Below are 225,561 nucleotides of genomic sequence, written 5' to 3'. Positions count from 1 at the left end.
GGCGTGGGCTCGTGGGCAGTGGAGGCGCTGGCACGCAGCGGGGTGGGGCGACTGACGCTCATCGACCTCGACCACGTGTCGGAGTCGAACATCAACCGCCAGATCCACGCGCTCGACTCGACCGTCGGGCAGGCCAAGGTCGAGGCCATGCGCGAGCGCATCGCGCAGATCAACCCCGACTGCCAGGTGCTCGCCATCGACGAGTTCGTCGAGCCCGACAACTGGGCGTCGCTGCTCGAGACCGCACAGGCCGCCCACGGGCCGGTGCACGCGGTCATCGATGCCTGCGACCAGGTGAAGGCCAAGCTCGCCATGGCCGCCTGGGCGCGCACCGTGTCGCGCAGCACCGCGTTCATCACCGTCGGTGCGGCGGGCGGCAAGCGGCAGGCGCACAAGGTCGACATCGACGACCTGTCGCTCGTCACCCACGACCCGCTGCTGGCCCAGCTTCGCCAGCGGCTGCGCAAACTGCACGGCGCACCGCGCGAAGGCCGCAAGATCGGCTTGGCCTGCGTGTTCAGTCGCGAGAGCGTGGCACCGCCCGATGCGTCCTGCCAGATCGATGCGGGCGACGGTTCGCTCAACTGCCACGGCTACGGATCGGTGGTCAGCGTGACCGCCACCTTCGGTCAATGTGCGGCAGGGTGGGTGCTCGACGAAATTGCGAGAAACACCACGCTATAATCCAAGGCTTTGCTGGATTCAACGTCGGCAAGAAGCAAAAAAAATGGTTCCGGGACGTTAGCTCAGTTGGTAGAGCAGCGGACTTTTAATCCGTTGGTCACTGGTTCGAATCCAGTACGTCCTACCACCGAGCCATGCGAAACATGAAAAGCCAGCTGTCAACCTGACAGCTGGCTTTTTTCTTGGGTCCGACGCGAGAAAGGCGGTCAGGACGCCGGCTGTTGCCTGAGCCGCTTGAGCAGTTCGCGCCCCACGCCGAGCGCCGACGCCGGGTTCTGCCCGGTGATGAGCTCGCGGTCCATCACCACGTTCGGCGTGAACGGCGCCTGGTTGCTGCTGTAGGCACCGCCGGCCTGCTGCAGCGCGGTCTGCGGATAGAACTTCATCGTGCCGCCCTGCAGCGCCGCCTTGGCAAGCTCCTCTTCCTGATTGCTGATCACGGTCATGCGGTAGCCGGCGTAGATCCAGTCGGGACGTTGTTCGACCGTGCCGCCCGCCGCGAGCCGGTTCGTGAAGCCCTGTGCATCGGGCAAGGTCGAGAGCAGTGCGATCGGGCCGTGGCACACGAGGGCCGTGGTCTTGTGGCGCGCATGAAAGTCCGCGAGCAGCCGGCCCAGCGCGGGGCTGGTCAGCAGGTCCTGCATGGGCGCATGGCCGCCCGGCACATAGACGGCGTCGAAGCGGGCGTAGCCGATCTGCGCCACGCGCGACAGGCTGATCACCGGCGAGTCCGTGCGCGAGGTGAGCTTCAGTTTGTCGAGCAGCGCCTTGTGCCGCTTGAGGGCGGCTTCGTCGCCATCGAAATACATCTTGTCGACCGACGACGCGTCCACGGTGGGCGCGTTGCCCTGGGGCGTGGCGAAGGTCAGTTGGTGGCCGGCGTCGAGCAGCAGCTTCACCGGCTGCATCAGCTCGTTCAGATAGAAGCCGGTGGCGAAGACTTTGCCGTCCTTCAGGTCGAGGTGGTCGGCATCCGACAGCACGACCAGCACGTTGGCAGCCTGCGCGCCGAGCGCGGCCATGCCGAGGGTCACGAGGGCGGCGAGTTTGTGGAGCGAGTTCATGGACGTTCTTTCCTTTCAGTTCTGGCGCAGCAGCAGCTCGCGCATCGCCGCGCCGACACCCGCGGCCGATTGCGGGTTCTGCCCCGTGACGAGCCGGCCGTCGACCACGACCTGCGCCGCCCAGTCGGGCGCCGGATGGTGGTGCGCGCCGCGTTGCACGAGCGTGGTGGCGAGCAGGAAGGGCACGGTCTGTGCGAGGCCGACAGCGCGTTCTTCGTCGTCGGTGAAGGCGCTGAGGTTCTTGCCCGCGACCAGGTAGGCGCCGTTGCCGAGCGTCACGTTGACCAGCGCCGCGGGGCCGTGGCACACCGCGCTCACCACGCCGCCCGCTTCATAGACCTCGCGGGTCACGCGCGCCGCGTCGGGGCTGGTCGGAAAGTCCCACATCGCGCCGTGTCCGCCGGCAAAGAAGATCGCGCTGTACCTTGACGCGTCGACGTCGCCCAGGCGCTGCGTGTGGCGCAGGGCGTCGCGAAAGCCGCTGTCGTTCCAGTAGCGCGCATTGACCGCATCGCCGAGGTCCAGGCCATCGACCGGCGGTTCGCCGCCCTGGATGGACGTGAGTTCGAAGGGGATGCCGGCAGCTTCGAGCTCGGCCAGCGGGTGGGTCAGTTCGCCGAGGTAGAAGCCCGTCGGCTCGCCGCGGGTAGCGCCCTTGGTGCCATGGCTGGTGAGCACCATGAGCACGGGGCGGATCGACGGGGCGGTGGTGGTGGAAGTCATCTGTAGCTCCTGGAAAAGGGTGAAGAGGCCGGGCCCTGCGGCCCTCGAGATCGAATGTATTGATTGCCTCTCCGGCGATAAACTGGCCGGTCAGGAAAACATTTGTTCTTCAGGAGACAAGATGAGCCGCCGATTCGATCACCTCGGAGATGTGGAAACCTTCGTCACTGTGGTCGACAAGGGCTCGATGACGGCCGGCGCCGTGGCGCTGGCGACGACGCCCTCGGTGCTCAGCCGCGCGATCACGCGCCTGGAGGCGCGGCTGGGCGTGCAGTTGCTGCGCCGCACGACGCGGCGCCTGAGCCTCACCGAGCAGGGGCGGCTGTACCTGGAGCAGTCGCGCGCGGCCTTCGCGCTCATCGACGATGCCGAGCGCACGATGCAGGGGCAGGGCGATGAGCTGACCGGCAGCGTGCGCCTGAGCGTGCCCACCACCTACGCCCATCACCGGCTGCCGGCGCTGTTGCAGCCTTTCTGCACCCGCCATCCGCAGGTGCGCGTCGAGCTGAACATCACCAACCGCAACGTCGACCTCGTGGCCGAGGGCTACGACCTCGCGATCCGCATGGGTCCGCTGCCCGACAGCGGCCTGGTCGGGCGCAAGCTCGAGGACGCGCCGATGTGCCTGCTGGCCGCGCCGGACTACATCGCGCGCGCAGGCATGCCGGCGCGCATCGGCGACCTCGCGCAGCACGCCTGCCTGCCTTTCGTGATGCCCAGCACCGGCCGCGTGGCGCCGTGGATTCTTCAGGAGGACGGGCGCGACGTGGACTGGACGCCGCACGGCAGCCTCCAGGTGTCGGACGATGTGCTGGGCGTGGTTGCGCTCGCGCTGAGCGGGCTCGGGATCTGTCAGACCTACGACTTCATCGCGCGCCCGTTGTTCGCGCAGGGCCGCGCGGTGGAGGTGCTGGCGCCGGCATGCGGGCGTTCGCGGCCGGTGTCGGTGATCTATGCGCCGCACCGGCGGCTGTCGTCCGCCTCGCGTGCCCTGATCGATGCGTTGGCCGGCGCGCCGGCCTGACGCGGTGCGCGGGGCTCAGCGGTCGAACGCGGCCTGCAGCTCGGCCTTGCTGGTGACGCCGCGGTGCAGCTGGAGCATGAGCAGCAGGCGCGCCTTCTGCGGGCTCAGGTCGCCCGCCATCACGGCGCCGGCCTCGTCGCTGGTCTTGCCGCCACCCACGAAGCCGTAGACCGGGCGCGTGCGGCCGTTGTGCACGCGCGTGGAGACGACCACCGGCACGCCTTTCGACAGCGCGTACTTGAGCGCCTCGAACATCGAGACGTTCATGTTGCCCATGCCCACCGCCTGCACCACGATGCCCTTGGCGCCCTGGTCGACGGCGTAACGCATGAGCGAGCCGTCGGCGCCGCCGAACATGGCGACGATTTCCACGCGCGGCATCTCGGCGGTGCCGATGTCGATGTGCTGGCGGCGCAGCGGCGCGCGGGTGAAGACGACCTTGTCGTCCCACACCTCGCCCAGGAAACCGAAGTCGCCCGAATTGAAGGTCTCGACGTTGGCGGTGTGCGTCTTTGTGACGTTGCGCGCCGCGTTGATCTGGTTGTTCATCGCCAGCATCACGCCCTTGCCGCGCGCTTCGGGCGTGGTGGCGATGCGGATGGCGTTGAGCAGGTTGCGCGGGCCGTCGAAGTCGGGCGACGAGGCATTGCGCTGCGCGCCGATCAGGATCACCGGCTTGTCGGACTTGACGGTCAGGTCCAGCCAGTAGGCCGTTTCTTCCATGGTGTCGGTGCCGTGCGCGATGACCACGCCGGCCACCTCGGGGCGCGCGAGCGCATCGTCGACGGCCTTGGTCAGGCGCGTCCACCATTTCGCCTCGATGTAATTGGACGACATGGCCGAGAAGTTGTTGACCTCGATGGTCGCGTACTTGCCGGCGTCGGGCACCGTCTGCATCAGGTCGTCGCCCGAGATCGCGGGCACCACGCCCTTGGTGACGGGGTCGATCTTCATCGCGATGGTGCCGCCCGTGGCGATGAACTGCACGACGGGTCGGGTCTGCGCCTGCGCCGACGTAGCCACTGCTGCCAGGCCGATCGTCGCGAGTGCCAGTGTCCTCTTCAGTGTCTTCATGGGTTTCCTTGGCGGTGTGAGGGGTGCGCGCCGATGCTACGCGACGGCTGCGCCACACCGTGGACGCCAAGGAAGATGTGCCCCATCGGGCACGCAGGCAGGGCTACGCCGGGGCGTGCCAGTCTTGCGTGGTCTGCGGCGAGAGGTTCACGGCGCCTTCGTGGCAGGGCTGAACCTCCAGGGGATCGCACGGGCTGCTGATCTGGCGCCCGTCGAACTTGATGCGGATGTGCGAATTGCTCGCGCCGGCGACGGTGCCGAGCCGGCCGCCGCAGATGACGCGGGCTCCTCTTTCGAAGCTGACGCCGTAGCGTTCGCGGATGTCCCTGAGGCTCATGTGATTCCCTTTGTTCCCTGTGCTGACAGTGAACGAATCGTCTCTTGGGCCCGCGTGGTACTGCGTAGGTCGCATTCCGTTACACCGTGTAGGAAAAAAGAGGGGTTGACGGAAGGCGGACGCCTTGGGGGCGCCAGCGCGCAGAAATGAAAAAGCCCTCGCGAGGAGGGCTTTTGTCGGAATGTGGTCGTGAACTCTTACGCGGTCCACGCTACGGCAAAGATTCGTTTGCGGAAGTCATTGTTGTTTTTCTCGTCGCTATGACTTCGACGCGCTGGTATGAGATTCAGCTTGCCTGGCCAGGCAAATGCCCGATCATTTCGGGCAACCGCGAATTATATACCAGAAAGAATCGACCCCATCAAAAGCCTCTGCCCGGCGCGCAGCGGTGCAGGCAAAAAAACAGCCCGCACGAGGGCGGGCTGGAAGGTGACTTGCTGGAGGAGGGAGGATCAGAGGTGCAAGCCACCGGGAGAAACCTCACTGTGCCCGGCGAATCTGTACGCAACCTGACCTCGCGAAAAGAGGCCCTTTGGGCCTTCAGTCTTCGTCTTCCCACTTGCCGATCACGGTGCCCAGCACGGTGAAGGGCACGCGCACCGCCTCGTGCGCGGGGTTCAGCGGCAGCAGCCAGCGGCGGCCCGCGTCTTCCTTGTAGACCTTGAAGGTGACTTCGCCGCGGATGTCGTCGTCGAGCTTGGCGACCACGCGCTCGCCGTCGTCGGGCGTGGTGTGCTGCGGGTCGACGAAGACGATCGATCCGGCCGGGTAGCTCTTCAGGTGCCCGTGCGGCGAGGTCATGCTGTCGCCGCGCACGCGCAGCGCGTAGGTGCCGGCGCTGTGGTGCGCGATGCAGGGAATCCAGCGTTCGGCCAGCGTGGGCCGGGGCGGCGATTCGGCGCCGCGCCATTCGCCGGCCTGCTCCCACGAGATCAGCGGCACGGTGCCGGGCGTCTGGGGTGCGAAGGCCGGGCCGACGGGCGCGATGCGGGTGACGCGGTAGGGGCCGGGCGGCTCGTGGGCGTTGTCGCGTGCCAGGCGGATCTGCACCTCGTCCCACGGGGCCGGGCCGTCGCCGGTGTCGAGCCAGTTGGGGTCGGCGCGGTAGGCGCGTGCCAGGGCGAGCACGCTCATCGACCGGCTGGTGTCGCCACGCTCGATCTTCGAGATGCTCGACTGCTTGACGCCCGAAGCGGCCTCGGCCTGCTTCTGCGTCATCTTGGCGAATTTGCGTGCGGCCAGGGCACGTGAAGCAATAGTCTCCATGGGGTGGAGATTCAAGCGCAGATGAATATTCGTATTGGACTCTAAAATAGGAAAAAAAGGGAGGATCGATATGAAGCCACGCGAATTGGTGCAGGCGCTGCGAGCGCTCGGATTGACGCAAAAGCAGATCCAGGAACGCACGGGCATTCCGCAGCCCACGGTCAGCAAGATCGGGCTGGGGCGGGTGAGCGACGTGATGTCGCGCCACTACGTCGCGCTGCTGGCCGCCTACGAGCAGCGCATGAAGGAAGAGGCGCTGCGGCCGGCCCCGCACTATGGGCCGCCGCCAGCCGGCGACTGAGCCGGCGACTGAGCCGGCAACTGAGCCGGAAGTGGCCGGATCAGGCCGGCTTGAGCCGTTCGGCGGGCTCGGGCGGCGTCAGGGCCAGCGTGGTGCTCACGCGCACGCAGTCCTTGATGTGCTGTTCGCCCAGCGCGCGCAACGCGGCATAGCCGAGCGCGGCCGACACCACCTGCCCGGCGATGGGGACGTACTTGGTGGCCTGCTTGGCGGTGAGGCGGATGCCGGCGTGGCGGGCGAGCTTCATGAGCAGCTCGCGCGTGACGAGCCGTCCCACGAGCAGGGCGCCGAGCGTGGTCGCGGCCTTCTGGATGCGCTCGCGCTGGTGCGGCGCGAGCTTTTCGACCTGGGTGACCGAGAGCCCGAACTCTGCGCTGATCTGCGGCACGAGGCGCGACAGCAGCGCCGCGTCGGCCATCCAGTCGACGCCGGGCAGCGGCACGGCGCTGGCGGCGGCGGCCATGAGGGCCTTGCGGCCGATCAGGCGTCGGCTGCGGTGGATGGCCGCGATGAGTCTTTCATCGCCCCGGGCGAGTTCGATCGAAGAAGGCATGCAGCGTGGCTCCTTGGCGGGTTCCCTGAGCGTGTCATGCTACCCGGCCCGCACCGGCCGGCGGGTTGCCAGCCGCGCGCGGGCAGGGGGCTTAGGGCCTGTTCACCCTATTTCTAGCGTCGCGTTGGCTGGCAAAGGGGCTGGCTGCAAGGCGCCCGTGCGCAGCAAGGCTGAAGCCTTGCAAGCGCGGGCAACGCCGCAGACGGCCCCTTTGCCAGCCAACCCGAAGGGAAGGTCTGCCACGGCGGGCCACTCGGCGTTGCGCTCCTTGCGTGTGCGCATGCACACGCGGCGTCACGCGCCTTGATTGGCCCGCCGTGGCAGACCTTCGCGACGCCAGAAATAGGGTGAACAGGCCCTACGCCGCCAGCGCTTCGAGCTGGTCGGACAGCGCCAGCCAGCGCTCTTCCAGCTGCGCGATCTCGTCGTTGAGCGCCTTCAGCCGCTTGCCGGCGTCGGCGATCTCCGCGGGCGGCAGCGGTTCGGCCAGCCGGGCTTCGAGCGTGCTGCGCTCGGTGCTGGCCGCGGCCATGCGCTCGTCGATCTTGGCGATCTCCTTCTTCAGCGGCTTGGCCTGCTCGCTGCGCTGCTGGCGCTCCTGGGCGTCCTGCTTGCGCTGCTCGGGGGTGTTGCTGCTCTTCACTGGCGCTGCCGCTGCGGCGGCCGCAGCTGCCGCCGCCACGGCGTCCGCTTCGCGCACGGCCACCTTGGCCTCTTCGCGCAGGCGCTTGGATTCGTCGAGCAGGTAGCGCTGGTAGTCGTCCAGGTCGCCGTCGAAGTCGGTGACGACGCCGCGGCCCACGAGCCAGAACTCGTCGCACACCGAGCGCAGCAGCGCACGATCGTGGCTCACCAGCATCAGCGTGCCTTCGAACTCGTTGAGCGCCACGGCCAGGGCCTCGCGGGTGGCCAGGTCCAGGTGGTTGGTGGGCTCGTCCAGCAGCAACAGGTTGGGGCGCTGCCAGACCATCATCGCGAGCACGAGGCGGGCCTTTTCGCCGCCGCTCATGGTGCCCACGGGCTGCTTGACCATGTCGCCGCTGAAGTTGAAGCTGCCCAGGAAGCCGCGCAGGGCCTGCTCGCCGGTGGCTTCCTTGGCATTGCTACCCAGCTCGCGCGCCATGCGCACCATGTGCTCCAGCGGGTTGTCCTGTGGGCGCAGCACGTCGAGTTCCTGCTGCGCGAAGTAGCCGATGTTCAGGCCCTTGCCTTCGGTGACCTGGCCGGCCAGCGCGCCCATTTCGCGCGCGATGGTCTTCACCAGCGTCGACTTGCCCTGGCCGTTGGCGCCCAGGATGCCGATGCGCTGGCCCGCCAGCACCGAGCGGCTCACGCCGCGCAGGATGGTCTTGGGCGCTTCGCCTTCAACCTCGTAGCCGAAGCTCGCGTTGTCGATCGAGAGCATCGGGTTCGGGATGTTGCCCGGCTCCTTGAACTCGAAGGTGAAGTCGGCCTCGGCCAGCAGCGGCGCCACTTTTTCCATGCGCTCCAGCGCCTTGACGCGGCTTTGCGCCTGCTTGGCCTTGCTGGCCTTGGCCTTGAAGCGGTCGATGAACTTCTGCAGGTGGGCGATCTTGTCCTGCTGCTTGCTGAAGGCCACCTGCTGCTGTTCCATCTGCAGCGCGCGCATGTCTTCGAACTTGCTGTAGTTGCCGCCGTAGCGCGTGAGCTGCGCGTTGGCGATGTGCAGGGTGACGTCGGTCACGGCGTCGAGAAACTCGCGGTCGTGGCTGATGACGATCATGGTGCCCGGGTACTTCTGCAGCCAGGCTTCGAGCCAGACGAGCGCGTCCAGGTCCAGGTGGTTGGTCGGTTCGTCGAGCAGCAGCAGGTCGCTCGGGCACATCAGCGCGCGCGCCAGCTGCAGGCGCATGCGCCAGCCGCCCGAGAAGCTGTTGACGGGCTCGTCGAGCTCGTGCGACTTGAAGCCCAGCCCGAGCACCAGCGCCTGCGCGCGCGGCACGGCGTCGTGCTCGCCGGCATCGGCCAGGTCGGTGTAGGCGTGGGCCAGCTCCATGCCGATGTCGGCGTCGTCGGGGTTCTCGGCGTAGGCGGCCTCGATGGCGGCCAGCGTGGCGCGCAGTTCGGTCAGGCGCGTGTCGCCGCCGACCACGAAGTCGGTGGCCGACTCCTCGGTCTCGGGCATGTCCTGTGCCACCTGGGCCATGCGCCACTGCTTGGGAATGTAGAAATCGCCGCCGTCTTCGTGCAGCGTGCCGTTGAACAGCGCGAACAGCGACGACTTGCCGGCGCCGTTGCGTCCCACCAGGCCGACCTTTTCGCCGGGGTTGAGATTGACGGTGGCGCCGTCCAGCAGTTTCTTGGCGCTGCGGCGAAGAATGACGTTTTTGAGAGTGATCATGAGTGAGGAACCGTAGGGGCGATTATCCCGCCCGGCCTTCGGCGACCCGGCGCGAAGGGGCAAAGGCGGACATCGCCCGATGAAAGGGGGCGCAGCCCGGAGGCTGCGTGCAAGGCGGTGAAGCGGGGGCGGCGGGCGTCGCTAACGCACGCCGGCGCCGGCCAGCAGCGCCGTCCGGGTGACCAGCAACACCTGGTCTTCGCCGGCCGAGGTTTCGAGCCAGACCACCTCGAGCTGCGGAAACGCGGCCTCGAAGTAGTCGCGCTCGTTGCCGATCTCCAGCACCAGCACGGCCTGCTCGCTCATGCGGGCGGGCGCGTCGGCGAACAGTTGCCGCACGAAATCCATGCCGTCGGTGCCGCCGGCCAGCGCCAGTTCGGGCTCGGCGCGGTATTCGGCGGGCAGCGCGGCCATGCTGGCGCTGTTCACGTAGGGCGGGTTGCACAGCACGAGGTCGTACGTACCGGGCACGTTCTTCAGGCCGTCCGATTCGATCAACTTGACGCGCGCGTCGAGCGCGTGGCGCGTGACGTTGATGGCGGCCACTTCGAGCGCTTCGGTCGACAAGTCGGCGGCATCGACCGTCACATCTGGGTAGGTGAGCGCCGCGAGCACCGCGAGGCTGCCGTTGCCGGTGCACAGGTCGAGCACGCGCTGTGTGTGCTCGCCCAGCCAGTAGTCGATGCTGCCGTCGGCGATGAGCTCGGCAATGAAGCTGCGCGGCACGATGGCGCGCTCGTCCACGTAGAAGGGCACGCCCTGCAGCCACGCCTCTTTGGTGAGGTAGGCGGCGGGCTTGCGCGTGGCGATGCGCTCGTCGATGAGGGCGGCCACCTTGGCAGCGTCGGCTTGCGACACGGGGGTGTCAGCCACCGCGTCGAGGTCGTCCAGCGGCTGCTTCAGGCGCCACAGCACGAGCCAGGCGGCTTCGTCGAAGGCGTTGGCGGTGCCGTGGCCGAAGGCCACGCCGGCGTCTTCGAGCCGCTTGGCGCCGGCTTCGATCAGTTCAATGACCGTGCTCATCGCGCGCCCTGGGCGAGCGCCGCGTCGAGCCCGCGCAGCGTGCGCAGGTAGATGTTCTTCAGCGTCTCGATCTCGGCGACCTCGATGTGCTCGTCGATCTTGTGGATGCTGGCGTTCACGGGGCCGCACTCGACGACCTGCTTGCAGATCTTGGCGATGAAGCGCGCGTCGCTGGTGCCGCCGCTGGTCGACAGCTCGGTGTCCAGGCCGGTCTCTTCGCGGATCGCCGCCTGCACCGCCGTGACGAGTTCGCCGGGCGTGGTCAGGAAGGGCAGGCCGCCGACGGTCCAGGCCAGTGTGCAGTCGACGCCGTGTGCGTCGAGCACGGCGTGCACGCGCTGCTGCAGCGACTCGGGCGTGGACTCGGTCGAGAAGCGGAAATTGAAGTCGATCACCGCGCTGCCCGGAATGACGTTGCTCGCGCCGGTGCCCGCGTGGAAATTGCTGATCTGCCAGCTGGTGGGCTGGAAGTAGGGGTTGCTTTGCGCGTCCCAGCCGCCGGCCGCGTTGATCGCCACCAGCTCGGCCAGCGCGGGCGCCACCGCATGCACCGGGTTCTTCGCCAGGTGCGGGTAGGCGATGTGGCCCTGCACGCCGTTCACCGTGAGCTTGCCGCTCATGGTGCCGCGGCGGCCGTTCTTGATCATGTCGCCGCAGCGCGCGACCGAGGTGGGCTCGCCGACGATGCAGTAGTCGATGGTTTCACCGCGTGCGGCCAGCGCGTTGCAGACGATCACGGTGCCGTCGACGCCCGGGCCTTCCTCGTCGCTGGTCAGCAGCAGCGCCAGCGTGAGGGTCGGGTCGGGCTCGCCCTGCAGGAATTCTTCGATGGAGGTCACGAAGGCCGCGACCGAGGTCTTCATGTCGCAGGCGCCGCGGCCGTAGAGCTTGCCGTCGCGGTGCGTGGGCGTGAACGGGTGGCTGCTCCACTGGTCGAGCGGGCCCGTGGGCACCACGTCGGTGTGGCCGGCGAAGACCAGCGTCTTCGTGGCCTTGCCGTTGGTGGGGCGGCGCACGGCCCAGAGGTTGGTGACCCGGAAATCGGCCGGGCCGCTCTCGATGGTTTCCAGCGTGAAGCCCAGCGCGGCGAGGCGTTCGCCCAGGATCTGTTGGCAACCCGCGTCGTCGGGGGTGACGGAAGGGCGCGAGATCAGTTGTTCGGCGAGCTGGAGCGTACGGGACATCGAGGGAGCGGGGATTAAGGGGCGGTCAGAACTTCACGTCTAGCGTGATGTCGGTGAAGGTGGGTTCGTCGAGCTGGTCGGTCAGGTCGCGATCCTCGGCCTGCTTCTTGGGCGCGTCGCGGTTCTGCAGGCGCCACATCAGGTTGGTGGGGGAGTCGGCGTTGGCCAGGCCTTCTTCGCGGGTCACGCGTTCCTCGGTGATGAGGCGGGCGATGTCTTCCTCGAAGGTCTGCGAGCCTTCGGCCATCGACTGCTCCATGGCCTCCTTGACGCCGGAGAAGTCGCCCTTTTCGATCAGGTCGGCCACCAGCGCGGTGTTCAGCATCACTTCGAGCGCGGGCACACGCCCGCCGGCCGGCGTGCGCAGCAGGCGCTGCGACACCACGGCGCGCAGCGCCGAGCCCAGGTCGCCCAGCAGGGTGGGGCGCACCTCGACCGGAAAGAAGCTCAGGATGCGGTTGAGCGCGCGGTAGCTGTTGTTGGCGTGCAGCGTGGCCACGCACAGGTGGCCCGACTGCGCGTAGGCGATGGCGGCCGTCATGGTGTCGCGGTCGCGGATTTCGCCGATCTGGATCACGTCGGGCGCCTGGCGCAGCGCGTTCTTCAGGGCCACCTGCAGCGAGGTGGTGTCGCTGCCCACGTCGCGCTGGTTCACCAGCGATTTCTTGTTGGTGTAGGTGAACTCGATCGGCTCCTCGACCGTGAGGATGTGGCCGCTGGCGTGCTCGTTGCGGTAGTCGAGCATCGAGGCCAGCGTGGTCGTCTTGCCCGCGCCGGTGGCGCCCACCATCAGGATCAGCCCGCGCTTTTCCATGATGAGCGACTTCAGGATGTCGGGCAGGTTCAGGTCGTCGAAGCTGGGGATGACCGAGGCGATGTGCCGCACCACCACGGCGTAGCTGCCGCGCTGGCGCATGGCGCTGATGCGGTAGTTGCCGGCGCCTTCGAGGGCGACGGCCATGTTGAGTTCGCCCGTGTTTTCCAGTTCCTGGATGCGGGCTTCGGGCACCACTTCCGACAGCAGCGCCAGCGGCGCGGTCGGGGGCAGCACCTGCGCATTGATCGGCAGGCAGTTGCCGTTGATGCGGATCATCACCGGGGAGTGGGCCGAGAGGTAGATGTCGGAGGCCTTGCGCTCGGCCATCAAACGAAGAATCCGTTCCATCATGTTCATCGGTCTCTCTCCTCGGTGCTGTTTTTTTCTCAGGGAAGAAGCGAACCGGCCGCGCGCGTTGAAGCAGGCGGCCGGTGGTGGGTGCGTTTTAGTCGCGCAGCAGGTCGTTCAGGCTGGTCTTCGAACGCGTCTGCGCGTCGACCGTCTTCACGATGACCGCGGCGTAGGTGCTGTAGTCCTGGCCCGACTTGGTCTTCTTGGGCAGGCTGCCGCTGATGACCACGCTGCCGGCGGGCACGCGGCCGTACGAAATCTCGCCGGTGTCGCGGTTGAAGATCGGGGTGCTCTGGCCCAGGTACACGCCCATGCCCAGCACCGAGTTCTCTTCGACGATCACGCCTTCGACGACTTCGGAGCGCGCGCCGATGAAGCAGTTGTCTTCGATGATGGTCGGGTTGGCTTGCAGCGGCTCGAGCACGCCGCCCAGGCCCACGCCGCCCGACAGATGCACGTTGGCACCGACCTGCGCGCACGAACCGACGGTGGCCCAGGTGTCGACCATGGAGCCTTCGCCCACGTAGGCGCCGATGTTCACGTACGAGGGCATCAGGATCGCGCCCTTGGCGATGAAGCTGCCGCGGCGGGCCACGGCCGGCGGCACGATGCGCACGCCCGATTCCTTCAGCTCGGCGGCCGACAGGTGCGAGAACTTGGTCGGCACCTTGTCGTAGAAGCCCAGCGAGCCGGCCTGGATCTGCTCGTTGTCCTTCAGGCGGAACGACAGCAGCACGGCCTTCTTGATCCACTGGTGCACGGTCCACTGGCCCACGCCCTGGCGGGTGGCGACGCGCAGCTTGCCGTTGTTCAGCTCGGTGATCACGTGCTCGACGGCGTCACGCACTTCGGCGGGGGCGGCGTTGATCGAGATGTTGGCGCGGTCTTCCCACGCGGCGTCGATGATTTGTTGCAGTTGCTGTGTCATGGAGAGAGTCTCGGGTGAAAAAGGGGCAGGGAAGCGGGGCGACAGGGGGTCAGCGGCGGCCGTCTTTGACGAACCGGACGATGCGCTGGGCGGCCTCGACGCACTCGGCCGTTTCGGCCACCAGCGCCATGCGGATGCGACCGCGGCCCGGGTTGGCGCTGTGGTCGGTGTCGCGCGCCAGATAGCTCCCCGGCAGAACCGTGACATTGTATTGAGCGTAGAGCGCGCGGGCGAAGGCTTCGTCGTCGCCAGCCCACACTTCGGGCACGCCGGCCCAGAGGTAGAAGCTGGCGTCGGGCAGGCGCACGTCGAGCACGGGTTCGAGCAGCGGCGTGACGGCCGCGAACTTGGCGCGGTACTGGGCGCGGTTGTCGACCACGTGCGACTCGTCGCCCCAGGCCGCGATGCTGGCGGCGGCCACGGCGCCGCTCATGGCGCTGCCGTGGTACGTGCGGTAGAGCAAAAAGCCCTTGATGAGCGCCGCGTCGCCGGCCACGAAGCCGCTGCGCAGGCCGGGCACGTTGCTGCGCTTCGAAAGCGAGGTGAGCGCGATCAGGTTCTTGAAATCGGGACGGCCGAGCTTCATCGAGGCTTCCAGGCCGCTCAGCGGGGGCTCGTCGCGGAAGTAGATCTCGCTGTAGCACTCGTCGGCGGCGATCACGAAGCCGTGGCGGTCGGACAGCGCGAAGAGCTTCTTCCACTCGTCCAGAGACATCACCGCGCCCGTGGGATTGCCCGGCGAGCAGACGAACACGAGCTGGGTGCGGGCCCAGACGTCGTCCGGCACGCTGTCCCAGTCGACCGCGAAGTTGCGCGCGGGCACGCTGGGCGCGTAGTACGGCTCGGCGCCCGAGAGCAGGGCCGCGCCCTCGTAGATTTGATAGAACGGGTTGGGCGACATCACCACCGGCTTCGGGTGGGCGCTGGCGTCGACCACGGTCTGGGCGAGCGAGAACAGCGCCTCGCGCGAGCCGTTGACCGGCAGCACCTGGGTGGCCGGGTCGAGCGTCAGGCTGTAGCGGCGATGCAGCCAATGGGTGAAGGCGGTGCGCAGTTTCAGCTCGCCGGCGGTGGCCGGGTAGGCGGCGAGGGCGCCGAGGCCGGCGCTCAGCGCATCCTTGATGAAGGCCGGCGTGGCGTGCTTGGGCTCGCCGATGCCCAGGCTGATGGGGGCGAATTCGGGGGCGGGCGTGACGCCCGCGAACAGTTGCTTCAGCCGCTCGAACGGGTACGGCTGCAATTTGGCAAGCAAGGGATTCATGCCCCGGATTATCGGCGACGGGCCGGGCGGCCCGCACGCCCCGTGCCCCTTGGCCCGCTCAGCAAAGCGGGCGGTTGAACTGGCCGATCATGTTGGCGAAGTTCTGGTTGTAGCGGTTGGCCGCGTCGACGATGGCCGAGCGGCCCATGCGGGCCATCGCACCGGTTTCCTTGCGCTTGAACACGCCGTCCTTGGTGTCCTTGATCACCGAGCGCGACTGGCCGATGAACTCGTTGATCTGCAGCATGCCGCCGCTGCAGCTCTTGCCGTTCTGGGTCGACTGCTCGCTGGTCTTCTTGCTCCAGCCTGCGGCCGAGTCGGCCACCAGCGCCAGCGAGGCCTCGAAGGCGGCCAGCGCCTGCGGGTCGTTGGGCGCGGCGAACAGCGCCATGGCGTCGGCGTGGTTGAGCTTGCCGTGGTAGATCAGGCCGGCGCGGTAGTAGGCGGCGGTGTCCTTGGGCGCCTTCTCGAAGGCTTCCTTGGTGAGCGCCCGGTCGCGGGCGCTCAGGCCCTTGTCGAAGGCCGCTTCGGCCTGCGCGACGGTGGTGAGCGCGGCCAGGTAGTCGGCGCTCATCTGGCGGGCCTTGTCGCCGTTGTCGGCGAGGTAACCCTTGGAATTGGCGTAGTCGTTCAGCTCGCGGCTCAGGGGCGACAGCACCTTGAGCGCGGCCGAGAAGGCCTTGGCCGATTCGTCGATCTCGGGTAGCGGCGCGGCGATGGCGGCGGCGGCATCGAGCTTCCTGGCCGAGCGATCGACCAGGATGTCGTTCTGGATGCGCAGGCTGGTGAGCGGCGCCTTGGCCTGCAGCAGCGGCACCTGGCCGGTCACATAGCTTTCGCGGGCTTCCTGGAACGAGGTGCGCAGGTTGTTCGAGACGTCGACGTAGAGGTTGTACTTCTCGACGAGCTGCTGCTGGTCGTTGCCGGCCGGGGCGGCGGGCTTGGCTTCGGCGGAAGCGGGCGGGGCCGTCTTGTCCGTCTTGTCGCCGCAGCCCGCGACGAGCGCCGACACGGCGACGAGGGTGGCACCCAGCAGGGCCTGGTAGTTCTTCATTCTTTCATTTCCTCCGTTGAAAAAAACAGCACGGGCAGGCCGCGGAACGGCGGCTTGCCGGAAAAACATCGTGGGGAGGAGCGCCGCTGCCTGAGGACAGCGGTCGAGGGGGCGGGATGGGTCAGACGGCGGTGGCCGCGCTGCGCCGGTAGAAAGCGAGCGAGCCTGCCAGCGCCAGCAGCATGCCGCCGCAGGCGCGGTCGATCCAGCGCGTGGCTGACACCGTGAGCAGCCGGATCGCGCGGGCGCCGACGAAGGCGTAGGCCAGCATCACCGCCATGTCCAGCCCCGCGAAGATCAGCGCAATGATCAGGTACTGCGGCGCCTGCGCGGCGGCCGGGTCGATGAACTGCGGCAGCAGCGCCGAACAGAAGATGTAGCCCTTGGGGTTGGTCACCGCCACCAGGAACGACTTGAAGAAGATGCGCCGGCTTTCGATCGCCGTGACGGTGGCCGCGGCGTCCGCGCTCGGCAGCTGGAAGCCGCCCTGGGAGCGCAGCATGCGCAGCCCGAGCCAGGCCAGGTAGACCGCGCCCACCCACTTGAGCATCGAGAACCAGAACTCCGAAGCCGCCAGCAGCGCGCCCAGGCCGAGCGCCACGGCGCCGACCAGCACGAAGTCGGACAGCACCGCGCCGAGCATGCCCGGCAGCGCCCGGCGCACGCCGTGGCGCGAACCGTTGCTCAGGGCTAGCAGCACCGTGGGGCCGGGCGTGGCGATGGCCGCGAAGGCCACGATGGCGAACAGCAGGGCGGTGGCGAGCGTCATCGGGGCGTCTTTCTTCGGGTGGGTTTCTTCTTTAGATTTTCTTGACCAGCACCTGGCTCTTGCGATCCCAGTTGTACTTGCGCTTGCGCGCCTCGGGCAGCCAGTCGGGGTTGACCTGCTGGAAGCCGCGCTTGAGGAACCAGTGCATCGTGACCGTGGTGAGCACGAAGATGCTTTCCAGGCCCATGGCCTTGGCGCGGTGCTCGATGCGCTTGAGGATGCGTTCGCCGTCGCCCTGCGACTGCGACTGCGGCGACACCGTGAGCGCGGCCATCTCGGCCGTTTTCGCCTCGGGGTACGGGTACAGCGCCGCGCAGCCGAAGATCACGCCGTCGTGCTCGATGACCGTGTAGTGGCCCACGTCGCGCTCGATCTCTGTGCGGTCGCGCTTGACCAGCGTGCCGTCGCGCTCGAAGGGCTCGATGAGCTGCAGGATGCCGCCGATGTCGTCCACCGTGGCTTCGCGCAGGCTTTCGAGCTTTTCGTCGATGACCATGGTGCCGACGCCGTCGTGCACGTAGATCTCGAGCAGCAGCGAACCGTCGAGCGCAAACGGCAGGATGTGGTTGCGCTCCACGCCGCCCTTGCAGGCCTTCACGCAGTGCTGCAGGTAGAAGGCGGTGTCGGTCGGCTTCTGCGCGGGCGGCAGCGAGGCCAGCAGCTTCTCGGCGGCGGCCAGCGGCAGCTCGGTGTCGATCGGGTTGTCCTCGCTCTCGGGCAGTTCGCTGTCCACGCGGATGCCCGGCACTTCGGTCAGGAAGATCAGCTTGTCGGCCTGGATCGAGATGGCCACGCTGGTCGCCACTTCTTCCATCGTCAGGTTGAAGGCCTCGCCGGTCGGCGAGAAGCCGAAGGGCGACATGAGCACCATCGCGCCGAAGTCGAGCGTGCGGCGGATGCCGGCCGCGTCCACCTTGCGCACCAGGCCCGAATGCTTGAAGTCCACCCCGTCGACCACGCCCACGGGGCGCGCGGTGATGAAGTTGCCCGAGATCACGCGCACCGTCGAGCCGGCCATGGGCGTGTTGGGCAGGCCCTGGCTGAAGGCGGCCTCGATCTCGTAGCGCAGCTGGCCCGCGGCCTCCTGCGCCGAGTCCAGCGCCACGGCGTCGGTGATGCGGATGCCGTGCGAGTACTTCGCCTCGTGGCCCTTGGCTGCCAGCTGCTCGTTGACCTGCGGGCGAAAGCCGTGCACCAGCACGATCTTGACGCCCATGCTCTGGATCAGGGCCAGGTCCTGCGCGATGTTCTGCAGCTTGCCCGCCGCGATGGCCTCACCCGCCAGCGCGACCACGAAGGTCTTGCCGCGGTGCGTGTGGATGTAGGGCGCGACCGAGCGGAACCAGGGCACGAAGGTGAAATTGAAGACGGTGGACATGGGGCGTGATTGTGCATTCTTGGCAAGGTTTTGGTGCAGCGCGTCATGCCAGGGCGCGCAGCAGCCGGCCGGCCCCGGCCGCGGCGGGCGTGCCGCGGGCCTTGAAGGCCTCGAGCTGGTCGGCGTAGGCGTCCAGCGGCTCGACCGCCGCCTCGGCCGCACCCGCCGGCGCGGCCGGTGCCAGCGGCAGGCCGAGCAGTCCGGCGAGCTCGTCCGGCGCGATCGAACCCTGCGCCATCAGCGCATCGACCACCGCCATGAAGGCGGTGGCGTGCGCTTCGAGCAGGCCCAGCGCGCGGGTGTGTTCGCGCGCCAGGATGGCCTCGATCTCGCGGTTGGTGGCGGCCACGTCGGTGTTGAGGTTGTCGTTCGAATCGGTCGTCACGTCGGTGCGGCTCCAGCGGGCGCCGAAGCCCAGGTGGCGCACATGGCGCGCCGCCGTGGCGGTCGCCTGCATCAGGTCGCGCTCGGCGCCGGTGGTGCAGCCCGATTCGCCGAACACCAGCCGCTCGGCCGCGCGGCCGGCCAGGCTCACGCAGACGCTGTCGAGCAGGTTGCGCTTGGACCAGGCCTTGCGCTTCACGTAGCTGTTGTAGCCGCCCTCGAACGAGGCCACGTTGATGCGGATCTCCTGCGGCGCGCGGCCGAAGAGCAGGGCGTACACCAGGCCGTGGCCGGCCTCGTGCACCGCGAGCAGCGCACGGAAGTCGGCGTTGGCGCGCTGCTTGAGCCGGTTCAGCTCCAGCGCCACCGGGAACTCGCGCCGTGCCAGCCGGAAGCGCGCGACCAGGCGCGGGCCGCCGGGCGTGACCTCGCCGGGGTCGAGCATCAGCCACACGGGCTCGCTGCCGTGCGCGCCCTGTTCGAGCGCCCACAGCGCGGCGTTGACCAGCGTCGCGCTCAGGATCGCGTGGATCGACGAGAACAGCGGGCGCGTGCCCTGCGCCGGGAACACGGCGTTGGCGTAGATCTGCTCGTACACGCTCGCGTCGAGTACGAAGCGCACGCCCGAGCTTTCCTGGATCTCGCCCACGTAGCGGTCGCAGATCGACAGGATCAGGCGCACGTAGGTGGCGCGGCTGAACGAGGGGTAGATCACGTGGTTGTTGCCCAGCCGCGCGACCTGCTCGGGCTTGAAGCGTTCGGCCAGCGCCTTCTTCACGTCGATGAGCGAGAGCTTCTTCGTCAGCGCGTGGAAGATGTCGGCGTCGGTGTCGCAGTCTTCCACCCGCTTGGCGGTCTCGGCGTACATCTCGTCGAGGTTGCCCGAGACGAAGACCAGCAGCTTGGAGTAGTCGGTTTCCCAGTTGTCCTGCGAGGCGCGGAAGGCGCGCAGCCGCGCCTGGATCTCGTCGGGCTTCCAGGTCATGATCTCGAGCAGCGACTCGCGCAGCTTCAGGCAGCGCTTGAACTCCTGCGCTTCCCAGGGCGAGAGCTGCAGGCGGCGCTTGCGCTTGGTCTTGCCAGCCTTGGCAGCGTCTTCCTCTTCGTCTTCTTCGTCGTCATCGGTGCGGCGGTCCTGGTCGTACTCGGCCCAGGCCAGCGACGACTCGATCTCGCTGAGCACCGACAGCGACGGCGGCAGGCGGCCGTCCGAGAGCAGCGCCCACACGTCCTGGTAGCGCTCCACGCGCGCTTCCTTGCCGCTGGCGTCCACGGTGCGAAAGCGCTGGAACTCGTCGAGCACGAGGATGCCGGGCGCACCCTCGGCGATGCCCGACTCGGCCAGCATGGCCGAGATCGAGCCGGCGGTGCGGTGGCCCGAGCCGTGGCTGAAGCCGTCCATCTGCACTTCGATGAAGCGGTCGTAAAAGCCCAGGTGCTGCGCCAGGCGCCGCACGAGTTGCGTCTTGCCGGTGCCGGTCAGGCCCCACAGGCAGATGACGACCGGGCGGCTGATGAGCTGCGGCAGCACGTACCAGGCGCGCAGCGAATCGATCACGCGATCGATGATCTCGTCGATGCCGAACAGCTCGGCCTTCAGCGAATGGGCAATGGCCTGCAGGTGGCGCGTGCGCTCGGCCAGCGTGGTGTGCAGGTCGCGGGAAATGTCTGGATGCGACATGAGGTTCTTTTTTTCTTCGAATGATTCGGGACACGGAAACAGGAATGCGGCCGCTTCTCCACGCGAGATGCGAGGAGGGCGGTGGTGCAGGCGCTGTGCGGGTCAGGCTGGCGCGCTTCGACCGAAGTGAAGCGCGAGCGGTGGGCGTTCAGTTCCGCGAAGGAAGCTGAAGCCGGCGCGCGGGCTTCGTCAGGCCGGGCGGGTCGCCTTGACCCCGCCGCGTGCAAGGACGCGGCTTGCGCAGCGGATGCGCATCGAAAGGGGGGCAAGGAAGGAGGTCATGGCCGCGATCGTAACGGCGGCATGCGGTAGAGTAAAGAGTCTTTACGAAATTTTCTGCGCCACCTGCTGCATGCGGCCTCGCTGTGGATGCCATGCAACAGCGCCGGGCCCCCGCGATAATTGGCGGTTTGCCCGCCTGCCGCCGCGCGCAACGACCGACGACTGCTTTGCCTTGACGACCCTCACACCTCCCGCCCCCCTGCGCATCGAGTTTCCCGAATCGCTCCCGGTCTCCGGCCGGCGCGAGGAGATCATGGCCGCCATTGCGGCGCACCAGGTCGTGATCGTCTGCGGCGAAACGGGCTCGGGCAAGACCACGCAGCTGCCGAAGATCGCGCTGGCGCTCGGGCGCGGCAAGCTCAACGCCGAGCCCGGCAAGGGCCGCCTCATCGGCCACACGCAGCCGCGACGCATTGCCGCGAGTTCGGTCGCCAAGCGCATCGCCGAAGAGCTGAAGACGCCGCTGGGCGATGTGGTCGGCTTCAAGGTGCGTTTTCAGGACCGCCTGAGCCGCGACGCCTCGGTGAAGCTGATGACCGACGGCATCCTGCTGGCCGAGACGCAGACCGATCCGCTGCTCAAGGCCTACGACACGCTCATCATCGACGAGGCCCACGAGCGCTCGCTGAACATCGACTTCCTCCTGGGCTACCTGCGCGAGATCCTTCCGCGCCGGCCCGACCTGAAGGTGATCGTCACCTCGGCCACCATCGATGCCGACCGCTTTGCGCAGCACTTCGCTTCGGCCAAAGGGCCGGCGCCGACGATCATGGTGTCGGGCCGCACCTTCCCGGTCGAGCAGCGCTACCGGCCGTTCGAGGAATCGCGCGAGCACGACCTGAACGACGCGATCGCCGATGCGGTCGACGAACTCTGGCGCGATCCGCACAACGCGGGCGACATCCTGATCTTCCTGCCCGGCGAACGCGAAATCCGCGAGGCGGCCGACCACCTGCGCCGCCACGTCAGCCACCAGCCGCTGTTCCGCAATGCCGAGGTGCTGCCGCTGTTCGCCCGGCTCTCGGGCCCCGAGCAGGACCGCATCTTCGAAAGCCACCACGGCCGACGCATCGTGCTGGCCACCAACGTGGCCGAGACCTCGCTCACCGTGCCGGGCATCCGCTACGTGATCGACACCGGCACGGCGCGCGTCAAGCGCTACAGCTTCCGCAGCAAGGTCGAGCAGCTGCTGGTCGAGCCGATCAGCCAGGCCGCGGCCAACCAGCGCGCGGGCCGATGCGGCCGCGTGGCGAACGGCATCTGCATCCGCCTGTACGACGAGAAGGACTTTGCGGGTCGCCCGCGCTTCACCGATCCGGAAATCCTGCGCTCGTCGCTCGCGGGCGTGATCCTGCGCATGAAGTCGCTGCGGCTGGGCGACGTCGCGCGCTTTCCGTTCCTCGAAGCGCCATCGCCGCGCGCCATTGCCGATGGCTACCAGCTGCTCAATGAACTGGGTGCGGTCGACGATGCCAACGAACTCACGGCCACCGGCGCCGAGCTGGCCAAGCTGCCGCTCGATCCGCGCGTGGGCCGCATGATCCTGGAAGCCCGCACGCGCGGTGCGCTCGAAGAAGTGCTCGTCATCGCTTCGGCCCTCAGCGTGCAGGACGTGCGCGACCGCCCGATGGACGCACAGCAGCAGGCCGACCAGGCGCACTCGAAATTCGACGACGAGAAAAGCGAGTTCAGCGGCTACCTGCGCCTTTGGAAATGGATCTCCGACGCGCGCGGCGGCCACGGCGACACGCACAAGCTCAGCAACCGCCAGTACGAGCAGCTGCTGCGCCAGAACTTCATCAACATCCGCCGCGTGCGCGAATGGCGCGACATCCATTCGCAGCTGCTCACGGTCGTCACCGAGCACAAGTGGCGCATCAACGCCACGCCGGCCGGCTACGAGCCGCTGCACCTGTCGATGCTCGCGGGCCTGCTCGGCAACGTGGGCTGGAAGCTGGAAGACGACGAGGCCTACCTCGGTGCACGCGGCATCAAGTTCTACAAGCACCCCGGCGCGCACCTGAAGAAGAAGCCGGGGCGCTGGATTGTCGCGGCCGAACTGGTCGAGACCACGCGCCTGTTCGGGCGCGGCATCGCCAACATCGAGCCGCAGTGGCTCGAACAGGTGGCGGGGCACCTGCTGAAGAAGCAGCTGCTCGACCCGCACTGGGAGAAGAAGGGCGCGCAGGTCTCGGCGCTGGAGCGCGCGACGCTGTACGGCCTCGTGGTCTACAGCGGGCGGCGCGTCGATTTCACCAAGGTCGATCCGGTGTCGGCGCGCGAGATCTTCATCCGCGAAGCGCTGGTCGGCGGGCAATGGGAAAGCAAGTTCCCCTTCCTCACGGCCAACCGCAAGCTGGTGCGCGAGGTCGAAGGCCTGGAGCACAAGGCGCGCCGGCAGGACGTGCTGGTCGACGACGAACTGATCTTCGCCTTCTACGACGCGCAGCTGCCGGCCGACGTGGCCAGCGGCATCGCCTTCGAGAACTGGTACCGCCACGCCTCGAAAGACCAGCCGCGCCTGCTGTACCTCACGCGCGACGAGCTCATGCGCCACCAGGCGGCCGGCATCACGACGCAGTCGTTCCCACCCACGCTGCGCTTGGGCGGTGTCGATTGCGCCGCGAGCTACCTGCACGAACCGGGCGACGCAAAGGACGGCCTCACGGTCAGCGTGCCGCTGTTCGTGCTCAACCAGGTGAACGAGGAGCGCTGCGAGTGGCTGGTGACCGGCATGCTCAAGGACAAGATCCAGGCGCTGCTCAAGAGCCTGCCGCAGCGCCCGCGCTCGCGGCTGGTGCCGCTGCCCGAGTCGGCCACGAAGCTCGCGGAAGAGCTGTCGGAGCCCGAACTGTTCGGCACCGGCTCGCTCACCGACGTGCTGCTCAAGCGCGTGCGCGACCTGACCAGCATCGACGTGAAGCGCGCCGACTTCAAGCTCGACATGCTGGCGCCGCACCTGTTCATGAACCTGCGCATCGTCGACGAGCATGGCCGCCAGCTGGGCATGGGCCGCAACCTCGGCGCGCTGAAGGCGGAGCTGGGCGCGCAGGCGCGCGGTGCATTCCAGGCGCTCGCAGGGCTCAACGTGAAGGCGTCGCCGGCCCCCAAGGCCGCGCCTGCGAACGGGGCCCAGGCCCCGGCGAAGAACGCCGCGCCCGAGAAGGCCGCACCCACGCTGCCCGCCGGCCAGCGCTACACGAGCTGGACCTTCGGCGAGCTGCCCGAGCTGATGGAAGTGCGGCGCGGTTCGCAGTCGCTCATCGGCTTCCCGGCGCTGCGCGACGAAGGCGATGCCGTGACCATCGAGGTGTTCGACGAGCCCGCCGTGGCGGCGGCCAAGCACCGCGCCGGCCTGCGCCGCCTGTTCGCGCTGCAGCTGAAGGACGCGCTCAAGTACCTCGAGAAGAACATCCCCGACCTGCAGAAGATGTCGGTCGCCTACATGCCGCTGGGCACGTCGGAAGAACTGCGCACGCAGATCATCGACGTGGCGATCGACCGCGCCTTCCTGCAGGAGCCGCTGCCCACCGACGAGTTCGCCTTCAAGAAGCGGCTCGAAGAGGGGCGCGGGCGGCTCACGCTGATCGCCAACGAGGTGGCGCGGCTCGCGGGCGTCATCCTCGTGGAGTACGCGGCGGCGGCGCGCAAGATCAAGGACACGAAGATCCAGCCCGAGGCGGTGCAGGATGCGGCGCAGCAGCTGCAGAAGCTCGTGGGCAAGCGCTTCATCGCCGACGCGCCGTGGACGCAGCTGCAGCACTTCGCGCGCTACCTCAAGGCCATCGTGCTGCGCCTGGACAAGCTGCGTGCCGACCCCGCGCGCGACACGGCCAAGCTGGCCGAGCTGAAGCCGCAAGAGCAGCGCTACTGGCGCCTCGTGGCCGAGCGCAAGGGCGTGGTGGACGACCGCATGCTCGAATTCCGCTGGTTGCTCGAGGAGCTGCGCGTGAGCTTCTTCGCGCAGGAGCTGCGCACGCCGCAACCGGTGAGCGTGAAGCGGCTCGACAAGGCCTGGGCGCAGCTTCAGGCGTAAAAAAAGCCCGCGGCGACGCGGGCTTTTTTCATGATGGCGCGGGCGCTATATGCGGCCCATGAGCACGAGGATCACCAGGACCAGCACCACGAGCCCGAGGCCGCCGCTGGGCCCGTAGCCCCAGGACCGGCTGTAACCCCAGCTCGGCAGCGCGCCGATCAGCAGCAGGATCAGGACGATCAGCAGAATGAACGAGAGGGACATGTTTTTTCTCCTGGGACGTTGTTGTCACGAGCCTCCATGCTCATCGTCCCGGGGCGCCGCGAGCGCCGGAGAGCCGCCCCTGACGCGGTCAGGGCTGTCCTACCGCGGGCGTCGGCGCTTTACCGGTGCGCCTGCCAGCAGGAAGTGCATGGCCACGCCCACCGCCAGGAAGATGGCGCCCAGCCCGCCGACGATGGCGGCGCCGCCCCACAGGTCGAAGAAGCCGTCGAGCCGGGCGTCCTGCGGGTTCGCGGGGTTGAAGAACACGCCCACGATTTCGCCCTTGTCGTAGGCCGGCGGGTTGCTGCTGCTCGACGGCGAGAACTCGACGATCGCGCCCGACGGCAGCGTGAAGCGCACCAGCGGGCGCCACGTCGGCGAATTGCTGCGGCTCGAGCCTCCCGCGGACTGCAGCGCGATCACCTCGCCCTGCGCCTTGCCGGCCGATGCGATGAACTTCGCGGTGTTCTGGTAGAGCAGCCAGCCGCCGAGGAGCATGAGCGCGCCGACGAGCGTGAAGATGCGCGTGATGAGGCGGGTGGGGTTCATTCGGGCGGCTTTCAGTTGCGCATCCACTCGGCCGACAAGGTGCCCACGGCGGCCAGAACGAGGCTCGACACCAGGAAGGCCGCGGCCCCCAGCGTGGCCAGCAAGGCCCGTCGCCAGGGGCGCGTGCGAAAGAGATAGACCGGGATGCCCAGCAGCGGAAAGATGCCCGCGAGCAGCGCCGAGCGGCCGGGCGCCGGCACGCCGCGGGCGAGGCCGTCGGCCCGGCACCACGTGTAGCACAGCGCCGAGATGAGGAACACATGCGCCACGTCCAGCGCGGTGTAGTCCTTGCCGCGCAGCGGCGGCAGGAACGCGTCGGCGACGCCCACCACGAGGAACGAGAGGGCCAGGGCCAGCAGGATCCAGCGCGGCCGGTTCATCGTCATCGCTGCCCCCGGAGCGTGGCCGCCGGCGTCAGAGCTTCGCGAGGCGGTCGAGCGCGGCGAGCAGCGTCTCGTCCTTCTTGGCGAAGCAGAAGCGCACCACGCGCTGGTCGAAGCCGTCGCCGTAGAAGGCCGACAGCGGGATTGCCGCCACGCCGATCTCGCGCGTGAGCCAGAGGCAGAAGTCGGCCTCCGACAGGTCGCTCACCGCCGAGATGTCCACGCACTGGAAGTAGCTGCCTTCGCTGCGTAGCAGCTTGAAGCGGGTCTTCTCGGCCAGGCCGGCCGCGAACAGGTCGCGCTTGCGCTGGTAGAAGGCCGGCAGCTCCAGATAGGGCTCGGGCCGCGCCATGTACTGCGCCAGCGCGTGCTGCATCGGCGTGTTCACCGTGAACACGTTGAACTGGTGCACCTTGCGGAACTCGGCCATCAGCGGCGCGGGCGCAGCCACGAAGCCGACCTTCCAGCCGGTGACGTGGTAGGTCTTGCCAAAGCTGCTGACGATGAAACTGCGCGCCGCCAGGCCGGGGAAGCGCGCCACGCTTTCATGGCGCGCGTCGTCGAACACCATGTGCTCGTAGACCTCGTCGCTGATCACGAACACGTCGGTGGGCGCGAGCAGGTCTTCGAGCTGTCGCATCTCGGCCTCGGTCCAGACCGTGGCGCTCGGGTTGTGCGGCGTGTTGATGATGATCGCGCGCGTCTTCGGCGTGAGCGCGGCGGCGATCTTGTCGAAGTCGGGGCGGAAGGTGCCGGGCACGAGCGGCACGCGCACGACCTTGCCGCCGGCCAGGTCGATGTTGGGCACGTAGCTGTCGTAGCAGGGCTCCAGAACGATCACTTCGTCGCCGGGGCGCACGATGGCCAGGATGGCCGTGATGATCGCCTGCGTGGCGCCGGCCGTGACCGTGATCTCGGTCGCGGCGCTGTAGCTGCGGCCGTAGAGCGCCTCGATCTTGGCGGCGATGGCATCGCGCAGCGACGGGATGCCCGGCATCGGCGGGTACTGGTTGTGGCCGGCCGCCATGGCGGCGGTCACGTCTTCGAGCAGCTTCGGATCGCAGTGGAAATCGGGGAAGCCCTGGCCGAGGTTCACGGCGTTCTTCTCGGCCGCGAGCGTGGACATCACGGTGAAGATGGTGGTGCCGACAGCCGGCAGCTTGGTGGTGATCTCGGGCGTGCGGGGAGAAGACGAAGGGGTGGCGGTGCTCATGGTCGGTCGTCGCGGGGGAAAAAGCGAAAGGTCAGAGTTCGTAGTCTTGTTGGTGGCCGCTCAGGGCCTTCGCGATCAGGTTGCGGTCGAGGCGGTCGGAGAGCAGCTCGGCGAACTTGAAGACGAAGTTGCGCAGGTAGGCGCTGCGCTTGAAGGCGACGCGCGCGATGTTCTGGCCGAACACGTGGCCCATCGGACGCACCACGAGGTCGGCGTTCGACTCGTCGCGCACGGCCATCTCGGCCACGATGCCGACGCCCAGGCCCAGGCGCACGTAGGTCTTGATCACGTCGGAATCGATGGCTTCGAGCGCGATGCGCGGCGTGAGCTTCTTCTGGGCGAAGGCGTGGTCGATGCGCGTGCGCCCGGTGAACGACGGGTGGTACGTGATGATCGGCTCGCTCGCGAGGTCTTCGAGCGACACGCGCTCCTTGGCCGCCAGCGGGTGGTCCTTGGGCAGCACCAGCACGTGCTGCCATTCGTAGCAGGGCAGCGTGACCAGCTCGGCGTAGCCGTCGAGCGATTCGGTGGCGATGCCGATCTCTGCGATCTCGTCGATCACCATGCGCGCCACCTGGTCGGGCGAGCCCTGGTGCAGGCTCACGTTGACCTTCGGGTAAGCCTCGCGCAGGTTGGCCACGGGCACCGGCAGCACATAGCGCGCCTGGGTGTGGGTGGTGGCGATGGAGAGGGTGCCGCTGTCCTGCGCGCTGAACTGTTCGCCGATGCGCTTGAGGTTGCCGACCTCGCGCATGATGAGTTCGATGCTGGCGATGACGTGCTGGCCGGGTTCGGTGATGCGCTTCAGGCGCTTGCCGTGGCGGGCGAAGATCTCGACGCCGAGCTCTTCCTCGAGTTCGATGATCGCCTTGGAGACGCCGGGCTGCGAGGTGTGGAGCGCCTTGGCCGCCTCGGTGAGGTTCAGGTTGCGCCGCACGGCTTCCTGAACAAACTTGAACTGGTGCAGATTCATATCAAATTCCGTCTGATTGCGGAATTCATTATGCCTTTGAAGTCTATAAAAATGACCGGGACTTCAGGATTTGATGGCAATCCGGGCCAGCAAAGCGACCAGTTCAGGCGATTCGCCCACGATCGGGGCCAGCGAGAAGTTCACGTCGGGCCAGCGCAGGCGCAGGGCGTCCAGTTGCAGCGGCAGGTCTTCGCGGGCGTGCTTGCCCATGCCCAGGAAGAGCGGCACCACATGCACCGCGGTGGCGCCGTCGGCGATCAGGGCTGCGGCGGCGGTTGGCAGGTCGGGGGCTGCTAATTCCATGTAGGCGCAGCTCACGCGCACCGTGGGGTCATCTTCGCGCATGCGGGCGGCGACCGCCTCGATGGGCTCGCGCCAGCGCGCGTCGCGCGAGCCGTGCGCGAGCAGCACCGTGCCCGGCACCTGCGTGGTCATCGCCTCAGGACCAGCCAGCTGAAGGCTGTGAGAGACAGCACCGAATAGATCAGCCCCGGCGCCGCCGCCGTGAGCCAGGGCGACCAGTTGCTGAGGTTGCCGAGGTAGCCGAACACGTTGTTCAGCAGGAAGAAGCTGATGCCGATCATCACGCCGCCGAACACGTAGGTCGTGATGCCGGCTTGGCGGAAGTGCAGGTAGGCAAAGGGCAGGGCGAGCACCACCATCACCAGGCACGACAGCGGATAGAACACCTTGCGCCAGAACTCGATCTCGTAGCGCTGCGCGGTCTGGCCGTTGGCGTTCAGGTGCCGGATGTAGTCGAACAGGTCGATGGTACTCATGCGGTCGGGCCGCAGCAGCGCAACCGACACCATTTCGGCGGTGAGCGAGGTGGGCCAGTCCATCTTCTCGACATGGGTGGTCGTGATGCGGGCCTTGTCGGCGCTGCGGGTTTCGTAGTCCTGCTGCTCGACCTCGGAGAGCACCCACCTGTCGTCGAGGATGCGGGCCGACTTGGCCATGAGCTGCTTGCTCACGTAGCCGTTGCCGTCGAACTCGAAGATGCGCGTGTTCTGCAGCGAGCCGTCGCGCGAAATCGACAGCACATTGACCGCATACGAGGTATCGCCGCGCTTTTCCTTCAGCCAGGCGCCGGTGTTGCCCACGAGCGAATAGGTGCCCTGGTAGCGCGACTTGAGCAGCTGGCCGGTGCGGCCCGACAGCGGCGCGATGTAGTCGCCGATGGCAAAGGTGAGCACCACGAAGCCCAGCCCCAGCAGCAGCAGCGTGCGCAGTGCGCGCCACGGGCCGAGGCCGCTGGTGCGCAGGATGGTGTATTCGGAGCTTTGTGCCAGCCGCGCCATCACGAAGATGCAGCCGATCAGCACCGTGATCGGCAGCAGCTCGTACAGGTGGCTGGGCACCAGCAGCAGCACGTAGATCAGCGCCTGCACCGGCCCGTAGGCCAGGCTTTCGGGCTTGCCCACGGACTGCAGCTCGTCGACGAAGTCGAAGAAGAAGAACAGGCTCAGGAAGCCGAGCGTCACGAAGGCCACGGCCTTCAGTGCCTCGACGTAGATCAGTCGGCGGATGGTTTTCACGAGGTCGGGTCGATCCGGGAAGGCGGTACGGCCGGCAGGGCGCCGGCCGTTGCGGCGCTGGCGCGGGCCTGGCGGCGGGCCGACCAGTTGTTGTTGCGCAGCGTGAGCCAGGCCGTGGCGAACAGGAACACGCCGCCGTGCAGCAGCAGCATGAAGGAGCCCATGCCGTAGCGGCCCGAGCTGATCCAGCTCTGGCCCAGGTTCAGCAGGTTGTAGTAGACGACGAAGGCGAACAGCGCGAACACCAGGTTGCCGCTGCGCCCCACGCGCGGGTTGACGCTGGACACCGTCAGCGCCAGCAGCACGAAGTTGATGGCGGCCAGCAGCATGCCGAAGCGCCAGCCCAGCTCGCCCAGGCTGGCATCGCTGCGGTCGCGCAGCAGCGAGAGCGTGGAGCGCGCGCGCGTGGGCGTGCTGTCGCCGGTGGCGTTCGAGCTGCCGCCAGCACGCGTGCCGTAGGTCTTGAACTCGCTGATCTTCAGGCCCGATTCCGTGAACAGCGGGCGCTCCAGGCGCTGGCCGTTGCTCAGCAGCAGGAAGCGATGGTTGTCGATGTCCTCGATGCGGCCGCTGCGCGCCGACGTGGTGATCTGCAGCCCACGCTCGACGGCCCAGATGAACACGTTGGTGGCGGTGGCGCCGTCGGGCGTGTCCTTGTCGATGAAGAACACGCGCAGCCGGCCCGAGGACTCGCGGAACTCACCCGGCGTGACGCGCTCGATGTCGCTGCGCTGCTCGTACTGCTGGCGCATGCCGATGGTCTGCGAGTTGGCCCAGGGCCAGCCCACCAGCGCCATGACTGCGATGAGCAGCAGCACCGGCCAGGCGAAGCGGAACAGCGGCTGGACGAAATCGGCCAGGCCGCGCCCGCTGGAGAACCAGATCACCATTTCGCTGTCGCGGTACATGCGAGAGAGCGTGCCGACGATGGCGATGAACAGGCTCAGGCTCAGGATGGTCGGCATGTAGCCGAGCACCGTGTACGCCATCACGAGGAAGACCTCCTGCGGGTTCACGCTGCCCTTGGACGCCAGCCCGAGCGTACGGATGAGCATCATGGTCATCACGATGGTGACCAGGACGACGAGGGTCGCTCCGAAGCTGCGCGACAGCTCCTTGCGTAGGGAAGAATGGAATAACATCGTTCGAGGAAAAAAAGGATTATGGACTTTCAACTCAAGACCCTCACCGTCGCCCAGGCCGCCGCCGAGAAATCCGACCTCCTCATCGTGCTCGTCGGCAGCGCTCTCCCCACCGCCAAAGACCCCGTTTCCGTGCTCGCCGCCAGCGCCCGCAAGGCCGGCGACCTGCCCGACAAGGCCGGCAAGCTGCTCGCGCTGTACCGCCCCGAGACCGTGGTGCCCTCGCGCGTGCTGCTGGCCGCCATCGGCGACGGCAAGGCCGCTTCGGTGCGCAGCGCCGTGAGTGCGGCGGTTGCCGCCGCCAAGGCCAATGGCCCCAAGCGCGTCGTGATCGTCTTCGCGCAGCCGGCCGACGCCGCTGCGGTGGCCGCCGCCGTCACGGCCGCGGCCGATGCCAGCTATGTCTACACCACGACCAAGTCGAAGGCCGAGCCGCGCAGCATCCGCCACCTGACGCTGGGCGTGTCCGAGGCCGCCAGCCCCGCCGTCGCCAAGGCCTTCGACGACGCCCGCGCCACGGTCGCCGGCATCGAGTTGGCCAAGGAGTGGGGCAACCGTCCCGCCAACCACGCCACGCCCACGCTGCTGGCCGAAGCCGCCAAGGGGCTGGCGAAGCTGCCGCGCATCAAGTGCGAGGTGCTGGGCCCGAAGGAAGTCGAGAAGCTCGGCATGGGCGCGTTCGCCGCCGTGGCCCAGGGCTCGGCCGAACCGCTGCGCTTCATCGTGCTGCGCTACCAGGGCGGCGCCAAGGACGAGGCCCCCGTGGTGCTCGTGGGCAAGGGCATCACCTTCGACACCGGCGGCGTTTCGCTCAAGCCCGCGGCCGAGATGGACGAGATGAAGTTCGACATGTGCGGCGCCGCCAGCGTGCTCGGCACCTTCCGCGCACTCGGTGCGATCCAGCCGGCGATCAACGTGGTCGGCCTGATCCCTTCGTGCGAGAACATGAACGACGGCAAGGCCGTCAAGCCCGGCGACGTGGTCACCAGCATGAGCGGGCAGACCATCGAGATCCTGAACACCGACGCCGAAGGCCGGCTGATCCTGTGCGACGCGCTCACGTATGCCAAGCGCTTCGACCCCGCCGCCGTCATCGACATCGCGACGCTCACAGGCGCCTGCGTGGTGGCTCTGGGCGGCGTGCGAAGTGGCCTGTTCGCCAGCGACGAGTCGCTGGCCTCCGCGCTCGAATCGGCCGGCGAGGCCTCGCAGGACCGCTGCTGGCGCCTGCCGCTGGACGACGACTACGCCGAAGGCCTCAAGAGCAACTTCGCCGACGTGGCCAACATCGCCGGGCGTGCCGGCGGTGCGATCACCGCGGCCAAGTTCCTGCAGCGCTTTACGGCCGACTACGCCTGGGCGCACCTGGACATCGCAGGCACGGCCTGGAAGAGCGGGGCGGCCAAGGGCTCGACCGGCCGGCCCGTCGGCCTGCTGGTGTCGTACCTGACGAACCGCGCGGGCAGCAGCAACGCCGCGGCCGCCGCGCCGAAGGCCGGCAAGGCTGCCAAGCCTGTGAAGAAGGCCGCGTCGCCCAAGGCCCCGGCCAAGCCGGCCCGAAAGGCCCGGTCCGCGCAGTGACCGACATCGGCTTTCACTACAACGCGCCCGACAAGCTCACCTACGCTTGCCGGCTGGTTCGCAAGGCCGTGAACACACGCGGCCTGCGCGTGGTGATGGTGGGCGATGCGCGCGCGCTCGACACGGTCGATGCCGCGCTCTGGCAGCTCTCGCCGGTCGACTTCGTCGCGCACTGCCGCGCCGATGCGCCGGCCCATGTGGTGGCGCGCTCGCCCGTGATCCTGTGCGCCGAAGGTTCGGACGCGGCCTCGCTGCCGCACCGCGAGATGCTGGTCAACCTGGGCCTGGAGGTGCCGGCCGGCTTCGAACGCTTCGAACGCATGATCGACATCGTGAGCGACGAGGCCAACGACCGGCAGGTCGGCCGCACCCGCTGGCGCCACTACGCCGACCGGGGCTACACGATCCAGCCGCACGATTTCGCAAGGAGCGCTTCCTGATGGCCAGCACGCTGCGCACGCCGCCCCGGTTCGTCCCGACGCTGACGACCGTGCTCGAGATTCCGGCCGAGCCCGTGCCGGTCGCCGAGACGGTGCGACCCACGGGTGCGCCGGTGTCGCAGCCCCCGCCGCCCGACCCCGCGAGCGCCGTGGCGTTGCCGCCGTCGGTGTCGCTCACGCCGGCCGAAATCGTCAGCCTCGAAGAGCAATTGCTGCACCGCGTGCTGCAGCGCGTCGACCTGTCGCTGGAGGAGCGATTGAGCGACGCCGTGTCAGCTGCCGTTCAGCATCAGCTCGACGAAATGGTGCCGCGTCTGCGCGGCGAAATCGAGGCCGTGCTGCGTGCGCTCGTCATCGAATCCATGGCCGCTGAACTCTGTGAAAACACAGGGGAAAACACAGGGTCTACGCCAACTTCCGGCGCATAAATCCTCGGCTAAACTGCGCCGCAGGTCGGAATGGCGTGAGGGTGCCGCTGGTCTGCGGCGCGAAACTTGCGAGGTCTGAACGCCCGGATCGAACGACCGGTTTTTATATCTTTTCATCCAAGTTCTGGAGGTTCTCATGCAATTGAAATGGACTGCGGTCGCACTGGCTGCACTCACGCTCGTGGCTTGCGGCAAGAAGGAAGAAGCTGCTGCTCCGGCGGCACCGGCACCCACGGCTGCGGCTCCGGCCCCTGCTGCGCCTCCTGCTGATGCCCTGGTCGTCAAGATCGGCCACGTCGGCCCGACCAGCGGTCCCATTGCCCACCTCGGCAAGGACAACGAGCTCGGTGCCAAGATGGCCATCGAAGACCTGAATGCAAAGGGCTTCAAGATCGGCGACAAGGTTGCCAAGTTCGTGCTGGTTCCCGAAGACGACGCTGGCGATCCGAAGCAAGGCACGGCAGTCGCCCAGAAGCTGGTCGATGAAAAGGTCAACGGCATCGTCGGTCACCTGAACTCGGGTACCACGATCCCCGCTTCCAAGCTGTACAGCGACGCCGGCATTCCGCAGGTCTCGCCGTCGGCCACCAACCCCAAGTACACCCGCCAGGGCTTCAAGACCACGTTCCGCGTGGTGGCCGACGACACGCAGCTGGGCGGCACGCTCGGCAAGTACGCCGTCGAAACGCTCAAGGGCAAGAACATCGCCGTGATCGACGACCGCACGGCCTACGGCCAGGGTGTTGCCGAAGAGTTCGAGAAGGCTGCCAAGGCGGCAGGCGCGACCATCGTGGGCCACGAGTTCACGACCGACAAGTCGACCGACTTCAACGCCATCCTGACCAAGCTGAAGGCTGCCAAGCCCGACGTGCTGTTCTTCGGCGGCATGGACGCCGTGGGCGGCCCGATGCTCAAGCAGGTCAAGCAACTCGGCCTGAACGTCAAGTTCATGGGCGGCGACGGCCTGTGCACCGGCGAACTGCCGAAGCTGGCAGGCGACGCCATCGGTGAAGACATGGTGGTCTGCGCCGAAGCCGGCGGTGTCGACGGCGACTTCAAGCAGCCGCTGGAAGACTTCAAGGCCAAGTTCAAGACCAAGAACGGCGTCGAAGTGCAGATCTACGCACCGTACGTGTACGACGCGGTCAACGTGCTGGCCGAAGCCATGGCCAAGGCTGGCTCGTCCGACCCGGAAAAGTACCTGGCTGAAGTCGGCAAGGTGCAATACAAGGGCGTGACCGGCCCGATCGCCTTCGACGAAAAGGGCGACATCAAGAACGGCGCCCTGACGCTCTTCACCTACAAGGGTGGCGTGCGCACGCAGATCGCCGTGGTGCGCTGATCGCATTGCAGCCAACGACCCTTCACCGGGTCGTTCCATGACAAAAGGGCCCTCGGGCCCTTTTTTCATTCAGGGGTGCGCAGCCGTTGCGCGGGGCTGCCTTCAGAGCGCGGCCAGGCCCGAGGGGCGGTCGGCGTTGCAGTACTCGATGAAGGCGTCCAGGTCGCGCGACTTGTCGAACACTGCGTCGGCGCCCAGTGCCTGGCAGCGCGTGCGGATGTCGGGGGTGACGTAGTTGCTCAGCACCACGACGCGCTGGTGCGGGCCGCGTTCGCGGCAGCCCGACAGCACGCCCAGGCCCGAGCCTTCCTTGAGGAACAGGTCGACGATGAGCAACTGCCAGGCATCGGGGTGAGCGGCGAGCCAGGCGAGCGCGCCCGATTCGGTTTCGGCATAGCCGACGACATGGCCGTTGACGAGGTCCTCGAGGGCCGGGACCAGGTTGTCCCTGATGGTCTTGTTGTCCTCGACGAGGAACGTGATGAGGGCCATGCCGCGGTTTTGATGTGTGAACCAATAGCGTAGCGTGGCGCAAGTGGTCTCCGCGTAGGAGAAGGGAGAACGACGCACGCAAACCGTGCGGAAACAACGGCGATCAGCGCTTGTCCGACGTCGCCTGGGTGCGGATGCGCGCCTTGAGCTGCTCGGCCAGCGCCTGGCTCTCGTCGCGCTCGGCGGTCACTTCGAGGCGCTTCTCGATTTCCTCGCTCAGCGCCGCATTCACTTCGGCCAGTTTCTCGGCCGACTGGGCGAGTTTTTCCTCGAGCTGGCTGGTGTGCTCGATGGCCTGCGCCACCTCGCCGACCTGGACCTCGTCCGGCAGTTCCTGTTCCAGCACGGTGCTCACGACGGCGAGGTTGTCCGAGGCGCGCTGCACATCGGCGGCCACCTGCTCGCTCTTTTTCAGGGTCTTGTCCAGCGAGGTGGTGCCGCGCGTCAAGGTGGGGGAAGGTCCGGCCATCGAGGCTCCTTTGCGGCAGGCGAAGTGGGGTGGAATGTCGGTCGATTCGATCCCGCGCATCGTACCGCCAGATGCGGCCTTGCTCAGGATTGGCAACAGTTGCTGCGTGGCAACAGGGTCCAGCCGAAGTCCTACGGAATCGGCCGCGAGTTTCGGACTGGGCCGATGGGGGATTTTTGCCGCCCCCGGGAAGATGCAGAACATCCTCTTCCCCCTCCAAGGCTCGCCATGATCAGACACGCACTCGTGATCGACCAGGTCGAACGCACCGGCCTCGCGCTGGCCACTTTCATGCGCTACGCCGGCATTCCCCGCGTGGACGTGACGCGCAGCGGCCATGGCTTTGTCGAGGCAGTACAGCACCGGCGCCACGACCTGCTGGTGGTGGACATCGACACGCCCGAGCTGACGGGCCTGCAGATGATCGACGCGGTGGTCGAGGCCGGCAGCCCCGCGGCGCTGGTGCTCATGAGCGCCCAGCTGCCGCGCATCCTGCAGGCGGTGCAAGACTACGCCCGGGCCCGCGGCGCGCGCGTGCTCTCGGCGATCGCCAAGCCGCGCACCATGGTCACGATGGCGTCGGCGGCGCAGGCCATGGCGCGCGAACGGCGCCACCGGGCCGGGCTGCGGCGCGGGAGCGCCCCACCTGCGAACGGCGCACCGGCGTTCACGGAAGCAGTCCTGCGCGAGGCGCTGGCCACGCGCCAGATCGCCGCCCACTTCCAGCCTCGGCACTGCGCGCGCACGGGCGTGCTGCACGGCGCCGAACTGCAGCCGGGCTGGTACCGGCCCGACGACACCTGGCTGCCCGCGGCCGACTTCCTGCCCGCCATTGCACAGGTCGGCCTGCAAAAGGCGTTGGTGCAGCGCATGCTCGAGTGCGCCTTCGAACTGCTCGGCTACATGCACAAGGACCACGGCCTGCGCCTGGGCGTGCGCGTACCCGCGTCGGTGGCCGCCTCGGTGTCCTGGGCGCAGGGCGTGGCCGAGCAGGCCGAACGCGCCGGCATCGCCGCCGACCAGCTCGTGCTGGAGATCGCCGAAGACGGCGGCGCGCGCTGCAACGAGGTGTTGGCCGGCGCGGTCGCGCACCTGCGGCTGCGCGGGTTCCACTGCGCCATCGACCGCTTCGGCCAGGGCGACTCGACCCTGAGCCGCTGGTTCAAGGTGCCGTTCAGCGAGCTCCAGATCGACGCGCGCCAGCTCGCGCAAGCGCGCGAGAACCCGCATGCCCGCCACATCCTCGCGAGCGTGATCGCGATGGCGCGCGAACAGCACGCGACGCTGCTCGTGAAGGGCGTCGACGGCGAGCATGACCTCGCGTTGGCCCGCAGCCTCGGGTGCCACTTCACGCAGGGTGCGCAGCACGCCGCGCCGATGGCCGAGTCGGCCTTCGTGCAGTACGCAGCGCTGCTGCGGTATGCGGCGGGGCGCCCGCAGGCGCAGCGGAACGCCGATTGACGATCGGGCGACGCGCGCTCAGGCCGCGCGTCGCGCCAGCACCGCTTCGGCGGCTGCCTGCAGCGCGGTCCAGCCGGGGGCGATCACTGTCATGTCCTCCTGCTTCACCACGGCGCTGAGCCGGCCGCACATCGCGGCGATGGCCGGCTCGCCGATCATGGCGAAGGCGCCGCGCACCGCATGCAACTCGTCGCCGATGACGCGCCGGTCACCGGTCGCCAGGGCTTTGTGGACCTGCTGCGCGGAGGAGGCCAGCGACGAGACCATCGCGTCGTGCAGGCGTGCGTCGAGCGGTGCGTGCGGCGCTTGCGCAGGCGCGACCGGGGCGCTGGCCACCCGTGGCGGCGCAGCCGCGCCCAGCGTCTTGAGGATCGCCTGCTCCAGTGCCGGCAGCAGCACCGGCTTGAGCAGCACCCCCGCGAAACCCGCCAGCGAGCATTGCTGGTAGCCCTCCTGCTCCAGGTGCGCCGTGATGGCGACGAGCGGGATCGACGGCATGTGCTCGCGCAGCCGGCGGGCCAGCGTGTAGCCGTCCATGCCGGGCATGTTCAGGTCGGTCAGCACGAGGTCGTAGCGCTGCGCGGCGAACAGGGCCAGCGCGGCCTCGCCGTCGGGCGCCACGTCGGCGGCGACGCCGAGCGCGTCGAGTTGGTCGCTGATGAGCGCCCGGTTGGCCGGATGGTCGTCCACGACCAGCAGGCGCACGGGACGCAAGGGCAGGGCAGCACGGGTGTCCGATGGCGCGACAACTTCGGGCGCCAGCGCCACCAGCGGCAAGCTCACCGTGAAGCACGAGCCCGCGCCGGGCTGGCTGCTTACTGCGATCGTGCCGCCCATCTTGCGCGCCAGCCGCTGGCAGATCGACAGCCCCAGCCCCGAGCCGCCGAACTCGCGCGCGGTCGAGGCCGAGGCCTGCATGTAGATGTCGAACAGCTGGGGAATCTGCTCGGGCGGCACGCCCATGCCGGTGTCGGCCACGCGGATCGCCAGCGGCGAGGCCTGCCCCGGCGACAGCGGCTCGACCTCCAGCGTCACCGTGCCCGAGGCCGTGAACTTGATCGCGTTGCTCAGCAGGTTGACGACGATCTGGCGGATGCGCGTCGGGTCGCCTTCATAGCCGGCGGCCAGGCCCGGGTGCACCACGCAGTCGAGCCGCAGTCCCTTGGAGTGCGCCGAGGGCTCGAACATCTGCGCGCAAGCCTGCACGATCTCGGGCAGCGCCACGCGCGTGGTTTCGAGCTTGAGGTGGCCCGATTCCATCTTCGACAGGTCGAGGATGTTGTTGACGATCTCGAGCAGGGTGCGCGAGGCCTGGCGCACCGACTGCAGGCGCCGGGCCTGCACCTCGGGCGGCGCGCCCTGGCCGAGCAGTTCGAGGTTGCCCAGCACCGCGTTCAGCGGCGTGCGGATCTCGTGGCTCATGGTGGCGATGAACACCGACTTGGCGCGGTTGGCCGCTTCGGCCGCCTCGCGGGCTTCTTCGCGCTTCTTGTCGAGTTCGTTGCGCTCGGTGGTGTCGGCAAAGCTGCACAGCAGGGCGTCCGCGCCCTGGTAGCGCGTGCGCGTGCATTGCAGCAGCAGCTCGCAGGCCTGGCCGTTCTTCAGCGCCAGCGGCATGTCGGCGTCGTGCAGCGTGCCGCCCTGGGCGCGTTCGCGGTAGAGCGCGGCCATCTGGCGGTGCAGCGGCTCGGGCGGCGCGGTGGCCGCCGCATAGTGTTCCATCAGGGTGTTCTGCAGCAGCACGCGCTCGTCGTCGAGCGCGATCAGGCAGACGCCGAACGACGAGGTGGCGATGATCGCGCGGTTGAGCTGCTCGCTCTCGAACACCCGCTGCGAGCGGCGGTAGGCGGGCTCCAGCAGCTTGCGCCTGAAGAGCAGCAGCAGGCCCCAGAGCGTGCCCAGCACCACCAGCGTGGCGCCGCCGTAGCGCAGCAGCTGCGGCTTCAGCGTGGCGAAGACCGTGCGCCACGAATAGGCGTACACCAGCGACCAGCCGGTGCCGGCCAGCGGCGTCGAGAGGCTGAACACGCCCGCGCGGTAGGTTTCGCGCGGCAGCGTGGGGCCGGCCTGGCGCAGGCTGTGGGCCAGCGCCGTGGCCATCAGCGCGGCGCCGTCGATGGCGTCGCCGGTGCGGTCGGCCGAGAGCAGCACCCGGCCCTGCGCGTCGACCAGCAGGGCGGCCGTGTCTGGCGGCGTGTGGCGCAGGCGGTCCTGCAGCACGCCCGAGGGCAGGTTGCTCACGAACACCATGAAAGGACGACCCTGGGCGTCGAACCCGGGCTGCACCAGCTTGAAGGGCGATGCCCCCGGTGCCAGCAGGTCGGGCGCCGGCGGCTGCCAGGCGACGCGCCGCTGCGTGCGCCACTGCGCGGCGAGCGCCGGGTCGCTGGCGAGATCGCCGATGTCGTAGCTCAGGCGCGCGATGAGCGCGGCGGTGTCCGGCAGGCCGGTGCGGGCCAGCGCGCCCTGCAGGCCGCCTTCGGGCGCGGGCATCAGCGTGAGCAGGCGGTGGTCGGGGGTGTAGGCGTAGGCGCCCAGCGGCGAATTGCGCAGCTGTGCGACGGCGGTGACGCTGTAGGCCTGCATTTCGAGCATGCCCAGGTAGGGGGCGAACGCGTGCAGGTCATCGGTGTCGGCGGTGTCGACCGCGGCGATGGCCGGTGTCAGCTGGGCCCCGGCCTGCAGGACCACCTGGCCTCCGTCGCGCACGAAGGCCTCCAGCGTGCCGGCGGCCGGCGGCGCCTGGCTGTTCCAGAGCAGCTCGGCATTCACCACGCCGCGGCGCATCGCCGCCTGCTTTTCCTCGATGTCGAGCTGCATCTGCGCGCTGTGTGCGGCCAGCGTGGTACGCAGGTTCGCGAGCGCATTGGCGGCGGCGTTGTACAGCACGAGCCCCGCGGCCAGCACGATCAGCAGCGACAGCAGCGCGCCGCCGCCATAGAGCAGGGCGTGCTGGTAGCGGCGCAGCAGGTCCAACTCCTGGGCCTGCCGGGAAGGTGTCGGGGCCGCAGGGGCGCTGGCGGGGAGGGCGGGCGGGGACATGGCGAAAAAAATGGCGAAAAGGACGCGAATTAAAAACAATCGACTGGAATGGTAGGGCGAATTGCGCGTGGATTTCCGTGAATTCCAGGAGTGCTTCTGTTTATAGGACTGGTCCTATGCAGGCCTTTATTTTTCAGGATTCGGCTGAGCCGATGAGCGAGGGTTTCTGAAATTTCCATCTGTGTTTTGCAGTCATAGGTGTCGATGAAAAATAAATCATCTATTCGGGTGGAGTGGATCTCCTGCGAACAGATCGCTGGGTCGGCAAGGCTGCCCTGCAAATCGACAGTGAAGAGCGGCAGTGCCAATGGCCGCGCGACCTTCACGATGAGCTGCCAATAGGCAAGCACCGTGCGAGCGATTTTCAGACAGGTCCGATTGGATTTTTGAGGCTGAAAACATAGGATTGAAAAATTACCTTTGTCGCCTCTCTGGCACCTGTGCAAGGGCGCTGGATTGAATATTTTTTGGAGGTCGTCGATGACGAATATCTTGTGGATCAAGAAATTGTGGGAATTCCTGCGTGGCAAGCGAATGCAGGCAACCGGCTGCACGCGGCGAAGCGCGTTGTTCGGCGCTTTGGTGCTGGCAAATAAGCCATCGGCCATGGCTCGGAACGACGACTTCCTTTGAGCAGGCGGTCGCATTTGGCCTTGATCAAGATCGCAGGCGGATGGGGCCTCGACCCTTCATGGGGAGCGCGCTCATGCGGATGATCGGACACCGCCTGTCCATGGAGCGCTGCAGGCTCGGCCTGAGCGCCGCCGCCTTCGCGGTGCTCGGTGGCGTCGATGCCTCCGTGCAGGAGGCTTTCGAAAAGGGCGCGCGCCATCCCGACGCGGCCTACCTGGCCACCATGGCCGTCATCGGCATCGACGTGCTGTACGTCGTGACCGGCATGCCCACCTGCACCGAAGACCTGTCGGTGAGCCGCGAGGAGGTGTCGCTGCTGCGCGCCTACCGGACCTCGGACGACGCTGGCAAGAAAGCCGCGCACGCGGCGCTCCAGGCCATCGCGCAGGCCTTCCCGGGCGACATGCTGTCGGCCTCGGGCGCGCGCGCTTCGCAGGCCGCTGCTGCGGCGCCGCCCACCGAAACCGCCTGAGCCTTTCACCTGCGCGACGCGGCCTGCCCGCGCAGGACCGGCGGGTAAGATGCCCCGGCGCAGCGCCCGGACCCTCGTCCGCCGGCCACGCCGGCAAGCGAAAGGGAAAAAACAATGGCAATGGACCGCTTCGAAATCCGCGTCGTTCTGGCCGACGACCATCCCGGCATGCTGGCCGGGGTCCGGCACGAGCTGGCGTCGGTCGAGACCCTCACGCTGGTGGGCGAGGTGGCCAATTCGACCGGGCTCATGGCGCTGCTGGAGACCACGCCCTGCGACGTGCTGGTGTCCGACTACGCGATGCCGGCCGGCGAGTTCGGCGACGGCGTGCCGCTGTTCAAGCTGGTGAAGCGGCGCTTTCCCGACACGCAGATCGTGGTGATGACCATGCTGGACAACCCGGCGGTGCTGCACTCGCTGGTGTCCAGCGGCATCCGCTGCATCGTGAGCAAATCGGATGCGGTGGCGCACCTGATTCCCGCCATCCACGCCGCCCGCACCGGCGGCACGTACTACTCGCCGACCATGGACGCGGTGGTGCGCACCATCGACTGGGAGGTGCGCAGCCGCAACGCCGCGGGCGTGCTGAGCCAGCGCGAGTCGGAGGTGGTGCGGCTGTATGCGTCGGGGCTCACGATCAACGAGATCGCCGAGCAGCTGCATCGCAGCAAGAAGACCATCAGCACGCAAAAGACCAAGGCGATGGAAAAGCTGGGCATCGAGCGCGATGTCGACCTGCTGCGCTACGCGCTCGAAAACGGCCTGACGGCCACGGTGACGGGCGCGCCGCAAGGCTGACCCGCGCGTGGCCTCAGGGCCAGGGCAGCGCCGGCAGGCCCGGCGGTGCCGCCGAGGTGCTCATGAGCCCCGTCTCCATACCGTAGCGCACGAGGTCCATGTCGCGCAGGATGCCGAGCTTGGCCATGGCCGAGCCCTTCTGCGTGCTGATGGTCTTCTTGCTGCGGTGCAGCCGCTCGGCAATTTCCGTCACCGTGAGGCCCGACACGAACATGCGCACCACCTCGAGCTCGCGCTTGGAGAGCATGGCGTGCGGCTGGGTGTCGGTGCGGTGCGGCGCGGTGCGCGCGGCGATCTCCGCCATGCTGGGCGACAGGTAGCGTCCGCTCGCGTAGGCCGCATGCACGGCCGGCAGCAGGTGGCTCACCGAGTCGGCCTTGTTCAGGATGCAGGGCACGCCGATGTCCAGCAGCGAATGGATGATGCCGGGGTTGTCCAGCATGGTCATCACCACGATCTTCAGCCGCGGGTAGCGCTGGCGCACCAGCGCGAACAGCGCGATGCCGTCGCCGTGCAGGCCGCCGGGCATGGCGTAGTCGGACACCAGGATCTGGCAGTCGTGCTGCTTGAGCATCTCCATCATCTCGGTGGAGTCGCGCGCGGCGCCCACGACGGTGACCGCCTGGCTTTCGCGCAGCGTGCTCTCGATGCCGATGCGAACGGCGGGATGGTCGTCCGCGATTAGGACGCGGAGATTGAATGGCTTCATGGCGGACCTGTGGAACACAGAGGGATCGAACCTGCGCGCGCCGCGTGCAGGAAGGGCTGCTGTCGAACGCCCGGCCCCCGGCGTCGGGGACGTCTGAAAAAGGGGCCGGTGGCGGGTGCCTCGGGCGGTGCCAGCAGGGGATGACTGGACTTTAGGAGGGCGTCGGTCCTGCGTTAAGCGGCCTGATCCGATAGCGGGCCGCCAATGCATAGGACCCGTCCTAATTTGTAAGACGCGGGGCCCGAAGGGCTAGGACCGGGGGCGCCGGCGGATCGGATCGGGTCCGAAAACGGGTTCGGACCCGGGCGGCTTCAGGCCGCGGCCGCGCCCTCGGGCGCCCGGCGTGCGAGCGCGGCGCGCGCCGCCGGTTCGAAGCGCTCGAAGGCCTGCGCCAGCGCGGGCAGGTCGGCGTCGCGCAGCTGCGCTTCCATCGCGACGCAGTCGGCCGCGAGTCCCGCTTCGTGGATCAGCGCGAAGGCGCCGCGCAGCGAATGCAGCCCGGCACCGAGCGCGGCGCTGTCGCCGGCGTCCAGCGCCGCGCGGATGGCCGCCGCGGCATCGGCCAGCGACTGCACGAGCGGCCGGTGCACCGACACGGGCAGGGTGCCCTGGGCGATGTCCTGCCGCCGGGCGCCGGCCAATGGTGCGGCCTCGGGGTCGCGCAGGGTCAACTGCCGCACGGTCTGGTCGAGCGTGTCCAGCAGGATGGGCTTGATCAGCGCGGTGTCGATGCCCGCCGATTCGCAGCGTTCGCGTTCGCGCACCGCGACGTCGGCCGTGAGCGCCACGATGGGCACGCGCGAGCCCTGTGCGCGCAGCGCGCGTGCCAGCGTGTAGCCGTCCATGCCCGGCATGTTGATGTCGGTGATGATGAGGTCGTGCCGCCGCTGGGCGAACAGGTCGAGCGCTTGCAGGCCGCCCGAGGCCTGGTCGGAGGTGTAGCCCAGCGCCTCGAGCTGCATCTTTACCAGCTCGCGATTGGCCGGATGGTCGTCCACCACGAGGATGTGCGCCGCCGGCGCAGCCGTGTCGGCGCTGGCCGCCGGCGGTGCGGGCGCGCGCGGGGGCAGGGCGGGCGCGGCCGGCAGCGGCAGCGTGACCAGGAAGGTGCTGCCCTTGCCCGGCGAACTCACCACCTGGATGTCGCCGCCCATGAGCCCGGCCAGCCGGCGGCACAGCGCCAGCCCCAGGCCGGTGCCGCCGAAGCGGCGCGCGATGCTGCTGTCGGCCTGCGTGAAGGGCTCGAAGAGCGCCTTCTGCTGCGCCGCCGTCATGCCGATGCCGGTGTCGCTCACGCCGATCACCACCGGCGAGGCGGGGTCGGCGTCGTCCTTCAGGTAGACCTCGAGCAGCACGTCGCCGGTGTCGGTGAACTTGATGGCGTTGCTCAGCAGGTTCATCAGCAACTGGCGCAGGCGCGTCGGGTCGCCGAGGTGGTGCGGGGCGAGGGCGTCGTCGATCACGCAATCGAGCGCCAGGCGCTTGGCCTGCGCCAGCGGCGTGAAGACCGCGATCACCTGCCGCGCGGTGTCCGCGAGGTCGAAGCGGATCGACTCCAGCCGCATCTGGTCCGACTCGATCTTCGAGAAGTCGAGGATGTCGTTGATGATGCCCAGCAGCGCGGTCGACGACGACGTCACGGCGCCGAGCCGCTCGTTCTGCGCGGCCGACAGCGGTGAGCGCTGCAGCAGCTCGAGGTTGCCCATGATCGCGTTCAGCGGCGTGCGGATCTCGTGGCTCATCATGGCCAGGAAGGCCGACTTCGCATGGTTGGCCTGGTGCGCGGCCTCGCGCGCGCTTTCGAGTGCACGCTCGGCGTTCTTGCGCGTCGTGATGTCGGAGAAGTTGCACAGCAGCACGTCGCTGCCCTGGTACTTGGTGCGCACCACGCTCACCAGCAGCTCGGTGACTTCGCCGCTGGCCAGCGTCACGGGCAGCTCCAGGTCGGGCAGCCATTCGGGAGCGCCGGGCGCGTCGTCGTACAGGCGCAGCAGGCGCTGCGGCAGGGGCGGGTCTTCGGGCCGCGCGTTGTCGGTGCAGGCCTGCATCACCTGGTTCTGCAGCAGCACCTCGCCCGAGGGGTAGCGCAGCAGCGCCAGGCCCGAGGGCGTGGTCGCGACCATGGTGCGGTTGAGGTTCTCGCTCTCCACGATGCGCTGGGAGCGCGCATAGCCCGGCCGGAACACCTTGCGGTCGAGCAGGAGCAGCGCGGCCCAGACGAAGGCGATGAGCAGCAGCATGGCGCCCGCATAGAGCGCCAGCCGCAGGCCCAGCTCGGACGCGATGGTGCGCCACGAGAAGGCGTAGAGGTAGGTCCAGTTGGCGTCGGCGATCGGGGCGCGCAGCGTGAAGAGGCCGTCGCGGTACTGCAGCGTGGCGCCGTTGGCGGCCAGCGACGGCTGCGAGAGCTGCAGCGCGCGCGCCTGCAGGCCTTCGGTGCCGCTGGGGCCGTGCGTCTCGGCGATCACCCGGCCCGACGGGTCCACGAACATCGAGGCCTCGTCGTGGCGCTCGTTCGACAGGTGCGCGGTGATGATGTCCAGCGGGTAGTCGTTCACCAGCACGACGAAGGGCTTGCCGTCGTGGAAGCCGGGCTGCGCCAGCCGCAGCACCGTCTCGCCGGTGAAGGGGCTCACGGCCGGCGGCAGCCACACGGCCGTGCCGCTGTCGCGCAGGCGGGCGACGACGGCGGGGTCGCTCAGGTCGCCGAGCTCGGGCGGCGCGATGCGCTGGAGCAGGTCTTCGGTGCTGCGCGCGCCGTGGCGCTCGAACAGGTCGGCCGCGGCGGGGGCCGGCACCACGGCCAGGAAGCGCAGGTCGGGCGCGTAGAAGTAGCTGGAGTGCAGCGTCAGCGTCTTCGTGTAGGCCGCCGAGCGGTAGCCGACCTCTTCGGCCAGCCCGAGGTACTGCGCGAAGCTGTCGGCCGGGCGCTGCGCCGAGAGGTCGCCCAGCAGCAGCATCGGCGGGAAGTCCTTGTTGCTGGGCAGCACCAGCCGGCCCTCGTGCGCGGCAAAGGCGTCGACCAGCGACTGCGGCGCGCGTGCGCGCCGCTCCCAGGCGCCTTCCTCGTGAAAGATGTTGATCCGCGCCGAGCCCTGGCGCACGAAGAGTTCGAGGTGAAGCAGCGCCTTGCGCGCACTGAACTCGGCCTGCCGTTCGGCGACGTAGTCGCGCACCTGCGACGAGAGCATCACGCCGGTGGCGGCCAGCAGCACGAGCGAGGTGACGGCGCCGCCCACGTACAGCAGCGCGCGCTGGTAGCGGTTCAGCAGGCTGATCACACCGCGTGGGGTGGCGCGCGAGGCGCCGAAGCCGAAGAAACGCGGGAGATCGCTGGGCATCATGGCATCCGTGTGACCGGCGCGGGCAGGAAGAAGATGCCCGCGATGGTAGGGCACTGCCGTGCGTGTGGGCGCACCGTGGGGACGGGCGCGATGCACGCCTGCGGGGCGCATCGGGTGAGCGCTGTATCAAGAAATGTCGACATTGGTGCAAACACCGTGGTTGACAGATCGTTCGTCGCAGACCATCGGCGGCCAGATCGCGTGCCGGACGGGCAGGCCGGATGGCACGCAATTTGCACAAGGCACGCCATGACAGCCAGCTCGCCGCGCACCTCCGCCAAGGCCCCCAAGGTCACCCGCATCGACCGCGACAACGACAGCACCGTGCAGTCGCTCACGCGCGCCATGCAGCTGCTCGAACTCCTGGCCGAAGACGACGAGGGCTTCCGGCTGGTCGACATCGCGGCGCACACGGGCCTGTCGTCGTCCACCGCGCACCGGCTGCTCACCACGCTCGAGCAGCGGCGCTTCGTGCAGTTCGATCGCGAGACCAACCTCTGGTACGTGGGCGTGCGCTGCTTCTCGGTGGGCGCGGCCTTCGGGCGCCGCCGCCGCATCGCGCACCTGGCGCTGCCGGTGATGCGCCGGCTGCGCGACAGCACGGGCGAGAGCATCAACCTGGGCATTGCCGACCTGGGCGACATCGTCTTCGTCACGCAGGTGGAGAGCCGCGAACTCATGCGTGCCATCGGCAAGCCGGGCTTTCGTGCGCCGCTGCATGGCACCGCGATGGGGCAGGCGATCCTGGCGGCGATGTCGGAAGACGACGTGCTGCAGTACCTGCGCACCTACGGCCTGCCCAAGCTCACGAACAACACGATCGCGCGCGCCTCGCGGCTGCACGAAACGCTGGGCGAAGTGCGCCGCGCGGGCCATGCGATCGACGACGAGCAGAACGCCGTCGGCCTGCGCTGCATTGCCGCGGCCATCCGCGACGAGCATGGCCAGCCCTTCGGGGCGATCTCGCTGGTCGGCCCGACGCAGCGCATCAAGAGCACCGACTTCCCGCACCTGGGCGCCACCGTGCGCGCCGCCGCCGACGAGATCACCGCCGCCTACGGCGGTCGCGCCCGCTGAGGCGCGCGCATTCCACTGGCGCAGCGCGCCAAGTGCTTGATTCCTAAGCCGTTTTTCCGACCGTCCCGCGCAGCGGGATAGTCCGCTGCGCGCGTGCGGCGCGCGCTCCAATGGCTTGCCCTTCAACCGCACCTCCTTGCAAAAAACCATGAAAACATTGCTCCCACAGCACGGCATCAGCCGAACGCTGACGCGGGTCTGCGACTGGACCGTGATCGCCTGCGGCTGGTGGCTGATCGCGCTGTCCGTCATGACCTGCGTCGAAATGCTCGGCCGCAAGGTGTTCTCGTTCAGCCTGCAGGGCATCGACGAGATCGGCTCGTACACCTACGGCATCGTCGGCGCCTTCGGCTTCGCCTACACGCTGATCACGCGCAGCCACACGCGGGTCGACTTTCTGCTGTCGCGCTTCTCGGTCGGCACGCGCGCGCTGCTCAACATGCTCGCGATGGTGAGCCTCGCGGCGCTGGCGGTGCTGTGCCTCTGGCGCGGCTACAACGTCGTGGTCGAGAGCATCGAACTGCAAAGCACGGCCGCCACGCCGCTCGCCACGCCGATGTGGATTCCGCAATCGATCTGGCTCGGCGGCTACCTGATGTTCGCGCTGGTCGCGGCCTGGGCGGCCTTCGATGCGCTGCGCCTGTTCGTGCGGCGCCGCACGGGCGAGCTCAACGAGCGCTTCGGTCCGCAGACGCTCGAGGAAGAGATCGAGGCCGAGACCGAGGTCCAGATCAAGGCCCCGGCGCAGGCGTCGACCGCGCATGCCGCCGCCGCCAATGTCACCAACGCCACCGGAGCCGCCTCGTGATCGGGCCGCTCGAAATCCTGGCCGGCCTGGCCATCATGCTGGGCCTGATGTTCCTGGGCTTCCATGTCGCGACCACGATGCTGGTCGTCGGCCTGCTCGGGTCGCTGATCCACTTCGGCATGCCCGCCATCAACGCCGTCGGCGAGCAGCTCTGGGCCGCCGGCGAAGACTACCTGCTGCTGTCGATCCCGCTGTACATCCTGCTGGGCGAGATCCTGATGCGCGGCGGTGCCACCGACAAGATGTACCAGTCGCTGGGCCAGTGGCTCAACCGCATGCCGGGCGGGCTGCTGCACACCAACATCGGTGCATCGGCGCTGTTCTCCGCGGTGTCGGGCTCGTCGGTGGCCACCGCGGCCACCATCTCGACGGTTGCGCTGCCCGCCTTCAAGAACCGCAACTACGACCAGCGCATGGTTCTGGGCACCATCGCCGCCGGCGCCAGCCTGGGCAACCTGATTCCGCCCGGGGTGGCTTTCATCATCTACGGCTCGATGACCAACACCTCGGCGGCGCGGCTGTACATGGCCGGCATCCTGCCCGGCGCGATCATGACGGTGCTGTTCCTGCTCACGATCCTGGCGATCTGCGTGTGGCGGCCGTCGGTGGCGGGCATCCGCGAGGGCCGCACCGCGCTGGCGGAGAAGCTGCGCCACTCGGTGCACCTGCTGGGCCCGCTGGCCGTGTTCGCGGTGGTGATGGGCGGCATCTACACGGGCTGGGCCACCGTCACCGAAAGCGCGGCGCTGGGCGTGATCGTCTGCCTGCCCATCGCGGCGGGCTACCGCAAGCTGAACGTTTCGATGCTGCACGAGTGCTTCCGCTCGACCATGCGGCTCACCGCGATGACGGCGCTGATCCTGGTGGCGGCGCTGTACCTGAACTTCGTGCTCTCGATGCTGGGCGTGCCGCAGGCGCTGGCCAGCCTCATCAAGTCGGCCGACGTGTCGCCCATCATGCTGCTGTGGATGCTGGCGGCGCTGTACCTGGTGCTCGGCATCGCGCTGGAGACGATGCCGATGCTGGTCGGCACGCTGCCGGTGGTGTTCCCCATCGTGCAGGCCGCGGGCATCGACCCGGTGTTCTTCGGCGTCTTCATGGTGCTGATGTGCGAGATCTCGCTGATCAGCCCGCCGATCGGCATGACGCTCTACGTGATCCAGGGCGTGCGCGGCGAAGGCTCGATCAACGACGTGTTCCAGGGCACCTTGCCCTTCTTCGTCGCCATGGTCGTGATGACCGCGATCCTGATCCACAACCCCTGGATCGCGACCTACCTGCCGAACCTGCTGTTCGGCAAGTGACGGCCCCTTTTTCTCCCGCTCTCGAACCACCTTTCAACCTTTCAAGGAGTCAGGCATGCAACTGAAATTCGTTCTCCCGCTGATCGCGGCCACCCTGGCGCTGGCACTGCCGGCGCACGCGGACAACGCCCGCCTGCGCGTGGCCGGCAACCTGGTCGCCACCGGGCTGATCCAGCAGACCAAGGAGCAACCCTTCTTCGAGAACTTCGCGAAGAACACGGGGCTGCCCATCGACGCCGACTACAAGCCGATGGACGTGCTGGGCGTGAAAGATGCCGACGGCCTGCGCGTGCTGAAGTCGGGCCTGTTCGACATCGTCACCCTGCGCCTGGCGCAGGTGTCGCGCGACGAGCCCTTCTTCCTGGGGCCCGACATCGTGGGGCTGTCGACCGACTACGAGGTGGCGCGCAAGGTGGTCGACGCCTACCGCGACGCTTTCGACAAGCGGCTGCAGGAGCGCCACGGCGGCAAGCTGCTGGGCATCTATCCCTTCGGCCCGCAGGTGGTGTTCTGCAAGGTGGCGATCGGTGGCCTGGCGGACCTGAAGGGCAAGAAGGTGCGCGTGTACGACCAGTCGCTCGCCAAGTTCATCGAAAAGCTCGGCGGCATTCCCGTGACCATTCCCTTCGGCGAGACGCAGCAGGCGCTGGAGCGCGGCGTGACCGACTGCGCCATCACCGGCCCGAGCTCGGCCAACTCGGCCGGCTGGCCCGAGGTCACCACGCACTTCATGCCGATCGGCTTCCAGATCGCGCTCAACGCGTATGCGATCAACCTGCAGAAGTGGAACGCGCTGAGCGCCGAGCAGAAGACGAAGCTCACCGACGCCTTCCGCAAGTTCGAGACCGAGGTGTGGGGCTACTCGAAGGAGCTGTTCGACGATGCCTCGCGCTGCAATGTCGGCAAGGAGCCGTGCAAGACCGTCAAGAAGTTCGCGATGAAGGACGTGCCGGTGAAGCCGGGCGACCAGCAGATGATCCGCGACGCGCTGACCACGGTGTCGCTGCCGATCTGGAGCGAACTCTGCGACAAGTCCTACGACAAGTGCTCGGCCACCTGGAAGCAGGTCGTCGGCCCGGTGGTCGGTCTCAAGTAGCCCGGTATGCCATCGCTCTGGCAACTCACCGCGACCGAGCTCGCCGCAGGCTTTCGCGATGCGGCGTTCACCCCGACCGACGCGCTGCATGCCTGCCTGCAGCGCAGCGCCGAGGTCAACCCGCGGCTGAACGCGCTCATCACGCTCGACAGCGAAGGCGCCACGCATGCGGCGGAGCAGAGCAGCGCGCGCTGGCGCAGCGGCCGGGCGCTGGGCGCGCTCGACGGCGTGCCCGTCACCATCAAGGACAACCTGCAGGTGCGCGGCCTGCCGACGCACTGGGGCAGCCGCGCGCTGGCCGGTGTGCTGGCCGAGCGCGACGAGCTGCCGGTGGCCAGGCTGCGCGAGGCCGGCGCCGTGATCTTCGGCAAGACCAACGTGCCCGAGTTCACGATGCAGGGCTACACCGACAACCCGGTGTTCGGCCCCACCGGCAACCCGTGGGACCCGGCGCTCACGCCCGGCGGTTCGTCGGGCGGCGCGGTGGCGCTGGTGGCCGCGGGCGGCTGTCCCATTGCGCTGGGCACCGACGGCGGCGGCTCCATCCGCCGGCCGGCCTCGCACACCAACCTGGTCGGCTTCAAGCCCTCGCGCGCCCGCGTCCCGCGCGGCGACGGGCTGCCGCCGATCTTCCTGGGCTTCGAGGTCGCGGGCCCGATCGCGCGCAGCGTGGCCGACGTGGCGGCGGTGATGCAGGTGATCGGCGACCGGCCGGTGGAGGAGGGCGCGGGCCCGCGACGCGCGCGCATCCTCTTCATCCCACGCTTCGGCGATCACCCGGTCGATCCGCAGATCGCGGCGCTCACTGAAGCCGCCGCACGGCACATGGCCGAACTCGGCCACGAGGTGACGACCGCGCAGGACTTCGGCATCGCCGAGGCGGTCAACCAGCGCTGGCCGCTGCTGGCGCAGGTCGGCCTGGCCTGGCTGGTGGCGCATCCGCAGGAGCTGTCGAGCCGGCCCTTCGACGCCTCGCTGTTCGGCCCCGCGATGCAGGCGAACGCCGAGAACGGCCGCAAGGCCAGCGCGAGCGAGCTGTTCGAGCTGCTGTACGAGGCCGAGCGGCTGCGCAACACGCTGGCGCAGCTGTTCGACCGCTACGACTTCCTGCTCACGCCCGCCGCCGCCGCGCTGCCCTGGCCCGCCGGCGAGACGCATCCCACGCGCATCGACGGGCGCGAGGTCGGCCCGCGCGGCCATGCGGTGTTCGCCGGCTTCGCGAACGCCGTGGGCCTGCCCGCCATCGCGCTGCCCTGCGGCTTTGCAGGGCCGCTGCCGGTCGGCGTGCAGCTCGTGGCACGTGAAGGCGCGGACGACGCCTTGCTCGCGCTCGCGCGCTCGTTCGAACAGGCCCATCCGTGGCGGCGCTTCCCCGCGTTGTGACGCTGGCCGAGGCCGTGGCGGCGCAGCTCGCGCCGGCCGAGGCCGCACAGGCGCTGTGCCGCGCGCGGCGCGACGGGCGGCGCGTGATGTCGGCGCTGCTGCCGTCGCACGACCGGCGCGCTGCCTACGCCATCCAGGACGCGACGCTGGCGGCGCTTGGCGCGGTCGGCGGCTGGAAGGTCGGCGCGAGCGCGCCGGGCCGCGAGCCCGTGTGCGCGCCGCTGCCGGCCGAAGGGCTGGTGCCCGGCGGCGCGTCGCTGGTCGGCGGTGCATGGCATCTGCGCGGCGTCGAGGCCGAGCTCGCGTTCCGCCTCGGCGCCGACCTGCCGCCGCGTGGGTTGCCCTACACCCGCGACGAGGTCGCCGATGCCATCGACGCGGTGCTGCCCGTGATCGAGGTGGCCGAAACCCGCCTGATCGACTGGCTCGACGCCAGCCCTTCTGCGCTGCTGGCCGACCTGCTGTGCCACGGCGGTCTCGTGCTCGGCGAGCCCGCGCCCTTCGAGCGTGCGTGGCTCGACCTCGCGCAGACCGAGGTCGTGATGCATTTCGACGCGCAGGTCGTCGCCCACACGGTCGGGGAGCACACGCACCCCGATGTCGGCGCGCTGCTCGTGTGGCTGGCCAACGAAGGCGCGGCCCGGGGCGAAGGCCTGCGGGCCGGCCAGGTCGTGACGACCGGTTCATGCACCGGCATGTTGTTCGCTTCGCAGGGCACGGCTGTGCGGGCGGAAGTGAAGGGGCTCGCGCCGTTGCACGCGCACTTCTGATTTTTTTCCTGGGATCACTGGAGGAACCCGATATGTCCCATTCAACGATCGACGCGGTCGCGCAGGCGCTGGTGCGTGCGCGCGGCGCGCACGTCGCGAGCCCGGCGGCAGAGGTGGCCGGAGGGCTCGCGCAGGCCGACGAGGCCTACGCCGTGCAGCAGCAGGTGGCGCAGGCGCTCGGCTGGTTCGGTGTGGCGCCGCCCCGGTACTGGAAGGCCGGCGGCCCGTCGCGCGATGCCGTGCTGACGCATGCGCCGCTGCCGCCGCGCGGCGTGTGGACCAGCCCGGCGACGGCCGGCGACTGGCCGTTCCACCTCCGGGGCATCGAGGCCGAGATCGCGCTGCGCATCGGGCGCGACGTCGATGCGGCGTCGGCATCGAAGCTCGACGCGGACAGCGCACGCGCCCTGGTCGGCGCCATGACGGTCTCGATCGAGATCGTCGATTCCCGCTGGCAGGAGGCCCTCGACGCGCCCGCGCTGTGCAAGCTGGCCGACCTGCAATCGCACGGCGCGCTGGTGCTCGGCGAGTGGGTGCCGTTCGTGGCCCGCGACTGGGCCGCGCAGGCCTGCGAGGTGCGCATCGGCGCGCGCGCGAGCGTGGTGCGCCGCGGCACGCATTCGCTCGGCGACCCCGCCTGGCTGCTGCCCGCGTGGCTGCGCCATGCCACGCGCCACGGCCAGACCGTCGCGGCCGGCACCGTGGTCACGACCGGCACCTGGGTCGGCATTCTCGAAGCGGGCGAGGGCGACCTCGTCACCGCCGAATTCCCGGGCATCGGCCACGCGTCGGTGCAGCTCTAGCAATTTCCACAACCCATCCAGAACGGAGACAACCCCCATGATCGCGCTCGACAACCACCCCAGCGGCCGCCACTTCCTGCAGATCCCGGGCCCCAGCCCCGTGCCCGACCGCATCCTGCGGGCCATCAGCCTGCCGACCATCGACCACCGCGGGCCCGAGTTCGCCACGCTGGGCAAGAAGGTCATCGCCGGGCTGCAGCAGGTGTTCCAGACCCGGCACCCGGTCGTCGTCTATCCCGCGTCGGGCACCGGCGCGTGGGAGGCGGCGCTGGTCAACGTGATGAGCCCGGGCGACCACGTGCTGATGTTCGAGACCGGCCACTTCGCGACGCTGTGGCAGAAGATGGCGCGCAGGCTCGGCCTGGAGCCCGAGTTCCTCGCGCTCGAAGGCGTCGACGAGACCGGCCTGCCGCGCAGCTGGCGCCACGGCGTGCAGGCCGACCTGATCGAGCAGCGCCTGCGCCAGGACACCACGCACCACATCAAGGCCGTGTGCGTGGTGCACAACGAGACCTCGACCGGCGTCACCTCCGACATCGCCGCGGTGCGCCGCGCGATCGATGCGGCGGGCCATCCGGCGCTGCTGATGGTCGACACCATCTCGGGCCTGGCGAGCGCCGACTACCGGCACGACGAGTGGGGCGTGGACGTCACCGTCAGCGGCTCGCAGAAGGGCCTCATGCTGCCGCCGGGCATCAGCTTCAACGCCGTGTCGCCCAAGGCGCTCGAGGTGGCCAAGACGGCGCGCCTGCCCAAGGCCTTCTGGGCCTGGGACGAGATCATCGAGATGAACCAGGGCGGCTACTGGCCCTACACGCCGAGCACGAACCTGCTGTACGGCCTGAGCGAAGCGCTGGACATGGTGCTCGAGCAGGGCCTGCCGGTGATCTTCGCGCGCCACCAGCGCTGGGGCCGCGGCGTGCGCGCCGCCGTGCAGGCCTGGGGCCTGCCGACGCAGTGCGCCGACGCGCGCGTGCACTCGCCCGTGCTGACCGGCGTCATCACGCCGCAGGGCGTCGATGCCGACGCGCTGCGCCGCCTCATCCACCAGCGCTTCGACCTCTCGCTGGGCGCGGGCCTGGGCAAGCTGCGGGGCCGCATGTTCCGCATCGGGCACCTGGGCGACTGCAACGACCTGACGCTGATGGCGGCATTGACCGGCATCGAGATGGGTTTCAAGCTGGCGGGCGTGCCGGTGGCCGGCAGCGGGGTGCTGGCGGCCATGGCGTACTTTGCGGAAACACCGGCCGCCAACGCCGCCTGATCCCTCGGGAAGGGGCTGGGGTCTAGGTGTTTGCCATTATCGTCAACAGGATTGTCAACATTGATGTTGACGTTAATTTCGACAAAGCCTAAATTTCGCTCCACAGCCTCGGTGGTGCACTGGACCGGACCAGCCCGACCCGCGACTGCAAAGTTCGCCAGCGTGCCGGGTCGTTTCCTTGCAAGCTGGCATCCGTGCCACTGCAAGGAGACAAACCGATGCAAAACACCATGACGGACGGCGCCGAGGCGACCGCCGCAGCGCCCGACGCCGCCCTCCAGCCCACCAAGGTGCGCTGGAAGATCTTCCTGATGATGTTGTTCCTGATCTCGATCAACTACATCGACCGGGCCTCGCTCTCGGTGGCCATGCCGCTGATCGCCAAGGAATTCGACATCGGCCCGGCCGTGCAGGGCCTGCTGCTCAGTTCGTTCTTCTGGACCTATGCGTTGATGCAGATCCCGGGCGGCATGCTGGCCGACCGCTACGGCCCGCGCGTCGTCATTGCCGGCGCCACCGTGGGCTGGGGCTTCTTCCAGGCCATCGCCGCGGCCTGCACCGGCTGGGTGCCCCTGCTGCTCACGCGGCTGGGCCTGGGCGCGGCCGAGGCGCCGATCTACCCGGCGGGCGGCAAGCTCAACGGCATCTGGATGACGCAGACCGAACGCGGACGCGGCGCCACCCTGCTCGACGGCGGCGCGCCCCTGGGCGCGGCGCTGGGCGCGATCCTGATCTCGGCGCTGATCGCCGTGCTCGGCTCGTGGCGCCTGGCCTTCGTGATCGCCGGTGTCGGCACCGTCATCGCCGGCTACTTCGCGTGGCGCTACATCCGCAACCATCCGCGCCAGCATCCCGACGTGAACGAAGCCGAGGCGCGCTACATCGAGGCCAGCCACGCCGCCGACGCCGCCAAGGAATCGGCCAATGCCAGCGGCCGCGTGCTCGACTTCTTCCGCTACCGCTCGGTGTGGGGCATGTTCTTCGGCTGGATGTGCTTCAACGCGCTGTTCTACGGCCTGCTCACCTGGATGCCCAACTACCTGTCGAAGGTGCACGGCTTCGACATCAAGCAGATGGGTGGCGCGGTGTTCATCATGTTCTTCTCGGGCTTCGTCGGCGAAATGTTCGGCGGCTGGCTGGCCGACAAGTGGATGGCGGCCGGCGCCTCGCAGAGCAAGGTGCTGCGCACGCTGTTCGGCATCTCGTCGATCATCGCGACCATCGCCATCTTCATGGTGACGCGGATCACGGACCCGGTCGCCGTGGTCGTGTTGCTGTCGGTCACGCTGTTCTTCCTGCGCTGGTGCGGCCTGTTCTGGTGCGTGCCGTCGATCCTCGGCACGCGTGCCCGGGTCGGCTTCCTGGGCGGCACCATGAACCTGGGCGGCAACGTGGCGGGCATCGGCGTGCCGATCGTGGTCGGCCTCATCGTGCAGGCCACCGGCTCGTACTTCATGGCGCTCATGCTGTTCACCGCAGCCGGTGCGGGCCTGTTCGTCTGCTCGACGATGCTGATCGACTACAGCAAGAAGCTGCCGGTCTGATGCCAATCACCCCGACTTCCATCCCATGACCTCTCGCAAACTCATCGGCGTGCTCACGCCGTCCTCGAACACCGCGCTCGAGCCGCTGACCAGCGCGATGGTCGCGGCCGTGCCCGGCGTCTCGGCGCACTTCTCGCGCTTCACCGTCACCGAGATCTCGATGCGCGACGCATCGCTGAACCAGTTCGACGACAGCAAGATCCTCGAGGCCGCGCGGCTGCTGGCCGATGCGCGCGTCGACACCATCTGCTGGAGCGGCACCTCGGCCAGCTGGCTCGGCTTCGAGAAAGACCAGGCGCTGTGCGCGCGCATCACCGAGGCCACCGGCATCCCGGCGACCACCTCGGTGCTGGCGCTCAACGAACTGCTGGCCGCGCAGGGCGCGCGCACGCTGGGGCTGGTGTCGCCGTACGTCGAGGACGTGCAGCGGCGCATCGTCGCCAACTACGCGGGCATCGGCATCGACTGCGTGGCCGAGCGCCACCTGGACCTCACGGTGAACTTCTCGTTCAGCGAGGTCGAGCCCGACACGCTGCGCCGCATGCTGCGCGAGGTGGCGCAGCAGCGTCCCGACGCCATCACCATCATGTGCACCAACCTCAGCGGCGCGCAGCTGGTCGAGGAGATGGAGCGCGAGCTCGGCATCCCGATCTACGACTCGGTGGCCACCGTGGTCTGGCGCGCGCTGAAGACGGTCGGCGTCGCGCCGGGCGCGGTGAAGGGCTGGGGCCGGCTGTTCGACGCGAACGCCTGAGTGTTCGCCACCGTCCCCGACACAGACAGAAAAGCAAAGAAAGACCATGACCTTCCGCGACCTCGATCTCGTGGTGCGCAACGCCCGCGTTGCCACCGCCAGCGACACCTTCGATTCGGACATCGGCATCGCCGGCGGCCGCATCGTGCAGCTCGGCCTCGGCCTGCCGCCCGGCCGGCAGGAGATCGACGCCGCCGGCCGCTACGTGACGCCGGGCGGCGTCGACGCCCACTGCCACCTCGACCAGCCGATGGAGCCGCCCGTGCGCATGGCCGACGACTTCGGCTCGGGCACCCGCGCCGCGGCCTGCGGCGGCACCACCACCGTGATTCCGTTTGCTGCGCAGCAGAAGGGCCAGTCGCTGCGCGCCGCCGTGCAGGACTACCACCAGCGCGCCGAGGGCCGTGCCCACGTCGACCATGCGTTCCACCTGATCGTGAGCGACCCGACCGAGGAAGTGCTCAAGCACGAGCTGCCGCAACTCATCGCCGAGGGCTACACCTCGTTCAAGATCTACATGACCTACGACGATCTGAAGCTGGACGACGGCCAGATCCTCGACGTGCTGTCGGTGGCGAGAGAGCAGGGCGCGATGGCCATGATCCATGCCGAGAACGCCGACTGCATCGAGTGGCTGACCAAGCGGCTCGAAGCCAGCGGGCGCACCGCGCCGCGCTTTCATGCGCACTCGCGGCCGATGCTGGTGGAGCGCGAGGCGACGCACCGCGCCATCGCGCTGTCGGAGCTGGTCGACGTGCCGATCATGATCGTGCACGTGTCGGGGCGCGAAGCCGTCGAGCAGATCCGCTGGGCGCGCGCGCACGGCCTGAGCGTGTTCGCCGAAACCTGTCCGCAGTATTTGTTCCTGACCGCCGAAGACCTGGGCATCGGCGACAGCTACCAGGGCGCACGGTGCGTCTGCAGCCCGCCGCCGCGCAATCGCGAGAACCAGCAGGTGATCTGGAACGGGCTGTCCGACGGGCTGTTCACGATCTTCTCGTCGGACCATGCGCCGTTCCGCTACGACGCGCCCGAGGGCAAGAAGCCCGGCGGCCAAGAGGTCGCGTTCCGCCACATCCCGAACGGCATTCCGGGCATCGAGACGCGGCTGCCGCTCTTGTTCTCGCACGGCGTGCTCGACGGGCGCATCACCATCAACAAGTTCGTCGAGCTGACGTCCACCAATCCCGCCAAGGCCTATGGGCTGCACCCGCGCAAGGGCACGATCGCCGTGGGCGCCGATGCCGACCTCGTGGTCTGGGGCACCACGCCGCGCGCCATCCGCAACGCCGACCTGCACCACGACGTCGACTACACGCCCTACGAGGGCATCGAGGTGAAGGCCTGGCCGGCGCTGACGCTGGCGCGCGGCGAGGTCGTGTGGGACGGCGAACGCTTCCATCCGCGCGCCGGACGCGGAGAATTCCTGCGCCGGGGCGAGCCCACCTTGCTGCCGAGCCGCCGACCCGCCTGAACCTGGAGCCATCGCCATGAACCTGCTGCTCATCAACCCCAACACCTCGCAAAGCGTCTCCGACCTGATCGCGGCCGAGGCCCGGCGCGCGGCCGCGAGCGACACGCACATCGAGGTGCTCACGGCGCCCTTCGGCGTGGCCTACATCGAGACGCGTTTCGAATCGCTGATCGGCGCCTACGCCGCCGCCACGCTCGCGGCCGAGCACCACACGCGGCACGACGCCATCGTGGTCGCGGCCTTCGGCGACCCCGGCATCGACGGCCTGCGCGAGGCGCTCGACATCCCCGTGGTCGGCCTCACCGAAGCCGCGCTCATGAGCGCGTGCCTGTTGGGGAAGCGCTTCTCGATCGTGGCGATCTCGCGGCGCATCACGGCCTGGTACCGCGAGTGCGTTCAGGCCAACGGCCTCATCGACCGGCTGGCGAGCATCCGCAGCCTGGACGGTCCGCTCAAGGACATCGGCCACGTGCAGGACGACCACGGCCAGCGCCTGGAGGCCCTGTGCATGTCGGCCATCGAGGACGACGGCGCGGACGTGATCATCATTGCCGGCGCGCCGCTGGCGGGCCTGGCGCGCTCGATCAAGGACCGCATTCCGGTTCCCGTGGTCGACGGCGTGTCGAGCGCCGTGTGCCATGCGCAGACGCTCGTCTCGCTGGCACCTGCACCGGCGCGCCTGGGCAGTTTTGCGCCGCCGCCGATCAAGCCGAACCACGGGCTGCCCGAGGCTTTGGCACGGCTCCTGGCACGCGACGGCGCCCGCGCGCCAGGCTGAGGTCGCGGGCCCCGTGACGCTCTGCAGCCTCGAGGGGGCGTCGATAGAATCGGCGCCGATGCCCACCAAAGCCCCAGCCCGCAAGACCAGCGCGAACGGCGCGACTGGCGCCACCGGCACGACCGGTGCCACCCCCGTCCGCGAACACAGCGTCGACGAGATCGCCGAGAAGATCTCGGCCGCCATCCTGGAACACCGTCTCGCGCCGGGCACGAAGCTGGGCGAAGACCGGCTGGCCACGATCTTCGCGACCAGCCGCGCCAAGGTGCGCGAGGTGCTGGCCCGGCTGGCGCACGAACAGATCGTCGAGCTGGTGCCGCAGCGCGGTGCCTTCGTCGCCAAGCCCACCATCGAGCAGGCCCAGGACGTGTTCGAGGCGCGCCGCCTCATCGAGCCCGGCGTGCTGCGCCGCCTCATCCGCACGCTCGACGACGCCAAGCGGGAGCGCCTGCAACGCCACATCGAGCTCGAGGCCGACGCACGGCGCCGCGACGACAAGCGTGCCATCGTGCGGCTGTCGGGCGAGTTCCATGTGCTGCTGGCCGAGCTGGCCGGCAATTCGGCGCTGGCGCGCTCGATGCGCGAGCTGTCGGTGCTGACCTGCCTCATCATCTCGCTGTACGACGCGCCGACAGCCACCAGCTGCCGCGCCGACGAGCACGAGGAAATCGTCGCCGCCGTGAACCGCGGCGACGCTGCGCGGGCCGAGAAGCTGATGCTGCATCATCTCGACCACATCGAGCAGAGCCTGAAGCTGGACGACAGCGCGGAAGAGGTTGATCTCGAAAGCGTGTTCAGCTGAACCGGAGGAGGTTGGGCAATGGCATGCCCGATGTCCACAAGGCACAGGCAGACCCATTGCGGGGGCCCAACAAACAAAAAGCCCCAGCAGCTTGGCAGCTACTGGGGCATCGTTTTGGCGGAGCAGGCGGGATTCGAACCCGCGGAGGGCTATTAACCCTCACACGCTTTCCAGGCGTGCGACTTAAACCGCTCATCCACCGCTCCTGAGCCCACGATTGTAGCGCGGGTTTTCAGCCGTTTCAGTTCGGGCCGGCGCTTTTCCCGGTTTGGATCATGCGCATGGCCGACGAGATCAGCGCGGCCGTCTCGGTCATGTTGCTCGGCACGATGAGTGTGGTCTTCGAATCGGCGGCCACCTTGCCGTAGGCATCGACGGCGCGCTCGGCCACCTTCAGCTGCACGGCCTGTTCGCCGCCCGGCTGGCGGATGGCGGCGGCCACGCGCTCGATGGCGTCTGCCGTGGCGGTGGCCACGGCCGTGATGGCAGCGGCTTCACCTTGCGCGTTGTTGATCTGCGCCTGCTTCTCGCCCTCGGAGCGGGCAATGAAGGCTTCGCGTTCGCCGGTGGCGATGTTGATCTGTTCCTGGCGACGGCCTTCCGAGGCGGCGATGAGCGCGCGCTTGCCGCGTTCGGCGGTGATCTGCGCCTGCATGGCCAAGAGGATTTCCTTGGGCGGCGTCAGGTCCTTGATTTCGTAGCGCAGCACCTTCACGCCCCAGTTGAGCGCGGCCTCGTCGATGGCGGCCACCACCTGGGCGTTGATCACGTCGCGCTCCTCGAAGGTCTTGTCGAGCTCGAGCTTGCCGATCACGCTGCGCAGCGAGGTCTGCGCGAGCTGGGTCACGGCCACGATGTAGTTCGACGAGCCGTAGCTGGCGCGCATCGGGTCGGTCACCTGGAAGTACAGGATGCCGTCGACCTGCAGCTGCGTGTTGTCGCGCGTGATGCAGATCTGGCTGGGCACGTCGAGCGGGATTTCCTTCAGGCTGTGCTTGTAGGCCACGCGGTCGATGAACGGGATCAGGAAGTTCGGGCCGGGCGTCATGGTGCCGTGGTACTTGCCCAGGCGCTCGCGCACCCATGCGTTCTGCTGCGGCACGAACTTGACCGACTGGCTGATGAAGATGATCGCGATGACCAGGATGATGAGAGGAACTGAAAATTCCATGGTGTTGCTTCCTTTTCGAATGCGTTTTTCTGACTGACCGATTGAACTGCTAGATCTTGTCGACCACGAGGCGACTGCCGACCACCTCGACCACGCGGTGTTCGCCGGTGGAGGGCGCATGGCCCGCGCGCAGCACGACGGTCCATTGCGAACCGCGGTAGCGCACGGTGGCGGTGCCGTCGAGGTTCCAGGCGTCGACGTACACGCTCTCGCCGATGTCCAGGTTGAGGTCGCGGTTGGCCTCGCTGGAGGGCTCGGCAGGGCGGTTGCGGCGGATCAGGTACCAGGTCACGACCGCGCCCACGCCGACCACGGCGGCCACCAGCAGTTGCGTGACGAGGCTGAAGCCCAGGTGGGCGGCGATGGCTGCGGCGGCGAAGCCGGCGGCCAGCAGCAGCAGGTACACCGTGCCGGACAACAACTCGGCCACGATGGCCGCGCCTGCGATCAACCACCAGAAGGTGGGATTTCCCATGGCAACTCCTCTCTTCTTTTGTTACTTGGACCTTCGCCATTCTGCGGCATGGCGCGCCATGCGCCTGTGTCGCGTAGGGATATGGCGCCCGGTGGGGCTGCTTGGGCCGGCTTGCCCTGCGGGGCTTGCAGGCGCCTGGCGCAATCCGTCATCCGAATTCCGTACACTTCGCGCCTCGCTCATTGCCTGTCTGACTGCCCGTCCGGAGCCCCGCTCATGAAATTTCGCTTTCCCATCGTCATCATCGACGAGGACTTCCGCTCCGAAAACACTTCGGGCCTCGGCATCCGCGCGCTCGCGCAGGCCTTCGAAAGCGAGGGCTTCGAGGTGCTGGGCGTCACGAGCTACGGCGACCTGAGCCAGTTCGCGCAGCAGCAAAGCCGCGCCAGCGCCTTCATCCTGTCGATCGACGACGAAGAGTTCTCGGTCGGCCCCGACCTCGACCCGGCCGTGCTGAGCCTGCGCAGCTTCATCGGCGAGGTGCGTCGCAAGAACGCCGACGTGCCGATCTACATCTACGGCGAGACCAAGACCTCGCGCCACATCCCGAACGACATCCTGCGCGAGCTGCACGGCTTCATCCACATGTTCGAGGACACCCCCGAATTCGTGGCGCGCCACATCATCCGCGAGGCCAAGAGCTACCTGGAAGGCGTGCAGCCGCCGTTCTTCAAGGCGCTGATCGACTACGCCGAGGACGGCTCGTACTCGTGGCACTGCCCGGGCCACTCGGGTGGCGTGGCGTTCCTGAAGAGCCCGGTGGGCCAGATGTTCCACCAGTTCTTCGGTGAGAACATGCTGCGCGCCGACGTCTGCAACGCGGTGGAAGAGCTGGGCCAGCTGCTCGACCACACCGGCCCGGTGGCGGCCAGCGAGCGCAATGCGGCGCGCATCTTCAATGCCGACCACTGCTTCTTCGTGACCAACGGAACCAGCACCAGCAACAAGATGGTGTGGCACCACACGGTGGCGCCCGACGACGTGGTGGTGGTCGACCGCAACTGCCACAAGTCGATCCTGCACGCGATCATCATGACCGGCGCGATTCCGGTGTTCATGAAGCCCACGCGCAACCACTTCGGCATCATCGGCCCGATTCCGAAAAGCGAGTTCGAGCAGAGCGCCATCAAGGCCAAGATCAAGGCCAATCCGCTGCTCGCCGACGTCGATCCGAACAAGGTCAAGCCGCGCGTGATGACGCTCACCCAGTCGACCTACGACGGCGTGATCTACAACACCGAGACCATCAAGAACATGCTCGACGGCTACGTCGACACGCTGCACTTCGACGAGGCCTGGCTGCCGCACGCTGCCTTCCACCCGTTTTACGGCGCCTACCACGCGATGGGCAAGCGCCGCGTGCGCCCGAAGGAATCGCTGGTGTTCGCCACGCAGTCGACGCACAAGCTGCTGGCCGGCATCAGCCAGGCCAGCCACGTGCTGGTGCAGGACTCGCAGAACCGCGCGCTGGACCGCGACCTCTTCAATGAGGCCTACCTGATGCACTCGTCGACCAGCCCGCAGTACGCGATCATCGCGAGCTGCGACGTGGCCGCCGCCATGATGGAGCCGCCCGGCGGCACCGCGCTGGTGGAAGAGAGCATCCTGGAAGCGCTCGATTTCCGCCGCGCCATGCGCAAGGTCGAGGAAGAGTTCGGCAAGGACGAGTGGTGGTTCAAGGTCTGGGGGCCCGAGAAGCTCGTCGACGAAGGCATCGGCCGCGCCGAAGACTGGATCATGCACGGCGAGAAGAACGGCAAGCCCAAGAGCAAGAAGTCGCCGCGCAACTGGCACGGCTTCGGCGAACTGGCCGACGGCTTCAACATGCTCGACCCGATCAAGTCGACCATCGTCACGCCGGGCCTGGACCTGGAAGGCAACTTTGCCGAGACCGGCATCCCCGCCAGCGTGGTGACCAAGTTCCTGGCCGAGCACGGCGTGATCGTGGAGAAGACGGGCCTGTACAGCTTCTTCATCATGTTCACCATCGGCATCACCAAGGGCCGGTGGAACACGCTGCTCACGGCGCTGCAGCAGTTCAAGGACGACTACGCGCGCAACCAGCCGATGTGGCGCATCCTGCCCGAGTTCTGCCAGCAGCACCCGGGCTACGAGCGCCTGGGCCTGCGCGACCTGTGCCAGCACATCCACCAGCTGTATGCGCGCTACGACGTGGCGCGCCTCACGACCGAGATGTACCTGAGCGACCTGACGCCGGCCATGAAGCCCAGCGACGCCTTCGCCCACATCGCGCACCGCAAGACCGAGCGCGTGGAGATCGACGAGCTCGAGGGCCGCATCACCACCAGCCTGATCACGCCGTACCCGCCGGGTATTCCGCTGCTGATTCCGGGCGAAGTTTTCAACAAGAAGATCGTCGACTACCTGAAGTTCTCGCGCGAGTTCAACCTGCAGTGCCCGGGCTTCGAGACCGACATCCACGGCCTGGTGGCGCGCATCGACGAGACGGGCAAGAAGCGGTACTACGCGGACTGCGTGCGCAAGGCAAGCTGAGAGAGGAGCGTGCCCCGTTGAGGGGCACGGTCTGCGAAGGCGGGGCTAGCCTTCGCGCACCCGCATGAAGCGAGCGAACTTGGGCAACCCGCTGGGGTGCGTGCCGTTGTAGCGGTAAGTGACCAAGCTCCCGATCGGCGGCGGCTGGTCGCGCTCGGCGTCGGTCAGGCCGGTGCCGAGCCGGAAGCGCTGGCCGTCGGGCATCTCGACCATCAGCGCGCCGAGCCGGCCGTGGTGCTTGCCCTTGCCGGGCAGGTGCGCGACCACGCGGGCCTCGGCGTCTTCGAAGGGCTTGACCTTGAGCAGGTCGTTGTTGCGCTCGCCGCGGTACATCGACGCGCCCCGGTGCAGCATCAGGCCTTCGCCGCCCATCTTCACGGTCTTGTCGAGCAGCGCTTGCAGGTCCTCGTGCGTGGTGGCAGGTTGCTGCGGCACGGCCACCACCCAGGGCGCGTCGGTGATCGGCAGCAGCTTGCGCAGCGCCGCGAGGCGGGTGTTGAAGTCGCCGCCCTGGGCCGGGAGGTCGAACACCATGAAGCGGATTTCTTGCCAAGCGGCGTCATTGGGCGTCTGGCTGCGCACGGTGGACATCGTGTGGTTGAAGCGGCCACGTCCCGCCCACAGTTCGCCGTCGAGCGGCTGCTTGGGCAGCGAGGCGGTGAACCAGATGGGCGCCACGACGGGTTCGCCGCCGCGGGTCCAGAGCTTCTGGCCGTCCCAGTAGCCGCGCACGCCGTCGAACTTCTCGCTGACCCAGTAGCCCGCGAGCGACATGCCGGGGCGGTAGACCTCGGCCAGCATCAGGGCGGGGGCGGCCGCGCGCGCGAACGCGGCGCGACCCGAAAGGGCTGCGCCCAGTCCCGCAAGCAGGAGGAGGGAGCGTCGATTCAACACGGTGGCAGGCGCTGGGAGCCGAGAGGGGAAATTACTCCGCCATGCCTCCGACCACGTTGCTGAAGCCGCCGTCCACGTAGGTGATCTCGGCGGTCACGCCGCTGGCCAGGTCGCTCAGCAGGAAGGCGGCCACGTTGCCGACTTCCTCGATGGTCACGTTGCGGCGGATCGGCGAGGCGTCGGCCACGGCCGTGAGGATCTTGCTGAAGCTCTTGATGCCGCTGGCGGCGAGCGTCTTGATGGGGCCGGCGCTGATGCCGTTCACGCGCATGCCCTTCGGACCGAGCGAGGCGGCGGTGTAGCGCACCGACGCCTCGAGCGAGGCCTTGGCCAGGCCCATGGTGTTGTAGTTGGGCAGCGCGCGCTCGGCGCCTAGGTAGGTCAGCGTGAGCAGGGCCGACTTGTCGTTGAGGTAGGGCAGGGCCGCCTTGGCCATGGCCGGGAAGCTGTACGCACTGATGTCGTGCGCGATCTTGAAGCCTTCGCGCGAGAGGCCTTCCAGGAAGTCGCCGGCGATCGATTCACGCGTGGCGAAGCCGATGCTGTGCACGAAGCCGTCGAAGGTGGGCCAGGTCTGGGTGAGGTCCGCGAAGAGCTTGTCGATCTGCGCGTCGTCGCCCACGTCGCAGTCGAAAATCAGTTTCGAGCCGAAGTCTGCGGCATATTCGGTGATACGGTCCTTGAATCGCTCGCCGACATAACTGAAGGCGAGTTCCGCGCCCTGGTCGTGACAGGCCTTGGCAATGCCATATGCAATGGAGCGATTGCTCAACACACCGGTGATCAACAGTTTCTTGCCGGAAAGAAAGCCCATGAAGTTGCCTCGTGAAAATCTTGGGCAGAATTCTCGCATGCGAGGTTGGCTGCTCTGGATGTTGGCGCTCCTGGCGCTGCCCTCGTGGGCGGCGCACGGGTTGGGCATGGGTTACGAGCCCAAGTACCCGGCGTCGTTCACGCATTTCGACTACGTGAACCCCAACGCCCCGAAGGGCGGCGACCTGACCCTGTCGGCCGCCGGCAGCTTCGACAAGCTCAACCCCTTCACCCTGCGCGGCGCGCCCCCGGTGGGCATGGGCTACAGCGCCAACGGCTTCGTGTTCTCAGAGTACGGCCTGCTCTTCGATTCGCTGACCACGCCGAGCGAGGACGAGCCCTTCTCGCAGTACGGCCTGCTGGCCGAAGACATCCAGCTGGCGCCCGACCGCTTGAGCGTCACCTTCCGGCTGAACCCCAAGGCGCGGTTTTCCGACGGCTCGCCGGTGCTGGCAAAAGACGTGAAGTACTCCTTCGACACCCTGCGCAGCAAGGCGGCCGGGCCGACCTTCCGCTCGTACTGGGCCGACATCAAGGAGGCCGTGGTGACGGGCGAGCGCACCATCCGCTTCGACTTCGTGCGCCAGAACGCCGAGCTGCACATGATCATCGGCGGGCTGCCGGTGTTCTCCAGCGCCTGGGGCAAGGGCAAGCCCTTCGACCAGATCGTGACCGAGGCGCCGATCGCGAGCGGGCCGTACATGGTGGACAGGGTCGATTTCGGCAAGTTCATCTCCTACCGCCGGCGCCCGGACTACTGGGCCGCCAACCTGCCGGTGCGCAAGGGGATGTTCAACTACGACACGGTGTCGTACCAGTATTTCAAGGACTCGCTCGGCGAAGAAGAGTCGCTCAAGGCCGGCGCGCTCGACGCGATGGAAGAGCGCTCGATCATCGCGTGGGTGCGCCGCTACAAGGGCCGCCGCTTTGACTCCGGCGAGCTGGTCAAGGAAGAGATCGCGCACCGCCGCTTCACCGGCATGCAGGGCCTGGCGCCCAACCTGCGGCAGCCGCGCTTCGCCGACATGCGCGTGCGCAGGGCGCTGGCGCTGGCTTTCGACTTCGACTGGCTCAACGCCCACCTGTTCTACGGCCGCCGCGGGCGCACCCAGAGCTACTTCCAGAACAGCGACGACCTCATGGCCCAGCCCGAGGTCAGCCCCGAGGAGCAGGCGCTGATCGACAAGCTCAAGACCCGGCAACGCTACCTCGACAACACCAAGGGCGAGCTGCCGCGCCCCGACAGCAGCGGCGACACCGCCGAAGGCCTGCGGCGCAACCTCGTGAAGGCGCAGGAGTTGCTCAAGGAAGCCGGTTGGACCTACCGCGACGGCGCGCTGCGCGACAAGGCCGGCACGCCGTTCGTGATCACCATCGACATCGCCGATCGCAGCTCGGGCGTGGTGCTCGCGCCGTATGCGCGCAACCTCGGCAAGCTGGGCATCCGGCTCGACTACCGCCTCCGCGACCCGAGCCTGCTGAAGAAGAAGCTGGACGACTTCGATTTCGACATGGCCATCAGCCTCGTCGGTGGCTCGTCGAGTCCGGGCAACGAGCTGTACGACGACTTCGGCTCGAAATCGGCGAGCGAGAAGGGCAGCCAGAACCTGAGCGGCATCAGCGACCCGGTGGTCGACGAGATCGTCGAGGTGATCGTCAACAGCCACGACCGCGCCTCGCTCGCGGCGGCCGCGCGGCTGCTGGACCGCTACTTGCTCCACCAGCACTACATGACCCCGATGTACTACGGCAAGCAGTATTTCATTGCCCACAAGCGAAAGCTGCGTCGCCCGGACGCGCCCTTGCCGCAACGCCTGCTGGCGGGGTCGGCGATGCTGACGATGTGGTGGATCGAGCCGAGCGCCAAGTAAGAGAACAAGAACACGCATGGCCGCCTACCTGATCCGACGCCTCCTGCTGATCGTCCCCACGCTGTTCGGCGTGCTGCTGCTCAACTTCGCCATCGTGCAGTTCGTGCCCGGCGGCCCGGCCGAGCAGCTGCTCTCGCAACTCACCAATAAAGAGAACCGCATCTCGGGCGGCCCCACCGGCCGCACGCTCGACGCCAAGCAGGTGGCCGAGATCAAGGCGCTCTACGGTTTCGACAAGCCGGCCCCCGAGCGCTTCTGGCAGATGCTCAAGCAGTTCGCCCGCTTCGACCTGGGCAAGAGCTTCTTCCAGAGCAAGGACGTGTGGCAGCTCATCAAGGAGAAGCTGCCGGTGTCGATCAGCCTGGGGCTGTGGACCTTCTTCATCAGCTACCTGATCGCGGTGCCGCTCGGGGTGGCCAAGGCCGTGCGCGCGGGCTCGCGCTTCGACTTCTTCACGACGCTGCTGGTGCTGGTCGGCTACGCCATCCCGGGCTTCGTGCTGGGCGTGGCGCTGCTGGTGATCTTCGGCGGCCAGCTGCAGTGGTTCCCGCTGCGCGGGCTGACCTCGCCGAACTGGGAGTCGCTGAGCTGGGGGGCGCGCATCGTCGACTACCTGTGGCACATCACCTTGCCGGTGACTGCCATGGTGCTGGGCAGCTTCGCGATCACCGCGATGCTCACCAAGAACTCCTTCCTCGAGGAAATCCGCAAGCAGTACGTGCTGACGGCGCGGGCCAAGGGGCTGGCCGAGCGGCAGGTGCTGTGGAAGCACGTGTTCCGCAACGCGCTGATCCCGATCATCACGGGCTTTCCGACGGCGTTCATCGGCGCCTTCTTTTCGGGCGCGCTGCTGATCGAGACGCTGTTCTCGCTCGACGGCATGGGCCTGCTGAGCTACGAGAGCGTGCTGCGGCGCGACTACCCGGTGTTCCTGGGCACGCTCTATCTGTTCACGCTGATCGGGCTGGTGACCAAGCTCATCTCCGATCTTTGCTACGTCTGGGTCGATCCGAGGGTGAAGTTTGACTGAAGCCGCCGCCGTGTCCGTGAGCCCCGGGCGTCGTGCCTGGCGCCGTTTCCGCCGCAACCCGCTGGGGTTCTGGAGCCTAGTCGTCTTCTCGGCGCTGGTGGTGCTGAGCCTGTTCGCCGACGTGCTCTCCACCGACAAGCCGCTGGTGGTTCGCTACGAAGGCCAGACCTACTTCCCCGTGCTGCGCGACTATTCCGAGAAGACCTTCGGTGGCGATTTCGAAACGCCCGCCGACTACCTCGACCCCTTCATCGAGCAGCGCATCACGCAGGGCGACAACTGGGCGCTGTATGCGCCCAACCGCTACGGCCCGGCCACGCTCAACTACTTCTCGAAGCCGCCGAACCCTGCCGCGCCCTCGCACGAGAACCTGCTGGGCACTGACGAGCGCGGGCGCGACCTGCTGGCCCAGCTGATCTACGGCTTTCGCGTGAGCGTGCTGTTCGCGCTGGCGCTCACGGTGGTCGGCGTGGTGCTGGGCATCGCGACCGGCGCCGTGCAGGGCTTCTTCGGCGGCAAGATCGACCTGACCTTCCAGCGCCTGATCGAGATCTGGAGCGCGATGCCCGAGCTGTACCTGCTGATCATCTTCAGCGCGATCTTCACGCCGAGCGTGTCGCTGCTCTTGATCCTGCTGAGCCTGTTCGGCTGGATGGGGCTGTCGGACTACGTGCGCGCTGAGTTTCTGCGCAACCGCCAGATGGATTACGTGCGCGCCGCGCGCGCGCTCGGCGTGGGCAACCTGCAGATCATGTGGCGCCACATCCTGCCCAACAGCATGGTGCCGGTCGTCACCTTCCTGCCGTTCCGCATGAGCGCGGCCATCCTCGCGCTGACTTCGCTCGACTTCCTTGGCCTGGGTGTTCCGCCCGGCACGCCGTCTCTCGGCGAACTGCTGAGCCAGGGCAAGGGGAACATCGATGCGTGGTGGATCTCGCTGTCCACCTTCTGCGTGCTGGTCGTCACGCTGATGCTGCTGACCTTCATGGGCGACGCGCTGCGCGATGCGCTCGACCCCCGCAAGGCCGACAAATGACGACGATGCGCGACACGACGAAGAATCAACCCTTGCTCGACGTGAAGGGGCTGCGCGTCGCCTTCGGCGGCAAGCCGGTGGTGCATGGCATCGACCTGCAGATTGCGGCCGGCGAAAAACTCGCGCTGGTCGGCGAGTCGGGCTCGGGCAAGACGGTCACGGCGCTGTCGCTGCTGCGGCTGGTGCAGAACGCCGACCTCGCCGGGGTGGCAACCCTGTCGGGGGCGCAGGCGCAGCGCGGTGCGCGCGACCTGCTGTCGATTCCGGAGCGCGAACTGCGCGGCATCCGCGGCAAGGAGATCGCGATGATCTTCCAGGAGCCGATGACCGCGCTCAATGCGCTGTACACCGTGGGCGACCAGATCGCCGAGGTGCTCGAGCTGCACGAAGGGCTGTCGGCCCGCGCCGCGCAGGAGGCCGCTGTGCAGTTGCTCGCCGACACCGGCATTCCCGAACCGGCACGGCGGGCGAGGTCGTATCCGCACCAGCTCTCGGGCGGGCAGCGCCAGCGCGCCATGATCGCGATGGCCCTGGCCTGCAAACCGCGCCTGCTGCTGGCGGACGAGCCGACCACGGCGCTCGATGTCACGGTGCGCGCGCAGATCCTCGAGCTGCTGGCCGAGCTGCAGCGCAAATACGGCATGGCCGTGCTGCTCATCACCCACGACCTGAACCTGGTGCGCCGTTTCGCCGACCGCGTGGCGGTGATGGAACGCGGCCACATCGTCGAGCACGGCCCGGTGGGCACGGTGTTCGAGGCGCCGCAGCATGCCTACACCCGCAAGCTGATCGACAGCCATCCGGCGCGCGACGTGGCCGAGGCGGCCGCCGATGGCGCGGCGCCGCCGGTGCTGGAGGCCCGGGCGCTGCGCGTGAGCTATCCGGTGTCGCGTCCCGGCTTCGCGGGCTGGTTCCGCAAGGGAGAGTTCGTTGCCGTGCAGGGCGCCGATTTCCGGATCGCGCCGGGCGAAACGCTGGGCGTGGTCGGCGAATCGGGCTCGGGCAAGTCGACGCTGGCGCTGGCCGCGCTCGGCCTGCTCAAGCACCGGGGCGAACTGCAGGTGACGGGGAAGGGCTGGGCGGTGGACCGCGCCTCCGACCTCGCGCTGCGCCGCACGATGCAGGTGGTGTTCCAGGACCCGTTCTCGTCGCTCTCGCCGCGCATGACGGTCGAGCAGATCGTGGGCGAGGGGCTGCGAGTGCATGCGCCCGAGCTCGACGCCGCGGCCCGCCGGGCGCGCGCGCTCACGGCGCTGGCCGACGTGGGGCTGAGCGAGGCGCAGTTTCCTGCGCTGCTCGACCGCTATCCGCACGAGTTCTCGGGCGGGCAGCGCCAGCGGCTGGCGATCGCCCGGGCGCTGATCGTCGATCCGCGGCTGCTGGTGCTCGACGAGCCCACCAGCGCGCTCGACGTGACCATCCAGAAGCAGGTGCTCGGCCTTCTGCAGCGGCTGCAGCGCGAGCGGGGGCTGAGCTACCTCCTGATCACGCACGACGTCGAGGTGATCCGCGCCATGGCGCACCAGGTCATCGTGATGAAGGACGGCGCGATCCTCGAATCCGGGCCAGCCCTGCGCGTCCTCGACGCCCCCGAGCATCCCTACACACAGAAGCTGGTGGCTGCGGCGCTGCTGGAATAAAAAACGGAGACGGGTAGAAATGTCGAATATCGGACACGATCGGCGCGGTGCCTGGCGCGCGGCGCTGGCCTGCATGGTCACGCTGGCGGTGGCCATGGGCCTGGGGCGCTTCGCCTTCACGCCCATGCTGCCCATCATGCTGAGCGAGGGAAAGCTCGAGCTGGCCGGCGGCGGTTTGCTGGCGTCTCTTAATTACCTGGGCTATTTCTTCGGCGCGGTCAGCTGCGCGGCCATCGGCATCAAGGCGTCGAGCATGATGCGTGGCGGGTTGCTGGCCACGGCGGCCTTGCTGGTCGGCATGGGGCTGCTGCACAGCTTCATCGGGTGGGGCGTGCTGCGCGCGGCGGCCGGGGTGATGAGCGCCTGGGTCTTCGTGTTCGCCTCGGGCTGGGGGCTGCGCCGGCTGGCCGAGACGAATTCGCCCATGCTGGCCGGCGTGATCTACACCGGGCCGGGCATCGGGATCGCCATGACCGGGTTGCTGGGCGGTGCGCTGGGTCGCTGGGGTTCGGAGGCGGGCTGGATCGGCCTCGGGCTGCTGGCCGTGGTGCTGATCGCCGTGATCTGGCGGGTGTTCGACGATGGCGAGCGGGTGGGGGCGGTAGCGGGCGGGGCGGTGGCGAGTCCGGCTGTTGCAGCGGGCAGTGCCTCTGGATCGGCGTCAGCCCGAAGCGATGCGATCTGGCTGGTCGCGCTCTATGGGTTGGCAGGCTTTGGTTACATCATTACCGCCACTTTCTTGCCCGTGATCGCCCGGCAGGCGCTGCCGGGATCGCCGTGGCCGGATTTCTTCTGGCCGTTGTTCGGCGCGGCGATCATTCCGGGCGCATTGATCGGTGCCCGCGCCCCGGTGCATTGGGACAACCGGCTGCTGCTGGCCGCCGCTTATGCATTGCAGGCGCTTGGCGTCGTTTTTTCGGTGGCCTGGCCGACCATTGCGGGTTTTGCGCTGGGCAGCCTGCTGCTCGGCATGCCTTTCACCGCCATCACGCTTTTCGCCATGCGGGAAGCCCGACGGCTGCGCGGCAATGCCGCGGCCGGGCTGATCGGCTATGCCACGGCGTCCTACGGGGTGGGGCAGATCATCGGGCCGCTTTTTGCGGCGCCGTTGGCCCAACGCACCGGTTCTTTCGAGCTGCCTTTGCTGGTGGCGGCGGCCGCATTGGCCCTGGGCGCGGTGCTGTTTGCCGTGGTCTGGTCGAAATACCGGCGCCCTGTGGCCGCCTGAATACCGATGTCCTTCATTTATGCACGCGAATAGCATATAATTCGAGGCTCACGACCAAACGGGCGGGTACCAACCGCCCGTTTTTTTTGGTCTATGCATTCTCAAACAGCAATTATTTGGCGTCGTGGCATCCGTGGTGGGCGGGTGCTGCGGCTTGGGCATTGATTCAGAAGGCGCTTTCAAACACGTGGCATTGCAGCAAACAGTAGAACAAACCGTGGCCGGTCTCGGCTACGACCTGGTCGAGGTCGAACGCTCGGCCGGTGGATTGCTGCGCGTGACGATTGATTTGCCCTGGACGCCCCCCACCTCTGAGGATGTGGCGGCCGGCGTGCCCGAACCCTTCGTGACGGTGGAAGACTGCGAGAAGGTCACGCGCCAGCTGCAATTCGCGCTGGAAGTCGATGCGGTCGATTACAAGCGGCTCGAGGTCTCCTCGCCCGGTATCGATCGCCCCTTGCGCAATGAACAGGATTTCGAGCGATTCGTGGGCGCGGTGATCGACATCACCCTCAAGGCGCCCATGGGCGCTGCCGCGGCGGGCCAGGTGTCGGCCAATCGCAAGAAGTTTCGCGGCACGCTGGAGCGTGCTGAAGGCGGTTCGGGTTGGCAGATCGTCTGGAGCGATGCGCCCGAGACCAAGCCGGGTCAAAAAGTGAGCAAGAAGCGCGCGCCTGCACCGTTGCATGCGCTGGGCTTCGTATTGGACGAGCTGCGCGATGCGCGGCTCGCGCCGATTGTGGATTTCAAGGGCCGCAAGGCCAAAACCCAACCGGGTTTTTCGGATATTGACGACGGAACGAACGTTCCGGACTGAACAAGAGGAGTGGTGGCATGAATCGCGAAATGTTGATGTTGGTGGATGCGATCTCGCGCGAGAAGAACGTCGAGCGCGACGTGGTCTTCGGTGCGGTCGAATCCGCACTGGCGCAAGCCACCAAGAAGCTCCATCAGGGTGACGTGGATATCCGCGTGGCGGTCGATCGCGACAGCGGCGACTACGAGACTTTCCGCCGTTGGCACGTCGTTCCCGACGAAGCCGGCCTGCAACTGCCCGACCAGGAGATCCTGCTCTTCGAGGCTCGTGAGGAGATGCCCGACATCGAGGTCGACGAATACATCGAGGAATCCGTCGATTCGGTGCCGATCGGGCGCATCGGTGCCATGGCTGCCAAGCAGGTGATCCTGCAGAAGATCCGCGACGCCGAGCGCGAGATGCTGCTCAACGACTTCATGTCGCGCGGCGACAAGATCTTCGTGGGCACCGTCAAGCGCCTGGACAAGGGCGACATCATCGTGGAAGCAGGGCGCGTCGAAGGCCGCCTGCGCCGCAGCGAGATGATCGCCAAGGAAAACCTGCGCAATGGCGACCGCGTGCGGGCCATGATCATGGAGGTCGACCTGACGCTGCGCGGCGCGCCGATCATCCTGTCGCGCTCGGCTCCCGAGTTCATGATCGAGCTGTTCCGCCAGGAAGTGCCCGAGATCGAACAAGGCCTGCTCGAAATCAAGAGCTGCGCCCGCGACCCCGGTTCGCGCGCCAAGATCGCCGTGCTCTCGCACGACAAGCGTGTCGACCCGATCGGCACCTGCGTCGGCGTGCGCGGCACCCGCGTCAACGCCGTCACGAACGAGCTCGCCGGCGAACGCGTGGACATCGTGCTGTGGAGCGAAGACCCGGCCCAGTTCGTGATCGGCGCCCTGGCGCCGGCGAACGTCTCGTCGATCGTGGTCGACGAAGAAAAGCACGCCATGGACGTGGTGGTGGACGAGGAAAACCTCGCGATCGCCATCGGCCGCGGCGGCCAGAACGTGCGCCTGGCTTCCGACCTCACCGGTTGGAAGATCAACATCATGGACGCGAACGAGTCGGCCCAGAAGCAGGCGACCGAGACCGATGCCAGCCGCAAGCTCTTCATGGAAAAGCTCGATGTCGACGAGGAAATCGCCGACATCCTGATTTCGGAAGGTTTCAACAGCCTCGAGGAGGTGGCCTACGTGCCGATCTCCGAGATGCTTGAGATCGAGGCCTTCGACGAAGACACCATCAATGAGCTGCGCGCGCGTGCAAAGGATGCGCTGCTGACCATGGAAATCGCCAAGGAAGAAGGTGTCGAAACCGTCTCGCAGAACCTGCGCGACCTCGAAGGCCTCAATCCCGACCTGATTCCGCAGCTGGCTGAAGCGGGTGTGAACACCCGTGACGACCTGGCCGACCTCGCGGTCGATGAACTCACCGAAATCACCGGCCTGAGCGCCGATGACGCCAAAGCCCTCATCTTGAAAGCCCGCGAACATTGGTTCGCCGGCCAAGAGTGACGGTATGGAGGCACGAAAGCAATATGTCCAGTACCACTGTCGCCGAGTTCGCGAACGAGCTCAAGAAGACTCCCGAAACCTTGCTTGACCAGCTCAAGAGCGCAGGCGTGCCCAAAGCGGCCGCCACCGATGCACTCACGGAGGCCGACAAGCAGCGCTTGCTCGGCTTCCTGAAGGCCAGCCACGGCACGGCCGAGCCCGAGCGCAAGAAGATCACGCTGACCAAGAAGTCGACCAGCGAGATCAAGCAGGCCGACGCCACCGGTCGCGCCCGCACCATCCAGGTCGAAGTGCGCAAGAAGCGCACCTTCATCCAGCGCGATGAAGGCCACCCGGCCACGGCCGAAGGCGCGCAGCAGCAGGCGGCCGAAACGTCCGCCGCACCGGCAGCACCCCAGATCGACGAAGCCGAACTGGCCCGCCGCGAGGAAGACGCACGCCGCCAGGCCGAGCTGATCCGCCGCCAGGAAGAAGAGCTGGCCGAGAAGCGTCGCCAGCGCGAAGAAACCGAAGCCCGCGAACGCGAGCAGGCCGAAAAGGCCGAGCGCGCCGAACAGGCCGAGCAGGAAGCTGCGCGCATCGCCGCCGAGAAGAAGGCCGCTGAAGCCGCCGCCGCTTCGGCCAAGGAAGCTGCGAAGCAGCCGGTGGCTGCCCCGGCCGCACCGGCCGCCGTGGCTGCTGCTGCTGCTGCTGCAGAGACCGCTGCCGTTGCCGAAAAGCAGGCTGCCGACACCAAGCTGGCCGCACAGAACGCCGCCACGCAAGCCAAGGAAGACGCCAAGGCCAAGGCCGCCGCCGAATCGAAGGCCCGTGCCGACGAAGAAGCCGCCCGCGCCAAGGACCTCGACGAGCGTCGCCGCAAGGCCCTGGCCGAAGCCGAAGCCATCCGCGCCATGATGAACGCACCGGCCCGCGTGCTGGTGCCGCACAAGGCGCCCGAGAAGCCGCAGCCTGAAAAGTCGACGGTCAAGGGAACGCTGCACAAGCCGGCCACGCCGCCGGGCCGCCCGGGCGCCCCTGCGGCCCCTGGCGCCGCAGCGCCTGCCGCTGCCGGTGCTGGCAAGGAAGTCAAGTCCGCCAAGCTCTCGTCGAGCTGGGCCGGCGATCCTGCCAAGAAGAAGGAAATCAAGACCCGCGGCGATGCCAGCGGGGGTGTCAGCCGCGGCAACTGGCGCGGAGGCCCGCGTGGCCGTCGCGGCAACGACCGTGGCGGTCATGACGAGCAGCACGCACCGGCCGCACCGGTCGAGGCGCGCGTGCTCGAAGTGCACGTGCCCGAGACCATCACGGTCGCCGAGCTCGCGCACAAGATGGCCGTGAAGGCGCAGGAAGTCATCAAGCAATTGATGAAGCTGGGCATGATGGCGACCATCAACCAGTCGCTCGACCAGGACACCGCGATGATCATCGTGGAGGAAATGGGCCACAACGCGGTGGTTGCCGCGCTGGACGACCCCGAAGCCTTCACCGACGAGGACGTGTCGGCGCAACAGGCCGAAGCCCTGCCGCGCGCACCGGTCGTGACCGTCATGGGTCACGTCGACCACGGCAAGACCTCGCTGCTGGACTACATCCGCCGCGCCAAGGTCGCCGCGGGCGAAGCCGGCGGCATCACGCAGCACATCGGTGCGTACCACGTCGAAACCGAACGCGGCATGGTGTCGTTCCTCGACACCCCGGGTCACGAGGCGTTCACCGCCATGCGTGCCCGCGGTGCGCAGGCCACCGACATCGTGATCCTGGTGGTGGCGGCCGACGACGGCGTCATGCCCCAGACCAAGGAAGCCATCAAGCACGCGAAGGCGGCGGGTGTGCCGATCGTGGTTGCGATCAACAAGGTGGACAAGCCCGACGCCAACCTGGACCGCGTGAAGCAGGAACTGGTGGCCGAAGAGGTCGTGCCCGAAGAGTACGGCGGCGACGTGCCGTTCGTGCCGGTGTCGGCCAAGACCGGCCAGGGCATCGACGACCTGCTCGAGCAGGTGCTGCTGCAGGCCGAAGTGCTGGAACTCAAGGCGCCGGTGGATGCCGCCGCCAAGGGCCTGGTCATCGAAGCGCAGCTGGACAAGGGCCGCGGCCCGGTCGCGACCGTGCTGGTTCAGTCCGGCACGCTCAAGACCGGCGACGTGGTGCTGGCCGGCTCGACCTATGGCCGCGTGCGCGCCATGCTGGACGAAGACGGCAAGGCCACCAAGTCGGCAGGTCCGTCGATCCCGGTCGAAATCCAGGGTCTGACCGAAGTGCCGCAGGCGGGCGACGAGTTCATGGTGATGGCCGACGAGCGCCGTGCGCGCGAAATCGCCACCTACCGCGCGGGCAAGTTCCGCAACACCAAGCTGGCCAAGGCGCAAGCCGCGAACCTGCAGAACATGTTCACCGACCTGTCGGCCGGCGAAGTGCAGACGCTGCGCATCATCATCAAGGCCGACGTGCAGGGCTCGCAGGAAGCACTGGCTCAGTCGCTGCTCAAGCTGGCGACCGAAGAAGTCAAGGTGCAGATCGTGTACGCCGGCGTCGGCGGCATCAGCGAAAGCGACATCAACCTCGCGATCGCGTCGAAGGCAGTGGTCATCGGCTTCAACGTGCGTGCCGATGCCGGTGCGCGCAAGCTGGCCGAAGGCAATGGCGTTCAGCTGAACTACTACAGCATCATTTACGACGCCGTCGACGAGATCAAGGTCGCGATGTCGGGCATGCTGGCACCGGAGCGCCGCGAAGAGATCATCGGCTCGGCCGAGATCCGCACGGTGTTCGTGGCCTCGAAGATCGGCACCGTGGCCGGCTCGTACGTCACTTCGGGCTCGGTCAACCGCAGCGCGCATTTCCGCCTGCTGCGCGACAACGTGGTGATCTACACCGGCGAAGTCGACTCGATCAAGCGCATGAAGGACGATGTCCGCGAAGTCCGCGAAGGTTTTGAGTGCGGTATCAAGCTCAAGAACTACAACGACATCAAGGAAGGCGATCAGCTCGAATTCTTCGAGATCAAGGAAATCGCCCGGACGCTGTAAGCGTTCGACGCGAAAGAGTCCATGCCGAAAAGAAAAGCAGCCGCACCCAACCGCGCGTTCAAGGTCGCCGACCAGATCCAGCGCGATCTGACGGAGCTGATCGCGCGCGAGTTGAAGGACCCGCGCGTGGGCATGGTCACGATCCAGGCGGTCGAGGTCACGCCCGACTATGCGCATGCGAAGGTCTTCTTCAGCCTGCTCACGGGCGACGTGGCCGAGACCACCGAAGCGCTGAACCAGGCCGCGGGCTTCCTGCGCAACGGCCTGTTCAAGCGCCTGCACATCCACACCGTGCCGACGCTGCACTTCCTGTTCGACCGCACCACCGAGCGTGCGGCCGACATGAATGCGCTCATCGCTCAGGCCGTTGCTTCGCGCTCGAAAGACGACTAGCGATGAACGCGCCACGCACACGGGTGCAGCGGCGCCCTGTGCATGGGGTGTTGCTGCTCGACAAGCCGCTGGGGTTTTCCAGCAACCAGGCCTTGCAAAAGGCCAAGTGGTTGCTGCGCGCCGAAAAAGCGGGCCACACCGGCACGCTCGATCCGCTCGCCACAGGCGTGCTGCCGCTGTGTTTCGGCGCCGCCACCAAATTCAGCCAACTGCACTTGGACGCCGACAAGACCTACGAGGCGGTCGCGCGCTTGGGCGTCAAGACCGCCACCGGTGACGCCGAGGGCGAGGTGATCGCCGAACGGCCGGTGCAGGTGTCGCCAGAAGACCTGGCCCGCGTCCAGGCCCGATTCACCGGCCCGATTCGCCAGGTGCCGCCGATGCACAGCGCACTCAAGAAAGACGGCAAGGCGCTGTACGAGTACGCGCGCGAAGGCATCGAGATCGAGCGCGCGCCGCGCGACGTCGTCATTCACCAGCTCGCGCTGACCCGGCTGGATGACACCAGCATCCGCATTGTGGCGAGCGTGAGCAAGGGCACCTACATCCGCACGTTGGGCGAGGACATCGGCGAGGCCCTCGGGTGCGGCGCGCACCTGACCTCGCTGCGCCGCACGGCCACGGGCGGTTTCGGTCAGGCGCAGTGCGTCACCATCGAAGCGCTCGAAGCCATGACCGAAGACGAGCGCCTGGCACGCCTGTTGCCTCCCGAAGCGCTGGTCGACGGCCACAGCCGCGTCACGCTCGCGGCCGAAGATGCCGCACGTTTTCTCTCGGGCCTGCGCCGCCGCGGCGGCTGGGCCGATGCCGAGGCGGTGGCCGTGTTCGGCACCGACCCGCAGGCGTTCCTGGGCACCGCCCACGTGAGCGCCGGCGAACTGATCCCGGGGCGCTTGCTGAACCCCATCGAAATTCAGCAAATTCTTTTGAACGCACCACAGACCGAAGCGACACCATGAGTACCAAGCAAATCCGCAATATCGCCATCATTGCCCACGTGGACCATGGCAAGACCACCATGGTCGACCAGCTGCTGCGCCAGTCGGGCACCTTCGCCGAGCACGAGAAGGTCGTCGACACGGTGATGGACAACAACGCGATCGAAAAGGAACGTGGCATCACGATCCTGGCCAAGAACTGCGCCGTGACCTGGGAAGGCACGCACATCAACATCGTCGACACCCCGGGCCACGCGGACTTCGGCGGTGAAGTGGAACGCGCACTGTCGATGGTCGACGGCGTGGTGCTGCTGATCGACGCGCAGGAAGGCCCGATGCCCCAGACGCGCTTCGTGACCAAGAAGGCGCTGGCCCTGGGCCTGAAGCCGATCCTGGTCGTGAACAAGGTCGACAAGCCCGGTGCGAACCCCGACAAGGTGGTCAACGCCGCCTTCGACCTGTTCGACAAGCTCGGCGCGACCGACGAACAGCTCGACTTCCCCGTGGTGTACGCCTCGGGCATCAACGGCTGGTCATCGCTCGAAGAAGGCGCTCCCGGCGAACAGTGGGGCCCCGACATGTCGGCCCTGTTCAACACCATCCTGAAGCACGTGCCGTCGCAAAAGGGTGACCCGAACGCACCGCTGCAGCTGCAGATTTCCGCGCTCGACTTCTCGACCTTCGTGGGCCGCATCGGCGTGGGCCGCATCAGCCAGGGCACGCTCAAGCCCATGACCGACGTGCTGGTCATGGAAGGTCCAGACGGCAAGACCGTCAAGGGCCGCGTCAACCAGGTGCTGACCTTCCAGGGCCTGGACCGCGTGCAATCGACCGAAGCCGGCCCCGGTGAAATCGTGCTGATCAACGGCATCGCCGACATCGGCATCGGCGTCACTGTGACCGACAAGGACAAGCCTGCGCCGCTGCCCATGCTCAAGGTCGACGAGCCGACCCTGACCATGAACTTCTGCGTGAACACCAGCCCGCTGGCCGGCCGCGAAGGCAAGTTCGTGACCAGCCGCCAGATCTGGGACCGCCTGCAAAAGGAGCTGCAGCACAACGTGGCACTGCGCGTGAGCGAGACCGACGAAGAAGGCATCTTCGAAGTCATGGGCCGCGGCGAACTGCACCTGACCATCCTGCTGGAAAACATGCGCCGCGAAGGCTATGAAATGGCCGTGTCCAAGCCGCGCGTGGTGTTCCGCACCGTGAACGGCGAGAAGCACGAGCCCATCGAATTGGTCACGGCCGACATCGAGGAAACCCACCAGGGTGGCGTGATGCAGGCGTTGGGCGAACGCAAGGGCGAGCTGGTCAACATGGAACCGGACGGCCGTGGCCGCGTGCGCCTGGAGTACCGCATTCCGGCGCGTGGCCTGATCGGCTTCACGAACGAATTCCTGAACCTGACGCGCGGCTCGGGCCTCATCAGCAACATCTTCGACAGCTACGAAGCCCACAAGGGCGAGATCGGCAGCCGCAAGAATGGCGTGCTGATCTCGATGGACGACGGTGAAATCTTCACCTACGCGCTGGGCAAGCTGGACGACCGCGGCCGCATGTTCGTGAAGGCGAACGATCCGGTGTACGAAGGCATGATCGTCGGCATCCACAGCCGCGACAACGACCTGGTCGTGAATGCCACGCGAACCAAGCAGCTGACCAACTTCCGCGTGAGCGGCAAGGAAGACGCGATCAAGATCACGCCCCCGATCGACCTCACGCTGGAATACGGCGTCGAGTTCATCGAGGACGACGAGCTGGTCGAAATCACGCCCAAGAGCGTTCGCCTGCGCAAGCGTTTCCTGAAGGAAAGCGACCGCAAGCGCGCCGGCCGCGACACGTCGAACGGCTGATCGCCTTCGATCGGCCATGCGCCTGACGCACGGCGCCGCTGTCGGGCTGATGGTCGTCGTGACCCTCATGTGGGGCACGGCGGGCGTCGTCACGCGGCACCTGGCGCAGGCGCACAGTTTCGAGATCACCTTCTGGCGCAGCCTCTTCACGATGCTGGCGCTGCTGGTGATCTTGCCGCTTTGGCGGGGGCGGGCGGTGTTCTCGCAGCTGCGCCGCGGCGGGCACTCGCTCTGGATCTCGGGCGTCTGCTGGGCCGTGATGTTCACGGCCTTCATGGTGGCACTGACCCTCACCTCCACCGCGAGCGTGCTGGTCACGATGTCGCTCGGGCCGCTGTTCACCGCACTGGCCGCGCGCCTCTTCATCGGGCACCGGTTGCCCGCACGCACCTGGGCGGCCATCGTGGTCGCCGGGCTGGGCATCGGCTGGATGTACGGCACGCAGCTGCTGGGCGGTGGCGGTGGGTCGCTCGTCGGCACGCTGGTGGCGCTGTGCGTGCCGCTGGCCGGCGCGACGCAATGGACCGTGGTCCAGCATGCGCACGCCAAGGGGCAGGATGTCGACCTGGTGCCCGCGGTGCTGATCGGCGCGACCCTCTCCGCACTCGTCACCTTGCCGCTGGCCTGGCCGTTCCATGCCGGCCCCCATGACCTGGGCCTGCTGGCCTTCCTGGGTGTTTTTCAGCTGGCGATTCCCTGCGTGCTCTCGGTGCTGTGCGCACAGGTGCTCAAGGCGCCCGAGGTGGCGTTGTTGGCGCTGCTCGAGGTGATCTTCGGTATCGCGCTGGCTTGGCTGGGTGCCGGCGAGACGCCCGCGGCGAGTGTGCTGACCGGCGGCGTGCTCGTGATCGGGGCGCTGGTGTTCAACGAGCTGCTCGCGCTGCGCGGACGCCGCACCACGCTGGCGGACAGCGCGCTGCCGGGCGCGCACTGACCCTTCGCCGCCCTCAGCGGCCGAAGAGGTGCCAGCCGATCACGATCACGACGGCCACCACGATCATTCCGAAGTTGCGCCAGCTGGCTTGTTGGCTGCGCGCGAACTCTTTGAGCATGTCGGCCGTCTCCTGCTCGTCGGCGGCGACGATCGCCTGGGCCTCGTCGAGGATGCGCCGATGGTCGGCTGCCGTCGCAAAGGCCGGCTCGGCGGCGACACGGGTGCGGAGCGCTTCGAACGGTTCCGTGTCGAGCAGGCCGTCGGTCACCAGCCAGCCCAGCGTGGGGCCCAGGGCGGCGGGCGCGCCGGTCAGAGGCGCGGCACGCAGCGCCAGGTCGCGGGTCTCGGTGTCGATCAGTCCTTCGTTGAACAGCGCGATCACGGCCTCGTGCGTGATGCCGGTCTTGCCGAGGTCCAGCAGGTCGTCCGCGTTGTAGGCGATGTCTTCCGCTTCGGTGAACGCCGTGACGGCCGGCGAGGCGGCTTCGAGGCGTTCCACCGCTGCATCCAGTTCTTCCTCGGCGATCAGATTCTTGAGGCGCATCCAGGCCAGTGCATGCGCGGGGCCGGGAATCGGTGGCAGGGCTGTGGCCTCGGGGTGTGCGAGCGCGGCATCGTGCTGCGCGTCGGTGATGAGGCCGTGAGACACAAGCGCGTGGAAGGCATCCGGGGTGGTGTCGGCAAAAGTCATCGGGCCATTCTGCCGTGCACCATGAAAAAAGCCCCGGCGGATGCCGAGGCTTTCGTGGGTGGCGGCGCCGGTCAGGCCGGCGCCATCACATCGACCGCATCAGGGACGGGCAACCTTCCAGGCACCGTTGGCCACGCCGTCACCGGTCTTGTCGCCGGCCTTGGTGTCCTTGGCCCAGTAGTACAGCGGCCAGCCCTTGTAGGCCCACTGCTTCTTGCCGTCTTCACGCACGATGATGGTGTAGCCGCCCATGGGCTTGGCGGCGTCGGCCACGGCGAGCGGCGGCCAGTTGGTGGCGCATTGGCCGTTGCAGGCGGAGGTCCCGGCATTGGCGGTGTCGCGGGCGAAGGTGTAGAGCGTCATGCCGTTCGGGCCGACCAGCACGCCGTCGGCGGTGCGGGTGGGCGTGTCGGGCGCTCCAGCGGTCTTGGTGGACATGCCGCCGCAGCCGGCGAGCAAAGCCGCTGCGAGGATCGAGGCGCTGAGCAATTTCATGCAGTTTCTCCTTCAGTTGAAAAATCAATCGCGAAAACAAGCCAGGTGAATGCGCGAACCGGCAGTTTATGCCGTCGCTACGATAACTCGCGGTAGGCCAGGGTCGCGAGTCTCAGTAGCGCATCGCGCGGCAGGCGACCGGCCACGGCATAGCCGAAACCCCGGTCGATCCAGTAGAAGCTCGGCACGGCGCCGTCCGAAGCAAAACGGAAGGCGGTTTCGCGCGAGGCAGCGGTGTCCGCGGCCTGCGCGTCGAGCGTGCCGATGTACAGCGTGATGCGTTCACCCGCTGCGTCCTCGAACATGAACTGGGCGCGCGCGCCGGTTTCGCCGGGCAGCAGGCGTCCGCCGACCAGCGTGTAGCCGAGCGAGGACAGATCGGGCACCTTGAGCGGGTGGTCGAGGCGCTTGGACAGCCACTGCACCAGGTGCTGCTGCTCGGTGGCGGCCACTTCGACGGGGTGCCGTTTCTCAGGGGTGTAGACGACGTGGGCCACCGAGGCATCGCGCACGAACTCGCGCACAGCCGGTGCGCGCGCCAGGGAGGCCCCGGCCGCCTGCGACGCGCCCGACCACTGGGCATTGCCGAGCCAGCCGGCCGCGAAGGCGACCAGCAGGCCGGCGGCCATGCCGCCCCAGCGCAGCCAGGGGGCCGAGCGACCAGCCTCGGCACGGCGCCGCTCGAGCACGCCCATCAGCGGCGCAGGCACGGGTTCGTCGAGCAGGCCGCCGTGGAGGCGGCGCAACGCGTCGCGCTGGGCATGCCAGGCCGCCACGCGGGCCGCCACGGCCGGATCGCGCGCCAGCGCATCCTCGACCGCCTCGCGGCGTTCGGGCGGCAATTGGCCGTCGACCCAGGCGTGCAGCTCGTCGTCGGTGGGGGGCAGGGGGGGGCGGTTCATGGCGGGTTGCTTCACGTCACTTGAGGCGGCGCAGGCCGGGGCGGTTGGACGCGGCGGCGCCGTCCATCAGTTCCTGCAGGCGAAGGCGGGCGCGCGAGAGGCGCGACATCACGGTGCCGATCGGAATGCCGAGCACCTTCGCCACCTCGGCGTAGGACAGGTCTTCGAGCGTCACCAGCAGCAGCACGGCGCGTTGCTCCTCGGGCAGTTGCATCAGGCAGCGCTGCAGGTCGAGGCCGAGGCTCGGGTCGGCGCCGCCTTGCAGTTGTTCGGGCGCTACCTCCTCCAGCGGCACGACCGCATGCGGTGGCGGCCGACGCCGCACCTGGCTGGCGAAGAGGTTGTGCATGACCGTGAAGAGCCAGGCGCGCAGGTCGGTGCCCACCACCCAGAGCCGCCACTTGCCGCAGGCGCGCTCGAGCGTGTCCTGCACCAGGTCGTCGGCCGCCCAGGCATTGCCCGTGAGCGCACGCGCATAGCGGCGCAGGCTCGGGATGTGCTCGACCAGCAGGCGGGCGTCCATGGGTAGGCCGTGAGCCTGTCCGTGTCAGGGCTTGGCGGTTTTCCAGGTGCCGTTGACGCCGTCGCCGGTCTTGTCGCCCGGCTTGGTGTCCTTCACCCAGTAGTACAGCGGCCAGCCCTTGGCGGCCCATTGCTTCTTGCCGTCGTCGCGCGTGACGATGGTGAAGTCGCCGCTCGGCTTGTCGCTGTCGGCTGCCATGAAGGGTGGCCAGTTGGTGGCACAGCCGCCGTTGCAGGCCGACTTGCCGCTGCCGGCCGTGTCCTTGTCGAAGGTGTAGAGCGTCATGCCGTTCGCACCGACCAGCGCGCCATCGGCGGCCTTGGGCTGGGCGAACGCGGGGAGGGCGAGCAGACTGCCGAGCAGTGCGGCGGCGATGCCGACGGAGGACATGCGGATAGGTGACATGGAAAGACTCCTGGGTTGATGGCATCGACGATCGATGACACCGCACAAACGCCCGCAGAGCGCGTTTTATTCCATGCCGCCCAAAAAAGAAAAATCAGCGATTGCGGCTCTTCATCGCGCGCTCGACTTCGCGCTTGCCTTCGCGGTCCTTGATGGTGTCGCGCTTGTCGTGCTCGGCTTTGCCCTTGGCGAGCGCGATCTCGCACTTCACCTTGCCGGCCTTCCAGTGCAGGTTCAGCGGCACCAGCGTGTAGCCCTTTTGCTCGACCTTGCCGACGAGGCGCTTGATCTCTTCCTTGTGCAGCAGCAACTTCTTGGTGCGGACCGAATCGGGATTGACGTGCGTCGAGGCGCTCTTGAGCGGGTTGATCTGGCAGCCGACCACGAACAGCTCGCCGTCGCGGATCACCACGTAGCCGTCGGTCAGCTGCACCTTGCCTTCGCGCAGCGACTTGACTTCCCAGCCCTCGAGGACCATGCCGGCCTCGAAGCGTTCTTCGAAGAAATAGTTGTAGGCGGCCTTCTTGTTGTCGGCGATGCGGGAGGAGGTGTCTTGTTTCTTGGTGGCCATGGCTCGAGAAGTTGGGGGCGCATGGCTTCAATACAATCCGTCGCGCACGCTGTGCCGATTCTATGAAAACAGTCCACAAGTCCGTCCTCATCTGGTACAGCGCCGAAGAAATGTACGCGCTCGTCACCGATGTGGCGAAGTACCCGCAGTTCCTGCCCTGGTGCGACAAGTCGCGCGTCATCGAGCAGGACGAGGGCGGCATGACCGCCGAAGTCGGCCTGGCCTTCGCCGGGCTGCACCAGAGTTTCACCACCCGCAACACGCACATCGCGGGCCGCGAGGTGCAGCTGAAGCTGGTCGACGGGCCGTTCTCCAACCTCGACGGCACCTGGAAATTCCACCCCGTGGGCGAACAGGGCGAACGCGCCTGCCGCGTCGAGCTGCAGATGAGCTACGGCTTCAGCAACTTCGCGCTGCAGGCCCTGGTGGGGCCGGTGTTCGACACCATCGCCTCGAGCTTGGTCGAGGCCTTCGTCAAGCGCGCCGAACAGGTCTACGGCGAAGGCTGATGGCCGATCGCCGCATCGAGGTCACGCTGAGCTGTTCGCCGGCGGCGCGCGAGGTGTTCGAGCAGGTCCTGCAGCTCGCGCCCGGCACCGCGGTGGCCGAGGCGGTGAAGGCCAGCGAGCTCATGCAGCGCTTTCCCGACCTGGACTGGCGGCATGCCATGACGCCGGGCATCTGGGGCCGGGCGGTGGCGTGGGAGCAGCCGTTGAAGGACGGCGACCGCATCGAGCTGTGCCGTCCGCTCACGGTCGATCCGAAGGTGGCGCGCCGTGAACGCTTCCAGCGCCAGGGGGCGCGCGGCACGGGCCTGTTCGCGAACAAGCGCAAGGGCGGCAAGGACGGCTACTGAGCGGCCGTCGCGGGCTTACTTGCAGTCGCTGTCGATGACCGACTGAACCCGCTTCTGCTCGGCAGCGCGCGCAGCGTCGTCCATGATTTCGCGCTCGCCCTTGGCGTTGACCTTGGCGAGGCGGATGCCACTGTCGATCGTGGCTTTGCCTTCACGGGCACGGGCGCAACTCTCGGCCTTGGCCTTGGCGATCTTTGCCGCTTCAGCCGCTTCCTTGGCCTTCTGCTCAGCCTCGGCCTTCTTGGTCTTTTCCTCGAGTTCCTTGTCCACGCCCGTGGGCTTGGGCGGCGGCGCGGCCTTGGGGGCTGCGGCCGTGTCGCTGCTTCCCTCCGGGACCGGCGCGGCCGGGGCGGGCGCACGGGCCGACGGCGAGGGGCCGGCGCGTCGCAGGATGTTCTTCTCGGGGATGTCGGTGGGCGGCGGCTGGTCGCTGAAGACCTTCTTGCCGCTGTTGTCGACCCATTGCCATTGCGCGCTCGCCGAGAGCGGCAGCGCGCACGCGCAACCCAGTACCAGCCAATGCAGGAGATTCATGCGCGGAGTTTAGCCGGGCCTTACTTTTTGCAACATCCGGAATAGGCGGTTTTGCAACGGTCAAAAAGAACCCGCGCCGGCGAAGCGGGCGAGGGCCTCGTTACAATCCGACTTTTGGAGCCTCACCCATGCGCCTTCTCGGCAAAGCGCTCACCTTCGACGACGTGTTGTTGGTGCCAGCATTCTCCCAAGTCCTGCCCAAGGACACGTCTCTCGCCACCAAGTTCTCCCGCAACATCACGCTGAACCTGCCGCTCGTCTCGGCGGCCATGGACACCGTGACCGAAGCCCGCCTCGCGATCGCCATCGCGCAAGAGGGTGGCATCGGCATCGTGCACAAGAACCTCACCGCGCAGCAGCAGGCCGCCGAAGTGGCCCGCGTCAAGCGCTACGAGTCGGGCGTGTTGCGCGACCCGGTGGTGATCACGCCGACGCACTCCGTGCGCCAGGTGATGGCACTGTCCGACCAGCTCGGCATCTCGGGCTTCCCGGTGATCGACGGCGGCAAGGTCGTCGGCATCGTCACGGGGCGCGACCTGCGCTTCGAGAACCGCTACGACGTGCCCGTCAGCGAAATCATGACGCAGCGCGACCGGCTCATCACCGTGCCCGACGGCACCACGCTGGCCGAAGCCAAGGCGCTGCTGAACAAGCACAAGCTTGAGCGCCTGCTGGTCATCAACGGCGACTGGGAGCTCAAGGGCCTCATCACCGTCAAGGACATCACCAAGCAGACCAGCTTCCCCAATGCCGCACGCGACGCCAACGGCCGCCTGCGCGTGGGCGCGGCGGTCGGCGTGGGTGACGGCACCGAAGAGCGCGTCGAAGCCCTGGTGAAGGCCGGCGTCGATGCCATCGTGGTTGACACCGCCCACGGCCACAGCGCCGGCGTGATCGAGCGCGTGCGCTGGGTCAAGAAGAACTATCCGCAGGTCGACGTCATCGGCGGCAACATCGCCACCGGCGACGCCGCGCGTGCGCTGGCCGACGCCGGCGCCGACGCCGTCAAGGTCGGTATCGGCCCCGGCTCCATCTGCACCACCCGCATCGTCGCCGGCGTGGGCGTGCCGCAGATCATGGCGGTCGACAGCGTCGCCACCGCGCTGCAGGGCACGGGCATTCCGCTGATCTCCGACGGCGGCGTGCGCTACTCGGGCGACATCGCCAAGGCCATTGCGGCCGGCGCCAGCACCGTGATGATGGGCAGCATGTTCGCCGGCACCGAAGAGGCGCCGGGCGAAATCGTGCTGTACCAGGGCCGCAGCTACAAGAGCTACCGCGGCATGGGCTCCATCGGCGCGATGCAGCAGGGCAGTGCCGACCGGTACTTCCAGGAATCGACCACCGGCAACCCCAACACCGACAAGCTCGTGCCTGAAGGCATCGAAGGCCGCGTGCCCTACAAGGGTTCGATCGTCTCCATCGTCTACCAGATGGCCGGCGGCGTGCGGGCCAGCATGGGCTACTGCGGCTGCGCGACCATCGAGGACATGCAGAACAAGGCCGAGTTCGTCGAGATCACCACGGCCGGCATCCGTGAGAGCCACGTCCACGACGTGCAGATCACGAAGGAAGCCCCGAACTACCGCGCCGAGTAAGCCCAATCTGGCCAGACATTGAAAGTCAGGCCAGACTCGGCTTAAAATTTGGGCCAGATTCAAATTTTCTGGCCCAAATGCAATCCATCGGCATCGCTGAAGCCAAGAACAACTTCTCGGCCCTGATCGACCTGGTCGAAAAGGGCGAGGAGGTTCGCATCACCCGCCACGGCAAGGAAGTCGTGCGCATGCTGCCGGTGCGCCGCAAACCCGTCATCACCGACGAGCAGATCGCCCGCGAGCTCGGGCAGATCGACGCGCTGCACGCCACCATCCAGCCCGGCCCCACGCCCCGCGAGCTCCTGGACCAGGGACGCCAGCCATGACCGCTTTCGTCATGGACGCCTCGGTCACTGCCGCCTGGCTGCTGCCCGACCAGGCCAGCGAACACACCCGCAGGCTCTACGCCGCCATCCGCCGCGACGAGGTCGAGCCGCAGGCGCCCAACGCCTGGCAATGGGAGTGCGCCAACATCCTCGCCAATGGCGTGCGCAGCGGCCGCATTCCGGCATCGGCCGTCGAAGGCCTGTGGAGCGTGCTCGACGCCATCCGCCATCGCGTGGAGCTGCACGACCTCGCGCCGGCCCAGCACAAGGCCGTGCTCGCCGTGGCCATCGACGCGGGCGTCTCGCTCTACGATGCGGGCTACCTCTGGCTCGCCAAATCGCTCAACCTTCCGCTCGCCACCTTCGACGAGCACCTCATCCAGGCGGCGCCGCACGCGGGCGTCAAGCTGTTCGACATTTCAACGCTCTGAGTCCTTTCGCCATGCAACACGACAAGATCCTCATCCTCGACTTCGGCTCGCAAGTCACCCAGCTCATCGCACGCCGCGTGCGCGAAGCGCATGTGCTCAGCGAAGTGCATCCCTGCGACGTCACCGACGAGTGGGTGCGCGAATACGCGGCCGACGGCCACCTCAAGGGCGTGATCCTCTCGGGCAGCCACGCCAGCGTGTACGAAGAGACCACCGACAAGTGCCCCCAAGCCGTGTTCGACCTCGGCATTCCGGTGCTCGGCATCTGCTACGGCATGCAGACCATGGCGCACCAACTGGGCGGCAAGGTCGAAGGCGGCCACAAGCGCGAATTCGGCTTCGCCGCCGTGCGCGCCCATGGCCACACCGCGCTGCTGAAAGACATCGCCGACTTCACCACGCCCGAGGGCTTCGGCATGCTCAACGTGTGGATGAGCCACGGCGACAAGGTCACCGAGCTGCCGCCCGGCTTCAAGCTCATGGCCAGCACCGACAGCTGCCCCATCGCCGGCATGGCCGACGAGGCGCGCCGCTACTACGCGCTGCAGTTCCATCCTGAAGTCACGCACACGGTGCAGGGCAAGGCCATCATCGACCGCTTCGTGCTCGGCATCTGCGAAGCCAAGCCCGACTGGGTCATGCGCGATCACATCGCCGAAGCCGTGCAGAAGATCCGCGAACAGGTGGGCGATGAAGAAGTCATCCTGGGCCTCTCGGGCGGTGTCGATTCGAGCGTGGCTGCCGCGCTCATCCACCGCGCCATCGGCGACCAGCTGACCTGCGTGTTCGTCGACCACGGCCTGCTGCGCCTGAACGAAGGCGACATGGTCATGGAGATGTTCGAAGGCAAGCTGCACGCGAAGGTCATCCGCGTCGATGCCAGCGACCTGTTCCTGGGCAAGCTCGCCGGCGTGAGCGACCCCGAAGCCAAGCGCAAGATCATCGGCGGCGAGTTTGTCACCGTGTTCAAGCAAGAGGCTGCCAAGCTCAAGGCCGGCGATGGCGGCCACAAGGGCGCGACCTTCCTGGCGCAAGGCACGATCTACCCCGACGTCATCGAATCGGGCGGCGCCAAGAGCAAGAAGGCCGTCACCATCAAGAGCCACCACAACGTGGGCGGCTTGCCCGAGCAGCTCGGCCTCAAGCTGCTCGAACCGCTGCGCGACCTGTTCAAGGACGAAGTGCGCGAACTTGGCGTGGCCCTCGGCTTGCCGCCCGAGATGGTCTACCGCCATCCGTTCCCCGGCCCCGGCCTGGGCGTGCGCATCCTGGGCGAAGTGAAGAAGGAATACGCCGACCTGCTGCGCCGCGCTGACGCGATCTTCATCGAAGAGCTGCGCAACTTCACCGACGCCGAGACCGGCAAGACCTGGTACGACCTCACGAGCCAGGCCTTCACCGTGTTCCTGCCCGTGAAGAGCGTGGGCGTGATGGGCGACGGCCGCACCTACGACTACGTCGTCGCGCTGCGCGCCGTGCAGACCAGCGACTTCATGACCGCCGACTGGGCCGAGCTGCCGTACGCGCTGCTCAAGAAGGTGTCGGGCCGGATCATCAACGAGGTGCGCGGCATCAACCGCGTGACCTACGACGTGTCGAGCAAGCCGCCGGCGACGATCGAGTGGGAGTGATGCCGGGGCATCGCTCACTCTAGAAAAATCTTCGAAAGCTGTTGGGCTAAGAACGCTTGTGTTTTTAGGCCCATCACGAGCAGACGAGATTGTTGGGTGGCATGCGGCGCTGCGCGGCGGGAGACGCGATTGCATTGACTGGTCGCATGCTGCATGCTTTCCAGACGCAGGATTTGGTTTCAAAAAGCTGGCGACGCACGGTTCTGCGATCTAGTGGTGACGGCGGACTCCTGCGTACAGGTCACCGCTGTTGATGATGCCGTATAGGTCGGGTTTTCCGCCTCACCCTCCTCGCGAGGTACAGGATGAACGGAGGCCATGTATGAATCAACCAAGGCGACATGTCCCATCGGAAATTTCTTCGAGTGAGTCCGGGTGCGATCTTCCCTTCTGGCGCTGGAACGTTGAGGAGGAGGACCCGGTTCATTGCAGCTACTGCGCTGCTCAGATGGATGACCACTATGACCTGGACCTATGGGATGTCGCTTACAAGGATTTCGCGGCCGTCCACGATCTCGAGATTCAGAATCCCTACTTCAATGGCCCTCCTCTAGGGCATCCTCACGTAATCCTTCGGGGGGATATCGTGGAGAGGAAGGTGTGTCTGCATGTCTGTCCTGCTTGCGGCTGGTGGATTGCGGAGGATCGCGCGGTTCTGCCAGCAATGCATTGGCAGCACTGGGCTGTGACGCTGGCTTCAGCCCCCGCCCTGGAAGAGCTGGCGCTCGACGACATCGGCCTGCCCCTGCAACAGGTGCGACGCTACCTGATGCGAAAGTTCGAGGCGCGTGCGTCAATGCACCCGCGTCTGTTCGAGTTGACCGTGGCCAGCGTTTTCGGCGATCTCGGGTACCAGGCATATGCGACCGCCTATTCGAACGATGGTGGGGTCGACGTGATACTGGAGGATGGTTCAGGCGCCAGGGTCGGAGTTCAAGTCAAGCGGCGCAGGGATGCGGTGGATGTGGAGCAAATCCGGGCCTTTCTAGGGGCCTTGGTGTTGGGCGGCTATACGCGGGGCGTGTATGTATGCGCATCGCGCTTTGGTCGCGGTGCGCGCGAAGCGGCTAAACGTAGCACGCAAGCGGTCATGCCGGTCGAGCTCGTTGATGCGAATCGCTTCTTCGACATGCTTGGCTATGCCCAGCTAAAGCACCGGCCGGGACCGGAGGACTGCAATATCACTCGAGCGAGGCCATTGACGTTCCATGGACATGACCACTATCACCTCAACACGCTGTAGAGATTGGGTGTTTCGCTAGGGGCGTAGGTGGCTGGTTGGTACGCCTCTCGATTTATCGATCGCGCCGCGTGCATGGAACTCATCTGACGTGCACCTAGGCACGCGCTGGCACACCGCTTGCGATCTAATCGCACCTGATGCTGCGGCTCGGAATGCAGCCGCCTTTCGCGCGAAAGGACGCCCGTTGGCCCGCTCTGATCCTCGCAACACCTCGCGGTATTGGCATGCACCTGGCGTGCCGGGCATGGACATGCTCCATGCCGATTTCACGACGCACGACTACGCCCCGCATGTCCACGACTCCCTCGTGGTCGCGGTGACGGAAGTGGGCGGCTCGGAGTTCAGGAGCCGGGGCCGCACCGACGTGGCCCACACGCAGGCGCTGCTCGTCTTCAACCCCGGCGAGCCGCACTCGGGCCGCATGGCCGGCAGCTTGCGCTGGCGCTACCGGTCGTTCTACCTGGCCGGGCAGGGGCTCCAGGGCGTGCTCGCATCGCTGGGCATCGACCAGCCCCGGCACTTCACATCGAACGTCTTTCGCGACCCGGACCTCATCGCGCGCTTCCTGGCGCTGCACCGCGCCCTCGACGGCGAACCCGACGCGCTGCTGCACCAGGAACTGCTCGTGCGCAGCTTCGGTGCGCTGTTCGCCGCGCACGGACAGGCCGGCCCCCGCGTGCCGGCCGCGCCCTGGGATGCGCACGTGCTCGCGCCTGTGCTCGAGCTGATGCGCGATGGCCATGCCGAGCGGCTGACGCTTGAGCAGATGGCGCAGGCCGCCGACCTGACGACCTTCCAGCTGATCGGCGCCTTCCACCGCACGCTCGGGCTAACCCCGCACACTTACCTGACGCAGTTGCGCCTGCGGGCCGCGCTGCGGCAGCTCGATGCGGGCCAGCCCGTGGCCGAGGCCGCGCTGGCCTCGGGCTTCTACGACCAGAGCGCGTTGAACAAGCACTTCAAGCGCACCTTCGGCATGACGCCGTTGCAGTACGTGCGCGCCCGGGCGAACTGATCGAGCCGCGGGCGCAATTTCAACCAATAGCGTTTCGGGTCGTCCTGCCATGCTGAGGCTTCTCAGCAAGGCCACCCATGACACGACTCTTCTGCCAGGAACATGCCGACATCCTGCGGCTGGACGCCCAGGTCCTTCAATCGCGGCCCGGTGCCGTGCGGCTGTCGCAACATCCTTTCTATCCCGGCGGCGGCGGGCAGTTGCCGGACCGCGGCGTTGTCCGCTGGCGGGGCGGCGAGGTGCCCGTCACCGGTTTTTCCGAAGAGGGCGGCCTCGTCTGGGTCCAGCTGCCCGATCGCATCGAGATCACAGGCGAGGTCCAAACCGAGGTCGATCCGGTCTTCCGTCAATGCATGCGCGAACTGCACACCGACCTGCATGTGCTCAACGCACTGGTCTTCCGTGACTTCGACGGCGCGCTGGTCACCGGCGTGCAGATGAACGACGACGGCACCGCGCGCATCGACTTCGATCTGCCCGGCGCCGACAACGACCGCCTGCGGGCCCTCGAGCCCGAACTGAACGACGTGATCGCGCAGGACCTCGCGGTGCAGACGCACTACGTGTCGGTCACCGCCGCCTATGGCGAGCAGGGGCTGCTGCGCTCCCGCTCGGTGGCGCCGCCGCCTTCGGCCGAGGGCCTGGTCCGCATCGTCGAGATCGCCGGGCTCGACCGGCAAGCCTGCGGCGGCACGCACCTCGCGTCCACCGGCGCGTCGCGCCCGGTGCGGATTCTCAAGATCGAGAACAAGGGCCGCTCCAACCGCCGCGTGCGCATCGGGTTGCAGGGGCTGTAGGCATGCGCAGGTCGCTGCTGGCGCTCTGGGCGCATCCGGTGTGGCTGCTGTGGGTGCCGCCGGCCTTCTGGGCTGGCAACCTCGTGTTGGGGCGTGCGCTCGGGCCGGTCTTTCCGCCGGTGTCGCTCGCGGTGGGGCGCTGGGTCGTGGCGCTGGCGGTGCTGGCGCCGTTCGTCGGCGCGCAGGTGTGGCGCGAGCGCGGGCTGCTTGCACGGCACTGGCGACTGATCGTGGCCTGCGGCGCCTTTGGCATCGCCGGCTACAACGCGCTCGGCTACCTGGCCTTGCAGACGGTGCCCGCCACCAGCGTTGCGTTTCTCAATTCGACGCTGCCGCTGATGGTGCCGCTCGCCGCCGTGGTGCTCGGTGTCGAGCGCATCACCTGGAAGGCCTTGCTCGGCATCGGCATCTCGTTCCTCGGCGTGACCTGGATCGTGGCGCGCGGCGAACTGGCGCACCTGCAGGCGTTGCGACTGGGCGGCGGCGAGTTGCTGGTGCTGCTGGCCGTGGCCAACTACGCCGTGTACTCGGTGCTGCTGCGGCGCAAGCCGGCCGCCCTCAGTCCGCTGGTGTTTCTGGCCGCGACCATGGCTGCCGGGCTGGTGGTACTGATGCCGTTCTGGGCGCTCGAGCTGGCACGCGGCGCGCGCATTCCGACCGACGTGGCCTCGGTGGGCGCGGTGCTCTACATCGGCCTCTTCGCGTCGCTGTTCGCCTTCATCCTGTGGAGCCGCTGTGTCGCGACGCTGGGCGCGACGGTGACGGGCGTGTCGTTCCATCTCGTCGCGCTGTTCACGGCGCTGCTGGCATTTCTCGTGCTGCGCGAGCCCGTGCGCGGCTTCCACATCGCCGGCATTGCGCTGATCCTGCTCGGCTTCTTCGTCACGACCTTCCAGCCGGCGAGGCGCGCGAAGGTCGCGGCCTGAGCCGATGAACACCGTCGAATTGCTGCGCACCCTGGTCGGGTTCGACACGACCTCGCACCGCTCCAACCTCGGCCTCATCCACTGGGTGGCCGACTACCTGGCGGCGCACGGCGTCGAGGCGCGGCTGATCCCCAGCGACGACGGCGAGAAGTCCAACCTGCTGGCGACCCTCGGCCCTGACGCGGCAGGCGGCATCGTGTTGTCCGGTCACACCGACGTGGTGCCCGTCGACGGTCAGGCTTGGGACTCGGACCCCTTCACGCTCGTTGAGCGCGAGGGCCGGTGGCATGGCCGTGGCGCGGCTGACATGAAGGGCTTCATCGCAGCGTGCCTCGCAGCGGTACCTTCATGGCGCAGCCTTGAGCTGCGCCGTCCGATCCACCTCGCGCTGTCCTATGACGAGGAAGTCGGGTGCCTCGGCGTTCCACGCCTCATCGCCGCGATGCGCGCCGATATGCCGACACCGGCGCTGGCCGTCATCGGAGAGCCGACGCAGATGCGCGTGGGGCTGGCCCACCGCGGCTTCTTCGGCCACCGCATCACCTTCAGCGGGCGGCCGGTCCATTCCGGCGATCCGACCCTGGGCGTGAGCGCGATCGAGCCGGCCGCGCAACTGATCGCGCAGCTCGCGCGCTTCGGGCGCACGCTGCGCGCGCAGGGCAACCGCACCACCTTCAACGTCGGCTGCATCCATGGCGGAACGGCGATCAACATCGTCCCCGGCTGTTGCGAAGTGACGTGGGAGTTCCGGCCGACGGATGCGGCCAGTACGGCGATGGTGGCAGGAGAAGTGGCGCGGCTGCTCGCAGGCGTGTCGCCCGAAGTGGCCGTCGAGATGACACAGTTGGCCGGCGTGCCGGCGCTCTGCGCGCAGAAAGGTGAGGGCGCTGCCGCGGAGACCGCCAGGCGCTGGGGCGCACTGTGGCCTCCGGGCGAGATCCCGTTCGGCACCGAGGCCGGGTTCTTCCAGCAGGCGGGCATCCCGTCGCTGGTGTGCGGGCCCGGCGCGATCGGGCAGGCCCACCAGCCCAACGAGTGGATTGCCGCGAGCGAACTGCGCGCCGCCGACCGCTTCCTGGCCGGCGTCGGCGCTTGGGCGGCGACCGCTTAGAAGTTCGCCTTCAAGCCCACCGTGAACATCCCGCCCTTGGCCTGCTTCGACAGCTTGCCGAAGTAGTCGTAGTCGGCCGTGATCGCGAGGTTCTGCGTCATGCGGTACTCGGCGCCGACACCGACCATCAGGCCCGTGCCGCTGCCCGAGATGCGCTGGTTGGGCGGGGCCCACTTGTTGTCGCCGGAGATGCGTCCGCGTGCCACGCCGAGGCGGCCGTTGAGGGCGAAGGCGTCGCCCAGCGGCATGCGGGCGGTGGCGGCGGCGTAGAAGACCTGGCCGGTGCCGGTCTGCAGCCTGGAGCCGCCGTAGGCCGAGCTCCACTGGCTCACGCTGCCGAGGCGGGCGTAGCCGGCTTCCACGCCGAAGTGCTCGGTCAGGCGGTAGCCGCCATACAGCTTGTAGGACGTGCCGCTCTTGTCGGCCTTCTTGCCGCCCCATGGCACGGGCACGGGGGCGTTTTTCGAGGACGACAGGCTGTAGCTGGAGCGGCCGATGGCGCCGCCGACATACAGCCCGGTGTCCTTGTCGAGACCGGCGGCGAAGGCGCCGACGGAGGCGGTGCCGAGCCAGAGAGCTGCGAGTGCGAGGCGGGCTTGCGTTTTCGTCAAGATGAAATCCTGTTGGTTGATTGATCGATTGAATGAATGCGTGGATGGGCGGCGTGTCGTTGTTCGCCTTGCCGCCACCGTCCGACGATTCTCAAAAACCAAGCTGAAGACGAGCTTCGCGTTTGCTGAAGGCCTCATGAAGGGCCCCCGCCATGGGCGATGATCGACACATGTCAGCTCAGCTTCTTCTTCCCGGAATCGATCCCCCGCCGCGGCCCCTGCCGCGGCCTCGCGGCACCCAGGCCCCTCGCAAGGCGCCGCTGCCGCACTCGCTTTTCTTCGCACTGCTTCCCGCCCCGCAAGACGCCGAAACGATCGCCGCGCTCGGTGCGCGCATGAACTCCCAACACGCCCTGAAGGGCACGGTGGTCGAGGCGCAGCGCCTGCATGTCACGCTGTTCGACCTCGGCAACCACGACCAGGTGCCGGCCGACAAGGTGGCCCAGGCATCGACCGCGGCCGCCGCGGTGTCCGTGCCGGCGCTCGATGTCGTTTTCGAAAAGTCCATGAGCTACGCCAAGGGCGCGCTGGTGCTGTACGCCGACGACGAGGCCAACGTTGCGGCGTTGCGCGCGTTCAGGCAGCGCCTGGGCGAGGCGCTGGCCGATGTCGGCCTGAAGCCCTCGCGCGCGTTCACGCCGCACATGACCGTCGCCTATGCACGGCGCAAGCTCGAAAAGCACGCGCTCGAAGCGCCGGCGCGGTGGGCCGCCCATTCGCTGGTGCTCATCGACAGCCACGTGGGCGGGGGCGTGCACGAGGTGCTGGGCCGCTGGCCCGCCTAGGCGCCGTCCTGATCGGCAAAGGTGTCGAACAGCAGCCCGCGCAGCCACTGGTTGCCCGGGTCGCGGTGCACCTTCGCGTGCCAGAACAGGTTGATCGCGATCTGCGGCAGCGCCACGGGGTGCGGTCGCCACACCAGGCCGAAGGGCTCGGCGATGCTGCGCGCCAGCCGCTCGGGCACGGTCGCGATCATCTCGCTCGACTGCAGGATGTGGCCGATGGCCACGAAGTGCGGCACCTTGAGCCGGATGCGGCGCTGGATGCCTTGCGCCGCCATCACGTCGTCGGCCTTGCCGTGGCCCGTGCCGGCGGCCTGCACCTGCACGTGGTCGGCCGCGCTGAAGTCCTTCAGTGACACGCTGCGCTTGCGCGCCAGCGGGTGCGTGCCCGCGAACAGGCACACATAGCGCTGCAGGAACAGCCGGCGCTGGAACACGCCCGACTTGAGCTGCGGCAGCAGGCCGATGGCGATGTCGACATGGCCGGCCTCCAGGTCGTCGCGCAGGTGGGTCGCGGTGTTGTTGCGCAGCGTGCTGATGGTCACGCCCGGCGCGGCGGCCGAGAGCGTTTCCATGAGGCGCGGCGTGAAGTAGATCTCGCCGATGTCGGTCATGGCGAGCGTGAAGCTGCGCGTGCTCGTGGCGGGGTCGAACACCACCTGCTGGTTGAGCGCCGTGTGCAGCGCGCCCATGGCGTAGGCCACGGGTTCGGCCAACTGCAGCGCGAAGGGCGTGGGCTCCATGCCGCGCGCGGTGCGCAAGAAAAGCTCGTCGCCCAGCAGCTTGCGCAGGCGCGCCAGCGCGTTGCTGATGGCGGGCTGCGACAGGCCCAGCGATTCGGCCACGGCCGACACGCGCTTCTCGGCCAGCATGCGGTCGAATACCAGCAGCAGGTTGAGGTCGATGTCCTTGAGTTGCATGGCGCACCTTTATTCATGCCGGTGATACAGCCGATTCACCAGATTCTATTGGTCAATCGGAAGAGTCCGCGCATCATCCGTGCCCAGAGACAAGCCGGCCCTGCTGCCGGCGCCAGAAAAAGAGAGCCCGACGATGGACCTGCACATTCACCCCCTTGCCCGCACCCTCGAGGTCCGCCCCGGCGCGAACCTGCTCGAGGTGCTGCGCGAGCACCAGGTGCCGGTGTCGTACAGCTGCATGTCGGGGCGCTGCGGCACCTGCCGCTGCAAGGTGGTGTCGGGCCAGCTGCTCGACGGCGGCCAGGACGCGATCCGGCCCGACGGGCAGGGCGAGCGCTACGTGCTGGCCTGCCAGAGCACGCTGACCGAAAGCTGCACCATCGAGATCCCCGAGCCCGACGAGGTGGTGGTGCACCCGGCGCGCGTGCTCAAGGCCACGGTCACGGGCATCGACGTGCTCACGCACGACATCCGCCGCCTGCGCCTCAAGCCCAACAAGCCGCTGGAGTTCTCGCCGGGGCAGTACGCGCAGCTGCAGTTCGGCCCCGAGCTGGCGCGGCCGTACTCGATGGCCGGGCTGAGCCGCGACGCGGAGCTCGAATTCCATGTGCGCCGCGTGCCGGGCGGCCGCGTCACGGCCCACATCTTCGAGCAGCTGCGCGTGGGCGACACCGTGCGCGTGAGCGGGCCGCTGGGCACCGCCTACCTGCGCACCAAGCACCGCGGGCCGATGCTCTGCGCGGCGGGCGGCACGGGGCTCGCGCCCATCCTGTCGATCGTGCGCGGCGCGGTCGCGGCGGGGCTGACGCAGCCGATCCACCTTTACCTCGGCGTGCGTTCCGATGCCGACGTGTACGGCCTGCCGGAGCTGCGCGAATTGCAGGCGCAGCACCCGGGCCTGAAGGTGCACGTCGTGGTGGTCGCCGGCCCCGCGCGCGACGGCCAGCGGCTGGGGCTCATCACCGATGCGATCCGCGCCGACCTGCCCGCGGGGCTCGACGGCTGGCGTGCCTACCTGTGCGGCTCGCCGCCCATGGTGGAGGCCGCGAGCCGGCTGGTGCAGGCGCACGGCCTGGCGCCCGAGCAGACGCACGCCGATGCCTTCTACCTGCAAGGCACCTGAAGAACCGAACAAGAGAAAAGGAGACCCGATGACCACGCAAGCCGTCTTCCCCATCGAACTGCACTGGGAGAGCGAAAAGACCAGCCGCATTCCCTTCATGGCCTACACCGACGAGGCGCTGCACAAGAAAGAGCTGCAGCGCTTCTTCTACGACAAGCACTGGTGCTATGTCGGCCTCGAAGCCGAGATTCCGAACCCGGGCGACTTCAAGCGCACCGCCATCGGCGAGCGCTCGGTCATCCTGTCGCGCGACGAAGAAGGTGCCATTCATGTGTTCGAGAACGTCTGCGCGCACCGCGGCATGCAGTTCTGCCGCGAGCGCCACGGCAACAAGAAGGAGTTCGTCTGCCCCTACCACCAGTGGAACTACACGCTCAAGGGTGACCTGCAGGGCGTGCCGTTCCGCCGTGGCGTGAAGCAGGACGGCAAGGTCCACGGCGGCATGCCGGCCGATTTCAAGACCGAAGACCACGGGCTGAACAAGCTCAAGGTCGCGTCGCGCGGCGGCGTGGTGTTCGCGTCGTTCGACCATGCCATCGAATCGTTCGAGGACTTCCTCGGGCCCGACATCCTTCATTACTTTGACCGCCTGTTCGACGGGCGCAAGCTCACCATCCTGGGCTACAGCCGCCAGCGCATTCCGGGCAACTGGAAGCTCATGCAGGAGAACATCAAGGACCCGTACCACCCGGGCCTGCTGCACACCTGGTTCGTGACCTTCGGGCTCTGGCGCGCCGACAACAAGTCGGAGCTGAAGATGGACGCGCGCGGCCGCCACGCCGCGATGATCTCCACGCGCGGCAGCGCCGGCAAGGCCGCGCAGGTGACGCAGGTGTCTAGCTTCAAGGAGAGCATGCGGCTCAAGGACCCGCGCTTTCTCGACATCGTGCCCGAGCCCTGGTGGGGCGGGCCGACGGCGGTGATGATGACGCTGTTCCCCAGCCTCATCCTGCAGCAGCAGGTCAACAGCGTGTCGACGCGCCACATCCAGCCCGTGGGCCACGACGCCTTCGATTTCGTGTGGACGCATTTCGGCTTCGAGGACGACACGCCCGAGATGACGCAGCGCCGCCTGCGCCAGGCCAACCTGTTCGGACCAGCGGGCTTCGTGTCGGCCGACGACGGCGAGGTGATCGAGTTCTCGCAGGAAGGTTTCGAGCAGAAGCCCTACCACCGCACGCTGGCCGAGCTCGGCGGGCGCGAGGTCGAAAACACCGACCACATGGTGACCGAGACGCTGATCCGCGGCATGTACCGCTACTGGCGCGAAGTGATGGAGGCCGCATGAGCACGCTCGACACCGCCACCTACCTCGACCTGTCGCGCCTGTATGCGGCCTACGCGCACGCCGTCGATTCGGGCGACTGGGACCTGTGGCCCGCGTTCTTCACCGAGCAGTGCAGCTACCGCCTGCAGCCGCGGGAGAACCACGAACGCGGCCTGCCGCTGGCCACGCTCTCGTTCGAAAGCCGGGGCATGCTCGAAGACCGCGTCTACGGCATCAAGGAGACGCTGTTCCACGACCCGTACTACCAGCGCCACGTGGTGGGCCTGCCGCTGGTGCACCGCGTCGACGACGACGGCACCATCCACAGCGAGGCCAACTACGCGGTGTTCCGCACCAAGCTCGACGGGCCGTCGACCGTGTTCAATGTCGGGCGCTACATCGACAAGGTCGTGCAGACCCCCGAGGGCCTCAAGTTCGCGTCGCGCCTTTGCGTGTTCGACAGCGAAATGATCCCGAACTCCATCATCTACCCCATCTGAAACCGAGCCATGACAGAAAAAGAACCAGAGACCCACGGTGCGCCCCTGCGCCGCTTCACCGACCCGGCCTACGTGCCGCTGTGCGCCAACCTGGCCGAGGTGCGCGAGAACATCGACCGCCTCGACCGCCAGATCGTCGCGCTGCTGGCCGAGCGCGGCCGCTACGTGAAGGACGCCGCGCGCTTCAAGCGCGACGCCTTCCAGGTGTCCGCGCCGCAGCGCCAGCAGGAAGTGATCGACAAGGTGAAGGCGCTCGCCGAGAAGGAGGGCGCCTACCCCGAGGTGGTCGAGGCCGCCTACCGCGCGCTCATCGCGGGCTTCATCGCGCGCGAGCAGCAGGACCATTTGGGCATGGTCGCCGTGGAGGTGCAGCCATGACGCGCGCACGCCTCTTCGTCGCACTCACCGCCGTGGCCCTGGCCGCGGCCGCCCATGCGCAGGAATGGCCGCAGCGCCCCGTGCGCATCGTGGTGCCGTTCGCGGCAGGCTCGTCGCCCGACATCCTGGCGCGCATCGTCAACGACAAGCTCGCGGCGCGCATCGGCCAGCCGCTCATCGTCGAGAACAAGCCCGGCGCGGGCGGCAACAGCGGCACCGACGCGGTCTCGAAGGCGCAGCCCGACGGCTACACCTTTCTGCTGTCGGTGAACGCGCCGCTGGTCTACAACACCATCCTCTACAAGAACCTGCCGTACGACCCGTTCAAGGACCTCGTGCCCGTGTCGCTCGCCGCGACCACGCCGAACGTCTGCGCGGTCTCCAATTCGATGGGCGTCGATTCGGTCAAGGGCTGGCTGGCGGCGATGAAGAAGAACCCCGGCAAGTTCAACTTCGCCTCGACCGGCAACGGCTCGATCTCGCACCTGGGCGTGGAGCTCATCAAGGCCAAGACGCAGTCGTTCGCGGTGCACATTCCGTACGCCTCGTCGGGCCAGGCCGTCACGGCCATCGTGCAGGGCGACGTGCAGTACGCCTGCCTGCCGCCGGTCACGGTGATGCCGCAGGCCAAGGCCGGCCGCCTGAAGGCGCTGGCCGTCACCTCGGCCGAGCGTTCGGCATTACTGCCCGAGCTGCCGACGTTGCGTGAGTCGGGCCTGCCCGACATCCAGGCCGTGCCATGGTTCGCCTACATGGCGCCCAAGGGCACGCCGAACGACGTGGTGCAGCGCATGAGCCGCGAGATTGCTGCCGCGCTGAAAGACCCCGACACGGTCAAGCGCCTGCAGACCGCGTACTTCGACCCCGTGGGCAGCACGCCCGAAGGCCTGTCGAAGTTCATGGACGAGGAGCTGCGCCGCTGGAAGCCGGTGATCGACCGCGCCGGCCTCAAGCCCGATTGAGAAAAGGGAGCACACGATGAGCACGATGACCTGGGTCGACGCCGCGGCGGTCGACGACGTTCCCGCCGACGACGTGGTCGGCATCGAGGTGCAGGGGCGCGACATCGCGCTGTACGGCACCGACGACGGCATTCACGCCACCGACAACATCTGCACGCACGGCCATGCGCGGCTGTGCGACGGTTTCCTGGAAGGCCACGAGATCGAATGCCCACTGCACCAGGGCCGCTTCGACGTGCGCAGCGGCAAGGCGATGTGCGCGCCGCTCACCGAAGACCTGCGCACCTACCCGGTGAAGATCGAAGGCGGGCGGGTGTTCCTGGCGTTCGAAGGCTGAACTGTTCTGCCTGCGGCGGGCGTGATCTGTATCGGTTCGCGCCGGACCGGTTGGCGACAATCGAGGCCCGTTTTCCTGGACATCCGATGACAGAACCACACAGCCGCGACCAGATCGCCGACCTGATTGCCGCAGAACTGGGCCACCGCTTCGACGGCGAGATCCTGGCCGGCGGCCACTACGTGCCGCTGGTGCGCGACGGCCGCACCGTCTACCTCAGCGGCCAGGTGCCGCGCGTGGGCACCACGGTGGTCGTCACCGGCCGCGTGGGCGATGTCGTGTCGCTCGACACCGCGCGCGAGGGCGCCCAGATCTGCGCGCTGCGCAGTCTCGCGCTGCTTCGACGCGCACTCGGCTCGCTCGATGCGGTCGAGAAGGTGCTGCGCGTGGGCGTGTTTGTGCAGTGCACGGCCGACTTCACGCAGCAAAGCGAGGTGGCCGATGCCGCGTCCGACCTGCTGCACCGCGTGTTCGGCGAGGCCGGCGTGCATGTGCGCACGGCGGTCGGCGTCTATGCGCTGCCGAAGAACGCGACGGTCGAGGTCGAGATGACCGTCGCGACCACCCACGCAGCCTGAATCGACTGCGTCAGCCGCGCTCGCGGCGCGCGGGTTCGCTGCGGTGCAGGTGCACCGCCAGCGTGTCGCGCGGCGGGCGCACCGCGCATTGCGCCAGCAGCCGGCCGGCTTCGCCCCGGTGGTAGCCGTTGTGCGTCACAACGTGGGCCAGCATCTCTTCGCGCGTCATGCAGCCCTTGTCGCCGTCGGTGAACACGAAGGGCAACGACTCGGCCAGCAGCGTCGGCGTGAGCGTGTCCAGGTAGGCGAGGTACCAGCGATCGGACTCGGCCACGGCCGCGCGCAGGTCGGCCAGCGTGGGCGTTTCGGGCGTGTTGTCGTCGGCGAAACCGTGCGGCGTGCCCGTGAGGTGGCCCGCGAAGATCCGGTTCACCACATGCGCATGGTTGACCACGCGGATCGCGGCATGCCGGGCGTCGGCGTGCTGCACGGGGTCGAGGCTGGCCATGCGGTCCAGCAACTCGTCGTTGGCCCACGCGTGGTACTGGAACAGCGTGCGCAGCAGGGGTGGGGCGCTCATGTCGGGTGTCCTTGTCATCGGGGAACCCGGATGTTCGCGGCAGGCGCGGCGCCTGTCCACCCGAAACAGGATCAGCGCTCGCCGAGCATCCAGCGCGTGCGGTCGCCGCGTCCCGGCAGGTGCAGCGCGGCGGTGGCCGCGGGCGTCTCGGCCAGCAGCCGGCCCTTGCGGAACACCTTGAGCCGTGTCGCGCGCAGGCGGATGGCCTCGACCGGGTCGCGCGCCTGCAGCAGCACGAAGCTGGCGTCGCAGCCGGCCTCCAGGCCGTAGCCGTCCAGGTGCATCACGCGCGCCGCGCGCGTGGTCACGGCCTCGAAGCACTGGTGGATGCCGGCCTGGCCGGTCATCTGTGCCACGTGCAGGCCCATGTGGGCCACCTCGAGCATGTCGCCCGAGCCCATGCCGTACCACGGGTCCATCACGCAGTCGTGGCCGAAGGCGACGTTGACGCCGGCCGCCAGCAGCTCGGGCACGCGCGTCATGCCGCGGCGCTTGGGGTAGCTGTCGTGGCGGCCTTGCAGCGTGATGTTGATGAGCGGGTTCGACACCACGCTCACGCCGCTCTCGGCGATCAGCGGCAGCAGCTTGCTCACGTAGTAGTTGTCCATCGAGTGCATCGAGGTGCAGTGCGAGCCCGTCACGCGGCCCTGCAGGCCCAGGCGCAGCGTTTCGGCGGCCAGGGTCTCGATGTGGCGCGAGAGCGGGTCGTCCGACTCGTCGCAGTGCATGTCGACCAGCTTGCCGCGCTCGGCGGCCAGTTCGCACAGCAGCTTCACGCTGGCCGCGCCGTCGGCCATGGTGCGCTCGAAATGCGGTATGCCGCCGACCACGTCCACGCCCTTGTCGAGCGCGCGCGTGAGGTTGTCGACGCCGCCCGGCGAGCGCAGCACGCCATCTTGCGGAAAGGCCACCAGCTGCAGGTCGATGTAGGGCGCCACCTGGCGCTTCACCTCGAGCAGCGCATCGACCGCGAGCAGGCTGGGGTCGCTGGTGTCCACGTGCGAGCGGATCGCCAGCAGGCCCTTGGCCACGGCCCAGTCGCAGTACGCGAGCGCGCGTTCGATGAGCGCATCGGCCGTGAGCAGCGGCTTGAGCTCGCCCCACAGCGCGATGCCTTCGAGCAGCGTGCCGCTCTGGTTGACGCGCGGCTGGCCGTAGCTCAGCGTGGCGTCCATGTGGAAGTGCGGGTCGACGAAATGCGGCGCGAGCAGCAGGCCCTGGGCGTCGAGCGTCTCGTGCGCGGGCGCGGCCAGGCCGGGCGTGACCTCGGCGATGCGGCCGTCCTGCACGGCAACCGACATGCCGGTGCGGCCGTCGGGGAGAGTGGCGTGGGTGATGAGGAGGTCGAGCATCGGCGGGTGTCTTTTTTTCGAGGGGCGCTCAGCGCGTGCGCTGCGCGCGGAAGCGGTATTGCCCTGCGGCCGGCCCGACCTCGATGGTCACGCGGCGCAGCTTGTCGTCGTGGCCCGAGTCGGCCTTGGCCGTCACCACGATGCCGCGCGGCGTGGCGCGGCAGGTGAGTTCGCTCAGGGAGATTTCCGCGTGGTCGTTGTCGAGTTCGGCGATGGCAGTCGTGTGCACGGCGTACAGGCTGTAGCTGCGGTCGGCTTCGCCGCGCGCCATCCATTGCACGTAGAGGAACGACTGCGCGAAGGCTTCGGCGTGGACCACGCGGTAGGTGCCGCGGTGGTCGGTGCCCCAGGTGCCGCAGGTCTGCACCCAGGTGACGGCGTCGTGGGTGGCGAAGCGCTCGGGGCCGTAGTCGGCGCCGAGTGCGTGGGCGCCGCTGCCGGCCAGGGCGAGCAGCGCGGTGGCCAGCAGGCGACAAAGGCGGGGCCGCGTCATCGGCATGTCAGCGTTCTCCCTTGCGGTAGGGTTTCATCAGCGCCTGCGGGTAGCTGGCCTTGCGCGCCACCAGCACCAGCGCCAGGATCGACAGCAGGTAGGGCAGCATCAGGTACAGCTGGTAAGGCAGCACGGCATCGCCCGATTGTTGCAGCCGCAGCTGCAGCGCGTCGAAGAAGGCGAACAGCAACGCCCCGAGCAGGGCCTTGCCGGGCCGCCACGAGGCGAACACCACCAGCGCCACGCAGATCCAGCCGCGCCCGTTCACCATGTTGAAGAAGAAGGCGTTGAAGGCCGACAGCGTGAGGAACGCGCCGGCCACGCCCATCAGCGCCGAGCCCGCCACGATGGCGCCGGTGCGCGTGGCCGCGACCGACACGCCCTGGCTCTCGGCCGCCTGCGGGTTCTCGCCCACCATGCGCAGCGCCAGGCCCAGCGGCGTGCGGTACAGCACCCAGGCCACCGCCGGCACCAGCAGCAGCGCGAACAGCGTGAGCGCGGTCTGCGCGCCGAGGATGGGCACGGGCAGCCAGTCCATCGGCGCGAAGGGCGTGATGGTCGGCGGTGTGTTCACCTTCGGAAAGCTCACGCGGTAGCCGAAGTAGCTCAGCGCTGTGGCCAATAACGTGATGCCCAGCCCCGAGACGTGCTGCGACAGCGCGAGCCCGACGGTCAAAAAGGCGTGCAGCAATCCGAACACCATGCCCGTGAGCGCGGCCACGCCGACGCCGGCCCACAGCGGCGCGCCGGCGTACACCGCGAGCCAGCCGGTGAAGGCGCCCGCGACCATGATCCCCTCGATGCCCAGGTTGAGCACGCCCGCGCGTTCGCACAGCAGCACGCCCAGCGTGCCCAGGATGAGCGGCGTGGCGATGCGCAGCACCGCGACCCAGAAGGCGGGGTTGGAAAGAATGTCGAGCAGGTCGGTCATTTCGTCACCCGCACGCGGTACTGCGTGAGCAGCGTGGCCACCAGCACCGCGATCAGCGAGGCCGCGACGATCACGTCGGCGATGTAGGTCGGCACGCCCACGGCGCGGCTCATGGTGTCGGCACCGACCAGCACGCCGGCCACGAACACGCCGGCGGCGATCACGCCCAGCGGGTGCAGCCCGGCGAGCATCGCGATCACGATGCCCGTGTAGCCGTAGCCCGGCGACATGTCGAGCGTGACGTAGCTGGTGCGGCCCGCCACCTCGATGGCGCCGGCCAGCCCGGCCAGCGCGCCCGAGAGCAGCGCCACCATGACCACGGTGCGCGTCACCGGCACGCCGGCGAAGGCGGCTGCACGCGCATTGGCGCCCACGGCGCGGATGTCGAAGCCCAGTACCGTGTACTTGAAGATCGCCCACACGCTCACCGCGAGCGACACCGCCCACAGCAGCCCGGTGTGCACGCGCGTCTGCGCGATGAGCTTGCCCAGCTCCAGGTCGGACTGCAGCGACACGCTCTGCGGCCAGCCCATCGCGCTCGGGTCTTTCATCGGCCCGTCGAGCAGCGCCGACACGCCGAGCAGCACGATGAAGTTGATGAGCAGCGTGGTGACCACTTCGTCGACGCCGAGCTTGTTCTTCATGAGCGCCGGGCCCAGCAGCATCAGCGCGCCGGCCACCGCAGCAGCCAGCATCATCAGCGGGAACAGCAGCCAGGGTGAGAGTTCGAAGCCCGTGCCGCCGTGCATGCCGCCCACGGCCACGGCGGCCAGCGCACCCGCGAACAGCTGCCCCTCGGCGCCGATGTTGAAGAGCCGCGCCTTGAACGCGACCGTGGCGGCCAGGCCGGTGAGGATGAGCGGAATGGCCCGCGTCAGCGTCTCGCTCCATGCGAACACCGAGCCGAAGCCGCCCTGCAGCAGCAGCGCGTAGGTGCGCCCGACCGGCGCGCCGGCCCAGCGCACGAGCAGCGCGCTCACCAGCAGCGTGAACACGACCGCGCCGATGGGGGCCAGCACCAGCGCGGCGCGCGAGCTTTCGTGGCGTCGTTCGAGGCGCATCATGCGGCGGCTCCCGGGCGTTGCGGCGCGGTGGCGCCGGCCATCGCCAGGCCGATGGCCTCGCGTGTCCAGGCCGCGGCCGGGCGCGCTTCGCCGAGGTGGCCGCCGTGCATCACGGCCACGCGGTCGCCGAGCGCGAGCACTTCGTCGAGGTCGTCGGAAATGACGAGCACCGCCGCGCCGGCATCGCGTGCGGCAATGAGCTGCTGCTGCACGTAGGCGACGGCGCCGATGTCCAGGCCCCAGGTCGGCTGGTGCGCGACGATGAGGCGCGGGGCGCGGTTCGGGTATTTCTTGTTGTCGGTGTCTTGTTCCACTTGCTCGGGCGCCAGCAGCGCCCGCCCCAGGATCAGTTTCTGCATGTTGCCGCCCGAGAGCGAACGGGCCGGCGACATCAGGCCGGCGCCGCGCACGTCGAAGGCTTTCTCGATGCGCCGGGCGTGCAGCCGCGCGGCCGCGCGCCGGACGATGAACGACCAGCGTGAAAAGACAGGGCTGCGCAGCCGCTCGGACACGGCGTTCTCCCACACCGGCAAGTCGCCGACCACGCCGACCGCGTGCCGGTCTTCGGGGATGCGCGCCACGCCGCGCTGCACCAGCCGGGCGGGCGAGGGCGGCAGCGCGCGGCCCATGAACTGCGCGCTGCCGGAGACGGCGCGGCGCGTGCCGCTCAGCAGCTCGGCCAGCGCGACCTGGCCGTTGCCGGAGACGCCCGCGATGGCGGTGATCTCGCCCGCGCGCAGCGTGAGCGACACCTCGCGCAGGCGGTCCTGCCCGCCGTCTTTGGTCGATGCGGTGCTCACGTGGTCGAGCACGCAGACCGCGTCGCCCACCGACTTCGCGGGCCGGCGCTGCGGCGCCTCGACCGCATGGCCGACCATCCACAGCGCGAGCTGCGCCTGCGTGGTGTCGACCGTGCGCGCCTCGGCCACGAGCTTGCCGCCGCGCAGCACCGCGATGCGCTGCGACACGCGCAGCACCTCGCCGAGCTTGTGGCTGATGAAGATGACTGACAGGCCCTGCGTCACCATCTGCGCGAGCGTGGCGAACAGCGCCTCGCTTTCCTGCGGCGTGAGCACGGCCGTCGGTTCGTCGAGGATCAGGATGCGCGCGCCGCGGTACAGCGCCTTGAGGATTTCCACGCGCTGGCGCTCGCCGACCGAGAGGCTGCCGATGGTCGCGTCGGGCTGCACCGGCAGGCCGAAGCGCTGCGCCACCTCGAGCAGCCGCGCACGGGCCGCCGCACGGCGTGAGACCGGGCGCCACAGCGGCTCGGTGCCCATCGTCACGTTGTCGAGCACGCTGAGGTTGTCGGCCAGCGTGAAGTGCTGGTGCACCATGCCCACCCCGGCGGCCAGCGCAGCCTTGGGGTTGCCGGGCGGCAGGGGCGAGCCGAAGACTTCGATGCGGCCTTCGTCGGCGACGTAGTGGCCGAACAGGATCGACATCAGCGTCGACTTGCCGGCCCCGTTCTCGCCCAGCAGCGCGAGCACTTCGCCGGCCTGCAGGTCGAGGGAGATGGCGTCGTTGGCCACGAGCGGGCCGAAGCGCTTGGTGATGCCCTGGAGGCGGAGCACGGTGGGGTTCATGGGCAGGCAGGTGGCGACGGCAGGTCGCGGCAGAAATTCTCGATGGCCCGGGCGGAGGCGGCGGGCGAGGCCTGCAGCAGGCCGTGGGGGCCGTCGAGCTGCACCAGGTGCAACGCCGACAGCCCGCGCTGAATGGCGGCCACCGCGCGGCGCGGCACCACGCGGTCCTGCAGCGCCTGCAGGTACATGGCGGGCACGCCGACCCGCGGCAGCTTGTCGCGCACGTCGACGCGCTGCACTTCCTTCATGCGGTGGGTCATGACGGCCACCGACACCTGCTTCAGCGAAGCCTGGAGCATGTCCGACAGGTGTGGCGACGATGAGCCGCCCAGCAGCAGGTGCCGCATCGGCGCGCGCATGTGTTTCGAATGCAGCAGGCGCATCGACAGGTCGAGCAGGCCCGCGCGCATCAGCGCCAGGCCGGGCGCGGGCCGGCGCGCGAAGCTGCAGCACAGGATGAGGCCGCGCAGCCCCGGCGGACGCGAGGCTGCAAGGGAGATGGCCAGTGGCCCGGAAAACGACTCGCCGAGCAGCACGAAGGGCTGCTGCGTCGGCAGTTGCGCACGCACCAGCGGCTCGAGTTCGTCGTAGCCCAGCACCTCGCGGCCCGGGTAGCGCACGACGTCGATGGTGGCCTGCGGCCCCAGGGCCTGCGCCAGCGGCGCGAAGAGATCGCCGGTGCCGTCCATGCCCGGCAGCAAGACCAGACGAGGCAGGCGCCCGGGCGCCACCGTCACTTCCACGCGGCCAGGAAGGCCAGCATGACCTTGGCCGAGTTGTCGGCCGCGATGCTCATGAAGGTGCCCATCTCGTTCTCGCCGTCGCCGCCGCCCGCGAGGTCGCTGGGCGAGCGGAAGGCGATGTAGGGCACGCCGTTGCTGTAGGCGACCATGCCCACGGCGGCGGTTTCCATGTCGAGCACGTTGGCCTGGAAGGTCTTGTAGGTGTATTCGCGGTAGGCCTTGTTGTCCATGAAGGCCTGGCCCGACACGCCGTTGCCGCCCACCACCAGCTGCGGCTTGCGCGGCAGGCACTTGCCGGCGCCGCAGTTCGCCAGCTCGACGTTGCGGATGCTGCGCGCCACTTCGAGCATCTTCGGATCGGCCGCGAACCAGAACTTGCGCTCGATGCCCGGCTTGGCGGCCGAGCGCACCTCGACCGGGCGCGGGAAATTCATGCCGAAGTTGGGCAGCGTCGCGTCGGTGATGAAGGGCGGCGCGCTGTACTTGCCGGGCGCGGTCTCGCGCGCCATGAGCACCTCGAGGTACTGGCCCCACTGGGCCGGCACCGTCACGTCGCCCACGTGCAGCGACGGGTTCACGCCGCCCGCGATGCCGCTGAACACGATGCCGCTGATGCGAAAGCGGTTGAGCACGAGCTGCGTGTTCATGGTCGCGTTCGTCATGCTGATGCCCGAGAGGAACAGCACCACCGGCTTGCCTTCGAGCGTGCCGGTGGTGAACTCGACGCCGTTCACGCTGTGTTTGCGGGGCCCTTGCAGGCGCGTGAGCAGCAGCTTGAGCTCGGGCTCGAAGGCCGAGATCACGGCCAGGCGCGGCGTGTCGTCCAGCCGCGTGCTGCTGTTGATGCTGACGACGTCCGACTTGTAGACGCCGACGCAGCCCGTCAGCACGAGGCCGAGCGCGGCGGCCAGGACCGGGCCGCGCAGGCGCTGGAGAAGCGAGGAAGTGTTCGTCATGGTCATCAGGAGTTGGTGGGCGGGAGTGAGGGGCGGTGTGCGGCGTCGGGCGTGGCGATCCAGGCCTGCAGCGCGGCGACGCGCGCGTGCTTCGGTGCCAGGCCGACGAAGGTGGTGTAGGCGGCGAGCGCCTTGGCGTCGTTGCCGGCCTGCAGGTAGGCGTCGCCCAGGTTCAGGTAGGCGAGGGCGCGGCTGCCGTCCATGTCGATGGCCTGCTCGAACCAGCGCGCGGCCTCGACCGGCTTGCCGCGCTTGAAGTACACGAAGCCCAGGTTGTTGGCCGCCAGTGCAAAGCGCGGCTGCAGCTTCAGTGCCTCGGTGAAGGCGGCTTCGGCCTCGTCGTAGCGGCGCTCGCGGTACAGCTGCAGGCCGCGGTCGTTGGCGCGCTGGGCGGCCACGCGCGGCGTGAGCGGCGCGGCGGCCGGCATGGTCAGCTTGGTGTCGGCGCCTTCGAGGTTCTTCACCACCACTTCGACGGCAGCCGGGCCGGCCTTGGCCGCCTTGGCCGTCTTGGGTACGGCCGCCGCATGCACGGCCTGCTCGTTGGCCTGGTCGATGCGCTTGTTGACCTGGCTGGCGGCGGCGTCGAGCTGCAGGCTGTCGCCGCTGAGGCCTTCGCGTTCGACGGGCAACGCGAACACGAACTCGCCGCCCTCCGAGCCCGGCAGGCTGCCGAAGGCCGGCGTCTGCCGCGCGATGGCCGAGACCGCCGGCGCCACGTAGGCCGCGAGTTCGGTGCCGGTGATGACGTTGTCGCCGTTCAGGTCGGCCTTGCCCGACAGCGCCTGCAGCATCGTCCAGGTGAAGACCGAGTGGCCGCCGGGGCCGTCGTCGGCCACCTGCTGGTCGGCGCCGCCGGCGGTGAGCATCTGGCGGCCGATGCGGCGCGCGTTGTCGGTCAGGAAGTTCCTGTTGCCCTGCGCCGCGCCGCCGCGCGTGAGGCCCAGGCCCGAGTAGCAGGCGTCCACGAGGAACAGCACGTGCTTGGCCGACAGCGCCTCGGCCACCTCCTGCAGCTGCGGCATCGAGATGGCGTCGGAGGGCAGGTTGTCCAGCGTGGCGTCGACCGGCACGATGTAGCCGACGTCGCGCCCGCTCGCGAGCTTGCGGGTGCTGCCGTGGCCGGCAAAGAACACCAGCACGCGGTCGTCGCGCTTCACGCGCTTGCCGTCGGTCAGCTTTTCGTTCAGGGCGCGCAGGATGTTGGCGCGCGTGGCCTGGTCGTCGTACAGCGCCGTGATGTTCTCGGGCTTGAAGCCGAAGCGCGTCACGAGCAGCTGCTCCATCGCCTTGGCGTCGGGCACGGCGTGGTGCAGGCCGGGCCATTTGGCGTACTTGTCGATGCCGATCACCAGCGCGTGGCTCTCGCGGTAGAGCGTGTCGCCCGAGGTGGCGGCCACGCCGTCGTCGGGCGCCGCCTTTTTCGAGGCGCTCACGACGAACTTGCCGTCGCGCCAGGTGGCGAAGCGGTAGCCGTCGGCCACCAGCTGGTCGAGCACCGTGGGCAGGGCCTGCACGGTGCGGCCCTGGATGTCGTGGAACAGGATGACGCCGCGCTTGGCCTTGTCGACCTCAGCCAGCACGCGGTCGGCGATCGACTTGGGCACCGGGTCGGCCCAGTCCATGGAGTCGACGGTCCACATCATGGAGCGCAGCTTGAGCGCCTCGACCGTGCTCAGCTTGGCCTCGTTGCGCGCGCCGTAGGGAAAGCGAAAGAGGGTGGACTGCGGCCGGCCGGTGGCGTCGAGCAGCGCTTCGGTCTCGCTGGCTTCGACGCGCACCGCGTCGTCCGTCATCTTGGCCATCATGCCGTGGCTGAAGCTGTGGTTGGCGAGCACGTGGCCGGCGGCCAGCACGCGCTTGGCCGCCGCGCCGGTGGCGCTGAGCTGGGCCTTGCCCTGCGCGTCGAGCTTGCCCAGGTTGCGCCCGAGCTGGAAGAAGATGGCGGGCGCGTCGTAGCGCTTCAGTATCTCGAGGATCTCGTCGGTGTGCTTGGCGTGCGGGCCGTCGTCGAAGGTCAGTACCACGGTCTTGGCGGGCAGCGAGGTGCCGAAGATCTCGCGTGCGTCCACGCTGTCCTTTTCCTTGGCGCCGCCCGGGGGCTGCGTGTAGGGGACGATGGCGCCGAAGTCTTTCAGGATCTGCTCGCGCGAGTACAGGCCCTGCAGCTTCGCGACGTAGTCGGCCCACTTCTCGCGCTTGGGCTCGATGCCGCGCGGCGCGAAGCGGCCGAACACGTCTTTCAGCTCGCGGTCGTAGGCCTGCTCGATCTCGGCGAGCACGGCCAGGTCTTCGCTGGCGCGCCGGCCGAGCTTGAGCCCGGACAGCGACTGCGCCTGGCTGTAGCGCGTGCTCAGCTCCGAAAGAAACTCTTTGAACGCCAGCCGGTCCGCGTCGAACCAGCTCGGCTCGCTCTCGATGCGGTCGAGCAGGGCGTTCAGGCCCGCCACCGCAGCGGGGTCCGTCATGTCCGCGGCCTGGGCGATCAGCGCCTGCTGGCGCTCCTGCATCTCGTGAAAGAGCTGCTGCCCGACGGCGCTGACGGCGCGCTTCTCGGCCGCCTCGAGCGCACGTTCGCCGGTCATCAGCACGATCATCTGGCGGTGCGCGGCGAGCAGGGCGTCGGCGCGTGCCTGCAGCGCGGCCAGAATGCCGACCGGCGCCGCGACCACCGGCGGTGCAACGGCAGCAGGTGCCGAGGCGGCCGATGCGGGCGCCTCGGCCGATGCGGGCGCCTCGGCCGCTGGGGCCGGGGCCGTGGCCGCCGGCTCAGGTTGACAGGCGGCGAGCCCGGCGGCCAACGCCGCGATGGCCACGCCATGGATTGCGGTCTGCCATCGCGCACGCTTCATGGGTTCGGGTCTGCTCGCTTGTCTGTCTGCTTGTTACTTGGCGGTGGACTTCGGTTGGGCGTCGTCCACCTTCACGGTGAACTTGCCGGCCAGGATGTCGGCCTGCTTCGCCTTCACCTTGGCCACGACGTCGGCCGGCACCTTCTTCTCGAAGGTGCCCAGCGGCGCGAGCTCGGAGCCCTTGTGCTTCATGTGCGAGTAAACGCCGTAGTCCTCGGCGGCGAACTTGCCTTCCTTCACCAGCTTGATGGCGCGGTCGGCCGAGGGCTCGAAGTTCCACAGCGCCGAGGCCACCACCGTGTCGGGGTACTGGGCCTGCGTGTCGATCACGTTGCCGATGGCGAGCTTGCCCTTTTCCTTGGCCGCGTCCGACACACCGAAGCGCTCGGCGTACATGATGTCGGCGCCCTTGTCGATCATCGCGAAGGCCGCTTCCTTGGCCTTCGGCGGGTCGAACCAGCTGTTGATGAAGCTCACGCTGAACTCCACCTTCGGGTTCGTTTCCTTCGCGCCCGCCATGAACGCGTTCATGAGCCGGTTCACCTCGGGAATCGGGAAGCCGCCGACCATGCCGATGCGGTTGCTCTTGGTCATGCCGCCCGCGACCATGCCGCTGAGGTAGGCCGGCTCCTGGATGTAGTTGTCGAACACCGAGAAGTTGGGCGCCTGCGGCTTCAGCGACGAGCCCATGAGGAACGCCACCTTGGGGAAGTCTTTCGCGACCTTGCGCGCCGCCGCTTCCACCCCGAACACCTCGCCCAGGATCAGCTGGTTGCCGCCCGTGGCGTACTCGCGCATCACGCGCTCGTAGTCGGCGTTGCTCACGTTCTCGGTCGCCTTGTATTCGATCTCTCCCCGCGCCTCGGCCGCCTTCAGCGCCTTGTGGATGCGGCCCACCCATTGCTGCTCGAACGGCACCGTGTACACGGCAGCCACCTTGAGCTTGGCCTGCGCGAGCGCAAGGCCCGGGGCGCCCGCCGCAAGCGCTGCGGCAACGGCGATGGAACGAACGATCAATTGACGGCGTGCTGTCACGGTCTTCTCCTCGATGAAATGAAAGAACCAGCCCTGCAATCCCCATGCCCACCCACCGAATCGAGCCGGCCGCTCGCGGCCGGCTCCCTTCCAGCAAACACCGAGGAACCGGCTCCGCCGGGCCTCAGGTGTTGCCCCCGGTAGGGGGGTGGCGAAGCGACACGAAGTGCGCGAAGCCTGGGGGCGAGCCTACTTAGTGCCGAAGATGCGGTCGCCGGCGTCGCCGAGGCCGGGCAGGATGTAGCCGTGGCTGTCCAGCTCGCGGTCGATGGCGGCGGTGTAGATCGGCACGTCGGGGTGCGCGGTCTGCATCGTCTTCACGCCTTCGGGGCAGGTCAGCAGGCAGACGAACTTGATCGACTTGGGGTTGAGTTCCTTCAGCCGCTCGACCGCGGCCACGGCCGAGTTGCCGGTGGCCAGCATGGGGTCGACCACGATCACGTCGCGGTTCTCCATCTCGCCGGGCATCTTGAAGTAGTACTCGACGGCCGTGAGCGTCTTGGGGTCGCGGTACAGGCCGATGTGGCCGACGCGCGCGCCCGGCACCACCGTGAGCATGCCGTCCAGGATGCCGGTGCCGGCGCGCAGGATCGACACCAGCACCACCTTCTTGCCGTCGATGACCTTGGCCTGCATGGTCTCCAGCGGGGTCTCGACCTCGATGTCCTGCATCGGCATGTCGCGCGTGACCTCGTAGGCCATCAGCATGCTGATTTCGTTCAAGAGCCGGCGAAAGCTGTTGGTGGAGGCGTCCTTGCGGCGCATCAGCGTGAGCTTGTGCTGGACGAGGGGGTGGTCGACGAGGTGGACGTTGCTCATTGGAGTCTTCTTTTGGTGTGCCGTTGCGGAAAACAGGAGAGTCTAAAAGACTAGAAGACGGTGCCGTCGCTCTCGATCTGCAGCGGTGGCGCACCGTTTCGCAAGCGCTGTGCCAGCACCCGGCCGGCGGCCCAGGTGCCGCCTTCGAGCACGCAGGCCAGGGGCAGCTCTTCCTCGGTGCGGTCGAGCACCTTGCGCACGCGCGGGGCGATTTCGTCGAGCAGTGCTACGGTGAGGGCGCGCCACTCGACGATGAACTCGTCGCCGGCCTTCCAGCGGCGGGTGAGAAAGGCCGGCTCGCGCGGCACGATCACGCCGCTGTCGATCAGCAGGCCGCCGTTGCGGTACTCGGGCAGGGCGGTGAGCGCGTCGAGATGCCGTACCTTCACGCCGGCCCATTCGAAGGGCTCGAGCAGCGAATACGTGAGCCACTGCGACAGCTTGTGGAACGGCATCCAGCCGTTGGTGAGCCCGGGCCCGGCGACGGCGCTGTGGCGCCAGCAGTCGCCCAGCGCGAAGGCCGGGTCGCCGGAGCCGCCGACGTTGTCGCTGCCGTCGGCCGCCAGGCTGTCGATGGCGTTGGCCGAGGGCCAGATGTGCGAGAGGGTGTCGAGCAGCAGCGACAAAATCTGGTGCGCCGTGATCTCGGCCGTGGGCGGCGAGGCCGCGCCCAGCGGGGCCACGAGCGCGTCGAAAAGGCCGGCGGGCCGGCCGTCGTCGCCGAAGGTTTCGGGCTGCTCGCTCATGGCCTCGCCGAGGCGGCGCAGCAGCACCGCGCGCCCGGACAGGCCGACCAGCGGATTGACCTCGCTCACCTGGAAGGCGTCGCCCAGGCGCTCGGTCACGAGGCCGCGCAGGCCGGCCGCGTCGGCCTGCAGCGGGTGGTTCGGGTCGGACGAGAAGAGCCCGCTGGTGAACGCATGGAAGCACGCCACGCCCAGGCCTTCGGAGCGCGTGAAGCGCAGGCCGGTGGCCGGTTCGGTGTAGTGCCAGGTCGGGCCGGCGCCGGCGTCGAGCAGCACGCTCACCAGCGTGAGGTCGATGTGGGCGCGGGCGCGCTGGCGGGCGTCGAGGCCTTTGCCGAGCAGCGCGTCGAGCTGCAGGCGGCGGTCGACGCCGCCGGCCTCGAAGTGGCGCCAGCGGCTGTGGTACGGGATTGTGTCCCAGGGGTAGCGCTCGCGCGTGACCTCGGCCACGGTGCGCGCCGCGTCTTCGAGCGCGTCGTCGCTGCCGATGCGGAACCACTGCGATTCGCCGCGGCGCGCCCGCGCCAGCAGGGCGCCCGCGCGCTGGCGGATGGCGGTGGTGGTGCGCAGCAAGGTGGCGGCGCCGGCCGGGTGGGCGGTGTCGGGCGCGAACTCGATCGACGGATCGACAGCGCCCGCGCCGCCGGGGCGCAGGCTGCCGGAACCGTCGGCGGGCAGGTCGATGTCGGTGCTTCGGCTCATTCGCTCAATCCCCGGCCCTTGGCCTTTTTCAGTTCCTCTGCGTCCGGCACCGGGCCGGGGGTGAAATAGCCGGCTGCCATCTTGGCGTCCATCTCGACGCGGGCGTCGGCCGGGATCAGTTCGTCGGGAATGTTCACGCGCTCGCCGATCTCGATGCCCGAGCCGGTGATGGCGTCGAACTTCATGTTGCTCATCGACACGAGGCGGTGGATCTTCTTGATGCCCAGCCAGTGGAAGACGTCGGGCATCAGCTCCTGGAAGCGCATGTCCTGCACGCCGGCCACGCACTCGGTGCGCGCGAAATACTGGTCGGCCGTGTCGCCACCCACCTGGCGCTTGCGGGCGTTGTAGACGAGGAACTTGGTCACTTCGCCGAGCGCGCGGCCTTCCTTGCGCGAGTAGGCGATGAGCCCCACGCCGCCGCGCTGCGCGCCCTGGATGCATTCCTCGATCGCGTGCGTGAGGTAGGGGCGGCAGGTGCAGATGTCGGAGCCGAACACGTCGGAGCCGTTGCACTCGTCGTGGATGCGCGCGGTGAGCTCCACGTCGGGGTTGGCCAGGTCGCGCGGGTTGCCGAAGATGTACAGCGTCTGCCCGCCGATGGGTGGCAAAAACACCTCCAGGTCGGAGCGCGTGACCAGCTCGGGGTACATGCCGCCGGTTTCCTCGAACAGCGTGCGGCGCAGGTCGGTCTCGGAGCAGCCGAAGCGGCGCGCCACCTCGGGCAGGTACCACACGGGCTCGATGGCCGCCTTTGTCACCATCGCGGCGCCGCCCGTGGTGAGGAAGTGACCGTCAGCCTTCAGGCGCCCGCTTTGCAGCGCCTCGATCACCTCGGGCAGGATCACATGCGCCTTGGTGATCGCGATGGTCGGGCGGATGTCGTAGCCGGCCGCGAGTTCGGTGGAGAACACGTCGGCCACCAGCGCGCCCCAGGGGTCGAGCGAGACGATGCGCCCGGGCTCGCTCCACTGCGGATAGGGGCCGATGACGTCGGTGGGCGCGGTGTTGGTGAGGTCGGCCTTGTGTTCGCGCTTCAGGGCGCCGGCCGCCACGGCCAGCGCGCGGTACACGCTGTACGAGCCGCTGTGCGTGCCGATGACGTTGCGGTGCGCGCGCTTGGTGGTCGTGCCGACCACGGGCCCGCGCTCGGTGGCGGTGGCCGCGCCCCAGTGGATGGGCAGGGCGCCGAAGCCGCCGGCATGCGAGGTCAGGCGGATGTGGCCGGTCGAGGACGAGGGGTGGAGCGGAGGGCTCTGCGCCGGGCTGGCACCGGTCGCGGTCGGCAAGGCGGAAGGGAGCGCGGTACTGTCTGCAGACATTTGAGGCCCTCAAAAAATGCAATGTACCGAGCACTTGTGCGGCTGGCAAGCGAGGGCCCGCGCGGTCTGGCCGCACTGGCATTCATGCAGGCGAGGAGCGCAGGCCGTAGGTCTTGCCGTGCACGAACAGGTACTCGGCGCGCAGCACCGCGTCGCCTTTCTCGCCGGTGAAGGTGAAGCCGAGCACGGCCACCGGCGTGCCGGGTTTGATTTCCTCGACGCCCCAGGCCTGCAGCCGCGTGAGCGGGGCCAGCTCGATCTGCCACTTGCGGTCGCGCCGCGTCGGCAGCTGCGCCTTGGCCAGCAGCGCCGCGCCGTCGACCGTGGCGCTTTGCTTGGGCAGGGGCCGCTGCTTCAGGTCGGGCGGCAGCGCGAGGTTCTCGGGCAGCTCGATCTCCAGCTCGCCGTGCGGATTGCGCCAGCTCACCTTGGTGGCGCGGCCTTCCAGATAGAGCGGGCGTTCCTGGTCAAAACTGCTCCAGCCGTGGTGGGCCCAGGCGGGCAGGGCCAGTGCGATCGAACCGGTCACGAACATGCGTCGATGCAGCATCGCGTTCTCCTTGGTCAGACATAGGCAATCCAGCGCCCGCAGATGATGACAGCGAGCCAAAACCCCAAAGACAGGAGGCATTGAAACCTGGCGAATCCGCTCTGCCCGCCGAGGTCGCCGCGCAGGTGGAACCAGGCGGCGTTGAGGCCGGCCAGCAGGATCAGCAGCAGCTTCACGCGAAAGGCCGTGTTGTTCAGCAACTCGCCCGGCTGGCTCGCGAACATGGTCAGGCCGGTCAGTGCGCACAGGCCGAAGCCCAGCAGGGCGGGGCGCAGCGTGAGGCGCGCCAGCAGCGGCGCCGGCAGCTCGCGGGCCAGGCCGAGGGCGCGCAGCTCGAACACCAGCAGGCCGCCGAACAGCAGCGCGATGCCCACGATGTGCGCCGCCTCCAGCGCCGGGTAGGCCCAGGGGTGCGAGACGAGTCCGGCCAGCATCGGCGCAGCTTAGCCCAAGCCTCGCCCTGGGGGCGCGGCACAATCCCTTGCAATCTTTTTTCACCAGGCTGTAACCGGCCGGCCCGATGGCACGAAACACCGTAGGCAGCAGGACGACACCGAGCGACGCGGAAGCGGCCTTGCGCCTCCTGTTCCTTCGCGGCCTCGATGGCGACGCCGGCGCGTACCGCGAGTTCCTGCAGAAACTGAGCGCGCACCTGCGCGCTTTTCTGGGCAAGCGCCTGTTCGGCTGGCCCGATGAAGTGGAAGACCTCGTCCAGGAATGCCTGCTCGCCATGCACAACCAGCGCCACACCTACCAGAGCGACCAGCCGCTGACGGCCTGGGTGCATGCCATTGCGCGCTACAAGATGATCGACCTGCTGCGCGCCAAGTCGGTCCGCGAAGACCTGCATGACCCGCTGGACGACGACCTGGCGGTGTTCGCCGCGTCGGCCACCGAGGCCAGCGATGCGAAGCGCGACCTCGGCGGGCTGCTGCAGACCCTGCCCGAACGCCAGCGCCTGCCCATCGTGCACGTGAAGATCGAAGGCCTCTCGGTGGCCGAGACGGCCAGCCTCACGGGCATGTCGGAGTCGGCGGTGAAGGTCGGCATCCACCGGGGCCTGAAGGCCCTGGCCGCGAAGTTCGGGGGAGGTGCCGCGCCATGAAGACCGACGACCTCGTGAACCTGCTGGCCGCCGGCGAGGTGGCGGTGCCGCGGCGCAGCGCCAGTGGGCGCATCGGGCTGGCGGTGCTGGCCGCGCTGCCGGTGTCGTTCGTGATCCTGTTCGGCGAGTACGGGCTGCGGCCCGACCTGGTGCAGGCGATGTTCTGGCCGATGTTCTGGGTCAAGGTGCTGTTTCCGCTGTGCATCGCGGCGGCGGCCTTCGTGACGGTGCAGCGGCTGGCTCGGCCCGGCGTGCGGATGCGCCACGCGTGGTGGGGCGGGGTGCTGCCGGTGCTGGGGATCTGGGGGCTGGCGGCGTTCGTCTGGTTCTCGGTGCCGATCGAGGAGCGCATGCCCTTGCTGATGGGCCAGTCGTGGCGCATCTGCGCCCTGAGCATCGGCTTCATGGCGCTGCCGGTGTTCGCGGCCACCTTCGTGGCGCTGCGCGGGCTGGCGCCGACGCGGCCCGCGCTGGCCGGGGCCGCGGCCGGCGCGCTGGCCGGCGGCGTGGGCGCGTCGGTCTATGCGCTGCACTGCATGGAGCTGACCGCGCCGTTCCTCGCGGTCTGGTACGTGAGCGGGATCGCGGTGCCGGTGCTGCTGGGCGCGGCACTGGGGCCGCGCCTGCTGCGCTGGTAGCGAGTCGCTTTCTACTTTTAGCGCTTCTTGCTGCCGAAGATCCCGCCCAGCACGCCGCGCAGGATCTCCTTGCCCACCGACGTGCCCATGGTGCGCACCGCCGACTTGGCCATGGTCTGCACGAGGCCGTCGCGCTTGCCGCCGCGCGGGCCGGTGCTGCCGAAGAGCATGTCGTTGAGCATGCCACCCATGCCGGACGATTCTTCGGCCGCCGCGCCCTTGCCGGCTGCGGCCGGCGCATCGGGCGCGCTCTCGGCACGGCCCTTGAGCTTTTCGTAGGCCGATTCGCGGTCGATGGTCTTCTCGTACACGCCCGCCACCAGCGAGCCCGCGATCAGCGCCTTGCGCTGCTCGGGCGTGATCGGGCCGAGCTGGCTGCCCGGCGGCAGCACGTACACGCGCTCGGTGATGCTCGGGCGACCCTTGGCGTCCAGGAAGCTCACCAGCGCCTCGCCCACGGCGAGTTCGGTGATGGCGGTCTCGATGTCCAAGCCGGGCTTCTGGCGCATGGTGCTGGCGGCGGCCTTCACGGCCTTCTGGTCGCGCGGGGTGAAGGCGCGTAGCGCGTGCTGCACCCGGTTGCCCAGCTGGGCCAGCACCGAATCGGGAATGTCCAGCGGGTTTTGCGTGACGAAATACACGCCGACGCCCTTGGAACGCACCAGCCGCACCACGAGTTCGATGCGTTCCACCAGCGCCTTGGGCGCTTCGTTGAACAGCAGGTGGGCCTCGTCGAAGAAGAAGGCCAGCTTCGGCTTCTCGGGGTCGCCGATTTCGGGCAGCTGCTCGAACAGCTCCGACAGCATCCACAGCAGGAAGGTGGCATACAGGCGCGGCGAATTCATGAGCTTGTCGGCCGCCAGGATGTTCACCACCCCCTTGCCGCCCACCGTCTGCATGAAGTCGGTGATGTTGAGCATCGGCTCGCCGAAGAACTTGTCGCCGCCCTGGGTCTCGATTTGCAGCAGGCCGCGCTGGATTGCCCCGACGCTGGCGGCGCTGATGTTGCCGTACTCGGTGGTGAACTGGCTCGCGTTCTCGCCCACGTACTGCAGCATGGCGCGCAGGTCTTTCAGGTCGAGCAGCAGCATGCCGCTGTCGTCGGCGATCTTGAACACCAGGTTCAGCACGCCGGCCTGGGTTTCGTTCACGTCGAGCATGCGGCCCAGCAGCAGCGGGCCCATGTCGGACACGGTGGCGCGCACCGGGTGGCCCTGTTCGCCGAACACGTCCCACAGCGTGACGGGGCAGGCGGCCGGCTCGGGCACGTCGATACCGCGTTCCTTGAGCGTGGCGGCCAGTTTCTCGCTGACGCTGCCTTTCTGGCTGATGCCGGTCAGGTCGCCCTTGACGTCGGCCATGAACACCGGCACGCCGATGTTCGACAGTTGTTCGGCGATGGTCTGGAGCGAGACGGTCTTGCCGGTGCCGGTGGCGCCGGTGATCAGGCCATGGCGGTTGGCCAGGCCGGGCAGGAGGGTGCACTCGATGGTGTCGTGGCGTGCGATCAGAAGGGGGTCGGCCATGGGGCGCTCCGGGTCGTATCGAAGCGCGCAGTCTAATCAACCGCCACTCCTATAATTCACGACCCCGCACGGTCGTTCAGGAAAAAAGTTCAGGAGGTTTTTTTGTCATCGACTGCTCAGCCCCCCATTCCCGCCACTGGCGATGCATCCGAACAGTCGCCGATCGAAAAAGAGCTGGCCGTGTTGCTCGTGAACGCGCTCAATCTCGAGGTCGCACCTGAAGAGATCGTTCCAACCGACCCGCTGTACGGCGAAGGTCTGGGCCTCGACTCCATCGACATCCTCGAAGTCGCGCTCGAAGTTTCGCGCCGCTATGGTTTCCAGCTGCGCTCGGACGACGAGCGCAACCAGCAGATCTTCCAGTCGCTGCGTACGCTCGCGACCCACGTCGCCGAGCACCGCAGCGCCACCTGATCCATGTCCCGATGGCGACTCGTCCTCCTGCTGCTGGTAGGGGTCACGTATGCCGGCCTCTCCCACTGGATGACGCTGTTCCACGCCACCGAGCCCTGGGCTGTGGTGGTGTTGCTCGGCCCGTTGTGGATCGCGGCCATGGGCTGCGCCGCCAGCTGGTTCGGCCGCTGGGGCCTGGCCATTGCGGCGGCGCTGGGCATCGGCGGCTTCTCGCTCGTCTTCCTCGGTGAGGCGGGCGACACGAACCGCCTGTACGTGCTGCAGCACATCGGCATCAACGGCGCCTTGTGCGGCTGGTTCGGCTCGACGCTGCGCGGCAAGGGCCTGCCGCTGATCACCCAGTTCGCGCAGCGCGTGCACCCGCTGAAGGGGCACATGCTGTCTTACACGACGCACCTCACGCAGGTGTGGACGGTGTATTTCGCCGTGGTGGTGGTCTCGTCGATCGTGGTCTACCTGACGATGCCGTTCTCGGCCTGGTCGCTGCTGGCCAACGTGCTGTCGCCGCTGAGCGTGGCGCTGCTTTTCGTGGGCGAGCACCTCGTGCGCTACCGCCTGCATCCCGAATTCGAACGCACGCGCCTCGTCGATGCGGTGCGCGCGTTCTACGGCACCTCGACGGTGGACAACGGCGCTGGCGGCCAATGAAACAGGCGCAGCCCGCGTGATCCTCGACACCGCTTCTTCTTCCTTCCTGCCGCTGCTCGCGGACCGCAACCCCGACGCGCCCCTGGCCTGGCGCGCCGGCCAGCCGGTCAGCACGCGCCAGTTCCTGGCCGACGTCGCGCGCTTGGCGCCCGCACTGCCTGCCAAGGGGCCTGCCGTCAACCTCTGCCTCGATCGCTACGCCTTCGCCGTGAGCCTGGGCGCCGCGCTGGTGCGCGGCCACGCCAGCCTGCTGCCGCCCGATGCACGGCCGGACACGCTGGCGCGCCTGACCGAAACCGGCGGCGCCCACCTGTTCGCGCTGACCGACGACGACAAGCTCGACACGCCCGGCATGCGGCGCCTGCAGGTCGAGGCCGTGCCCGGCCCGGCCGGCGATGCGCCGGTGCCCGCCATCGACGGCGGCCGGCATGCGGCCAGCCTGCTCACCTCGGGTTCCACCGGCGTGCCGCAACCGCATGCCAAGGCCTGGCGCACGCTGGTCGGCGACGTCGAAGTGGCGGTCGAGCGGCTGTGCCGCGTGCTGCAGCGGCCCACGCTCGAAGGGCTCACGCTGGTGGCGACCGTGCCGGTGCAGCACAGCTACGGCCTGGAGTCGTCGGTGCTGCTCGCGATGCTCGGTGGCGCCGCCTTTGAAACCGGGCGGCCGTTCTTTCCGGCCGACGTCGCGAAGGCGCTGGCCTCGGTGCCGCGTCCGCGCGCACTGGTGACCACGCCGTTTCACCTGAAGACGCTGCTGCTGTCGGGCATCGAGCTGCCGTCGGTCGACCTGATCCTGTCGGCCACCGCGCCGCTGTCGCCGCAACTGGCCGCGCAGGCCGAGCAGGCGCTGGGCGGCGTGCTGCTCGAAATCTACGGCAGCACCGAATCGGGCCAGGTGGCCACGCGCCGCACGACCGAGAGCGAAATCTGGGAAACCTTCGGCGAGATCCGCGTGCATGCGCAGCCGGGGGAGGGTGACGGCCCCGAGCGCTTCATCTTCAGCGGCGATTTCATTCCCGAGCCGACGCCGATGGCCGACGTGCTCGAGCTGCTCGATGCACGGCGCTTTCGCCTGTTCGGGCGCGCCAACGACCTGATCCACGTCGCCGGCCGGCGCAGTTCGCTCGCGCACCTGAACTACCACCTCAACAGCATCGCCGGCGTCGAGGACGGCGCCTTCTGGCTGCCCGACGAGGTGGCCGACGGCGTGGTGCGGCCGGTGGCGTTCGTGGTGGCGCCCACGCTGTCGGCGGCGGACATCATTGCTGCACTGCGGCAACGCCTGGAGCCCGTGTTCGTGCCGCGCCGCGTGGTGCAGGTCAAGGCCTTCCCGCGCGAAGGCACGGGCAAGCTCACGGTGCGGGCGCTGCGCGAATTTGCGCTGGCGCAGCTGGCCGACGACCAGACGCCGGTGCAGATGGCGCACACGGTGCCGGTCGACCATCCGGCCTTTGCCGGCCACTTTCCTGGCCAGCCGCTGGTGCCCGGCGCGTTGCTGCTGGCCGAGGTCATGGAAGTCGTGCGGCGCGTGCCGGCGCTGTCGGCACGGCTCGGCCCGAGCCCGACGCTGGCGGCCGCCAAGTTCCTGGCGCCCGTGCGGCCTGGCAGCACGCTGTCCATCGAGCTGCATCCCGAGGCCGGCACCGGCCGCGGCGTGCGTTTCGACGTGCGCTGTGACGGCGTGGCGGCTGTCACCGGCCGCTGGACGGCTGTGCCAGAGTCGGCGGGATGAAGCACACCGACGCCGAAACGCGCGCCGTGGACGAAGCGGCGCGGCAGACCGCCCGCCCGGCGGCCCAGCAGGGCGACTGGGCGCGCGCGCCCGAGCGCAGCAACATGCTGGCGCTGCGCTTCATCTGCCTGATGGCGCTGGTGTGCGGACGGCACGTCACGCGGCTGCTGCTGCCGCCGATCAGCCTGTACTTCCTGCTGTTCGCGCCGGCACCGCGCCGCTACATCAAGCGCTACCTGTTCAGGGCCATCGGCCCGCGCGCGGGCTGGGTCGACGGCTACCGCCTGCTGCACGCGTTTTCCTCCACCGTGCTCGACCGCGTGTACTTCCTGCGCGGACGCATGGACCTGTTCAAGCTGAAGATCGAAGGCAACGCCCCGATCGAGGCCGAGGCGGCCGAAGGGCGGGGCGCTTTCCTGCTCGGCGCCCACATCGGCAGCTTCGAGGTGCTCGGCGCCTGCAAGCAGCAAAAGCACCAGAACCGCATGCGGCTGGCGATGCTGATGTACCCGGACAACGCGCAGCGCATCACCGCCATCCTGAACGCGATCGCGCTGCCCGAGATGCGGCCCCATGTGATCGCGCTGGGCCGGCCGCATTCGATGCTCGCGCTGCGCGACTGGCTCGACGGCGGCGGCCTCGGCGGCATGCTGGCCGACCGCACGCTGCCGGGCAGCGAGGAGCAGCCGGCGAACCAGCGCGGCAACAACATCGTGCTGCCTTTCCTGGGCCAGCCGGCCGTCTTCAACGACGGCCCGTTCCGGCTGGCGGCGCTGTTGCGCCGCAAGGTGTTCTTCATGGCCGGCATGTACGGCGGCGGTGCCCGCTACGATGTCCGGTTCGACCCGCTGGCCGACTTCGGTACGCCGTTCGCTGACGCCGCGGAGCGTGAACGCCGCATCCGAAGCGCGGTCGAAGCCTATGTGGCCCGCCTGGAGGCGCTGTGCCGCGCCTACCCGTACAACTGGTTCAACTTTCATGATTTCTGGCTCGAAGATGCGGCTTGATCGGCTTTGCAGGGTGGTGGTGCTGGCGGTGGCTTTCTGTGCCGCGCCGGCCTGGGCGGCGTTCGACCTGCCTGAATTGATGGGCCTGCTGGCCCGGCAGAAGAGCGGCGAGGCACGCTTCACCGAGCAGCGCTTCGTGCACGGCCTCGAAGGCCCGCTCGACGCGAGCGGCACGCTGAGCTTCGAGGCGCCCGACAAGCTGGTGCGCCGCACGCTGTCGCCGCGCATCGAGACCATGTCCGTCGACGGCAACACGCTGACCCTGTCGCGCGGCAACCGCAACCGCACGCTGGCACTGGACAGCATGCCCGAGCTGCTGGGCCTGGTCGAAGCCATGCGCGGCACGCTGAGCGGCGACGGCGCCACGCTGCAGCGCTACTTCAAGAGCACCGTGACCGGCGCCGCCGGCAAGTGGACGCTCGACCTCACGCCCAACGACAGCCGGCTGGCCGCGCAGGTGCGCAGCATGCGTATCACCGGCCGCAACAGCGAGGTGCTGGGGCTGGAGATGGAGTTCGTGGGCGGTGACCGCTCGGTCATGCACATCTCGCCCAACGCGCCGCCGTCGGCGGTGCCGGCCGGCGCCCCCGGGCGCGCGACGCCGTGAGCCTGGCGCAGGCGGGCGGCCCGCCGGGGTGGTCGCGCCGCATCGTCGTCCTGCTGGCGTGGCTCTTGGTCGTGGCCCTGGGCGCGGTCGTCATCGCGCGCACCCAGATCGGCGCCGACCTCTCGGCCTTTCTTCCCAAGAGCCCCGACCTGCGCCAGCGCGTGCTCATCGAGCAGCTGCAAAGCGGCGTCGCCTCGCGCACGCTGATGCTGGGCTTCGAGGGCGGCAGCGTCGCGCAGCGCGCTGAGGTCTCGCGTGCCGTCGGCAAGGCGATGCGCGAAAGCCAGCTCTTCGACCTGGTGCAGAACGGCGACGTGAGCGACTGGAGCGAGGCCGGCACCTGGGTGTTCCAGCACCGCTACCAGCTGTCGTCCGGCGTGATGCCGGGGCAGTTCACCGCCGAAGGGTTGCGCGAGGCCATTGTCGACACGCTGTCGATGCTCGGCACGCCGGCCGGCAACGCGATCAAGCCCTTGCTCGACAGCGACCCGACGGGCGAGACCCAACGCATCGCGATGGAGCTGGTGCCGGCCAGCGCACCGCGCAGCGAGGCCGGCGTCTGGATGTCGCGCGAGGCGCCGCGTGCGCTCATGATCGCCACCACGCGCTCAGCCGGCGGCGACCTCGATGCGCAGGCCGTCGCCATCGCCCGCGTGCAGGCCGCCTATGAAGCCGCCGCACGCGGCATGGGCGAGGCTGCGCCCAAGCTGTTGTTGAGCGGGCCGCCCGTGTTCTCGGTCATGAGCCGCGAAAAGATCAAGACCGAAGCCATCCACCTCGCGGTGGTGGGCGGCATCGTGATGAGCGTGCTGCTGCTGCTGGCCTTTGCCTCGCCGCGTGCGCTCGTCATCGCCTTCCTGCCGGTGGCCACCGGCGTGGTGGTCGGCACCGCGTCGGTCAGCCTGGTGTTCGGCTCGGTGCACGGGCTCACGCTGGGCTTCGGCAGCACGCTGATCGGCGAGACGGTCGACTACGCCATCTACTACCTGATCCAGGCACGCGGCGCGGCCGTGGCCGGCACCGGCTGGCAGCGCTGGCGCGAGGTGCACTGGCCCACCGTGCGGCTGGGCCTGCTGACCTCCGTGTGCGGCTTTGCGGCGCTGGTGTTCTCGGGCTTTCCAGGGCTGGCGCAGCTGGGCGTGTTCTCGATCGCCGGGCTGGTGTCGGCCGCGCTCGCCACGCGCTACGTGCTGCCCGTGCTGGCACCCGATGGCGCGACCGGCATGGGCATGCGCCGGCACATGGCTCGCCTGGCCGGCCTGCTGGTGCGCGGCCTGCCGCGCCTGCGCTGGCCGCTGGCGGCGCTCGGCGTGGCGGCGCTCGCGCTGGTGCTGTGGCAAGGTGGCCATCTGTGGCGCGCCGATCTGAGCGCGATGAGCCCGGTGCCGCGCTCGGCCCAGCAGCTCGACGAGATGCTGCGCAAGGACATCGGCGCCAGCGACGGCGGCGTGCTCGTGGTGGCCTTCGGCGACGACGAACAGGCCGCACTGCGCCACACCGAGGCCGCGGCCGCGCGCCTCGACGCGCTGGTCGACAAGGGCGAGCTCAGCGGCTACGAAGCCGTGACCCGCGTGCTGCCCAGCGTGGCCGCGCAAACGGCGCGCCAGGCCAGCCTGCCCGACGCCGACACGCTGCGCGCCAACCTGGCCGAGGCGACCAAGGGCCTGCCGCTGCCGGCATCGCGCCTCGGACCCTTCGTGGCCGACGTGGAGGCCGCGCGCAAGCAGGCGCCGGTGCAGCGCGCCGACCTCATGGGCGGCCCGCTGGGCTCCGTGGTCAACACGCTGATGTACGAGCGACCGGGTGGTGGCTGGTCCACGCTGGTCGTGCTGCATCCCGGCCCGGGCTTCGAACAGGGGCGCCTCGAGGAGGCGCTGGCCGGTCTGCCCGAAGTGCAGGTGGTGGACGTCGGCCGCGAGCTCGGCGGCCTCTACCAGCGCTACCTGCACGAGGCCTTCGTGCAGGTGCTGCTCGGCGCGCTGGCGGTGGTGGTGCTGTTGGGCGTGTACCTGCGCTCGTGGCGCCGGCTGCTGGCCGTGTGCCAGCCGCTGCTGTTCGCGGTGGTGCTCACGCTGGGTGGCATGGCGCTGGCGCAGGCGGCGCTCGGCATCCTGCACCTCGTGGGGCTGCTGCTGATCGTCGCCGTGGGATCGAACTACGCGCTCTTCTTCGACCAGCTGCGCACGACCGGGCGCGCCGACGAAGACACGCTGGCCTCGCTGATGCTGGCCAACCTCACGACGGTGGTGTCGTTCGGGCTGATCGCGATCTCGGACATTCCGGCGCTGTCGTCCATCGGCCGCGTGGTCGCGCCGGGCGCCTTGCTGGCGCTGCTGCTGTCGGCCGCGTTCGCGCGCAACGTGGCGCCCGGGAAGGGCCCGAGCCCGCAGCGTCCGCGCTGATGGGAAAATCCGGGCCCACCATGTCGTCGCCTTCCGCCCCTTCCACCCGTTCTGCCGCCTCCGAATCCTGGCCCTGGCCGCCCGCCATGCGCGCCAGCGCGGCCGTGCATGTGGCGGCCCTGGGCGCGGGTGTGCTGGTGCCGGGCGCATGGCCCTGGGCGCTCGGCGCGGTGGTGCTGAACCATGCGCTGATCACCGGTGCGGGTCTCACGCCACGCAGCAACCTGCTCGGCCCGAACGTCACGCGCCTGCCCGAGGCCGCCGCTGCGCGTCGCGAGGTGGCGATCACCATCGACGACGGGCCCGAGCCCGAGGTCACGCCCCGCGTGCTCGACCTGCTGGACGCGCACGGCCAACGCGCCACCTTCTTCTGCATCGCCGAGCGCGTGCTGGCGCATCCCGCGCTGGCGCGCGAGATCTTCGCGCGCGGCCACAGCATCCAGAACCACACGGCGCAGCACCGTCACAACTTCTCCTTCCTCGGCCCACGCGGCTTCGCAGCGGAGATCGCGCGCGCGCAGGACATCCTGACCGACGTGACCGGCCAGCGCCCGACCTGTTTCCGCGCGCCCGCCGGGCTGCGCAACCCTTTCCTCGAACCCGTGCTGCACCGCCTCGGCCTCTCGCTCGTGAGCTGGACGCGGCGCGGTTTCGACACCCGCGAAGGCGACGCCGCCAAGGTGATGGCGCGCCTCGCCCGCCACCTGCAGGCGCGTGACATCCTGTTGCTGCACGACGGCAACGCCGCGCGCACCGCGGCAGGGCAACCCGTCCTGCTGGAAGTCCTGCCCTTGTTGCTCCAACGCCTGCGCACCGATGGATTGCGCGCCGTGACCCTGCCCGAAGGATTGAAGACCGCATGAGCGCCGTGATGCCATCGACGATGACCACCGACCAAGCCTGGCGCGAGCTGCACGAAGCCGCGACCGTGCCCTACAAGAAGGGCGGCACCTTCGCCTGGCAGTTCGCGCGCGGCAAGCTCGGGCGCGACCCGGTGTTCCGCGGCCTGCTCGAACGCGGGCTGATCGACGCGCAGCACCGGCGCGTGGTCGACATCGGCTGCGGACAGGGCCTCTTCGTGAGCCTGCTGGCGTCGATGAGCACGATGCAGCAACAGGGACGTTGGCCGGCCTCCTGGGCCGCCACGCCCGCTGCCGCGGACTACACGGGCATCGAGCTGATGCCGAAGGACGTGGCGCGCGCCGAGGCGTCGGTTGGGCACCTGAAGCCCACGCCGCGGCTGGTGTGCGCCGACATGTGCTCGGCCGCCTTGCCCGACTGCGATCTGGTCGTGATCCTCGACGTGCTGCATTACGTGGACCTCGCGGCGCAAGAAGGCGTGCTGACCCGCGTGCGCGACGCGTTGCACCGTGGCGGCAACCCGAAGGCGCGCCTGCTGCTGCGCGTGGGCGACGCGTCGAGCACGCGCGGTTTCGCGATCAGCCAGTGGGTCGATCGCACCGTGACGCGCATCCGCGGCCACAAGGTCTCGCCGACCTGGGGCCGCCCGCTGGCCGAGTGGATCGCCGTGCTGCAGCGCCTGGGTTTCCGCGTGCAGAGCATGCCGATGAGCGAAGGCACGCCGTTTGCCAATGTGCTGCTGGTGGCCGACCTGGAGGCTGCCGCTTGACGGCACCGCAGACGCTCGACCGCGCGGGCATCGCCGCGCGCATTCCGCACAGCGGCAGCATGTGCCTGCTGGGGCGCCTCGAGGGCTGGGACGCCGAATCGATCCACTGCAGCACCACGACGCACAGCCAGGTGGACAACCCGCTGCGCACCGAAAGCGGCCTGCTCGCGCCGAACGCCATCGAATACGCGGCGCAGGCCATGGCACTGCACGGCGGCCTGCTGGCCGCCGAAGGCAGCACGCCGTCGGCCGGCTTCCTGGCCAGCGCGCGCAACGTGAAGCTGGCGGCGGCGCGGCTGGACGACATTGCCGGGGCCTTGCAGGTGCGGGCGAAGCGCCTGTCCGGCGACGACCGGCAGGTCTTGTATGAATTCACGGTGGCGGCCGACGACGGCCGCCTGCTGGCCGAGGGCCGGGCCGTGGTGGTCTTGAACACGCCGCTGGCGGACACGGAAAGCACACCGTCATGAGTTTCGAAGGAAAACGCACACTGATCACCGGCGCCAGCGGCGCGCTCGGCGCGGCCATGGCGGAGCGTTTTGCGCGCGACGGCGCCACCGTGCTGCTGCATGCGAATTCGCGGCCCGAGGCCATCGAACAGCTGGCCGCGTCGATCACCGCCGCAGGCGGCAAGGCGGAATGCCATGTGTTCGACCTGCGCAGCGACGAAGCCTGCGCGGCCGGCTGCGCACGCATCCTCGAAGGCGGCGCGGTGCAGATCCTCGTCAACAACGCGGGCGTGCACGACGACGCCGTGCTGCCCGGCATGCGCGCCGAGCAATGGCACAAGGTGATCGACGTGTCGCTGAACGGATTCTTCCGCGTGACCCAGCCGCTGCTGCTGCCGATGATGCGCACCCGTTGGGGTCGCGTGCTGAACATCTCGTCTGTCGCCGCCATCGCGGGGAACAAGGGACAGGTGAACTACGCCGCGGCCAAGGGCGCGCTGAACAGCGCGACCAAGGCGCTGTCGCTCGAAGTGGCGTCGCGCGGCGTGACTGTGAACGCGATCGCGCCGGGGATCATCGCCTCGCCGATGGCCGATGCGGTGTTCGATCCCGCGCTCATCAACCAGATGGTGCCCGTGAAGCGCGCCGGAACGCCGCAGGAAGTGGCGGCGCTGGCGGCGTTTCTGGCAGGCGATGAAGCCGCGTACATCACGGGTCAGGTCATCTCGATCAACGGCGGAATGATCTGAGACCCGGCTGCTTCGTTCTTCCTTCGAAGAGCGGGGCATTCACTTCACCCTGAGCCCGGCAGGCGGTGCGGTGTGGGCGGCCCCTCTGTGCCGCCGAGGAGCGCAGCGTTTCGCGGATCAGGGCTCGCCGCTGTTTGAGCCGAAGGCGAGTTCTGCGAGACCCCGCGAAACGCGAGCACCGCAGGGGAGCCGCGAAGCGGCCGGCACAGTGGGGCCGACCACGCCGTGCCGCCTGTCGGGCGCTCCCAAAAGGCCTAAAGAGGCAGCGTATCAAACGCAGCGTAAGCCGTAGCCAGCCAAGACTTCACGCGCTGCCGTTCCAGCAGCCCAAGCGCATGCGGCCCTTCGCGGTCGTTCACCGCCTTCCAGAAACTCGTGTTCTGCGCATCGATCTTGCGCATGCTGGCCTCATGCAATCGCGGCAATGCAATCACGCGTGCGCCGTTCGCATTGGCCTTCGACAGCGACTGCGACGCCAGCAGCATCCCGAAGTCGCTGCCGCGCCCGTAGTTCTGCACCACGATGTAGTTGGGCCGATTGCCGAAGGTGTCGATCAGCGTGCCGAGCAGGTCGGTGGAGTCCTTGCCGTCGTCCAGCACGTGCCAGAAGTTGACCGTGACGTCGATCTCCTCGAACACGTCGAACAGGTCGGATTCCTTGATCCAGCGCGACAGCGGCGCCAGCGTCTGCGCCGCGAGGTCGACGATCACGCTCTGCTTCGGGTTGGTCTCGAAGCCGTTCACCACCGTGTCCAAGCCTTCGAAGCTGTCGACCACCACGGGCGAGGCAAAGCCCTCGTAGAAGCGGGTGAAGGAGCTGTGCGAACGGTCGGTGTCGAAGCCGGTGAAGGGGCGGCTGCGATCGATGAAGTACTGGGCCAGCACGCGTGCCGTGACCGATTTGCCGACACCGCCTTTTTCGCCGCCGATGAAATTGATGGAGCTCATGAGTGGTTGCTGCCTCGAATGGGTTGAGGGGTGGAGGAGGGCGGATTCATTCTAGGGGTCGCCTGTCGCACCGCTGTGGCTAGCGACCCCGCTTGCTCATGCCCTGCAGCAAGGGATGTGCCTGCAGGCGCTGCTGCAGCCGTTTCTTCCACGGAGCCGGCAGTGCCGAGGCGTCGATCATCCCGGGCCACTGGTCACGCGCGAGGCGGGCCGTGTCTGCGACCACGCGCCGCATGCGCGGCTCGTGCAAGCCAGCCGAGAAACAGAACGCGCGCACGTTGGCGGGCGTGAACATCGCGGTGCGACGCGCAGCGGTGGCGCTAACCGGGGCCGGCAGCAGCGGGAGCGCGTGGCCCTCGACGCCCTGCAGCGCTGCGTAGGCCACGATGTCATAGGCCGGCGCCAACCGTGGTGCGATGCCGTCGGGGTACAGCACGCCGAAGTTCTTCAGGTGGGCATCGGGGTTGCCCAGCAGGTCGTTGACCACGAGCCGGCGCACCAGTTCGAGCACAGCGTCTTCGCCGAGAGACGGAAAGGCGCGCATCGCGAGCGCCATGTCGAGGTAGCTTCCGCTGTACTTGTGCATCGGGTCGACCGCCAGCACCTGCGCGAAGTCTTCGAAATGGACGCGGCGCGCGCCATCGCGGTCGAAACGCGTGACGGCCAGGAACTCGGGCTCGTCCGGCAGCGCATAGCTGTGCTCCGCCGCAATGGCCGACAGCGGCGCGAGTTCGGCGTGGCACACCTCGACGCCCGCCACCCCGGCCATCTGCAGCGAAAGCATCTCGAGTTGCGGCATGTGCGGCCGGCCGGCCACCGGCAGCTTGGCGATCACCCGCGTGCTGGCGCCGGCGCGCACGCGCGCCACGTAGCGTCCGCCCTGGCGGCGCAGGCCGAGCTTGGGCTGCACGCCCGAGACCGAGATGCCTTGCGGCATCGGCAGCTCAACCACCGACATCTCGAGCGCGTCCTGGTCCTGCGTGATGAGCCGCTGCAGCGTGCCGCGGTCCACCGACACGGGGCGCGCGGCCACGGCGCCGGGCAGGTCGCCGCCGCAGGCCGCCAGCAATTCGAAGTGGTCGTTCTCGCGGCAACCGCGCAACTGCGCGATGTGGCTGCGCAGCACGCCCTCGGGCAGCAGGTTCTGGAAGAAGCCGGGCAACTGGCCGCCCTGGGCGTTGAACAGCGGGTTCTTCACGTCGCTCCACAACGCGGCCTGGGCGGCCGGGTCGCTCGCGACCATCGACAGCGAAAGCACGCCGGGCGGCGGGTTGGCGATCAACTCGGGCTCCGCCACGAAGCGGCACAGGTCGGCGTACTGGAACAGCTTGCCGAGGCGGTGCGCGCCGAGCGAAATCTCGAGGATCTTGACGTTCATGGCGGTGAGCGGCGGCCCCGCACGTAGGGCGGCGCGGCAGGCGCTTCGGCCAGTGCCCGACCGACGCGCGTGGCGACCGGGCGGTAGCCGGGATCGACGGCCGTGCCTTCACCGAAACCCTTGGGCGCGAGCTGCAGTTCGAGCCCCAGCGCATCGACCAGCGCGAGCAGCGACGACAGTTGCGGATTGCCCTTCAGGCTCAGGGCATTGCGCACCGAGCGCTCGGTGAGCCCCGAACGCAGGGCGATCTCGGCGTTCGTGAGGCCGGTGGCCCCGCGACGCGCCGTGAGGGCGGTGATGAGTTCCTGCTTGTCCACGGAAAGATATTACCGCAAATGCCTATTTGGGAAACATATTTCCGATGCGAAGAATCTACTTGGGTATCAGCGTGAAGAGCGGCATGACCACGCCCATCACCCAGTTTTGCCCGAAATCGAGGGCCGCCCGGCGGTATTTCTCGTCGGCCTGCGCGGCCAGCAGGTCGAGCCGCGCCACCACCTTCGACAGCTCGCGGTCGGCCACGAGGTTGCGCCCGCGCTCGCTGATCTCGGTGGCCAGCAGCAGTGGCTGGCCGTCGGGGCCGGTCTTGGAAGAGATGAGCCAGAGCGAAATCTCGAAGTTGCGCGCCGTGCGGTAGCTGTTCTCGGCATCGACCCCGTCGATCATGGTCTGGTCGCAGGTGTTGCCGTTGGCCTGCTTGAGCATCGAGGCCCACCCGACGACCAGCGCCGCCACGCGGTCGCCCTGGTAGGCCTGCGGACCGGTTTCGAAGGCCAGGCGGATGGCGTCGATGCCGGTGGCGCCGCGCAGCTCGGGCAACGGCGTGCCCTGCAGGACCGCGTCCCAGGTGCGCTGCGTGGCTTCTTCCATGCTGGCGGCCGACTTGCGCCATTCGCGCGGGTTGCGCCGGTACAAGGTGGTCTGCACGCGGCGCACCGATTGCAGGTTGTCGCGCAGCGACAGGTTGGCGATGCGGTTGGTGCCCGATTGCAGCCATTCCTGGTTGCCGTAGGGCTCGGCGCGCTCGGTGGAACGGAAGGAGGAACAGCCCGTCAGCGCCAGCGGCGCGAGCAGGGCGGCCGCGGTGCCCGCCAGCAGGCAGGTGCGTCGCGCCGCGAGGGGAGAAGCCAGGGAATCGCTCATGCCCTGACGTTATCATCCACGGCTGGGGCGGCGGCCCGCTTCAAGCTGCGGGCCCGTGCAATTTTCCTTACAAATCAATACCTTGGCGCTACGCCAAGGCAGGGCGACAAGTCGTGCGTCTTAACTCCATCAAGCTCTCGGGCTTCAAGTCGTTCGCCGAACCCACCAACTTCCTGCTGCCGGGCCAACTGGTCGGGGTGGTGGGGCCGAACGGCTGCGGCAAGTCGAACATCATGGATGCCGTGCGCTGGGTGCTCGGCGAGTCGCGTGCGTCGGAACTGCGCGGCGAGTCGATGCAGGACGTGATCTTCAACGGCACGACCACCCGCAAGCAGGCCAGCCGCTCGAGCGTCGAACTCGTGTTCGACAACGCCGACCACCGCGCCGGCGGCCAGTGGAACCAGTTCACCGAAATCGCCGTGCGCCGCGTGCTCACGCGCGACGGCACCAGCAGCTACTACATCAACAACCAGCCGGTGCGTCGTCGCGACGTGCAGGACGTGTTCCTGGGCACAGGCCTCGGCCCGCGCGCCTACGCCATCATCGGCCAGGGCACGATCAGCCGGATCATCGAATCCAAGCCCGAGGAACTGCGCCTGTTCCTCGAGGAAGCTGCGGGTGTCTCCAAGTACAAGGAGCGCCGTCGCGAAACCGAGAACCGCCTGGGCGACACGCGCGAGAACCTCACGCGCGTTGAAGACATCCTGCGCGAGCTCAACGCCAACCTCGAGAAGCTCGAGAAGCAGGCCGAGGTGGCGGCGCGCTACAACGCGCTGCAGGGCGACGCCACGAAGAAGCAGCACCAGCTGTGGTTCCTTAAGCGCGGCGAAAGCGATGCCGACCAGGCCAAGATCAAGGCCGATTCGGAAAAGGCCATCAACGACCTCGAATCGCGCACCGCCGACCTGCGCCGCATCGAATCCGAACTCGAAACCGTGCGCCAGGCCCACTACGGCGCCGGCGACCTGGTGAACCAGGCGCAGGGCAAGTTGTACGAAGCCAGCGCCGAAGTCGGCCGGCTCGAAGGCGAGATCCGCTTCGTGGTCGAAGGCCGCCAGCGCGTCGAACAGCGCCTGGTGCAGTTGCGCGAACAGATGGGCCAGTGGGGCCGTCGCCGCGAAGAGGCCGAAGCCGAGATCGAGACGCTGGCCGGTGCCGGCGTCGATGCCGAAGAGCAGGCCATCCTGCTGGCCGCCCAGCTCGAAGAGCACGACGCGCGCCTGCCTGACCTCGAAGAGGCCGTGCAGCGTGCGCAGAACGAAGCCAACACCCAGCGCGCGACGGTGTCGCAGGTGCAGCAGCAGATCCAGGTGCTGGCCGCCGACCAGCGCAACATCGAAGACCAGAGCCGCCAGCTCACGCTGCGCAGCGAACGCCTGCGCGCCGACCAGAACGCGCTGGCTGCGCCCGACGAAGACCGGCTGACGGAAATGCAGGAACAGCTGGCCGCGGCGCAGGAAACCGCCAGCGAATCCGACGCCCGCCTGCAGGAACTGCAGGAGGCCGTGCCCCAGCTCGACGAAGACCGCCGCGCCAAGCAGCAGGCCGTCAACACCGAGGGCGCCCGACATGCCGAGTTCTCGGCCCGCCTCGAAGCGCTGCGTGCGCTGCAAGAGAAGGTCAAGACCGACGGCAAGCTCGCCCCCTGGCTCGCCAAGCACGGCCTGGACGGCCTGCAGGGCCTGTGGAGCCGCATCCACATCGAGCAGGGCTGGGAGAACGCGCTCGAGTCCGCACTGCGCGAGCGCCTGGGCGCGCTCGAAGTCAGCCGGCTCGACATGGTGCGTGCCTTCGGCAACGACGCGCCGCCCGCCAAGCTCGCCTTCTACAGCCCGCCCGTCGCTGGCGTGCCGCAGGGCGCGGGCGCGCTGCCCAAGCTGTCGAGCCTGCTGCGCCTGAACGACGCCGGCCAGCAGGCGCTGCTGAACGACTGGTTGCACGGCTGCTTCACGGCCGAGACTTTCGAAGAGGCGCTGGCCCAGCGCGCCACGCTGCAGCCTGGCGAGGTGATCTACGTGCGCAGCGGCCATGCCGTGTCGTCGCACAGCGTGAACTTCTACGCGCCCGATTCCGAGCAGGCGGGTCTCCTTGCCCGTCAGCAGGAAATGGAAAACCTCGAGCGCCAGCTCAAGGCCCAGACGCTCATCAACGAAGAGGCGCGCACCGCGCTGGTCCGCGCCGAAGCGGCCTACGGCGATGCCGCACAGCGCCTCGTCACGGCCCGCCGCGAAGCCGCCGAAACGCAGTCGCGCGCCCATGAACTGCAGGTCGAAACGCTGCGCATGACGCAGCTCGCCGAACAGACCCGCGCACGCAGCCAGCAGCTGGCCGCCGACCTCGGCGAGGTCGATGCCCAGCTCGAAGAACTGCAGGAAAAGCGCATCGCCGCCGAAGGCCGCTTCGAAGAGCTCGACATGCAGCTGGCCGACAGCCAGGAGCGCCATGCGCAGCTCGACGAGCGCGTGATCGAAGCCGGCCGCGCGCTCACGGCCAGCCGCGAACAGCACCGCAGCCTCGAGCGACAGGCGCAGGAAGCCACCTTCTCGCAGCGCACGCTCGAAGCGCGCCGCGGCGAACTGAACCGCAGCATCGAAACCGCTTCGCAGCAGACCGTGGCGCTGACCGACGAAGACGAGCGCGCCCGCGCCGAGCTCAGCCGCCTGTCGGATGCCGCCGCGCAAGCCGGCCTGCAGGACGCGCTGTCGCTCAAGCTGGAGCGCGAGACCGCCTTGGGCGCGGCCCGCAGCCAGTACGACGACCTCACGCTCAAGCTGCGCGCCAGCGACGAGCGCCGGTTGCAGCTGGAGCGCGAACTCGATCCGCTGCGCCAGCGCATCACCGAGTTCCAGCTCAAGGAGCAGGCCGCGCGCCTGGGCGTCGAGCAGTACCAGCAGCTGCTGGACGACGCCGGTGCCGACCTCGAAGCGGTGGCGCAATCGATCGAGACCGAGAAGGTGCGCCTGACCGGCCTGCAAAGCGAAATCGACCGCCTGAACCGCGAGGTGGTCGCGCTCGGCGCCGTCAACCTGGCCGCGCTCGACGAACTCGCGATTGCGAGCGAGCGCAAGATATTCCTCGATGCGCAGTCGGCCGACCTGAACGAAGCCATTGGCACGCTCGAAGACGCCATCCGCAAGATCGACGCCGAAACGCGCGACCTGCTCGGCGGCACCTTCAAGATCGTCAACGAGCACTTCAGCCGCATGTTCCCGGAGCTGTTCGGCGGCGGCAACGCCAAGCTGATGATGACGGGCGACGAAATCCTCGATTCCGGCGTGCAGGTCATGGCCCAGCCGCCCGGCAAGAAGAACCAGACCATCCACCTGCTCTCGGGCGGCGAGAAGGCGCTCACGGCCATTGCGCTCGTGTTCGCCATCTTCCAGCTGAACCCTGCGCCTTTCTGTCTGCTGGACGAAGTGGACGCGCCGCTGGACGACGCCAACACCGAACGCTATGCCAAACTCGTCTCCGCCATGAGCCGTGAAACCCAGTTCCTTTTCATCAGTCACAACAAGATCGCCATGGAAATGGCCGAACAGCTGATCGGCGTGACCATGCAGGAGCAGGGCGTGTCGCGCATCGTTGCGGTCGACATGGAGTCGGCAGTCTCGATGGTCGAAGCGGCATAAGGCAGGCGCGCGCATGAGCAATCTCACCCTCGCCCTGGCGATCCTCGGCGGCCTCGTTCTCGCGGCCGTCGTGGCCTACAACACCCTGATGTCGCGCCGCAATGCGCCGCGCCAGCCCGATGCGGTCGATGTCGCCCTGGCCGAAGCCGAGCGCGCGCTGGCCGGCGGCAGCGACGGGGGCGTGGAGCCGATGCTCCATGCCGACCCGAGCCAGGTGGCCGGCAGCGACCGCCACGAGCCGCTGTTCGACCCCGACCTGCCTGCGCCCAGCGGCGTGCCCGTGCCCACCGGCGAGCGCCGCGGCGGGCTCGATCCGCTGATCGACGTCATCGCGCCCATCTCGCTCGAAGGCCTGGCCTCGGGCGATGCCGCGCTCGCGTCCATGCCGTCGACGCGCCGCGCCGGCAGCAAGCCGGTGGCCATCGAAGGCCTGAACGACCTCACCAGCCAATGGGAGCCGCCGGCGCCCGGGCAGCGCTACCGCGCGTTCCAGGTCGGCGTGCAGCTGGCCAACCGCACCGGGGCACTCAACGAGATCGAGTACTCCGAGTTCGTGGTCAAGGCGCAGGCCTTTGCCGATGCCGTGAACGGCGCGCCCGAGTTTCCCGAGATGCTCGACGAAGTGGCACGCGCCCGCGAGCTCGATCAGTTCGCCAGCGCGCACGACGCGCAACTGGGCTTCGTGCTGCGCGCGCTGCACGCGGCCTGGAGCCCGGGCTACGTGCAGCAGAACGCCGCGCGGCTGGGCTTCGTGGCCGGGATCATTCCGGGCCGCATGGTGCTGCCGACCAGCGAGGCCGGCCTGCCGCCGATCCTCGGGCTCTCGTTCGACACCCAGGCCGCGCTGGCCGACGATCCGGCGCAATCGGCCATCCGCGAGCTCAGCCTGAGCCTGGACGTGCCGCAGGTCGATCGCGGCGAAGAGCCGTTCCGTCGCATGCGCGAAGCCGCCGCCACGCTCGCCCGCGAGATGGACGGCGTGGTGACCGACAGCGACGGCCAGTTGCTGCGCGACGAAACCATGGACGTGATCGGCACCGACCTCGAGCAGCTGTACGACACGCTTGACGCACGCGACCTCGCCGCGGGCTCGCCGCTGGCGCGACGCCTCTTCAGCTGATCCGTCTTTTCCCCGAGGGACACCCCATGACAACGCGCGACGAAGCGGCACGCGAAGCCGCCGCACTGAGCGAGCAGCTGCATCGCCACGCCCATCTGTACTACGTGCTCGACGCCCCCGAGCTGCCCGACGCCGAGTACGACAAGATGTTCCAGCGCCTGCAGGTGCTGGAGACCGAGTTTCCCGAACTGCGCACGCCCGATTCGCCGACGCAGCGCGTGGGCGGCACGGTGCTCGACAGCCTGGCCAAGGTGCGCCACCGGGTGCCGATGCTGTCGATCCGCACCGAGACCGACATCACGCCCGCCGGCGCCAGCGCCTTCGACGCGCGCGTGCGCCGCGAACTGGGCCTGGCCGAAGACGCTCCGCAGATCAGCTACGTCTGCGAACTCAAGTTCGACGGGCTGGCCATGAGCCTGCGCTACGAGCACGGCGTGCTGGTGCAGGCCGCCACGCGCGGCGACGGCGAGGTGGGCGAGGACGTCACGCAGAACATCCGCACCGTGCGCGAGATTCCGCTCAAGCTCAAGGGCGCGGCCCCGCCCGTGGTCGAGGTGCGCGGCGAGGTCTACATGAAACGCGCCGATTTCGACGCCCTCAACGAGCGCCAGCGCCAGAAGATCGCCGCCGGGCAGAAGAACGAGAAGGTGTTCGTCAACCCGCGCAATGCGGCGGCCGGCGCGGTGCGCCAGCACGACCCGGCGATCGCGGCGGCGCGGCCGCTGAGCTTCTTTGCCTACGGCCTGGGCGAGGTTTCGCCCGCGACCGAAGGCGGCCCCGACATCGCGACCCAGTTCGACTGGCTGCAACAGTTCCACGTCTGGGGTTTCCCCGTGGCCACGCAGACCGCGCGGGCGACCGGCGCTATCGAACTGATAGCGTTCCACGAAACCATCGGCCGCCAGCGCGATGCGCTGCCGTACGACATCGACGGCGTGGTCTACAAGGTCGACAGCTTGGAGCTGCAGCGCCAGCTGGGTTTTGTTTCGCGCGAACCGCGCTGGGCCGTGGCCCACAAGTACCCGGCGCAGGAGCAACTGACCGAGGTGGTCGGCATCGAGATCCAGGTGGGCCGCACCGGCAAGCTCACGCCGGTGGCCAAGCTGGCGCCGGTGTTCGTGGGCGGCGTGACCGTGACCAACGCCACGCTGCACAACGAGGACGAAGCGCGCCGCAAGGACGTGCGCGTGGGCGACACGGTGATCGTGCGGCGTGCCGGCGACGTGATTCCCGAAGTGGTGGGCGTGGCGCCCGACAGCCTGGCCAAGCCCGACGACCAGCGCGGCGCGGTCTTCACCATGCCGCACAAGTGCCCCGTGTGCGATTCCGAGGCGGTGCGGGAGGAGGACGAGGTCGACTACCGTTGCACCGGCGGCCTGTTCTGCGCGGCGCAGCGCAAGGAGGCCATCCTGCATTTCGCGGCGCGGCGCGCGGTCGATGTCGACGGGCTGGGCGACAAGCTGGTCGAACAGTTGGTCGATGCCAACCTGATCCGCACCTTGCCCGACCTCTACAAGCTCGGCTTCGTCACGCTGGCGGGCCTGGACCGCATGGCCGAGAAGTCGGCCCAGAACCTCGTCGATGCGCTCGAAGCCTCTAAGAAGACCACGTTGCCGCGCTTTTTGTTCGGCCTGGGCATCCGCCACGTCGGCGAGAGCACGGCGAAAGACCTCGCCAAGCATTTCGGCAAGCTCGACGCCATCATGGACGCGACCGAGGAGCAGCTGCTCGAGGTCAACGACGTCGGCCCGGTGGTGGCGCAGAGCCTGCGCACCTTCTTCGACCAGCCGCACAACCGAGAGGTGGTCGAGCAGCTGCGCGCCTGCGGCCTGACCTGGGAAGAATTCGAGCCCGAAGCCCGCGCGCCCAAGCCTTTGGCGGGACTGACCTTCGTGATCACCGGCACCCTTCCTACGCTGGGCCGCGACGAAGCGAAGGATAAATTGGAGGCAGCCGGCGCCAAGGTGGCCGGCTCCGTCAGCAAGAAGACCCACTACCTCGTGGCCGGGGAAGAGGCCGGCAGCAAGCTGGACAAGGCGCGCGACCTCGGCGTCACGGTGATCGACGAGGCGCGTATGCTGGAGATCCTCGCCAGCGGTGTTCCGCCGGCGCCTGACGCCTGAGTCGCCGGCGCCCCGGCACCGGGCCCTTACCGGCCGTTACGCGACTTCACACCAGCGCAGTCAACAGGGTCTACAAGCGGGCGTTGAACGATCACAGAAGGCCGACAAGGAGTCTCTCATGCAAAAAATTCGTGTTCTCGCTACCAGCCTCGCACTCGGCGGCATCGCGCTGCTGAGCGGCTGCGTGGCCGTTCCTGGCGATCCGTACTACTCCGGCGGCTATTCCGAACCGTACTACTCCGATCCGGGTCCCGTGGTGGTGCCGGCGCCGGTGTACATCCAGGGTGGCGGCTACTACGAGCGGCGTCCGTACTACGACCGCCGTCCTTATTACGACGGCCGTCGGCCGGCTTACCCGTACCCAGGCGTGCGCCCCTCGTACCCGACGACCCGCCCGGGTTGGGGCGGTGGCCGTCCGCCAGTTGCCGTGGTGCCGCCGGTGCGACCCGGCGGGGGTGGCGTGCCCGGCATCACGCCCTCGCAGCCGCAGCAGATGCCCCGCGGCCCTGCGCGGCTGTGGACCTCGCCGGACTCGAAGAACAATCCCGGCGGTATTCCGTGATCGTGGCATGAGGCTCTCGCGATAATTGCGCGATGGCCTTCCGCGAAATCCTCAAGATGGGCGACCCCCGGCTGCTGCGCACCGCGCAGCCGGTCGCCGCTTTCGACACCGACGAACTGCACCTGCTGGTGCGCGACATGTTCGAGACCATGCAGGCGGTCAATGGCGCAGGCCTTGCGGCGCCGCAGATCGGCGTCGACCTGCAACTGGTGATTTTCGGCACCGACACCGTCAATCCCCGCTACCCCGACGCGCCGCCGGTGCCGCGCACCGTGCTGCTCAACCCCGTCATCATGCCGCTGGGCGATGAAGAGGAAGAGGGCTGGGAAGGCTGTTTGTCGGTGCCTGGCCTGCGCGGCGTGGTGCCGCGCTTCGCCCACATCCGCTACACGGGCTTCGACCTGTACGGCGACCCGATCGACCGCACCGCCGACGGCTTTCATGCGCGCGTGGTGCAGCACGAGGTCGATCACCTGTTCGGCAAGCTGTACCCGATGCGGGTGCGCGATTTCTCGCGCTTCGGCTACACGGAGGTCCTGTTCCCGGGCCTCGATGCGGCGGACGACGACTGATTTACCAGCCGCCTCCTCGCTTACTTGTTGTTGAGCCCGAAGCGCCCGCCGCCCGTGAGCGCGAGCGAGATAGCCGCGAACAGGAACATGCCCTGCAGCTCCAGCGCCCAGCCGCCTTGCCCGTTCAGCGCGCCCAGGTCCTTGCGGTGGGCCAGCCAGATCGCCACCACCATGTTGATGGCCACGACCAGTGCGGCGGGCCGCGTGAACAGGCCGACGATCAGCAGCACCGGCGCCAGGATCTCGCCCACGTAGACAAGGTAGGCCAGCACCGCGGGCACGCCGTGCGACGCGAGCATGCCGCCGATGCCGTCGACGCCCTTGCCGACTTTGGCAATGCCATGCAGCAGGATGAGGATGCCCAGCGCAACGCGCAGGATGAGCTTGCCGGTGTCGTCGGACTTGACCATGGTGTGATTCCTGTTCGGGAGTGATGAAAGGGCCGTATGGTAGTGAAACTCGCCGCGCCGCCAACCGATCGCCCGCGAGCGGATCGACATATGTATCCAACGCAGGGTTCTTTGTCGTCGGCCTGCATCGCCCCGTACACTGCCTTTTGCCTACTGTTGAGGAGCACACACCAATGATGATGAAGAAGACAAGCACCCGATTCCGCCCGGCGCTGCTGGCCGCCGCTTCCGTTCTCGCGCTGGCCGCCGCGGCCCCGGCCTTTGCGGGCAAGACGCTCGACGCGGTCAAGCAGCGCGGCAGCGTCAAGTGCGGCGTGACCAACGGCGTGGCCGGTTTCTCGGCCCCCGACACGCAGGGCAACTGGTCGGGCCTGGACGTCGACACCTGCCGCGCCATCGCCGCGGCCGTGCTGGGCGATCCCAAGAAGGTCGACTTCGTGCCGCTGAACTCGCAGCAGCGCTTCTCGGCGCTGCAGGCCGGCGAGATCGACATCCTCGCGCGCAACACCACCTGGACGCTCACGCGCGACGCCTCGCTGGGCTTCAACTTCACCACCATCACCTACTACGACGGCCAGGGCTTCCTGGTGCCCAAGAAGCTCAAGGTGACGAGCGCCAAGCAGCTCAAGAACGCCACCATCTGCACGCAGTCGGGCACCACCAACGAGAAGAACGTGTCGGACTACTTCCGCGCGCAGAACATCCCGGTGAAGACCGTGGTGTTCGAGAGCTTCGAAGCCTCGTTCAAGGCCTTCTTCTCGGGCCGCTGCCAGGCCTTCACCACCGACGCCTCGGCGCTGGCCGGCCTGCGCAACAAGGAAGCGCCGAACCCCGACGACTACCTGATCCTGCCCGAGCTGATCTCCAAGGAGCCTCTGGCGCCGCTGGTGCGCCGCGGCGACGACGAGTGGTTCGCCATCGCCAAGTGGGTGCCCAACGCGCTCATCGAGGCGGAAGAGTTCGGCGTCACGCAGGCGAATGCCGACCAGCTCAAGGCCGGCAGCAAGGACCCGGCCCAGCAGCGCCTGCTCGGCGCCGGCGAAGACCTCGGCAAGCTGCTGGGTCTCGACAAGGATTGGTCGTACCGCGCCATCAAGGCCGTGGGCAACTACGGCGAGATGTTCGAGCGCAACGTCGGTCCGAAGTCGGTGCTCAAGCTGCCGCGCGGCTCCAACAATCTGTGGAGCAAAGGCGGCCTGATCTACGCACCTCCTGTTCGATGAGTCGGCAGGCCTCGCGCCGCGGCGCCTGGCTGGCCTGGCTCGTGCAGGCCCTGTTGGTGCTGGCCGTCGTGGCCGGCGCCTTCTGGGTGGTGAACCATGCGCTCGAGGTGCTGCGCGCACGCGGCGTGCGTTCGGGTTTCGACTTCCTCACCGAGCCCGCGGGCTTTTCGATCAGCGAAGGCTGGCTCGACTTCGACGCCAGCCAGCCGTCGTGGCGCGCGTTCCTCGCGGGCCTGATCAACACCGTGCGCGCGGCCGTGCCGGCGGCCATCTTCGCGGTGGTGCTCGGAACGCTGATCGGCATCGGCCGGCTCGCGCCGCACGTGCTGCTGCGCGGCATCTGCACCGCGTACGTGGAGCTGCTGCGCAACGTGCCGCTGCTGGTGCAGCTGCTGATGCTGGCTTTCGCGATGGCCAACCTGCTGCCCGACCCGACCGAGCCCGTGCACCTGCTGCCGGGCGTGTGGCTCAGCAAGGGCGGGCTCAGCGTGCCCTGGCCGGTGGCGGGCGAGGGCGGCTGGTGGCCCACGCATTTCGAATGGCCCGAGCGCGGTGACTTCGGCGTGAGCGGCGGCGCCGCGCTGAGCCCGGAGTACGTGACCATCGTCGCCGGGCTGTCGCTGTACTCGGCGGCCTTCGTCGCGGAGATCGTGCGCGCCGGCATCCTTTCGGTGTCCCAGGGGCAGGTGCTGGCGGGGCAGGCGCTGGGCCTGTCGTCGGTGCAGCAGCTGCGCATCGTGATCCTGCCGCAGGCGCTGCGCGTGATCGTGCCTTCGCTCACCAACCAGCTGCTGAGCCTCACCAAGAACTCGTCGCTCGCCGTGGCCGTGGGCTATCCGGAGCTGGTGTCGGTGGCGAACACGACCATCGGCTCGAACGGGCGCGCCTTCGAGTGCATCGCGATCATCATGGCGGTGTACCTGCTGCTGTCGCTCGTGATCTCCTTCGGCATGAACCGCTACAACGCGCGCGTCGCGCTGCGAGGCTGGCGATGAGAAACGTCGCGCAAGGCCCCATCGCATGGCGAAGCGAGCTGTGGGGGTCGCCGCTGCGCGCACTGGCCACGGTGCTGCTGCTGGGCCTGCTGGCCTGGGCCGGCTTCCACGCGTTCGAATGGGGCGTGGTGCACGCCGTGTTCCGCCCCGACGCCGAGGCCTGCCGCGCGGTGCAGCACGGCGCCTGCTGGGGCGTGGTGGCCGAGAAGTGGCGGCCGATGCTGTTCGGTCGCTTTCCGTATGAAGAGCAGTGGCGCCCAGCCGTCGCCGTCGTCGTGCTGTCCGCGGTAACCGTGCTCAGCGCGTGGCCGCGCAGCTGGCGCTGGTGGTTGGCGCCGCTGTGGCTCGTGGTGTTGCTGCTGTTCGTCGGACTGATGCACGGCGGCGTGGCCGGGCTCAGCACCGTGCCGACCAGTCGCTGGGGCGGCCTGCCGCTCACCATCGGGCTGGCCGTGGTCGGGCTGGCGCTGGCCTTTCCGCTGGCGCTGCTGCTCGCGATGGGGCGGCGCTCCGAATGGCCCGTGGTGCGCACGCTGAGCGCGAGCTACATCGAGCTGGTGCGCGGCGTGCCGCTGATCTCGGTGCTGTTCATGGCCTCGTTCCTGCTGCCGCTGCTGTGGCCCGCGGGCTGGCAACCCGACGTGCTGGTGCGCGTGCTCATGGGCCTCACGCTGTTCGTCGCTGCTTATCTTGCGGAGATCATTCGCGGCGGCCTGCAGGCCGTGCCGCGGGGGCAGACCGAGGTGGCGATGGCGCTGGGCTTCGGCCGCTGGCCGGTGCAGCGCGACATCGTGCTGCCGCAGGCGCTGCGCCTCGTGGTGCCCGCGCTGACCAACAGCGTGGTCGGCACCTTGAAGGACACCTCGCTGGTCACCGTGGTCGGCCTGTTCGAGCTGACCGGGGCGCTCGGGCTGGCGCTGGGCGGCGATCCGGTCTGGCGGCCGTTCTACCTCGAGGGCTACCTGTTCGTGGCGGCCGTCTACTGGCTGCTGTGCTTCGGGTTGTCGCGCTACAGCGTCTGGCTCGAGCGGCGCCTGGGCACCAGCTCGGCGTAGCCGGTCTGCGCATCGGGCTCGCGCGAGAAGCGCCATTCGGGCAGCACCGCGACGAGGATCTCGGCGGTGGTGCGCACCACGCAGCCCGGCGCGGCATGGCCGCCCGACACCCGGCCGTCGCCGTCCGACACGCTGAGATGCAGGTGCGAGCCGTCGGGCGACAGCGTGCCGGCGAGCGTGAGGATTTCAAGGTCGCCTTCGATCCGCGTCGCCGACTCGGCACCCGCGAAACGGATGCTCGCGCCGCGCAGGCTGCCGATGCCCGAGACCACGAAGGCCGCGTCGCCGATGCCGGGTTGCTTCAGCACGGCGTCGAGCGCCGCGCGCAGGTCGTCGCCCGGTTGCAGCCGCAGCACCAGCGTGTCCATGCGCGTGCGCCTCGCGTCAGCTCGCCGACAGCGCCTTGTCGACCACCTGCTGCGCCTCGCCGAGGATGCGCGCGAGGTGGTCGTCGCCGAGGAAGCTCTCGCCGTAGATCTTGTAGATGTTCTCCGTGCCCGACGGCCGTGCGGCGAACCAGCCGTTCTCGGTGACGACCTTCACGCCGCCGATGGCCGCGCCGTTGCCCGGGGCGTGGCTCAGCACGTTCTCGATCTTCTCGCCCGCCAGCGTGGTCGAGGTGATCTGCTGCGGCGACAGGGCCGACAGGCGTTTTTTCTGCTCGGGCGTGGCGGGCGCGTCCACGCGGTCGGACACAGGGCGCCCCAGTGCCTGCGTCAGCTCGGTGAAGCGCTCGCCGGGGTCGCGACCCGTGCGCGCGGCGATCTCGGCAGAGAGCAGGGCGGGCACGATGCCGTCCTTGTCGGTGGTCCATGCGCTGCCGTCGTGGCGCAGGAAGGTGGCGCCCGCGCTTTCCTCGCCGCCGAAGCCCAGCGAGCCGTCCACCAGGCCGTCGACGAACCACTTGAAGCCCACGGGCACCTCGTACAGCGGGCGGCCCAGCTGCGCAGCCACGCGGTCGATCATGCGGCTGCTGACCACCGTCTTGCCGACGGCTGCCTGCGCCGGCCAGTGTGGGCGGTGCGTGAAGAGGTAGTCGACCATCACCGCGAGGTAGTTGTTCGGCTGCATGAGGCCCGCGCTGCGCGTGACCACGCCGTGGCGGTCGTGGTCGGTGTCGCAGGCAAAGGCGATGCCGAAGCGGTCTTTCAGCGCGACCAGCCCGTGCATCGCATCGGGCGACGACGGGTCCATGCGGATGCGGCCGTCCCAGTCGAGCGACATGAAGCGGAAGGTCGGGTCGACCGCCTGACTCAGCACGTTCAGGCGCTGCAGCTTGTAGCGCGCGGCAATGGCGGGCCAGTAGTGCACGCCGGCACCGCCCAGCGGATCGACGCCCAGGTCGATGGTGCCGCCGCGGATCGCGTCCATGTCGAGCACCTGGGCCAGGTCTTCGACGTAGGTGTTCAGGTAGTCGTGGCGGTGCGTGGTGGACGTCTTCAGCGCCTGCGCCAGCGGCATGCGCTTCACGCCGTCGAGCTTGTTCGCCAGCATCTTGTTGGCGGCCGCTTCGACGGCGGAGGTGATGTCGGTGCCCGCGGGGCCGCCGTTCGGCGGGTTGTACTTGAAGCCGCCGCTTTCGGGCGGGTTGTGCGAGGGGGTGATGACGATGCCGTCGGCCAAGCCGCTCGTGCGTCCGCGGTTGTAGACCAGGATGGCGTGCGATACGGCCGGCGTGGGCGTGTATTCGTCGTCCTTCGACAGCATCAGCTCGACGCCGTTGGCCGCCAGCACCTCGACCGCGCTGGCGAAGGCGGGCGTGGACAGCGCGTGCGTGTCGATGCCCAGGAACAGCGGGCCGTCGATGCCTTGCTGCTTGCGGTAATCGCAGATGGCCTGGCTGATGGCCAGCACATGCCATTCGTTGAAGGCGTCGTCGAACGAGGAACCGCGATGGCCCGAGGTGCCGAAGGCCACGCGCTGGCTAGGCACGGCCGGGTCGGGGCGACCGGTGTAGTAGGCCGAGACGAGGCGCGGCACGTCCACCAGCAGATCAGACGGGGCCGGCTGGCCCGCGAGGGGATGGGAAGAGGTGCTCATGTCGAAAGCGGGTGATGAAAGGGAGCGCGCCAGCGGTGCCGTGCGCGGCCTTTCAGCATACGCCATGGGCGGGGGCGGCTTGCCGCCTGCGCGCCCGTTCACAGAGGTCCGCTTACAACCCTTTCAATGTGAGCGCCGCGTGCGGACCCGCTCCGGGCCGTCGCCCGTGGCCAGCCACCGGGCCGGCACCTCGAAGTACGCGGCGATCGCATGCAGGTGCAGGGTGCCGGCACAACTGTGGCGGTCGGTGAGCCAGCGGATCACGGTGGGGGCGCTGACGCCGCACTGTCGGGCGAGCTCGGATTTCCATTGAGGCTGCGATCCGGCGACGAGCGAGATCAGGCGGTCTTGAAAGCTGGCGTTCATGGTCGGCCCCCTTTGGCGACAACAGCGGTCGGCTCTGAATTTCCTCGAAACGCGCCAGGCACCCAACCCCTCCTTCGCAGGGGCTGGTAGTTTTTTGCATGGAGGGTGATCTAGTTCCGACGCGCGGCGGCTGCACCCGTGGGCGCCAGCGTCAGAATGAGGGTGCATATCGGCCAGAAAGGCCGAAGGGGGTGTGCCATGAAAGTGATGACGCTGGACGACCACGCGTTGTTTCGCGCGGGCCTGCGCATGCTGCTGGAGAGCATGGAACGCAGCGCCGAAATCTTCGAAGCCGCCACGGTCGACGAGGCCTGCGCCCTGGCGCTGCGCCATCCCGACCTGGCGATCTGCCTGCTCGATCTCGAACTGCGCGGCGAGTACGGCCTGGATGCGCTGGTGCGCCTGAAGGCGGCGGCGCCCGACATCGCGGCCGTGGTGGTGTCGGCCTCGACCGATGTCGACATCATCCGCGGCTGCCTGGAGGCGGGAGCCATGAGCTTCGTGCCCAAGAGCATGCCGGCCGACTTCCTGAAGCGGGCCTTCGAGACCGTGCTGGCGGGCGAGGTCTACCTGCCGCAGGAAATCCTGCACCTGGGGCCGAAGAGCACTGCCAGGCCGACGCTCAGCCCGCGCCAGACCGACACCTTGCACGGCCTGGCGCGCGGGCTGCCGACCAAGTCGATCGCGCGCGAGCTCGGCCTGTCCGAGCACACGGTGAAGGAGTACATCGGCACCTTGTTCCAGGCACTGGGTGTGCACAATCGCACCGAGGCCGTGATCACGGGCATCCGCCTGGGGCTGTTGTCCCCGCTGCAGCGCAAGGGGTCATGAGCGGGCCACCGCGGGCGGCTAAGCTTCAGGCTGGTTTCAAGGAGCAAGACAAGATGCGCATGACGTTTGGCCGGCACGGGTTTCTTCTGACGGCTGCGGCCCTGGCTGTGGTGCTCGCGGGCTGCGAGGCCCCGCCCAAGGACCGGCCGCTCACCTCCGAAGTGCCGGCGCCGCCGAGCTTCGCGCCACCGCCCGAGAGTTGCCAGGCGCCGGAAGTGCGCTTTGCGCTCGGCATGCAAGCAACCCGCCCCTTGCTGGAGGAGATGCGCCAGCGCGCCGGCGCGAAAACCGCCCGCACCGTGCCGGCCACGGCGCCGGCCGACCCGGCGCAGGACGCGACGCGTCTGAATGCACAGGTCGATCCCACGGGTCGCATCCTCGGCGCGTACTGCGGCTGAGCCGCACCCGCCAAGTCCGCGGCCTCACTGGGAGGCCAGTGCCTCCATCAGGTCGGTCTCGATGGCCAGCTGCGTCTTCTGGCCTTGCAGTTCCGGCCCGCTGATCAGGAAGGTGTCTTCCACCCGTTCGCCCAGGGTCGTCACCTTCGCCAGCTGCAGGTTCAGGTGATGCCGCGCGAGCACGCGCGCCACCGAATACAACAGGCCCGCACGGTCGCTGGCCGAGATGCTGAGCAGCCAGCGCTGCGCCTTGTCGTCGGGCACGAGGCTGATGCGTGGCTTGATCGGAAAACTGCGTACCCGGCGTGACACGCGCCCCATGCTGGGGGCGGGCAGGGCGCCGGCTTCGGTGAGCGTTTGCGCCAGGCCGGTCTCGACCATGCTGATCAGGTCGCGGTAGTGGTCGGGCTGGAAGGTCGTCACCACCTGGAAGGTGTCGAGCGCGTAGCCGTTGCTCGTGGTGTGGACCTTGGCGTCGAGGATGCTGAACGACGCCTGGTCGAAATAGCCGCAGATGCGTGCGAACAGGTCGGACTGGTCGGGCGTGTAGACCACCACCTGCAGCCCTTCGCCCACCGGCGACAGGTGCGCGCGCACGATGGGCAGGGCCTTCGGGTCGATGGGCACGTTCTTCGGCGGCACGAAGCGCGACAGCTGCTTGGCGTGCCAGGCGATCTCGGTGGCGTCGTGGCGCATGAAGTAGCCGACGTCGAGCGTGTCCCACAGCGCCTTGTGCGCCTCGAAGCGCTGGGCGTGCAGGGCCAGCTGCACCAGCGCCTCGCGCTTGCGGGCCTCGACCTCGGCGTCCGGGTCGGGCATGCGCCCGCCCAGGGCGCGCAGGGTGAAGCGATACAGGTCTTCGAGCAGCTTGCCTTTCCAGGCATTCCACACGCGCGGCGAGGTGCCGCGGATGTCGGCCACCGTCAGCAGGTACAGCGCCGTGAGGTAACGCTCGTTGCCCACGCGCTTGGCAAAAGCGCCGATGACCTCGGGGTCGCCCAGGTCCTGCTTCTGCGCGACCTGGCTCATCACCAGGTGCTCGGCCACGAGGAATTCGATGAGCTTGGCGTCTTCACGCGCAATGCCGTGCTGCTTGCAGAAGCGCTGCACGTCGCGCGCGCCGAGCGTGGAGTGGTCGCCGCCGCGGCCCTTGGCGATGTCGTGGAAGAGGGCGGCGACGTAGAGGATCCAGGGCTTGTCCCAGCCGGCCGCGAGCTGCGAGCAGCCCGGGTACTCGTGCGCATGCTCGGCGATGAAGAAGCGGCGCACGTTGCGCAGCACCATCAGGATGTGCTGGTCGACCGTGTACACATGGAACAGGTCGTGCTGCATCTGCCCCACGATGCTGCGGAACACGCGCAGGTAGCGTCCCAGCACCGAGGTCTGGTTCATGAGCCGGAAGGCATGCGTGATGCCGTAGGGTTGCTGCAGGATCCGCATGAAGGTCACGTGGTTGACCGGGTCGTTGCGGAACTTGCTGTCCATGACGTGGCGCGCGTTGTACAGCGCGCGCAGCGTGCGCGCCGACAGGCCCTTCACGCCGATGGTCTTCTGGTACAGCAGGAAGGTCTCGAGCACCGCATGCGGCTCGCGCTCGTACAGGTCGTCGCTGGCGATCTCGATCAGGCCGGCGCGTTCGTAGAAACGCTCGTTGATCGTCGTGGGCTGCTCGTCGATGGGCTGCAGCCGCTCGGAAATATTGAGCAGCAGGATCTGGTTGAGCTGCGACACCGCCTTGGCCGCCCAGTAGTAGCGACGCATCAGCGCTTCGCTCGACTTGCGCTGCGACTCGCTCTCGTAGCCGAAGCTCGCGGCCACGGCGGTCTGCAGGTCGAACACCAGTCGGTCTTCGCGCCGGTTGGCGATCACGTGCAGGCGGGCGCGGATGAGCGAGAGCAGGGCCTCGTTGCGCTTGATCTGCTGCGCCTCGAAGGGCGTGGCCAGGCCGTTCTTGGCCAGGTCGTCCCAGCGGCTGCCGAAGCCGGCGGCCTTGCTCATCCACAGGATGGTCTGCAGGTCGCGCAGGCCGCCGGGCGATTCCTTGCAGTTGGGTTCGAGCGCGTAGGGCGTGTTGTCGAACTTCTGGTGGCGGTGCCGCATTTCCTGCGACTTGGCCACGAAGAAGGCCTGCGGATCGATGGCCTGGGTGAAGCGGCGGCGGAAGGCCGCAAAGAGCTTCTTGTCGCCCGTGATCAGGCGCGATTCGAGCAGCGAGGTCTGGACCGTGATGTCCTTGGCGGCCTCGTCCAGGCACTCCTCGAGCGTGCGCACGCTGGAGCCAATCTCGAGGCCGGCGTCCCAGCACTGGCCGATGAAGGCCTCGATGCGGGCCGGCTCGACGCCGCTGTCCTGGCCTTCGGGCGGCAGCAGCAGCAGCACGTCGACGTCGGAGTACGGAAACAGCTCGCCGCGCCCGTAGCCGCCCACCGCGGCCAGCGCGAAGGCGTCGCCGAAGCCGGCCTCGTTCCACAGCGCAGTGAGCGTCTGGTCGGCCAGCGCCGAAAGCTGGCGCAGCACCGTGTGGACGCTGCGGGTGGGCGCGCGTGCGAAGCGCAGGGTGTCGAAAAGGGCGAGCTTTTTCGCGCGATAGGCTTCGCGCAGCGTCGCCACGTCGATCTTGGCTGCTTCGATCACGGCGGGGGCGCGCTGGGGCGCGTCAGGTTTTGGTGGAGGTGACGAAGGCCGGCAGCGGCGGGCTGCCTTCGGAGAGCGTCAGCACCTCGTAGCCGGTCTCGGTGACGAGCACCGTGTGCTCCCACTGGGCCGACAGCGAATGGTCGCGCGTGACGATGGTCCAGCCGTCGTACTGGCCGCCCTTGAAGTCTTCCTTCACGTCGCGCTTGCCGGCGTTGATCATCGGCTCGATGGTGAAGATCATGCCGGGCTTGAGCTCTTCCATGGTGCCCGGGCGGCCGTAGTGCAGCACCTGGGGTTCTTCGTGGAAGCGCTGGCCCACGCCGTGGCCGCAGAACTCGCGCACGATCGAGAAGCCCTGGCCCTCGGCGAACTTCTGGATCGCATGCCCCACATCGCCCAGGTGGGCGCCGGGGCGCACCTGCAGGATGCCGTGCCACATGGCCTCGAAGGTGACGTTGCACAGGCGCTTGGCGGCAATGGAAGCGTCGCCGATCACGAACATGCGGCTGTTGTCGCCGAACCAGCCGTCCTTGATGACGGTGACGTCGACATTCATGATGTCGCCCTTCTTCAGGGGCTTGTCATTGGGGATGCCGTGGCACACCACGTGGTTCACCGAGGTGCACAGCGACTTCGGGAACGGCACGCTGCTGGCGCCCATGTAGCCCACCGTGGCCGAGGTGGTGCCCTGCTTGACCATGTATTCGGCGGCCAGGCGGTCCACGTCGTTGGTCGTGATGCCGGGCTTGATGAAGGGCGTGAGGTAGTCCAGCACCTCGGAACCGAGGCGACAGGCGACCCGCATGGCTTCGATGCCTGCGGCGTCTTTGTAGGTAATGCTCATGCCCCGAATTATCCCATTCGGCAAGCTAAAATTCCGGGTTAACGCGGATGACCCCAGTCAGCGGCCATCCGCCTCGATTCCTTGATTTCCAACGCGCCCCCCGAGGCCCCATCGACCGTGACGCAGCCCGCACCCCAAGCCCTTCCTGTCGTAACCATGTTCGAGGGCGGCAGCGCACTCAGCGACTTCCGTGCGCGGCAACTGCTGCCGAAGCTGCAGGCCATCGAGCCGCGCATCGAGGGCATTTCGGCCCGTTTCGTGCATCTGGTGGTCACCGATGCGTCGCTGGGCGACGCCGACCGCGAGCGCTTTGCCGCGCTCCTGACCTACGGCGAGCCCTTCGAGGCCCCGGCGGCCAAGGCGAGCGCCTCGGTGGTCGTCACGCCCCGCCTGGGCACCGTGTCGCCCTGGGCCTCCAAGGCCACCGACATCGCCCACAACTGCGGCCTGGCGCTGCGCCGCGTGGAGCGTGTCACCCAGTACCACCTGAAACTCAAGACGCCGCTGATCGGCAAGGCCCCCGTGCTCGAGGGCGACGCCCTGGCCGCCGTGGCCGGCCCGCTGCATGACCGCATGACCGAATCGGTGCTCGCCGCGGTCGAGCAGGCGGCCAGCCTGTTCAGTGAACTGCCGGCCCAGCCGATGGCGCAGGTCGACGTGCAAACGGGCGGGCGCGACGCCCTGGTGGCGGCCAATACCGGCTTCGGCCTGGCGCTGGCGGAGGACGAAATCGACTACCTCGTCGAAGCCTTCACCCGCCTGGGCCGCAACCCCAGCGACGTCGAACTCATGATGTTCGCGCAGGCCAACAGCGAGCACTGCCGCCACAAGATCTTCAACGCCAACTTCACCATCGACGGCGTGGCCCAGCCGCAGAGCCTGTTCTCGATGATCCGCCACACGGAGAAGCAGAACCCGCAGCACACGGTGATCGCCTATGCCGACAACGCCTCGGTGATGGAAGGCGCGACCATCGAGCGCTTCATTCCGGCGAACGGCTCGCAGAGCTATCAAAAAGATAGCGCCCTGAGCCATGTGCTGATGAAGGTCGAGACGCACAACCACCCCACGGCCATTTCCCCGTTCCCCGGCGCCTCGACCGGCGCGGGCGGCGAAATCCGCGACGAAGGCGCCACCGGCCGCGGCTCCAAGCCCAAGGCGGGCCTGACCGGCTTCACCGTGTCGAAGCTCTGGCCGGAAGAGGGCCACTACGGCAAGCCCGAGCACATCGCCAGCCCGCTGCAGATCATGACCGAGGGCCCGCTGGGCGGCGCCGCGTTCAACAACGAATTCGGCCGTCCCAACCTGCTGGGTTACTTCCGCGAGTACGAGCAGGCTGTGACGAGCGACCTCGACACCGTGCAGCGCGGCTACCACAAGCCCATCATGATCGCGGGCGGCCTGGGCAGCATCGACGCCACGCAGACCAAGAAGATCCTGTTCCCGGCTGGCTCGCTGCTGATCCAGCTCGGCGGCCCCGGCATGCGCATCGGCATGGGCGGCAGCGCCGCCAGCTCGATGGCCACCGGCGCCAACGCGGCCGAACTCGACTTCGACTCGGTGCAGCGCGGCAACCCAGAAATCGAACGCCGCGCGCAAGAGGTCATCAACCACTGCTGGCAGCAGGGCGCGGCCAACCCCATCCTCGCGATCCACGACGTGGGCGCCGGCGGCCTAAGCAATGCCTTCCCCGAGCTCACCAACGACGCCGGCCGCGGCGCGCGCTTCGACCTGCGCGCCGTGCCGCTCGAAGAGTCGGGCATGGCGCCCAAGGAAATCTGGTGCAACGAGAGCCAGGAGCGCTACGTGCTGGCCATCGCGCCCGAATCGCTCGAGCAGTTCAAGGCCTTCTGCGAGCGCGAGCGCTGCCCGTTCTCGGTGGTCGGCGTGGCGACCGAAGAGCGTCAGCTGCTGGTGGCCGATGAAGGCGCGGCTGTGCAGCCCGTCGACATGCCCATGGACGTGCTGCTGGGCAAGCCGCCCAAGATGCACCGCGACGTGAAGACCGTGGCGCGCAGCTTCAAGCCGCTCGACCTCACGGGCGTCGACCTGCAGAAGGCCGCCATCGACGTGCTCGCGCACCCGACCGTGGCCTCCAAGCGCTTCCTGATCACCATCGGCGACCGCAGCGTGGGCGGCCTGACGCACCGCGACCAGATGGTCGGCCCGTGGCAGGTGCCCGTGGCCGATTGCGCCGTGACGCTGGCCGACTACAAGGGCTTCGCCGGCGAAGCGATGAGCATGGGCGAGCGCACGCCGCTGGCCGCGCTCGACGCGCCGGCCTCGGGCCGCATGGCCGTGGCCGAGGCCATCACCAACCTGCTGGCCGCGCCGATCGAACTCTCGCGCGTCAAGTTGTCCGCCAACTGGATGGCCGCCTGCGGCGAGCCCGGCGAAGACGCCGCGCTGTACGAGACCGTGAAGGCCGTGGGCATGGAGCTGTGCCCGGCGTTGGGCGTGTCGATTCCGGTCGGCAAGGATTCGCTGTCGATGCGCACGCAGTGGAAGGACAACGGCGAAGCCAAGAAGGTCACCTCGCCCGTGAGCCTGATCGTCACCGCCTTCGCCTCGCTGGCCGACGTGCGCGGCACGCTCACGCCGCAGCTCGACGTGACCGAAGACGACACCACGCTGGTGCTCATCGACCTCGGCCGTGGCCAGCACCGCATGGCCGGCAGCATCCTGTCGCAGACGCTCGACCAGAGCGGCGACACCGTGCCCGACCTCGACGACCCGGCGCAGCTGGTCGCGCTGGTCAACGTCGTGAACGCGCTGCGCGCCGACGGCAAGATCCTCGCGATGCACGACCGCAGCGACGGCGGCCTGTTCGCCACTGCCTGCGAAATGGCCTTTGCCGGCCACGTCGGCGTGGCGCTGAATGTCGACATGCTCGTCACCGAAGGCGACGGCATTTCCGACAGCCGCATGGAAACCGGCGACGCCAAGAACTGGGCGCAGCAGGTCAGCGCGCGCCGCGAAGAACTCACGCTCAAGGCGCTGTTCAACGAAGAGCTGGGCATGGTGCTGCAAGTGCGCACCGCCGAGCGCAACGACGTCATGCAGGTGCTGCGCGCCCACGGCCTGAGCACGCACAGCCACTTCGTCGGCAAGACGCGACCCGCCAGCTCGGCCATGGACGCCGGCAAGGGCAAGCTCGAAGTCTGGCGCGATGCCAAGTCGGTGTTCAGTGCCTCGCTGCACGACCTGCACCAGGTGTGGGATTCGGTCAGCTGGAAGATCGCCCGCGAGCGCGACAACCCGGCCTGCGCCGATGCCGAGCACGCCGCGGCCGGCGTGCCGAACGACCCGGGCATGCACGTGTTCCTGCCGAACGCACAGCCCGCAGCGCCGGCCATCCTGCAGTCGCGCCCCAAGGTTGCGATCCTGCGCGAGCAGGGCGTCAACTCGCACGTCGAGATGGCCTATGCCTTCACCGAAGCCGGCTTCGAGGCCTTCGACGTCCACATGACCGACCTGCAGACGGGCAGGGCGGACCTGGCTGCGTTCAAGGGCGTGGTCGCCTGCGGCGGCTTCAGCTACGGCGACACGCTGGGCGCCGGTATTGGCTGGGCGCGCAGCATCACCTTCAACCCGAAGCTGGCCGAGCAGTTCAAGACCTTCTTCGGTCGCGCCGACACCTTCGGCCTGGGCGTGTGCAACGGCTGCCAGATGTTTGCCGAGCTGGCCGACATCATCCCGGGCGCCGAGGCCTGGCCGCGCTTCACCACCAACCAGAGCGAGCGTTTCGAGGCGCGCCTGTCGATGGTCGAGGTGCTCGAGTCGCCCAGCATCTTCTTTGCGGGCATGGCCGGCAGCCGCCTGCCGATCGCGGTGGCGCACGGCGAGGGCTATGCCAACTTCAAGCACCGCGGCGACGCCGCCAAGGCCATCGGAGCGATGCGCTTCGTGGACAACCACGGCCAGCCGACCGAGCAGTACCCGTTCAACCCGAACGGCAGCGCGGGCGGCCTGACTTCGGTCACCACGCCGGACGGCCGCTTCACCGCCGTGATGCCGCACCCGGAGCGCGTGTTCCGCAACATCCAGATGAGCTGGACGTCGGGCGACAAGGGCGAGCTGAGCCCGTGGATGCAGATCTGGCGCAACGCGCGCAAGTGGGTGGGTTGATCGGGCGCCCTCAGGCCGTGCGAGCGGCCTGAATCAGGTCAACAAGAAATGCCCTCCAGGCTTGGGTCTGGAGGGCATTTTTCATGGGGATCGATGCGCCTGAAGCGCCGTCGATCAACGCTGGCTGTTCAGCATCGACGCCTTGAACGACAGCACATGCGTCTTCGCCGCTTCGGCCGCCGCGTCGGCGTCGTGCCGTTGCAGCGTGGCGACGATGGTGCGGTGCTCCTCGATCACTTCGGCCAGATGCCCCTCGGCGGCCAGTGAGATCGCCCAGAAGCGCTGCGAGCGCGCATGCAGCACGCTCAGGATGTCCTGCAGCATCGCGTTGCGCGCCGCCGCAGCGATCTTTTCGTGAAAGAGGCGGTCCAGGTTCATCACCGACATCGCATCGCGCCGCTGCGCCGCCGCCTCGAACTGCTCGGCGATGGCCTGCAGCTCGGCCAGCTCGGCCTCGGTGATGGCCGCCGCGGCCAGGCGCATGCACAGCACCTCGTTGACCAGCCGGACCTCGATGAGCTCCAGCGCGTCGTTGATCGACAGCGGCGAAGCCATCGCGCCCTTGCGCGGAATGATGCGGACCAGGCCCTCGGCCGACAGGCGGTGCAGCGCCTGGTTCACCGGCGTGCGGCCCACGCCCAGCCGCTCCATCACCTGGGCGGTGTTGAGGTATTCCCCGGGCTTGTAGGCCAGGGTCACCAGGGCTTCCTTCAGACGCAGGTAGGCGGTTTCGTTGAGGGAGATGGCTGCTTCGGGCCGCCGGACGGGGGCTTTGCGGGCGGGCGTGGCTGCGTTCATCGGGGCGGGAGGGTCATGGTGGAGTTCCCCGATGGTACCTGCGGGAAATCCCTTTGAAGTTTTTGTGGACTCACTGTAATATCGTTGTGAAATTTCACTGAAACTTCAATCGAGCTGCCACCCATGAAACTGTCTTTCGAACTTCCCGAGGGGAATGCCCCGCAAACGCTGAGTTTCGAGGCCCGGCACCTCGTGATCGCCGGTTGGACTGGGCGCGACACCGCCGCCATCGAGCACCACATCGAGGAACTCGCCGAGCTCGGCGTGCCCGCGCCCAGCACCGTGCCGCTGTTCTACCGGGTGGCCACCCAGCAGCTGAGCCAGGCCGACGTCGTGCAGGTGGTGGGGGCCGACACCTCGGGCGAGGTCGAGCCGCTGCTGTTCCTGCACGGGGGCGAGTTCTTCGTCTCGATCGGCTCGGACCACACCGACCGCGCGCTGGAAGCGCACAGCGTGGCGCTGTCCAAGCAGATCTGCGTGAAGCCCGTGGCGCGCAGCGCCTGGCGGCTGGCCGACGTGCAGGAGCGCTGGGACACGCTGGTGCTGCGCTCCTGGATCGAGGAGGGCGGTGAATGGCGTCTGTACCAGGAAGGCACGTTGGCCGCGCTGCGCCCGCCGGCCGATCTGCTGGCGCGCTGCGCCGAGGCCGACGGCGAACCGACCGACGGCTTCGCGATGACCTGCGGCACGGTCGGCGCCATCGGCGGCATCCGCCCGGCCGCGCGCTTTCGCATGGAGCTGGTGGACGAACACACGAGCCGTCGCATCGCGCACGAGTACCGCGCGGTCTCGCTGCCCGTCGTCGCCTGACGCACGAGGACCGCACATGTCCGCCGCGATCTCCCTCGAAGCCGCCCGCGCCGACCTGGCAACAGGCCGCACCACCTCCGTCGCGCTGACCGCATCGGCGCTGCAACGCATCGCCGATCCCGCCGGCGAAGGCGCTCGCACCTTCACGCGCGTGCTGGCAGACCGCGCCCAGCACCTGGCGCGCGCCTCCGACAGCCTGCGCGAAGCCGGCGTCGTGCGTTCGCCGCTCGAAGGCCTGCCGGTTTCGGTCAAGGACCTGTTCGACGTGGCCGGCGAAACGACGACCGCCGGTTCCGTCGTGCTGCGCGACGCGCCGCCTGCCACGCACGACGCCGAGGCCGTGCGGCGCCTGCTGGCGGCCGGCGCGGTGCTGGTCGGCAAGACCAACATGACCGAGTTCGCGTACTCCGGCCTCGGCCTCAATCCGCACTACGGGACGCCGGCCAATCCGTGGCAGCGCGGCGAGCGGCGCATTCCCGGCGGCTCGTCCTCGGGCGCGGCCGTGGCTGTGGCCGACGGCATGTGCGTCGCGAGCGTCGGCAGCGACACGGGCGGCTCGGCGCGCATTCCGGCGGCGCTGTGCGGCATCACGGGTTTCAAGCCGACGGCGCGCCGCATGCCCGGCACCGGGCTCGTGCCGCTGTCGCACAGTCTCGACGCGGTCGGCGTGATGGCGCTCGACGTGGCCGGTTGCGTGGCGATGGATGCGGTGCTGTCCGGCGTGTCCGAGGCGCCCCGAACGCAGCACCTGCGCCAGGCCCGCTTCGCGGTGCCGACCTCGCTGGTGCAAGACGGCATGGACGCGCACGTCGCCGCAACCTTCCAACGCGCGCTGCAGCGTCTCTCGGCCGCCGGCGCGCAGCTGGTCGAGCTGGCGGTGCCCGAGTTCGACGAGCTCGCGGCCATCAATGCCGCAGGCGGCTTCAGCGCCGCCGAGTCATGGGCGTGGCACGCCGAACTGATCGAGCGCAGCGGCAGCGGCTACGACCCGCGCGTGCTCAGCCGCATCCTGCGCGGCAAGGACTTCACGGCGCGCGCCTACCTCGCGCTGCAAGCACAGCGGGCCGACTGGCAGCGCCGCGTGGCCGCGCGCCTGGGCGAATTCGACGGCTGGCTCATGCCGACCGTGCCGCTGGTGGCGCCGCGCATCGAGGCCCTCGAAGCCGACGAGGCGCAGTACGTCGCCGTCAACGTCGCGATGCTGCGCAACCCCTCCATCGTCAACTTCATGGACGGCTGCGCCATCTCCTTGCCCTGCCACGCGGCCGGCGAAGCGCCCGTGGGCCTGAGCCTTGCTGGCCTGCCGATGCGCGACGCCGCGCTGCTCGCGTGGGCCGCCGACATCGAACGCACCCTGCGCGCCACCGCCGATTAACCCGCCTGCCCACCCTCAAGAAACTCCGGAGAACCTCATGACCCAGCGCTTCCGTTTCCCGCTCGCCTCGCTTGCCTGTCTTGCCGCCGGCCTGGCGTGCATCGTGCCCGTCGCCCACGCGCAGGACGCCTATCCGTCCAAGCCGATCCGCATGGTCGTGCCGTTCCCGCCGGGCGGCAGCATCGACATGACGGCGCGCCTGGTCGGCCAGAAGCTCTCGACGGCGCTGGGCCAGCCCGTGCTGGTGGACAACCGTCCCGGCGCCAGCGGCAACATCGGCATGGACTACGTCGCCAAGGCCCCCAAGGACGGCTACACCTTGCTGATGGTGCACACCGGCCTGGCTTCCAACGGGCACATGTTCGCGAAGCTGCCCTATGACCCGATCAAGGACCTGGCGCCCGTGATCCGCGTGGCTGATCAGCCCAACGTGCTCATCATGAATCCCAAGTGGACGTTCAAGAACGTCGGCGAGCTGGTGGCCTATGCCAAGGCCAACCCCGGCAAGCTCAGTGTCGGCACTTCGGGCGTGGGCGGCCCGCAGGACGTGGCCGCGCGCCGCTTCATGCAGATGACCGGCACCGATCTGCTCAACGTGGCCTACAAGGGCGGGGCGCCCGCGCTGTCCGACCTGGTCGGTGGGCAGATCGACATGATGTTCGAAACCTCGCCGACCGCCGTGCCCTACGCCAAGAGCGGCAAGCTGAAGGCGCTGGCGGTCACGGGCGACAAGCGCGTGTCGACCTTGCCCGACGTGCCGACGGTGGCCGAGTCCGGCGTGCCGGGCTATCGGTTCATGGGCTGGGTCGGCTTGGTGGCGCCGGCCGGAACCCCGGCACCGGTCATCGCCAAGCTCAACGAGCAGGTGCAGGCGCTGCTCAAGAACGCCGACACCCAAAAACAGTTCACCGACCTCAGCCTGGAAGTCATCGGCGGCTCGACGGCGGACTTCACAAGTTTCGTGCGCAAGGAGTCGAACGACTACGCCCGGTTCGTCAAAGACTTCAACATCACGCCGCAATGAAAAAAGCCCCGCGATTGCGGGGCTTTTTCTTGGGCGATGGGCCGCAGGCTTACTCGACCTTGGCCTTCGCGCGCAGGTCTTCCTGGTACTTCTGCAAGCGCTGCTGCTGCAGCTGCTGCGTGATCTGCGGCTTCACTTCTTCCAGCTTCGGCAGTTGAGCCTGGCGGATGTCGTCGACGCGGATGATGTGGTAGCCGAACTGGGTCTTGACCGGGGCAGGGGTGGTCTCGCCCTTCTTGAGCTTGATCATCGCTTCCGAGAACTCGGGCACGAAGCTGGCGGGGTTGGCCCAGTCGAGGTCGCCGCCGTTGGCGCCCGAACCCGGGTCCTTGCTCTGCTTCTTGGCGATGTCTTCGAACTTGGCGCCCTTCTTCAGGTCGGCCATGATCTTCTTGGCCTGGTCTTCGGTCTCGACCAGGATGTGGCGGGCCTTGAATTCCTTGCCGCCGTTGGCTGCCACGAACTTGTCGTACTCGGCCTTCACGTCGGCGTCGGACACCGCGTTGGTCTTGCGGTAGTTCTCGAACAGCGCGCGGATCAGGATGGCCTGGCGGGCGAGTTCGAGCTGGTTCTTGTAGTCCTCGGTGGCGTCCAGGCCTTGCTTTTGCGCTTCCTGCATGAACACTTCGCGCGCCACGATTTCCTCGCGCAGCTGGCTTTGCATCTCGGGCGTCACCGGGCGGCCGGCGGCAGCCAGCTGCTGGGCCAGGACGTCCATGCGGGCCTTGGGCACCGGCTTGCCGTTCACGATGGCTGCGTTCTGCGCCAGGGCCGACAGGGGGAGTGCACCGATCAGCGCTGCGGCCGCAACGGCCTGCAAGATGTGTTTTTTCATGAAATGAATATCAGGCTGGAGAGGAAATGCGCGTGTAGGAAAAGGCGCGGGAAAGAAAGCAGGAATCAGGAGAAAAGAAGGAGAGGGTGGGCGGCCGCGGCGAACGCGGCAAGCAACCGATTGGACGACTCAGAGCACCTCGATGGCGATGGCGTGCAGACCCTGTGCGATAAAAACTTGGAGGGCATCATACACAAGCCGATGCCGCGCCACGCGGGGCTTTCCGTCGAACAGCGGGGAGGCGATGCGCACCCGGAAATGCGTGCCGTAGCCCTCGGCGTTGGCACCCGCATGGCCCGCATGGGCGGCGCTTTCGTCGATCACTTCGAGTTGCGTGGGCGAAAGCGATGCGCGCAGCGCCGCCTCGAGCGCGGCCACGGTGGGCAGGGGGAAGGTGGTGGCGTCGGTCATGCGGTCGGCTTGTCTTCTTTGAGGTGCGGCGCGATGTACAGGCCCTGCGCCACCAGGAAGACGATCGGGAACACGTAGCCCCAGAGCTTGAAGTTGACCCAGGCCTCGGTCGTGAAGTACGCCGCCACGTAGCCGTTGATGAGCGCCATGAAGAGGCAATAACCGATCCACGCCACGTTGAGCCGGCCCCAGATGCGCTCGGGCAGCTCGAGCTGTGCGCCCAGCAGCATCTTCAGGAAGTTCTTCTTCAGCGCCCACAGCGCCACCGCCAGCGCGACGGCCATGGCGCCGTACAGCACCGTGGGCTTCCACTTGATGAAGCGGTCGTCGTGCAGCACCAGCGTGAGCGTGCCGAACAGCAGGATCAGCACCAGCGTGGCCTTCTGCATCGCTTGCAGCTTGCGTTCCATGGCGTAGATGACGGCCATCTGCACCACGGTGGCGGCCATCAGAACGCCGGTGGCGGTGTAGATGTCGGCGAACTTGTAGGCGCCGAAGAACAGCAGGATCGGGAAGAAGTCGAGGAGCAGTTTCATTTCTTTTGGAAGTCGAGCGACGCCGAGTTCATGCAGTAGCGCAGGCCGGTTTCGGTGGGGCCGTCGGGGAACACGTGGCCCAGGTGGGCGCCGCAATTGGCGCACACGTTCTCGGTGCGCACCATGCCGTGCGAGCGGTCGACGATGTTGCGGATGGCGCCGGGCACCGCTTCTTCGGAGAAGCTGGGCCAGCCGCAGCCGGCGTCGAACTTGGTGGCGGCCTCGAACAGCTTGGCGCCGCAGCAGATGCAGTGGTAGGTGCCGTCGTCCCAGTGGGCTTCGTACTTGCCGGTGAAGGGACGTTCGGTGGCGGCGTGGCGCGTCACCTCGAAGGCGGCGGGTTCGGCACCCTTCTCAGCGAGCAGGGCTTTCCATTCGGCGTCGGTTTTCTGTACGGGCGTGGTCATGATGAGCAGCTGATTTCGATCGTGGAGGCCCAGTCGGGCGGGAAGCCGGCGTAGTCGTCGGCACCGGGGTGTTCTTCACATGGGGTTTGGAGCAGCGTCAGCAAGGTTGCCACACCCGCGTGGTCCTTTTGCTGACTGGCTTCGATGGCCTGCTGGCCCAGGTGGTTCCGCAGCACGAACTTGGGGTTCGACTGCAGCATCAATTTTGCCGCTTCGGCGCGCTGCGATTGTGCATGGCGCTCCGAAAAAGAGAGCATCCAGGTATCGAAGCCGGCCCGGTCGAGGAACAGGTCGCGCACCGCCTCGACGTTGCCGTCGGCCATGTGGTTCGACAGGCGGCGCCAGAAGATGGTGTGGTCGGCCTTCTCGGCGGCCATCAGCTTGAGCACGCCCTCGATCAGCGCGCGGTCGCCCTCGGCGGGTGCCGTGAGGCCCAGCTTGGCACGCATGCGGTCTTCGAAGGCGCTGGGGAACACGGTCTTGTACGACTCCAGCGCGGCCACGGCGATGTCCTGGTCGCCGATGAGCGGCAGCAGCGCCTGCGCCAGGCAGAACAGGTTCCAGTAGGCGACGTTGGGCTGCTGGTTGAAGGCGTAGCGGCCCTGGGTGTCGCTGTGGTTGCAGATGTGGCGCGGGTCGAAGCCGTCGAGGAACTGGAACGGCCCGTAGTCGATGGTGAGCCCGAGGATGCTCATGTTGTCGGTGTTCATCACCCCGTGGCAGAAGCCCACGGCCTGCCACTGGGCGAGCAGGGCGGCGGTGCGTTCGCTCACGGCCTCGAGGAAGGCGGCGTAGGCATTGCCGTTGAAGCGCGCGGTGGCGCGGCATTCGGAGTAATAGCGGTCGATGACGTAGTCGGCCAGCGCGCGCAGCTCGTCTTCGCGCTGGTTGGCGGCGAAGTGCTCGAAGTGGCCGAAGCGGATGAAGCTGGGCGCCACGCGGGTGACCACGGCAGCGCTTTCCAACTCCTCACGGCGCACGCGGGCGTCCGAGCCCGTCACGCACAGCGCGCGCGTGGTCGGAATGCCCAGGCCATGCATGGCCTCGCTGCACAGGAACTCGCGGATGCTCGAACGCAGCACGGCGCGGCCGTCGCCGCCGCGCGAGTAGGGCGTGCGCCCCGCGCCCTTGAGCTGCACCTCGAGCCCGCCCTCGGTCTCGCCGAGCAGGATCGCGCGCCCGTCGCCCAGTTGTCCGGCCCAGACGCCGAACTGGTGGCCGCTGTAGACCGTGGCGAAAGGCCGCGTGCCGACGACCGGCAGGCTGCCGGTGAGCGCGGCGAGCGTGGTGTCCGAGTCGCGCCAGCCGGGCGGCAGGCCCAGTTCGCGCGCCACGGCGTCGCTGTGGCCGACCCAGTACGGGTCGGGCAGCGGCGTGGGGCGCAATTCGGTGAAAAAAGCGGGGCCCAGCGTCGAGAAGCCGGGCTTCCAGCGCAGGCCCAGGTCGGCGACCGGGGTGTCTTCGGCTAACAAGCTCATGCCCGGATTGTCCGGCAGCGCGCGAAACCCCAGGCCGCTGAGGCCATCGGGTGCGTGAGGCGGGCGCCGCCGGTCAGTTCAGCAGTGCGCCGCGCAGCACCCCGGCGCCGTCGAGCGCCAGGCTGGCGCGGTACTGGGCCGGCGGCAGGCCGAACCAGCGCTTGCAGGCGCGAAAGAAGTTGCTGACGTCCACGAAGCCCAGCCGATCGGCCACGTCCGCGAGCGTGTGGCGCTGTTCGGCCAGGTACTGCCTGGCGAGTTCGCGGCGGGTGCGGTCGAGCAGCGCCTGGAACGACACCGACTCCTCCTGCAGGCGGCGCTGCAGCGTGCGGTCAGCCAAGCCCAGGCCCGAGGCCACGTCCTGGCGGCGCGGCTCGCCGTGCTGCAGCCGGCGCGCGATCTCGGCGCACACCAGGCTGGCGGTGGTGGTCTGGCCCAGCAGGTTGAGCTGGTCGTCGAGCAGGTGCTCCTGCATCTCGCCCAGCGCCGCGTGGTGGGTTGGCAGCGGCATGGTCATGTCAGCCGACGACAGCAGCAGGCGGTTGGCGGGCGCGTTAAAGCGGACTTCGCAGCCGAAGGCCTCGCGGTGCAGCCGGTCGTCGGCCGGCGGCGGGTAGACGAACTCCATGGCCAGCGGCTGCAGCTCGCGCCGCGTGAGCCACTGGCACTGCATGAAGACGGTGAGCAGGGCGTATTCGACGCGCTGGCGCGGGATCGGCAGGGTGCCGCCAGTGTGCTCCATGACCATCCAGCAGCCGCGCGCGTCGGACTGCAGCGAGAAGGCGGTGGCGTCGGAAATCACGGCCATGTAGCGCGTGAGCCGCGTGAGCGCCGCGCCCAGGTTCGGGCTGCAGGCCATGGCGTGGCCCACGGTGCCCAGCTTGCTGTGCGTGGCGGCCAGGTCGCGGTCCAGGCCCAGCGTGGGCCGACCGGCGTGCGCCACGGCCACCTGCCACAGCACGGAGATCTCGTCGACCGGGATGCGCGCGTTCTGGCGGTGCAGCGAGTCGGGGTCGAAGCCGGCATCGCGCAGCAGCGTGGGCACGTTCAGCCCCTCGGCCTCGAACATCGACAGCACCCCCTCCAGCCATGCGGCCGAGCTGGTGCGCAGCTCCGGCTGCGGACAGCCGGGGCGGCGCGACGGCCGGCGCGAATGGCGCGGCAGGGAGGCTTCTGAAGTCATTCGATTGGCTCGCTTGCGATAGCGGTGAAAACGGGGCCGGTTCCTAGAATTTTTCCAGTGCACGGCGGCCCGGAGTATGGGTGCCGCGCGCCAAGCCAGGAATTCCGATTAACCCGGTGTGGAGACAAAACATGAAGACAACGACAACAGCACAAAACCAGGGTGCGGCAGGACAGACGGCGATGGCGCGCGCCATCGCCACCGTGGCCACGCTGGCCGCTGCGGCGGCGCTTGCAGCCTGCGGTGGCGGTTCGTCCGGGGCGACCGCCTTTCCCGTGTTGCCGCCTGCACCGGCTCCGGCACCCGCGCCCGCTCCGGCACCCGCCGCCGACGGCCCGATGGTGCGCCAGACCACGGCCGGCAAGGTCGAGGGCACGGACGACAGCGCCAGGAATGGCACCTGGTCCTGGAAGGGTGTTCCGTTCGCCCAGCCGCCGGTCGGCGCACTGCGCTGGCGCGCACCGGTCGAGCCCGAAGCCTGGACCGGCATCCGCCCGGCCAAGGCCTTCGGCAACGCCTGCCTGCAGATCGGCCGGATCTTCAGCCCCGGCACCAGCAACACCTACGACGCCACCATCGGCACCAACCTGGGCAAGCCGGTCGGCAGCGAAGACTGCCTGTTCGTCAACATCTGGCGCCCGGCCACCACCGAGAAGAACCTGCCGGTGCTGCTGTTCATCCATGGCGGCAGCAACATTTCGGGTTACACGGCCGATCCGCTGTACGACGGCGCGGCGCTGGCCAAGGCCACCAATGCGGTGGTCATCACCGCCAGCTACCGGCTGGGCATCCTGGGCTTCCTGAACATGCCGCAGCTGCGACCGGGCGGCACGGCGGGCGACGACTCGGGCAACTTCGCGCTGCTGGACAACATGGCGGCGCTGCGCTTCATCCAGGGCAACGTCGCCAACTTCGGCGGCGACCCGGGCAACGTCACGCTGTCGGGCGAGTCGGCCGGTGCGACCAACCTGCTGGCGGTGATGACTTCGCCGATGGCCAAGGGCCTGTTCCACAAGGCCTTCGAGATGAGCGGCGGCATTTCGCTCAAGACCAATCTGCCGCCCGGGACGCTGCCGACGCTGCAGCCGGCTTCGGCCTCGCTGACGCAGGGCCAGACGATCCTCGAAAAGCTGCTGGTCGCCGACGGCACCGTGGCCGATGAAGCGGCGGCCAAGGTGCACATCGGCACGCGCTCGCCGGCGCAGATCGCCGAGTACCTGCGTGCGCAAGAGGGTGGGGCGCTGCTGACCAAGGTCACGGCAGCCGGGCAGGGCAACGTGGCGCCGATTCCCGATGGCACGGTGTTGCCGGCGGACCCGATCGCTGCCATCGCAGCCGACAAGTACGTCAAGGTGCCCATGCTCGCGGGCAATACACGGGACGAAGGCAAGCTCTTCGCGTCGCTGCTGGGCACCATCGGCTTCCCGACGTCGGGCTGGATCGTCACCGATGCCCCGCGCTTCTCGATGATGTTCAACTTCAACCCCGATGCTGCGCCCACGCTCACGGTGGACCACATCATCGACCCGTTCTACCTCCCGGTAGACAAGGCCGGCACCGGCTACAACGCGGCCACCGCGCTCATCACGAAGGGGCTCTTCGAGGCCAACCGCGACAACCTGCTCAACACCATGAAGACGCGCCAGTCGAACATCTGGCACTACCGTCTCGACTGGTCGCAGGAGGCCGCGCCGTGGAACGACGTGTACGGCGCATCGCACGCCTTCGACCTGCCGTTCGTGTTCGGCAACTTCGAGGGTTCGCTGCTCAGCAACGTGATGGGCGGCAAGGCCAACGAGAAGGGGCGCGTGGCGCTGTCGAAGGCCGTCATGGCCAGCGTCGGGGCCTTCATGCGCAACGGCGATCCGAACACGCCCGAACTCGGTGCGACCTGGGGAACGTGGCCTTCGCAGATGCTGCTGGATGCCACGCCAACGGCGGCCAAGATCACGCCGGTGAACGTCCCTTGAAGAGCCGCTTCGTTCAATCATGCAGTGCGGGTTTGTGTCATTGTGCAAGTGGCCGAAGCTTGCGTGAATCTCTCGTTCGCAACGCTTTTTGAAGTCATTTCACATAGGAGTCCGTAGATGCTGGGTTTGATGCAAGACCAACCGCTTTTGATCTCGTCGCTGATCGAGTTCGTCGAGCGCCACAACGGCGACGGCGAGATCGTCTCGCGCCGTGTCGAGGGCGATATCCACCGCTGCACCTGGAGCGACATCGCATCGCGCGCCAGGCAGGTGGCCAATGCGCTGGATGGCGAGCAGCTGCTGTTCAGCGACCGCATCGCCACCCTGGCCTGGAACGGCTACCGCCACCTGGAGCTGTACTACGGCGTGAGCGGCAGCGGCCGCGTGCTGCACACCATCAACCCGCGCCTGCACCCGGACCAGATCGCGTGGATCGCCAACCATGCCGAAGACCAGATCCTGTGCTTCGACCTGAGCTTCCTGCCGCTCGTGCAGGCGGTGCATGCGCGTTGTCCCACGATCCGGAAATGGGTTGCACTGTGTGACGCCGACAAGCTGCCGGCCGACAGCGGCGTGCCCAACCTCGTGAGCTACGAGGCCTGGATCGGCACGCAGTCCACCACCTACGATTGGCCCACCTTCGACGAGAACTCGGCCTCGAGCATGTGCTACACGAGCGGCACCACGGGCAACCCGAAGGCCGCGCTGTACAGCCACCGCTCGACCATGCTGCATGCCTACGCTGCCGCGCTGCCCGACGTCATGCGCATCTCGGCGCAAGACTCGGTGCTGCCGGTGGTGCCGATGTTCCACGTCAACGCCTGGGGCATTCCGTATTCGGCCGCGCTGGTGGGCTGCAAGCTCGTGTTCCCGGGCCCGTCGCTGGACGGCAAGTCGGTGTACGAGCTCATCGAGTCCGAAGGCGTGACCTTCGCGGCCGGCGTGCCCACCGTGTGGCAGATGATGCTGGGCCACATGCAGACCAACGGCCTGAAGTTCAGCAAGCTGAACCGCACCGTCATCGGCGGCTCGGCCTGCCCGCCGGCCATGATCACGGCGTTCCAGGAGAACTACAACGTCGAGGTGCTGCATGCCTGGGGCATGACCGAGATGAGCCCGCTGGGCACGCTGTGCACGCTGAAGAACAAGCACCTGTCGCTGCCCGCCGATGCGCAGCTGCAGATCCGCATGAAGCAGGGTCGCGCCATCTTCGGCGTCGACATGAAGATCGTCGACGGCAACGGCGACGAGTTGCCCTGGGACGGCAAGGCCTACGGCGACCTGTTGGTCAAGGGCCCCTGGGTCGTCAAGGAGTACTACAAGGGCGAGGGCGGCAACCCGCTGGTCGCCGACGCTGCGGGCCGCGGCTGGTTCCCCACCGGCGACGTGGCCACCATCGATGCCGAGGGCTACCTGCAGATCACCGACCGCAGCAAGGACGTGATCAAGTCCGGCGGCGAGTGGATCAGTTCCATCGACATCGAGAACATCGCCGTCGCGCACCCGGCCATCGCCATGGCGGCCTGCATCGGCGTGTTCCACCCCAAGTGGGACGAGCGCCCGATCATCGCGGTCGTGAAGAAGCCCGGCGCCGAAGTCACCCGCGAGGAGCTGCTGAAGTTCTACGAGGGCAAGACCGCCAAGTGGCAGATCCCCGACGACGTGGTGTTCGTGGAGGCCATTCCGATCGGCGCCACCGGCAAGATTCTCAAGACCAAGCTTCGCGAACTGCTCAAGGACTACAAGCTGCCGGGCCTCTGACGCACGGTCAAAGCCCACCCGCACTGTCGCGCACGCGATAGGAAGGCCGCCCCGGCGGCTTTCCTTCCGGGCATTCCCTGTGCGGCGAAGAAAAGGGCGCTTGTACGCTGGCGTCCCGCCTTTCAACCAGGAGACTCTTCATGCACTTCGGTATCAAGTCAGTGGCCGCCTGCGCCATGTTGGTGAGTGTTTCAGCGTCGTTCGCCCAGAAGGGCGAAACCGTCAAGATCGCCTGGCTGGACCCGCTGTCGGGTCTGATGGCGGCCGTGGGCACCAACCAGCTCAAGACGACCCAGTACCTGGCTGACGAGTTCAACAAGAAGAATGCGTCGGGCGTGAAGTTCGAGATCATCGCGATCGACAACAAGCTGAGCCCGCAGGAGACCACCGCGGCGCTGCGCTCGGCGCAGGACCAGGGCGCGCGCTACATCACCCAGGGCAACGGCTCGGGCCCGGCGCTCGCGATCATCGACGCCGTCGAGAAGAACAACGCGCGCAATCCCGGCAAGGAACTGCTGTACCTGAACTATGCGGCGGTCGATCCCGACCTCACCAACAGCAAGTGCAGCTACTGGCACTTCCGCCTCGATGCCGACACCTCCATGAAGATGGAAGCGCTGACCACCTGGATGAAGGACCAGGCCGACATCAAGAAGGTCTACATCCTGGGCCAGAACTACTCCCACGGCCAGCAGGTGTCCAAGTTCGCCAAGGACAACCTCAAGACCAAGCGCCCCGACATCCAGATCGTCGGCGACGACCTGCACCCGCTCGCGCAGGTGCGCGATTTCTCGCCGTACATCGCCAAGATCAAGGCCTCGGGCGCCGACACGGTCATCACCGGCAACTGGGGCTCCGACCTCTCGTTGCTCATCAAGGCGGCGAACGACTCGGGGCTGGACGTCAAGTTCCTCACGTACTACGCACCGGGCGCCGGCACGCCCACGGCCATGGGCGCCACCTCGGCCGGCAAGGTCTACACCGTGGCCTATGCCCACTACAACATGGGCGGCGAAATCCAGCGGCTGCTGACCGGCTACAAGAAGAAGATGAACGACGACCTGACGCAGTCCTCGATCTATCACACCTTCGCCTTGCTCGATGCTGCGTTCGTGCAGACCAAGTCGACCGACCCCGTCAAGGTGGCCGCGGCGCTCGAAGGCATGAAGATCAAGAGCTTCAACGGCGAGGTCGAGATGCGCAAGGCCGACCACCAGCTGCAGCAGGGCCTGTACATCTCGCGCTGGGAGAAGGCCAGCGCCAAGTACCCCTACGACGCCGAGAACACCGGCTACACCAACGTCCCCGTGAAGTATTACGAGTCGTATGTGGCGAGCACGCCCACGACCTGCCAGATGAAGCGCCCCTAGGCGTCTTTGTGAACGCATTTCCTACCCATCGGTAGAAGATACCTACCGCCGGGTAGCAAAAGAAGGAAATGCACTGTCGCCTGCGCGATAGATACGTGCCTTTGCAGCCCCTTCCTTACGGGCATTCCCTGAGGGGTGGGGTGGCAAAGACTTGTACGCTTGTGCAGCGTTTTTGATATCGGTTTGACCAGGAGATATAGATTGAAGTTCGCTCTGAAGATCGCTACCGCCGCCGTGCTCGCGGCAAGTGCCACCGGTGCCCTTGCCCAGAAGGGTGAGACCGTCAAGATCGCGTGGCTGGACCCGCTGTCGGGCCTGATGGCGGCCGTCGGTACCAACCAGCTCAAGACCTTCCAGTTCCTGGCCGAAGAATTCAACAAGAAGAACGTGGCCGGCGTGAAGTTCGAGGTCATCGGCATCGACAACAAGCTCAGCCCCCAGGAGACCACCGCCGCGCTGCGCTCGGCCATGGACCAGGGCGCGCGCTACGTGGTGCAGGGCAACGGCTCCGGCCCGGCGCTGGCCATCATGGACGCGCTCGAAAAGCACAACGCCCGCAACCCGGGCAAGGAAGTCGTGTACTTCAACTACGCGGCCGTCGATCCCGACCTGACCAACAGCAAGTGCAGCTACTGGCACTTCCGCCTCGACGCCGACACCTCCATGAAGATGGAAGCCCTGACCACCTTCATGAAGGACCAGGTCGACATCAAGAAGGTGTACCTGATCAACCAGAACTACTCGCACGGCCAGCAGGTCGCCAAGTACGCCAAGGACAACCTCAAGACCAAGCGCCCCGACGTGCAGATCGTCGGCGACGACCTGCACCCGCTGGCCCAGGTGCGCGACTTCGCGCCCTACATCGCCAAGATCAAGGCCTCGGGCGCCGACACCGTCATCACCGGCAACTGGGGTTCCGACCTCGCGCTGCTCATCAAGTCGGCCAACGACGCGGGCCTGAACGTCAAGTTCTACACCTACTACGCCGTGACCAACGGCACGCCGACCGCCATGGGCGCGGCCTCGGACGGCAAGGTCTACATGGTGGGCTACAGCCACTACAACGCGCCGGGCCCGATCGCGCCGATGATGAACGAGTTCAAGAAGCGCTTCAACGAAGACCTGTACACGACGTCGCCGTACACCGTGTACGCGATGCTCGCCGAAGCCTTCGTGCGCACCAAGTCGACCGACCCCGTCAAGGTGGCGGCCGCCATGGAAGGCATGAAGTTCAAGAGCTTCAACGGCGACGTCGAGATGCGCAAGTCCGACCACCAGCTGCAGCAGGGCCTGTGGATCACGCGCTGGCAGAAGGCCGACGCGAAGAGCCCGTACAGCCCGGAAAACACCGGCTACACGCTGGCACCGGTCAAGTACTACGAGCCCTACGTCTCGAGCACGCCCACCTCGTGCCAGATGAAGCGACCCGGCGGCGCCTCCTGATCGCCTGCTGATCGCCCCCTGACCGGTCGAGGCCCGACTTCAACACTCGGGCCTCTTTCTTTTTCAACCGACACGGAAGACCGATGAACGTCGAATTCTTCGTCATCTCACTGCTCAACGGCGTCAGCTACGGCCTGCTGTTGTTCATGCTGAGCTCTGGCCTTACGCTGATCTTCAGCATGATGGGTGTGCTCAACTTTGCACACGCCAGCTTCTACATGCTGGGCGCCTATTTCGCCTACACCCTGTCAGGCATCGTCGGCTTCTGGCCCGCGCTCTTTCTCTCGCCGCTGCTGGTGGGGGCACTGGGTGCGGCCTTCGAACGCTACAGCCTGCGCCGGGTCCACAAGTTCGGCCACGTGCCCGAGCTGCTGGTGACCTTCGGTCTTTCGTACCTCATCCTCGAGCTGGTCCAGCTGGTCTGGGGCCGCTCCACGGTGCCCTACGGCCTGCCCGAGGCGCTGCAGGGGCCGCTGTTCTCGCTGTACGGCACGCAGTTCCCCAAGTCGCGCTCGTTCATCATGCTGGTGGCGATGCTGATGCTGGTGTCCGTGTGGCTGCTGCTCACGCGCACCCGCATCGGCCTGGTGATCCAGGCGGCGCTGAAGCACCCCGACATGGTCGAGGCGCTGGGCCACAACGTGCCGCGCGTGTTCATGCTGGTGTTCGGCGGCGGTGCCGCGCTGGCCGGCCTGGCGGGCGTGATCGGCGGCAACACCTATGTCACCGAACCGGCCATGGCCGGTTCGGTCGGCACCATCATCTTCGTGGTGGTGGTGGTCGGCGGCATGGGCTCGCTGGCCGGCGCCTTCCTGGCGTCGCTGCTGATCGGCATCATCCAGACCTTCGCCGTTGCGCTGGACCACTCGCTGGCCACCGCGCTGCAGGCCCTGGGCGTGGCCGTGAGCGACCAGACCTTCGGCTACGAGCTGCTCAAGCTCACCATCTCGCAGGTCGCACCGATCCTGCCGTACCTGTTCCTCGTGCTGATCCTCATCTTCCGCCCGAAGGGTCTTCTGGGCACCCGGGAGGACTGACACCATGACCACCGCAACCACCACTTCACCGACGACCCCGACGCGGTACTACCGCTTCAAGCCCTGGAACATCGGGCGCTACCTGGTCTGGGCGCTGTTCGCCCTGGTGCTGATCATCTCGCCGATGCTGTTCAAGAGCAGCCTGGCGCTGACGATGCTCTCGCAGATGGGCTACCTGATCATCATCTGCCTGAGCTACAACATCCTGCTGGGGCAGGGCGGCATGCTGAGCTTCGGCCATGCCGTCTACACCGGCCTGGGCTCGTTCATCGCCATCCACGCGATGAACATGGCGACCAAGGGCGGCCCGACCATTCCGCTGGTGCTCATTCCGCTCGTCGGCGGTCTGGCGGGGATGTTCTTCGCCATCCTGCTGGGCTTCGTGACCACCAAGAAGTCGGGCACCACCTTCGCCATGATCACCATGGGCATCGGCGAGCTCGTGGCCTCGATGGCGCTGATGTTCCCCAGCTTCTTCGGCGGCGAGGGCGGCATCACCACCGACCGCGTGTACGGCCCGAGCTTCTTCGGCTTCACCTTCGGCCCGCAGATCCAGGTGTACTACCTGATCGCCGCGTACTGCTTCGTGTGCACCGCCCTGATGTATGCCTTCACCGGCACGCCACTGGGCCGCATGCTGAACGCGGTGCGCGACAACCCGGAGCGCGTGGAGTTCATCGGCTACAACACGCAGCGCGTGCGCTACTTCGCGTTCATCATCGCGGGCTTCTTCGCCGGCATCGGCGGCGGCCTGGCCTCGATCAACTTCGAGATCGTGAACGCGGCCGACAGCCTGAACGCCATCCGCTCGGGCGGCTACCTGCTGTTCACCTTCCTGGGTGGCGCGGTGTTCTTCTTCGGCCCGATCATCGGCGCGGTGCTGCTGGTGTTCGCCTCGATCCTGCTGTCCGAACTGTCGAAGGCCTGGCAGCTGTACTTCGGCCTGGTGTTCGTGTTCATGGTGATGTTCGCCCCCGGTGGCATCGCCAGTCTGGTCATGATGAACCTGCGCGTGGCCAAGTTCGGCAAGTTCAACCGCTTCTGGGGCCTGTACGCCGCGCTCGCCGTGGCCCTGGTGCCGGTGGTGGTCGGCGCTGCCGCGCTGATCGAGATGATCTATCACATCCAGCTCAACGCGGCGATGGGCCCGGATCTGAAGTTCTTCGGCACCATGCTGAACACGGCGGGCGTGACCAGCTGGCTGGGCGCCATCGCGATCCTGGCCGTCGGCCTGGGCCTGCTCGAGGTGGCACGGCGCCGATTCGTGCGGGTCTGGGGCCAGGCGCAGGAAGAGATCGAAGCAGAAATCAAACGTCGGGAGGCGGCGTAAATGAGCGCGCAATACGCATTGGAACTGAAGGCGCTGCGCAAGAATTTCGGCAAGACCGAAATCATCCGCGGCGTGGACCTGGCGGTGAAGGCCGGCGAACGCATCGCCGTGATCGGGCCGAACGGCGCGGGCAAGTCGACGCTGTTCAACCTGATCAGCGGGCGGCTCACGCCCACCAGCGGCGAGGTGCTGCTCAACGGCCAGCGCATCGACGGCAAGAAGCCCTATGAGATCAACCGCCTGGGGCTGTCGCGCAGCTTCCAGATCACCAACATCTTCCCGAAGCTCAGCGTCTTCGAGAACCTGCGCTGCGGCGTGCTGTGGAGCCTGGGCTACAAGTACACGTTCCTGCGCTTTCTCTCGAACCTGGACGACGCCAACGCGCGCACCGAAGAGCTCATCAAGCAGATCGGCCTGGAGCGCAAGCGCGACGTGCATGCGGTGAACCTCACTTATGCCGAGCAGCGCGCGCTCGAGATCGGCGTGACCATCGCCGGCGGCGCCGGCGTGATCCTGCTGGACGAGCCCACGGCCGGCATGAGCAAGACCGAGACCTCGCACTTCATCTCGCTCATCAAGCACGTCACCGTCGGCAAGACGCTGTTGACGGTGGAGCACGACATGGGCGTGGTCTTCGGGCTGGCCGACAAGATCGCGGTGGTGGTCTACGGCGAAGTCATCGCCTTCGACACGCCGGCTGCCGTGCGCGCCAATGCACGCGTGCAGGAGGCGTATCTGGGTTCGTCGGTTGCCGACGCGCAAGGGGCGGGACACTGACATGCTGAAGCTTCACGACATCCACGCCTACTACGGCAAGAGCCATGTGCTGCATGGCGTTTCCTTCGACGTCCGCCCGGGCGAGATCGTGGCCCTGCTGGGTCGCAACGGCTCGGGCCGTTCGACCACGGCCAAGGCCATCATGGGCCTGGTGCATGCCGAGGGCACGCTGCAGTGGAAGGGCGGCGACATCCTGCGTCGCAAGGCCTACGAGATCGCGCACATGGGCATCGGCTACGTGCCCGAGAACCGCGACATCTTCCCCAAGCTCACGGTGCACCAGAACCTGCTCCTGGGGCAGAAGGGCTCGGGCAAGGGCAGCCGCTGGTCGTTCGACGACATGTACGGCATGTTCCCGCGCCTGAAGGAGCGCCAGCACACCGAGGCCGGCGTGCTCTCGGGCGGCGAGCAGCAGATGCTCACGCTGTGCCGCACGCTCATGGGCGACCCCGACCTGATCATCATCGACGAGCCCACCGAAGGCCTCGCGCCCAAGATCGTCGAGCTGGTGGGGCAGTACCTGCGCACGCTGAAGGACAAGGGCATCTCGGTGCTCCTCATCGAGCAGAAGCTCACCATCGCGATGCAGATTTCGGACCGCGCGCTCGTCATGGGCCACGGCAGCATCGTGTTCGACGGGACGCCCGACAGCCTGCGCGCCGACGGCACCACCCGCAGGGAGTGGCTGGAGGTTTAAGCAAACCCCCAGGCTTCGCGCGCTTCGTGTCGCGCGCGCCAACCCCCTTGCAGGGGGCAACACCTGCGGCCCGGCAAAGCCGGTTCCGCGGTGTTCCTGGAAAGTCCGGCTCTCTCTTGAGGCCCTTGTCCCGACAGCGACTGCGTGCCATTGTTCGGCCACGCAAAACGCCTAGAATCTTCGAAAAAGAACACTCGTGCTTTTTCTTCTTTTTCTTCACACACCAAGGAACGCAGCATGACGGCTGAATACAAAGTGCTCGGCGATGTCGCCGTGATCACCCTGACCAACCCGCCGGTCAACGGTCTCGGCTTCTCGACACGCATCGGCATCACCGACGGCCTGTCCAAGGCCAATGCCGACAGCGCCGTCAAGGCCATCGTCATCACCGGCGCCGGCAAGGCGTTCTCGGGCGGTGCGGACATCAAGGAATTCGGCACGCCCAAGGCGCTGCAAGAGCCCAACCTGCTGAGCGTGATCCTCTCGCTCGAAGCCTCGCCCAAGCCCATCGTCGCAGCCATCCACTCCGTGTGCATGGGCGGCGGCCTGGAGCTGGCCCTGGGCTGCCACTACCGCGTGGCCGCACCGGGCACCAGCGTGGCACTGCCTGAAGTCAAGCTCGGCCTGCTGCCGGGCGCCGGCGGCACGCAGCGCCTGCCGCGCGTGATCGGCGTGGAAACCGCCCTGAACATGATCGTCAGCGGCGAGCCGGTGAAGAGCGAACTGCTCGCCAGCCTGCCGGGCCAGAAGCTGTTCGACAAGCTGGCCGCCTCGGCCGAGTCGGTGTTCGACGAAGCCGTCGAGTTCGCCAAGTCGGTCGCTGCCAAGGGCGGCGAGCTGCCGCTGGTGCGCAACCTGCCGTGCAAGCACCCGCAAGGCGATGCCTACTTCCAGTTCGCCAAGAACATGGTCGGCGGCATGTCGAAGAACTACCCTGCGCCGCTGAAGTGCGTCGACGCGGTGCAGGCCGCGACCAAGATGAAGTTCGACGACGGCATGGCCGAAGAGCGCCGTCTGTTCACCGCGCTGATGTTCACGCCCGAATCGCTGGCCCTGCGCCACCTGTTCATGGCCGAGCGCGCCGCGAGCAAGATTCCCGACGTGCCCGAAGACACGCCCAAGCGCGAGATCAAGGCCGTGGGCGTCATCGGCGCCGGCACCATGGGCGGCGGCATCTCGATGAACTTCCTGAACGCGGGCATCCCCGTGAAGATCCTCGAGATGAAGCAAGAGGCGCTCGACCGCGGCATTGCCACCATCAAGAAGAACTACGAAGCCCAGGTCAAGAAGGGCAAGCTCAAGCAGGACAAGTACGAGCAGCGCATGGCGCTTCTGAGCACCACGCTGAGCTACGACGACCTGAAGGACGCCGACCTCATCATCGAAGCGGTGTTCGAAGAAATCGGCGTCAAGGAAAAGGTCTTCAAGGAACTCGATCGCGTCGCCAAGAAGGGCGCCATCCTGGCCTCGAACACCTCGACGCTCGACGTCGACAAGATCGCCTCGTTCACCGACCGTCCGCAGGACGTGGTCGGCATGCACTTCTTCAGCCCGGCCAACGTGATGAAGCTGCTCGAAGTGGTGCGCGGCAAGGCCACGTCCAAGGACGTGCTGGCCACCGTGATGGCCATCGGCAAGAAGATCAAGAAGACCTCCGTCGTGTCGGGCGTGTGCGACGGCTTCATCGGCAACCGCATGATCGAGCAGTACAGCCGCCAGGCCGGCTTCCTGCTGGACGAAGGCGCCACGCCGCAGCAGGTCGACAAGGCCATCGAGAAGTTCGGCTTCGCCATGGGCCCGTTCCGCATGGGCGACCTGGCCGGCAACGACATCGGCTGGGCGATCCGCAAGCGCCGCGCCGTCGAGCGCGCCGACATGAAGTACAGCCGCACGGCCGACAAGCTGTGCGAGTTGGGCCGCTTCGGCCAGAAGACCGGGGCAGGGTGGTACGACTACCAGGCCGGCAAACGCGACGCCATTCCGTCGGAACTCGTCAACAAGATGATCGAGGACCACCGCAAGGAACTGGGCATCACGCCGCGCAAGATCTCCGACACGGAAATCGTGCAGCGCCTGGTGTTCGCCCTCGTCAACGAAGGCGCGCACATCCTGGAAGACGGCATTGCCTCCAAGTCGGGCGACATCGACATGGTGTACCTGACCGGCTACGGCTTCCCGATCTACCGCGGTGGCCCGATGCACTACGCCTCGCAGGTCGGCCTGTACAACGTGGCCGAGACGATGAAGCGCTTTGCGCAGAACCCGCGCGACGACGGCGAGTTCTGGCAGCCCGCACCGCTGATCCAGAAGCTGGTGGCCGAAGGCAAGTCCTTCAGCTGAGACGACTGAACCCGGATCAAGACCGCCCATGTTGAAACGCATCTTCCTCGGGCTGCTGCTGGTGCTCCTGGCACTGGTGGCGGCCGTGGCGGTCAAGACCTGGACCACGCCATCGCAACAACTTGCGGTGGCGCCCGCACCCAAGCTGGACATCGACCTGCAGGCAGCCGCCAAACGGCTGTCTACGGCGATCACGTTCCGCACGGTGTCGAGCATGGACGACTCGGCGGCCAACGCGGCCGAGTTCGACAAGCTCCACGCTTACCTCGAACAGCAGTACCCCAAAGTCCACGCCACCCTGAAGAAGGAAGTCGTGGGCAACAAGGCACTGCTCTACACATGGGCCGGCACCGACCCGTCCGCCAAGCCCATCGCGCTGATGGCGCACCAGGACATGGTGCCCATCGCCCCCGGCACTGAAAAAGCCTGGACGGTCGACCCCTTCGCTGGCGAGATCAAGGACGGTTTCGTCTGGGGCCGCGGCACGCTCGACAACAAGAGCAATCTTTTCGCGCAGATGGAAGCCATCGAGCTTCTCATCGGCGCCGGCTTCAAGCCGAAGCAAACCGTCTATCTGGTGATGGGCGACGACGAAGAAGTGAGCGGCCTGCGCGGCGCGCTGCCCATCGCCGAACTGCTCAAGTCGCGCAACGTGCGCCTCGATTGGGTGCTCGACGAAGGCCTGCTCGTGCTCGACGGCGTGCTGCCCGGCCTGAGCAAGCCCGCAGCGCTCATCGGCCTGGCCGAGAAGGGCTACGGCACCTTCTTCCTGTCGCTCGACACCGCCCCCGGCCATTCGTCGATGCCGCCGCAACACAGCGCCATCGGCAGCATGAGCGCCGCGCTGGCCCGGCTCGAAGCCAACCCGATGCCCGGCGGTATCCAAGGCGTGGCGGGGCAGATGTTCGGCGCGCTCGCGCCCGAAATGAGCGGCGTCAACCGCGTGATGCTGTCCAACCTGTGGCTCACCGAGTCGCTGGTGCGCGGCCAGCTCGAGAAGAGCCCGAGCAGCAACGCCATGCTGCGCACGACCACGGCGCTGACCATCGTGCGCGCCGGCAACAAGGACAACGTGCTGCCCGGCCGCGCCGAGGCTGCCGTCAACTTCCGCATCCTGCCGGGCGACAGCATCGCGAGCGTCGAGGCGCACCTGCGCAAGACGCTGGCCAACGACGACATCAAGATCAAGCAGTACCCCGGCAACTCGGAGCCGTCGCCCGTGTCGCCCACCGACAGCACCGGCTACCGTGCGATCCAGCAGGCGGTGCGCCAGAGCTTCCCCGATGCCGTGGTGGCACCCGGCCTCATGACCGCCGCCACCGATTCGCGCCACTTCAGCCTCGTGAGCGACGCCGTCTTTCGCTTCTCGCCGTTCCGCGTGAAGAGCGAAGACCTGGCGCGCTTCCATGGCAACAACGAACGCCTGGCCATCTCGAACTACGGCGAGATGATCGGCTTCTATCACCAGCTCCTGAGCAACACCAACGCTGCTCCGGCGCAATGACGACCCCGTCTTCTCCCTCTTTTCCCTTCCATCTTCAAAGGACCTCACCATGACCAGCGCCGTCATCGTTTCCACCGCCCGCACGCCGCTCGCGAAGAGCTGGAAGGGTGCCTTCAACATGACGCACGGCGCCACGCTGGGCGGCCATGCCGTGCAGCACGCGGTGCAGCGCGCCGGCATCGACCCGGCCTCGGTCGACGACGTCATCATGGGTTGCGCCACGCCCGAAGGTGCCACCGGCTCCAACATCGCGCGCCAGATCGCCCTGCGCGCCGGCCTGCCGGTCACCACCTCGGGCATGACCATCAACCGCTTCTGCTCGTCGGGCCTGCAGACCATCGCCACCGCTGCCCAGCGCATCATCGCGGGCGAGGGCGACGTGTACGTGGCCGGTGGCGTCGAGAGCATCTCGTGCGTGCAGAACGAGGCCAACACGCACATGCTGGCCGACCCGTGGCTCGTGAAGCACAAGCCCGAGATCTACTGGAACATGCTGCAGACCGCCGAGCAGGTCGCCAAGCGCTACAACATCGGCCGCGACGCCATGGACGAGTACGGCGCACAAAGCCAGCAGCGCGCCACCGCCGCGCTCGAAGCCGGCCTCTTCAAGGCTGAAATCGCCCCCATCACCGTGCTGGCCGGCGTGGCCGACCCCGTGATGGGCCTGCGCACCAAGGAAGTCACGATCGAGAACGACGAAGGCATCCGTCCCGGCACCACCAAGGAAGGCATCAGCGGCATCCGCTCGGCCATGCCCGGTGGCCTGATCTCGGCCGGCAACGCCAGCCAGTTCTCCGACGGCGGCGGCGCCTGCGTGGTGGTCGACGAGAAGTACGCCCAGCAGAAGGGCCTGAAGCCCCTGGGCCGCTTCCTCGGCTTCGCCGTGGCCGGCTGCGAGCCCGACGAAATGGGCATCGGCCCGGTCTTCGCCATCCCCAAGGTGCTCAAGCGCCTGGGCCTCACGGTCAACGACATCGACCTGTGGGAGCTGAACGAAGCCTTCGCCGTGCAGGTCATCTACTGCCGCGACAAGCTGGGCATTCCGGGCGACCGCCTGAACGTGAACGGCGGCGCCATCGCCGTGGGCCACCCCTACGGCGTGAGCGGCCAGCGCCTCACGGGCCACGCGCTCATCGAGGGCAAGCGCCGCGGCGCCAAGAAGGTCGTGGTCACGATGTGCATCGGCGGCGGCATGGGCGCTGCGGGCGTGTTCGAGGTCCTGTAACCATGTCCGGCTTGGGCAATGACCAGGAGGTCTCGCCCGAAGCCGCCCTGGCCTACGGCCGCAGCGTGCTGGCCGCGCAGCCCTTCAGCGTGCTGATCGGCGCCGAGCTGCATGCACTCGCGCCGGGCCATGCAGAGCTCCAGCTGCCGCTCGGCGCGCAGCTGAAGCAGCAGCACGGTTTCGCCCATGGCGGCATCGTGAGCTACATGGCCGACAACGCGCTGACCTTCGCGGGCGGCAGCGCCTTGCGCGTGCCGGTCGTGACCTCCGAATTCAAGATCAACTACGTGCGGCCCGCCATCGGCCAGCGGCTGATTGCGCGCGCCCGGGCCGTGCACACCGGCAGCTCGCAGGCCGTGTGCACCTGCGAGGTGGTGGCGGTGGCCGACGACGGCACCGAGAAGCTCTGCGCGCTGGCGCAGGGCACCATCGCCAAGCTGCCCGATTCCCCGAAGAAGACTTCGTCGCCCGCGAAGTCGTAGCCTGAAGAAGACATCACCATGAGCCTGCGTCCCACCCTCGACTTTCTGCTCTACGACTGGCTCGACGCCGAGAAGCTCAACCAGAGCGAGCGTTTTGCCGACCACTCGCGCGAGACCTTCGACGCCGTGCTCGACACCTGCGAGCGCATCGCGCGCGAAAAGTACGCGCCGTTCAACCGGACCGTCGACACGCAGGAGCCGCATTTCGACGGCGAGAAGGTCATCCTGCCGCAGGCCACGCACGACGCGCACAAGGCCTTCGTCGAGTCCGGCATGCTGAGCGCCGCACAGGACTACGACATTGGCGGCATGCAGCTGCCTTACACGGTGCAGGCCGCGGCCAACAGCTTCTTCGCGATGGCCTCGGTGAGCATCGGCTCGAACATGCTCACCAGCGGCAACGCCAACCTGCTCATGGTGCACGGCACCGAGATGCAGAAAGAGGTGTTTGCCAAGAATGAATTCTCGGGCCGCTGGGCGGGCACCATGTGCCTGTCGGAGCCGCAGGCCGGCTCGTCGCTGAGCGACGTGGCCACGCGCGCCGTGCCCGACGGCGCCGACCATCAAAATGACCCGCTGGGCCCGCGCTACCGGCTCACGGGCAACAAGATGTGGATCTCGGCCGGCGACCACGAGCTGACCGAGAACATCGTGCACATCGTGCTGGCCAAGATTCCCGACGAGAACGGCAAGCTCATTCCCGGTACGCGTGGCATTTCGCTCTTCATCGTGCCCAAGCGCATGGTGGACACGCAGGGCGAGCTCACCGGCGAGCGCAACGACGTGGCGCTGGCCGGCCTGAACCACAAGCTCGGCTGGCGCGGCACCACCAACACGCTGCTGAACTTCGGCGAAGGCAAGTACCCGGTCGGCGGCAAGGCCGGCGCGGTGGGCTACCTGGTCGGCTCGCCCGGCAAGGGCCTGCACTGCATGTTCCACATGATGAACGAGGCCCGCATCGGCGTCGGCACCGCCGCCACCATGCTCGGTATGGCCGGCTACTACGCCTCGCTCGACTACGCCAAGAGCCGCCCGCAGGGCCGGCTGGTGAAGAAGCCAGAGGCCGCTGGTGCCGCCGTGGTCAAGGACTCGGCCGCGCCGCAGGTGCGCATCATCGAGCACGCCGACGTGCGCCGCATGCTGCTCGCCCAGAAGGCGTACTGCGAGGGCGCGCTGGCGCTGGAGCTGTACTGCGCCCGCCTGGTCGACACGCAAAAAACCGGCGACGCCGCGCAGGCCGACGACGCCCGCCTGCTGCTCGAAGTGCTCACGCCCATCGCCAAGAGCTGGCCCAGCGAGTGGTGCCTGGAGGCGAATTCGCTGGCGATCCAGGTGCACGGCGGCTACGGCTACACGCGCGACTTTCCGGTGGAGCAGTACTGGCGTGACAACCGCCTGAACATGATCCACGAGGGCACACACGGCATCCAGGCGGCCGACCTGCTGGGCCGCAAGGTGCTGATGGAAAAGGGCCGCGGCCTGCAGCTGCTGGCCGGGCGCGTCACCGAGACCATCGGCCGCGCGGCCAAGGTGCCCGCGCTGGCGCCGCACGCCAAGGCGCTGGGTGCCGCGCTACAGCACATCGGCAGCGCCACGGAGGCGGCCTGGTCCACCGGTGACCCGGCCGACGCGCTGGCCAACGCCGTGCCCTACATGCAGGCCTTCGGCCACACGGTGCTGGCCTGGCTCTGGCTCGACGTGGCGCTGCGGGCGCTGGAAATCGACGCACAGAAGGCGAGGGCGGTAACAGCTGGCAAGATCGGCGCCACGGACTATTTCTTCCACTACGAGCTGCCGAAAATCGGTGCCTGGCTCCAGGTGGTCGAAACCCGTGACCCGACCTGTACCGCTTTGCCCGAGGACGCTTTCTGACAATGGCCAACGCCGCCCCGAACTCACCCCCGCCCGCCGCCCAACCGCCGAAACCACCCAAGCCGCATGCGCGGCTCGAGAAGTGGATCTGGATCCTGATCTACGGCGGCCTGTTCCTCGTGATCCTGGGCATCGCCACGGGCCGCACCGAGCCCACGCTGGGCTGGTCGATGGCCGTGCCCGGCGTCGTGGTCGCCGCGGTGGGCGTCGTGCTCATCTACGTGCGTTCGCGGCTCAAGTAAGAACAAGGCAAGGACCGACCATGCTCAAGCACATCGTGATGTGGAAGTTCAAGGAGCACGCCGAGGGCGCCGACAAGGCGACCAACCTGCTCAAGGCCAAGGCGCTGCTCGATGCCTGCGCGACGCTCTCGCCCGGCACGCACCGTTTCGAGGTGGTCATCGCCCAGCCCGGGCTCGAGGCCACCTACGACCTGATCCTCAACTCGGAATTCACCGACGCCGCCGCGCTGGCGGCCTATGCGGACCATCCCCAGCACGTGGCCCTCAAGCCCTTCATCGGCGCCGTGCGCGAAGCCCGCCAGTGCATGGACTATGAGCTCTGAACCCCACGCGCCCGACGCCACGGCCTCACCGGCCGAGCGGCGGGCGTTCGGCCGTGCGCAGCGCCAGCGCTGTGCGCTTGGCCAGTGGGCGCAGGTGCCCCGGCCCGACGCCACCGACCGCGATCCGCTCGGCTGGCTGAAGGCGTCCAACCGCGGCCGCGTGCCCGAGCTGGTGCCGGTGCGCCACGGCCGCATGCTGGCCAGCCCCTTCACGTTCTACCGCGGCGCCGCCAGCCTGATGGCGAACGACCTCGCCAGGCTGCCGCACAGCGGCATCGCGACGCAGCTGTGCGGCGATGCGCACCTCGCGAACTTCGGCTTCTTTGCCAGCCCCGAGCGCGCGCTGGTCTTCGACATCAACGATTTCGACGAAACCCTGCAAGGGCCCTTCGACTGGGACGTGCGCCGGCTGGCCACCTCGTTCGTGGTGGCCGCGCGCGACCGGGGTTTCAAGCCGCGCATCGGGCGCGAGGCCGTGCAGCAGCTGGCCGAGGCCTACCGCGACCGCATGCGGGCCTTCGCGCGCATGGATACGCTGGAGGCCTGGTACGCGCGGCTCACGTCGCAAACCCTGCTGAAGCTCGGTGCCGAAGACGCGACCGAGCTCGCGGTCATCAAGAAGGCGCGCCGCAGCACCTCGCGCGTGTTCGCCGACAGCGCAACCGAGACGGTCGACGGCCGCCTCATGATCCGCGACCAGCCGCCTTTCGTGTACCACGACGCCCGTGCGACGGCGCGGGAGATCAAGCGCTTCCGCGCCGGGCTGCCGGCCTTCCTGGCGCAGTACCGCGCCAGCCTGCCGCCCGAGCGCCAGCGGCTGTTCGACCGCTACGAGCTGCACGATGTCGCGGTGCTCACGCCCGGCGTCGGCTCGGTCGGCCGGCGCTGCTTCCTGCTGCTGTTCGTGGCCGACCGCGCGCACCCGCTGTTCCTGCAGTGCAAGGAGGCCGGCGAGTCGGTGCTCGAAGCCCCGCTGGGCGCGGCACCGGACACAGCGTCGCCGGGCCAGCGCGTAGTGCAGGGCCAGCGGCTCGCACAGGCCGCCAGCGACGTCTTCCTGGGCTGGGCCCAGGGACCGGGCGGGCGCGGCTTCTACGTGCGGCAGCTGCGCGACATGAAGGCCTCCTACAAGCTCGAGGACTTCAAGCCGGTCGACCTGCTCGAGTTCGCCGAGGCCTGCGGCTACAGCCTGGCCCGCGCGCATGCCAAGGGCGGCGACGCCTGGGCTATTGACGGCTACCTGGGGCGCTCCAGGAGCTTCAACACGGCGCTCGCCGATTTCGCCGAAGGCTATGCCGACGTGAACCAGGCCGACTGGCGCCGGCTGAAAAAAGCCGTGGCCGCCGGCAAGGCCGCCGCCGTCGAGGCCGACGACATCGCGTCCTGACGGCCCGAAGCCACCGCCTTCATCGCCAACGCAACCCTCTTCTTTCATCATCCACACCGGAGACACCGACATGACGAAGCCACGCACCACCCAACAGCTGTTCGACCTCACGGGTCAGACGGCGCTCATCACCGGCGGCTCGCGCGGCCTGGGCCTGCAGATGGCCCATGCGCTGGGCGAAGCCGGCGCGAAGATCATGCTGAGCTCGCGCAAGGCCGACGACCTGGAACAGGCCGCCGCCGAGCTGCAGGCCGCCGGCATCGACGCGCGCTGGATCGCCGCCGACTGCTCGAAAGAGGAAGACACCCGCCGCCTGGCCGACGAGACCCTGCAGCGCATGGGCGGCATCGACATCCTCATCAACAACGCCGGCGCCAGCTGGGGTTCGCCGGCCGAGAGCCATCCGGTCGAGGCCTGGGACAAGGTGATGAACCTCAACGTGCGCGGCTACTTCATCCTCGCGCAGCAGGTTGCCAACGGCTACATGATCCCGAAGAAGCGCGGGCGCATCATCAACATCGCCTCGATCGCGGGCCTGAACGGCAACCCGCCCGGCATGCAGACGCTGGCCTACAACACCTCGAAGACCGCGGTGATCGGCTTCACGAAGACACTGGCCGCCGAATGGGGCAAGTACAACATCAACGTCAACGCGATCTGCCCGGGCTTCTTCATGACGAAGATGGCCGCCGGCCTGATCAAGACCCTGGGCGAAGAGCACATGGCCGCTTCGGCACCGCTGGGCCGCCTGGGCGACGACGAAGACCTGAAGGGCCTGACGCTGCTGTACGCGAGCGATGCCGGCAAGCACATCACCGGCCAGTGGGTCGCGGTCGATGGCGGCGTGAGCGTGGTGCTGGGTGCGGCCTGACATGTCCGATTCGCCTGAAAAGTCCAGCGACATCAACATCCGCTCGTACACGAGCCAGATTCCGTTCGCGCGCCACCTCGGCTTCGAACTCACGAAGTTCGAGGACGGCCAGTCCGAGATCATCTACACCGCCAAGCCCGAGCACCTGAACACTTTCGACGTGACGCACGGCGGCGCCTGCATGACGCTGCTCGACATCGCCATGGCGGCCGCTGCGCGCAGCGTGGCGCCCGAGACCGGCGTGGTCACCATCGAGATGAAGACCAGCTTCATGCAACCGTCGGTCGGCCCGCTGCACGCACGCGGCACGCTGCTGCACCGCACCGCGACGCTGGCTTTCACCGAAGCCAAGATCTACGACGAGCAGGAGCGCGTGTGCGCCCATGCCACCGGCACCTTCAAGTACGTGAAGCGCCGGCTGCCGACCGGCCCCGCGAGCGCGAACGCGATGCGTCCGCCATCCACCGACTGACATCCCATTTCCCCGGAGACTTCCATGCCCACCAACAAGCAGATCCACCTCGACAACCGCCCCGAGGGCGAAGCCACGGCCAGCAACTTCAAGCTGGTGACTGTCGAGACGCCCGCGCTCGCCGACAACCAGGTGCTGGTGCGCCACCACTACATGAGCCTCGACCCGTACATGCGCGGTCGCATGAACGACGCGAAGAGCTACGCGCAGCCGCAACCCGTGGGCCAGGTGTTCCAGGGCGGCACGGTGGGCGAAGTGGTCGAGAGCAAGCACCCCAAGTTCGCCGTGGGCGACAAGGTCGTCGGCTTCGGCGGCTGGCAGGAATACAGCGTGGTCGATGCCTCGCAGCCCGGCGCGCTGAAGAAGGTCGACACCACGCGCGTGCCGCTGTCGCACTACCTCGGCGCCGTCGGCATGCCCGGCGTGACGGCCTGGTATGGCCTCGTGAAGATCATTGCGCCCAAGGCCGGCGAGACCGTGGTCATCACCGCCGCCAGCGGCGCCGTGGGCAGTGCCTTCGGTGCGCTGGCCAAGGCGCGCGGCTGCCGCGTGGTCGGCATCGCGGGCGGCCCCGACAAGTGCAAGTACGTGACCGACGAGCTCGGCTTCGACGCCTGCATCGACTACCGCCAGCACCCCGACGTGAAGACCATGAGCGCCGCGCTCAAGGAAGCCTGCCCGAACGGCATCGACGGCTACTTCGAGAACGTCGGCGGCTACATCTTCGACGCCGTGCTGCTGCGCACCAACGCCTTCGCGCGCGTGGCGCTGTGCGGAATGATCGCGGGCTACGACGGCCAGCCGCTGCCGCTGGCGAACCCGGCGCTGATCCTCATCAACCGCCTGAAGATCGAGGGCTTCATCGTCAGCGAGCACATGGAAGTGTGGCCCGAGGCGCTGACCGAACTCGGCACGCTGGTGGGCACCGGCAAGCTCAAGCCGCGCGAGTCGATCGCGCAGGGCATCGAATCCGCCCCTGAAGCCTTCCTGGGTTTGCTCAAGGGCAAGAATTTCGGCAAGCAACTCGTCAAGCTGATCTGATGCACTGAAACGCACGGCAAGGAGGCCGGACATGGACATGACGCACGAGGTCTTCAACCAGCCCACGCCGCTGGTCGACTACAACCTCTTCGACACCCACCGCCCCCTGCGCGATGCGCTGAAGTTCAACGCGCCCGCGCTGCAGACCACGCAGCTGCACGAGCTGGGCGCCACCCTCGGTTCGGCCGCCATGCAGACGCATGCGCGGCTGGCCAACATCCACACGCCCGAACTCCACACGCACGACCGCTTCGGCCGTCGCGTCGACGAGGTGGAGTTCCATCCGAGCTACCACGCGCTGATGACCGCCGCGGTGGGTGCGGGCCTGCACGGCACGCCGTGGACCGGCACGTCGGCTTCGCCACACGTGCTGCGCGCCGCGGGCTTCATGCTCTTCACCGAGCTGGAGCCGTCCATCCTGTGCCCGATCTCGATGACCTACGCCGTCACGCCCGCCTTGCGCGGCAACGCAGGCGTGCATGCCGACTGGGGCCCGAAGCTCGCCAGCCTCTGGTACGACCCCGCGCTGAAGCCGCTGCACGACAAGCCCGGCGTGACCATGGGCATGGGCATGACCGAGAAGCAGGGCGGTTCCGACGTGCGGGCCAACACCACGCAGGCCGTGCGCGACGGCAGCGACGCCTGGGGCGAGCGCTACGCCATCACCGGCCACAAGTGGTTCTTTTCGGCGCCGATGTGCGATGCCTTCCTCATCCTTGCGCAGGCACCGGCCGGGTTGTCGTGCTTCTTCCTGCCGCGCGTGTTGCCCGATGGTTCGCGCAACGCCATCCACATCCAGCGCCTGAAGGACAAGCTCGGCAACAAGGCCAACGCCAGCTCCGAGGTCGAGTTCCACGGCGCCAGCGCCTGGCTGGTGGGCGAGGAGGGGCGCGGCATTCCGCAGATCCTCGAGATGGGCACGATGACGCGGCTCGACTGCTCGCTCGGCACCAGCGGCCTCATGCGCCAGGCATTGGGCATTGCGCTGAACCACACGGCGCAGCGCCAGGCCTTCGGCAAGCCGCTGGTCGAACAGCCGCTCATGAAGAACGTGCTGGCCGACCTCGCGCTCGAAAGCGAAGCCGCCACCGCCCTGGCGATTCGCCTCGCACGGGCCTTCGACCGCCAGGCCGACGCGCACGAGAACCTGATGGCGCGCCTGCTCACGCCGGTCGCCAAGTTCTGGATCTGCAAGCGCGGCAGCCACTTCGCGCAGGAGGCCATGGAGTGCCTGGGCGGCAACGGCTACGTGGAAGAGGGCGGCGAGGGCATCCTCGCGCGCATCTACCGCGAGATGCCGCTCAACTCCATCTGGGAGGGCGCCGGCAACATCATGGCGCTCGACCTGCTGCGCGGCCTGCGCAAGGGCGACGCCGTGGCCGCGCTGGCGCACGAACTGGCCCCCGCGCGCGGCCAGCAGGCCGCCCTCGACCGCCTGGCCGACGCCTTGCCCGCACGCATCGAGGCCATGGCCTCCGAGACCGAGGCGCGCCGCCTCGCGCAGGACGTGGCGCTGGCCGTGCAGGCCGCCTTGCTGGTACAGACCGCGCCCGCCGCCGTGGCCGATGCCTTCTGCGCCTCGCGCCTGGGCGGCGACTGGGGCCAGGCCTTCGGTACGCTGGGCGCGGGCACCGATTTCGATTCGATCATCCAGCGGGCGCAGCCGCGCTGAGCCCCGACAAGAACACCTCCACGAAAGACACCATGGCCGACCTCATCCTTCACCACTACACCACCTCGCCGTTCTCGGAAAAGGTGCGCACGATCCTCGGCGCGAAGAAGCTGCCGTGGAAGTCGGTCTTCATTCCGCCGATCATGCCCAAGCCCGATGTGGAAGTGCTCACCGGCGGCTACCGCAAGACGCCGTTCCTGCAGATCGGCGCCGACATGTACTGCGACAGCGCGCTCATCGCCGACGTGCTGGAGCACCTGCAGCCCGAGCCCACGCTCTACCCGCAGCCCGAGAAGGGCATGTCGCGCATCCTCGCGCAGTGGGCCGACACCTCGCTGTTCTGGGCCGCGATGGCCTGGAGCCTGCAGCCCAAGGGCGCTGCCGAGGTGTTCGCCAAGGCGCCGCCCGAAGCCATCAAGGCCTTCGGCGAAGACCGCGGCAAGATGAGCGCCGGCAACATGACGCGCCTGCGCCCGGCCGACGCCACCGGCGCCTACAAGTCGTACCTGCGCCGCCTGTCCGACATGCTCGACGACAAGCCCTTCCTGCTGGGCGAAGTGCCATGCATCGCCGACTTCTCGGCCTACCACCCGCTGTGGTACACGCGCCGCATCGAGGCGGTGAAGGGCATCCTCGACCTGACGCCCGCGGTGCTCGACTGGATGGACCGCATGGCGGCCATCGGCCACGGCACCTCGTCGAAGTTCTCCAGCGACGAGGCCATTGCCGTCGCCAAGGCCGCCACGCCGCACACGCTGCTGACCGACAGCACCTTCCAGGACGACCACGGCATTGCGCTGGGCAGCGCCGTCACCATCCGCGCCGAGAGCTTCGGCCTCGAAGAGACGGCGGGCACGCTGGTGGCCGCCACGCGCACGCACTACACGCTGGAGCGCAGCAGCGAGCGCACGGGCACGGTGCATGTGCACTTTCCGCGCATCGGGTATGTGTTGAAGAAAGCAGAGGCCTGAAAACGCCCGACGCGGGCGCGGGTCGGGGCACCTTCGTGACTGCGCCGGCGCGCGTTCCGTATTTCAATAGCGGCTTCCGCTTCAACGTCAGAGACAAGGACACCGGCAAATGATCCAGGACTTCAAGGGCAAGACCGCCGTACTCACCGGCGCAGGCTCGGGCTTCGGCCTCGAATGCGCGCGCATCGGCGCCGCCCGCGGCATGAACCTCGTGCTGGTCGACGTGCAGCAGGACGCACTCGACAAGGCCAAGGCAGAAATGGAAGCCTTGGGCGTCCAGGTGCTGGCGCGCAAGGTCGACGTGTCGGATGCGGCCCAGATGGAAGCGCTGGCCGCCGCCGTCAAGGAGCGCTTCGGTGCGCCGCACTTCGTGTTCAACAACGCCGGCGTGGGCGCCGGCGGCCTGGTGTGGGAAAACACCGTGGCCGACTGGGAATGGGTGCTGGGCGTCGACCTGTGGGGCGTGATCCACGGCGTGCGCCTGTTCACGCCCATGATGCTCGAGGCCGCCGCCAAGGACCCGAGCTACCGCGGCCACATCACCAACACTGCCAGCATGGCCGGCCTGCTCACGCCGCCCAACATGGGCATCTACAACGCGGCCAAGGCCGCCGTCGTGAGCCTGACCGAAACCATGTACCAGGACCTGAACCTGGTCACCGACCAGATCGGCGCCAGCCTGCTGTGCCCGTACTTCGTGCCCACCGGCATCACGAGCAGCGAGCGCAACCGCCCGAACGCACCGAAGGACACCGAGCTCACCAAGAGCCAGCTCATCGGCCAGGCCATGAGCAACAAGGCGGTGAGCAGCGGCAAGATCACGGCCGCCGAGGTGGCGCACAAGGTGTTCGAGGCCATCAGCGACAACCAGTTCTACGTGTTCAGCCACCCGAAGGCGCTGGGCAACGTGAAGAGCCGCATGGAGAACATCGTGTCGATCACCAACCCGGCCGACCCATTCCTCGAACGCCCCGAGATCGGGCAAAAGCTGCGCGAGCAGCTGCGTTCCGCCTGATCCCTTCCTGAGGCGGTCCCTCGCGGGCCGCCTTCAGCCGGCCTGCACCTTCGCCTGCAGGTCGCGCACCAGTTGCTCGATGCCCGACAACGCCTCGGCCATCGAGCGCTCCAACAGGTCGCCCCGGTCTTCCGCGTGCTCGACCGCGATGTCGTGCACCTCGCGCAGCCCGACCAGGCCCAACGCGGCCTTCACCCCCGGCACCAGGAAGTTCAGATGAGCCTGCATGCCGCCGGGCCCGAAGCCGCTGCTGCCGTGCGCGGTGAGCAGCACCGTGCGGCGCGGGCGCTCGGCCAGCAGCGGCACATAGGGGTCGTCCAGGCTCGGGTCCATGTCGAAGGTCTCGCCGACGCGCACGATGTTGTCGATCCACGCCTTCACGGTGGCCGGGGCGCTGTAGTTGTACATGGGCGTGCCCATCACGATCACGTCGGCGCGGCGCAGCTCGGCAATGAAGGTGTCGCTCTCGGCCAGCACCTCGTGCATCCAGGGCTCGCGCGCTTCGGCGGGCGTGTAGGCGCTGTGGATCCAGTCGCCGGTGACCGCCTGCGGCGGCGCGATGCCGAAGTCGCGGTAGATCACCTCGTCGTGCGGGCGGGCCGCCTGCCAGGTGCTGACGAAGTGGTGGCTCAGGCGACGCGAATGCGAGCCGTGGACGACGGCGCCCGAACGGCCGGAACGGGGGCTGGCATCGATGTGGAGCAGGGTGGTGGTGGTCATGGCGTGGTCCTCGGTTGGATGAAGGGAATTCAGCTGTCTGCTTGACACGGTTCCCAATCTATCGAAGCATTCATGGCCGGACAAACGACGAATTTTTCTCGCTGCAGAAAATTCAATTCATCTATCAGCACGCCATGGCCCTCCTGCATTCCCTGCCTCCGCTGGCCTCGCTGCGCGCCTTCGAGGCCGCCGCGCGCCATTGCAGCGCCAAGCTCGCGGCGAACGAGTTGTCGGTCACGCCCACGGCCATCAGCCACCAGGTGCGCCAGCTCGAAGAGTCGCTGGGCGTGGCGCTGTTCGTGCGCCAGCCGCGCCAGCTCGTGCTGACGCCGCAGGGCCGCGAGCTGCAGGCGGTGCTGAGCGATTCGTTCGCTGCCATGGCCCAGGCCGTGGCACGCCTGCGGGCGCCGCCGGAGCGCAGTGCCATCACGCTGTCGACCACGCCCGCCGTGGCCGCGCGCTGGCTGCTGCCGCGCGTGGGGGCGCTGCGCGCGGCGCACCCCCGGCTCGACCTGCGCATCCACGCCTCGCACGACGCCGTGCCGCTGGACGGCCTCACGGCCGACGTCGCCATCCGCTACGGCAAGGGCCAGTGGCCGGGCCTCGTGGCCGAGAAGCTGTTCGACACCGTCTTCGCGCCGGCCTGCAGCCCCGCGCTCAAGCTGCGCCGCCCGGCCGACCTCGTGAAGCACACGTTGCTGCATTTCGCCGTGCCGAACAGCAAGACCCAGCCGGGCACCTGGGCCGCATGGCAGCAGGTGGCCCAGGTGCCCGGCCTGGACGTGTCGGCCGGCCCCGTGTTCTCCGACGAGACCCACACCGTCTCGGCCGCGCTGCAGGGGCAGGGCGTGGCGCTGATGGGCCTGGCGCTCATCGCCGACGAGCTGCGCGCGGGCAACCTCGTTCAGCCCTTCGGGCCGGTGCTGCAGGGCTCGCCGTTCTACCTAGTGTGCCCGCAGGCGCGGCGAGACGATCCGAACGTGGCGGCGGTGTTCGAGTGGGTGAAGGGGTTGTCGCCGCTGGACGCAGCCGCCGCCGGGCGCTGACCCTGCTACTGCAGACCAGGCGCCGCCGGCGTCTCGAACCCGCGCTGCAACAGCAACGCCGACAAGCGCGCACAGGTCTGGCGATCCGGCGCGCCGAGCACGACCGACACCAGCCGGCGCTGGTCGCGCTGCGCGGTGGCGATCAGGTGCGCGCCCAGGCCCGGTAGCGAGCCGGTCTTCAGGCCGTCCACGCCGGGCACGCGGCCCAGCAGCAGGTTGGTGCTCGGGGCTTCGGCGGGCACGCCGTCGAGTCGGTCCTTGCCGGCCATCTCGAGCAGTGACGGAAAGTCGCGCAGCACGTGGCGCGCCATCGTGAGCATGTCGACCGCGGTGGTGCGCGCCGTGCGCACCAGGCCGGCGGGGCAGGCGAAGTGCGTGTCGTGCATGCCCCAGGCCTGCGCCTGGCGGTTCATCGCCGCGACGAAGCTGTCGAAGTCGCCGCTGTGCCACGACGCCAGCGTGAGCGCCGCCTTGTTGGACGACACGACGAGCGCCGCTTCGAGCAGGCGATGCACGGGCAGCGGCGGCGCACCGGCCGCATACAGCGCGGCCGACGGATCGTCGCGCGCGGGCACGGGGTCGACGGGCACCTGCACGGCTTCGGCATGGCGGTCGAGCCGGTCGTCGCGCAGCTTCTGCTCGACCAGCGCGGCGGTGACCAGCTTCGACAGCGAGGCGGGCACAAAGCTGTGTTCTGAAGGCTGATGCGTCAGCAGCCGGTCGTGCGTGAGGTCGTACAGCACCCAGCTCGGCGTGGGCTGCGCGCTCTCCGCCGGCGAACCGGTGCGCCGGATCACGACGGCGGGCGGCTGGGGCATGGGGGGAAGCACGGGCGGTTTCGGCATTGCTGCAGCAGCAGCCGCCGCGGCCGCGCGTTCGCGCGCGAGGCGTGCCTGTCGTTGCTGCTCCTTTTCCTTTTCTTCTTCCTGCCGCTCGGTCATGGTGCGCACGATCTGCCACAGCCCCGTGCCGTTGGAGCTCTTGAAGAGCACGGTGTCGTCGGTGGCGACCTGTTCGAGCAGCGCGCGCTCCAGCGCCTCCAGCGTATCGAAGGCCTGCACGGTCGCACCCTGCGGCAAGGCGGCGGCGAGGCGGTCGTGCAGCCGCGCCATGCACTCGCCCAGCAGGAACACGCGCGCCGGATGGCACTGGACGATGGGCTCGACGAGCGCATCGTGGTGGCGCTGCGTGTCGTCGCCCAGCTCCTTCATGTCGCCGAGCACGAGCAGCTTGCGCCCCTGTTCGTCGGGCCGGTCGGCCAGCGAAGCCAGGGCCGCCGTCATCGACAGCGGGTTCGCGTTGTACGACTCGTCGATGACGCGAAAGCGCCTGTGGCCGAGCGTGAACGACAGCTCCTGGCCGCGCCCCTTCACGGCGGCGAACGAGGCCAGCTGCTCGGGCACGCGCCCGCTGTCGAGCGACAGCGCATGCGCCACGGCGAAGCACACGAGGCTGTTGACGGCCATGTGGCGGCCCTTGGCGCCGAGCGTGTATTCGAAGCGCTGGCCGTCGCTGTGGGGGCGGCGGGCGCGGACGTGGCCGGTGGCCGGGTCGTGCGCGTCGAGCCGGAAGTCGGCCGATGCGGCGCTGCCGTAGGTCAGCACGCGCAGCTCGCGCGCCCGCGCACGCTCCACGAGGTAGTCGAAGTGGTCGGTGTCGGTGCAGATCACGGCCCAGGCACCGGGCTGCATGCCCTCGAAGATGTTGGCCTTGCGGCGCGCGACGTCCATCACGGTTTCGCCTTCGCCCAGGTGCGAGGCCGTGATGTTCGTGAGCACGGCCAGGTCGGGCCGCACGCGCTTGATGTTCTGGTAGTCGACCGCGTTGATCGCGCTGACGGCCACCTCCAGGATCACCAGGTCGGTCTGCGCGGGCGTGTTGGCCAGCATCGACAGCATGCCCACGCGCGAGTTGTAGTTGTCGATGGTCGCGAAGCGCGTGTGCGTGGGCGCGAAGGCGTGGTCGAGCATGTGGCACACCGAGGTCTTGCCCGCGCTGCCCGTGATGCCGATGACCTTGCCCTGCAGCCGTTCGCGCGCGGCAATGCCCAGCTCGACCAGCGCCTGGATCGGGTCGTCGACCAGCAGCACCGGGAAGTCGGGCGCCAGGCCCGGGACGGGCTTGCGCAGCACCGCGCCGGCCAGCGTGGGCTGCATGCGCGCGACCGACTCCGACCAGTCCCAATTGCGCTCGCTCTCGTTGTCGCCGAAGCGCTCGTGGGTCGCGAGGGTCCAGTAGTCGGAGGCGACGAACATCGTGGGCGGCGGCACCAGCGGCGTGTGGCCTTCGCCGCGCGTGAGCGAGCGAATGAACCAGCCCGGCGGCGGGGCCACATGCCAGGTGCCGCCCGTCACGGCTTCGATCTGCGCGGCGTTCCAGGTCTGGCGCGACTCGCCCGGCTGGTCGGGCGGCAGCGACGCGGGCGCGACGACGCGGTAGCGCGGCACCGGCGGATAGCGCCACATCGGCGCCGGCGACGCCTTGCCTTCCTGCACGACGAAGTCGAAGAAGCGCGGCATGCGCAGGCGCTCGATGCGCTGGCCGGGGCCGATCAGGCCGGCTTCCATCTGCATGTCGACGTCGTACAGCCGCGTGGCCAGCGGCGGGCGCAGCACGTGGACGTCGCGGTAGACCTTGCCCGGCGTCCACCGGCTGACGGGATGGCGGCCCTGGCAGGGCGCATGGCCGGTCGACAGGCCCCAGGCCGGCGCGGTGACGCAGGTGGCGGGGCGCGTGCCGATGTCCAGGCGCCAGTCGGTGTCGACGGGCGCGTCGGCCTGCCACCAGGTCTCGACGGTGAGCGGGCCGGGGCCGGTCATCTCGCGCGGGCGCACGCGCGCACCGAGCAGGCGCAGCGGGCCGAGCGTGAGCGGGTGGGTGAAGCGGACGTCGCGCGGCACGGCATCGAGCACCGCGTCGACCAGCGGCTGCCGCGCGGCGGTGCGCACGGCCTCGGCCAGGGCCTCGTCGCGCAACGGCGCGCCGGCCGGCGACTGCATCAGCTTCAGGCAGGCCATGGCGTCGGCAAGCGCCTGCGCCGTGTCGCCGAAGAAGCTGCCTTCGACGGCCGCCGGCTGCGCGAAGAACATCGCGCGCTCGGGCCCGGCGTGGCTGTCGGCGAGGCGCTGCATGCTGTGCAGCAGCGCACGGTGCAGCGCGACGCGGTCGAGCCCGTCGAGCAGCGGCTGCTCGGCGGGGTTGGCGTCGAGCCGCGCGACCAGTTCGGCGCCGGCCGCCAGCTGGGCCGGCAGGGCCGCCACGGCGGTGGTCTGTGCGAGCGCGAAGTCGAGCGAAGCGTGGAGGTTCTGCAGGCCGAACTGGAAGTGGCGCGGCTCGGGCCGGTAGCGCGCGAACGCGCTGGTGGCGCGGCACAGCGCGTGGTCTTGTGCGTTGGCGTAGCTGGCGGCGACGAAATGCTCGAAGGCCTTTTCGACGGCGCCGAACCAGCGGCGGTTGCCCGTGAGGCCGTACAGACGCAGCAACGCGACGACGGCCTGGTCGTCCTCGCGCGCATCGCCGGGCGCTTCGGCCTTCTCGGCCATCGACGGGTGGTGCAGCGTGTGGGCGAAGCGGCCGGAGATCGGGTCCTGCATGTGCAGCACGGTGCGCGCGAGCTGGTCGAGCAGCGGCAGGTAGCGCCGGTCGCGGCTGAGCTCGGTGTAGCGCACCAGCGCGCCGATGCAGGCGGCGTTGGCGCCCAGCGAGGTGTCGTTGCTGCCGGGCTCCACGAGGCAGGCGACGTGCGTGCCGTTGGGCAGCGCGGCCGGCCGGATCAGTGTGCGCGTCAGCCGCGCGAGCGCGCGGTGGATCGCGGCCTGCCGGGTTTCGGCCTGCGCCGGGTCCCAGGCCTCCAGCAGCGCGCGCACGGCGTGGGCGTGGTCGGCGGCGCGGGGGGCGTCGGCATCGGGCGTGCTCGGTGCGAGCGTGCCGTCTGCTTGCACGCGGGCGGCGAGATGGTCCGCGCCGGCCGCGACGAGGCGGCGCAGCAAGGCCACGTCGATGGGCTGCAGTTCGCGATGGCCGTCGGCGGCGAGGACGTGCACGCCACTGGCGTCCACGTGCACCGCGCGGGTCTGGAAGGCCCACACGGTGGTGTCGTCGTCGGTGGGGGCGTTGAGGAGGCGCCGGCGCTGGCTGTCGACCTGCGGGGCGAGCAGGGCGGACTCGCATCGCGCGTCGAAGGCCAGGCCTTCGGTGGCAGGGAAGTCCAGGCCGTCCTTGAACGTGGCCCAGCGCAGCGGACGCAGGCGGCGGACCCAGTCGACGCGCAGGTCGCGCGGCACGCCCGTGGCCTGCGCCTCGAGCGCCCGCGTGCCTTGTGCCCAGGCGGCTTCGAGGTCCATGCCGCGTCCGGACAGCACCCGTGCCTGCGTCGTGCCGTCGCTCCAGGCGAAGAAGACGAGACAGTCCTCGAGGCCTTCGGCGGCGGGCGTCTCGTCGGGGTTCGATGCGGAGTGCAGGCCCTGCCAGGCGCTGCCCAGAAGATCGGAGAGACTCACGGCGTTGTGTCCTGTCCTGCCCGACTCGCGGCGGGTGCGGTTACAAATGGCGTTCAGTCTAGCGTTACAGATACATATTCCGCATGAGGCTTTCCATAGCTCCCTCTCTCCTCGAGATCCAGAACCTGCGCTTCGCGTACCTCGACCAGCCTGCGTTGGCCGACCGCTGGTCCGCCAGCATCGGCGAGGGCGTCACGCTGCTGTACGGCGACACCGGCAGCGGCAAGTCGACCTTGCTGCGCGTGCTCGCGGGGCAGCAGCCCGCGTCGGCCGGGCAACTGCGCGCGGCCGGCGTGGCGCTCGACGCCGAGCCCGCGGCCTACCGGCGCCAGGTCTTCTTCTGCGAGCCGGCGTCGGAAGCCTTCGATGCGCTCAGCGTCCAGGCCTGCACGGCCTTGCTGGGCGAGGGCGATGCGGGGTTCGACAAGGCCGAGTGGCAGCGCCTCGTCGAGGCCTTCTCTCTCGTGCCGCACCTGGAAAAGCAGATGTTCATGCTGTCGACCGGCTCGCGCCGCAAGGTCGGGCTGGCCGCCGCGCTCGCGTCGGGACGGCCCGTGGTGCTGCTGGACGACCCGGTGGGCGCGCTCGACGCGCGTTCGATCCACGGCCTGTGGCAGGCGATCGAACGGCGCGTTGCGCAGCCGGGGCGGGCGGTGGTCGTGGCGAGCAGCGAGCGCGTCACGGAGGTGCCGCTGGCCGCGTGCATCGAGCTGCCGCTGGGCTGATCAGCGGCCCGGTGTCGCCATCACGTGGTTGTCGTGCGGCGTTCCACCGAGCATGAATTGCGTCAGCCCCATCGCCATCAGCCCCTGCTTTTCGTAGAACGCGACGGCGCGCGGGTTCTTCGCGTACACCGCGAGCCACAGGCCGTCGCTGCCCGTGTGTGCATGGGCGGCGCTGCGGGCTTCGCGCAGCAGCATCGACCCGACGCCGCTGCGCTGGAAAGGTGACTGCACGTAGAGCGTGCGCAGCTCGGTGTCGCAGCCCGGCGCCAGCGGCTGTGCGGTGCCGAACTGCAGCAGCGCATAGCCCACGAGCTGGTCGCCGACCTGCGCCACGCGCAGCGCGACATGGGGCGATTCCGACCACTCGGCGAACGCTGCCGGCGTGAAGGTCGAGAGCACGTAGCGCCCGAGCACGTCGTTCACGCCGTCGGTGGCGTAGGTGTCGAGCCAGACCTAGATCGCGAGCGCGGCAAGCGTGTGCGCGTCGGCTGCGGTGGCGGGGCGAAGGGTGACAGGCGGACGGTTCATGGTGCGGCGCATTCTGCGACAAGCGCGTCACGCCGCCTGCAGCGCGGACCGGAACCGGCTCGGCGGCGCACCGGCCGACTTGCGCATCAACCGCCGCAGCGCCGTGGCGTCCTCGTAGCCGACCTGCGCCGCGACCTGCTCGATGGTCATGCGGCTGCTCTCGATGAGCAGGCGCGCGCGGTTCAGCCGCACGCTCTGCACCAGTGCCAGCGCCCCCAGGCCGGTGGCGGCGCGCACGCGCCGCGCCAGCGTGCGCTGCGACATCGCGAACTCTTCGGCCAGCGCGGCCACGCTGGGCGGCGTGGGCAGCGCGGCCTCGATGCGCCGCGTGAGGCGCGCGACCAGCTCGTTGCCGTTGGACAGCATCGAGGGCACGACGAACGGGGCCTGCGCCTGGCGGCCGTCGATCAGCAGCACCTTGCTCACGGCCTCGGCCAGCGCGGGGCCGAAGCGCGTGCGCAGCAGGTGCAGCATGAGGTCCGACTGCGCAAAGGCCGCGCCCGCGGTGCTCACCGGCCCGTCGGCGCAGACCATGCGGTCGGCATCGACGTGGCAGGCCGGTTCGAGCCGGCGCAGCTCGGGCGCCAACCACCACGAGGTGGTGACGCGGCGCTGCGACAGCAGGCCGGCTGCCTGCAGCAGGAACACGGCCGAGCACGAGGCCGCGACCGCGCCGCCGCGCGCGGCATGGCGCCGCACCGCGTCGATGGCTGCGCGGGCGTGGTCGTCGGTCAGGCGCAGTGCGAGGTCGGCCGGCTTGTCGACGCAGAGGCCGGGCACGATCCAGGTCGAGCCGTCGGCGCGCGCGCGGCGGGGCATGGCGAGCGTGTCGATCTGCAGGCCGTTGCTCAGCGGCACGCTGCCGCCATCGGGCGACACCACGCGCCAGGTGGGGCGGGGCATCTGGTGGCGCGGCGCGAGCGTGGCGGCGGCCGCCAGCACGTCGAGCGTGACGGCGGTGCTGGTGGCGAAGCTGCCGGGAAGGACGAGGACGGTGAAATCGTGCATGGCAGAAAACGCCCGATAGGCGTCTGAATGGACACTGGCAGTCTAGTGCGTGCTCGGGTGCAATGGGCATCGTCGCAACACCGAAAGTGCCTTCGTGTCCTACATCCTTGCCCTTGCTCCTCACGGCGCCCACCTGTACGCCCGGGAGGCCTTGCCATGACCGACCCGCTCGACGACTTCGCCCGCCGCGAGATCACGCTCGACGGCGCCACCAAGGCGGTCTACGTGGCCGGCACCGGCCCGGCCGTGATCGTGATGACCGAGATGCCCGGCATCAGCCCGCACGTGGCGCGTTTCGCCCGCTGGGTGCGCGACGCCGGCTTCACGGTCTACATGCCCTCGATGTTCGGGCGCGACGGCGCGGTGCCGGATGCGGAGGAGGGCAAGGCCGTGTTCCAGCGCGCCTGCGTGAGCGCCGAGTTCCGCGCCTTCGCGGGCAACGCCTCGAGCCCGGTGACGCAATGGCTGCGCGCGCTCGCGCGGCTGGCGCATGCGGAGTGCGGCGGGCCGGGCGTGGGCGCGATCGGCATGTGCTTCACCGGCAACTTCGCGCTCACCATGATGCTGGAGCCTGCCGTGCTGGCGCCCGTGCTGTCGCAGCCGTCGCTGCCGCTGGACAACCCCGGTGGCATCGAGATCTCGAAGGAAGAGATCGCACAGGTGCGCCAGCGCCTGGAGCGCGACGACCTGACCGTGATGGCCTACCGCTTCGAGGGCGACCGCTTCTGCCGGGCCCAGCGTTTCGCGGCCTATGCCGACGCACTGGGCGACCGCTTCGTGGCCCGCGTGCTGCCCGACAGCGCGGCCAACACGCGCGACCTGCCGTCGTTCTTCTCGCAGGTGGTCGCGAGCCCGCACAGCGTGGTGACGGCACACCTGATCGACGAGGCCGGCCAGCCGACGATTGCAGCGCGCGACGAGATCCTTTCGTTCTTCGCGCGCCGCCTCGGGGTGCAGGATCAGGCTCGTGCCGAGGCGCCGTCGGCCGGCAGCTGACCGGTCTTCTGTGCGCGACGGTCGAGCGCGCGGCTCCACAGCGCGATCGCCAGGCCCACGAGCGTGAGCAGCGCGGCCACCCAGCCCAGGGCACGCAGCCCCGGGCCGTGGTCGATGGTCACGCCGCCGACCCAGGCGCCGAGCGCGTTGCCGAGGTTGAAGGCCGCGATGTTCAGGCTCGAGGCGAGGTTCTGGCCCGCGCCCGAGGCCTTCTCGAGCACGCGCAGCTGCATCGGCGCCACGGTGGCGAACGAGGCCACGCCGAGCAGGCCGACGAAGACCACGGCGGTGAACGGCGTGCCGATGGTGAACTGCATCGCGCCGAGCACCACGGCCAGCGCCACCAGCGTGCCGAGCACGGCGGCCATCGGCGCGCGGTCGGCCAGCTTGCCGCCCAGGATGTTGCCGACGGCCAGGCCGCCGCCGAACACCAGCAGGATCGGCGACACGGCCGATTCCGACAGGCCGGTGACCTGCGTCAGCAGCGGCTGGATGTAGGTGTAGACCACGAACACGCCGGCAAAGCCGAGCACCGTCATCGCCAGGCCCAGCAGCACCTGCGGGCGGGCGAGCACGGCCAGCTCTTCGCGCAGCGGTGCCGGCTTGGCCTCGCCCTTCATGCGGGGCACGAAGGCCGCGAGCACCACGAAGGCCAGCACGCCGATCAGCGTCACGGCCCAGAAGGTCGAGCGCCAGCCCAGCTGTAGGCCCAGCCATGCGCCGGCCGGCACGCCCAGCAGCGTGGCGGCGGTGAGGCCGGTGAACATGATCGCGATGGCCGAGGCGCGGCGCTCGGGCGCCACGAGGCCGGTGGCGACCACCGAGCCGACGCCGAAGAAGGTGCCGTGCGCCAGCGAGGTGATGACGCGCGCGGCCATCAGCATTTCGTAGTTGGGCGCGAGCGCACAGGCGAGGTTGCCGAGCGTGAAGATCGCCATCAGCGCGAGCAGCACGGTCTTGCGCGGTAGCTTGCGGGTGGCGATGGTGAGCACGGGCGCGCCGACCGCGACGCCGAGCGCGTAGCCCGAGATCAGCAGGCCGGCGGCCGTGATGGAGACGTGAAGGTCCGTCGACACCTGCAGGAGCAGGCCCATGATGACGAATTCGGTGGTGCCTATTCCGAAGGCACCGGCGGTGAGGGCAAGAAGAGCGATGGGCATGATGCCTGTACTGTGCGGACGATCGACCTCGATGACTAGAATGCCGCCAGTACATGCACTTGTGAATTCAAGTCACAGCAAAGGAAGGCCATGCCGCGCATCGACGTCAACCGCTCCGGTGAAATGGAGGCTTTCGTGCAGGTGGTGGAGGCGGGCGGTTTCTCGGCGGCGGCGCGGCTGCTGGACATGACGCCCTCGGCCGTCAGCAAGCTGGTGGCGCGGCTCGAGTTGCGCCTGGGCATCCAGCTGGTGCACCGCTCCACGCGCAAGCTGCAGCTCACGCCCGAGGGGCTGCATTTCTACGAGCGCAGCACGCGCGTGCTGGCCGACATGGACGAGGCCGAGCGTTGTGCCGCAGCCGGTGCGGCGCCGCGCGGGCGGGTGAGCATCAACGCCAGCGTGTCTTTCGGGCACCACAAGCTGGTGCCGCTGGTGCCGCGCCTGCTCGAGATGCATCCGCAGATCACGCTCGACATTGCGCTGACCGACCGCATCGTCGACCTGATGGACGAGCGCGCCGACATCGCGATCCGCTGGGGCCAGTTGCCGTCGTCCGACCTGGTGGCGCGGCGTCTGGGCGAAACCAGCCAGGCCATCGTGGCCGCGCCGGACTACCTGGCGAAGTACGGCACGCCGCGCACGCCGCAGGAGCTGGAGGCGCACAACCGGCTGGGCTGGAGCTACCGGCGCAACACGCCCGACTGGCCGTTGCGTGTCGATGGCCGCATGGTGATGTTGCCGGTGGCAGGGCCGGTGCGCGCGGGCGACGGCGAGACGCTGCGGCAGCTGGCGATTGCGGGGGCGGGCGTGGCGCGCTTGTCGCTGTATCACATCCAGCACGACATCGATGCCGGCCGGCTGGTGCCGCTGCTCGAGGAGTTCAACCCGGGCGAGATCGAGCCGATCCACGCGGTGTACATCGGCAAGGCCGGCACGCTGCCCGCGCGGGTGCGGGCGGTGCTCGACTTCCTGGTGGCGTGTTCGGGCGTGGGCGGCGGGCGTTACACGCTCAAGCGCACGGCGCCGATGCCGGGGAACTCTGCCGTCACCTGATCGCCGCGGCGGCAGGGCAGCACGCCGACCCACGAGCCGGTGGTGACGACCGTGCCGGCGGGCACGGTCTGGCCGTGGCGCGTGAGGTGGCGCAGCCAGATCGGCAGCAGCCAGGCCGGGTCGGCCAGCGGATGCGTGCCTTCGCGCACCACCGTTTCTGCGTCGCCGATCTTCGTTTCGCAGCGCTGCGAGGCCCAGTCGACGGCGGCGTACGGTTGCCAGTCGCCGAGCACGAGTGCGCCGTGGACCTGCGAGTCGGCCAGGCGCAGCAGGGCGGGCGTGGCTGCGAGGTCTTGCCAACGCGCATCGACGATTTCGACGGAGACGGCCATGGCGTCGATGAGGGCTGCCGAGTTGTCGTGGTCGAGCGCGGCGGCTTGGGCGGGTGTGACGTCCTGGCTGAGCCTTAGTGCAATCTCTGCTTCGATGCCGGGGGTGTGGAATGTGAGGTCGCTGAAGTTGGCGGGACTCTGGCGCACGCCGGATGGGGGCAGCGGGGCGTGTGTGAGCGTGGCGCTGCGGGAGCTGCCGCCGGACTTCCAGGTCTTCGGGACGCCGTTGAACCAGCCGAGGGCTGCGGCTACGGCGTCTTGCACTTCGTAGGCTTGCGTTGCGTCTGGCAGGGCGTCAGTCCAGGGCGTGGCGTCGAGCGTGCGGTTGGCCTGGCGTGCGGCGATGAGGGCTTCGGTGAGGGCTTTTTGGTCGGGCGTCATTTTTGGGATCTTCTCAGTTTCTCTTGGGTTCGTTTGTTCAGGGCGCGTGCCCAGGCCACCGGGTACTTCCCTCCGCGAATGTCCCCCGGCCTGCGGCCTCCTCCTTGATTTCGCTGCGGGAAGCACCCAGTGTCCTGGGCACATGGACGCGCTGCTGGTGTGCGGCCGATCAACAACCGCTCTGAACTCGCTCACGCCGATGGGGTGCCTTGCGCAGCGAAATCAAGGAGGAGGGGCGAAGCCCCGGGGGACATTCGCGGAGCAAGGTGCCCCGTCGGCGGGAGCGTCGCCCTGAACAACGACCGTCAAGTCTCGACCTGCACCTTGCCGTCCTTGACGACTTTCGCCCACTTGGCGATCTCGGTGCTGATGAACTGCTTGAACTTGTCCTGCGAACCGCCGCCGTCTTCCGCGCCGTAGGTGTCGAGCCGTTCCTGCACATCGGGCATCGCGAGCACGGTGTTGACGTCGCGGTTCACTTTCTGCGCGATGGCCGGGGGCAGCTTGCCGGGGCCGGCCAGGCCGTACCAGGTGGTCGCTTCGAAACCTGCGAAGCCTTGCTCCTGCATCGTCGGCACGTTCGGATGGCCCTTGGCCCGCTTGGTGCGCGTCTGCGCCACGGCCAGCACGCGGCCGTTCTTCACGTGCGGGGTGGCGGCGGTCATGGTCTCGAAGCTGTACTGGATCTGCCCGCCCATCAGGTCGGCCAGCAGCGGGCCGCTGCCCTTGTACGGCACGTGCAACGCATCGACGCCGCCCTGCAGCTTGAACATCTCCAGCGCCAGGTGCTGCGCCGAGCCCGCGCCGGCCGAGCCGAAGCTCACGGTGCCGGGCGCGGCCTTGCAGGCGGCGACGATGTCTTTCACGCTGAGGGCCTTCTGGCCCGGGTTGGCGATGAGCAGGTTGGGCGTGACGCCCACGAGCACGATCGGCACGAAGTCGCGCTCCACGTGGTAGCGCAGCTTGGGCTGCAGGCTGGGGGCGAGCGCGTGGCTGTTGATGTGGGCCATGAGCAGGGTGCTGCCGTCGCTGGGCTGCTGCGCCACGTAGTCGGCCGCGAGCACGCCGGCGACGCCGGCCTTGTTCTCGACGATGACCTGCTGGCCCCACATGGTCGTGAGCTTCTGCGCGACCACGCGCGCGAGCGCGTCGGTGCCGCCGCCCGGTGGAAAGCCCACCACGATGCGCACGGGGCCCGTGGGCCACTCCTGCGCGAACAGCCGGGGCACGCCCAGCGTGGCGGCCGCGCCGGCGGCGGCCTGGATCAGGGAACGTCTTTGCATCTTCTTTGTCTCCGTCGGTTGGGGAATCCGATGCGTGCCGGGAGCCGCTTGCGCGGGCCCGGCAGGGTGGTGGTGGGCCGCCGCATCGTTCGAGCGATGCGCTGCGGCCCGTGTGGGTTGCGTGCGCCGGGTTCAGGCTGCTTTTTGCAGGCCGACCGGTGCGGCCTGGTGGCTCGCGAAGTAGTCCATGGCCGCCTGCACGCCGCTGCCCGCCAGCTTGATGCCGCTGAGCTTCATGCCCATCTCGACACCCGCGACCATGGCCACGAGCGTGAGGTCGTTGCTGTCGCCCAGATGGCCCATGCGGAACATGCGGCCCTTGAGCTTGCCCAGGCCCGTGCCCAGCGAGAGGTCGAAGCGCTGGTGGATGAGGCGGCGCACGGCGTCGGCATCGACGCCCTCGGGCGTGATCACGCCGGTGAGCACGGGCGAGTACACGGACGGGTCGGCGCACTGGATCGGCAGGCCCCAGGTGTTGACCGCGGCGCGCACGCCGGCGGCCCAGCGTTGGTGGCGCGCGAACACGTTGTCCAGGCCTTCGCCCAGGATCATGTCCAGCGATTCCGAGAGGCCGTACAGCAGATTGGTATTGGGCGTGTAGGGCCAGTAGCCGTCCTTGTTCATCTCGACGATCTCGTCCCAGGCCCAGAAGGCCTTGGGCAGCTTGGCGTGTTTCGCGGTTTCGAGGGCACGCGGCGAGAGGGCGTTGAAGCTGATGCCGGGCGGCAGCATCAGGCCCTTCTGCGAGCCGCTCACGCACACGTCGACACCCCATTCGTCATGGCGGTAGTCGGCGCTGGCCAGGCCCGAGATGCTGTCGACCATGAGCAGCGCAGGGTGGCCCGCCGCGTCGATGGCCTTGCGCACAGAGGCGATGTCGGAGGTGACGCCGGTCGAGGTTTCGTTGTGCACCACGCACACGGCCTTGATCTTCTTCTCGGTGTCCTTGCGCAGGCGCGCCTCGATGAGCTCGGCCTGCACGCCGCGGCGCCAGCTGGGGGCGTTCGGAAGGTGGGCGTCGGTGCCGGTGTAGGCCAGGAACTCGGTCGACAGGCCCAGGCGCGTGGCCATCTTCTGCCACAGCGACGCGAAGTGGCCGGTCTCGTACATGAGCACGTGGTCGCCGGGGCTGAGCGTGTTGGCGAGCGCGGCTTCCCAGGCGCCGGTGCCGGAGGCCGGGTAGATCGCGACCGGGTGCTTCGTCTTGAAGATCTCCTTGATGCCGCCGAGCACCTTCAGGCCCAGCGTGCCGAACTCGGGCCCGCGGTGGTCGATGGTGGGCAGGCTCATGGCCCGCAGGATGCGGTCGGGGACCGGGCTGGGGCCGGGAATCTGGAGGAAGTGACGGCCGGTGGGGTGGATGTCGAGTTGCAGCATGGGCTCTCCTTGTGTGCTCAGTTTTGCATTCAAAATGCATTTATGTATGCTGGTTTACACCTATCAACCCAGGTTGTATCGGCTATTTTTTGCATTCAAAATGCAGACAAGGGAACCCCATATGACCGCTGAAATCATCGAAATCTCCAGGCTGGCCTTGCATGACCAGGTGGCGTCGCGCCTGCGCACCATGCTGGTGGAGGGGCGCATCGCGCCCGGCGCCAAGCTCAACGAACGCGAGCTGTGCCTGCAGCTGAACGTGTCGCGCACGCCGCTGCGCGAGGCCATCAAGTTGCTGGCGGCCGAAGGTCTGGTCGACCTGCTGCCCAACCGCGGCGCGGTGGCGGTGAAGCTCACCGAGGCCGACGTGCTCAACACCTTCGAGGTGCTGGCGATGCTCGAGGGCATGTCGGGCGAGCTGGCGGCCAAGCGCATCACCGACGAGGAACTGGCCGAGGTGCGTGCGCTGCACTACGAAATGATGGCCTGCTTCGCGCGGCGCGACCTGTCGGGCTACTACCGCCTGAACGCGCGCATCCACACGGCCATCAACGACGCGGCGGCGAACCCGGTGCTGTCGAACACCTACCGCTCGATCAACGCGCGCGTGCAGTCGCTGCGCTTTCGCACCAACCAGGACGAGACCAAGTGGAAGCACGCGGTCGAGGAGCACGAGCAGATGGTGCAGGCGCTGGCCGCGCGCGACGCGCAGGCCATGCGCAAGGTGCTCACGGCGCACGTGCTGCGCAAGCGCGACACCGTGCTGGAGCTGCTGCGCGCCGGGCAGATCTACCCGCAAGCCAAGAGCACAACCAACAAAGCGAGCTGACATCCCACCATGCGCATCGACCCCGCCAGCCACATGCAGCCAGCCGGAACCGTTCTTCCGCCCAACGACACCTGCGAACTGCTGGCGCGCCGGCTGCGCACCGACACGCAGGGCGAGGTGCTGTTCGACGACGGCTCGCGCGGGCGCTACGCCACCGACGCGTCGATCTACCAGATCACGCCGGTGGGCGCCTTCGTGCCCACGAACGAGCGCGACATCGCCACCGCCATCGACATCGCGCGCGACCTGAAGGTGCCGGTGCTGGCCCGCGGCGGCGGCACCAGCCAGTGCGGCCAGACCACGGGCGCGGCGCTGGTGATCGACAACAGCAAGCACTTTCGCAAGGTGCTCGAGGTGAACGTGGAAGAGGGCACTGCGACGGTCGAGCCGGGCCTGGTGCTCGACCACCTGAACGCGCAGCTCAAGCCGCACGGGCTGTGGTACCCGGTCGACGTGTCGACCAGTGCGCAGGCCACGCTGGGCGGCATGGCGGGCAACAACTCTTGCGGTTCGCGTTCCATCGCCTACGGCAACATGGTGCACAACGTGCTGGGCGCGAGCGCGTGGCTGTCGAGTGGCGAGCTGGTCGAATTTGGTCCGGTGGGCGCGCTCGGTGCACGCGCGGCGGGCATCGCGCAGTTCGTGCACGGGCTGGCGCAAGAGCACCGCGACGCCATGGCGCAGCACTGGCCCAAGGTGATGCGCCGCGTGGCGGGCTACAACCTCGACATCTTCGACAACCAGAGCGAGAAACCGTACACGGCCGACGGCAGCGTGAACCTCGCGCATCTGCTCATCGGCGCCGAAGGCACGCTGGCCTACACGCGCAGCCTGAAGCTCAAGCTGGCGCCGCTGCCGCGCGCCAAGGTGCTGGGCATCGTGAACTTCCCGACCTTCCATGCGGCCATGGACGCGGCGCAGCACATCGTGAAGCTCGGGCCGACGGCGGTGGAGCTGGTCGACCGTACGATGATCGAGCTGAGCCTGGCCAACCCTGCGTTCAAGCCGACCGTGGAAACGGCGCTGATCGGCAAGCCCGCCGCCATCCTGCTGGTCGAGTTCTCGGGCGCCGACAAGGCTGCGCTGCTGCCGCAGCTGAAGCAGCTGGTCGAGCTGATGGGCGACCTGGGCCTGCCCGGCAGCGTGGTCGAGATGCCCGACGACGGCCGGCAGAAGAACCTGTGGGAAGTGCGCAAGGCCGGCCTCAACATCATGATGAGCCTCAAGGGCGACGGCAAACCCGTGAGCTTCATCGAGGACTGCGCGGTGCCGCTCGAACACCTGGCCGAATACACCGACGCGCTGACCGAGGTGTTCGCGAAATACGGCAGCCGTGGCACCTGGTACGCGCATGCCTCGGTGGGTACGCTGCACGTGCGACCCATTCTCGACATGCGCGCCGACGGCGCGGCCAAGATGCGCGCCATCGCGGAAGAGGCCAGTGCGCTGGTGCGCAAGTACAAGGGCGCCTTCAGCGGCGAGCACGGCGACGGCCTGTGTCGCGGCGAATGGATCGAGTGGCAGTTCGGCCCGGCGATCAACGAGGCCTTTCGCGCGATCAAGCAGCAGCTCGATCCGATCGGCCTGTTCAACCCCGGCAAGATCATCGACCCGCCGCGCATGGACGACGGCGCGCTGTTCCGCTTCGCGCCGCCCACGGCGCCCAAGCCGTACCGCCGCATCGACTTGAAGCCCGTGCTCGACTGGTCGGGCTGGAACGTCAACGCCGACCCGGTGACCGAGGTGACCACCGCGCCGGGCACGGGCGGCGACAGCACCGGCGGCCTGGCCAAGGCCGTGGAGATGTGCAACAACAACGGCCACTGCCGCAAGTTCGATGCCGGCACCATGTGCCCCAGCTACCGCGTGACGCGCGACGAGCAGCACCTGACGCGCGGGCGCGCCAACACGCTGCGCCTGGCGCTGTCGGGCCAGCTCGGCGCCGACGCCTTCACCAGCGAGGCCATGCACGAGACCATGGACCTGTGCGTGGGTTGCAAGGGCTGCAAGCGCGACTGTCCGACGGGCGTGGACATGGCGAAGATGAAGGTCGAGTTTCTCGACCACTACAAGAAGCGCCACGGCCACACGCTGAAGGACAAGCTGGTCGCCTACATGCCCGACTACGCGCACCGCGCCAGCCGCATGCCGTGGCTGCTGAACCTGCGCAACCGCGTGCCGGGCGCGGCATGGCTGGGCGAGAAGATGCTGGGCTTTTCAGCGAAGCGCTCGCTGCCCGAATGGCGCGCCGACACCTTCTGGCGTGCGAAGGACGCGGTGGCGGCCGGCCTGTTTTCCGATCAGGCCTCGGTGCTGGCCGCTGCAGCGCGTGGCGAGAAGGTCGCGGTGCTGTTCGTCGACACCTTCAACGGCACCTTCGAAAGCGAGAACGTCTTTGCGGCGGCGCGCGTGCTGCACGCCGCGGGCTATGCGTTGCACACGGTGGAGAAGGGCGGCGGGCACCACTGCTGCGGCCGGACCTTCCTGGCCAGCGGCATGGTGGACGAAGCCAAGGTGCGCGCCGGAGCGCTGATCGATGCATTGCTGCCACTGGCGCAGGCCGGCGTTCCCATCGTCGGTCTCGAGCCCTCGTGCCTGCTCACGCTGCGCGACGAAACGCTGGTGATGGGCTTCGGCGACAAGGCGCAGGCCGTCGCGAAGCAGGCGCTGCTGTTCGAAGAATTCATCGCCCGCGAACGCAAGGCCGGCCGCTTCGAACTCGCGCTGAAGCCGGCCACCGCGCCGATCCTGCTGCACGGCCACTGCCACCAGAAGGCCTTCGGCGCGGTGAGCCCGATCATGGACGTGCTGAAGCTCATTCCCGGCGCCGAGCCCGAACTCATCGAGAGTTCATGCTGCGGCATGGCCGGCAGCTTCGGCTACGAGGCCAGCCACTTCGAGGTGTCGATGCAGATGGCCGAGGCGAGCCTGCTGCCCGCCATCCGCGCCCGGCCCGATGCGATCGTGGTGGCGGACGGCACGAGCTGCAGGCACCAGATCGGCGACGGCGCGCAGCGCGAAGCGGTGCATGTGGCGGTGCTGCTGGCGCGGCACATGATGCTCTGAGGCGGCTGCGGTTTTCTCTTTCGGAACTCAGAAGGGTGGCGAGACCACCTGGCGCCAGCTGCGGCGCCAGGTGCGGGAGTCCGGGCAGCCGTCACCGGCTTTCTGCGTGCCGCCCACACCGGTGAGAAAGCCGGTTTCGTTGGTGCAGTTGCTCCTGGGCTTGCCGTCCGGCTGGCCTTCGTTGGGCTGGCCGACCATGTTGCGCGAGTTCACGTTGCCGCGCGTGAAGCCGCCGGTGGGGATCGAGACGACTGAATACGCGTCGAAGCTGCCGTTGCCATCCACGTCGAAGGAGTTCTTGTTCTTGCCGGTGAGGGCGTCGAGCACGTAGATGATGTTGGGCAGGCTGCCCGTGGCCGTGCAGGACTCGATGCCCTGTTTCTTGTCCTCCGGCAGGAAGGACGAGACGATCACGCTGCTGCCCAGGTTGGCGAGGTCGCCGACCACGCGCTCGCCGTTGGCCATTGCGCCGGGGTGGGTGATGGTGCCGAGGTTCAGTTGCCATCCCTTCTTGGTTTTCCAATCGACGGCATTCGTGCTGAGCTGGTAGAAGTCCTTTCCCTCCTCGATGCCGGCGCCGGTCTTCGCCACAGGAATGATGGTTTGCGTCACGAGGTTCGAGGTGCTGAGCGCGACGGCGCCGGCCTTGTCGTCGCCTCCGATCGGGGTCTGGTCCCAGATGCCGTAGAGGGCCTGCTTCGTGGCCGGCATCGCCAGGTCGTCCTCGTCGAGCAGGATGCCCGTGCCGATCACCACGATGGCGCCGCACTGCGAGGTGGCGCTGTAGGTGCACGTGCTCCCATCGCCCGGGTGGACCTGCCAGGTCGGTGCGGCATAGATGGGCTGCTTCCTGCCCGACGGCGTGGTGAAAAGCCGCCTGGGAACCGAGGCCGCGAGCTTCGCACTTCGCAGGTCGAAGCGCCACAGGTTGCCATTGGCGTCGCCGGCGTAGGCCGCCACGATGCGGCGGGTGCTGTCCCGCACCGCGACCACGCCGCCAAGGCCGCGGTTGCCGCCGCTGACCTCGCCGCCATAGCCCGTGGGGAGTTGAATGAACTGCTTGAGCTTGCCGGTGAGCGCCTCCACCACGTACAGCCCGACCTTCTGCGTTTCGGGGTAGTGGCCGTTGCCGGTCAGCATGACCCAGGTGCCGTCGTCCAGCTGGCCCGCGGCGGGGTTGTTGGTCACATGCCCCAGGTGGGGATAGTCCTTGTGCTTGTTGTTCACTTCCCAGAGGAAGTGTTCCTTGCCCGGGGTCCGGTCGGCGTTGTTCAACGGCGATTCCAGTCCGTACATGAAAGGGCCCGCGCGTCCGCCCGTGCCCAGCACCAGCTGGCGCCAGGTGTTCCTTTCGCCGGCCGGGGTCTGGCCGTTCCTGTCGTACACATCCTGCTCGACCAGCGGGCCGTCGAGCGTGTAGCGAAAGCGGAAGTTCGCGCCGGCGAGGTCGATCTGCGAGGCCATGGCGCCCTTGGGCATGAACGCGGCCAGCTCGCTGCCTGCGGCGTCGCTCCTGCCGGCGTTCAGCACATGGACCTTGCCGTTGTTGGTGGCCGCGAAGATGGTGGGAGGGCGCGTGGTCTTGAGCGCCTTGTAGTCGGCGTAGGTGTCCTTGCCGTCGACGGAGCCGAAGGCGCCGTAGCCCATGTCGAAGCGTCCCCCCACGAACACCGGCGGCGAGTTGACCGAGGCGCCGATGGGCTGCCTGCGCAGCCGGTAGACCGTGCCGCCGACATCCTTCTGCGGGTCCTCGCCCAGCAGGTAGCGGACAAAGCGCGTGTCGGTGGCCTGCTGCTTGTCGGCGTTCAGCAGGGCCTGGAGATCGCTCGGCAGGTCGCTCAGCCGGGTGCCGTAGGTGAGCGCCGTGCGCTGGGCGTTCCCGGGGGCGTTGGGGTCGTAGTTCGACAAGGCAAGGATCGTGCGCTTGTCCACGGCCGGCATCCTGGCATTGGCGGACCAGGCCGGGATCGGCTTGCCTGCTTTGTCGACCGCGTTGTAGTCGCCGTCGGCATTCAGTTCGAAGGCCTTGATGTCGCCGCTGTTGTCCGCGGTCTGGTATTCGGTCGTGTACTTGTACTGGCCTTGCAGCGTCTGGAACTCGTTGCTGTTGCCCGACACGGCCACGCCGGCGTCGTTGCCGGACCCGACCATGCTGCTCAGTGCGTTGTCGAGCGCCCGGCGCACGTCGTCGCCCGAGTACACGCTGTAGGCACGGCCGCCACCGGTGAAGCCGGCGTGGATGAAATCGTCCACGCGCTGTGCATCGCTCGTCTTGTCGCCATCGTTCAGGTCGCTGGTGGGCCAGTTGGGTTTTTTCGCCGCGTTGCCGGCGAGCCAATCGTTGTTGTAGCTCTCGATCTGCGCCCAGGTCAGCCCGCCGGTCCTGCCTGCGTCGCCCGAAGGCGTCAGGCCCCAGCCGATGGTGAAGGTGGTCATGTTCTGCCAGAACGTGGGGTTGTGCTGGCCGCCCATCGGGGGAACGTCGTTGGGGAGCGTCTTGGAGAAATCCGTATGCCAGAAGTAGCGGGCCGTGAGGTCGGCGAACCCGTTGCTGCTGGTGCCGCCGTCGCCGTAGGGGATGTACGTGTTTCTGGCGTTCAGCTTCTTCAGCGCATCCGTGCTGTCGTAGCCGGGCGCACCCTTCGGGTCGTAGCTGAATGCAGTGGCACTTGCCGACGGCTTGCCGTCGAAATTGATGCTTGCGCTGCTGGCGGTCTTTTGCGTGTCGATGCCTTGCGCGGTTTTCGCGTTCCAGGCGCCATCGGACAGCACGATGCTGTAGGCGCGCCGGCAGCTCAGTTCGCCGCTCTTCGGGTCGTTGGGATCGTTCTTCCAGGGGGTGTTCAGGGGGGCAGACGTGATGGGCTTCGTCGTGCTGCCGGCGTAGTAGTCGGCCGCGAGCACCAGGGCGTTGTGGCTTGGTGTTCCTCCCTTGGGGTTGATGCCGTAGATCCAATCGTAGAAGTTGGTCTTCCACTTCTTTCCGTTCGCGGCCGCTTCGTCCCTGAAGTAGTTGACGCCACTCACGATGCCCAGCGCATCGTCTCCGTTGTTGTTGTACTGGACGTAGCCCACCCTGAACTTGTTGTCGTAGCTTTGCATCGCCAGGCCCAGGGCCGTGCTGACCGCCAGCGTGCGGGAGCGGTACCACTCATACCAGTTCGCGATGTTCTGGCGTTCCTGCTCCGTGGTGCACTGGGCGGCATTCGGCCCGCAGTCGGTACGCTTGTGGCCGAGGGGCAACTTGACGGTGTCGGAAGTGGACGGATTGCTGATGGTGGTCTCGGACCGGTTTGCGGCGCTGGAACAGTCACCGTTCTTGCATTGGACGTAGGTGAACTTTCTCGACCCGGCCGTTGTACCGGCGTTGTGATCCGGTCTTCGGTTGTCTGACAACTGGTTGTCCACGAAGAACGTCGAATTGCTCTGCGGCGTGCCGTTCGAATTCACTCGGGCGGTGTAGGTGATGGCCGGGTTGTAGTACTGCGTGTTGACGTCGCTGGACCGCATGGCATACCAGCCGTACCTTCCGTCGCAATTCCGGCCACTTTTGGGGCAGTTGTCTTCGACCGCATACCCGTCCTGAGCCTCCTCCGCCATCGACCCGGAGTTGTCCAGCACGAACATCAGATTGGGCTTGGCGCCCGGCACGGCGTTGTACAGCGGGGCCTGGCTCGGCGTCGTGGCAGCCAGCGCATCGCCAAGGGGAAGAACCGCCGCGCCCCACGCGGCAGCGAGACTGACGAAGGTTTGCAGCGTGCGTGCGGCCCTGGCGGGTGCCGGAAAAAGAAACGGGCGCGTGGCGGTCATGCGGTTTTCCCTGCGGTTGAAAGTGGGGCGCTGATAAGGCGTGCGAGATTCATCGCCAGCACTCCTTCGTCAGCAGTCCCGCGACCTCGTCGTCCATGTCCTTCACACCCAGGCCGCTCAAGGTCAGCGTGCCGCACCGATCGCCGGTCATGCTGCCGGTGCGGGTGGCCTTGAGGATGTAGCTGGGTGGGCTGTCGCGCGCGAAGACGGCGATGGTGTAGTTGGCGGCGCCGGACTTCGGTGACTGCTGCAAGGCCTTGGGCAACAGGCTCTCTGCGCCTTTCTTCTGCTCGGTCTCCTCGCCGGCATCACCCGCGGCAGCGGTGTAGCGGTCGTTCGCCGAGTAGTAGCGCTGCATGAACTGCGCGGCCTCCATCAGGATGCCCTGGGCTTCGGCGCGCTTGGAGCGGCGCACGTGCTCCTGGTAGTTCGGCAGTGCGATGGCGGCCAGGATGGCGACGATCGCGACGACGACCATGACTTCGATCAGCGTGAAGCCGCGGCGGGAGTGCAAGGAACCGGGGGACAGGTGTGTCATGGCGATGAAGGTCATGAAGTCATTTGTCGCGCGTCAGCACGGACTGCAGCCACGCTTCGGCGCCTTGGGTGGCGATGCCGGTCGACTTCTCGAACCTGGCGTTGTTGGCAAAGCCCCGGGCGGTGATCAGGTAGCCGGTCAGACTGGGCGTCGAAGTGGTGGCGATCTTCTGGATGAGGCAGCGCGGTTCGATCTCCAGGGGCGTCACGTCGACCGTGGTGCCGGTGGGCTTCTTGTTGACGTAGGCCTTCGGAACGACGATCGCGCTGTTGCCCGCCCAGCTGGCCTTTTTGCGCCATTCCGCGGTTTCGTCGAACTCCGAGCCGATGGGGGTCGTGATGATCCGGGCGCGCATGCCGACGGAGGCGTACTCGGTGTAGTCCTTGTCGTCACCGTCGAAGATGGCCACCTGTTCGCAAAAGCGCAGCGCGGTCTCCGCGGCCTCGCGGGCCACTTCGGCTGATCGGATGCCGTTCACGCTGCGCTCGCTCTGCGTGGCATTGCGGATCGCGAAGGTGCCGACCAGCGACAGGATCACGACCAGGATCAGCGTGACGATCAGCACCACGCCCCGTTCGCGCGTGCCGGCGATACGGTGCACAGGAGGGGATGGCTTCGTGTTCATGGGGTGATCAGGCGGTTGCGCAGCAGCACCGTGGTGGTGAAGGTCCTGCGCAGGTAGCCGTCGGTGCCGGTGCGGTCGGTGTTGTCGCATCGCTTGTAGGCAAGGCCACCGTCGGGCACGTCGCGCACCGGCCGGTCGCTGCGCATCTGCAGGCACACGCGCACGCTCAGCACGCGGCTCCAGCGGTCTTCGGCGAGATCGGCAAGGACGCCGCTGCCCGGCAGGGCATCGACACCCGCGGCATCCAGGTACTTGACGATCTGGTGTCGCAGCGGGTCGTAGGTGGCCGCCAGCTCGATGCTGGGACGGCTGGCCACGCCATAAAGAATGCGCATGCTCTCGACGTTGGCCAGCAGCGGCTGCGAGGGGCCGATGGCGTTGACGGCGTCGCGCTTTTCCATCCCGCGGCACGACAGCATCGGCGCCGTGCTCGCGTCTGTCACCAGATAGCGGTTGTCGGCCAGTGCGTAGTTGGCGGGTGGGCGCGCGCCGGGGGGCGGCGTGGGCCGCGGGCTCACCTGCGACGGCGTGAGCGCGTTGATGCCGTTGCCCAGGCAGTTCGTCGCCAGCTTGGCGTCGGTGCCCGTGGGCATGGTGTTGTCGGTGGTGGCTTCGTAGCGGATGACGATGGCGTCGCTGCCCTTGCCTGTGCACGACAGCTTGTCGAAGGCGGCTGCGGCGTCGGTGAATCCGCCGGTGCATCCGCGCACGGCGGGGCCGGCGTAGTTGCCCATCACCGTGGCGCCGTTGCTCGGGATGAGCTGCTGCGAATAGCCGGCCTGCTTGAGCTGCTGCTGGATCAGGTTGAGCGCGAGGATGCCGTCCTCGTTCAACTGCGTCTCGGCCTGCGACAACTGGCTGCTGCGGCTGGAGGTCGAGAACGTGGACAGAGCGGCTGCCAGGATCACCAGTCCGATCGTCAGCGAGATCATCAGCTCGATCAGCGTGAAGCCGCGGGCCGCGTTGCGCATGCGTGGGAGTGCAGTGAAGGCGCTACTCACAGCGTGATCCGGAAGTACATACAGTTCACCTCCGCCGGGGCCGCGATGTTGGCGCCAGCGATGGGGCAGGTCTGGTGCAGCGCGAAGCCCGTGTCCTCCGCGATGGCGCGCCAGATCAGCCAGATGTTCAGCACGCGCGTGGCCGGCAGGCCGTTCACGCCGGAGGCCGCGTCGACCAGTTCCGTCGTGACGTAGGCCGTGCCGCCGGGCAGCCGGTTCCCGACATTCGTGAGCCACTGCGCGAGGTCGTAGGCGGCAATGGCCGCGCCACAGGTGTTGACCGGCCTGTCGGGAACGGAGGTGTCGACCTCGCACGCGGCGGGCGGCGGCGTGGGGTCCGTGGAGGCAGCCTCGCGCGTGCTGGCGTTGTAGGCCTTGGCGTGGGTGTAGCCGGCAAAGCCCGCGAGGTTGGCGCGGGCACGTTCCGCGTAGTCGTTCACCAGGCTCAGGCCGGTGGCGCGCATGCGCGAGAACTGGTTGTACTTGAGGGCCGCCGAGGTGAGCCCCGCCATGCCGAACAGGCCGATGGCCAGGATGACGATGGCGACCAGCACCTCGATGAGGGTGGCACCGCGCTGTTGTGTGGAGCGCTTCATTCGTCGTTGCCCGAACAGTCTTCGCCATCCGCGGCGTAGCGGATGCGCCCGGGCTTGCTGATGCACAGCGTCCTGCGTGCCCATGGGGTGGTACTGGCTGCTTCGAAACCGGGGGCCTCGACCGTGATGCTGTTGCTCCCCGAGCTCACCAGACCATTGGGCAGGAAGACAAAGCGGCCGGCTTTGCCCAGGGCAATCTTCGCGATGCCGGGCAGTGCGTCCTGCCGCAACAGCACTTCGTCTGTCGACTCGGAATAGGCGAAGTCGGCGTCGCGGTCGTTCTTGGCGAAGACGATCCAGCCGGCCGCGAAATCGTTGCCGCCCGAGCCGGTTTCACACTCGACCGCGGTGCCTGCGCGCAATTGGCAGACGACGACGGGTCTTGCGCGGGCGATGGCTTCGGTGCGTGCGGTGCGCAGCGAGCCAGTCACGGCGTTGACGGCGTTGGACAGCCGCCATTGCACGATGAAGCGCGTCATCGAAGGCGCCGCGATGCCGATCAGGATCGCGAGGATCGCCAGCGTGACCATCAGCTCGATGGCGGTCAGTCCGCGCTGGTCGCGCAGCCGCGCCGGCCGCGAAGAATCGCGTGGCCTCATGTGCATGTGTCTCCCTGTTGTTTTGGAATTTCAGCCGACAACTTCTGGGCGCGAGACTAGGGGGCGATGCACATGTCCGACAACGGCTTGCCGACGTTCGGTGCGTTCGAAAGGATGAGCGGAAATGCCTCGAAGCGCCGAATGAAAGTCTGGTATTTCGAGGTCTTCGGCTGGTACTTTTTCTCTTCTGCGGAAGTGGGCTTCACGCCCATGTCCGCGCGTCGTTTTTCAACCTTGAATCACAATGCTTCGATGACTGCCGCATCCCCTTCCGAATCCGGCTTTGCCTTGTTTCCGACCGCCATCGGCGTCTGCGCGCTGGCCTGGGGGCCGCAGGGGCTGGTCGGTGTGCAGCTGCCCGAAGAGCGGGGCGAGGCCGCGACGCGTGCGCGCATGCACCGGCGCTTTCCTGACCTGGAGGAAGCCCCGCCGTCGGCGCGCGCGCAGCACGCCATCGCGGGCGTGCAGGCGCTGCTCGAAGGCGCGACCGACGACCTGTGCGACATCGAACTCGACATGCGCGGCGTGTCCGAGTTCCATCAGCGCGTCTATGCGATCGCGCGGCGCATTCCGCCGGGGCAGACGCGCACCTACGGCGAGGTGGCCGAAGAATTGGGCGACAAGGGCCTGTCGCGCGCGGTCGGCCAGGCCATGGGCCACAACCCCTTCGCGCCGGTCGTGCCGTGCCACCGCGTGCTGGCTGCGGGCAACAAGCCGGGCGGCTTCTCGGCGGGCGGCGGTGCGTTGACCAAGCTGCGCATGCTCGACATCGAAGGCGCCACGCCGAGCGGGACGCGCTCGCTGTTCTGAGCTTGAACGGTCAGGCCGCCGGCACGGGCAACTGCTGCAGTCCTGCGATGCGCGAGCCGAAGATGATCGCGGCCTGCAGCACGAAGCCCGCGAGCGCCAGCAGCAGGCAGGCCGGCTCGCCCCACATCGCACCGACCAGGCCGCCGAGCGCTGCACCGACCGGGCGCGCACCTGCGTTCACCGTCAGGAACACCGCCGACACCCGGCCCAGCATCGCCGAGGCCGTCACGCTCTGGCGCAGCGTGGTCGAGGTGATGACCCAGACCATCGGCCCCGCGCCGAACAGAAAGAACGAAAGCGCGGCCAGCGAAGCGGTCGGCACGACGAGCGTGGCCGCCATCGTCGCGGCGGCGGCGACCGCCACCGCCGGCCCGACCTGGATCGCGCGCCCGAAAGGCAGTCGTGCCGTCACGCGCGAGGTCAGCAGCGCACCGACCACCATGCCTGCGCCGTACATCGCGAGCGTGAAGCCCACGGCCTGCGCGCCGAGGCCCAGCACGCGCACGGCGTAGGGCACATAGCCCGCCTGCAACACGAACCACGAGATGTTGAAGACCGCGCCGGTCATCAGCATGGGCCGCAGGAACGCGTGTTGCCAGACGAAGCGCGCACCGTCGTGCACCTCGCGCAGCGGATGGCGCGACGGGGCTGCAGGGCGGGGCGCTTCGTTCAAACGCAGCAACAGGCCCACGGCCGTCACCGACAGCACCGCCGCCAGCACGAAAGCCGACGACGCGCCGGCCCACGCGACCAGCGCGCCCGCGAGCGCGGGGCCCGCCGTGAAGGCGGCACTGCGCGCCAGCTCCAGCCGCCCGTTGGCGCGCGCCAGCGCGTCCCGCGGCACGAGGGCCGGCACCAGCGCGGGCGCCGTGACGCTGAAGCCCACGGTGCCGACCGCGCCGAGGAACCCGAGCACGGCCAGCCCGCCGATGCCCAGCGTCGACGACAGCACCATGCCGAGCAAGGCCAGCAGCGACACCGCGCGCAGGCCCTCGGCCCACACCATCAGGCGTCGGCGCGACATGCGGTCCGCGAGCAGCCCCATCGGCAACGAGACCAGCAGGAAGGGCAGCGTTTGCACGGCAGCCAAAAATCCGATCTCGCCGGGGCCGGCGCCGAGAGCGAGCACGGCCACCAGCGGCACGGCCGCGAGGCTCAGTTGTTCGGCGGACTGCGCCGCAAGATTGGCCCAGGCGAGGTGGGAGAAGGAACGGGGAAGAGGCGAGGGCATGGGCGGCACACGAAGAGAAAGACCGCATCCTCGGGGCCGCGCCCCTCTGCCGCTGGCCGTTTACGGACGTGGAAGCCTCAGCCCGCGTTCATCTGCTCGAACCACTCGGCCACACACACTGCCTCGGGCGCCGCATCGGGTGCGAGGCCATAGTAGTAGCGCTCCAGCGTCATCCGTAACCCAGGCAGCGGCGATTGCAGCCGCCCCGAGGCCAGGTCGTGCGCCACCAGCGAGGTCGGCGCCAGCGCGATGCCCAGCCCGTCGACCGCGGCCTGCAGCACGAAGTGCAGGTGATCGAACTGCAGCCGGCCGGCCGGCCGTGCGCGCGGTGCGCCGACCTGCTTCTTCCAGTCGTCCCAATCGTCCTTGCGCGTGCGCGCCGACAGCAGCACATGCGAGGCGAGGGCGCGCAGGTCGGGCAGCGGCTGCGCATTGAACAGGCCGGGCGCGCCGACCACCAGCACTTCGTCTTCGAGGAAAGGGCGCACCTGGATCGACGACGGCCAGCCTTCGAGGCCGCGGCGCACGGCGATGTCGAAGCTGTCCGTGGCCTGCTCGGGCATGACGGTGCTGGTGACGACCTGCGGCTCGATATCGGGATGGCGTTCCACGAACGATGGCAGCCGCGGAATCAACCAACGCACCGCGAACGACGGCCGCACGTTGATGCGCACCGCGCGCGCCGGGCCCTGCAGCTGCAGCGCGCGGGCCGCCGCGTGAATCTGCGCGAGCGCGGGTTCGGTCTCCGCGAAGAACTGCTGGCCCTCGGGCGTCAGCGTGACCTGCCGGATGCGGCGCTCGAACAGCGCCACGCCCAGGCAGGCCTCGAGGCTCTTGATCTGCCGGCTCACCGCGCTGTGCGTCACGTGCAGCTCGACCGCGGCACGCGTGAAGCTCAGGTGGCGAGCCGCCGCCACGAAGGCGCGCACGGCATGAAGGGGCGGTTCGCGAAGCGGCATGCGTGCAATTTTCTCACGCATGCCGCGCGGGAATGTCGTTTGTCGGCGGGCGTCGCGAGCGGGCACGATACGGGCTCGATGTCCGCCGCACCACCGCTTTCTCCCGCCGTTCCCGTGCGTTCCACCGACCTGGATTCCCGCCACGCCGCCATGGCGCTCGGCCTCTCGCTGCCGGCCGACGTGGTGCTCTACCTGCTGTTGCCCATGTATGCGTCGCAGTTCGGCGTCTCGCTGGCCGAGGTCGGCCTGCTGCTGGCGGCCAACAGGTTGGTGCGCATCGCGGGCTATGGCTGGGTGGCGCGTTTCTATGCGCGCCACGGCGACCGGGCGAGCTGCACGCTGGCCGTGGTGGCCGCCGGGTGCTGCGGGCTGGGCTACGCCACGCTCTCGGGTTTCTGGGCGCTGTTGCCGCTGCGGCTGACCTGGGGCCTGTGCTTCGCGGCGCTCAACCTGTCGACACAGGCCCTGGCCACGGCCGACCCGCTCGGCGCCGCGCGGCGCAGCGGGCGGTCGCGCGCCTTCATCGCGACCGGGCCGGTGCTCGCGCTGCCGCTCGGTGCGCTGCTGGCGTACACGGTCGGGCCGCGCGCGATCTTCGGCGTGCTGGCGGCGGTGTCATTGCTCGCGCTGTTCGTCACCCGGCGGCTGCCGTCGAAGCCGCACCACAGTGCCGCGCCGACACGGCGCTTCCAGCGGCCGAACGCGCTCGACGGCTGGTCCTTCATGGAAGGGCTGGCGCTCGACGGCCTGTTCATCGTGGGCCTGTCGTACCTCGGCAAGGACCTGCTGCCGGGCGGCGCGGTGATCGTGGCCGGCGTGCTGATGGCACTGCGCTACCTCGCGGAAATCTTCCTCGGGCCGGTGGGCGGGCGCATGGCGGAGCACTTCGGTGCCGAGCGCCTGCTCGTGAGCCTGTCGCTGGTGACGTCGCTCGCGCTCGTGGGTTTCGGTCTGGGCTGGCTGTGGAGTTGCGCGGCGCTGATCGTGGTGCTGCGAGCGCTGCAGCTGCCGCTCCTGCCGCCCATCGTGGCGCGTCGCACGCCGGGGCCGGAGCGTGTGCGGGCGCTGGCGGCCCGCGCGGTCTGGCGCGACATCGGCGCGGGCGCCGGGCCCTTGCTGGCCGGCGTGCTGCTGCCCATTGCGTCGCCGCCGTGGATCTACGGCAGCGCCGCGCTGTTGCTGGCGATCGCCGCGCTGGCCTGTGTCCGGCGCGCATCGCCACCCACCCCGATCCAGGAGAACATCACCCCATGACCACCATCGACACCGTCGCCCAACTCGAAGCCCTGTTCGGCCAGCCGGGCGAGGCCTCGCTCAAGAAAGAGATGCCGTACCTGCACCCGAGCTACCAGGCGTTGATCGCCGCGTCGCCGTTCGCGGTGCTCGCGACCACCGGCCCCGGCGGGCTCGATGCTTCGCCGCGCGGCGACGCCCCGGGCTTCGTCGCGGTGCAGGACGAGAAGACCTTGCTGCTGCCCGAGCGCCGCGGCAACAACCGCATCGACAGCCTGCGCAACATCGTGACCGACCCGCGCGTGGCCTTGCTGTTCCTGATTCCGGGCGTGGGCGAGACGCTGCGCGTGAACGGGCGCGCACGCATCAGCGTGGCACCCGAGCTGCTGGCGCGCTTCGCGGTGGAAGGGCGCGCGCCGCAGTGCGTGATCGAGATCGCCGTCGAGACCGTGTTCTTCCAGTGCGCCCGCGCGATCCAGCGTTCCAAGCTCTGGGCGCCGGTGCCGCAGGACGCGCCGCGCACCGTGCCGACACCGGGCGCCATCCTTTCGGCGCTGACCGATGCAGCCTTCGACGGCGCCACCTACGACCGCGAACTGCCCGCGCGCCAGCAGGCCACGCTGTACTGAACGGGCGCGGCGTACCGCCCGGTAGAACGAATGCACTAGCGGCGAAAGCCGCCGACCCCACGCCTGCACCGATTGCGAGCCTTCGCCACAATCGACCCAATGCGTTCTTCTCCGTTCTTCAAAATGGCCCTGCTGCTGGGCCTGCTCTCCGCCATCGGGCCTTTCGCGATCGACATGTACCTCCCGGCCTTGCCTGCCATCGGGCAGAGCCTGCATGCGGACATCGGCGCGGTGCAGATGAGCCTCACCGCCTTCTTCCTGTCGCTCGGCGCGGGCCAGCTGCTCTACGGCCCGATCTCCGACATGGTCGGGCGCAAGCCGCCGCTGTATGCCGGGCTGGTGCTGTTCGCGCTGGCCAGCGTGGGCTGCGCGCTGGCGACCGACATCCAGACCCTGATCGCGCTGCGCTTCGTGCAGGGCCTGGGCGCGGCCGCCGGCATGGCGATTCCGCGCGCCGTGGTGCGCGATCTGCACACGGGCACCGACGCCGCGCGGCTGATGTCGCTGCTGATGCTGGTGTTCAGCGTGTCGCCCATCCTGGCGCCGCTCGCGGGCAGCCTGGTCATCGCCTTCACCGGCTGGCGCGGCGTGTTCTGGGCCGTCACCATCGCCGCGGTGGCGGGCCTGGCCATGATGGTCAAGCTGCTCGACGAAACACGCCCGGCCTCCGAGCGCGTCGAAAGCAGCCTGGGCAGTGCACTGTCGGCCTACTGGCTGCTGCTGCGCGACTGGCATTACCTCGGGCTGGTGTTCATCGGCAGCTTCGCCATGGCGGGCTTCTTCACCTACCTGGCCAATTCGTCGTTCGTGATGATCGACCACTACGGCCTGTCGCCCGCGATGTACAGCGTGGCCTTCGGCGTGAACGCCGCGGCCTTCATTGCGGCCTCGCAGTTCACGGGCTCGCTGGGCGAGCGTTACGGGCTGGTCAACCTCGTCAAGTTCGGCGTGGCCTGCTGCGGCGTGGCGATGGTCGCCATGTTCGTGTACTTCGCGATGGGCGGCGACAACCTGTGGGTGCTGATCGTCCTGTACTTCATCGCCTCGGGCTTCATGGGCCTGGTGATCCCGACCACCGGCGTGCTGGCGCTCGAGATGCACGGCGCCATCGCCGGCACGGCCTCGGCGCTGCTGGGCACGCTGCAGATGCTGACCGGCGCACTCGCGATGGCGGTGGTGGGCCTGTTCTCCAACGGCCGGCCGCTGCCGATGGTGGCGGGCATGGCCGCCGGCGCGCTCATCGCGCTGGTGCTGACCTGGCTCACGCTGGGCGGTGTGCGCTCGGAGCCGACCGGGGGCAGGGCGCAAGAAGCCTGACATGACGGCCGCCACAGCAAGCGACGCCAAACCGCGTCCCCTCGACGGCTTGGCCGCGCCCGCGCGCGGCTGGGCGATGCTGGTCATCATCCTCGGGCTCACGGTGTCGGTGCTCGACGGCACCATCGTCAACCTGGCGCTGCCCGGCATCGCGCGCGAGCTGCAGGCCACGCCGGCGCAGGCCATCTGGGTGGTCAACGCCTACCAGATCGCCACGCTGGTGATGCTGCTGCCGCTGGCCTCGCTGGGCGACCTCGTGGGCTACCGGCGCGTGTACCTGGTGGGCATGGCGGTGTTCACCGTGTCGTCGCTGGCCGCGACCTTCGCCAA

208 protein-coding genes and 2 tRNA genes (2 of these 210 cut by a window edge) are annotated in these 225,561 nt (G+C 68.3%); 116 read left to right on the top strand and 94 right to left on the bottom strand.

Features of this window, described 5'->3' with window-relative positions; all coding sequences use genetic code 11:
* On the top strand, positions 1–684 hold the 3' portion of the coding sequence (locus AC1RL8_RS03180; protein ID WP_235926844.1) for a tRNA threonylcarbamoyladenosine dehydratase. Its footprint begins 135 nt before the window's first position; 684 of the gene's 819 nt are visible here — the last part of the coding sequence; its start codon lies beyond the left edge, outside the window; the stop codon is at positions 682–684.
* A 51-nt stretch (positions 685–735) separates the two neighbouring features.
* A tRNA-Lys gene (locus tag AC1RL8_RS03175) sits at positions 736–811 on the top strand.
* 79 nt (positions 812–890) lie between these two features.
* Here the strand turns inward: AC1RL8_RS03175 and AC1RL8_RS03170 are convergent.
* Both AC1RL8_RS03170 and AC1RL8_RS03165 read right to left on the bottom strand, forming a co-directional pair.
* On the bottom strand, positions 891–1,748 hold the full coding sequence (locus tag AC1RL8_RS03170) for a type 1 glutamine amidotransferase domain-containing protein (protein ID WP_492687412.1): 858 nt from the start codon (positions 1,746–1,748) through the stop codon (positions 891–893).
* Between the two features lie 15 nt (positions 1,749–1,763).
* Positions 1,764–2,471 carry a type 1 glutamine amidotransferase domain-containing protein gene (locus AC1RL8_RS03165; protein ID WP_492687411.1) on the bottom strand — a complete coding sequence of 236 codons (708 nt, stop codon included), beginning with the start codon at positions 2,469–2,471 and terminating at the stop codon, positions 1,764–1,766.
* A 121-nt stretch (positions 2,472–2,592) separates the two neighbouring features.
* Between AC1RL8_RS03165 and AC1RL8_RS03160 the strand changes: the two genes are divergently transcribed.
* Entirely contained in the window at positions 2,593–3,495 is a 903-nt protein-coding gene (locus AC1RL8_RS03160) for a LysR family transcriptional regulator (RefSeq protein ID WP_492687410.1), read from the top strand.
* 15 nt (positions 3,496–3,510) lie between these two features.
* On the opposite strand, the gene AC1RL8_RS03155 is transcribed toward AC1RL8_RS03160, so the two are convergent.
* The 3 genes from AC1RL8_RS03155 to AC1RL8_RS03145 form a co-directional block, all read right to left on the bottom strand.
* Complete coding sequence (locus tag AC1RL8_RS03155; protein WP_070060800.1) at positions 3,511–4,569, bottom strand: asparaginase; 1,059 nt, start codon at positions 4,567–4,569, stop codon at positions 3,511–3,513.
* 103 nt (positions 4,570–4,672) lie between these two features.
* On the bottom strand, positions 4,673–4,906 hold the full coding sequence (locus AC1RL8_RS03150; RefSeq protein WP_070060799.1) for a hypothetical protein: 234 nt from the start codon (positions 4,904–4,906) through the stop codon (positions 4,673–4,675).
* Positions 4,907–5,446: 540 nt separating this feature from the next.
* A complete protein-coding gene (locus AC1RL8_RS03145) occupies positions 5,447–6,172 on the bottom strand; it encodes a helix-turn-helix domain-containing protein (protein WP_083259139.1) in 726 nt (241 codons plus the stop codon).
* 70 nt (positions 6,173–6,242) lie between these two features.
* Here AC1RL8_RS03145 and AC1RL8_RS03140 point away from each other — a divergent pair, with 70 nt between their 5' ends.
* Entirely contained in the window at positions 6,243–6,473 is a 231-nt protein-coding gene (locus AC1RL8_RS03140; protein ID WP_062470169.1) for a helix-turn-helix domain-containing protein, read from the top strand.
* A 40-nt stretch (positions 6,474–6,513) separates the two neighbouring features.
* Here AC1RL8_RS03140 and AC1RL8_RS03135 read toward each other — a convergent pair whose 3' ends face one another.
* From AC1RL8_RS03135 to AC1RL8_RS03085, 11 genes are all read right to left on the bottom strand, one after another.
* Positions 6,514–7,026 (bottom strand): hypothetical protein, encoded by a 513-nt coding sequence (locus AC1RL8_RS03135; protein WP_492687409.1) that lies wholly within the window; start codon positions 7,024–7,026, stop codon positions 6,514–6,516.
* Between the two features lie 358 nt (positions 7,027–7,384).
* The gene (locus AC1RL8_RS03130; protein WP_159276846.1) at positions 7,385–9,388 is read right to left on the bottom strand and encodes an ABC-F family ATP-binding cassette domain-containing protein; all 2,004 of its coding nucleotides are present in this window, start codon (positions 9,386–9,388) and stop codon (positions 7,385–7,387) included.
* 141 nt (positions 9,389–9,529) lie between these two features.
* The gene (gene prmB / locus AC1RL8_RS03125; protein ID WP_492687189.1) at positions 9,530–10,411 is read right to left on the bottom strand and encodes a 50S ribosomal protein L3 N(5)-glutamine methyltransferase; all 882 of its coding nucleotides are present in this window, start codon (positions 10,409–10,411) and stop codon (positions 9,530–9,532) included.
* A complete protein-coding gene (dapE, locus tag AC1RL8_RS03120; protein ID WP_492687188.1) occupies positions 10,408–11,595 on the bottom strand; it encodes a succinyl-diaminopimelate desuccinylase in 1,188 nt (395 codons plus the stop codon). Before dapE ends, prmB begins: the two co-directional genes overlap by 4 nt.
* 25 nt (positions 11,596–11,620) lie before the next feature.
* Positions 11,621–12,769, bottom strand: a complete 1,149-nt coding sequence (locus AC1RL8_RS03115; protein WP_062470184.1) for a PilT/PilU family type 4a pilus ATPase — start codon at positions 12,767–12,769, stop codon at positions 11,621–11,623.
* A gap of 88 nt (positions 12,770–12,857) precedes the next feature.
* Complete coding sequence (gene dapD, locus AC1RL8_RS03110) at positions 12,858–13,691, bottom strand: 2,3,4,5-tetrahydropyridine-2,6-dicarboxylate N-succinyltransferase (RefSeq protein WP_062470187.1); 834 nt, start codon at positions 13,689–13,691, stop codon at positions 12,858–12,860.
* 49 nt (positions 13,692–13,740) lie between these two features.
* Positions 13,741–14,952, bottom strand: coding sequence for a succinyldiaminopimelate transaminase (gene dapC, locus AC1RL8_RS03105; RefSeq protein ID WP_492687187.1), 1,212 nt, complete (start codon positions 14,950–14,952; stop codon positions 13,741–13,743).
* A gap of 58 nt (positions 14,953–15,010) precedes the next feature.
* Positions 15,011–16,006 carry a DUF3829 domain-containing protein gene (locus AC1RL8_RS03100; protein WP_492687186.1) on the bottom strand — a complete coding sequence of 332 codons (996 nt, stop codon included), beginning with the start codon at positions 16,004–16,006 and terminating at the stop codon, positions 15,011–15,013.
* Positions 16,007–16,127: 121 nt separating this feature from the next.
* Positions 16,128–16,775, bottom strand: coding sequence for a LysE family translocator (locus AC1RL8_RS03095; RefSeq protein ID WP_492687185.1), 648 nt, complete (start codon positions 16,773–16,775; stop codon positions 16,128–16,130).
* 31 nt (positions 16,776–16,806) lie between these two features.
* Positions 16,807–18,153: an amino-acid N-acetyltransferase gene (gene argA, locus AC1RL8_RS03090; RefSeq protein WP_062470199.1), complete on the bottom strand. Its 1,347-nt coding sequence runs from the start codon at positions 18,151–18,153 to the stop codon at positions 16,807–16,809.
* Between the two features lie 43 nt (positions 18,154–18,196).
* Positions 18,197–20,218: an AAA family ATPase gene (locus tag AC1RL8_RS03085; protein WP_492687184.1), complete on the bottom strand. Its 2,022-nt coding sequence runs from the start codon at positions 20,216–20,218 to the stop codon at positions 18,197–18,199.
* 352 nt (positions 20,219–20,570) lie between these two features.
* Between AC1RL8_RS03085 and hrpA the strand changes: the two genes are divergently transcribed.
* Positions 20,571–24,536 (top strand): ATP-dependent RNA helicase HrpA, encoded by a 3,966-nt coding sequence (hrpA, locus tag AC1RL8_RS03080; protein WP_492687183.1) that lies wholly within the window; start codon positions 20,571–20,573, stop codon positions 24,534–24,536.
* A 45-nt stretch (positions 24,537–24,581) separates the two neighbouring features.
* Here the strand turns inward: hrpA and AC1RL8_RS03075 are convergent, their stop codons facing one another.
* The 8 genes from AC1RL8_RS03075 to lptF form a co-directional block, all read right to left on the bottom strand.
* Positions 24,582–24,740, bottom strand: coding sequence for a DUF3309 family protein (locus tag AC1RL8_RS03075; RefSeq protein WP_082817953.1), 159 nt, complete (start codon positions 24,738–24,740; stop codon positions 24,582–24,584).
* 99 nt (positions 24,741–24,839) lie between these two features.
* Positions 24,840–25,289: a DUF3592 domain-containing protein gene (locus AC1RL8_RS03070; protein ID WP_492687182.1), complete on the bottom strand. Its 450-nt coding sequence runs from the start codon at positions 25,287–25,289 to the stop codon at positions 24,840–24,842.
* Between the two features lie 11 nt (positions 25,290–25,300).
* The gene (locus AC1RL8_RS03065) at positions 25,301–25,675 is read right to left on the bottom strand and encodes a rard protein (RefSeq protein WP_492687181.1); all 375 of its coding nucleotides are present in this window, start codon (positions 25,673–25,675) and stop codon (positions 25,301–25,303) included.
* A 28-nt stretch (positions 25,676–25,703) separates the two neighbouring features.
* Positions 25,704–26,885 (bottom strand): pyridoxal phosphate-dependent aminotransferase, encoded by a 1,182-nt coding sequence (locus tag AC1RL8_RS03060; RefSeq protein WP_095745413.1) that lies wholly within the window; start codon positions 26,883–26,885, stop codon positions 25,704–25,706.
* A 31-nt stretch (positions 26,886–26,916) separates the two neighbouring features.
* A complete protein-coding gene (locus AC1RL8_RS03055) occupies positions 26,917–27,858 on the bottom strand; it encodes a CysB family HTH-type transcriptional regulator (protein WP_062470216.1) in 942 nt (313 codons plus the stop codon).
* A gap of 63 nt (positions 27,859–27,921) precedes the next feature.
* Complete coding sequence (locus AC1RL8_RS03050; protein WP_492687180.1) at positions 27,922–28,293, bottom strand: sirohydrochlorin chelatase; 372 nt, start codon at positions 28,291–28,293, stop codon at positions 27,922–27,924.
* On the bottom strand, positions 28,290–29,396 hold the full coding sequence (lptG, locus tag AC1RL8_RS03045; RefSeq protein WP_492687179.1) for an LPS export ABC transporter permease LptG: 1,107 nt from the start codon (positions 29,394–29,396) through the stop codon (positions 28,290–28,292). The genes AC1RL8_RS03050 and lptG overlap by 4 nt, the downstream gene beginning before the upstream one ends.
* Complete coding sequence (lptF, locus tag AC1RL8_RS03040) at positions 29,393–30,538, bottom strand: LPS export ABC transporter permease LptF (RefSeq protein ID WP_492687178.1); 1,146 nt, start codon at positions 30,536–30,538, stop codon at positions 29,393–29,395. Before lptF ends, lptG begins: the two co-directional genes overlap by 4 nt.
* Positions 30,539–30,559: 21 nt before the next feature.
* Here lptF and AC1RL8_RS03035 point away from each other — a divergent pair, with 21 nt between their 5' ends.
* From AC1RL8_RS03035 to AC1RL8_RS03020, 4 genes are all read left to right on the top strand, one after another.
* Positions 30,560–32,119 carry a leucyl aminopeptidase gene (locus tag AC1RL8_RS03035; protein WP_492687177.1) on the top strand — a complete coding sequence of 520 codons (1,560 nt, stop codon included), beginning with the start codon at positions 30,560–30,562 and terminating at the stop codon, positions 32,117–32,119.
* Positions 32,116–32,559, top strand: a complete 444-nt coding sequence (locus AC1RL8_RS03030; RefSeq protein WP_492687176.1) for a DNA polymerase III subunit chi — start codon at positions 32,116–32,118, stop codon at positions 32,557–32,559. Before AC1RL8_RS03035 ends, AC1RL8_RS03030 begins: the two co-directional genes overlap by 4 nt.
* On the top strand, positions 32,559–32,987 hold the full coding sequence (locus tag AC1RL8_RS03025; RefSeq protein WP_139701649.1) for a hypothetical protein: 429 nt from the start codon (positions 32,559–32,561) through the stop codon (positions 32,985–32,987). The genes AC1RL8_RS03030 and AC1RL8_RS03025 overlap by 1 nt, the downstream gene beginning before the upstream one ends.
* A gap of 136 nt (positions 32,988–33,123) precedes the next feature.
* The gene (locus AC1RL8_RS03020) at positions 33,124–34,329 is read left to right on the top strand and encodes a branched-chain amino acid ABC transporter substrate-binding protein (RefSeq protein WP_062470234.1); all 1,206 of its coding nucleotides are present in this window, start codon (positions 33,124–33,126) and stop codon (positions 34,327–34,329) included.
* Between the two features lie 102 nt (positions 34,330–34,431).
* On the opposite strand, the gene AC1RL8_RS03015 is transcribed toward AC1RL8_RS03020, so the two are convergent.
* Positions 34,432–34,821 carry a response regulator gene (locus AC1RL8_RS03015; RefSeq protein WP_062470237.1) on the bottom strand — a complete coding sequence of 130 codons (390 nt, stop codon included), beginning with the start codon at positions 34,819–34,821 and terminating at the stop codon, positions 34,432–34,434.
* Between the two features lie 103 nt (positions 34,822–34,924).
* Positions 34,925–35,290: a hypothetical protein gene (locus AC1RL8_RS03010; RefSeq protein ID WP_070060782.1), complete on the bottom strand. Its 366-nt coding sequence runs from the start codon at positions 35,288–35,290 to the stop codon at positions 34,925–34,927.
* Positions 35,291–35,518: 228 nt separating this feature from the next.
* On the opposite strand from AC1RL8_RS03010, the gene AC1RL8_RS03005 reads away from it, so the two are divergent.
* Entirely contained in the window at positions 35,519–36,751 is a 1,233-nt protein-coding gene (locus tag AC1RL8_RS03005; RefSeq protein ID WP_492687175.1) for an EAL domain-containing response regulator, read from the top strand.
* Between the two features lie 18 nt (positions 36,752–36,769).
* On the opposite strand, the gene AC1RL8_RS03000 is transcribed toward AC1RL8_RS03005, so the two are convergent.
* Both AC1RL8_RS03000 and AC1RL8_RS02995 read right to left on the bottom strand, forming a co-directional pair.
* Positions 36,770–39,793, bottom strand: a complete 3,024-nt coding sequence (locus AC1RL8_RS03000) for an ATP-binding protein (RefSeq protein ID WP_492687174.1) — start codon at positions 39,791–39,793, stop codon at positions 36,770–36,772.
* 29 nt (positions 39,794–39,822) lie between these two features.
* Positions 39,823–40,401, bottom strand: a complete 579-nt coding sequence (locus AC1RL8_RS02995) for a hypothetical protein (protein ID WP_492687173.1) — start codon at positions 40,399–40,401, stop codon at positions 39,823–39,825.
* A gap of 98 nt (positions 40,402–40,499) precedes the next feature.
* Between AC1RL8_RS02995 and AC1RL8_RS02990 the strand changes: the two genes are divergently transcribed.
* Both AC1RL8_RS02990 and AC1RL8_RS02985 read left to right on the top strand, forming a co-directional pair.
* Positions 40,500–40,898, top strand: coding sequence for a helix-turn-helix domain-containing protein (locus tag AC1RL8_RS02990; protein WP_492687172.1), 399 nt, complete (start codon positions 40,500–40,502; stop codon positions 40,896–40,898).
* A gap of 120 nt (positions 40,899–41,018) precedes the next feature.
* Complete coding sequence (locus tag AC1RL8_RS02985) at positions 41,019–41,696, top strand: LuxR C-terminal-related transcriptional regulator (RefSeq protein WP_159276876.1); 678 nt, start codon at positions 41,019–41,021, stop codon at positions 41,694–41,696.
* A gap of 13 nt (positions 41,697–41,709) precedes the next feature.
* Here AC1RL8_RS02985 and AC1RL8_RS02980 read toward each other — a convergent pair whose 3' ends face one another.
* Together AC1RL8_RS02980 and AC1RL8_RS02975 are read right to left on the bottom strand one after the other, a co-directional pair.
* On the bottom strand, positions 41,710–42,405 hold the full coding sequence (locus AC1RL8_RS02980; RefSeq protein ID WP_492687171.1) for a response regulator: 696 nt from the start codon (positions 42,403–42,405) through the stop codon (positions 41,710–41,712).
* A 311-nt stretch (positions 42,406–42,716) separates the two neighbouring features.
* The gene (locus tag AC1RL8_RS02975) at positions 42,717–45,746 is read right to left on the bottom strand and encodes a hybrid sensor histidine kinase/response regulator (protein WP_492687170.1); all 3,030 of its coding nucleotides are present in this window, start codon (positions 45,744–45,746) and stop codon (positions 42,717–42,719) included.
* A gap of 252 nt (positions 45,747–45,998) precedes the next feature.
* Here AC1RL8_RS02975 and AC1RL8_RS02970 point away from each other — a divergent pair, with 252 nt between their 5' ends.
* The 13 genes from AC1RL8_RS02970 to AC1RL8_RS02910 all read left to right on the top strand — a co-directional run bounded on the left by AC1RL8_RS02970 (position 45,999) and on the right by AC1RL8_RS02910 (position 59,606).
* Entirely contained in the window at positions 45,999–46,826 is an 828-nt protein-coding gene (locus AC1RL8_RS02970; protein ID WP_159271724.1) for an IclR family transcriptional regulator, read from the top strand.
* A 148-nt stretch (positions 46,827–46,974) separates the two neighbouring features.
* Positions 46,975–47,634, top strand: a complete 660-nt coding sequence (locus AC1RL8_RS02965) for a TRAP transporter small permease subunit (RefSeq protein ID WP_492687169.1) — start codon at positions 46,975–46,977, stop codon at positions 47,632–47,634.
* On the top strand, positions 47,631–48,938 hold the full coding sequence (locus AC1RL8_RS02960; RefSeq protein WP_062482466.1) for a TRAP transporter large permease: 1,308 nt from the start codon (positions 47,631–47,633) through the stop codon (positions 48,936–48,938). Before AC1RL8_RS02965 ends, AC1RL8_RS02960 begins: the two co-directional genes overlap by 4 nt.
* Positions 48,939–48,993: 55 nt before the next feature.
* Positions 48,994–50,034: a TRAP transporter substrate-binding protein gene (locus AC1RL8_RS02955; RefSeq protein WP_492687168.1), complete on the top strand. Its 1,041-nt coding sequence runs from the start codon at positions 48,994–48,996 to the stop codon at positions 50,032–50,034.
* A gap of 6 nt (positions 50,035–50,040) precedes the next feature.
* Positions 50,041–51,417, top strand: a complete 1,377-nt coding sequence (locus AC1RL8_RS02950; protein WP_492687167.1) for an amidase — start codon at positions 50,041–50,043, stop codon at positions 51,415–51,417.
* A complete protein-coding gene (locus AC1RL8_RS02945; protein ID WP_492687166.1) occupies positions 51,393–52,187 on the top strand; it encodes a 2-keto-4-pentenoate hydratase in 795 nt (264 codons plus the stop codon). Before AC1RL8_RS02950 ends, AC1RL8_RS02945 begins: the two co-directional genes overlap by 25 nt.
* A gap of 32 nt (positions 52,188–52,219) precedes the next feature.
* A complete protein-coding gene (locus AC1RL8_RS02940) occupies positions 52,220–52,990 on the top strand; it encodes a fumarylacetoacetate hydrolase family protein (protein WP_492687165.1) in 771 nt (256 codons plus the stop codon).
* Between the two features lie 37 nt (positions 52,991–53,027).
* Positions 53,028–54,254 carry a pyridoxal-phosphate-dependent aminotransferase family protein gene (locus AC1RL8_RS02935; RefSeq protein ID WP_492687164.1) on the top strand — a complete coding sequence of 409 codons (1,227 nt, stop codon included), beginning with the start codon at positions 53,028–53,030 and terminating at the stop codon, positions 54,252–54,254.
* A 218-nt stretch (positions 54,255–54,472) separates the two neighbouring features.
* Positions 54,473–55,798: an MFS transporter gene (locus AC1RL8_RS02930; protein ID WP_492687163.1), complete on the top strand. Its 1,326-nt coding sequence runs from the start codon at positions 54,473–54,475 to the stop codon at positions 55,796–55,798.
* Positions 55,799–55,823: 25 nt separating this feature from the next.
* Positions 55,824–56,552 carry a maleate cis-trans isomerase family protein gene (locus AC1RL8_RS02925; protein ID WP_354342085.1) on the top strand — a complete coding sequence of 243 codons (729 nt, stop codon included), beginning with the start codon at positions 55,824–55,826 and terminating at the stop codon, positions 56,550–56,552.
* Positions 56,553–56,598: 46 nt separating this feature from the next.
* Positions 56,599–58,026, top strand: coding sequence for a dihydropyrimidinase (gene hydA / locus AC1RL8_RS02920; protein ID WP_492687162.1), 1,428 nt, complete (start codon positions 56,599–56,601; stop codon positions 58,024–58,026).
* Between the two features lie 16 nt (positions 58,027–58,042).
* Complete coding sequence (locus AC1RL8_RS02915) at positions 58,043–58,804, top strand: aspartate/glutamate racemase family protein (RefSeq protein WP_159271731.1); 762 nt, start codon at positions 58,043–58,045, stop codon at positions 58,802–58,804.
* Between the two features lie 58 nt (positions 58,805–58,862).
* Positions 58,863–59,606, top strand: coding sequence for a GntR family transcriptional regulator (locus tag AC1RL8_RS02910; RefSeq protein ID WP_447744332.1), 744 nt, complete (start codon positions 58,863–58,865; stop codon positions 59,604–59,606).
* Between the two features lie 115 nt (positions 59,607–59,721).
* On the opposite strand, the gene AC1RL8_RS02905 is transcribed toward AC1RL8_RS02910, so the two are convergent.
* The 3 genes from AC1RL8_RS02905 to AC1RL8_RS02895 form a co-directional block, all read right to left on the bottom strand.
* Positions 59,722–59,812: transfer RNA gene (locus AC1RL8_RS02905), tRNA-Ser, on the bottom strand.
* A 35-nt stretch (positions 59,813–59,847) separates the two neighbouring features.
* Positions 59,848–60,777 carry an SPFH domain-containing protein gene (locus AC1RL8_RS02900; protein WP_056580537.1) on the bottom strand — a complete coding sequence of 310 codons (930 nt, stop codon included), beginning with the start codon at positions 60,775–60,777 and terminating at the stop codon, positions 59,848–59,850.
* A 49-nt stretch (positions 60,778–60,826) separates the two neighbouring features.
* Positions 60,827–61,252: an NfeD family protein gene (locus AC1RL8_RS02895; protein WP_139701638.1), complete on the bottom strand. Its 426-nt coding sequence runs from the start codon at positions 61,250–61,252 to the stop codon at positions 60,827–60,829.
* Positions 61,253–61,468: 216 nt separating this feature from the next.
* Between AC1RL8_RS02895 and AC1RL8_RS02890 the strand changes: the two genes are divergently transcribed.
* The gene (locus AC1RL8_RS02890; protein ID WP_139701637.1) at positions 61,469–63,766 is read left to right on the top strand and encodes an arginine/lysine/ornithine decarboxylase; all 2,298 of its coding nucleotides are present in this window, start codon (positions 61,469–61,471) and stop codon (positions 63,764–63,766) included.
* Between the two features lie 45 nt (positions 63,767–63,811).
* Here the strand turns inward: AC1RL8_RS02890 and AC1RL8_RS02885 are convergent, their stop codons facing one another.
* On the bottom strand, positions 63,812–64,660 hold the full coding sequence (locus AC1RL8_RS02885) for a DNA ligase (protein ID WP_492687161.1): 849 nt from the start codon (positions 64,658–64,660) through the stop codon (positions 63,812–63,814).
* 31 nt (positions 64,661–64,691) lie between these two features.
* The gene (fabI, locus tag AC1RL8_RS02880) at positions 64,692–65,474 is read right to left on the bottom strand and encodes an enoyl-ACP reductase FabI (RefSeq protein ID WP_492687160.1); all 783 of its coding nucleotides are present in this window, start codon (positions 65,472–65,474) and stop codon (positions 64,692–64,694) included.
* A 37-nt stretch (positions 65,475–65,511) separates the two neighbouring features.
* On the opposite strand from fabI, the gene AC1RL8_RS02875 reads away from it, so the two are divergent.
* The 12 genes from AC1RL8_RS02875 to AC1RL8_RS02820 all read left to right on the top strand — a co-directional run bounded on the left by AC1RL8_RS02875 (position 65,512) and on the right by AC1RL8_RS02820 (position 81,729).
* Complete coding sequence (locus AC1RL8_RS02875) at positions 65,512–67,344, top strand: extracellular solute-binding protein (protein WP_492687159.1); 1,833 nt, start codon at positions 65,512–65,514, stop codon at positions 67,342–67,344.
* Positions 67,345–67,360: 16 nt separating this feature from the next.
* Positions 67,361–68,374 (top strand): microcin C ABC transporter permease YejB, encoded by a 1,014-nt coding sequence (locus AC1RL8_RS02870; RefSeq protein ID WP_062479827.1) that lies wholly within the window; start codon positions 67,361–67,363, stop codon positions 68,372–68,374.
* Positions 68,367–69,410, top strand: a complete 1,044-nt coding sequence (locus tag AC1RL8_RS02865) for an ABC transporter permease (RefSeq protein ID WP_159276882.1) — start codon at positions 68,367–68,369, stop codon at positions 69,408–69,410. Before AC1RL8_RS02870 ends, AC1RL8_RS02865 begins: the two co-directional genes overlap by 8 nt.
* Positions 69,407–71,050 carry an ABC transporter ATP-binding protein gene (locus AC1RL8_RS02860; RefSeq protein ID WP_492687158.1) on the top strand — a complete coding sequence of 548 codons (1,644 nt, stop codon included), beginning with the start codon at positions 69,407–69,409 and terminating at the stop codon, positions 71,048–71,050. Before AC1RL8_RS02865 ends, AC1RL8_RS02860 begins: the two co-directional genes overlap by 4 nt.
* A gap of 19 nt (positions 71,051–71,069) precedes the next feature.
* Positions 71,070–72,278, top strand: coding sequence for a YbfB/YjiJ family MFS transporter (locus AC1RL8_RS02855; protein WP_492687157.1), 1,209 nt, complete (start codon positions 71,070–71,072; stop codon positions 72,276–72,278).
* A gap of 187 nt (positions 72,279–72,465) precedes the next feature.
* Positions 72,466–73,095 carry a ribosome maturation factor RimP gene (gene rimP, locus AC1RL8_RS02850; protein ID WP_095745389.1) on the top strand — a complete coding sequence of 210 codons (630 nt, stop codon included), beginning with the start codon at positions 72,466–72,468 and terminating at the stop codon, positions 73,093–73,095.
* A gap of 17 nt (positions 73,096–73,112) precedes the next feature.
* On the top strand, positions 73,113–74,597 hold the full coding sequence (nusA, locus tag AC1RL8_RS02845; protein WP_062479821.1) for a transcription termination factor NusA: 1,485 nt from the start codon (positions 73,113–73,115) through the stop codon (positions 74,595–74,597).
* Between the two features lie 23 nt (positions 74,598–74,620).
* Complete coding sequence (gene infB, locus AC1RL8_RS02840) at positions 74,621–77,608, top strand: translation initiation factor IF-2 (protein ID WP_062479820.1); 2,988 nt, start codon at positions 74,621–74,623, stop codon at positions 77,606–77,608.
* Between the two features lie 21 nt (positions 77,609–77,629).
* On the top strand, positions 77,630–78,001 hold the full coding sequence (gene rbfA / locus AC1RL8_RS02835) for a 30S ribosome-binding factor RbfA (protein ID WP_070060772.1): 372 nt from the start codon (positions 77,630–77,632) through the stop codon (positions 77,999–78,001).
* A 2-nt stretch (positions 78,002–78,003) separates the two neighbouring features.
* On the top strand, positions 78,004–78,960 hold the full coding sequence (truB, locus tag AC1RL8_RS02830; RefSeq protein WP_492687156.1) for a tRNA pseudouridine(55) synthase TruB: 957 nt from the start codon (positions 78,004–78,006) through the stop codon (positions 78,958–78,960).
* The gene (gene typA / locus AC1RL8_RS02825) at positions 78,957–80,795 is read left to right on the top strand and encodes a translational GTPase TypA (RefSeq protein ID WP_095745387.1); all 1,839 of its coding nucleotides are present in this window, start codon (positions 78,957–78,959) and stop codon (positions 80,793–80,795) included. Before truB ends, typA begins: the two co-directional genes overlap by 4 nt.
* 16 nt (positions 80,796–80,811) lie before the next feature.
* Positions 80,812–81,729: a DMT family transporter gene (locus tag AC1RL8_RS02820; RefSeq protein ID WP_492687155.1), complete on the top strand. Its 918-nt coding sequence runs from the start codon at positions 80,812–80,814 to the stop codon at positions 81,727–81,729.
* Between the two features lie 13 nt (positions 81,730–81,742).
* On the opposite strand, the gene AC1RL8_RS02815 is transcribed toward AC1RL8_RS02820, so the two are convergent.
* The 6 genes from AC1RL8_RS02815 to smpB all read right to left on the bottom strand — a co-directional run bounded on the left by AC1RL8_RS02815 (position 81,743) and on the right by smpB (position 85,316).
* Positions 81,743–82,420, bottom strand: coding sequence for a hypothetical protein (locus tag AC1RL8_RS02815; RefSeq protein WP_492687154.1), 678 nt, complete (start codon positions 82,418–82,420; stop codon positions 81,743–81,745).
* Between the two features lie 99 nt (positions 82,421–82,519).
* Positions 82,520–82,915 carry a COG4315 family predicted lipoprotein gene (locus tag AC1RL8_RS02810; RefSeq protein ID WP_062479812.1) on the bottom strand — a complete coding sequence of 132 codons (396 nt, stop codon included), beginning with the start codon at positions 82,913–82,915 and terminating at the stop codon, positions 82,520–82,522.
* Positions 82,916–82,992: 77 nt separating this feature from the next.
* On the bottom strand, positions 82,993–83,817 hold the full coding sequence (locus tag AC1RL8_RS02805) for an anti-sigma factor family protein (protein WP_492687153.1): 825 nt from the start codon (positions 83,815–83,817) through the stop codon (positions 82,993–82,995).
* Between the two features lie 16 nt (positions 83,818–83,833).
* The gene (locus tag AC1RL8_RS02800; RefSeq protein WP_492687152.1) at positions 83,834–84,340 is read right to left on the bottom strand and encodes a sigma-70 family RNA polymerase sigma factor; all 507 of its coding nucleotides are present in this window, start codon (positions 84,338–84,340) and stop codon (positions 83,834–83,836) included.
* Positions 84,341–84,364: 24 nt separating this feature from the next.
* A complete protein-coding gene (locus AC1RL8_RS02795) occupies positions 84,365–84,745 on the bottom strand; it encodes a COG4315 family predicted lipoprotein (protein WP_070060766.1) in 381 nt (126 codons plus the stop codon).
* Between the two features lie 94 nt (positions 84,746–84,839).
* Positions 84,840–85,316, bottom strand: coding sequence for an SsrA-binding protein SmpB (gene smpB, locus AC1RL8_RS02790; protein ID WP_062477854.1), 477 nt, complete (start codon positions 85,314–85,316; stop codon positions 84,840–84,842).
* 62 nt (positions 85,317–85,378) lie between these two features.
* Here smpB and AC1RL8_RS02785 point away from each other — a divergent pair, with 62 nt between their 5' ends.
* Together AC1RL8_RS02785 and AC1RL8_RS02780 are read left to right on the top strand one after the other, a co-directional pair.
* A complete protein-coding gene (locus AC1RL8_RS02785; RefSeq protein WP_062477851.1) occupies positions 85,379–85,825 on the top strand; it encodes a type II toxin-antitoxin system RatA family toxin in 447 nt (148 codons plus the stop codon).
* A complete protein-coding gene (locus tag AC1RL8_RS02780) occupies positions 85,825–86,172 on the top strand; it encodes an RnfH family protein (protein ID WP_492687151.1) in 348 nt (115 codons plus the stop codon). The genes AC1RL8_RS02785 and AC1RL8_RS02780 overlap by 1 nt, the downstream gene beginning before the upstream one ends.
* 15 nt (positions 86,173–86,187) lie before the next feature.
* On the opposite strand, the gene AC1RL8_RS02775 is transcribed toward AC1RL8_RS02780, so the two are convergent.
* A complete protein-coding gene (locus AC1RL8_RS02775) occupies positions 86,188–86,706 on the bottom strand; it encodes a DUF4124 domain-containing protein (RefSeq protein ID WP_492687150.1) in 519 nt (172 codons plus the stop codon).
* A 128-nt stretch (positions 86,707–86,834) separates the two neighbouring features.
* On the opposite strand from AC1RL8_RS02775, the gene guaB reads away from it, so the two are divergent.
* The 9 genes from guaB to argE all read left to right on the top strand — a co-directional run bounded on the left by guaB (position 86,835) and on the right by argE (position 95,784).
* Entirely contained in the window at positions 86,835–88,304 is a 1,470-nt protein-coding gene (guaB, locus tag AC1RL8_RS02770) for an IMP dehydrogenase (RefSeq protein ID WP_062477841.1), read from the top strand.
* Between the two features lie 77 nt (positions 88,305–88,381).
* The gene (locus tag AC1RL8_RS02765) at positions 88,382–88,630 is read left to right on the top strand and encodes a type II toxin-antitoxin system Phd/YefM family antitoxin (RefSeq protein WP_492687149.1); all 249 of its coding nucleotides are present in this window, start codon (positions 88,382–88,384) and stop codon (positions 88,628–88,630) included.
* Positions 88,627–89,061 (top strand): type II toxin-antitoxin system VapC family toxin, encoded by a 435-nt coding sequence (locus AC1RL8_RS02760; protein WP_070060761.1) that lies wholly within the window; start codon positions 88,627–88,629, stop codon positions 89,059–89,061. Before AC1RL8_RS02765 ends, AC1RL8_RS02760 begins: the two co-directional genes overlap by 4 nt.
* 11 nt (positions 89,062–89,072) lie before the next feature.
* The gene (gene guaA / locus AC1RL8_RS02755; protein ID WP_062477832.1) at positions 89,073–90,692 is read left to right on the top strand and encodes a glutamine-hydrolyzing GMP synthase; all 1,620 of its coding nucleotides are present in this window, start codon (positions 89,073–89,075) and stop codon (positions 90,690–90,692) included.
* Between the two features lie 448 nt (positions 90,693–91,140).
* A complete protein-coding gene (locus AC1RL8_RS02750) occupies positions 91,141–91,935 on the top strand; it encodes a restriction endonuclease (protein ID WP_492687148.1) in 795 nt (264 codons plus the stop codon).
* A gap of 184 nt (positions 91,936–92,119) precedes the next feature.
* Positions 92,120–92,950: a helix-turn-helix transcriptional regulator gene (locus AC1RL8_RS02745; RefSeq protein WP_492687147.1), complete on the top strand. Its 831-nt coding sequence runs from the start codon at positions 92,120–92,122 to the stop codon at positions 92,948–92,950.
* 77 nt (positions 92,951–93,027) lie between these two features.
* On the top strand, positions 93,028–93,747 hold the full coding sequence (locus tag AC1RL8_RS02740) for an alanyl-tRNA editing protein (RefSeq protein WP_492687146.1): 720 nt from the start codon (positions 93,028–93,030) through the stop codon (positions 93,745–93,747).
* Positions 93,748–93,749: 2 nt separating this feature from the next.
* Positions 93,750–94,673, top strand: coding sequence for a DMT family transporter (locus AC1RL8_RS02735; RefSeq protein WP_492687145.1), 924 nt, complete (start codon positions 93,750–93,752; stop codon positions 94,671–94,673).
* Between the two features lie 4 nt (positions 94,674–94,677).
* Positions 94,678–95,784 (top strand): acetylornithine deacetylase, encoded by a 1,107-nt coding sequence (gene argE, locus AC1RL8_RS02730; protein ID WP_492687144.1) that lies wholly within the window; start codon positions 94,678–94,680, stop codon positions 95,782–95,784.
* Here argE and AC1RL8_RS02725 read toward each other — a convergent pair.
* Entirely contained in the window at positions 95,781–96,395 is a 615-nt protein-coding gene (locus AC1RL8_RS02725; RefSeq protein ID WP_492687143.1) for a porin family protein, read from the bottom strand. The genes argE and AC1RL8_RS02725 overlap by 4 nt on opposite strands.
* Positions 96,396–96,730: 335 nt before the next feature.
* On the opposite strand from AC1RL8_RS02725, the gene AC1RL8_RS02720 reads away from it, so the two are divergent.
* The gene (locus AC1RL8_RS02720) at positions 96,731–97,180 is read left to right on the top strand and encodes a 2'-5' RNA ligase family protein (RefSeq protein ID WP_492687142.1); all 450 of its coding nucleotides are present in this window, start codon (positions 96,731–96,733) and stop codon (positions 97,178–97,180) included.
* On the opposite strand, the gene AC1RL8_RS02715 is transcribed toward AC1RL8_RS02720, so the two are convergent.
* A complete protein-coding gene (locus AC1RL8_RS02715) occupies positions 97,177–98,097 on the bottom strand; it encodes a LysR family transcriptional regulator (RefSeq protein WP_062477812.1) in 921 nt (306 codons plus the stop codon). The genes AC1RL8_RS02720 and AC1RL8_RS02715 overlap by 4 nt on opposite strands.
* 133 nt (positions 98,098–98,230) lie before the next feature.
* Between AC1RL8_RS02715 and AC1RL8_RS02710 the strand changes: the two genes are divergently transcribed.
* From AC1RL8_RS02710 to AC1RL8_RS02680, 7 genes are all read left to right on the top strand, one after another.
* Positions 98,231–99,220 (top strand): 2Fe-2S iron-sulfur cluster-binding protein, encoded by a 990-nt coding sequence (locus AC1RL8_RS02710; protein ID WP_307588359.1) that lies wholly within the window; start codon positions 98,231–98,233, stop codon positions 99,218–99,220.
* Between the two features lie 28 nt (positions 99,221–99,248).
* On the top strand, positions 99,249–100,508 hold the full coding sequence (locus AC1RL8_RS02705; RefSeq protein WP_492687141.1) for an aromatic ring-hydroxylating dioxygenase subunit alpha: 1,260 nt from the start codon (positions 99,249–99,251) through the stop codon (positions 100,506–100,508).
* Positions 100,505–100,987 carry an aromatic-ring-hydroxylating dioxygenase subunit beta gene (locus AC1RL8_RS02700; protein WP_056580648.1) on the top strand — a complete coding sequence of 161 codons (483 nt, stop codon included), beginning with the start codon at positions 100,505–100,507 and terminating at the stop codon, positions 100,985–100,987. The genes AC1RL8_RS02705 and AC1RL8_RS02700 overlap by 4 nt, the downstream gene beginning before the upstream one ends.
* Before the next feature lie 9 nt (positions 100,988–100,996).
* Positions 100,997–101,365 (top strand): chorismate mutase, encoded by a 369-nt coding sequence (locus AC1RL8_RS02695; RefSeq protein ID WP_492687140.1) that lies wholly within the window; start codon positions 100,997–100,999, stop codon positions 101,363–101,365.
* Entirely contained in the window at positions 101,362–102,327 is a 966-nt protein-coding gene (locus AC1RL8_RS02690; RefSeq protein WP_492687139.1) for a Bug family tripartite tricarboxylate transporter substrate binding protein, read from the top strand. Before AC1RL8_RS02695 ends, AC1RL8_RS02690 begins: the two co-directional genes overlap by 4 nt.
* A gap of 16 nt (positions 102,328–102,343) precedes the next feature.
* The gene (locus AC1RL8_RS02685) at positions 102,344–102,664 is read left to right on the top strand and encodes a non-heme iron oxygenase ferredoxin subunit (protein WP_056580656.1); all 321 of its coding nucleotides are present in this window, start codon (positions 102,344–102,346) and stop codon (positions 102,662–102,664) included.
* Positions 102,665–102,750: 86 nt separating this feature from the next.
* A complete protein-coding gene (locus AC1RL8_RS02680; protein ID WP_159271752.1) occupies positions 102,751–103,242 on the top strand; it encodes a RidA family protein in 492 nt (163 codons plus the stop codon).
* 10 nt (positions 103,243–103,252) lie between these two features.
* Here AC1RL8_RS02680 and AC1RL8_RS02675 read toward each other — a convergent pair whose 3' ends face one another.
* The 15 genes from AC1RL8_RS02675 to AC1RL8_RS02605 form a co-directional block, all read right to left on the bottom strand.
* Complete coding sequence (locus tag AC1RL8_RS02675; protein ID WP_492687138.1) at positions 103,253–103,762, bottom strand: DinB family protein; 510 nt, start codon at positions 103,760–103,762, stop codon at positions 103,253–103,255.
* Positions 103,763–103,833: 71 nt separating this feature from the next.
* On the bottom strand, positions 103,834–105,114 hold the full coding sequence (locus tag AC1RL8_RS02670) for an amidohydrolase family protein (RefSeq protein WP_070060750.1): 1,281 nt from the start codon (positions 105,112–105,114) through the stop codon (positions 103,834–103,836).
* 28 nt (positions 105,115–105,142) lie between these two features.
* Positions 105,143–105,613: a hypothetical protein gene (locus tag AC1RL8_RS02665; protein ID WP_492687137.1), complete on the bottom strand. Its 471-nt coding sequence runs from the start codon at positions 105,611–105,613 to the stop codon at positions 105,143–105,145.
* A 1-nt stretch (position 105,614) separates the two neighbouring features.
* Entirely contained in the window at positions 105,615–106,538 is a 924-nt protein-coding gene (locus AC1RL8_RS02660; protein WP_062477785.1) for an ABC transporter permease, read from the bottom strand.
* The gene (locus tag AC1RL8_RS02655; RefSeq protein ID WP_492687192.1) at positions 106,535–107,599 is read right to left on the bottom strand and encodes an ABC transporter permease; all 1,065 of its coding nucleotides are present in this window, start codon (positions 107,597–107,599) and stop codon (positions 106,535–106,537) included. The genes AC1RL8_RS02660 and AC1RL8_RS02655 overlap by 4 nt, the downstream gene beginning before the upstream one ends.
* On the bottom strand, positions 107,599–109,188 hold the full coding sequence (locus AC1RL8_RS02650) for an ABC transporter ATP-binding protein (RefSeq protein ID WP_492687136.1): 1,590 nt from the start codon (positions 109,186–109,188) through the stop codon (positions 107,599–107,601). The genes AC1RL8_RS02655 and AC1RL8_RS02650 overlap by 1 nt, the downstream gene beginning before the upstream one ends.
* Entirely contained in the window at positions 109,185–109,931 is a 747-nt protein-coding gene (locus tag AC1RL8_RS02645; RefSeq protein WP_492687135.1) for an alpha/beta fold hydrolase, read from the bottom strand. The genes AC1RL8_RS02650 and AC1RL8_RS02645 overlap by 4 nt, the downstream gene beginning before the upstream one ends.
* Positions 109,922–110,893: a 5'-methylthioadenosine/S-adenosylhomocysteine nucleosidase gene (locus AC1RL8_RS02640; RefSeq protein WP_492687134.1), complete on the bottom strand. Its 972-nt coding sequence runs from the start codon at positions 110,891–110,893 to the stop codon at positions 109,922–109,924. Before AC1RL8_RS02640 ends, AC1RL8_RS02645 begins: the two co-directional genes overlap by 10 nt.
* Positions 110,893–113,739, bottom strand: a complete 2,847-nt coding sequence (locus AC1RL8_RS02635) for a polysaccharide deacetylase family protein (protein WP_492687133.1) — start codon at positions 113,737–113,739, stop codon at positions 110,893–110,895. The genes AC1RL8_RS02640 and AC1RL8_RS02635 overlap by 1 nt, the downstream gene beginning before the upstream one ends.
* 33 nt (positions 113,740–113,772) lie before the next feature.
* Entirely contained in the window at positions 113,773–114,774 is a 1,002-nt protein-coding gene (locus AC1RL8_RS02630) for a BMP family protein (protein ID WP_056582550.1), read from the bottom strand.
* A gap of 189 nt (positions 114,775–114,963) precedes the next feature.
* Positions 114,964–115,593, bottom strand: coding sequence for a uracil phosphoribosyltransferase (upp, locus tag AC1RL8_RS02625; RefSeq protein ID WP_062477764.1), 630 nt, complete (start codon positions 115,591–115,593; stop codon positions 114,964–114,966).
* Between the two features lie 50 nt (positions 115,594–115,643).
* Positions 115,644–117,041 carry a URC4/urg3 family protein gene (locus AC1RL8_RS02620; protein WP_492687132.1) on the bottom strand — a complete coding sequence of 466 codons (1,398 nt, stop codon included), beginning with the start codon at positions 117,039–117,041 and terminating at the stop codon, positions 115,644–115,646.
* The gene (locus AC1RL8_RS02615; RefSeq protein ID WP_062477758.1) at positions 117,038–118,363 is read right to left on the bottom strand and encodes a GTP cyclohydrolase II; all 1,326 of its coding nucleotides are present in this window, start codon (positions 118,361–118,363) and stop codon (positions 117,038–117,040) included. The genes AC1RL8_RS02620 and AC1RL8_RS02615 overlap by 4 nt, the downstream gene beginning before the upstream one ends.
* Before the next feature lie 82 nt (positions 118,364–118,445).
* Positions 118,446–118,913: a DUF6152 family protein gene (locus tag AC1RL8_RS02610; protein ID WP_070060744.1), complete on the bottom strand. Its 468-nt coding sequence runs from the start codon at positions 118,911–118,913 to the stop codon at positions 118,446–118,448.
* Positions 118,914–118,927: 14 nt separating this feature from the next.
* Positions 118,928–119,347: a hypothetical protein gene (locus tag AC1RL8_RS02605; RefSeq protein ID WP_070060743.1), complete on the bottom strand. Its 420-nt coding sequence runs from the start codon at positions 119,345–119,347 to the stop codon at positions 118,928–118,930.
* Between the two features lie 86 nt (positions 119,348–119,433).
* Between AC1RL8_RS02605 and AC1RL8_RS02600 the strand changes: the two genes are divergently transcribed.
* Together AC1RL8_RS02600 and AC1RL8_RS02595 are read left to right on the top strand one after the other, a co-directional pair.
* On the top strand, positions 119,434–120,018 hold the full coding sequence (locus AC1RL8_RS02600) for a sigma-70 family RNA polymerase sigma factor (RefSeq protein WP_492687131.1): 585 nt from the start codon (positions 119,434–119,436) through the stop codon (positions 120,016–120,018).
* Positions 120,015–120,656: a DUF1109 domain-containing protein gene (locus AC1RL8_RS02595; protein WP_307693557.1), complete on the top strand. Its 642-nt coding sequence runs from the start codon at positions 120,015–120,017 to the stop codon at positions 120,654–120,656. Before AC1RL8_RS02600 ends, AC1RL8_RS02595 begins: the two co-directional genes overlap by 4 nt.
* A gap of 17 nt (positions 120,657–120,673) precedes the next feature.
* Here AC1RL8_RS02595 and AC1RL8_RS02590 read toward each other — a convergent pair whose 3' ends face one another.
* A complete protein-coding gene (locus AC1RL8_RS02590; protein ID WP_492687130.1) occupies positions 120,674–122,182 on the bottom strand; it encodes a helicase HerA-like C-terminal domain-containing protein in 1,509 nt (502 codons plus the stop codon).
* Positions 122,183–122,284: 102 nt separating this feature from the next.
* On the opposite strand from AC1RL8_RS02590, the gene AC1RL8_RS02585 reads away from it, so the two are divergent.
* Genes AC1RL8_RS02585 through fabG form a run of 10 tightly spaced genes read left to right on the top strand, consistent with a single transcriptional unit; the run spans position 122,285 to position 131,820 of the window.
* A complete protein-coding gene (locus tag AC1RL8_RS02585; protein WP_062482694.1) occupies positions 122,285–122,596 on the top strand; it encodes a phosphopantetheine-binding protein in 312 nt (103 codons plus the stop codon).
* A 3-nt stretch (positions 122,597–122,599) separates the two neighbouring features.
* Entirely contained in the window at positions 122,600–123,244 is a 645-nt protein-coding gene (locus AC1RL8_RS02580; protein ID WP_070060740.1) for a COG4648 family protein, read from the top strand.
* A 16-nt stretch (positions 123,245–123,260) separates the two neighbouring features.
* On the top strand, positions 123,261–124,976 hold the full coding sequence (locus AC1RL8_RS02575; protein WP_492687129.1) for an AMP-binding protein: 1,716 nt from the start codon (positions 123,261–123,263) through the stop codon (positions 124,974–124,976).
* On the top strand, positions 124,973–125,983 hold the full coding sequence (locus AC1RL8_RS02570) for a lysophospholipid acyltransferase family protein (RefSeq protein WP_062482685.1): 1,011 nt from the start codon (positions 124,973–124,975) through the stop codon (positions 125,981–125,983). Before AC1RL8_RS02575 ends, AC1RL8_RS02570 begins: the two co-directional genes overlap by 4 nt.
* 28 nt (positions 125,984–126,011) lie before the next feature.
* Entirely contained in the window at positions 126,012–126,590 is a 579-nt protein-coding gene (locus AC1RL8_RS02565; protein ID WP_492687128.1) for a LolA-related protein, read from the top strand.
* Positions 126,587–128,992, top strand: a complete 2,406-nt coding sequence (locus AC1RL8_RS02560; RefSeq protein ID WP_492687127.1) for an MMPL family transporter — start codon at positions 126,587–126,589, stop codon at positions 128,990–128,992. Before AC1RL8_RS02565 ends, AC1RL8_RS02560 begins: the two co-directional genes overlap by 4 nt.
* A complete protein-coding gene (locus AC1RL8_RS02555; RefSeq protein WP_492687126.1) occupies positions 128,992–129,855 on the top strand; it encodes a polysaccharide deacetylase family protein in 864 nt (287 codons plus the stop codon). The genes AC1RL8_RS02560 and AC1RL8_RS02555 overlap by 1 nt, the downstream gene beginning before the upstream one ends.
* Positions 129,852–130,622 (top strand): class I SAM-dependent methyltransferase, encoded by a 771-nt coding sequence (locus AC1RL8_RS02550; protein ID WP_492687125.1) that lies wholly within the window; start codon positions 129,852–129,854, stop codon positions 130,620–130,622. Before AC1RL8_RS02555 ends, AC1RL8_RS02550 begins: the two co-directional genes overlap by 4 nt.
* Positions 130,619–131,092: a hotdog family protein gene (locus AC1RL8_RS02545; protein ID WP_492687124.1), complete on the top strand. Its 474-nt coding sequence runs from the start codon at positions 130,619–130,621 to the stop codon at positions 131,090–131,092. Before AC1RL8_RS02550 ends, AC1RL8_RS02545 begins: the two co-directional genes overlap by 4 nt.
* On the top strand, positions 131,089–131,820 hold the full coding sequence (gene fabG, locus AC1RL8_RS02540) for a 3-oxoacyl-ACP reductase FabG (RefSeq protein ID WP_062471225.1): 732 nt from the start codon (positions 131,089–131,091) through the stop codon (positions 131,818–131,820). Before AC1RL8_RS02545 ends, fabG begins: the two co-directional genes overlap by 4 nt.
* A gap of 254 nt (positions 131,821–132,074) precedes the next feature.
* Here the strand turns inward: fabG and AC1RL8_RS02535 are convergent, their stop codons facing one another.
* The 4 genes from AC1RL8_RS02535 to AC1RL8_RS02520 all read right to left on the bottom strand — a co-directional run bounded on the left by AC1RL8_RS02535 (position 132,075) and on the right by AC1RL8_RS02520 (position 135,288).
* On the bottom strand, positions 132,075–132,767 hold the full coding sequence (locus AC1RL8_RS02535) for a P-loop NTPase family protein (protein WP_062471226.1): 693 nt from the start codon (positions 132,765–132,767) through the stop codon (positions 132,075–132,077).
* A gap of 79 nt (positions 132,768–132,846) precedes the next feature.
* A complete protein-coding gene (locus AC1RL8_RS02530) occupies positions 132,847–134,145 on the bottom strand; it encodes a type II toxin-antitoxin system HipA family toxin (RefSeq protein WP_492687123.1) in 1,299 nt (432 codons plus the stop codon).
* Positions 134,142–134,462, bottom strand: coding sequence for a helix-turn-helix domain-containing protein (locus tag AC1RL8_RS02525; protein ID WP_070060699.1), 321 nt, complete (start codon positions 134,460–134,462; stop codon positions 134,142–134,144). Before AC1RL8_RS02525 ends, AC1RL8_RS02530 begins: the two co-directional genes overlap by 4 nt.
* 55 nt (positions 134,463–134,517) lie before the next feature.
* The gene (locus AC1RL8_RS02520) at positions 134,518–135,288 is read right to left on the bottom strand and encodes a hypothetical protein (protein ID WP_492687122.1); all 771 of its coding nucleotides are present in this window, start codon (positions 135,286–135,288) and stop codon (positions 134,518–134,520) included.
* A 113-nt stretch (positions 135,289–135,401) separates the two neighbouring features.
* Between AC1RL8_RS02520 and smc the strand changes: the two genes are divergently transcribed.
* The 5 genes from smc to def all read left to right on the top strand — a co-directional run bounded on the left by smc (position 135,402) and on the right by def (position 143,294).
* On the top strand, positions 135,402–138,917 hold the full coding sequence (gene smc / locus AC1RL8_RS02515) for a chromosome segregation protein SMC (RefSeq protein ID WP_139701602.1): 3,516 nt from the start codon (positions 135,402–135,404) through the stop codon (positions 138,915–138,917).
* Between the two features lie 13 nt (positions 138,918–138,930).
* Complete coding sequence (locus AC1RL8_RS02510; RefSeq protein WP_062471237.1) at positions 138,931–140,037, top strand: cell division protein ZipA C-terminal FtsZ-binding domain-containing protein; 1,107 nt, start codon at positions 138,931–138,933, stop codon at positions 140,035–140,037.
* 26 nt (positions 140,038–140,063) lie between these two features.
* Positions 140,064–142,160 carry an NAD-dependent DNA ligase LigA gene (gene ligA / locus AC1RL8_RS02505; RefSeq protein ID WP_492687121.1) on the top strand — a complete coding sequence of 699 codons (2,097 nt, stop codon included), beginning with the start codon at positions 140,064–140,066 and terminating at the stop codon, positions 142,158–142,160.
* 118 nt (positions 142,161–142,278) lie between these two features.
* Positions 142,279–142,722 (top strand): hypothetical protein, encoded by a 444-nt coding sequence (locus tag AC1RL8_RS02500; RefSeq protein ID WP_062471240.1) that lies wholly within the window; start codon positions 142,279–142,281, stop codon positions 142,720–142,722.
* A 32-nt stretch (positions 142,723–142,754) separates the two neighbouring features.
* Positions 142,755–143,294 (top strand): peptide deformylase, encoded by a 540-nt coding sequence (gene def, locus AC1RL8_RS02495; protein WP_492687120.1) that lies wholly within the window; start codon positions 142,755–142,757, stop codon positions 143,292–143,294.
* Positions 143,295–143,314: 20 nt separating this feature from the next.
* Here def and AC1RL8_RS02490 read toward each other — a convergent pair whose 3' ends face one another.
* Positions 143,315–143,704, bottom strand: a complete 390-nt coding sequence (locus AC1RL8_RS02490) for a DoxX family protein (protein WP_062471245.1) — start codon at positions 143,702–143,704, stop codon at positions 143,315–143,317.
* Positions 143,705–143,883: 179 nt separating this feature from the next.
* On the opposite strand from AC1RL8_RS02490, the gene AC1RL8_RS02485 reads away from it, so the two are divergent.
* Genes AC1RL8_RS02485 through AC1RL8_RS02475 form a run of 3 tightly spaced genes read left to right on the top strand, consistent with a single transcriptional unit; the run spans position 143,884 to position 146,977 of the window.
* Positions 143,884–144,927: an amino acid ABC transporter substrate-binding protein gene (locus AC1RL8_RS02485; protein WP_159278318.1), complete on the top strand. Its 1,044-nt coding sequence runs from the start codon at positions 143,884–143,886 to the stop codon at positions 144,925–144,927.
* On the top strand, positions 144,924–145,922 hold the full coding sequence (locus AC1RL8_RS02480) for an amino acid ABC transporter permease (protein WP_492687119.1): 999 nt from the start codon (positions 144,924–144,926) through the stop codon (positions 145,920–145,922). The genes AC1RL8_RS02485 and AC1RL8_RS02480 overlap by 4 nt, the downstream gene beginning before the upstream one ends.
* Entirely contained in the window at positions 145,919–146,977 is a 1,059-nt protein-coding gene (locus AC1RL8_RS02475; protein WP_492687118.1) for an amino acid ABC transporter permease, read from the top strand. Before AC1RL8_RS02480 ends, AC1RL8_RS02475 begins: the two co-directional genes overlap by 4 nt.
* Here AC1RL8_RS02475 and AC1RL8_RS02470 read toward each other — a convergent pair.
* The 3 genes from AC1RL8_RS02470 to AC1RL8_RS02460 form a co-directional block, all read right to left on the bottom strand.
* The gene (locus tag AC1RL8_RS02470; RefSeq protein WP_492687117.1) at positions 146,932–147,345 is read right to left on the bottom strand and encodes a PPC domain-containing DNA-binding protein; all 414 of its coding nucleotides are present in this window, start codon (positions 147,343–147,345) and stop codon (positions 146,932–146,934) included. The genes AC1RL8_RS02475 and AC1RL8_RS02470 overlap by 46 nt on opposite strands.
* 16 nt (positions 147,346–147,361) lie before the next feature.
* The gene (gene pgm, locus AC1RL8_RS02465) at positions 147,362–149,017 is read right to left on the bottom strand and encodes a phosphoglucomutase (alpha-D-glucose-1,6-bisphosphate-dependent) (RefSeq protein ID WP_492687116.1); all 1,656 of its coding nucleotides are present in this window, start codon (positions 149,015–149,017) and stop codon (positions 147,362–147,364) included.
* Positions 149,018–149,140: 123 nt separating this feature from the next.
* Positions 149,141–149,383, bottom strand: coding sequence for a helix-turn-helix domain-containing protein (locus AC1RL8_RS02460; protein ID WP_062471259.1), 243 nt, complete (start codon positions 149,381–149,383; stop codon positions 149,141–149,143).
* A gap of 198 nt (positions 149,384–149,581) precedes the next feature.
* Here AC1RL8_RS02460 and AC1RL8_RS02455 point away from each other — a divergent pair, with 198 nt between their 5' ends.
* Complete coding sequence (locus tag AC1RL8_RS02455) at positions 149,582–150,214, top strand: LuxR C-terminal-related transcriptional regulator (protein WP_307638146.1); 633 nt, start codon at positions 149,582–149,584, stop codon at positions 150,212–150,214.
* Between the two features lie 53 nt (positions 150,215–150,267).
* Positions 150,268–150,612 carry a hypothetical protein gene (locus tag AC1RL8_RS02450; RefSeq protein ID WP_095948574.1) on the top strand — a complete coding sequence of 115 codons (345 nt, stop codon included), beginning with the start codon at positions 150,268–150,270 and terminating at the stop codon, positions 150,610–150,612.
* Between the two features lie 24 nt (positions 150,613–150,636).
* Here AC1RL8_RS02450 and AC1RL8_RS02445 read toward each other — a convergent pair whose 3' ends face one another.
* Both AC1RL8_RS02445 and map read right to left on the bottom strand, forming a co-directional pair.
* Positions 150,637–153,246, bottom strand: coding sequence for a [protein-PII] uridylyltransferase (locus tag AC1RL8_RS02445; RefSeq protein ID WP_062471264.1), 2,610 nt, complete (start codon positions 153,244–153,246; stop codon positions 150,637–150,639).
* A 22-nt stretch (positions 153,247–153,268) separates the two neighbouring features.
* Positions 153,269–154,093, bottom strand: a complete 825-nt coding sequence (map, locus tag AC1RL8_RS02440; protein WP_062471267.1) for a type I methionyl aminopeptidase — start codon at positions 154,091–154,093, stop codon at positions 153,269–153,271.
* A gap of 156 nt (positions 154,094–154,249) precedes the next feature.
* Here map and purL point away from each other — a divergent pair, with 156 nt between their 5' ends.
* Positions 154,250–158,221, top strand: a complete 3,972-nt coding sequence (purL, locus tag AC1RL8_RS02435; RefSeq protein WP_492687191.1) for a phosphoribosylformylglycinamidine synthase — start codon at positions 154,250–154,252, stop codon at positions 158,219–158,221.
* Positions 158,222–158,335: 114 nt separating this feature from the next.
* Here the strand turns inward: purL and AC1RL8_RS02430 are convergent, their stop codons facing one another.
* On the bottom strand, positions 158,336–159,019 hold the full coding sequence (locus tag AC1RL8_RS02430; protein ID WP_095745340.1) for a GntR family transcriptional regulator: 684 nt from the start codon (positions 159,017–159,019) through the stop codon (positions 158,336–158,338).
* 123 nt (positions 159,020–159,142) lie between these two features.
* Here AC1RL8_RS02430 and AC1RL8_RS02425 point away from each other — a divergent pair, with 123 nt between their 5' ends.
* From AC1RL8_RS02425 to AC1RL8_RS02415, 3 genes are read left to right on the top strand one after another with little or no spacing between them, the layout of a single operon-like run.
* The gene (locus AC1RL8_RS02425) at positions 159,143–159,829 is read left to right on the top strand and encodes a DUF2848 domain-containing protein (protein ID WP_492687115.1); all 687 of its coding nucleotides are present in this window, start codon (positions 159,143–159,145) and stop codon (positions 159,827–159,829) included.
* Positions 159,830–159,845: 16 nt separating this feature from the next.
* Complete coding sequence (locus AC1RL8_RS02420) at positions 159,846–161,204, top strand: amidase (protein ID WP_492687114.1); 1,359 nt, start codon at positions 159,846–159,848, stop codon at positions 161,202–161,204.
* 37 nt (positions 161,205–161,241) lie between these two features.
* Positions 161,242–162,228, top strand: a complete 987-nt coding sequence (locus AC1RL8_RS02415; RefSeq protein ID WP_307590183.1) for a Bug family tripartite tricarboxylate transporter substrate binding protein — start codon at positions 161,242–161,244, stop codon at positions 162,226–162,228.
* 49 nt (positions 162,229–162,277) lie between these two features.
* Here the strand turns inward: AC1RL8_RS02415 and AC1RL8_RS02410 are convergent, their stop codons facing one another.
* The 6 genes from AC1RL8_RS02410 to AC1RL8_RS02385 form a co-directional block, all read right to left on the bottom strand.
* Entirely contained in the window at positions 162,278–163,063 is a 786-nt protein-coding gene (locus AC1RL8_RS02410) for a peptidylprolyl isomerase (protein WP_062471282.1), read from the bottom strand.
* Between the two features lie 129 nt (positions 163,064–163,192).
* Positions 163,193–163,474, bottom strand: coding sequence for a BolA family protein (locus tag AC1RL8_RS02405; protein WP_159276950.1), 282 nt, complete (start codon positions 163,472–163,474; stop codon positions 163,193–163,195).
* Entirely contained in the window at positions 163,471–164,010 is a 540-nt protein-coding gene (locus AC1RL8_RS02400; RefSeq protein WP_062471286.1) for a septation protein A, read from the bottom strand. Before AC1RL8_RS02400 ends, AC1RL8_RS02405 begins: the two co-directional genes overlap by 4 nt.
* The gene (gene msrB / locus AC1RL8_RS02395) at positions 164,007–164,417 is read right to left on the bottom strand and encodes a peptide-methionine (R)-S-oxide reductase MsrB (protein ID WP_062471289.1); all 411 of its coding nucleotides are present in this window, start codon (positions 164,415–164,417) and stop codon (positions 164,007–164,009) included. The genes AC1RL8_RS02400 and msrB overlap by 4 nt, the downstream gene beginning before the upstream one ends.
* Positions 164,414–165,895 carry a protein adenylyltransferase SelO gene (locus AC1RL8_RS02390; protein ID WP_492687113.1) on the bottom strand — a complete coding sequence of 494 codons (1,482 nt, stop codon included), beginning with the start codon at positions 165,893–165,895 and terminating at the stop codon, positions 164,414–164,416. Before AC1RL8_RS02390 ends, msrB begins: the two co-directional genes overlap by 4 nt.
* 73 nt (positions 165,896–165,968) lie before the next feature.
* Positions 165,969–167,060, bottom strand: coding sequence for an AraC family transcriptional regulator (locus AC1RL8_RS02385; RefSeq protein WP_492687190.1), 1,092 nt, complete (start codon positions 167,058–167,060; stop codon positions 165,969–165,971).
* 149 nt (positions 167,061–167,209) lie between these two features.
* Here AC1RL8_RS02385 and AC1RL8_RS02380 point away from each other — a divergent pair, with 149 nt between their 5' ends.
* The 22 genes from AC1RL8_RS02380 to AC1RL8_RS02275 all read left to right on the top strand — a co-directional run bounded on the left by AC1RL8_RS02380 (position 167,210) and on the right by AC1RL8_RS02275 (position 192,880).
* On the top strand, positions 167,210–169,048 hold the full coding sequence (locus tag AC1RL8_RS02380; protein WP_492687112.1) for a carboxylesterase/lipase family protein: 1,839 nt from the start codon (positions 167,210–167,212) through the stop codon (positions 169,046–169,048).
* Positions 169,049–169,165: 117 nt separating this feature from the next.
* Positions 169,166–170,809 (top strand): 3-(methylthio)propionyl-CoA ligase, encoded by a 1,644-nt coding sequence (locus tag AC1RL8_RS02375; protein ID WP_070060678.1) that lies wholly within the window; start codon positions 169,166–169,168, stop codon positions 170,807–170,809.
* Positions 170,810–170,949: 140 nt separating this feature from the next.
* Entirely contained in the window at positions 170,950–172,179 is a 1,230-nt protein-coding gene (locus AC1RL8_RS02370; protein WP_062471303.1) for a branched-chain amino acid ABC transporter substrate-binding protein, read from the top strand.
* A gap of 201 nt (positions 172,180–172,380) precedes the next feature.
* The gene (locus AC1RL8_RS02365; RefSeq protein WP_492687111.1) at positions 172,381–173,622 is read left to right on the top strand and encodes a branched-chain amino acid ABC transporter substrate-binding protein; all 1,242 of its coding nucleotides are present in this window, start codon (positions 172,381–172,383) and stop codon (positions 173,620–173,622) included.
* An 83-nt stretch (positions 173,623–173,705) separates the two neighbouring features.
* A complete protein-coding gene (locus tag AC1RL8_RS02360) occupies positions 173,706–174,659 on the top strand; it encodes a branched-chain amino acid ABC transporter permease (RefSeq protein ID WP_095745331.1) in 954 nt (317 codons plus the stop codon).
* 4 nt (positions 174,660–174,663) lie between these two features.
* Positions 174,664–175,989: a branched-chain amino acid ABC transporter permease gene (locus tag AC1RL8_RS02355; protein WP_062471312.1), complete on the top strand. Its 1,326-nt coding sequence runs from the start codon at positions 174,664–174,666 to the stop codon at positions 175,987–175,989.
* Positions 175,990–176,766 (top strand): ABC transporter ATP-binding protein, encoded by a 777-nt coding sequence (locus AC1RL8_RS02350; protein WP_062471315.1) that lies wholly within the window; start codon positions 175,990–175,992, stop codon positions 176,764–176,766.
* Between the two features lies 1 nt (position 176,767).
* Positions 176,768–177,463, top strand: a complete 696-nt coding sequence (locus AC1RL8_RS02345) for an ABC transporter ATP-binding protein (protein ID WP_062471318.1) — start codon at positions 176,768–176,770, stop codon at positions 177,461–177,463.
* Positions 177,464–177,700: 237 nt separating this feature from the next.
* On the top strand, positions 177,701–179,803 hold the full coding sequence (locus AC1RL8_RS02340) for a 3-hydroxyacyl-CoA dehydrogenase NAD-binding domain-containing protein (protein ID WP_492687110.1): 2,103 nt from the start codon (positions 177,701–177,703) through the stop codon (positions 179,801–179,803).
* A 28-nt stretch (positions 179,804–179,831) separates the two neighbouring features.
* Complete coding sequence (locus AC1RL8_RS02335; protein WP_492677070.1) at positions 179,832–181,307, top strand: M20 family peptidase; 1,476 nt, start codon at positions 179,832–179,834, stop codon at positions 181,305–181,307.
* 49 nt (positions 181,308–181,356) lie between these two features.
* Positions 181,357–182,532 carry an acetyl-CoA C-acyltransferase gene (locus AC1RL8_RS02330; protein ID WP_070060672.1) on the top strand — a complete coding sequence of 392 codons (1,176 nt, stop codon included), beginning with the start codon at positions 181,357–181,359 and terminating at the stop codon, positions 182,530–182,532.
* A 2-nt stretch (positions 182,533–182,534) separates the two neighbouring features.
* Positions 182,535–183,014 carry a PaaI family thioesterase gene (locus AC1RL8_RS02325; RefSeq protein WP_492687109.1) on the top strand — a complete coding sequence of 160 codons (480 nt, stop codon included), beginning with the start codon at positions 182,535–182,537 and terminating at the stop codon, positions 183,012–183,014.
* Positions 183,015–183,032: 18 nt separating this feature from the next.
* Positions 183,033–184,886: an acyl-CoA dehydrogenase gene (locus tag AC1RL8_RS02320; RefSeq protein WP_492687108.1), complete on the top strand. Its 1,854-nt coding sequence runs from the start codon at positions 183,033–183,035 to the stop codon at positions 184,884–184,886.
* A gap of 2 nt (positions 184,887–184,888) precedes the next feature.
* Positions 184,889–185,128: a hypothetical protein gene (locus AC1RL8_RS02315; protein ID WP_062471340.1), complete on the top strand. Its 240-nt coding sequence runs from the start codon at positions 184,889–184,891 to the stop codon at positions 185,126–185,128.
* A gap of 20 nt (positions 185,129–185,148) precedes the next feature.
* Positions 185,149–185,451, top strand: a complete 303-nt coding sequence (locus AC1RL8_RS02310; RefSeq protein ID WP_062471343.1) for a Dabb family protein — start codon at positions 185,149–185,151, stop codon at positions 185,449–185,451.
* A complete protein-coding gene (locus tag AC1RL8_RS02305; RefSeq protein WP_492687107.1) occupies positions 185,441–186,838 on the top strand; it encodes a DUF2252 domain-containing protein in 1,398 nt (465 codons plus the stop codon). The genes AC1RL8_RS02310 and AC1RL8_RS02305 overlap by 11 nt, the downstream gene beginning before the upstream one ends.
* A gap of 70 nt (positions 186,839–186,908) precedes the next feature.
* Positions 186,909–187,709: an SDR family oxidoreductase gene (locus AC1RL8_RS02300; protein ID WP_159276960.1), complete on the top strand. Its 801-nt coding sequence runs from the start codon at positions 186,909–186,911 to the stop codon at positions 187,707–187,709.
* Position 187,710: 1 nt separating this feature from the next.
* Positions 187,711–188,181: a PaaI family thioesterase gene (locus AC1RL8_RS02295; RefSeq protein WP_082817985.1), complete on the top strand. Its 471-nt coding sequence runs from the start codon at positions 187,711–187,713 to the stop codon at positions 188,179–188,181.
* Positions 188,182–188,205: 24 nt separating this feature from the next.
* The gene (locus tag AC1RL8_RS02290; protein ID WP_492687106.1) at positions 188,206–189,222 is read left to right on the top strand and encodes an NADP-dependent oxidoreductase; all 1,017 of its coding nucleotides are present in this window, start codon (positions 188,206–188,208) and stop codon (positions 189,220–189,222) included.
* A 31-nt stretch (positions 189,223–189,253) separates the two neighbouring features.
* Positions 189,254–190,894: an isovaleryl-CoA dehydrogenase gene (locus AC1RL8_RS02285; RefSeq protein ID WP_492687105.1), complete on the top strand. Its 1,641-nt coding sequence runs from the start codon at positions 189,254–189,256 to the stop codon at positions 190,892–190,894.
* Between the two features lie 32 nt (positions 190,895–190,926).
* Positions 190,927–191,865: a glutathione S-transferase family protein gene (locus tag AC1RL8_RS02280; RefSeq protein ID WP_070060664.1), complete on the top strand. Its 939-nt coding sequence runs from the start codon at positions 190,927–190,929 to the stop codon at positions 191,863–191,865.
* Between the two features lie 109 nt (positions 191,866–191,974).
* A complete protein-coding gene (locus AC1RL8_RS02275; protein WP_062471360.1) occupies positions 191,975–192,880 on the top strand; it encodes an SDR family oxidoreductase in 906 nt (301 codons plus the stop codon).
* A 33-nt stretch (positions 192,881–192,913) separates the two neighbouring features.
* Here AC1RL8_RS02275 and AC1RL8_RS02270 read toward each other — a convergent pair whose 3' ends face one another.
* Positions 192,914–193,600 (bottom strand): FMN-dependent NADH-azoreductase, encoded by a 687-nt coding sequence (locus AC1RL8_RS02270; protein ID WP_159271796.1) that lies wholly within the window; start codon positions 193,598–193,600, stop codon positions 192,914–192,916.
* 134 nt (positions 193,601–193,734) lie between these two features.
* Between AC1RL8_RS02270 and gcvA the strand changes: the two genes are divergently transcribed.
* Positions 193,735–194,646, top strand: a complete 912-nt coding sequence (gene gcvA, locus AC1RL8_RS02265; protein WP_492687104.1) for a transcriptional regulator GcvA — start codon at positions 193,735–193,737, stop codon at positions 194,644–194,646.
* A gap of 5 nt (positions 194,647–194,651) precedes the next feature.
* Here gcvA and AC1RL8_RS02260 read toward each other — a convergent pair whose 3' ends face one another.
* On the bottom strand, positions 194,652–199,145 hold the full coding sequence (locus AC1RL8_RS02260; protein ID WP_492687103.1) for a Mur ligase family protein: 4,494 nt from the start codon (positions 199,143–199,145) through the stop codon (positions 194,652–194,654).
* An 83-nt stretch (positions 199,146–199,228) separates the two neighbouring features.
* Here AC1RL8_RS02260 and AC1RL8_RS02255 point away from each other — a divergent pair, with 83 nt between their 5' ends.
* The gene (locus AC1RL8_RS02255) at positions 199,229–199,870 is read left to right on the top strand and encodes an ABC transporter ATP-binding protein (protein WP_492687102.1); all 642 of its coding nucleotides are present in this window, start codon (positions 199,229–199,231) and stop codon (positions 199,868–199,870) included.
* On the opposite strand, the gene AC1RL8_RS02250 is transcribed toward AC1RL8_RS02255, so the two are convergent.
* Positions 199,871–200,293 carry a GNAT family N-acetyltransferase gene (locus AC1RL8_RS02250; RefSeq protein WP_492687101.1) on the bottom strand — a complete coding sequence of 141 codons (423 nt, stop codon included), beginning with the start codon at positions 200,291–200,293 and terminating at the stop codon, positions 199,871–199,873.
* Positions 200,294–200,425: 132 nt separating this feature from the next.
* The gene (locus AC1RL8_RS02245) at positions 200,426–201,406 is read right to left on the bottom strand and encodes a GlxA family transcriptional regulator (protein WP_492687100.1); all 981 of its coding nucleotides are present in this window, start codon (positions 201,404–201,406) and stop codon (positions 200,426–200,428) included.
* Between the two features lie 156 nt (positions 201,407–201,562).
* Here AC1RL8_RS02245 and AC1RL8_RS02240 point away from each other — a divergent pair, with 156 nt between their 5' ends.
* Positions 201,563–202,402: a dienelactone hydrolase family protein gene (locus AC1RL8_RS02240; protein WP_492687099.1), complete on the top strand. Its 840-nt coding sequence runs from the start codon at positions 201,563–201,565 to the stop codon at positions 202,400–202,402.
* On the opposite strand, the gene AC1RL8_RS02235 is transcribed toward AC1RL8_RS02240, so the two are convergent.
* The gene (locus AC1RL8_RS02235) at positions 202,366–203,562 is read right to left on the bottom strand and encodes an MFS transporter (protein WP_492687098.1); all 1,197 of its coding nucleotides are present in this window, start codon (positions 203,560–203,562) and stop codon (positions 202,366–202,368) included. The genes AC1RL8_RS02240 and AC1RL8_RS02235 overlap by 37 nt on opposite strands.
* Before the next feature lie 90 nt (positions 203,563–203,652).
* Between AC1RL8_RS02235 and AC1RL8_RS02230 the strand changes: the two genes are divergently transcribed.
* Positions 203,653–204,615 (top strand): LysR family transcriptional regulator, encoded by a 963-nt coding sequence (locus AC1RL8_RS02230; RefSeq protein ID WP_095948546.1) that lies wholly within the window; start codon positions 203,653–203,655, stop codon positions 204,613–204,615.
* Here AC1RL8_RS02230 and AC1RL8_RS02225 read toward each other — a convergent pair.
* The 3 genes from AC1RL8_RS02225 to AC1RL8_RS02215 form a co-directional block, all read right to left on the bottom strand.
* Positions 204,564–205,328, bottom strand: coding sequence for a fumarylacetoacetate hydrolase family protein (locus AC1RL8_RS02225; RefSeq protein ID WP_492687097.1), 765 nt, complete (start codon positions 205,326–205,328; stop codon positions 204,564–204,566). The two genes, AC1RL8_RS02230 and AC1RL8_RS02225, sit on opposite strands and share 52 nt — an antisense overlap.
* A gap of 305 nt (positions 205,329–205,633) precedes the next feature.
* Positions 205,634–206,611, bottom strand: a complete 978-nt coding sequence (locus AC1RL8_RS02220; RefSeq protein ID WP_307693604.1) for a Bug family tripartite tricarboxylate transporter substrate binding protein — start codon at positions 206,609–206,611, stop codon at positions 205,634–205,636.
* Between the two features lie 132 nt (positions 206,612–206,743).
* Complete coding sequence (locus tag AC1RL8_RS02215) at positions 206,744–207,988, bottom strand: pyridoxal-phosphate-dependent aminotransferase family protein (RefSeq protein WP_307638170.1); 1,245 nt, start codon at positions 207,986–207,988, stop codon at positions 206,744–206,746.
* A gap of 121 nt (positions 207,989–208,109) precedes the next feature.
* On the opposite strand from AC1RL8_RS02215, the gene AC1RL8_RS02210 reads away from it, so the two are divergent.
* Both AC1RL8_RS02210 and AC1RL8_RS02205 read left to right on the top strand, forming a co-directional pair.
* On the top strand, positions 208,110–208,817 hold the full coding sequence (locus AC1RL8_RS02210; protein ID WP_095948543.1) for a GntR family transcriptional regulator: 708 nt from the start codon (positions 208,110–208,112) through the stop codon (positions 208,815–208,817).
* A 9-nt stretch (positions 208,818–208,826) separates the two neighbouring features.
* A complete protein-coding gene (locus tag AC1RL8_RS02205) occupies positions 208,827–211,883 on the top strand; it encodes an FAD-binding and (Fe-S)-binding domain-containing protein (RefSeq protein WP_492685695.1) in 3,057 nt (1,018 codons plus the stop codon).
* 27 nt (positions 211,884–211,910) lie between these two features.
* Here the strand turns inward: AC1RL8_RS02205 and AC1RL8_RS02200 are convergent, their stop codons facing one another.
* The 7 genes from AC1RL8_RS02200 to AC1RL8_RS02170 are packed head-to-tail and all read right to left on the bottom strand — an operon-like array spanning position 211,911 to position 219,264.
* A complete protein-coding gene (locus AC1RL8_RS02200) occupies positions 211,911–215,693 on the bottom strand; it encodes a pilus assembly protein (RefSeq protein WP_492685694.1) in 3,783 nt (1,260 codons plus the stop codon).
* A 49-nt stretch (positions 215,694–215,742) separates the two neighbouring features.
* The gene (locus AC1RL8_RS02195) at positions 215,743–216,246 is read right to left on the bottom strand and encodes a type IV pilin protein (RefSeq protein ID WP_492685693.1); all 504 of its coding nucleotides are present in this window, start codon (positions 216,244–216,246) and stop codon (positions 215,743–215,745) included.
* Between the two features lie 4 nt (positions 216,247–216,250).
* Positions 216,251–216,856 carry a pilus assembly PilX family protein gene (locus AC1RL8_RS02190; RefSeq protein WP_492685692.1) on the bottom strand — a complete coding sequence of 202 codons (606 nt, stop codon included), beginning with the start codon at positions 216,854–216,856 and terminating at the stop codon, positions 216,251–216,253.
* On the bottom strand, positions 216,853–217,827 hold the full coding sequence (locus AC1RL8_RS02185) for a PilW family protein (RefSeq protein WP_492685691.1): 975 nt from the start codon (positions 217,825–217,827) through the stop codon (positions 216,853–216,855). The genes AC1RL8_RS02190 and AC1RL8_RS02185 overlap by 4 nt, the downstream gene beginning before the upstream one ends.
* A gap of 26 nt (positions 217,828–217,853) precedes the next feature.
* A complete protein-coding gene (gene pilV, locus AC1RL8_RS02180; protein WP_492685690.1) occupies positions 217,854–218,453 on the bottom strand; it encodes a type IV pilus modification protein PilV in 600 nt (199 codons plus the stop codon).
* On the bottom strand, positions 218,450–219,052 hold the full coding sequence (locus tag AC1RL8_RS02175) for a GspH/FimT family pseudopilin (RefSeq protein ID WP_492685689.1): 603 nt from the start codon (positions 219,050–219,052) through the stop codon (positions 218,450–218,452). Before AC1RL8_RS02175 ends, pilV begins: the two co-directional genes overlap by 4 nt.
* 56 nt (positions 219,053–219,108) lie before the next feature.
* Entirely contained in the window at positions 219,109–219,264 is a 156-nt protein-coding gene (locus AC1RL8_RS02170; protein WP_492685688.1) for a hypothetical protein, read from the bottom strand.
* 40 nt (positions 219,265–219,304) lie between these two features.
* On the opposite strand from AC1RL8_RS02170, the gene AC1RL8_RS02165 reads away from it, so the two are divergent.
* On the top strand, positions 219,305–219,862 hold the full coding sequence (locus tag AC1RL8_RS02165; RefSeq protein ID WP_492685687.1) for a methylated-DNA--[protein]-cysteine S-methyltransferase: 558 nt from the start codon (positions 219,305–219,307) through the stop codon (positions 219,860–219,862).
* Positions 219,863–219,872: 10 nt separating this feature from the next.
* On the opposite strand, the gene AC1RL8_RS02160 is transcribed toward AC1RL8_RS02165, so the two are convergent.
* Together AC1RL8_RS02160 and AC1RL8_RS02155 are read right to left on the bottom strand one after the other, a co-directional pair.
* Positions 219,873–221,093, bottom strand: coding sequence for an MFS transporter (locus AC1RL8_RS02160; RefSeq protein WP_492685686.1), 1,221 nt, complete (start codon positions 221,091–221,093; stop codon positions 219,873–219,875).
* Between the two features lie 77 nt (positions 221,094–221,170).
* Positions 221,171–222,052 (bottom strand): LysR substrate-binding domain-containing protein, encoded by an 882-nt coding sequence (locus tag AC1RL8_RS02155; RefSeq protein ID WP_492685685.1) that lies wholly within the window; start codon positions 222,050–222,052, stop codon positions 221,171–221,173.
* Between the two features lie 78 nt (positions 222,053–222,130).
* Here AC1RL8_RS02155 and AC1RL8_RS02150 point away from each other — a divergent pair, with 78 nt between their 5' ends.
* The 4 genes from AC1RL8_RS02150 to AC1RL8_RS02135 form a co-directional block, all read left to right on the top strand.
* Entirely contained in the window at positions 222,131–223,306 is a 1,176-nt protein-coding gene (locus AC1RL8_RS02150; protein ID WP_492685684.1) for an MFS transporter, read from the top strand.
* Complete coding sequence (locus AC1RL8_RS02145; RefSeq protein WP_492685683.1) at positions 223,303–223,914, top strand: pyridoxamine 5'-phosphate oxidase family protein; 612 nt, start codon at positions 223,303–223,305, stop codon at positions 223,912–223,914. The genes AC1RL8_RS02150 and AC1RL8_RS02145 overlap by 4 nt, the downstream gene beginning before the upstream one ends.
* 99 nt (positions 223,915–224,013) lie before the next feature.
* Complete coding sequence (locus tag AC1RL8_RS02140) at positions 224,014–225,231, top strand: multidrug effflux MFS transporter (protein ID WP_167395025.1); 1,218 nt, start codon at positions 224,014–224,016, stop codon at positions 225,229–225,231.
* 1 nt (position 225,232) lies between these two features.
* Positions 225,233–225,561: the beginning of an MFS transporter gene (locus tag AC1RL8_RS02135; protein WP_492685681.1), read on the top strand. 1,102 nt of this gene lie beyond the right edge of the window; the window shows 329 of its 1,431 coding nt (coding positions 1–329); the start codon lies at positions 225,233–225,235; its stop codon lies beyond the right edge, outside the window.

This window comes from Variovorax sp. GW822-FHT04E09 (genome assembly GCF_058800845.1).
The sequence above is the reverse complement of the archived record's forward strand: the minus strand, read 5'-3'. Positions and strand labels throughout refer to the sequence as shown.

Coding starts and splice junctions, on each gene's coding strand:
- AC1RL8_RS03170 (WP_492687412.1), bottom strand. CDS start 1,748: ATGAACTCGCTCCACAAACTCGCCGCCCTCGTGACCCTCGGCATGGCC.
- AC1RL8_RS03165 (WP_492687411.1), bottom strand. CDS start 2,471: ATGACTTCCACCACCACCGCCCCGTCGATCCGCCCCGTGCTCATGGTG.
- AC1RL8_RS03160 (WP_492687410.1), top strand. CDS start 2,593: ATGAGCCGCCGATTCGATCACCTCGGAGATGTGGAAACCTTCGTCACT.
- AC1RL8_RS03155 (WP_070060800.1), bottom strand. CDS start 4,569: ATGAAGACACTGAAGAGGACACTGGCACTCGCGACGATCGGCCTGGCA.
- AC1RL8_RS03150 (WP_070060799.1), bottom strand. CDS start 4,906: ATGAGCCTCAGGGACATCCGCGAACGCTACGGCGTCAGCTTCGAAAGA.
- AC1RL8_RS03145 (WP_083259139.1), bottom strand. CDS start 6,172: ATGGAGACTATTGCTTCACGTGCCCTGGCCGCACGCAAATTCGCCAAG.
- AC1RL8_RS03140 (WP_062470169.1), top strand. CDS start 6,243: ATGAAGCCACGCGAATTGGTGCAGGCGCTGCGAGCGCTCGGATTGACG.
- AC1RL8_RS03135 (WP_492687409.1), bottom strand. CDS start 7,026: ATGCCTTCTTCGATCGAACTCGCCCGGGGCGATGAAAGACTCATCGCG.
- AC1RL8_RS03130 (WP_159276846.1), bottom strand. CDS start 9,388: ATGATCACTCTCAAAAACGTCATTCTTCGCCGCAGCGCCAAGAAACTG.
- prmB (WP_492687189.1), bottom strand. CDS start 10,411: ATGAGCACGGTCATTGAACTGATCGAAGCCGGCGCCAAGCGGCTCGAA.
- dapE (WP_492687188.1), bottom strand. CDS start 11,595: ATGTCCCGTACGCTCCAGCTCGCCGAACAACTGATCTCGCGCCCTTCC.
- AC1RL8_RS03115 (WP_062470184.1), bottom strand. CDS start 12,769: ATGAACATGATGGAACGGATTCTTCGTTTGATGGCCGAGCGCAAGGCC.
- dapD (WP_062470187.1), bottom strand. CDS start 13,691: ATGACACAGCAACTGCAACAAATCATCGACGCCGCGTGGGAAGACCGC.
- dapC (WP_492687187.1), bottom strand. CDS start 14,952: ATGAATCCCTTGCTTGCCAAATTGCAGCCGTACCCGTTCGAGCGGCTG.
- AC1RL8_RS03100 (WP_492687186.1), bottom strand. CDS start 16,006: ATGAAGAACTACCAGGCCCTGCTGGGTGCCACCCTCGTCGCCGTGTCG.
- AC1RL8_RS03095 (WP_492687185.1), bottom strand. CDS start 16,775: ATGACGCTCGCCACCGCCCTGCTGTTCGCCATCGTGGCCTTCGCGGCC.
- argA (WP_062470199.1), bottom strand. CDS start 18,153: ATGTCCACCGTCTTCAATTTCACCTTCGTGCCCTGGTTCCGCTCGGTC.
- AC1RL8_RS03085 (WP_492687184.1), bottom strand. CDS start 20,218: ATGTCGCATCCAGACATTTCCCGCGACCTGCACACCACGCTGGCCGAG.
- hrpA (WP_492687183.1), top strand. CDS start 20,571: ATGCGGCCTCGCTGTGGATGCCATGCAACAGCGCCGGGCCCCCGCGAT.
- AC1RL8_RS03075 (WP_082817953.1), bottom strand. CDS start 24,740: ATGTCCCTCTCGTTCATTCTGCTGATCGTCCTGATCCTGCTGCTGATC.
- AC1RL8_RS03070 (WP_492687182.1), bottom strand. CDS start 25,289: ATGAACCCCACCCGCCTCATCACGCGCATCTTCACGCTCGTCGGCGCG.
- AC1RL8_RS03065 (WP_492687181.1), bottom strand. CDS start 25,675: ATGACGATGAACCGGCCGCGCTGGATCCTGCTGGCCCTGGCCCTCTCG.
- AC1RL8_RS03060 (WP_095745413.1), bottom strand. CDS start 26,885: ATGAGCACCGCCACCCCTTCGTCTTCTCCCCGCACGCCCGAGATCACC.
- AC1RL8_RS03055 (WP_062470216.1), bottom strand. CDS start 27,858: ATGAATCTGCACCAGTTCAAGTTTGTTCAGGAAGCCGTGCGGCGCAAC.
- AC1RL8_RS03050 (WP_492687180.1), bottom strand. CDS start 28,293: ATGACCACGCAGGTGCCGGGCACGGTGCTGCTCGCGCACGGCTCGCGC.
- lptF (WP_492687178.1), bottom strand. CDS start 30,538: ATGTTATTCCATTCTTCCCTACGCAAGGAGCTGTCGCGCAGCTTCGGA.
- AC1RL8_RS03035 (WP_492687177.1), top strand. CDS start 30,560: ATGGACTTTCAACTCAAGACCCTCACCGTCGCCCAGGCCGCCGCCGAG.
- AC1RL8_RS03025 (WP_139701649.1), top strand. CDS start 32,559: ATGGCCAGCACGCTGCGCACGCCGCCCCGGTTCGTCCCGACGCTGACG.
- AC1RL8_RS03020 (WP_062470234.1), top strand. CDS start 33,124: ATGCAATTGAAATGGACTGCGGTCGCACTGGCTGCACTCACGCTCGTG.
- AC1RL8_RS03015 (WP_062470237.1), bottom strand. CDS start 34,821: ATGGCCCTCATCACGTTCCTCGTCGAGGACAACAAGACCATCAGGGAC.
- AC1RL8_RS03010 (WP_070060782.1), bottom strand. CDS start 35,290: ATGGCCGGACCTTCCCCCACCTTGACGCGCGGCACCACCTCGCTGGAC.
- AC1RL8_RS03005 (WP_492687175.1), top strand. CDS start 35,519: ATGATCAGACACGCACTCGTGATCGACCAGGTCGAACGCACCGGCCTC.
- AC1RL8_RS03000 (WP_492687174.1), bottom strand. CDS start 39,793: ATGTCCCCGCCCGCCCTCCCCGCCAGCGCCCCTGCGGCCCCGACACCT.
- AC1RL8_RS02995 (WP_492687173.1), bottom strand. CDS start 40,401: ATGGCCGATGGCTTATTTGCCAGCACCAAAGCGCCGAACAACGCGCTT.
- AC1RL8_RS02990 (WP_492687172.1), top strand. CDS start 40,500: ATGCGGATGATCGGACACCGCCTGTCCATGGAGCGCTGCAGGCTCGGC.
- AC1RL8_RS02985 (WP_159276876.1), top strand. CDS start 41,019: ATGGACCGCTTCGAAATCCGCGTCGTTCTGGCCGACGACCATCCCGGC.
- AC1RL8_RS02980 (WP_492687171.1), bottom strand. CDS start 42,405: ATGAAGCCATTCAATCTCCGCGTCCTAATCGCGGACGACCATCCCGCC.
- AC1RL8_RS02975 (WP_492687170.1), bottom strand. CDS start 45,746: ATGCCCAGCGATCTCCCGCGTTTCTTCGGCTTCGGCGCCTCGCGCGCC.
- AC1RL8_RS02970 (WP_159271724.1), top strand. CDS start 45,999: ATGACAGCCAGCTCGCCGCGCACCTCCGCCAAGGCCCCCAAGGTCACC.
- AC1RL8_RS02965 (WP_492687169.1), top strand. CDS start 46,975: ATGAAAACATTGCTCCCACAGCACGGCATCAGCCGAACGCTGACGCGG.
- AC1RL8_RS02955 (WP_492687168.1), top strand. CDS start 48,994: ATGCAACTGAAATTCGTTCTCCCGCTGATCGCGGCCACCCTGGCGCTG.
- AC1RL8_RS02950 (WP_492687167.1), top strand. CDS start 50,041: ATGCCATCGCTCTGGCAACTCACCGCGACCGAGCTCGCCGCAGGCTTT.
- AC1RL8_RS02940 (WP_492687165.1), top strand. CDS start 52,220: ATGTCCCATTCAACGATCGACGCGGTCGCGCAGGCGCTGGTGCGTGCG.
- AC1RL8_RS02935 (WP_492687164.1), top strand. CDS start 53,028: ATGATCGCGCTCGACAACCACCCCAGCGGCCGCCACTTCCTGCAGATC.
- AC1RL8_RS02930 (WP_492687163.1), top strand. CDS start 54,473: ATGCAAAACACCATGACGGACGGCGCCGAGGCGACCGCCGCAGCGCCC.
- AC1RL8_RS02925 (WP_354342085.1), top strand. CDS start 55,824: ATGACCTCTCGCAAACTCATCGGCGTGCTCACGCCGTCCTCGAACACC.
- hydA (WP_492687162.1), top strand. CDS start 56,599: ATGACCTTCCGCGACCTCGATCTCGTGGTGCGCAACGCCCGCGTTGCC.
- AC1RL8_RS02915 (WP_159271731.1), top strand. CDS start 58,043: ATGAACCTGCTGCTCATCAACCCCAACACCTCGCAAAGCGTCTCCGAC.
- AC1RL8_RS02910 (WP_447744332.1), top strand. CDS start 58,863: ATGCCCACCAAAGCCCCAGCCCGCAAGACCAGCGCGAACGGCGCGACT.
- AC1RL8_RS02900 (WP_056580537.1), bottom strand. CDS start 60,777: ATGGAATTTTCAGTTCCTCTCATCATCCTGGTCATCGCGATCATCTTC.
- AC1RL8_RS02895 (WP_139701638.1), bottom strand. CDS start 61,252: ATGGGAAATCCCACCTTCTGGTGGTTGATCGCAGGCGCGGCCATCGTG.
- AC1RL8_RS02890 (WP_139701637.1), top strand. CDS start 61,469: ATGAAATTTCGCTTTCCCATCGTCATCATCGACGAGGACTTCCGCTCC.
- fabI (WP_492687160.1), bottom strand. CDS start 65,474: ATGGGCTTTCTTTCCGGCAAGAAACTGTTGATCACCGGTGTGTTGAGC.
- AC1RL8_RS02875 (WP_492687159.1), top strand. CDS start 65,512: ATGCGAGGTTGGCTGCTCTGGATGTTGGCGCTCCTGGCGCTGCCCTCG.
- AC1RL8_RS02870 (WP_062479827.1), top strand. CDS start 67,361: ATGGCCGCCTACCTGATCCGACGCCTCCTGCTGATCGTCCCCACGCTG.
- AC1RL8_RS02860 (WP_492687158.1), top strand. CDS start 69,407: ATGACGACGATGCGCGACACGACGAAGAATCAACCCTTGCTCGACGTG.
- AC1RL8_RS02855 (WP_492687157.1), top strand. CDS start 71,070: ATGTCGAATATCGGACACGATCGGCGCGGTGCCTGGCGCGCGGCGCTG.
- nusA (WP_062479821.1), top strand. CDS start 73,113: ATGAATCGCGAAATGTTGATGTTGGTGGATGCGATCTCGCGCGAGAAG.
- infB (WP_062479820.1), top strand. CDS start 74,621: ATGTCCAGTACCACTGTCGCCGAGTTCGCGAACGAGCTCAAGAAGACT.
- rbfA (WP_070060772.1), top strand. CDS start 77,630: ATGCCGAAAAGAAAAGCAGCCGCACCCAACCGCGCGTTCAAGGTCGCC.
- truB (WP_492687156.1), top strand. CDS start 78,004: ATGAACGCGCCACGCACACGGGTGCAGCGGCGCCCTGTGCATGGGGTG.
- typA (WP_095745387.1), top strand. CDS start 78,957: ATGAGTACCAAGCAAATCCGCAATATCGCCATCATTGCCCACGTGGAC.
- AC1RL8_RS02820 (WP_492687155.1), top strand. CDS start 80,812: ATGCGCCTGACGCACGGCGCCGCTGTCGGGCTGATGGTCGTCGTGACC.
- AC1RL8_RS02815 (WP_492687154.1), bottom strand. CDS start 82,420: ATGACTTTTGCCGACACCACCCCGGATGCCTTCCACGCGCTTGTGTCT.
- AC1RL8_RS02810 (WP_062479812.1), bottom strand. CDS start 82,915: ATGAAATTGCTCAGCGCCTCGATCCTCGCAGCGGCTTTGCTCGCCGGC.
- AC1RL8_RS02805 (WP_492687153.1), bottom strand. CDS start 83,817: ATGAACCGCCCCCCCCTGCCCCCCACCGACGACGAGCTGCACGCCTGG.
- AC1RL8_RS02800 (WP_492687152.1), bottom strand. CDS start 84,340: ATGGACGCCCGCCTGCTGGTCGAGCACATCCCGAGCCTGCGCCGCTAT.
- AC1RL8_RS02795 (WP_070060766.1), bottom strand. CDS start 84,745: ATGTCACCTATCCGCATGTCCTCCGTCGGCATCGCCGCCGCACTGCTC.
- smpB (WP_062477854.1), bottom strand. CDS start 85,316: ATGGCCACCAAGAAACAAGACACCTCCTCCCGCATCGCCGACAACAAG.
- AC1RL8_RS02785 (WP_062477851.1), top strand. CDS start 85,379: ATGAAAACAGTCCACAAGTCCGTCCTCATCTGGTACAGCGCCGAAGAA.
- AC1RL8_RS02780 (WP_492687151.1), top strand. CDS start 85,825: ATGGCCGATCGCCGCATCGAGGTCACGCTGAGCTGTTCGCCGGCGGCG.
- AC1RL8_RS02775 (WP_492687150.1), bottom strand. CDS start 86,706: ATGAATCTCCTGCATTGGCTGGTACTGGGTTGCGCGTGCGCGCTGCCG.
- guaB (WP_062477841.1), top strand. CDS start 86,835: ATGCGCCTTCTCGGCAAAGCGCTCACCTTCGACGACGTGTTGTTGGTG.
- AC1RL8_RS02765 (WP_492687149.1), top strand. CDS start 88,382: ATGCAATCCATCGGCATCGCTGAAGCCAAGAACAACTTCTCGGCCCTG.
- AC1RL8_RS02760 (WP_070060761.1), top strand. CDS start 88,627: ATGACCGCTTTCGTCATGGACGCCTCGGTCACTGCCGCCTGGCTGCTG.
- guaA (WP_062477832.1), top strand. CDS start 89,073: ATGCAACACGACAAGATCCTCATCCTCGACTTCGGCTCGCAAGTCACC.
- AC1RL8_RS02750 (WP_492687148.1), top strand. CDS start 91,141: ATGGATGACCACTATGACCTGGACCTATGGGATGTCGCTTACAAGGAT.
- AC1RL8_RS02740 (WP_492687146.1), top strand. CDS start 93,028: ATGACACGACTCTTCTGCCAGGAACATGCCGACATCCTGCGGCTGGAC.
- AC1RL8_RS02735 (WP_492687145.1), top strand. CDS start 93,750: ATGCGCAGGTCGCTGCTGGCGCTCTGGGCGCATCCGGTGTGGCTGCTG.
- argE (WP_492687144.1), top strand. CDS start 94,678: ATGAACACCGTCGAATTGCTGCGCACCCTGGTCGGGTTCGACACGACC.
- AC1RL8_RS02720 (WP_492687142.1), top strand. CDS start 96,731: ATGAACTCCCAACACGCCCTGAAGGGCACGGTGGTCGAGGCGCAGCGC.
- AC1RL8_RS02715 (WP_062477812.1), bottom strand. CDS start 98,097: ATGCAACTCAAGGACATCGACCTCAACCTGCTGCTGGTATTCGACCGC.
- AC1RL8_RS02710 (WP_307588359.1), top strand. CDS start 98,231: ATGGACCTGCACATTCACCCCCTTGCCCGCACCCTCGAGGTCCGCCCC.
- AC1RL8_RS02705 (WP_492687141.1), top strand. CDS start 99,249: ATGACCACGCAAGCCGTCTTCCCCATCGAACTGCACTGGGAGAGCGAA.
- AC1RL8_RS02700 (WP_056580648.1), top strand. CDS start 100,505: ATGAGCACGCTCGACACCGCCACCTACCTCGACCTGTCGCGCCTGTAT.
- AC1RL8_RS02695 (WP_492687140.1), top strand. CDS start 100,997: ATGACAGAAAAAGAACCAGAGACCCACGGTGCGCCCCTGCGCCGCTTC.
- AC1RL8_RS02690 (WP_492687139.1), top strand. CDS start 101,362: ATGACGCGCGCACGCCTCTTCGTCGCACTCACCGCCGTGGCCCTGGCC.
- AC1RL8_RS02685 (WP_056580656.1), top strand. CDS start 102,344: ATGAGCACGATGACCTGGGTCGACGCCGCGGCGGTCGACGACGTTCCC.
- AC1RL8_RS02680 (WP_159271752.1), top strand. CDS start 102,751: ATGACAGAACCACACAGCCGCGACCAGATCGCCGACCTGATTGCCGCA.
- AC1RL8_RS02675 (WP_492687138.1), bottom strand. CDS start 103,762: ATGAGCGCCCCACCCCTGCTGCGCACGCTGTTCCAGTACCACGCGTGG.
- AC1RL8_RS02670 (WP_070060750.1), bottom strand. CDS start 105,114: ATGCTCGACCTCCTCATCACCCACGCCACTCTCCCCGACGGCCGCACC.
- AC1RL8_RS02665 (WP_492687137.1), bottom strand. CDS start 105,613: ATGCCGATGACGCGGCCCCGCCTTTGTCGCCTGCTGGCCACCGCGCTG.
- AC1RL8_RS02660 (WP_062477785.1), bottom strand. CDS start 106,538: ATGACCGACCTGCTCGACATTCTTTCCAACCCCGCCTTCTGGGTCGCG.
- AC1RL8_RS02655 (WP_492687192.1), bottom strand. CDS start 107,599: ATGCGCCTCGAACGACGCCACGAAAGCTCGCGCGCCGCGCTGGTGCTG.
- AC1RL8_RS02650 (WP_492687136.1), bottom strand. CDS start 109,188: ATGAACCCCACCGTGCTCCGCCTCCAGGGCATCACCAAGCGCTTCGGC.
- AC1RL8_RS02640 (WP_492687134.1), bottom strand. CDS start 110,893: ATGACCATGACGAACACTTCCTCGCTTCTCCAGCGCCTGCGCGGCCCG.
- AC1RL8_RS02635 (WP_492687133.1), bottom strand. CDS start 113,739: ATGAAGCGTGCGCGATGGCAGACCGCAATCCATGGCGTGGCCATCGCG.
- upp (WP_062477764.1), bottom strand. CDS start 115,593: ATGAGCAACGTCCACCTCGTCGACCACCCCCTCGTCCAGCACAAGCTC.
- AC1RL8_RS02620 (WP_492687132.1), bottom strand. CDS start 117,041: ATGAGCCGAAGCACCGACATCGACCTGCCCGCCGACGGTTCCGGCAGC.
- AC1RL8_RS02615 (WP_062477758.1), bottom strand. CDS start 118,363: ATGTCTGCAGACAGTACCGCGCTCCCTTCCGCCTTGCCGACCGCGACC.
- AC1RL8_RS02610 (WP_070060744.1), bottom strand. CDS start 118,913: ATGCTGCATCGACGCATGTTCGTGACCGGTTCGATCGCACTGGCCCTG.
- AC1RL8_RS02605 (WP_070060743.1), bottom strand. CDS start 119,347: ATGCTGGCCGGACTCGTCTCGCACCCCTGGGCCTACCCGGCGCTGGAG.
- AC1RL8_RS02600 (WP_492687131.1), top strand. CDS start 119,434: ATGGCACGAAACACCGTAGGCAGCAGGACGACACCGAGCGACGCGGAA.
- AC1RL8_RS02595 (WP_307693557.1), top strand. CDS start 120,015: ATGAAGACCGACGACCTCGTGAACCTGCTGGCCGCCGGCGAGGTGGCG.
- AC1RL8_RS02590 (WP_492687130.1), bottom strand. CDS start 122,182: ATGGCCGACCCCCTTCTGATCGCACGCCACGACACCATCGAGTGCACC.
- AC1RL8_RS02580 (WP_070060740.1), top strand. CDS start 122,600: ATGTCCCGATGGCGACTCGTCCTCCTGCTGCTGGTAGGGGTCACGTAT.
- AC1RL8_RS02570 (WP_062482685.1), top strand. CDS start 124,973: ATGAAGCACACCGACGCCGAAACGCGCGCCGTGGACGAAGCGGCGCGG.
- AC1RL8_RS02555 (WP_492687126.1), top strand. CDS start 128,992: ATGGGAAAATCCGGGCCCACCATGTCGTCGCCTTCCGCCCCTTCCACC.
- AC1RL8_RS02550 (WP_492687125.1), top strand. CDS start 129,852: ATGAGCGCCGTGATGCCATCGACGATGACCACCGACCAAGCCTGGCGC.
- fabG (WP_062471225.1), top strand. CDS start 131,089: ATGAGTTTCGAAGGAAAACGCACACTGATCACCGGCGCCAGCGGCGCG.
- AC1RL8_RS02535 (WP_062471226.1), bottom strand. CDS start 132,767: ATGAGCTCCATCAATTTCATCGGCGGCGAAAAAGGCGGTGTCGGCAAA.
- AC1RL8_RS02530 (WP_492687123.1), bottom strand. CDS start 134,145: ATGAACGTCAAGATCCTCGAGATTTCGCTCGGCGCGCACCGCCTCGGC.
- AC1RL8_RS02520 (WP_492687122.1), bottom strand. CDS start 135,288: ATGAGCGATTCCCTGGCTTCTCCCCTCGCGGCGCGACGCACCTGCCTG.
- AC1RL8_RS02510 (WP_062471237.1), top strand. CDS start 138,931: ATGAGCAATCTCACCCTCGCCCTGGCGATCCTCGGCGGCCTCGTTCTC.
- ligA (WP_492687121.1), top strand. CDS start 140,064: ATGACAACGCGCGACGAAGCGGCACGCGAAGCCGCCGCACTGAGCGAG.
- AC1RL8_RS02500 (WP_062471240.1), top strand. CDS start 142,279: ATGCAAAAAATTCGTGTTCTCGCTACCAGCCTCGCACTCGGCGGCATC.
- def (WP_492687120.1), top strand. CDS start 142,755: ATGGCCTTCCGCGAAATCCTCAAGATGGGCGACCCCCGGCTGCTGCGC.
- AC1RL8_RS02490 (WP_062471245.1), bottom strand. CDS start 143,704: ATGGTCAAGTCCGACGACACCGGCAAGCTCATCCTGCGCGTTGCGCTG.
- AC1RL8_RS02485 (WP_159278318.1), top strand. CDS start 143,884: ATGAAGAAGACAAGCACCCGATTCCGCCCGGCGCTGCTGGCCGCCGCT.
- AC1RL8_RS02480 (WP_492687119.1), top strand. CDS start 144,924: ATGAGTCGGCAGGCCTCGCGCCGCGGCGCCTGGCTGGCCTGGCTCGTG.
- AC1RL8_RS02475 (WP_492687118.1), top strand. CDS start 145,919: ATGAGAAACGTCGCGCAAGGCCCCATCGCATGGCGAAGCGAGCTGTGG.
- AC1RL8_RS02470 (WP_492687117.1), bottom strand. CDS start 147,345: ATGGACACGCTGGTGCTGCGGCTGCAACCGGGCGACGACCTGCGCGCG.
- pgm (WP_492687116.1), bottom strand. CDS start 149,017: ATGAGCACCTCTTCCCATCCCCTCGCGGGCCAGCCGGCCCCGTCTGAT.
- AC1RL8_RS02460 (WP_062471259.1), bottom strand. CDS start 149,383: ATGAACGCCAGCTTTCAAGACCGCCTGATCTCGCTCGTCGCCGGATCG.
- AC1RL8_RS02455 (WP_307638146.1), top strand. CDS start 149,582: ATGAAAGTGATGACGCTGGACGACCACGCGTTGTTTCGCGCGGGCCTG.
- AC1RL8_RS02450 (WP_095948574.1), top strand. CDS start 150,268: ATGCGCATGACGTTTGGCCGGCACGGGTTTCTTCTGACGGCTGCGGCC.
- map (WP_062471267.1), bottom strand. CDS start 154,093: ATGAGCATTACCTACAAAGACGCCGCAGGCATCGAAGCCATGCGGGTC.
- purL (WP_492687191.1), top strand. CDS start 154,250: ATGTTCGAGGGCGGCAGCGCACTCAGCGACTTCCGTGCGCGGCAACTG.
- AC1RL8_RS02430 (WP_095745340.1), bottom strand. CDS start 159,019: ATGAACGCAGCCACGCCCGCCCGCAAAGCCCCCGTCCGGCGGCCCGAA.
- AC1RL8_RS02425 (WP_492687115.1), top strand. CDS start 159,143: ATGAAACTGTCTTTCGAACTTCCCGAGGGGAATGCCCCGCAAACGCTG.
- AC1RL8_RS02420 (WP_492687114.1), top strand. CDS start 159,846: ATGTCCGCCGCGATCTCCCTCGAAGCCGCCCGCGCCGACCTGGCAACA.
- AC1RL8_RS02415 (WP_307590183.1), top strand. CDS start 161,242: ATGACCCAGCGCTTCCGTTTCCCGCTCGCCTCGCTTGCCTGTCTTGCC.
- AC1RL8_RS02410 (WP_062471282.1), bottom strand. CDS start 163,063: ATGAAAAAACACATCTTGCAGGCCGTTGCGGCCGCAGCGCTGATCGGT.
- AC1RL8_RS02405 (WP_159276950.1), bottom strand. CDS start 163,474: ATGACCGACGCCACCACCTTCCCCCTGCCCACCGTGGCCGCGCTCGAG.
- AC1RL8_RS02400 (WP_062471286.1), bottom strand. CDS start 164,010: ATGAAACTGCTCCTCGACTTCTTCCCGATCCTGCTGTTCTTCGGCGCC.
- msrB (WP_062471289.1), bottom strand. CDS start 164,417: ATGACCACGCCCGTACAGAAAACCGACGCCGAATGGAAAGCCCTGCTC.
- AC1RL8_RS02390 (WP_492687113.1), bottom strand. CDS start 165,895: ATGAGCTTGTTAGCCGAAGACACCCCGGTCGCCGACCTGGGCCTGCGC.
- AC1RL8_RS02380 (WP_492687112.1), top strand. CDS start 167,210: ATGAAGACAACGACAACAGCACAAAACCAGGGTGCGGCAGGACAGACG.
- AC1RL8_RS02375 (WP_070060678.1), top strand. CDS start 169,166: ATGCTGGGTTTGATGCAAGACCAACCGCTTTTGATCTCGTCGCTGATC.
- AC1RL8_RS02370 (WP_062471303.1), top strand. CDS start 170,950: ATGCACTTCGGTATCAAGTCAGTGGCCGCCTGCGCCATGTTGGTGAGT.
- AC1RL8_RS02360 (WP_095745331.1), top strand. CDS start 173,706: ATGAACGTCGAATTCTTCGTCATCTCACTGCTCAACGGCGTCAGCTAC.
- AC1RL8_RS02355 (WP_062471312.1), top strand. CDS start 174,664: ATGACCACCGCAACCACCACTTCACCGACGACCCCGACGCGGTACTAC.
- AC1RL8_RS02350 (WP_062471315.1), top strand. CDS start 175,990: ATGAGCGCGCAATACGCATTGGAACTGAAGGCGCTGCGCAAGAATTTC.
- AC1RL8_RS02345 (WP_062471318.1), top strand. CDS start 176,768: ATGCTGAAGCTTCACGACATCCACGCCTACTACGGCAAGAGCCATGTG.
- AC1RL8_RS02340 (WP_492687110.1), top strand. CDS start 177,701: ATGACGGCTGAATACAAAGTGCTCGGCGATGTCGCCGTGATCACCCTG.
- AC1RL8_RS02335 (WP_492677070.1), top strand. CDS start 179,832: ATGTTGAAACGCATCTTCCTCGGGCTGCTGCTGGTGCTCCTGGCACTG.
- AC1RL8_RS02330 (WP_070060672.1), top strand. CDS start 181,357: ATGACCAGCGCCGTCATCGTTTCCACCGCCCGCACGCCGCTCGCGAAG.
- AC1RL8_RS02325 (WP_492687109.1), top strand. CDS start 182,535: ATGTCCGGCTTGGGCAATGACCAGGAGGTCTCGCCCGAAGCCGCCCTG.
- AC1RL8_RS02320 (WP_492687108.1), top strand. CDS start 183,033: ATGAGCCTGCGTCCCACCCTCGACTTTCTGCTCTACGACTGGCTCGAC.
- AC1RL8_RS02315 (WP_062471340.1), top strand. CDS start 184,889: ATGGCCAACGCCGCCCCGAACTCACCCCCGCCCGCCGCCCAACCGCCG.
- AC1RL8_RS02310 (WP_062471343.1), top strand. CDS start 185,149: ATGCTCAAGCACATCGTGATGTGGAAGTTCAAGGAGCACGCCGAGGGC.
- AC1RL8_RS02305 (WP_492687107.1), top strand. CDS start 185,441: ATGAGCTCTGAACCCCACGCGCCCGACGCCACGGCCTCACCGGCCGAG.
- AC1RL8_RS02300 (WP_159276960.1), top strand. CDS start 186,909: ATGACGAAGCCACGCACCACCCAACAGCTGTTCGACCTCACGGGTCAG.
- AC1RL8_RS02295 (WP_082817985.1), top strand. CDS start 187,711: ATGTCCGATTCGCCTGAAAAGTCCAGCGACATCAACATCCGCTCGTAC.
- AC1RL8_RS02290 (WP_492687106.1), top strand. CDS start 188,206: ATGCCCACCAACAAGCAGATCCACCTCGACAACCGCCCCGAGGGCGAA.
- AC1RL8_RS02285 (WP_492687105.1), top strand. CDS start 189,254: ATGGACATGACGCACGAGGTCTTCAACCAGCCCACGCCGCTGGTCGAC.
- AC1RL8_RS02280 (WP_070060664.1), top strand. CDS start 190,927: ATGGCCGACCTCATCCTTCACCACTACACCACCTCGCCGTTCTCGGAA.
- AC1RL8_RS02275 (WP_062471360.1), top strand. CDS start 191,975: ATGATCCAGGACTTCAAGGGCAAGACCGCCGTACTCACCGGCGCAGGC.
- AC1RL8_RS02270 (WP_159271796.1), bottom strand. CDS start 193,600: ATGACCACCACCACCCTGCTCCACATCGATGCCAGCCCCCGTTCCGGC.
- gcvA (WP_492687104.1), top strand. CDS start 193,735: ATGGCCCTCCTGCATTCCCTGCCTCCGCTGGCCTCGCTGCGCGCCTTC.
- AC1RL8_RS02255 (WP_492687102.1), top strand. CDS start 199,229: ATGAGGCTTTCCATAGCTCCCTCTCTCCTCGAGATCCAGAACCTGCGC.
- AC1RL8_RS02245 (WP_492687100.1), bottom strand. CDS start 201,406: ATGCACGATTTCACCGTCCTCGTCCTTCCCGGCAGCTTCGCCACCAGC.
- AC1RL8_RS02240 (WP_492687099.1), top strand. CDS start 201,563: ATGACCGACCCGCTCGACGACTTCGCCCGCCGCGAGATCACGCTCGAC.
- AC1RL8_RS02235 (WP_492687098.1), bottom strand. CDS start 203,562: ATGCCCATCGCTCTTCTTGCCCTCACCGCCGGTGCCTTCGGAATAGGC.
- AC1RL8_RS02230 (WP_095948546.1), top strand. CDS start 203,653: ATGCCGCGCATCGACGTCAACCGCTCCGGTGAAATGGAGGCTTTCGTG.
- AC1RL8_RS02225 (WP_492687097.1), bottom strand. CDS start 205,328: ATGACGCCCGACCAAAAAGCCCTCACCGAAGCCCTCATCGCCGCACGC.
- AC1RL8_RS02220 (WP_307693604.1), bottom strand. CDS start 206,611: ATGCAAAGACGTTCCCTGATCCAGGCCGCCGCCGGCGCGGCCGCCACG.
- AC1RL8_RS02215 (WP_307638170.1), bottom strand. CDS start 207,988: ATGCTGCAACTCGACATCCACCCCACCGGCCGTCACTTCCTCCAGATT.
- AC1RL8_RS02210 (WP_095948543.1), top strand. CDS start 208,110: ATGACCGCTGAAATCATCGAAATCTCCAGGCTGGCCTTGCATGACCAG.
- AC1RL8_RS02205 (WP_492685695.1), top strand. CDS start 208,827: ATGCGCATCGACCCCGCCAGCCACATGCAGCCAGCCGGAACCGTTCTT.
- AC1RL8_RS02200 (WP_492685694.1), bottom strand. CDS start 215,693: ATGACCGCCACGCGCCCGTTTCTTTTTCCGGCACCCGCCAGGGCCGCA.
- AC1RL8_RS02195 (WP_492685693.1), bottom strand. CDS start 216,246: ATGACCTTCATCGCCATGACACACCTGTCCCCCGGTTCCTTGCACTCC.
- AC1RL8_RS02190 (WP_492685692.1), bottom strand. CDS start 216,856: ATGAACACGAAGCCATCCCCTCCTGTGCACCGTATCGCCGGCACGCGC.
- AC1RL8_RS02185 (WP_492685691.1), bottom strand. CDS start 217,827: ATGCGCAACGCGGCCCGCGGCTTCACGCTGATCGAGCTGATGATCTCG.
- pilV (WP_492685690.1), bottom strand. CDS start 218,453: ATGAAGCGCTCCACACAACAGCGCGGTGCCACCCTCATCGAGGTGCTG.
- AC1RL8_RS02175 (WP_492685689.1), bottom strand. CDS start 219,052: ATGAGGCCACGCGATTCTTCGCGGCCGGCGCGGCTGCGCGACCAGCGC.
- AC1RL8_RS02170 (WP_492685688.1), bottom strand. CDS start 219,264: ATGGGCGTGAAGCCCACTTCCGCAGAAGAGAAAAAGTACCAGCCGAAG.
- AC1RL8_RS02165 (WP_492685687.1), top strand. CDS start 219,305: ATGACTGCCGCATCCCCTTCCGAATCCGGCTTTGCCTTGTTTCCGACC.
- AC1RL8_RS02160 (WP_492685686.1), bottom strand. CDS start 221,093: ATGCCCTCGCCTCTTCCCCGTTCCTTCTCCCACCTCGCCTGGGCCAAT.
- AC1RL8_RS02155 (WP_492685685.1), bottom strand. CDS start 222,052: ATGCCGCTTCGCGAACCGCCCCTTCATGCCGTGCGCGCCTTCGTGGCG.
- AC1RL8_RS02150 (WP_492685684.1), top strand. CDS start 222,131: ATGTCCGCCGCACCACCGCTTTCTCCCGCCGTTCCCGTGCGTTCCACC.
- AC1RL8_RS02145 (WP_492685683.1), top strand. CDS start 223,303: ATGACCACCATCGACACCGTCGCCCAACTCGAAGCCCTGTTCGGCCAG.
- AC1RL8_RS02140 (WP_167395025.1), top strand. CDS start 224,014: ATGCGTTCTTCTCCGTTCTTCAAAATGGCCCTGCTGCTGGGCCTGCTC.